Genomic DNA, 229116 nt, shown 5'->3' with positions numbered 1-229116 from the left:
GGCACGTAGTACAGCAGATCGGGCTTCGTGGCATGCCACTGCGGCTCGGCGTCTCCTGCCAGACCGGGCAGCTGGCGCAGGTAGCGCAGGGTCGTCGCGTCGTAGAGGTGCCAGTGGCCATCGCTGGCGATGGCGATGAGCCGGCTGCTGTCGGCATTGAAGGCCTGCCGGCGCGAGTAGTCGTTGCGCAGGAAGCGGCGTGCACTGGCCGGCCCCTCCACGGTGTGGTCGGTGACACGCAGCACACAGCTGCGGTGCACCGGGTCCTGGAACACGGCGCCCTTGGCCGGCTTCGGCGCAGGAGGAACCGGCGCCAGGTGCTGGCCATCCAGCGCTCGCCAACCCGCCGGGTAGACGGCGCGGCACAGGGCGTCCACGCTGTCGCCGCCCCCCGTCTCCGCACTGACCCGCGGTGATTGCGCCACGGCAGCGGCCGAAGCGATGAGCCCGACCACCGCCATCGCGGCCAGGAAACGGGGATATCGAGCGTTCATCATGATGAAGCCTCTCAGGTTCGTCACGCCCGCACGGGCATCGCATGCACGGCACCGACCGCAGGCTGCTCGGCCTGGGCGGGCTGCGCCTGCTTGCGCCGCAGGGCGAAATAGCGCGCGCCCAGTGCTGCCAGCACCCAGACGTTGCCGGTCACATCGCCATCGAAGAACCGGCTGCCGTACACGTTGCTCAGCAGCACGCCCAGCGCCGCGACCTGCAGCGCCAGTCCCATCGCCCGCGAGGAGTCGCTCTTGTCCACCCGCTCGATGCGCCAGCCCAGCATGAACAGCTTGGCGATGATCACCAGCATGGCCAGGGCCCCGAAGATGCTGGCTTCGGCTGCCATGCGGATGTAGTTGTTGTGGGCATCGAAGCCACGGTAGCGCGGAACGTAGATGCCGATGTTGCGCTTGAAGTGGTTCAGCCCGACCCCGAGCGGGTGCTCGGAAATCATCTCCATCGCCCCGGCCCAGATCAGGAAGCGGCTCTCCGTGCTCTCGTCATACTTCTGCCCCTCGCCATCGTCCAAGGCCGCGCCGGGCTTGGGTGTGGGGGTGGGCCGGCCCGGATCCTCCTGCTGCTGGGTCATCTCGATGCGCTGGATCATCGCGTCGGGCGCCCAGACCCGGTAGCTCATCAGCGCCAGGCACAGCAGCAATGCCAGCCCGAGGTTCTTGCGGAAGGTGAGATACAGCAGGATCGCCCCGAGGATCAGGTAGCCCTGGCGGGAGTAGGTGACGAACAGGCCGAAGATGCCGATGCCCACCGAGAACAGCAGCGCGGCCTTGATCTTCCAGCCGCGCTTGAGCTCCAGCATGAACGCCGCCGCCACGGGCACGAAGATGACGTAAAACGCCGCCGCGCTGTTGGCGCGCAGGAAGCTCTTGCCGAACGGGCCTGCCGCCCGCCGCGTCTCGTTGTAGGCGCCGATGCCATAGTCCAACCCCTGCCGAACGGCCTGCAATTGGGCCAGGAAGGCCGTGATCAGCACCGCGGCCAGCACGACCTTGAGGGTCTTGCTGTCCTGCACCGCCCGGTAGTAGAGATGGTAGAGCAGCAGGTAGAAGACACTGGTCTTGAGCTCGACCAGATCCTCCAGCCAGGTCGAGCCATCGTCCATCAGCCCGATCACATAACCCCAGCCGAGCATGATGAACAGGAAGGTGAAGGCCCCCTTGAGCGGCGCCGGCTCCTCGCTGCGGATGCCCTTGGCGATCACGATCGCCAGGACGCCGAAGAACATCAGGTTGAAGTAGTTCAGCCCCTTGACGGTGAACTCGACGCCGAAGTAGTTTTGATAGACGACGTAGAACGACAGGAATCCCAGCAGGACACGCAGAATCAGCATTTCGAACTCCGCGGCGTCAGCGCACCGCCTCCGGCACGGTCGGCACCGGCCGGCATCGGCCGGCTCAGGCTGCGCCGACCAATGGCGTGCAGGGACCGCTTGAAATCCGCCACACCCGCATCGGGCATGCCGATGCGGCCCAGGGCATGCAAGTCACAGGGCAGCACGTTCAAGGTTGGCACGGTGCTCAGCGCATAACGGAACCCACCGAGACGCGCCTGCTCGACCACGTCCGCGTTCATGCGCCCCCCTGGGTAGACGAAGCCGGGCACCGGACGGTCCAGCAGGGCCTCCAGCACGCGGCGCGACTGCGCCATCTCTGCGGCCACCCCATCGGCGGACAGCAGGTTCAGGTTGGGATGCCGCACCGTGTGAGCACCGATCTCCACACCCCGGTCTGCCAGCTCACGCACCTGCGCACTGCTCATGCGCGGGGCCTGCGGCCCATCCGCAGGCCGGGCGTTGGGGATCAGCTGCCGCTCCAGGGCGTCGACCACCTGCAGGGACACCTCGATCGGCGTGCGCCACAGCGCCTCCAGCAGGGTCGTCAACGTCATCCAACGGGTCATGCCCTGCAGGGGCAGATTCGTCAGACCAAGATCGTGCGGCAGCCGGTCGGCATCAAGGCGGGCCGCGCGCGTGAGCGCGATGCAGCGGATCGCGCGGTCCCACCAGAAGCTGCGGCCCGCATCCAAGTCGCCCGTGGTCACATACAGGCTCCAGGGCAAGCCCAGACGCTCCAGCACCGGCTGTGCGACATTCAAGTTGTCCAGGTAGCCGTCGTCAAACGTGATGGACAGCGTGGCTGGCGGCAGGGGCTCGCCCCGCCCGATGCGCTGCACCGCCTCATCGACCGACAGGACGTGAAAGTGCTGCTTGAAATAGTCCAGCTGTTGCTCGAAGTGCGGCAACCGCACGCACATGCCCAGGCCGAACGGGTCATCGGCTGCGTCCTCGATCACCCGGTGGTACATCAGGATGGTCCAGACCGAACCATCGGCACGGACACGCTCGATCGAGCGGTCAAACACGCCCAGCGCGTCCAGCATCGGCGAGCCGACGCCCTTGATGGCGTCCTTGATCCGTTGCGAGGATGGGCGGTTGTACATCATCGGGCTCCTGATCGGGGGGGTCAGGCCGTGCGCGCTGCCGGCTCGGCCTGATCGAGGAAGCGGCGAGCCCACATCTCGAAGGTCATCAACAGCCACAGCATCTCGCTGCGGTCATGGGTGCCGGCCAGGTGCTGCTGCATCAGCGTCATCGCGGCCTCGGGGCGGAACCAGCCACGCTCACGGAAACGCTGATCCCGCAGCAGGTCCATCATCATCTCTCGCAGATCCTCGCGGAACCACTTGGCCACGGGGATGGCAAAACCCTGCTTGGGCTTGTCCAGCACCTCGGCCGGCAGCAGGCGGCGGGCGATGCGCTTGAGCAGGTACTTGCCCACGCCGTCGCGCGACTTGAGGTCGTAGGGCAGGCGCGCGGCAAAGTCGATCAGCTGGTGGTCCAGCAGCGGCGCACGCGCCTCGATCGAGCAGGCCATGGTCATGCGGTCGACCTTGACCATGATGTCGTCGCTCAGGTAAGTCAGCATGTCGCCGGCCAGGATGCGCTCGGACTCCAGGGCGATATCGCTGCGGCCGTACTGCGCGCGCTGGCGGGCGTAGGGGTCCTTGTCGGCGATCGCGTCGGACAGCAGCATCGCCAGGTCATCGCGGGTGCACAGGCCCACGCCGGAGAGGTAGCGGTCCGGGTAGGGCGCCGCCAGGCGGTCGGCCGCACGCGCCATGCGCACGCCCTTGGCCCCACCGGCCAGAGCACCGGCCACGCGCATCGCCGGCCCGGCCAGGCCGAGCGTCTTGCGCGACATGGCCTGCAGCATGTCGTAGCGCTTGTAGCGCTCGTAGCCGGCGAAGACCTCGTCGCCGCCGTCGCCCGACAGCACCATCTTGACGTGCCGCGCCGCCAGCTGGGAGACCAGGTAGGTCGGGATTGACGACGAATCACCGAAGGGCTCGTCGAAGAACCAGACCAGCTTGTCCATCATCGAGACGGCGTCGGCCTCGACCACCAGCTCGTGGTGCTCGGCGCCGATGTGCTGCGCCACTGCGCGCGCATCGGGCATCTCGTTGAATGCCTGCTCCTTGAAGCCGATCGTGAAGGTCTTGACCGGTGCCTGGAGGTTGCGCGCCATCAGCGCGGCCACCACGCTGGAGTCGGTGCCGCCGCTGAGGAAGGCGCCGAACGGCACGTCGCTGACCAGGCGGCACTTGACGGCATCGTCGAGCTGCTCGAACAGGCGCTCCTCCAGCACCTCGGCGGAGTCGGTCCACTTGGGCTGGAACTGGACCTGCCAGTAGCACTTGATCTCTTCCTGCCCGTTGCGAACCACCATGTAGTGCGCCGGCGGCAGCTTGGCGACGTTCTGGTAGATCGAGTGCGGCGCGGCCACGTAGCCCATGCCGAAGTAGTCGCGCACCGATTCGGCCGACACCTTGTTCTCGAAGCCGGGCACCGGGAACAGGCACTTCAGCTCGGAGGCAAAGGCCAGCCAGCCCTCGCGCGTGCGGGTGTAGTACAGCGGCTTCTTGCCGATGCGGTCACGCCCCAGCACCAGCTGCTGGCGAGGGATGTCCAGGATCGCGATGCCGAACATGCCGCGCAGCCGGGCAAAGCAGCCCTCGCCCCACTGCTCGTAGGCGTGCACGATGCACTCGGTGTCCGAGTGGGTGTAGAAGCGGTGGCCGGCCGCCTCCAGCTCCCGGCGCAGCTCGCGGTAGTTGTAGATCTCGCCGTTGAAGACGATCCAGATCGACTCGTCCTCGTTGTGGATGGGCTGGTGCCCGCCGCCAAGGTCGATGATGCTCAACCGCCGCATGCCAATCTGGCCCAGCGGGTGGTGGAACACCCCCTGGTCATCCGGGCCGCGGTGGATCATCTGGCGACACATGCGGTCGACGATGGACGGATCGGACTCACGGGGTCCGGTGAGGCTGAACAGCCCTGCGATGCCGCACATGGATGGTTTCTCTCGTCGTCGGTTTTGTCGTGGACGGCTTCAGCGCGACGGCTCGCCCGCCGTGCCGGCCGCGCCGGACCGACGCTGCGCGGCCACGGTGTTGCCCGTCCCCGTTTCGTAGAACTCGCACAGCCGGTCCATCACCGCCGGTAGCGACGCCTGGGCGGCCACACGCTGCCGGGCATTGCGCCCCACCTGGCGCAGCGCTTCGGCGGACAACTGGGCCGCGTCGCGCAGCGCCTCGGTGAGCCCCTGCTCGTCACCGGGCTCGAACAGCCAGCCCGTCTGGCCCGGGCTGATGAAATCCTCGTTGCCACTCACCCGCGAGCCCAGCACTGGCAGGCCGCTGGCCATGTACTCCAGCAGGCTGTTGGACAGCCCCTCGGCACGCGAGGTCAGGATGCCCACGTGGGCCAGCGGCAGCACATGCTCCATGTGCTCGACCGGCCCCAGCACGCGCACGGAGTTCCCGACGCCCAGCGACTCGGCCAGCGCCGTCAGCTCGGGCCCGAGCTTGCCCCGCCCGGCCAGCAGCAGCATCACGTCGTCGCGCCCCCGCAGGCTGGCCGCCCAGCCGCGCACCAGCAGGTCCACGTCCTTCTCGGCAATCAGCCGCCCGGCAAAGAGCGCGACGAAGGAGCGCTTTTCCACACCGGCCAGCTTCTGCGCCAGCGCCTCTGGCACCGGCACGTCGGAGCGGCCACCGCCCTCGAAGCGGCGCAGGTCCACCGCGTTGGGCAGGTACATCACCTGCCTGGGATCGAACCCCACCGCCAGCAGCTGCAGCACGATGCGCTGGCTGATCGCCTGGATGCGGGTGGCGCGCTTCATGGCCCAGCGCCTCATCCGGGTACCGAAGCCGGCCTGCGGATCGAGGATGCCGCCGACCATTTCCGTCATGCCAGTCAGCTTGACCAGCACCGGGATGCCGAGCAGCCGCCCCATCACGCAGCACACCGCCGACATGTTGGTGGCGATGTGCGAGTGGATCGCATCGATCTCGCCGCGCATGCGCCAGATGTGCCAGGCCAGCTTGGACTGCAGCACCACCGCGCCCCACAGGCGCACGAAGGGGTAGCTCAGGCGATGCACCGCGATGCCGTCCACCTCGGTCTGGGCGGTCAACGGGTATTTGCGGAAGTACGGGGCGCACACGCGCACCCGCACCCCTCGGGCCGAGAGGTTGGTCGCCAGCGTACGCAGCTGCGACTCCGCCCCGCCGCCACCGATGGCGGGGAACATCCCCTCGATGACCATCATCACCGATGGTGCGCGGTCTTCTGGCTTGCCGTTCATCGTTCAGTCCACCAAGGCACGGTGCCAGAGTTCCAGCATCAGCAGCATGTACAACTCGGAAGCATGGTCCCAGGCGCCCCGCTCGTGGCGGCGCCACAGGTGCTGGATGTGCTCGCGGTTGAAGTAGCCCCGCGCCGCCGCGCGGTCGGACAGCAGCACGTCGGCCACCAGGTCATGCATCGGCCCCTTGCGGCGCAGCCACACGCTCACCGGCAGGCCGAAGCCCTGCTTCTTCTTCTTGATGATCTCCTCAGGCAGCAACCGCACCGCCGCCTTCTTGAACAGGTAGCGCTTGGCAGTGCCGTTGACCTTGTCGCTGCCAGGCAGGTGGCCGGTGAAGTCGACCAGGTCCTGGTCCAGATAGGGAAACACCGGCGCGACACCGGCGCGCTTGGCCGCGCGCACCACCTTGGTGACGTCGTTGTCGGCGATCGTCATCTTCAGGTCCAGGTACATCAAGCGGTGGATGGTGCAGTCGGCCTGCGCCTGGGCGTAGATGTCGCGTTGCACCTGCAGCGACTCGTTGATGCCCACCGCCTGGCGGAAGTCCGGGCTGAGCAGCTCCTCGTAGCAGTCGGAGGCGAAGGAGTCGTCGCTGTAGAAGCGGTCCGGGTTGGGCAGCGAGCCGCGGTAGACGAAGTTCTTCACCCGGTTGGCCAGGCGGGCATCGCTGCCCTTGAGCAGGCCGGCCAGGCCATGTCCCAGCCCACGCACGACGGCCGGGGCGGTGTGGAACATCTCGAAGATCCGGTCCTTGAGGTAGCGCTCGTTGCCACCATAGATCTCGTCGCCACCGTCGCCGGCCACCAGCAGGCCGCGGCCATCGGCGGCGGCCAGGTCGGCGCAGTAGTAGGTCGGGATCGCCGAGGAATTGCCGAAGGGCTCGTCGAAGGCCTGCACCAGCTCGCCGATGGCCGCGACCGCCTCGTCCTCGCCGACGCGGCGCTCGTGCGGATCCAGCCCGAAGTAGCGCGACGCGATCTGCGAGTAGCCCAGCTCGTCGTAGCCCTCCTCGGCAAAACCGATCGAGTAGCTGGCGACCTTCTCGCCCGCCACCTGGCGCCCGAGGATGCCGGAGATGCTGGAGCTGTCGGTGCCGCCACTGAGGAAGGTGCCCCAGGCGCCCGTGCCGCCCTGCGGGCGGTAGCGCTGCACGGTCTGCACGATGGTGTCGTGCAGCTGGTTGACGCGATCGTCCTCGGCTGCGCGGTTGTCGGCCGGATAGACCGCATCCCAGTAGCGGCGGATCGACTCGCGCGCCGGCCCGGCATCGAGCAGGCTGCCGGCGGGCAGCTTGTTCACCCCGTGGATCGCGCTGTGCGGCGCCGGGATGTAGGAGAAGTTCAGGTAGTGGTAGACCGACGAGAGGTTGACCCGCGGCTCCATCACGCCCGCGGCCAGCGCCAGACGCAGGTCGCTGGCGATCACCACCGTGCCGCCCACGCGCAGGTGGTAGACCGGGTGGGTGCGGAAGGCATCGGTGTAGGTCACCAGGCGCTGCGCCGGGCCGTCCCAGAGGAGGAAGACGTAGCGCCCGCGCAGGGCCTGCTCGCCGCTGTGGCGCCCGGCGACCCAGCCCGCCAGCACCTCTTCGGGACGCTGCGTGCAGCCCGGTGTCGACGGCGTGATCAGCAGGCCCAGACCGCCGACCCCCCCCTCGTCGCGCAGCGTGAAGGCGCCCCGCGTCCACAGCCGCAGGCCGGGTGCCAGGTCGCGGCGCTGCACCTGGGCGGGCGCGCCGCGCCATTGGGGCCAGCGCGCCACATCGTCCAGCCGGGGCGCCTCGGGCGTGCCGGTGGTGGACATCATCAACACAAAATCGCCGAGGGGAGCTGACATCGGTCGTCTTTCCAGGTTCTCAATGGGAGCCGGTACTGCGGCGATCACGCACCGCTGCACCGTAGAGTTCTTCGTAGGCCTGCACCATGGCCGGGATGCCGAAGCGGGCCACGGCCCGCTCGCGGGCCTGTTCGCCCAGCCGGTGGCGGGCGCTTTCGTCGGTCACCAGGCGATGCAGCGCATCGGCCAGGGCGTGGGCATCATCGGATTCGAACAGCCAGCCGCTGACGCCGTCGTCGATCAGCTCCGGCGTGCCGCCCACGCGCGAGGCCACCACGGCGCGGCCGCTCATCATGCCTTCGAGGACGACGTTGGACAGCCCCTCGCGCAGCGAAGGCAGCACCACCACATCGGCTGCAGCCATCAGGCCGGGCACGTCGTCGCGCTGGCCGAGCAGCTGCACATGGGCCTCCAGGTCGAGCTGCTGCACCACCTGCTCGATCGCTGCACGCTCAGGGCCGTCGCCGGCCAGCAGCACGCGCGCCTCGACGCCACGGTCCAGCAACTGCCGCAGCGCCCGCAGGAGCACGGGCACATTCTTCAGTGCCACCAGGCGACCGACGAAGAGCACGGCCACCTGCTCGGGCGCCAGGCCCAGGGCAGCGCGCATGGCCGGGCGGGCATGCGCCAGCATGGCCGTTTCAGGCACCTCGGCGCCGTTGTAGATCACGTCGATGGCGTGGTCGGGCAGGCCCATCTGCCGGCAGGCGTAGAGCGCCGCCTCTCGGGAGTTGGACACCACATGCGCGCTGCGGCCGGCCACCCAGCGCTTGAGGCGCCACTGCCAGGGCCGGTACCACTCGTACAGGCCACGCACCGAGCTGACCAGCACCGGCGCACGCGCCCCGCCCGGCTGCTGCAGGTGGGCCACCGCACTCCAGAGCTCGCCGGAAAAGGCGAACCCGTGGATGACGTCCGGCTTCAGGCGCCGGACCTCGGCCCCCAGGCGCAGCACGAAGCCGGGGTCGATCCGGCCACGCTTGGGCACTTGCACGCAGGCCACGCCCTCACGCTCCAGCTCGTCGACCAGGAAGGAGCGTTCACGGAAGAACAGCACCGTCACCTGGTGGCCACGCCGATGCAGGCCACGCGCCAGATGGACGATCTGCCGCTGCGTGCCGCCGACTTCCATCTCGTCGGTGACGATCAGCACGCGCAGCGGCGACCGGATGGCCGCCGCACCGGCCAGGACAGGTTCAGGCAAGTGCGTCATGGAGCTTGCCCGCCTCTATGTCGATGTCGAACTGCGCCTCGACCAGCGCGCGCGCGCGCTGCGCCAGCCGCTGCCGCAGCTCGGAGTCGGCCAGCAGCTGCTCGATGCGCTGCGCCAGCGTGGCCGCGTCGCGCTCGGGTGCCGTCAAGCCGGTGTCGCCGTCGATGACCAGCTCCGGGATGCCCGACACCTGGGTGGACACCACCGGCAGGCCAACGGACATGGCCTCCATCAGCGCCACCGGGATGCCGTCGCGGTCGCCCGTGGGCGTGACCACCGAGGGCAGCACGAACATCGTGGCGCGGTTGAGCAGCGCGCGCACCTCTTCCTGCTGGCGCGCACCGAGCAGGACCACCTGCTCCTTCAGGCCCAAGCGATCGATCGCCGCCTCCAGCTGGCCACGCAACGGGCCCTCGCCGATCACCTCGCAGCGAAAGTCCACGCCGCGCTGCTTCAGCAGGCCGCAGGCCTCGACCAGGTAGATGAAGCCCTTGATTTCGTCGAGCCGGCCGACCGCCATCACCAGGCGCGGTTCGCGGCCCTCGGGCTTGAAGACAAAGGACTGCGGCGCCACGCCACAGTGCACGATCTTCATCTGCAGCGCGGCCTGGTGGCCCCGCTCGCGCGCCAGGAAGCGGCGGTTGAAGTCCGAGATCGTCACCGCGAAGCGCGAGCGCGCCAGCTTGGGGCCGATCAGCTGGTCTTCCAGGAAGATGTCGTGCGCGTGCGAGGTGAAGGAGAACGGCAGGCCCAGGCGCTGCGACATCCACATCGCGGAGGTGGACGGGTACGTCGCCCAGTGCGCGTGCAGGTGCTGTGGCGCAAAGGCACGCACCTCGTCGGCCAGGCCCAGGGTGCGCCACCAGACGATCAGGGACTTGGCGAAGGACTCGGGCCGTCCGCCCAGGTGGCGCGCCAACTCGATCAGCGTGCCCAGCTCGCGCAGCGGATGCGCCAGGCAGGCCTTCAGCACGCGCCAGGCGTTCAGGCCGCCGGACACCGGGTAGATCACCCGGTCCAGCAGGCCCTTGGCGTCGGACTGCACCAGGGTCTCGCTGGGCGGCTTGAGCGAGACGATGCGCACCTCCACGCCACGGCGCATCAGCGCCAGGATCTCGCGGACGATGAAGGTCTCGGACCAGCAGGGAAACAGCGAAACGAAATAGACCACGCGCATCGTCGACCTCTGCCTCTCTCTCAGGACGTCGAACCCGGACCGGCCGAGATCGTATTGACCTTCCACAGGTGCGCCTGCCGGTTGACGAGAAACTCACGCAGCGCCAGCACCGCAAACCAGTTCAGCACCAGGAAGGCGTGGGCGATGCGCACCAGCTTGACCCGGTCGGCCAGCCCCGGCACCGCGCCGAGCAGGCCCAGCACGTACAGGCCGAAGTGCAGCACCCAGATCCCCTGGAAGAACAGGCTGCCCGAGGCTACCAGTGCCGCATTGGCCAGCAGGCAGGCCAGCATCGCCCAGGGCGCGGCCAGCCGCAACAGCTTGTGCGACATCAGCGCGCCAAACAGCGGGTTGCGCCAGGGCAGCATCAGCGCCGGGAAGAGCTGCAGCAGCTGGAAGTTGCCCGCCAGCGTGCGCACCTTGCGCGAGCGCTCCTGCGACACGTCCTGCGCCGGGCGGTCGAAGGCGATCGCACCGGGCTCGAAGCCCACGCGCCGGCCCTGCATCACCACCTGCATCGGGATGGCCACGTCATCCAGGATCGTGTGCGACGGGATCGGGCGGAAGCACTCGCGGCGCAGCGCGTAGAGCGCGCCCGTGACGCCCACCACCGAACCCACCAGCGCCTCGTGGCGGCGGATGAACTTCTCGTAGCGCCAGTAGGCGTCCACGCCCTCGCCGAAGGCACTGGCCTCGTCCTTGACGAACACCAGCTCGCCGGACACGGCGCCGTAGGCCGGATCGCTCAGCACCGCCACCAGGCGCGACACCGCATCGGCGGACAGGCGCTGGCGCGCGTCGGTGAAGACGATCACCTCGTCGTCGCAGGCGGCCACGCCGTCGTTCAGGCAGGCGGCCTTGCCGCGCCGCTGCGCACAGGGCAGCCAGCTGACGCGGCGGTCGGCATAGCCGGCCACCACGTCGGCGGTGCGGTCGGTCGAGCCGTCGGACACCACCAGCACACGCAGGCGGTCGGCCGGGTAGTCCTGCGCCAGGCAGGAGTCGATCTTGGCGGCGATGCGCGCCGCCTCGTTGTGCACCACCACCAGGATGGCCACGCGCGGCCGGTAGCCCTCGCGGCGCTGCGGCGGTCGCGGCGCCAGGCGGGCACGCAGGGCCAGCCAGAGCGGATAGCCGGCGTAGGTGTACACCAGCACCACCAGCGCGGACCAGAACAGGATGTGGGCCCAGCTCATGGCAACGTCCTCAACGCGCCGCGTCGCGCAACAGCGCGCCACGCAGGCGCACATAGGCGCCGTTGCCGAGCAGGCGCTTGGCCTGGCGCAGCGCGTTGTAGCGCCCGCGCTGCCAGACCATCTCCAACGGCGCCTGCGTGACCCAGCGGCGCAGCTGCGGCAGCCCGGTCTGCATCAGCACCGCCAGGCGCGGCACCTCCAACGGGCCACCGGCACCATCGCCCCACAGGCCGACACGCGAGGAGCAGATGCGCTCGTAGCCCAGCCGGCGGGCCACCGCCTCGAGATCCGGCGACTGCCTGCCTCCTGGAGGCGCGAACAGCGTCACGGCCCGGCCCAGCTCCTGCTCGATGATCTCCTTCGAGCGCGCCAGCTCCATCTCCACCTCGTCCGGGCGCAGATCGTTCAGGAAGCGGTGGTTCTGGCCGTGCGACTGGATCGACATGCCCCAGCCGGCCATCTCGCGCAGCTGCGCCCAGCTGCAGAAGTGGCCGGTACCGACGGTGGACGGGTTGACGAAGAAGTCGGCCGAGCCCCCCGCGTCGCGCAGCATCGCGGCGGCGGTGTGGTTGGATCGGTGGCCGTCGTCAAAGGTCACGCCGACCAGGCGGCTGCCTGTCGGGTTGTCGAGCATCGCCCGCACGCTGGCCGCTCGCGCACCGCACTCGGCGATCAGCTGCAAGTGGGCGGCAAACTGGCTGCGCAGCACGCTGTAGTGCGGATCGACGCCCGCCTCGGCACGCGCATCATCGGGGATGGCGTGGTACATCAGCACGGTGTGGGTCGCCAACTCACTTCCTCCTTACCTTGAGTTTCGCCCAACTTTGGCCCAGCAGCTGCCGTGCGCGCTGGTCCAGCAGCAGGGCCAGCGCGGCATACACCAGCACGGCCACAGAACCGCGCAGCAGCAGCGACACCACAGCCCAGTTGGCGTGCACCTGGTTGGCGACCAGATAGGCCGCCACGGCCATCAGGCCGAACTTCAGGAAACCCAGGGCGAAGGGCGGCGGACGCAGCGTACGCCGCGTCGCCAGCAGGGCAATGGCCACCACGGCCGCATAACTGCACAGGTTGGCCACGCCCGAACCCTGGATGCCCAGGCGGGGCACCAGCAGCAGGTTGAGCACGACGTTCAGCACGGCGCCACCGGCGACCATGCCCATCGTGACGATGGAACGCTTGCGCAGGTACAGGCCGACACCGGCGATGACGATGTAGGCCTCGAACATCATCCCCAGCATCACCCAGGGGATCACCACGGCCGCGGGCTGGTACTTGGCCGAGGCCAGCACGGCCATCAGGTCCCCGCCCACCGCGGCCATCGCGGCGACCACGCCCAGGCCGATCAGCAGGAAGGTGCGGGTGAAGGTCACCAGGAAGGCCTCCACCGCCGCCGTTCCCTCGCTCTCGGCCAGGCGCACACACATGGGCAGGGCCGCGGAGCTCATCGCCGTGAACAGCGCCAGCTTGATGTAGTCGGACAGGTTGTAGGCCGCCGAATACAGCCCCACCGCCTCGGCCCCCAGCATGGCCTGCAGCACGTAGCGGTCGCCCATCTGCATCACCAGCGACGACAGCTCGAACCCCGTCATCGGCACGGCGAAGACCACCATGGCCCGGAACAGGACAGGGGAGCGCTCGCGCCAGCGCGGCCAATCGGTGCGAAACACCCACCACAACATCGCGACGACTGCCACGATCTCCAGCACCACCGTGGCTCCGAAGAAACTCCAGACCGTCGGCGCGATCAGGATCACGGCGCCCAGGATCGCTGCCAGGCTCACGTAGCGCTTGAGCACCCCCATGATCGCCAGCAGGCCGCTTTGCTCCTGCGCGCGCAGCAGGTTGCCGACGGCGCTGTCGATCACCCGCAGCGGCACCAGCACCGCAGTCATCGTCATCAGCCAGGGCATGCGGGGATCGTCCCAGAGGCCGGCTGGCAGCAGCCAGGCAGCCAGCAGCCACAGAGCGCAGGCCACCAGGCCCAGCAGGCCCATGCCGTAGATGACCGTCGCGGCGAACTGGCGCAGGTCCACCCCCGGATGCTTGCCGGCGCGCACTTCGCTGTAAAACCGCAGCGCCGCATGCTGCATGCCCAGCTTGCCCAAGGCCACTGCGAACCCCAGCGACGACGACACCAGACTCATCACCCCATAATCAGCCAACGGCAGCAAGCGCGTGAGGATGGGAAACGAGACCAGCCCCGCGACCATCACCAGGGAACTCGCCAACGAGTAGTTCCGGGTGTGCCGGGCGAAGGAAGACAGCAGAGTCACGCAGCGTTCGGGGTGGTTCAAAAAGGGCAGGGCGGATCGGCTGCGGCATTGCAGCACAGCTTTCGATGCTAACCGGGTTGTGGCCCGGCACCGTTGACGGCGGCCCCCGCGAGGCCATTCCTGCACGAACTCCGGTCGCATACCCCACTCGATTGGGGGAGTCTCCGCATGACAGCCCGACCTGTCGTGGAAACTGCACAAACCGCCGGCCCGGCGTGTTGCATCTTGCGCAAGACCCCTCCCGAGCCTCCGTACACTGGGCGAGGTCGCTGCGGCGACGATGGCGCATGTCGCCCCGGCCCCTGGCCCTTCCTTTTGCTCGCGAGTGCCCCTTGCTGCCTCGCCTACGCCGATGCTCGGATTCCTCTCCCTCTCCCTCTCCCGCCAAGCCAACGTCGACCACATCGACCGCATCGACACGCCCTCGCATTGGCATGCGATTTCCGTGCGGCACGGCTACAACACGACCGCGCGAACCGAGTCGGCCAAGTTCGTGATCGACCAGCACCAGGGCGATCGCATCTATTTTTTCAATTCCAAGAAGTGGGAAACCCACTACGAGTTCGTCCTGAGGCACATCAACCCGCTGACGGTCCACGACCACTTCCTGATCCACGAATACGACCACGACGACAGGCGCTACCTGCTGGGGTCGATCCTGCACTACCTCGACGGCGACCACTGGACCCTGGAGCTGACCTGTGGCGACTCGATGAAGGGCCCCCAGATCGCCAGGCTGCACCAGCTCATCGCTGCGCGCGTTGCGCTGACCTCGGACCTGCGGTTCCGACCATCGTCGCCGAGCCAGATCGAGATCGCCGAAGCGTTCGACGGCAAAGTCCCGGTGCTGTCGCGCGACGCGATCAATGCGTCGATCGAGTACCAGCCCGTGGTCGTCGGCGAGGCCTACGGCTACCTGCGCATCGTGCGCGGCCGGCTGGACGTGTCCTCGGTGCGCCCCTACGACGTCGTCGTGATCGACCACGTCCCCGACGAGATCCCGCCGGTGGCGGCGCTGGTCACCAGTGAGCTGCAGGCCCCGCTGGCCCACGTCGCGGTGCTCAGCCGCAACCGCAACACACCTGACATGGCCCTGCGCGGCGCGGCAGACCGGGCCCTGTTCACCGGGCTGGAGGGAGAACTGGTGAAGCTGACGGTGGCAGGCCAGGACTACGCCGTCGAGCGCGCCACCCTGCCCGACGCCGAAGCGGCCTGGGCACGCATGCGCCCGGAGGCCACCTTCGTCCCGGAACGGGAACTCGATACCAGCGAGCTCTTCAACATCGACGCGCTGCCGAAGGACGCCGTGCGCTGCGTCGGCGCCAAGTCGGCCCAGCTCGGTGACCTGAGCCGCGTGGAGGGCATCGAGACCCCTGGCGGCTTCGCACTGCCCTTCTCGACCTACGTCCAGCACCTGCGATCGGCCGGAATCGATGGCGAGATCGACGCGATGCTGGCCGATCCGGAGTTCGCGACCAGCGCCACCGTGCGGGCCGGCCGGCTCAAGCAGCTGCGCGAGCGGATCTCGTCGCACCCGGTGGATCCATCCTTGCTCGCCGCCATCGACGGCAAGCTGCGCGCCCTCGGCAGCACAGGCCGCTTCATCCTGCGCAGCAGCACCAACGCCGAGGACCTGGCGGGCTTCAATGGCGCCGGCCTGTACGAGAGCATCGCCGTGCCGCCCTCGCCCACGCAGGCACAGATCGCCGATGCCCTGCGCTTCGTCTGGGCCAGCGTCTGGCTGCAGCGCGCCTACGAAGAGAGAGAGTGGTACCGCATCGACCACCGCGCGGTCGCGATGGGGGTGCTCGTGCAGCCCTTCGTCGAGCAGGCCGTGGCCACCGGCGTGGCCATCACCGGCAACCCGTTCAAGCCGGGCAGCGGCCGCTCGGCCTTCATCAACGTGCAGGTGGCAGGCACCACCGTCACCGGCGCCGTCGGCAACGAGTTGCCCGAGCAGTACCTCATCCTGGCACCCCTGGACCAGTACGTCATCGACCAACTCAGCCGCAGCTCGTTGACGCAGGGTCGCAGCATCCTGACGGAGCGTCAGGTCATGGCGCTGACCGAACAGCTGATGCGTATCCACGACGTTTTGCTGCCGGAACATGCCGGCAGCGCCAACGCGATGGATGTGGAGTTTGTGCTGGTCGAAGACGGCCGCTTCGTGATCGTGCAGGCCCGGCCCTACACCATCGTCTACAGCCTGGACCGCGCCCGCACCAAGCTGGAGGAGTCGGCCGGCGAGCGCCTGATGCGCCGCGTGCGCAAACTGACCTACCTGATCAGCCCCCGGCGCATCGCCGAGCGCCTGCGCGCCTGACACCCACGGCGAGGACCGCCGCGGGCACCGCCGTCAGGTGGGCGCCTCGGCCTTGCCGCCGGACATCGCTGCCCTGGCGCGCGCAGAGATCTTGCGCACCGCCATGGCGGCGATCCGGCGTGCACTGCGCAGCCCCAGCGGATAGGCCTCCACGCAGTGGCTGGCCATCTCGTGGGACGTCCACATGCGCGTCCACTCGGCCGCATGTCCCCACAACTCATACGACCGCAGCCCTGCGTCCACGCTGGCCTTGATGGTGTCTTGCATCAGCAACTGGCCGGGCGCCATCGAGCCCAGCGAAGCGTCGTAGCCGATCTTCAGCAGCCAGTAGCCACCGCCACAGGCAATCGCGATCTGCATCGCCACCGGCTGATCCCCGATGTACATGAACGCCATGCGCAGGGTGCCGGACTCTGCCGCCCTGGGCAGCAGGTTGCGCAGGAAACCCAGGGTCTTCTTGTTCAGCTTCAGCGCATGCGGCGTACCCAGTTTCCAGCTCGCCGCCTCGATCTCGACAGCCAGGTCCAGCAGACCTTGCACCTCATGCACCGGCGGGCATCCCAACTCGACACGGACGGGGCCGCGCTGTTCGGCACGGCGCCGCATGCGGCGCAGGTCTGACTTGCGCCCGCTGTTGAGCTCGGCCTCGGGAAACTGCTCCAGCGGGACGTAGGGGTAGTTGCGCCCCTCGATGACCCGCATCTTGCCCCGCCCCCGCAGTCGCTCGGCCAACACCTCGGGAACCAGCGACTCCCCCGGCAGACGGCACAGCACGAAGGGCCAGCCCTGACCCAGCATGCCATCGAGCAGAAAAGCGAGATCTTCACGCGTTTCGTACAGCAGGTCCGTGGGCTCCTGCATCTCCCGCGTCCCCAGGTCCTCGAAGTACACCGACCCCCACTCCCTGCGCATGCGCATGATCGCCAGCGCCGTCAGCCGCCCCTCCCGCCGCACCAGGTAGAGCCTCAGCGCCCCGCTTTCCGGGTGCCACAGCGTGTCCATGCAGGCCTGTGCCCACTCGATGCGGTGGGTCGGACTGCGATGGCGCTGCGCCAACTGGTTCCACTCAGCTCGCAGCGACTCGATCTCTGCAGGCCGAGTCGGGACGAGGATGCTCAATTGAGGGGTTGACATGGATGGTTATCCGCCTTCGATAGATGTTTCTTCACCTGCCCCGCAGCAGGTGGCACAGCCGAAATGGTGCCATCCGGGCCACTGAAAACATCCGCACCAAAGGTCAGTTTCGTTACGCAACGCTACTTAGTGCACATCCCGCAGCAAAAACCCCTTATTCAAGGGGGAGACATCCCGCATGGGAAACGATCCCGCGTCACAGAGGCTGGCGCCGCCGTGCGGCCCGCACTTGCAATTTCATCCGTGATATGCAAAATTCATTGACCTGCCGAAGCATCGGCCTGTCTCCAACCTCGCCATGCCCGGGCCGACGGTGATGAAGACAGGATTCACCACAAAACCGCTGCACGCAGGCAGAACCAGAACCGCGAGGATGAGGAACCATGATATTGCAGAAGGCCACCCGCCTGATATCCACGGTGCAGCGGTATATCGCATCGCCCAACCGGCAAATCCGCCATCTGCGCAGGATCATGCATCGCCACCAAACCCGATATACGGCCTCATCCAACTACAACGGCGAGGTCAAGGTGGTGGATCTGGGCCGGGAGCGGCGGCTGCTGCTCGACGGTCGCTGCCATTCCTTTGGCATGACGAGCGGCGGCGAAACCGAGCTGTATCGCGAATACTGGGGGCACCTGCACCGCGTCCCCTTTGAATTGGCGCCTCACCCCCGCGTCCTCATGTGCGGACTGGGCGGCGGAACCGGGCTGAAGGTACTGACCCGCGAACTCCAGCCCGCAACGATCACTGTGCTCGAACTCGACCCGGTGATCGTTGATGTCGCCCGACGGTACTTCGGGATCGACGACCTGCCCCACATCCACATCCTCACGGGCGATGAGGTGGCCATCACCACCCAGATGGGCGCTACCGACCAACGCTTTGACCTGATCGTCGAGGATGCGATGTGCCTGCCGACGATGAACGATGCCGGCCTGGCCCGCGCGCAACTGGCACGCCTGGTGGCCCTGCTGGCTCCAGGGGGCGGCCTCGTATTCAACGGCCCTGTGGTCGACAAACGGATGGACCCACAGAGAATCTCGGCATTCTGCGAGCACGCGCGTGCCCTGGGGCTGGAGATTTCCACGCGGGACGTCGGCCAAAGGTGGTGGTTCAACCGCATGGTGTATGCGCGCCTGACACGCCCCGTCGCCCACTGAACAACGGAGCCCTTCGAGGCCCTGCGGGATCCTGAGGCCCGTCCGACAACGGGCAACTTGACTCGCCGGCCAGCACGCTGACAGCCTCGCAGCCCCCTTCGCCGACCCGTGAAAGCGGCCACCTTTTGCGATTTGTCACAAGAGTCATCATTTGACTCATCCATCATCGCGGCCTCGCCTGTGAACAGGCACACACTGACTTGGCCCAATGCCGGGCCATGCGGGCGTGCCCACCAAAGCGTCGTCAGGGCGCCCGGTTCACACCGACTACAGTTGCGCAACATCCACCGTCAAGGAGCACCGAGCCATGGGGAACCCGGTCAAGTCGATGATCAAGTCGGCCTACTACTCGCCCAAGATCAACCCGATTGCGGTCAAGGCTTATTCAGCCATCAGCCCCCCTCCATACCACCGCCCCAACATGGAGTTTGACCATGACGTGTGGTTGGGTATCTCCTCGTTCTTCTCGACGGAGGGCAGGCAGATTGGCGAGGCCAACACGGCCCCCGAACGTTACAAGGTCGTGGTCGACACTGAATTCCGCACCTGCAAGTTCGAAGGGACACGCCACGGCCTGCTCACGAATATCACCGCGTCCCGCCATGTGCTGGCCGAACTGCAGAATGCCATTCAATTGGCCACGTTGCTGCGCAATAACTATATCCAGCGCCGCGGCCTGACGGACGAGCGTTTCAACCTGCTGCAGAGTTACGTCTTCTCGAAGATGGGCGCAGCACTCACGGCTTTCCACGCGCGCCGCAAGGAGCGCCGCATCGAGAGCGGGTCGCTGCCGCCACTGGAAACCGCGTTTTTCACACTCGGCGTCGGCCCCTTCATGGTCGTGCGAGCGCTCATGGAAATGGGCAGCCTGATCCCGCTGGATCCGGAGCCGAAGGGCGCCGAGGAGTTGTACGCACTGGCAGACAGCTCGCGCTCGCTGATTTCCGGCGATGGAACCCGTGGCTGCGCCGGCAGCAAGAAACTCATCATCCAGTTTGCGGACGTCGCCTGGAACGGCTCCTTCAAGGGCGAGCTGAAATCACCCGAGGCCCTGCGGGTCTACAACAGTGTTGACGACTGGGATGGCTTCTACGCCTATGTCTACGCGTCTTCCAGGCTGGAGTTGCTGATCAAGCTCCACCAGGCGCTGTGCTCCCAGGCCCTGATGCTTCTGCAGGACCATCCGCAGCTCTGCTCTCGACAAGAGCGCGAGTGGGTCGAGGATGCGCTCTCGCACTTCACCGTGCCACTGGCCCGCGGTGCCGAGGGACGCACCGTGATGAACAACATGATCCGCGTGCTCGTTGCCCTGATGGATGAGCACGATGAGCCGAGGGTGCGGCAGCAGTTGTTGGCACGCGGCCTGTTGAACCCCGACGGCAGCGGCCTGGAGGCCGGCCAGGTGCCTGAGCAGGAGGTGCGCCGCAGCGCCGCACGCATCCTCCGCGGCTCGGCAGAAACGCTCTTCCCGTTCTGCAAGACCGAATTGGCGGGTGTGCATGCCGCGCTGGACCGTTTCCAGGACTCGACCATCTCGGTCGAGGACCTGTATCGGCGGTGCAATGGCGATCATGTGCAGCAGCTGCTGGCTTCGCTGGAAGGTTGACGGCCCATACCGGACACCGCCCTCTCGGCCCGCCGGCCATGCCAAGGCACACCATGAGCCGGGGCATTTTCCAAGAATGCACGCGTACGCCTGCACGCCGACCCCGCACTCGGGCACGCGTGCTAAAGCCACGCTTAAGGTTAGGGCCAATAATGTGACAGGCCGTGTCGTCCGGTCCTTCCGCGGCTTTCGCCGCCCGGACACGCGCAGCTGCTCAGATGCCCACCACTCACGCAATCCCCGCCGCCTCTGCGGTGTGCCCCCTCCCGATGAACACCTGCGCCACCTCGTCCGCCACTGGTCCGTACGAGGTGTCGCTGCTTCAGGGAGCACAGCACTTCGAGACCCTGCGTGCCGAATGGTCGGACGCGGTCACCCGCATGGAGCGGCCCAGCATCTTCATCACGCCGGGGTTCGTCGAGACCTCCTGGAAGTTCCTGGCCGAGCCGACCGACCAGGCCTGGTTCGTGGTGATGCGACAGCGTGGCCTGTTGGTGGGGCTGCTGCCGCTGTTGGTGTCGCGCGTGCGCTACCTGGGACTGCCGGTGCGCATCGTCTCGCACCTGTCCACCCTGGCTGGCGACCGTCCCGGCGTGCTGCACACCATCGGCGCAGACAAGGTGTGGCAGGCTGCGTTCGAGCAGTTGCTGGCGCACCGGCGCGACTGGGAGATCATCGACATCCGAGAGATCGATGAGGGCTCGTTGGCGCTGAATCCGCAGACGTTGGAAGGGTTGCGCCGGGAGGGACTCACACCGACGGTCAACCCCATCACCTACTCAGGCATCCTGCCGATCGAGGGCAGCTGGGACAACTACTTCAAGGCCCGTTCCAGCCAGACACGCCAGAGCTTCCGCCGTGCCGAGCGCCAGCTGAAGGAGGCCTGCCCGGACCTGCAGCTCGACATCATCGACGACCCGCAACAGATCGAGGCGGCCTGCAACCGCTACCTCGCCATCGAGGCGCGCAGCTGGAAGGCCGAGGCCAAGGTGGAGCTCTGGGCCGATCCGCGCGAGCAGGACTTCTTGCGCGCGCTGTTGCCCCAGCTGGCCGCTACGCAGCAGGCGTCGGTGTGGCTGCTGCGCTCAGGGGGCAAGGACATCGCCGGGCTGGTGCGCATGCGCCAGGGCTCGGTCATGTTCGAGCGCCACTGGACCTACGACCCCGAGTTCAACAAGTACTCGCCCGGCACCTACCTGCGCATGCTGGCGGTGCAGCAGCTCTTCGGCGGGCCCTGCGACGAGTCCGACGCCCTGGGCATGGATGAGCCGCTGGCGAACCGGCGGGCCCTGGCCTCCTGGTACCCGATCGAGCGGCGTACCTACCGCCTGCACGCGCTCAAGCTGCCCTGGTACCACCAGGCGCTGTACAGGCTGAGCCGTGTCGCCAAGACCGCCCGCAGTCACTGGCAGGCCCGCAAGGCGGCTAGTGCTGCACCTGCAGCCACCGCGCCCGCCCCGGGAGCTGGCGACGCCTGATCGCAGCTCGCCTGCGGCCAGCGCCGCTCGCGTGCCGATCCTGCCAGTTCAGTGCGCCTCGAGCGCCGCACGCACCTGGCGCAGCTGGCGGCGCGAGACGGCCAGCCATTCGTCGGTGAAGGCGATCTGCACCGCCCAGCCCACCGCATCGGCAGAGGCATCGCCATCGAACCCGGTCGCCGGGGCATCGGCCACCGGGTGCCGCTCCAGTGCACGCACCGCCGAGACCGCCACCAACGCATTTCGGTGCACCCGCACGAAACCACCGTCCAGGCGCTGCTCCAGTTCCGACAGCGGCTCGTCGATCAGGTAACTGCGCTGCGCCGTGCGCAGGCAGACATACTTGGCCTCGGCCCGCAGGTAGAGCAGTTCCGCCAGCGGTACCCGCACCCGCTCGCCCCGGTCGTGCACGATGATCACGCCGCCGGACGCCGCCGATGCGCCCGGCAGCGCCGCGCCCATCCCGCCAAAGCCCGAGGGAGGCGCCAACGACTCCTGCTGCAGCCAGTGTGCGGCCCGCTCCAGCGCCTCCTGCAGGCGGGCACGCCGCACCGGCTTGGTCAGGTAGTCGATCGCCTGCACCTCGAAGGCCGCCAGCGCGTGTTCCGGGTGCGCGGTGACGAAGATCAGCGCCGGCCGGCGCGGCAGACCGCGCAGGCGCTGCGCCAGTTGCAGCCCGTCCAGCCCCGGCATGTGGATGTCGAGCAGCAGCACATCGGCGCGCTGCGTGGCCAGCCATTGCAGCGCCGCCGCGGCACTGCCCGCCTCGCCGGCCACCTGCACCGACGGGCTGACGCAATCGGCCAGCAGCGTGCGCAGCCGCAGCCGCGCCAGCTCTTCATCGTCAACGATCAACACCCGCAACGCCATCCCGCTCTCCTCCTGACCGCACCTGCGCCAGCACCCGCATCAGCCCGATCGCTGCGCCACCAGCGGCACGGCGATGCGCACCCGGTAGCGCCCGCCCTCGACCAACCCGGCCTCGAAGCGCATCGTCACATCGTGCAGCAGGGCCAGGCGCTCACGCACGTTGCGCAGCGCGATGCCGTGCCCGCCCTCGCGCGCCGGCCCACCCGACACGGTGTTGGTGATCGACACCAGTGCCTGGCCGCGGTGCACCTGGGTGCGGATGATCAGCTCGCCGCCGTCGGGTGACGGCTCCACGCCGTGGCGCACCGCGTTCTCGACCAGCGGCTGCAGCAGCAGCGAGGGCACGCTGGCGCTCTCCGCCGCCGGCTCCAGCACCCACTGCACCCGCAGCCGCGCGCCAAAGCGCACCTGCTCGATCGCCAGGTAGCGCCGCGCCAGCTCAATCTCCTGCCCCAGGCTGACCTGGTCGCCACCGCTGACCAGCGCGGCGCGGAACAACTCGGCCAGGTCCTCCAGCACGCCCTCGGCGCGCTCGGGGTCGACCTGCACCAATGCGATCGCGCTGTTGAGGGCGTTGAAGAGGAAGTGCGGCCGGATGCGCGACTGCAGCTCAGCCAGCCTGGCCTGGGTCGCCGCAGGCACGCGCTGGCGCTCGCGCTGCGCCAGCCAGTGGCCCACCGCCAGCGCCAGGGCCGCACCGCAGGCCGGCCAGGCCAGCGCCCCCGGAAAGGACGCTGCGGCCACCGTGTCGGCCGCCGCCCCCCAGCCCAGCCAGGCATCCAGTGCCCGGGCGATCAGCCCCCCACCGAGCGCGCAGAGCGCACCCCACGCCCCCAGCGCGAACCAGCGTCGCGGCTCACTCCAGCCCAGCATGCGCGGTTGCCCGGCGCACAGCCCGGCCAGCCACAGCAGCGTGGCCGGCAGCACCGGCAGCACCGCGAGCGACAGGCGCAGGCTCCAGTCGGCCAGGTCCGCGCTGCGCCACAGCAGCCCCAGTGCCACCACGCCATGCACGAACAACAGCGTGCGCAATACCACGCCGCCCTGGCAGACCTCGGCCAGCGGCCCGCCGCGCAGCAGGGCGGGCGGGGGCAAAGGGGGGGTGGAAGAAGGCGCGCGCGTCGGCTCGGGCATGGGCTCTCTCTACAATCCAAGTGATTATGAGCACCCACCAACTCGACAAGAAGGCGCAAGCCTGGTCCGCCCTGTTCTCCGAGCCGATGAGCGAACTGGTCAAGCGCTACACGGCCAGCGTGTTCTTCGACAAGCGCCTCTGGCAGGCCGACATCGAGGGCTCGCTCGCCCACGCCGCCATGCTGGCCGCCCAGGGCATCATCAGCACGCAGGACCTGGCCGACATCGAGCGCGGCATGACGCAAATCCGCAGCGAGATCGAGGCCGGCAGCTTCGAGTGGAAGCTGGACCTGGAAGACGTGCACCTGAACATCGAGGCGCGCCTGACCACGCTGGTGGGCGACGCCGGCAAGCGCCTGCACACCGGCCGATCGCGCAACGACCAGGTCGCCACCGACGTACGCCTGTGGCTGCGCGCAGAGATCGACCAGATCGCCCTGCTGCTGACCGACATGCAGCGCTCCCTGGTGGCCGTGGCCGAGCAGAACGTGGACGTCATCCTGCCCGGCTTCACGCACCTGCAGGTCGCGCAGCCGGTGAGCTTTGCCCACCACCTGCTGGCCTACGTCGAGATGTTCGCCCGCGACACCGAGCGCCTGGCCGACCTGCGCCGGCGCGTCAACCGCCTGCCGCTGGGCGCGGCCGCGCTGGCCGGCACCAGCTACCCGCTGGACCGCGAGCGCGTGGCCCGCACGCTGGGCTTTGAGGGCGTGTGCCAGAACAGCCTGGACGCGGTGAGCGACCGCGACTTCGCCATCGAGTTCACCAGCTTCGCGTCGCTGGTGATGATCCACGTCTCGCGCCTGGCCGAGGAGATCGTGGTCTGGATGAGCCAGAACTTCGGCTTCATCAACCTCAGCGACCGCTACTGCACCGGCTCGTCGATCATGCCGCAGAAGCGTAACCCCGACGTGGCCGAGCTCGCCCGCGGCAAGTCCGGCCGCGTGGTCGGCCACCTGATGGGCCTGATCACCCTGATGAAGGGCCAGCCGCTGGCCTACAACAAGGACAACCAGGAAGACAAGGAACCGCTGTTCGACACCGTCGACACGGTCAAGGACACGCTGCGCATCATGGCCGAGATGATCGGCGGCGAGGTGGCGGCCGACGGTTCACGCTCCGGCGGCCTGACCGTCAAGGCCGACGCGATGGAGCGCGCCGCGCTCAAGGGCTACGCCACCGCCACCGACCTGGCCGACTACCTGGTCAAGAAGGGCCTGCCCTTCCGCGACGCGCACGAGGTGGTGGCCCACGCGGTCAAGGACGCCATCGCGCTGGGCAAGGACTTGGCCGAGCTGCCGCTGGCCACGCTGCAGGGCTACGACGCGCGCATCACCGCCGACGTCAGCGAGGCGCTGACCCTGGCCGGCTCGTTGAACGCGCGCAACACGCTGGGTGGCACCGCGCCAGTGCAGGTGCGCGCGCAGATCGCCCGGCACCTGGCGCGGTTGCAGTGACCAGCTGACATGAACCCGCAACGCGTGCTCAGCGTCATCCCGCCGATGACGCAGCTGAACACGCCCTACCCGTCGACCGCCTACCTCACCGGCTTCCTGCGCGCGCGCGGCGTCGACGCGGTGCAGGAGGACCTGGCACTGGCGCTGATCCTGCGGCTGTTCACGCCCGCCGGCCTGGATGCGGTGCGCGCGCGCGCCGAGGCGCTGCCGCTGGCGCAGCGCTCGCCGCGGCTGGCGGGCTTTCTCGAGCACTTCGCCGCGTACCGCCGCACGATCGGACCGGTGATCGCCTTCCTGCAGGGGCGCGACTCGACGCTGATGCACCGCATCGTCGCGCGCGACCTGCTGCCCGAGGGCCCGCGCTTCGACGCGCTCCACGCCTACGCCGACGCCACGGGCGACGGGGCTGGCGACGACGGCGGCGGCGACCCGATGGCCTGGGCCTTCGGCGCGCTGGGTACCCACGACCGCGCCCGCCACTACGCCACGCTCTACCTCAACGATCTGGCCGACGTGCTGCGCGAGGCGGTGGACCCCCGCTTCGAGTTCGTGCGCTACGCCGAATCGCTGGCGATGAGCCAGCCGACCTTCGAGCCGCTGGCGATGGCCCTCGCCGCGCCGCCGACGCTGGTCGACGACCTGCTGCGCGCGCTCACGCTCGAGGCGCTGGCGCGCCACCGGCCGAGCGTCGTGCTGCTGTCGGTGCCCTTCCCCGGCTCGGTCTACGCGGCCTTTCGCATCGCCCAGGCCATCAAGGCCCAGGATCCGGTGATCGTCACCGTGCTGGGCGGCGGCTTCGTCAACACCGAGCTGCGCGAGCTGGCCGAGCCGCGGGTGTTCGACTTCTTCGACTACGTCACGCTGGACGCTGGCGAGCGCCCGCTGCTGGCGCTGCTGGAGCACCTGCGCGGCGAGCGCGGCCCGAGCCGGCTGGTGCGCACCTTCCGGCGCGAGGCCGACGGCCCATCGGCGGGCGCGGTTCGATACATCAACCTGGCCGAGCCAGACATTGCCTTCGCCGAGGTCGGCACGCCCACCTGGGACGGCCTGCCGCTCGCGCGCTACCTCTCGCTGCTCGACCTGCTCAACCCGATGCACCGGCTCTGGAGCGACGGGCGCTGGAACAAGCTCACCGTCGCGCAGGGCTGCTACTGGAAGAAGTGCAGCTTCTGCGACGTCAGCCTGGACTACATCGGCCGCTACGAGGGCGCCTCGGCCGAGCTGCTGGCCGACCGCATCGAGGCCATCGTCGACGAAACCGGCCAGACGGGCTTCCACTTCGTCGATGAAGCCGCGCCGCCCAAGGCGCTGAAGGCGCTGTCGGCCGAGCTGATCCGCCGCGGCGAGCTCGGTCGCCCGCCGATTTCCTGGTGGGGCAACATCCGCTTCGAGAAGACCTTCACCCCGGCGCTGTGCGAGCAGCTCGCCGCCAGCGGCTGCATCGCGGTGTCCGGCGGGCTGGAGGTGGCCTCCGACCGGCTGCTGGCGCTGATGGCCAAGGGCGTCACGGTGGAGCAGGTGGCGCGCGTGACCCGGGCCTTCTCCGAGGCCGGCATCCTGGTGCACGCCTACCTGATGTACGGCTTCCCGACCCAGACGGTGCAGGACACGGTGGACGCGCTGGAGTACGTGCGCCAGCTCTTCGCCGCGGGCTGCATCCAGTCCGGCTTCTTCCACCGCTTCGCCTGCACGGTGCACTCGCCCGTCGGGCTGGAGCCGGACAAGTACGGCATCACGCTGAAACCGCTGCCGCCGGTGACCTTTGCGAAGAACGACATCGGCTTCATCGACCCCACCGGCGTCGACCACGACGCGCTGGGCGTCGGGTTGAAGAAGGCGGTCTACAACTTCATGCACGGCATCGGGCTGGAGGAGGACGTGCGCACCTGGTTCGACGTCCCCGTGCCCAAGGCGAAGGTCGGGCGCCAACGCATCGCCAAGGCCCTGGCCAGCCGGGACTGAGCCAGGCCAGTGCAAGAATGGCCGCATGACCCGCCGATCGCTGATTGCCCTGCTCGTCGCTGCCGCCGCGCTGGCGGGTGGCGTGGCCTTCTGGCAACTGCGCGCCCCGGCCGCCACCGCCGTGCAGCTGCAACCGGCGCCCCTGCTGCGCACGCTGCAGTTCTCGGCCCGGGTGGCGGCGCTGTCGCGCGTCGAACTGGGCAGCACGCTCACCGGCCGCGTCGTCGAGGTCAAGGTCCGCGAGGGCGAGCGCGTTCGGCCTGGCGAGCGGCTGCTGCAACTGGAAAATGACGAGCTGCGTGCCGCGCTGGCGCAGGCGCAGGCCGGCGAGCAGCAGGCCGCCGCGCGGCTGGCCGGCCTGCGCAGCACCGGCCGCAGCGCCGCGCAGGCGGGGGTCGCCCAGGCCGAATCGGTGCTGCTGGCGGCGCAGGCCGAGCTGAAACGCAGCCAGGATCTGATCGCGCAGGGCTTCCTCAGCCCGGCGAAGCTGGACGATGCCCAGCGCGCCGTCTCGGTGGCACAGGCCCAGCGCGACAGCGCCCGCGCCCAGGCCACGGCCATCGGCGACCAGGGCAGCGACGTGGCGCAGGCGCAGGCGCAGCTGGCCCTGGCCCAGGCGGCCACCCAGTCCGCCCGCGCTCGGCTGGCGCAGACCACCGTCACCGCCCCTGCCGCCGCCCAGGTGCTGGACCGGCTGGTCGAGCCCGGCCAGATCGTGCAGCCCGGCCGTGCGCTGCTGGCGCTCGCCTTGGACGGGCCGACCGAGCTGCTCGCCCAGGTGGACGAGCGCTACCTGGAGCAACTGCAGGTCGGCCAGGGCGCCGCGGTGCTGGCCGACGCCTTCCCTGGCCAGCGCTTCACGGCCCGGGTGCGCAGCATCGCGCCGCTGGTCGATGCCCAGCGCGGCGCGGTCGAGGTGCGCTTTGCCGTGGACGCGCCGGTGCCGGCCTTCCTGCGCGAGGACATGACGCTGTCGGTCGAGGTCGACACCGCCCGGCGCGAGCGCGCCCTGGTGCTGCCGATCGCCGCCCTGCGCAGCGCCGCGGACGGCAGCGCCACCGTCTGGCGGGTGCGGGACGGCCGCGTCGAGGCCGTCACGGTGCGGCTGGGCCTGCGCACGCTGGACGCCGCCGAGGTGCTGTCCGGCCTGTCGGCCGGCGACGTGCTGCTCACCGGCGCAGCGCCGCCGCCCGGCTCGCGCGTGCGCGCCGACGTGGCCCCGCTCGCCACCGTGACCCGCCGCGCCAAGGCCGACGATGCCGGCGCCACGCTGACCAACGCGATGGGCCGCTGAGCCGCCCCGCCCCCATTCCCTCGATTGCCCCTGATGCTCGACTGGCTGGGTTTTGAACGCCGCGTTGCCCTGCGCTTCCTGCGCGAGGGGCGCATGCAGACGCTGCTGATCATCGTCGGCGTGGCGGCCGGCGTCGCGGTGGTGGCCTACATCTCAGCACTCATCAGCGGCCTGCAAGCCAACACCCTGGCCAAGACGCTGGGGGCGCAGGCCCACGTGACGCTGAAGGCGCCCGACGACGAAGTCAGCCCGGCGCGCACTCCGGCCTCGGGAGGAGCCACGCTGACGATGACCCAGCCGCGCGCCCAGCGCCTGCGCTCGATCGGCAACTGGCAGGCCCTGGTGCCGCTGCTGGAGGCGCGGCCGGAGGTGAGCGCCGTGTCGCCGATGGTGTCCGGCGCCGCGCTGGCGCTGCGCAGCGAGGCGGCGAAATCGATCGCGCTGATGGGCGTCGACCTGGACCGCTATGACCGCATCATCGGCCTGCGCAGCAAGGTGGTGGCCGGCGAGGCGCGGCTGGGGCCGGGCGAGGCCATCCTCGGGCGCGAGCTGGCCGATGACCTGGGCGTGCGCATCGGCGACCGGGTGGCATTGACCACGGGCAACGGTTCCGCGGGCAGCATCAGCGATTCGGTGCGCGTCACCGCGCTGGTCGACCTGGGCGTGCGGGACCTGAACCGGCGCACCGTCCTCGTGCCGCTGCGCGCGGCGCAGAGCCTGCTCGGCCTGCCCGGTGGCGCCACCGTGCTGGAGCTGGCGCTGGCCGACGTCTGGTCCGCGCAGGACCTGGCCGACCGGCTGCAGCGTGAACTGCCGCTGAAGGTGGAGAGCTGGCAGCAGGCCAACGCCCAGCTGGTGTCGGCGCTGAATGCGCAGTCGGTCAGCACCGGGCTGATCCGCGGCGTGGTGATGGTCGTGGTCGTGCTGGGCATCGCCAGCGTGCTGGTGGTGTCTGTCGTGCAGAAGCAGCGCGAGATCGGCATCCTGCGCGCGATGGGTGCCACGCAGGGGCAGATGCTGCGCGTCTTCCTGCTGCAGGGCGCCATCGTCGGTGCGATCGGCTCGCTGCTGGGCGTGCTGCTGGCGGCCGCGCTGGTGTGGGCCTTCGTGACCTTCGTGCGCGGCTCGGACGGGCAGCCGCTGTTCCAGATCGCGCTGGCACCCGGCATGGCGATGCGCATCGCCGCCCTGGCCACCGTCTGCGGCATCCTGGCGGCGGTCGCACCGGCGCGCCGTGCCGCCGCGCTCGACCCGGCGCAGGCGATCCGGCTGTGACCTCACCCATGTCCCTCACCTCACCGCTGATCGAACTGGCCGACGTGCGCAAGCGCTACAACCTCGGCCGGCCCAACGAGGCCGAGGTGCTGCACGGCGTGTCGCTGCGGCTGGCGGCGGGCGAGTTTGCGGCGCTGATCGGTCCCTCCGGCTCGGGCAAGAGCACGCTGCTCAACCTCATCGGCCTGCTGGAGCGCCTGACCAGCGGCAGCTACCGCATCCAGGGGCAAGAGATGGCGGGGCTGGACGACGCCGGGCTGACCCGCCAGCGCCGCCAGACGCTGGGCTTCGTGTTCCAGTTCCACCACCTGCTGCCGGCCTTCTCGGCGCTGGAGAACGTCACCCTGCCGGTGCTGATGCGCGAGGGCCGCATCGGCCGCAGCCAGCTCGAACGCGCCCGCGCGCTGCTCGATGCGGTGGGCCTGGGCGAGGCGATGCACAAGCGCCCGGGCGAGCTCTCCGGCGGCATGCAGCAGCGCGTCGCCATCGCCCGTGCGCTGGTGCTGTCGCCGCCGCTGGTGCTGGCCGACGAGCCCACCGGCAACCTGGACCGGCATGCGTCCGACGAGGTGTTCGCCCTGCTGCGGCGCATGCATGCGGAGCTGAACACCTCCTTTTTGATCGTCACCCACGACCCGCGGCTGGCGGCGCGCTGCGACCGCGTCATCGAGCTGGTGGACGGGCGCATCGAGCGCGACGGCGCCACCACCCCGCGCGACGCGGTGTAAGTCGACCGACATGAGCACTCCCACCGACAACCCCTGCCTGCGCTGCGGTGCCTGCTGCGCGAGCTTTCGCGTCGACTTCTCCTGCGAGGAGCTGGCCAGCCGCGGCGGCTGTGTGCCCGATGGCCTGGCGGTCGAACTCAGCGACACGCTGGCGCGCCTGCGCGGCACCGACCACACCCCGCCGCGCTGCGCGGCGCTCACCGGCACGGTGGGTCAGCGCGCCGGCTGCGGCATCTACGAGTGGCGGCCCGGGCCCTGCCGGGAGTTCGGCCTGCTCGCGCCGCTGGGCCGGGGCGACGATGCCTGCAGCCGCGCCCGCTTGCGCCACGGACTACCGCCGCTAGGCTGATCGGCACGGCCGCCGCCCAAGCGGCGCCCAAGGGAGCGCTCAAGTTGGTGCATCGCAGGTCGAAACCGCTGCATGGAGGTGCACCGCGCCGTGATCAGCCTCCGCCACCGACCGCCACCCGCCCACCCATGCCCCCTCCCAGGCCGCCCCTCTCGAACCGACTGGCCCAGCAGCTGCGAATGCTGCGGGCGGCTTTCGGCGAACTGCGCCTGCAGCGCGGCAGGACCCTCTGGCACACGCCCCAGGCCCTGCTGGCGGTGGTGCTGGCCTGCCTGGCGGTGCTGGCCGGGGCACCGGCGCGCAGCGAGGCGCCCGCGCAACAGTCCAGCGACGTCCTGAGGCTGGACACACACACGCGCGCTGCGGCGGCCTGGCCGGTCACCCGCATCCTGGAGGATGCCAGCAACAGCCAGGACGCACGGGCGGCCTGGCGCTCGCTCAGCCAATTCGAGGTTCCTCGCACGCCGTACCAGAACCTGGGCCAGCGTGCCTCGGCCGTCTGGCTGCACATCCCGGTGGCGATCGGCGCACACGCGCCGGGCAACTGGGTGGCGCGCCTGGAGTACCCGCTGCTCAACGAAGTGGACTTCGTCGTGTTCGACCGCCAGGGCCTGGTCGTGCACCAAAGCCGCACCGGCTCGCTCACGCCCTTTTCGCAGCGCCCCCTGCAGACCAGGGCACTGAGCGCCGACCTGCACCTGCAGCCCGGCCAGTCCTACGACGTGATGGTCCGCATCCGCACAATGACCGCTGTCATCGTGCCGCTGCACTTCATGCCCTGGTCCAGCGTCAACGAGTTGGAAAGCCGCGACCAGATCCTCTTCGGCATCCTGGGCGGGCTGATGCTGTTCATGCTGGCCTACAGCCTCTCGCGCTGGATCAGCCTGCGCCAGCCGGCCTTCCTGGCCTATGCCGGTGTGCTCTGTGCCAACGGCGCCTTCGCACTGGCGATCTACGGTGTCGGGGCACAGTACCTCTGGCCCGACAGCGCCTGGCTGGCAACGCAAGTCTCGGCCGGCTCGTCCCTCGCGGTGGTGGCCGCCAACCTGTACTTCTGCCTGTATGCCCTGGAGGTCCGGCAGTCCTGGCCACGCCTGGCCACGGCCGTGCAGATCGCCGCGGCCATCGTGTTGACCCTGCTGGCGGCCTTTCTGCTGGGCTTGATCAGCTATCGACAAGGCGCGCTGGCCGCCTCGATCGGCGTGGTCTGCCACGTGGCGCTGTTCCTGCCGGTGGTCGTGATGCGCTGGCGCCGCGACGATCGGGCCGCTCCCTTCATGGTGGCCGGTTGGCTGTCGTTTGCCGCCGGGATGCTGGTCATCACCACCTTGTTGCGCGGCCTGCTTCCCGTCAACGGCTGGACCCTCTACGGGGCGCAGTTCGGCGCCACGGGCGAAATGCTGTGCTGGCTGATGGTACTGGGCCTGCGCGTCGAGCATCTGCGCGAGGCGGCCGAACGCTCCCGCCGTGAGCACGACCTGCTTGACGCGCTGGCGCACACCGACCCGCTGACGGGGCTGGCCAATCGGCGCGGACTCGAACGTGTCCTCGCTGCGGGCATCGGCGACGGTCCGCGTGCCGATGGCCGCGCGCCGCTGAAGGCCCTGTTCTTGCTGGACCTGGACGGCTTCAAGCAGATCAATGACCAACTCGGCCACGAGGCCGGTGACGCGGTGCTCACCACGCTGGCACAGCGGCTCAAGGGGGCCACGCGCGCCGGCGATCTGGTGGCGCGCATCGGTGGCGACGAGTTCGTGGTGCTGGCCACCGGGCTGAACACCCCGGCCGATGCTGCCGCCGTCGGCTGCAAGTTGCTGGCGCAGTTCGAGCAGCCGCTCCTGCTGGCCGGCGGCCAACTGCGCCGCATCGGAGGAACGGTCGGATACAGCCTGGCCAGCGGCCCGGTGCGTGACGCGAACGCCTGGATGCGCGAGGCCGACGCCGCCATGTACGCCGGCAAGTCCGCCGGCAAACTGCGGCTCGTGGCCTACGCCGAGCTCGCGTCGCATCAACACGCCGATTCGCTGCACCGGGCCTGATCCGGGCGGCGGCGGCGCGCCGCAGCGCACGCCGATATACTGGGTCGGCCCGTCCACCTCACCTGCTGCAGCGCATGAAGTTCACCGGATCCGACCAATACGTCGCCACCCAGGACCTGATGCTCGCGGTCAACGCCGCCATCACCCTCCAACGCCCGCTGCTGGTCAAGGGCGAGCCCGGCACCGGCAAGACCATGCTGGCCGAGGAGGTCGCCACCGCGCTGGGCCTGCCGCTGCTGCAGTGGCACATCAAGAGCACCACCAAGGCGCAGCAGGGCCTGTACGAGTACGACGCGGTCAGCCGCCTGCGCGACAGCCAGCTCTCGGACGCCGACAGCGCCGAGAAGGTGCGCGACATCCGCAATTACATCGTCAAGGGCACGCTCTGGCAGGCCTTCACCACCGACCGGCCGGTGGCGCTGCTGATCGACGAGATCGACAAGGCCGACATCGAGTTCCCCAACGACCTGCTGCGTGAACTCGACCGCATGGAGTTCTACGTCTATGAGACGCGCGAGCTGGTCCGGGCCAAGCACCGGCCGCTGGTGTTCATCACCTCCAACAACGAGAAGGAGCTGCCCGACGCCTTCCTGCGCCGCTGCTTCTTCCACTACATCAAGTTCCCGGATGCGGACACGATGCAGCGCATCGTCGACGTGCACTTCCCGGACCTGAAGAAGGAACTGCTCGCCGCCGCGCTGAAGAACTTCTACGACGTGCGCAACCTGCCCGGCCTGAAGAAGAAGCCCAGCACCTCCGAGCTGCTCGACTGGCTCAAGCTGCTGGTGGCCGAGGACATCCCGGCCGAGGCGCTGCACAGCCGCGACGAGAAGGTCAGCGTGCCGCCGCTGGTGGGTGCGCTGCTGAAGAACGAGCAGGACCTGACGCTGTTCGAGAAGCTGGTCTTCATGCAGAGCCGCAACCGCTGACGGCGGGGACCCGGGACAGGAGCTGAGCATGGACGCCCAGATCAAGAATGCGCTGGCCGAGGGCCTGGTCGATGCACTGGGCTTCGTCGCCGGCGCGCTGGCGGGCGGGCTGATCGCGCGCTCCCTGGGGCTGGACTTCATGAGCGAATCGGGCTGGGGCACGGCCTCGGTGGCCGGCATCCTGCTGGTTGGCCTGGGCGCCGGCGTGGGCCGCGGCCTGGCGCGCAAGCTGTTGCGGCGCCGCGAGCCCTGATCGGACGGGCTGCCGGGATGATCGACGTCCGCCCCGTCACGCTCGAACGCGCCCCCGTGCGCCTGGTGCCGCTGGCGCTGGAACACGAGGCCGGCCTGTGTGCCGCCGCCGCCGATGGCGAGCTCTGGACGATCCGCGTCACCTCGGTGCCCGAGCCGGCGCAGACGCGTGCCTACATCGAGCAGGCGCTGAAGATGCAGGCCGAGGGATCGCGGCTGCCCTTCGCGGTGCTGGACAGCGCCAGCGGCGAGGTGATCGGCTGCACCAGCTTCCACGACATCGTGCCGGCGCTCGATCGCCTGGAGATCGGCTGGACCTGGTATGCCCGCAGCCGCCAGCGCAGCGCCGCCAACACCACCTGCAAGCTGCTGCTGATGCAGCATGCCTTCGACACCCTGGGCGCGAAGGTGGTCGGCTGGCGCACCGACCACTTCAACTTCGCCAGCCAGCGCGCCATCGAGCGCCTGGGCGCCAAGCGTGACGGCGTGATCCGCCACCACGCGCTGCGCCGCGACGGCACGGTGCGCGACACGGTGATGTACAGCGTCACCGCCGGTGAGTGGCCGGAGATCCGCGCCCATCTGGAGTGGCAGCTGGCGCGCCCACGCTGAAGGCCTGCTGCGCAGGCCGGTAGCGCGGCGGCCACCGAGAGCGCGTTCCTGCGCACTATCATCCTCACCAGCCCGGCGGCAGCGGTTGGGGCCGGCGCGGCAGGACAACACCCTGACAACGGGTCACGCACACCCAGAGGAGCCGATCCATGGCCACCCGCAAGCGTTCGCCGCGCGCGCCGACCGGCGCCACCGCCACCGCCACCGCCCCCCCTGCGGACACCGACGCCGCCCCGGCCGGTGGCCCCGCAGCCAGCCCACCCGCGAGGCAGCCGATCACGGTGAACGACCTCTGGCAGATGGAGCGCGTGGGCCCGCCCAGCCTGAGCCCGGACGGCGCGCAGGCGGTGGTCGCGGTGCAGCGCTTCTCGATGGACGAGAACCTGGGCCGCACCCGGCTGTGGCTGCTGTCCACCCTCGGCGGCGCCCCGCGGGCGCTGACCAGCGGCGACAAGGACACCGAGCCGGCCTGGAGCCCACGCGGGGACCGCATCGCCTTCCTGTCCCGGCGCGAGCAGGAAGGCAGCAAGGACGAGGAGGCGCAGCTCTACCTGATCGCCCCCGACGGCGGCGAGGCCCGGCGCGTCACGAGCCGGGCCGGCGGCATCGAGGCCTTCAAGTGGTTCCCGGACGGGCGGCGCATCGCCTTCATCGCCTGGGTCTGGCCGGACGAGCGCGGCAGCGAGGCCCAGGCCCGGCGCCACCAGGCCTGGAAGGATCGGAAGACGAGTGGCTACGTCACCAGCGAGCCGCTCTACCGCTTCTGGGACCACCATCTGCCGCAGGATCGCGTGCCACACCTGCACCTGCTGAACCTCGACGACGGCAGCGTCACCGACCTGTTCGAGGGCACGCCCTGCGAGCTCAGCCGCACCGAGCCGACCGCCAGCGGCTTCGACATCTCGCCCGACGGGCGGCGCATCGTCTTCGCCTTCAACCCGGCGCCGGAAAAGCGCATCGACGGCCGCCAGGCGCTCTACGAGATCGAGCTGGACGGCGCCCGTCTGGCCGGTGCGCCGCGGGCCATCGTGCAGGACGAGGCCTGGGACTGCCATTCACCGCGCTACAGCCCGGCAGCGGCCGACGGCAGCGAGCGCGTCGCCTTCATCGCCAGCCACCAGGGCATCAAGCACACCATGCCGCAGCAGCTCGCGGTGTGGGAGCGCGAGAGCGGGCGCTGGCAGGTCGAGAGCGCGGCCTGGGACCATGACGTCGAGGCCCCGCTGCACTGGGAGGACGACGGGCAGGCGCTGCTGTTTGGCGCCGAGGAGCGCGGAGCGCGCCACCTCTGGCGCTTCGACCTGCCTGACCAGCGCGCCGAGCGGGTCCATGCGGGCGGCTGGGTGGGCGGCTTCGACAAGGTGGCCGGCACGGTGGCGCTGGCGCTGGACACGCTCGACCACCCGCCGCAGATCTTGGCGCTGCTGCCGGGCGAGCCACCTCGGCGCATCGAGGCCTTCAACGACGCCCTGCTCGCCCGCCTGGCGCTGGGCCGCAACGAGGTGCTGCAGGTCACCGGTGCGCGGGGCGATGCGGTGCAGGTGCGACTGGTCTTCCCGCCGGATTTCGACCCGGCACGGCGCTGGCCGGTGGTGCACACCATCCACGGTGGACCCCATGCGGCCTTTGGCGACAACTGGCACTGGCGCTGGAACCACCACCTGCTGGCCGCTGCCGGCCAGGTGGTGGCCTGCGTGAACTACCACGGCTCCAGCGGCTTCGGCCACGCCTTTGCCGACAGCATCACGCACCGCTGGGGCGAGTTGGAGCTGCAGGACATCGAGGCCGCCAGCGACTGGCTGCTCGCCCAGCCCTGGGCCGACCCCCAGCGCCTGTACGCCACCGGCGGCAGCTACGGCGGCTACATGGTGGCCTGGATGAACGGCCACGTGCCGGCAGGGCGCTACGCCGCCTACGTCTGCCACGCCGGCTGCTTCGACTGGACGGCGATGTTCGCCGACGACGCCTACGACTGGTACGCCAAGGAGCTGGGCGCCTGGTACTGGGACGACCCGGCGCGCATCGCCGCGCAGAGCCCGCACAGCCGCGCCGGCCACATGAGCACGCCCACGCTGGTGATCCACGGCGCGCTCGACTACCGCGTGCCCGACGCCCAGGGGCTGGCCTACTACAACACCCTCAAGGCACGGCGGGTGGACGCCCGGCTGCTCTGGTTCCCGGATGAGAACCACTGGGTGCTCAAGCCGGCCAACAGCCGGCTGTGGTACGAGGAATTCCAGGCTTGGTTGAGCAGCCACGTGCTGGCGCCAGCACAGACGCCTGCGGTCATGGTCGGCACGAAGCGGCTGGCCGCCACGAAGACCACTGCCGCCAGGTCACGCCGCAAGCCGGTGTGAGGGCCCGCGGGCGCTGGCGCGCCTGGCGCGATCGCTCACCAGCACTGCGCCACGGTCCGGCTCCCGCCCGTGACGCCGCGCGTACCGGCCTGGGTGTAGGTGTAGCTGCCGCAGGCGTCCCCCGTCTGGGCGCCGGTCGGTGCCGCCCGGACCGTGAAGGTGGTGGCGTCCTGCGCCGTGATGCTCATCGTGTAGTAGCCCTGCGGCGAGGCACTGGGGTAGATGCCCGAAGCGCCGACGGTGGCACCGACGTAGGTGCCGCGCTCGGTGTACCAGCGTTCCATCACCTGTGCGAGCGAGAGGATTGCCGCACGCGCATCGGCACGCCTCGAATTGGCCACATGCTGGCGATAGGACGGCAGCGCCACCGCGGTCAGGATGCCGATCACGGCGATGACGATCATCATCTCGACCAACGTGAAGCCGCGCACTCGGCGCAGCGCGGCAGACGGCATGGTGCGGTGAAGCCGGTTCATCGCACGGTCGCCATCCGGATGGCGCGGATGCGCCGGTAGCCCCCCGGGCCCGGCTCCCACTGGACAGAAACCCACTGCCCAGACCGCAACGACGAGATGTCCACGTCCGCCCCGGCTTCCGTCATCCGCAGCCGGGCAGGATCCCAGGTGTAGCGCTGGCCACCGAGCACCAGTTCCGGTCGCGCGAGGTCGATGTGGTCGATCGGTCCCGACGCCAGGCTGACACCGCTCGATGCCGCCGCTGGTGCGGCCTCCGCAGCGAGCGCCTGCGTTGCCAGCATGCCGAGCAGCACCAGCAGGGCCGCGGCGTGAGCCGGCCAGCGCACCAAGGGGTTGTTCATTGCAGTTGCTCCCAGCTCACGCGGCCGGAGTTCACGGTGTTGCCCGCTTCGCGGACGCGCACGATGGTGCCGGCAGAGGTGTTGACCAGCTTGTCATCCAGGCGCCGGTCCTGCGCACGGATGAACCCGGGCGCCGCCGGGATGGCGCCAATGCGCACCCCGGACGCATAGGCCGACCCGCCAGCGTACGCCAGAGCGTCGCTATCCGTGACGTTGTTGTCGCCATTACTGTCCAGCGCGGGGGTGTTGGGCCGGTTACCGGTCAGCAGGTCCAGCTCCATCACCCAGCCATCACCGCCAGCGGCACAGGCATCGGGCGACGGGATCAGGGTCGACACCACCACCTTGCCATAGCGCACTGCAGACTGCGTGACGATGCGCTCGCCACTGGCAGGCAGGTCGATCTTCCAGCCCCGCTTGCCCGTGCCATAGGAGGCGCTGGTGATGACGTTGTCGCCGGTGTAGGTGGTGCCGCTGGGGGCGCCCACCGCGTAGGTGGTCATCCGGTAGGTGCGCGAGTCCCCGCCTGTTGCCGTGCCCAGCACCGATTGCGACACCAGCGAGCTGCTGGCAGCGATGGCGCTGCCGCTGTCCCACAGGCCGTAGAGCGACTGGCCGGTGGTCGTGCTGTCGTCCCCGATGTCCACATAGCGTCCGGTGCCGAACACGACCATGTAGCCGCCGCTGGGATGCACGGACACGTCCGGGCGGGCCGTGATCGGCTGCGAGCTGCCTGCCGCATACAGCGGCGCCGGGGTGCCGCTGTTGTTGTAGGCAACCGCCCAGCTGGATGTGGACGTCGATGAAAGATCGAAGCGCCACAGGTTGCCCGCCAGGTCGCCCGCGTAGACGATATCGGCCACGCCATTGTTGGCCGAGCTCACCGCCACCACCGACGACAGGCCGTTGGGCGTGGTCGTGCTGCCCGACTGGGTGCTGACCTTGGTCACCGCGCCGGTTTCCACATCGATCAGCAGCAGCTTGGCCACCCCGTTGGTGCTGTTGTAGCCGTTGCCCACGATGGCCATCCACTTGCCGTTCTTCATCTTGGCCAGTACCGGCTCGCCGAAGATGTGCCCGATGTCCGCATCGCTGGCGGTTTCCCAGCGCACGACCGAGTTGGCGTGTGCCTCGTCCATCGTGGAGGGGTCGCTCACATCCAGTGCGAACAGGCCCTTGACGCCTGCGCCGAAGCCGCCGACCAGGAGGGTGTGCCAGGCGCTTCCGTAGAACACATCACCCGCGGTCAGTGCACCATCGACCGTGAAGCGGTGGCTGTACGTCGGCGCCGTCAACAGGCTCAGCCGCGAGGTCACTGCACCCGGCACGTAGGCAAACACCTCGTCACCCGTGTTAGCGTTGAAAGCATGCAGCATGCCGTCATTGGCCCCTGCGAACACCAGCGGCGTCTTGGCCATGCGGGCGGACTTGTAGGCACTGTAGGACGCCGCCTCGGCGCTGTCGCGGACATAGCGCCCGCCACCGTTCACGAACAACGGCGCCGAGTTGACGATGTCGCCCAGCACAGTGGTGGGCCGGCTGCGGAACACCGGCGCGCTGCAGCCCGTGCAGATGCGTGTCTCGCGCGCCGTGTTGCCGCGCAACCATTGCAGGCGCTGGGAACCGTAGCCATCGGTGGTGCCCGAGGCATTCTTGTTCAGCGCCGTGACCATCGCCGCATCGATCTCCGTGGCCGTTGGCGAGGAGGCGTTGGCTGGCCAGCGCAAGGCGACGCCACGGCTGCCCAGCGCAGCGGAGGACTTGTAGGTCAGGATGTTGCGGCCCGTGCTCCAGTGCTGCGCATTGAGCCGGGTCGCCGCATCCCAGCTGGCGGTCGTGGCGGGCGTGCCATTGGATGCCAGCGAAAAGGCCAGCAATTGCCCGGACCAGTCCCCCGAATTGAAGCGGGCCTGGTAGATCTTGGTGCCCGTGTTCCAGGACCCAGTATTCAGCGTGACCGAGCTGCTGGTGCTGGCCTGGGCTGCAATGTCCGTGGTGATGGTCGAGAAGGCGTTGTTGATCGAGTCCTCGTCCGCCGCCAGGTAGGCGGCTCCCGTACCACCCAGCTCGGCCATGCGGTTCATCGAACGCACCGACAACGGGTTGTTGGCCACGTCACCCAGACCGATCACGTAGGTCTTGATGTCGTAGGTGCCGTTGACGGCCGACAGGTTGCTAATCGTCGTCGACCGCAGTGCCGTGACCTCGTCAAAGATGTCGGTATCGGCCGTCGAGTACTGGGGCGCGGCCACCGTGCCGCGGTAGGTTTCCGTGGCGGTGTAGGCGCGGGCGGCCGTACTACCGAACGGTGGTCGGATCGTGGGGTCGCCGTCAGTGGCCAGCACGACGAAACTCTTCTGGCAGGTCTTGTCGATGATCGGCGTGGTCAGTCCGGTGAGCTGGTTGCCGAAGTACTGCCTGGCGGTGCGCAGGGCCCCCGGCAGGGGAGTGCCGATCGAACCATTCTTGATCTCCGACGTCGTCGTGACGGTCGTTTCGGTGCCGAGCAAGGACATCAGCGCGTTGTAGTGGGTCGTGCTGTTGTCCTGTACCTGCTGGCGGATCTCGCCGACTCCGAGGATCGGACTGGAGCTGTAGTAGAAGACCGGATAGTCCGGATCCCAGCCGGCGTTTGGATAGGACAGCGGCGTGTTCATCGCAAACGCCTCAAGACCCCAGCGGAAGGCGCTCTGGAAGTCGGTGATGTTCTGGCGCAGCACGCGTCGGGCCGTGTTGCCGCGCGTGCCCGCTGCGGTGGGATCCGATCCGCCGGTGGTGCCCGGCAGTAGCGCCTCCATCGAGTAGGAGTTGTCGTAGATCACCAGCAGGTTCGGCTTGACCGAGCTGCCGAGGAACAGCGGCGCTTCCGCCAGCGTGAGCGCATGGGCCGAAACGACGGCGCCCGCCAGGATCAGGCAGGCACCACCTTGCCGCAGGAAGTGCGGCGACGTCGTGGAGGTGTTCATTGCTTGATGTAGGTGGATTGGAGGATCACCACGGTGGTCGAGCGCACGCCCACCCCGCGGGCCGTGATGCGAAACGCCTGCGGCGCCGTGGTGTTGCTGCCCAGGTTGGCCGACTGGCCCGAGGGCGGCGGCAGCACGGGCAGCAGCTCGACGATGTAGCGCGGCTGGGCGGCCACGTCGGGCAGGGCCGTGGCGCTCGTGGCGCTGCCGTAGGCCCGGCTCTTGCCCGCAGCGCTGCTCCAGTCGATGGTCTTCCAGCGCAGGGTGGACACGGCCCCGCTGGCGACCATGGACGCGGGCATGCACAGCCCGTTGGTGCAGGCGGACTCGAAGCCGGAGTCCATCGTCAGGCTGGCCTCGATGTGGGTCTCTGCATCACGCAGCGCAGCCTCGGCAGCCTGTAGCGCGAGTTCGCGGTCGCGGGCGTTACCGGCCATGCGTTCCTGGATCACGCTGGTGTTGAGCGCGCCCAGGGAGAGGAAGGCCAGCACCACCATCATCATCAGCACCGCCAGCAGCGAGAAACCCCGCTGCGGCGAGCGCAGCGCTGCGGTCACCGGGTGGCGGCAGGACAGGATGGACTTCATCTCCCCTCCCCTCAGCGCAACGAGTTGCGCACCGACGCGGTGACGCTGACCACGCTGCGCAGGCGCCGGTCGTTCGGTGTGGTGGTCGTGCCATCGAAGACATAGGGCTGGGCCACGCTGGTGACCCGGTCGTCGGTGCTGGCCAGCAGCAACTCAACCTGGGCGGTGACCACCCGGCTCCAGTCGGTGACCTGGTCCGCGGTGGTGTAGGCGTCCACCGTGCCGTCGCCCGCCGTGGCAGGCGAGCTGTCGATGCCCAGGCGCACCAGCATGCGCTCGACACCCGTCACCAGTTCCTGCGGCTGCGCCGAGCCATCGTAGGACGGCACCGTGTGCGACCACAGCGAGCGCAGGTGGGTCTTGCCGCTGCGCGTACTGGGCGCGAGGAAGTAGGTGACCGTGGCGAGGCGGTGCACCAGCGCATCCTGGAGGAAGATGCCCGTGTGGGTCGGGGCGCTGGTCTTGGCGAGGCTGGCACTGGTGTTGCCGGGCGTCAGTGAGCCCCCCGTGGCATGCTGGATCGTCCCGGAGGCGCCTGGCGTGTTGTTGGTGGCCTGGAACACCGCCGCCCCCGTGCAGTCGGACACCATCAGCCAGTCGCCCTTGTTGATGGGCGAGCCGGCCGTCACCGTCAGGTCCGCGGTGGCGCTGCCCATCTCGGCCGTCAAGGAAATGCCGGCACCAACGCTGCGACGGATGGTGAGCACATCGCCGTTGCTGTTCGGCACGACCGAACTCGGCAGCCCGCCGGCCCCGGAAGGCAGGGCAGGCGACCAGGCCGACCCGGTGTGGTGGGACGCCCAGACGCCCTGGCCGAAGTTGTAGAGCAGCGCGGTGGGCGTGGTCAGCAGGTTGTTGACCGGCGAGGCCGTGCCGTTGCCCCGGCAGCCGCGGAAACCCGCCATGCGCAGATCGGCGGAGATGGCATTCACGCTGAAGCGGGCGTTCTCCTGCAGGCGGGCGACGTGGCCCTGCGAACGCAGGCTGCCCTTGCTGCCCAGGAAGATCGCCCCCATCACCGTGACCAGAAACAGCCCGATCGCGACGCCGATCATCAACTCAACCAGCGTGACGCCGCGCAGCGCCAGTCGCGCCCTCCGGTTCCTGCGAAGGGCGGCATTCATGGCCGAACCACCGTGACGAACCGCGACTCGGTGCCCCGTTCGTTCCAGAACACCTTCACCGCCAGCTGCGTCCCGCTGCCGTCGCAGGCCGGCGCAGCGATGGTGCCGTCGTTGGGCGAGCTGTCCAGACAGACCACGCCGCTGCCGCCAGGCAGCACCCGCGCGAGCGTGCTGCGCCAGCTGGCGAAGTCGGTGGTCGCCATCTGCGCGGCGGTGCAGGGCACCGACAGGCTGCAGGCCAGTGCCGTGCCGGGCGAGGTCAGGCTGTTGTAGGCACCGGCCGTGACCCCGGCCGGGTTGCCGCGCATGCGGTCGGTGACGGTGGATGCGAGCACGGTGGCCTGGGTGCGCCAGGCCGCGCTGGCATTGGATGAAACGCCCCGCACCTGCAGTGCGGCATAGGCCAGCCCCGCCAGCCCGAGGACGAGCACGGTGACCAGCGCCTCCAGCAGGGTGGTCCCCCGCTGGCGCTGCCTGCGGCAGGAGGATAGGGAAGATGGAATGGGAGCCGCCATGGTCAACTGCAGGTGGTGATGGCCGTGCTGTCGGTCTGGCCGCTGGGCGTGATGGTGACGGTCACGCCGCGCGTGTTGCCATCGCGCCGGCAGATCGTCAGCGTCACAGCGCTGGCCGGGCTGAGGAAGCCGGTGGCGCCGAAGGTGATCGAGCTGCTGCCGTCGAGCTTCAGGTCACCGCTGAGGGCCTCACGCACGCGCAGCACGGTCTCCGAGGCATCGGCCGTGCCGTCGCCGTCGCTGTCGAGCACCAAGCTCCAGCCACCCGCGTAGGCGTTGCCCGTCACCCCGCCGGAAGCCGCCACCAGCAGCACCGGCACGCCGTTGCGCGCGGCCTCCGATCGGGCCAGGGCCACGGCGGAGAGCAGATCGCCCTCCAGCGCACTGATGCGGTTGCGAGCGTTGAAGTCCGCCATGCCGGGCAGCAGCACCAATGTCACCACGACCACCAGGGAGAGGGTGACCATCAGCTCGACCAGGGTGAAACCGCGTGCGCCGCTGCGCAGAGGCGGGCACCGGGGGGTCGTGCGGGGACAGGCAGGACGGAACATCACAACGATTCTGGAAAAACCTGGCGCCACGCAAGGCAGCGATGAGGCGGGAGAAACCGGGCCACTTGCCGGCTCGCAAGAGGCAGGACTCTTTGCGATTTCGGCGGCGGCGGCGGTGGACTTGAGTGCGCCCCCGACCCCGGCGCTCAGCCAACGCGGCCCCTCCGTGGCGAAGCACCGGATCGGCGGTGGATCCAGCACGAGGGGAGGAAGGAAACAAGCGAAGGAAGCAGGTGCGCAGCTGGGCGCATCCATCCCGGGTCACCCGAGCTGTCGCCCGCCGGCATGGAGGAGTCCGTCCACAGGTGCTCAGATCGCCGGCACGGGGGTCGCTGGGACCGGGCCAGAGGCCGCCGCAGCACAGACCACGCGGTCCCGCCCCTGCGCCTTGGCGAGATACAGCGCGGCATCGGCGCGGCGCAACAGGTGCTCGAGATCGATGTCGGTCGACTCCACCGCGGCCACCCCGATGCTGCCGGTCACGGTCACCGGCTCGGCCGCCCCCACGTCCACCGGCCGGGCCCGCAGCACGCCACGCAGGCGCTCGGCCACGTACGCAGCCGACGCTGGCGCACAGCCGGGCATGAGCACCAGGAACTCCTCCCCGCCCACGCGGCCCACGCTGTCCACCTCGCGCACCTCGCGGCGCAGCAGCGATGCGGTGCTGCGCAGCACCGCATCCCCGGCGGGGTGACCCCAGCGGTCGTTGATCTGCTTGAAATGGTCCAGGTCCAGCGCCATGACGGTGAAGGGCTGCCCCATGCGTCGCCAGCGCACCCACTCGCGTTCCAGCAGGGTCTCGATGGCACGGCGGTTGAGCAGGCCGGTCAGCCCGTCGTGCTCGACCATGTAGGTCAGCCGCCCCATCAGCCGCAGCACGATCAGGAACATGAACACCAGGTTGAACACCGCGGCCGACAGCATGCTGACGTATACCAGCGCCTGGTTGGAGGCCGACTGGGTCTGCAACTGCACCACCGAGGCATTGAGGGTGAAGATCTGCCAGGCGCGAATCCCCTGCACGATGCCGTAGACCACCTGGGGCGCCAGCGCCACCCAGGCCGTGCGCGGCCCGAACTGCTCGGCCAGCGCGCCACGGCTTCGCCAACTCGCCGCCAGCAGCACCCAGCCGATCAACGCGGCCGTGGCCGCACCGGGGTGGACCCAGCCCGGGCCCGTCGGAACAGGCCCGGTCCACACCGCAAAGGCAGCACAGCTCAGCATGAGCATGGTCGCCTCCACATCGCGCGTTGGCAGGCGCAGGAACAGGGCTCCGCCACGGTAGAGCAACAGGAAGGCCCCCGCCAGCACCAGATTCGCCAGCACGACCGTCAGCCAGGGATCCCCAGCCGGGCGCAGTGACACCAAACCGAGGCCAACCGCCAACAGCAGATTGAAGCCCAGCCAGTGCAGCACGGCGCGGCGCTCCTCGCCCACGATGACCCAGCCGGCAATCCACATGCCGGCATAGATCAGCATCTGGAAACAGGTCAGTTGCAGGAGGGCACTCATCGCTCGGTGGGTGAAGCGGCTGGAACGGGAATGGTGGCAACCAGGGCGCCGGAGACCACTCTATCGCGCCCGTCGTGCTTGGCCTGGTACAGCGCGGCATCGGAGCGCTGCACCATTTGATCCGGCTCAGCATCGCCGGCATCCGCCACCGCCACCCCCATGCTGCAAGTGACGCGCAGCAGGGCGCCGTGGGTGCGGATGTCGGTGCATGCCAACTGGCTGCGCAGGCGCTCTGCGGTGGCCATCGCCTGTGCCTCATCACTGTCGAGCAGCAGGATCAGGAACTCCTCCCCACCCACTCGGCCAACCTGGTCGACCTGGCGCACGCCCCGCTGAAGCAGTTCGGCGCAGGCGCGCAGCACCTCGTCGCCCGCCGGGTGGCCCCAGCGATCGTTGACCTGCTTGAAGTGGTCCAGGTCGATGCTGACGACGGCGAAGGTCCGGCCCGAGCGTCGCCAACCCACCCAGGCCCGCACCAGCGCACGCTCGATCGACCGGCGGTTGAGCAGGCCAGTCAGCGCGTCGTGATCCACCAGATGGGTCAGGCGACGCAGCAGCCGCAGCACCATCAGGAAGAGGTAGACCATGTTCAGCACCGCCGAGGAAACCAGCATCGCAAAGACGAGCGCGACGTTGGCAGCGTGCGTCTGATGCATCGGCACCGGGGTCGACGACGTGAGCCCCTGGACGGCACGGACCACCTGCAGCAAGGCAAGGGCGGACAGCGTGGCGGACACCACCCACGCGGTGCGCTCGCCGAACTGCATCTTCAGCGCAGCGTGACTGCGCCGGGCGTTGGCCAGCAGCAGCCAGCCGATCGCACCGGCGCAGACGAAGCCCGGATGCAGCCAGAACCCCTGGCGCGGCTGCGGCCCCAGCCAGACCACGAGGGTCCCGATGGCCAGCAGCAACAGGGCCATCTCGGCATCGCGGGGTGGCAGCCGCAGGAACAGGGCCCCGCCCCGCCAGAACAGCACGACCGCAACGACCAGGGCCCAGTTGGCCAGCACCACGGTCAACCAGGGGTTGCCATCGGGGCGCAGGGAAATCAGCCCCAGCCCGGCCGCCAGCAGCAGCGTGAAGCCCAGCCAGTGCTGCACCGCACGCCGCTCATCGCCCACGATCACCCAGGCGCAGGCCCACATCGCGCCGTAAAGCAGCATCTGGGCAGCGGCAAGGTGGTACAGGGTGGACATCGCGGGTGGGTGGGGGCGTCGGTGGACACCACGGGGAACACCCGGGGGTCGCCGCTGCATTTCGACGCGCCCCCAGCCAACTTGAGCCGGGCGCCAGCGCGCGGCAGGCCGGTTCGCGCATACTTGGTCCTCCATCGCGTCGAACGCCACTTTCCACCGGGACGCCGCCCATGCTCATCGACTTCTTCTTCACCCTGCGCGCGGCCAAGCTGCCGGTCTCGGTCAAGGAATTCCTGACCCTGCTCGAAGCCCTGCAGGCCGGCGTGATCGATGACGAAACCGGCCCGACGGTGGACAAGTTCTACTACCTGGCCCGCACCGCGCTGGTCAAGGACGAGGCCCAGTTCGACAAGTTCGACCGCGCCTTCGGCGCCTACTTCAAGGGCGTGGAGATGCTGACCGACTTCACCCGCGACATCCCGCTGGACTGGCTGCGCCAGATGCTGGAGAAGGAGCTGAGCGCCGAGGAGAAGGCCAAGATCGAGAAGATGGGCTGGGACGAGCTGATGGAGACGCTGAAGAAGCGCCTGGAAGAGCAGAAGGCGCGCCACGAGGGCGGCAGCAAGTGGATCGGCACCGGCGGCACCAGCCCCTTCGGCCACGGCGGCTACAACCCGCAGGGCATCCGCATCGGCGGGGCCGGCAAGAACCGCAGCGCGGTGAAGGTCTGGGACCAGCGCGCCTTCCAGGACTACGACGACACCAAGGAACTCGGCACGCGCAACATCAAGGTGGCGCTGCGCCGGCTGCGCCGTTTCGCCCGCGAGGGCAACGAGCTGGAGCTGGCGCTGGACGACACCATCCACGCCACCGCGGCGAACGCCGGCCTGCTCGACATCAAGATGATCCCCGAGCGGCACAACAAGGTAAAGGTGCTGCTGCTGATGGACGTGGGCGGCACGATGGACGAGCACATCCACCGCGTCGAGGAGCTCTTCAGCGCCGCCAAGAACGAGTTCAAGCACCTGGAGTTCTATTACTTCCACAACTGCGTCTACGACTTCATGTGGAAGAACAACCGGCGCCGCTACACCGAGAAGACGCCCACCTGGGACATCATCCGCAAGTACAACAAGGACTACAAACTCATCTTCATCGGCGACGCGACGATGAGCCCCTACGAGATCGTCCAGCCCGGCGGCAGCGTCGAATACAACAACGAGGAGCCCGGCGCCGAGTGGCTGCAGCGGCTCACGCACGCCTTCCCGAAGTACGCCTGGATCAACCCGGAGCCCCAGGGCGTCTGGCAGTACCGCCAGAGCATCGCGATGGTGCAGCAGATCATGAACCAGCGCATGTTCCCGCTCACCCTGGCCGGGCTGGAGCAGGCGATGCGGCTGCTGTCGAAGTGAGCCTGCTTCGCCCGCGGTGGCCCGGCGCGGGACCACAATAGCGGACCCGATCTTCTTCCTCCACGCCTGACCGGCGCGCCGATGCTCCCGACCGACCGCCGCCTGCTTCCTCTGCCCTTGGTCCTCCGGAAACGGCCCGCGCCGTCGGCTTGTGCCGTCATGCTGCTGTCTGGCGGCCTGCTCGGCCTGTCGGCCCAGCCTGCGCGGGCACAGACCCCTGCGGCGACACCCGCCGAGACACCTGCCTCCGCACCCACCAGGCCGCCCGCCGCGCCACCGGTGGTCACACCCGCAGCGCCAGCCGCCGCCGCCTCGGCACCGATGTCACCCGGCGACGCAGCCGCCGAGGATGCGGAACTGCAGGGCGTGACCTGGGCGCTCACCATCGAGGCGCCCGACGCGCTGCGCCCGGTGTTGGAGCGCTACCTGGACCTGGCCCGCTACCAGCGCGCCGACCGCAAGGAGGGCATCACGCGAGGCGAGCTGATGCGCCTGCTCAGCGCCGCCCCGGCCCAGGTGCGCCAGCTGCTGGAGACCGAGGGCTACTTCGGCGCCAAGGCCCGCACCGAACTGCCGCAGGACAGCGGCGCACCGAGCGCTGGCACGCAAGCCGCAACCGCCCCTCCAGCCACGGCAGCCACCCCACCGGCCACCACAACGGCCGCCCCCGTGATCCAGGTGCGGCTGTGGGTCGACCCTGGTCCGCGCACCACCGTGGGCGGCCTGCGCCTGGACGTGCACGGGGAGCTGGCCACCGCAGCGGCCGCGGGCGACGGGCCGGCCCGGGCGCTGATCGAACAGCTGCGCCGCCAATGGGCGCTGCCCAACGGCCAGCCCTTCACCCGCGAGGGCTGGGACGACGCCAAGACGGCCGTGCTCACCCTGCTGCGCACCGAGGGCTACCCGGCAGCAAGCTGGGCCCACAGCGCCGCGCAGGTGGACGCGCAGGCCCACCAGGCCAAGCTGCAACTGGACGTGGCCAGCGGGCCGCTGTTTCGCTTCGGCAGCTTCAGCTTCGAGGGCCTGAGCCAGGTGCGGCTGGATGCGGTGCTGGCGCTGCGCAACGTCGCCACGGGCGAGCCCCTGCGCGAGCAGGCCCTGCTGAACTACCAGGACCGCCTGGTCAAGACCGGGCTGTTCGACACGGTGGCCGTCACTTACGACCCCGACCCGGAACTGGCACAGGCCACGCCAATCCTCGTGCGCGTGCGCGAGCGATCGCTCCAGCAGGCCACGACCGGCGTGGGCATCTCCGACCTCAGCGGCCCGCGGGTCACGCTGGAACACCTGCACCAGCGCCCGTTCGACCTGGGCTGGCAGGCCAAGACCAAGCTGCAACTGGGCCGCGACGCGCGCTCGCTGTCGCTGGACCTCACCTCGCACCCCCAACCCGGCCCCTACCGCAATCTGGTGGCGGGCAGCCTCAGCGAGACCGAGGCCAGCGGCCTGCGGGTGATCAGCGAGCGGCTGCGCCTGGGCCGCACCCAGGACACCGAGCGCATCGAACGCACCTACTACGTCGAACTGCAGCGCGCCTTCACGCGCGACCTCGCCACCAACCTCGTCACCGACGACACCTCGGCCGCCAGCGTCAACTACCAGTGGGTCTGGCGCCGCTTCGACCACCCGGTGCTGCCCACCCAGGGCTGGGGCATCTCCGCCGACGGCGCCGTGGGCCACTCCTTTGCCACCGAGCAGCGCAGCGGCTGGTTCAGCCGCGGCAACGCACGCCTGACGGCCTACTGGACCCCGGGCGAGAACTGGTACGGGCAGACCCGCATGGAGCTGGGCGAGGTCTTCTCGCGCAACAGCGTGGCGGTGCCGTACACGCTGCTGTTCCGCGCTGGCGGCGACGATTCCGTGCGCGGCTACGGCTACCAGAGCCTGGGGCCGACCGACGCCACCGGCTCGGCCGTTGGCGGCCGGGTGCTGGCCACCGGCAGCCTGGAGCTGGCCCGCCCCTTCTCCCTGAAGCACCCCGCCTGGTGGGGCGCCGTGTTCGCCGACGCCGGCAACGCCGCGACCGGCTGGAACACCTGGTCGGCCGCCTGGGGCTATGGCGCGGGGGTGCGCTGGCGCAGCCCGGTCGGCGCGCTGCGCGTGGACCTGGCCTGGGGACAACAGCTGCGCCGCCTGCGGCTGCACTTCACCGTCGGCATCACCCTGTGACGGGGGCACGATGAGCCTGCCGCCGCCCTCTCCCTTGCCTCCGCCCTTGCCTCCGCCCCGGCCCGATCCCTCGCCCGGCCTCGCTGCGCCCCCGGCCCCGACCCCGGCCCCGACCCCGGCGCCAGTGCCGCATCGCCAGCGCCGCAGCCTGCTCTGGCGCGGCGCGATCGCCACGCTGCTGGCGCTGCTGCTCGCACTGCTGGTGGCGGCCTCGCTGGCCTGGGCGCTCGGAACGACCGCCGGTGCGCGTGCGCTGCTGGCCCTGCTGCCCGGGCTGCAGGCGCAGGGCGTGCAAGGCCGGCTGCTGGGTGACTTCGCCGTGCAGCAGCTGCGCTGGCGGCTGGGCAGCCGCCGCGAGCTGGTCATCGACGCGCTGGCCTGGCAGGGCCTGCAGCTGAGCCTGTCCGGCCCCGGCCCGGCCCGGTTGCAGGTGGCGCGGCTGCAGGCCCGGCGGGTGGACCTGCAGGGGCCATCGGACGACCCCAACCCGGTCGTCCTGCCCACCCACCTCATCCTGCCGCTGCAGGTGGATCTCGACGAGGTGCGCGTCGACGAAGTGCTCTTCGACGCCATCCGCGCCCGCCCGGTGCGCGGCCTGGCCGGCCGGCTGCAACTGGGTGCCGGCCCGGCCGCGCTGCACCGCCTGGAGGGCCTGCAGGCGCGCTGGGACCGCGTGCTGGCGGAGGGAGAGGCCACGCTCGGCGCTGCCGCGCCCCTGGCCCTCGACGCCGCGCTGCGGCTCCGGCCCGCGCCGCCAGTTTCACCGCCAGCGCCCGAAGGCAGCGCCAGCGCCCCAACCCAAGCGCCAGCCGACTGGTCCGCCCGGCTCACCGGGCACGGCCCGCTGGCCCGGCTGCAGATCCACGCCGAGCTGGCGGCGCGGGGCCAGTCCCTGCAGGCCGACGCCGAGGTGGAACCCGTGGCACGCCAGCCGCTGGCCCACCTGCAGGCCCGGCTGGCCGGGCTCGACCTGGCGCCCCTGGCCACCGGCCTGCCGCGCACCGCGCTGACGGGGCAGATCGACGCCCGCCTGAGCGCCGACAGCCCTGGCCGCGCGGCCAACCCGCTGGGCCTGCAAGTCGCGCTGGACAACCAGCGCCCCGGCCGCCTCGACGCTGGCGAGCTGCCGCTGCGTCGCATCGAGCTGGAGGCGCGCGGCCAGCTCAGCTCGATCGACCAGGGGCGCATCGAGAGGTTGCGGCTGCAGCTCGCCGCCGCGCCACCGGACGCTCGCCAAGGTGCCCGACGGGACACCGGGCAGATCGACGCCGAGGGCCACTGGGCGCTGGTCGGCAGTGGCGCCGCGCGGCGGCTTGACCTCGGGCTGACCGCCCGGCTGACCGCCCTGCAACCCGCCCAGCTGCACCAGGCCGCGCCGGCCCTGCACCTGGGTGGACCGCTGGCCCTGGAACTGGCCTGGCCGCTGGGGGCACCCTCCCCGGCCCCGACGACCGCGGCTGGAGAGGCCGCTGCGGCCAGCGGTACGCTGCACCAGCTCGCCCCGGACGGTGCCCGGCTGGACCTGCGCACCGACCTGACCGGCCACCTCATCGGTGCCGGCCTGCCCGCCGTGCGGCTGCGCGTGGAGCTGCTGGGCGATGCCCAGCACGTCGAGCTCAAGCAGCTGCGGGCCGAATCCGGCACCGCGCACCTGGAAGCCACCGGGCAACTGCGCCGCGATGCGGCCAGCTGGCGCCTGCAGCTGCACAGCGGCCTGCACGCCTTCGACCCGCTGGTCTGGTGGCCCGGGCCGGGCGACCACCCGCTGCGCCGTGGTCCGCACCGGCTCGACGGGCAGGCCCGCATCGACCTGCAGCTGCCCGACCGCCGCAGCGCCGCACCGGCCACCGGCCTGACCCGCCTGGCCGCCTTGCGCGGCGAGGCGCAATTGCACCTAGATCCCAGCATGCTGGCCGGCGTGCCCATGCAAGGCGAGCTGCAGCTGCGCAGCTCGCAGAGCGACGTCGCGCTCGGTCCGGTGCCCCACCTGCTGGCCGACCTGCAGCTCCATGCCGGGAACGCGCCACAGGCCACCGAGCTGCGACTGCACGCTGACCTCGACCCCAACCACGGCCAGGACCGCTGGCGGCTGAACTGGTCCAGCCCCGCCCTGCAGGCCCTGGCGCCCTGGTGGCGGCTGATCGACCCGACCCACCCCCTCGCACTCGCAGGCGACACGCAGGGGCAGCTGGAGCTGGACGGGCGCTGGCCGCGCCTGCGCAGCCGGGGCCAGCTGCAGGCGGGCAGCGAGCAGCCCCTGCGCGGCTGGCAGCAGACGACGGCCACGGCAGGCCCCGCCCCGCCGGCCACGCCACCGCAGTGGCAGGTCGCGGGGGTGCAGGCCCGCTGGCAGGCCGGCAGCGACGGCAACGATCCCATCGACGTGGACATCCAGGCCCGCCGGCTCGGCGGCGCCGAACCGCTGCTCCAGGCCCTGCAGCTGCGCATCGAAGGCCGCAACTCGGCCCACCGGATGCAGGCCTCGGCCGACTTCGAACGCGCCGGGGAGGCCGCGACCGAGACCACGCCTGCGGCTCCCCCGCGGCGCTTCACCGTCCAGGCGCAGGGGGCCGGTGACCTGCGGCTGGACCTGTCGGCGGCACGCTTTGCCTGGCAGGGTGAGCTGTCCCAGGCCAGCCTGCAGGAGCTGCTGGCGCCGGGCGGGAACGGCACGCCGTCGGTGCCGTCGGTGCAGACAGGCCAGGCACCACCGGCGGGCCAGTCGCCACAGGCACTCCCACAGGCAGCCCCACCCACCCTGGCCACGCTGATCAGCCTGGCCACCACCCCCCTGCGCCTCAGCCACGGCCCCGAGGGCAGCAGCGTGCAGGTGGGCCGCACGCAGGCCACCCTGGCCGACGCCCGCCTGCGGCTGGACGAATTGACCTGGCGCGATGAACCGGGCAGCGCCACCCCCGGGGCAGCCGCCGCAGCGGCAGCGCCCCAGCGCAGCCTGCAGCTGCGCGCCGAGCTGGAGCCGCTGGCCATCGCGCCGCTGCTGGCGCGAGCCCAACCCGGCTTCGGCTGGGGGGGCGACCTGCGGATGGGCGGGCGCATCGAGGTGCAGGCCACGCCCCAGCACTTCAACGCCCATGCCGAGATCGGGCGGCTGCAGGGCGACCTGCTGGTGCAGGATCCGGACAACCCGGCCGGCCCGCAGCGCCTGGGCCTGGACGACCTGCGGCTGGCCATCAGCGCGCGCGACGGCCAGTGGCGCCTGACCCAGCAGGTGGCCGGCGGCAACCTCGGGCGCCTCGACGGCGAGCAGTCCGTGCAGGCGCCGCCCGGTGCCTTCTGGCCGCCTGCGGGCGCCCCCCTGAGCGGCCGCATCGACCTGCGCATCGCGCAGCTCGGCCACTGGGGCCGCTGGCTGCCGGCCGGCTGGCGCCTGAGCGGCCAGCTCGACACCCATGCGGCGGTGGCCGGCCGCGTCGGCGCCCCCGAGTTCAGCGGCGAGCTGGTCGGCCAGCGCCTCGCCGTGCGCAACCTGCTGCAGGGCGTGGACTGGCGTGACGCGGCCGTGCGCATCGCACTGGCTGGCGACACCGCCCGCATCGAGCAGTTCAGCGTGCAGGCCGGCGCCGGGCGGCTGGCTGCCACGGGCCAGATTCAGTTCGGCGCCAACCCCCGGCTGGTGGCCCAGATCGAGGCCAGCCGCTTCGCCGCCCAGCAGCGGGTGGACCGGCGCATCGTCGCCAGCGGCCAGGCCGAGCTGACGGTCGACGCCCGCAGCACCGCACTGAAGGGCCGCCTGGTCATCGACGAGGGCCGCTTCGACTTCACCCAGCGCGACGCCCCTTCACTGGCCGATGACGTCAGCGTGGAGCGCCACGGCAGCGACGCCGCCACCACCGAGCGCCCAGCCACCGCCGCCCGCGGTCCACAGCGCAGCACCGTCCTGGACCTGCGCGTCGGCCTGGGCCAGCAGCTCCACCTGGCCGGGCGCGGCCTGGCCACCCGGCTGACCGGCGAGCTGCGCCTGACCACCCCGGCCAACAAGCTCGCCATCCACGGCGACGTCCAGGCCGAGGAAGGCAGCTACACCGCCTACGGCCAGAAGCTGAGCATCGACCGCGGCATCATCCTGTTCGGCGGCGCGGCGGACAACCCTCGTCTGGACATCGAGGCCACCAAGCCCGACCTGGAGGACCTGCGCGTGGGCGTGGCCATCACCGGCACGGCGCAGAGCCCGCGCATCCGCCTGTTCAGCGAGCCCGAGCTGACCGAGACCGACAAGCTCTCCTACCTCCTGCTCGGCCGCGCTTCGGACGGCCTGGGCCGCACCGACCTGTCGCTGCTGCAGCGCGCCGCCTTCGCCCTCATCACCGGGGAGGACGACAGCCCCTCGCTGATCGAGCGCATCGGCCTGGACCAGCTCTCGGTGCGCAAGGAGGACGGCGACACCCGCGAAACCGTGGTCTCGCTGGGCAAGCAGCTCAGCCGCCGCTGGTACCTCGGCTACGAACGTGGCCTGAACGCCGCCAGCGGCTCCTGGCAGCTGATCTACCGCGCTGCCCAGCGCTTCACCTTCCGCGCACAGACTGGCACCGAGAACGCCCTGGACCTGATCTGGACCTGGAAATGGGGCACCCCCGGCATGCTGCCCCTGCCCATCCCGGGCGCCGCCACCTCGGCCGGCCCGGCACCGGCCCAGGCCCCGGCTGCTTCGCCGTCCGCGACAAAGCCCCAACGCTGAACCGCCAGGGCCCCGTTGCCGGCCCGCTGCACCCCGCCAACCCCGCAGCCAGGGGGCCTACAATGTGCCCCCCGAGGCCCTGCAGTCGGTTCCGTTCGAACCGCCCTCCACTCCCGGGGCGGCACCTGCAGTGGCCTTTCTCTTCGGCCCGCTCCGTGCGCCGGACGACTCCTCGTAGTTCAATGGATAGAACGGCCGCCTCCTAAGCGGCAGATACAGGTTCGATTCCTGTCGAGGGGACCATCGATGCTTCCGCCGGGGTCCGCCGAAGTCCACGAAGCCCGCTTCTTCACTCTGAAGGCGGGCTTTTTGCTTCCGTGGACTTCCGCTGAAATCCGCTGACAGCCGCGCCCGGGTGCAGTAACTTCCGCAGTAACCAGAGCCGGGTTACTGCATCGGTCCGGCGAGTTACTGCAGGAGCCCGGCGGTGGCCTTCAATCTCATCAACAGCGACACGGCCTTGCGCGCCATGCTCAAGGCGATCACCACCGGCCAGAAACCGGCCGGGCGGATCAGCGACGGGGCCGGGCTCTACCTGCTGCCACTGGTCAAGGGCGGGTCACATGCCTGGCGGTTCGACTTCAGCATCCACGGCCGGCGCAAGACCCTGAGCCTGGGCACCTACCCTGCTACCGGCCTGGCGCTGGCCCGGCAGAAGGCCACCGACGCCCGCGCCCTGGTGGCGGCAGGCACCGACCCCAGCGAGGTCCGCAAGGACGCACGGACCGAGGCTGCCCGCGAGCGTGCCGACGAACGCGAGGCGCAACGCCGCGAGGCTGCCCAGCTGCCGCCGGCTGGCAGCCTGCAGGCCCTGGCCGGCGACTGGCTGGACCACCGCGCAGGGGCCTGGACCAAGGGCACCCGGGAGAAGATCGAAGCCTCCTTTGAACGCCACGTCTTCCCCCACATCGGCCGGGTACCCATTGGCGAGGTGACGCCCGGCCAGGTGCGCGAGTGCGTGCAGCGCATCGAAGCCGCAGGCGCTGCCGAGATGGCCAGCCGGGTTTTCCAGCGCCTGCGCTCCCTGTTCCGGTACGCGGTGGCTCACGAGCACCTGACCACCGATCCCACCTATCCCCTGAAGCCCGCCGAGATCCTGCGGCCCCGAGCCACCCAGCACCGGCCGGCGCTGTCTGCCCAGGATGCGCCCGCCTTCCTGCGCCAGCTGGCCGGCTACGGGCGCGACCCGCTGATGCGATGCGCCCTGCTCTTCCTGGTGCTGACCGCCGTCCGCCCCGGCGAGCTGCGCGGCGCCCGCTGGGTGGAGTTCGACGAAGCGGCCGGCCTGTGGCGCATCCCTGGCGAGCGAATGAAGATGAAGACCGAACACCTGGTGCCGCTGTCGCGCCAGGCGCTGGCCGTGCTGGCCGAACTGCGGCCCTTGACCGGCTCGGGTCCGCTGGTCTTCCCGAGCCCCTTCTATCCGTCCAAGCCGATCAGCGCCAACACCCTGAACAGCGCCCTGGCCCGCATGGGCTACAAGGGCGAGGCCACTGCCCACGGCATGCGGACGCTGTTCAGCACCAGCGCCAACGAGGCCGGACACCGCGCCGACGTGATCGAACGCCAACTGGCCCATGAAGAGCGCGACGGCGTGCGCGGCGCCTACAACCGGGCGGAGTACCTGCCCGAACGCCGGGCTCTGCTGGACTGGTGGGGCAATCGCGTCGACGCCATGCGCAGCGGCGGCGCCCAGGTGCTGCCCCTGCGCACTGCCTGAGCTGGCCACGCGCGACCCTGCCGCCCGCTTCCTGGTGCCCTGCTGCAACGTCAGCCAGGCGCCCCACAGCCACCCAGCACCCACACCCGCCCGGCCCTGTGCCGGGCGTTGTCCATCTGGCTTGTGTGCCCTGCATGCAGGCAGGGCTTCGGCACGCGACGCAGGCAGCAGCGGGCCGCCATGGGCGGATCTACGGCCCGGCCCAGGGAGGGGGCGCGGGGGTTCTGTCTTCGCGCGCCTGTGGCCGGCGGTGGGCTGTCAGGGGCACCAGAAGGGAAGACGGGCCGCACGGGTGGCGCTCACCTGGTGGTCTGCTGCAGCGCCGGAAGTGGCGCGCAGATTTGGCCGGCGTGCACGACCCGACGGGGGCACGGGGGCAAGTGGCCTCGAATCGGCCACGAACCCAGCAACGGCGCGGCTTTGCGGCCGATCAGGGGGACGGGGGCAGGGACGGGGGCAAAACGGGGGCAACGGGGGCAAGAGAAGGAGAAGATGAAGTGTTCAACCTCAGTCACATCTGACCCCCCTGCCGGCCCTTGCCAGTCTGTCGGCGCCGCCAGCAAGAGCCGGCCGACCACCGCCGCCCCTGCACTGCCCTGCCTGGTGGGCGATGCGGCAGCCGGGCTGCCAGCATCGGGCCGTGGCCCGTGGGTCCTCCCTGGGGTCTGGCAATACGGGGACATTCGCGCCTCGTGTCCCATGCCTTCCTCAGGGCGGGAACTTGAGGGACACGGGACACCCGGGGAGGGGGGTCTGAATCTCTGGGCTGCCCATGGGGAGGACCGGCCGGTTCCCCAGATTTCTGCGCGCGCAGGTTTTTGGGGGGGAGGGGGTCCAAGCCCTTGCCCCCTGCCGTGCCGGTGCCGCGTGACTCCGCCCGATGTGACGTGGCCTTGCTTCCCTGGTGCTGATGCATCAGCGGAAAACCCCGGAAACTGGCTGCGAAGATGTGCCCCGCCTGGCCGCCCTTCCGGCGGAGTGCAGGCGTCTGCAATGTGTGCGGGCGAGGAAAGGCAAGTCCAAGATGCGCCCGCAATCGCCCGGCCTGCCGGCGAGCTGCTGCCCCTGGTGCCCACCGCTGCAGCCCGCAGGCCGGCCAGCATCGCCACCCGTGCGCCCGCTTCGGCCTGGTCGAAGCTACCCGCACCGCCGGGCGCCGCTGCCAGGCCGACACCAGCCGGCCACCCGTCGCCGGATCGCCCCGACCGGCCGGGCCTGCTGCCCCAGCCGGCGAGCTGCTGCACCTGGTGCCCACCGTTGCAGCCCGCTGGCCTGCCAGCACCGCCACCCGCGTGACCGCTCCGACCTGGTCGACGCCACCCGCACCGCCGGGCACAACCGCCGGCCGACACCAGCCGGCCACCTGCCGCCGGATCACCCCGACCGGCCGGGCCTGCCGCCTGCCGGCGAGCTGCTGCCCCTGGTGCACGCCGTTGCAGCCCGCTGGCCTGCCAGCACCGCCACCCGCGTGACTGCTTCGGCCTGGTCCACGCCACCGCCCCGCCCCGCTGGCAGTCCGACACCGGCCGGCACCCGCCACCGGATCGCCCCGGCCGGCCGGGCTTGCCGCCCCTGCCGGCGAGCTGCTGCCACTGGTGCACGCCGCTGCAGCCTGCCGCCTGGCCAGCACTGCCACCCGCGTGACTGCTTCGGCCTGGGCGACGCCACCCGCACCGGCCGACCACCTGCCACCGGATCGCCCCGGCCGGCCGGGCCTGCAGCGCTTGCCGGCGAGCTTCTGCCCCTGGTGCACGCCGTTGCGGCCCGCTGGCCTGCCAGCACCGCTTACCCGCGCGCCCGTTTCGACCTGGTCGACGCCACCCGCACCGCCGGGCACCGCTGCCAGGCCGACACCAGCCGGCCACCTGCTGCCGGATCGCCCCGACCGGGCTTGCCGCCTGCCGGCGAGCTGGTGCCCCCAGTGCGTGTCGCAGTCGCTGTGCTCGGCATCGTCGTTGCGCTCGCTTCGGTATTCCTGACCAACCGTCGCCAGTAGGCGGCAGCACTGGTGCGGGTTCCTGCCCATCCATTGATCTAGGTACCTTCCCCCATATTCACGTCACCTGCAGGGACGAAGATTCAAGCTACATTGCAGCCGTTGATGGTGCGGCGCAGCACGCGCAAGAGGGCGAACATGGGAATGGCGGTATCGATGATGGACCTGGCAGGCATGGCGCGTGACCAAGCCACCGCTGTGGACCACCGTACCGTCAAGACATCATGGCTGCTTGTTGCGGCCAGGGTTTCTGTGGCGCCACTCACCTCTTGGCTGGCCAATGGGCTCTCCGAGCGCGCCACGCGCATGCAGCGTTCTGCCATCTGGTTCAAGGGTGCGGTGGCCGAGTTGCAGGACAACCCTCAGCCCATCCAGATTGACCCGCAAGACGCTTTGCGCACCGAGCTGGATCGGCTCGAAGCGATGCTGGCCAACTTGGCACGCGAAGCAACCAATGCGGCCGAGCAACTCACCAAAGCCGATGGACGCTCCCGCGGCGCGGTGCGCGACGCATTGCGCCAAGTCGCTCAGGCATCGCAGGCCCTGAAGTCTGAGGCTCGCGACTTCGCGAGCGCCATCCGCGCTCACGACGCCAACGTCTGCGCCATCGATGCGGCAAGAGCCGGCAGCGCCATGGCCGCATCCACCCCAGCCGAGCTGGACGCCCAACTGGTCAGGCTGCTGGCCTGAGCATGGCCGGCGAGCGAGTAGTACGCGGCATCGTCGCGACATCCGCCGCGTTCGTGCGCGCCCTCAAAGGCGTGAAAGACGCCCAGTTGCAGCGCGAGATCCAGGCATCCATCAGAAGCCTGCTCTTCCTGGATCTTGACCAATCCCCCAGCAAACTGCACCTGCACCAGCTGAAGAACCACAGCGTCCCGTCGTCAACGAGGCCAGGGGTCCATGTGAACCCGTGGACTATCCACGTGACGTCCAATGACTCCTACAAAGCCAGCTTCACGCTGGAAGACGGCATCGCTTACCTGCGCAACGTTGACGAACACGACAGAGTCGACAAGTTTCCCTGAACCGCCGGGCAGCGCTGGCGGGCGAGCTGCTGCACCTGGTGCACGCCGCTGCAGCCCACTGGCTGGCCAGCATCGCAACCGCGTGACCGCTTCGACCTGGTCGACGCCGCCGCACCGCCGGGCACTGCTGCCGGACCGACACCGGCCGGCCACCCGTCACCGGATCGCCCCGACCGGCCGGGCCTGCCGCCCCTGCCGGCGAGCTGCTGCCCCTGGTGCACGCCGCTGCAGCCTGCCGGCCGGCCAGCATCGCCACCCGCGCGCCCGCTTCGGCCTGGTCGACGCCGCCCGCACCGCCGGGCACTACCGCCAAGCCGACACCAGCCGACCGCCTGCCGCCGGATCGCCCCGACCGGCCGGGCCTGCTGCCCCAGCCGGCGAGCTGCTGCACCTGGTGCCCACCGTTGCAGCCCGCTGGCCTGCCAGCACCGCCACCCGCGTGACCGCTCCGACCTGGTCGACGCCACCCGCACCGCCGGGCACAACCGCCGGCCGACACCAGCCGGCCACCTGCCGCCGGATCACCCCGACCGGCCGGGCCTGCCGCCCCTGCCGGCGAACTGCTGCACCTGGTGCACGCCGCTGCAGCCCACTGGCTGGCCAGCATCGCAACCGCGTGACCGCTTCGACCTGGTCGACGCCGCCGCACCGCCGGGCACTGCTGCCGGACCGACACCGGCCGGCCACCCGTCACCGGATCGCCCCGACCGGCCGGGCCTGCCGCCCTTGCCGGCGAGCTGCTGCCCCTGGTGCACGCCGTTGCAGCCCGCAGGCCGGCCAGCATCGCCACCCGTGCGCCCGCTTCGGCCTGGTCGAAGCTACCCGCACCGCCGGGCACCGCTGCCAGGCCGACACTAGCCGGCCACCTGCCGCCTGCCGGCGAGCTGCTGCCCCTGGTGCACGCCGTTGCAGCCCGCTGGCCTGCCAGCACTGCCACCCGCGTGACCGCTTCGACCTGGTCGACGCCGCCGCACCGCCGGGCACTGCTGCCGGACCGACACCGGCCGGCCACCCGTCACCGGATCGCCCCGACCGGCCGGGCCTGCCGCCCTTGCCGGCGAGCTGCTGCCCCTGGTGCACGCCGTTGCAGCCCGCAGGCCGGCCAGCATCGCCACCCGTGCGCCCGCTTCGGCCTGGTCGAAGCTACCCGCACCGCCGGGCACCGCTGCCAGGCCGACACTAGCCGGCCACCTGCCGCCTGCCGGCGAGCTGCTGCCCCTGGTGCACGCCGTTGCAGCCCGCTGGCCTGCCAGCACTGCCACCCGCGTGACCGCTTCGGCCTGGTCGACACCGACCTCGTCGCCGGGCACTGCTGCCAGGCCGACACCGACCGGCCACCTGTCACCGGATCGCCCCGACCGGCCGGGCCTGCCGCCCCTGTCGGCGAGCTGCTGCACCTGGTGCACGCCGCTGCAGCCCACTGGCTGGCCAGCATCGCAACCGCGTGACCGCTTCGGCCTGGTCGAAGCTACCCGCACCGCCGGGCGCCGCTGCCAGGCCGACACCAGCCGGCCACCCGTCGCCGGATCGCCCCGACCGGCCGGGCCTGCTGCCCCAGCCGGCGAGCTGCTGCACCTGGTGCCCGCCGCTGCAGCCCGCAGGCCGGCCAGCATCGCCACCCGTGCGCCCGCTTCGGCCCGGTCGACGCCGCCCGCGCCGCCGGGCACCGCTGCCAGGCCGACACTAGCCGGCCACCTGCCGCCTGCCGGCGAGCTGCTGCCCCTGGTGCACGCCGTTGCAGCCCGCTGGCCTGCCAGCACTGCCACCCGCGTGACCGCTTCGGCCTGGTCGACACCGACCTCGTCGCCGGGCACTGCTGCCAGGCCGACACCGACCGGCCACCTGTCACCGGATCGCCCCGACCGGCCGGGCCTGCTGACCCAGCCGGCGAGCTGCTGCACCTGGTGCCCACCGCTGCAGCCCGCAGGCCGGCCAGCATCGCCACCCGTGCGCCCGCTTCGGCCTGGTCGAAGCTACCCGCACCGCCGGGCGCCGCTGCCAGGCCGACACCAGCCGGCCACCCGCACCGCCGGGCGCCGCTGCCAGGCCGACACTAGCCGGCCACCTGCCGCCTGCCGGCGAGCTGCTGCCCCTGGTGAACGCCATTGCAGCCCGCTGGCCTGCCAGCACTGCCACCCGCGTGACCGCTTCGGCCTGGTCGACACCGACCTCGTCGCCGGGCACTGCTGCCAGGCCGACACCGACCGGCCACCTGTCACCGGATCGCCCCGACCGGCCGGGCCTGCTGACCCAGCCGGCGAGCTGCTGCACCTGGTGCCCGCCGCTGCAGCCCACTGGCCGGCCAGCATCGCCACCCGCGCGCCCGCTTCGGTCTGGTCGACGCCGACCGCGCCGCCGGGCACCGCTGCCAAGCCGGCACCGGCCGGCCACCCGTCAACGGATCGCCCCGGGCGGGCGTGCCTGCCGCTTGCCGGCGAGCTGCTGCCCCTGGTGCACGCCGCTGCAGCCTGCCGGCCGGCCAGCATCGCCACCCGCGCGCCCGCTTCGGCCTGGTCGACGCCGCCCGCACCGCCGGGCACTACCGCCAAGCCGACACCAGCCGACCGCCTGCCGCCGGATCGCCCCGACCGGCCGGGCCTGCTGCCCCAGCCGGCGAGCTGCTGCACCTGGTGCCCGCCGCTGCAGCCCGCAGGCCGGCCAGCATCGCCACCCGGGTGACCGCTCCGACCTGGTCGACGTCACCCGCGCCGCCCGGCATCGCTGCCAGGCCGACACCAGCCGGCCACCTGCCACCGGATTACCCGGCCGGCCGGGCCTGCCGCCCCTGTCGGCGAGCTGCTGCATCTGGTGCCCACCGCTGCAGCCTGCCGGCCGGCCAGCATCGCCACCCGCGCGCCCGCTTCGACCTGGTCGACGCCATCGCACCGGCGCCACCAGCCGGCCACCCGCCATCGGATCGCCCCGACCGCCCGGGCTTGCCGCCCCTGCCGGCGAACTGCTGCGCCTGGTGCACGCCGCTGCAGCCTGCTGGCCGGCCAGCATCGCCACCCGCGCGCCCGCTTCGACCTGGTCGACGCCATCGCACCGGCGCCACCAGCCGGCCACCTGCCGCCGGATCGCCCAGGCCGCCCGGGCTTGCCGCCCCTGCCGGCGAGCTGCTGCCCCTGGTGCACACCGCAGCAGCCCGCTGGCCGGCCAGCATCGCCACCCGCGCGCCCGCTTCGACTTGGTCGACGCCACCGCACCGGCCGGCACTGCTGCCAGGCCGACACCGACCGGCCACCCGTCAACGGATCGCCCCGGCCGGCCGGGCCTGCCGCCCCTGCCGGCGAGCTGCTGCGCCTGGTGCCCACCGCTGCAGCCCGCTGGCCTGCCAGCACCGCCACCCGCGTGACCGCTCCGACCTGGTCAACGCCACCGCACCGGCCGGGCTCGCCCGACCTGCCGGCGAGCTGCTGCCCCTGGTGCACACCGCAGCAGCCCGCCGGCCGGCCAGCACCACCACCCGCGCGCCCGCTTCGGCCCGGTCGACGCCGCCCGCGCCGCCGGGCACCGCTGCCAGGCCGACACTAGCCGGCCACCTGCCGCCTGCCGGCGAGCTGCTGCCCCTGGTGCACGCCGTTGCAGCCCGCTGGCCTGCCAGCACTGCCACCCGCGTGACCGCTTCGGCCTGGTCGACACCGACCTCGCCGCCGGGCACTGCTGCCAGGCCGACACCGGCCGGCCACCCGTCACCGGATTGCCCCGACCGGCCGGGCCAGCCACCTGCCACCGGATCGTCCAGGCTGGCCGCCTACCTTTCGCACGTCGGCGAACCTGTGTGCACGTTGACGGAAAATGCCACCGCTGCGCCTAGCATTTGGCCGGGCGAACACCGGGAATCCTTGCCCGGCCGGCGCGGCATTCATTGCAGGGGGCACAGCCGAGGGGTGTGCATGAAGAAGCCATGGAAGAGTGAACGGGCTGCCGGTTGGCATGACCCGGACGCAGTCTCGATATCGCCTGCACTACGCGCGGAGTTGATCGGAATTCTTCGGCACAGGCCTCGCTCCAAATGGCCGCCGGAGCAAGTCGAACGGTTTGTGGCTGCCTGCAACAGCGCTGTAAACAACGTCCTCTTGTTCGATGATGACTCTTCGCCTGGCGTTGCTCGGGACGCACTTCAAGATGTGGTGAAAAAGGCGCAGGACCTCCTGAAGGCACTTGCTGCCCTGTCAGAGTCCGCAGCGGATGCGGTCGAATGCACGTATCAGGAGCTGGTCCACGCCACGGCGCCCGCTGTCTTGCTCAGTGACCGTTGTCGTGCGGCTCCCCGTGGTCGGCTGGTAGTCAGGCGCGGTGCACGGTCGCGTTTGGATGTCGCCTGGGACACCGTTGACGACCTTCACCAAGTCGCAGGCCTGTGTGCCGGGAGGTTTGACGGTTTCGTGAGCCAGGGAAACAAAGTGAGCGTGACCAGGGCAAAGCGGCTCATTTGGTTTGTAGCGCATGCACATTACGCCATCACGGGAGCCCTGCCGCCGAGAAGCAAGGAATCATGGTTCCCCGTGTTCATGGAAAAACTAGCCGAATGTGAGTCGTTAAGGCTGAAGACAGACGTTCGCCTGGCGTGCGGCGCCGCCTTGGTTTGCAAGGTGGTATCCGAAATGGATCCCACGCACTGCTGACCGCAAACAACCGTTTCTGATTCTCCGACCTCAAGAACAGGAACCCTTCAAAACTCGTTCCGACCTCGTGATGATCGCGTTGCTGTCCAAACACCGCCACGGATGCCACGATGGAAACGACACACCCGCCCACCGCTCAAATCCGCCCGATCACGCACGGGCTGGGCGCCGCTGAATCACTCGCCCCTGCCCGGGTTGACCTGCCGCCCGACCAACTGGCCCGGGTCAAGCGCTCTGAAACCTTGCTGCGCATCGATCAGGTGGAGGCGCGCGTCGGGTTCCGAAAATCGAAGATCTACGCCCTGGCGAAGGAAGAGCCCCTGTTGCGGCCGGTGCTCATCTCTGCGCGCTGCGTGGCCTGGCCGGAATCCCGGATCGACGCCTACATCGCCAAGGTGATTGCCCGATCCGATGCCGGCGCCGACTTGCTGGCCGGTCAAGGGACGCGGGCGTGAACCGCCGCACCGACGACCCGCCGGCACACCTGAGCGAGGACCAGCAAGCCGCGGCCCTGGCCGAATGGGGCCGGCCGGGTTCCTTCCGTTGCTGTGTCTGTGGCCGGGACAGCAACGAGGCCGCGCCGCTGGCGGTGCGTTCGGCTGTTGGCTTCGGTATGGCCGCCTGCAAGCCCTGCGGGCGCCGCATGGGCCTGTCTGCCAGCTTCCGCCGCCGGGCGCAGCGGTGGGCCACTGATGCCGCCTTGCGCAGCCTGCTGCAGCGGGTGGCCGACTTGGTGGGCGTGACTGGCGCCGCCCTATTGACCGCGCTCCCGCGGCGTGGTCGGTTGCCCGCTGCGGCTGATCTGGCGCGCGCTGCCGCCCGCTTGGGCGTGCCGGCCGGGTCGGTTGAGGCGGCATTCCTCCATGTGCTGGGCGCGGGGCGGCTGCAATGACGCGACCGAAGGGCTTGACAGCACCCGCGCGCACGGGGCTACACTGTGTGCAACCTCTGCACATGCAGTGGCTACCGGCGCAAGCCGGCGGGATTGGCGTCCCGGAAAGCAAAGGCGCGCGGCCGCCTCAAGAGCGGCTTTTTCTTTGCGCGCAGCGCTCAGGCTCCCGTTCAATGGCGGCCCGGGCGGGGGTGCCTTCGGGCACGCCGGTTCCTTTGCTCCGGTACGCCAACCCTGCTTCGGGCCGCCGCCCCCTATTGGCGTGGGGGGTGGCGGTTGTAGACCGTAGCAAAGGAGCCTCCGACATGGCTGGTTCGACCCTGGGCATTCGCACGCCCGCACTCCCCGCAGTGGGCACGGCTGAAGGCCGCCCGCATTCCCGCACGCGCCGCAACCATGGCGCCTTCAACCTCGGTGGCCAGCTGGCCTGCGTGTACAGCACGCGCCGTGCCGGCCTGGCCCGGGGCGTGTCCTTCGAGCTGGGCGCCGCGGATCTGCTGCTGCGCGGCTCGCTGACGCCGATGCAGGCGCGCCACCTGGCGCAGGCCCTGAGCGCGGCGGCTGACGCCGCCGAAGCCACGGCGGGAGGTTCAGCATGATCCGCGTCACCTTCGACATCGACCCCGCCGGCCTGTCCAGCGTCACCGATAGCCACCTGGCCGCGCTCTGGCACATCGGCCAGGCGAACCCGGCACCGCACGGCGACCGCGAAGCCGGCCAGCTGGCGGGGGCCGTGGGCTCCGAGATCGTCCGCCGCTGGCTGGCCGCTGCCGCGCCCGAGCTGCATGCCCACCAGCCCGGCGATCACCACTGGAAGACGCTGCTTCAGCACGGCCTGTGGGCTGGCCCTGGTGGCGCCTGGGTGCCGCACGCCGACTGCACGCCGCAGGCCGCAACACCTACCGAACCGCAGGAGGCCTGACCGTGGCCACCATCAAGAAGACCGGCACCGCGGGTGCTGGTGAAGCTGCTGCATGGTCGGCACCCGTGTTCCCGCTGCCTGGCGCTGCCGCAGCGCCAGTGGTTCAACCGTCACGCCGTGGTCGGTACCCCGCCAAGGTGACGCGGCTGCGTCAACCGAGCACCTACCTGCCGTTGACGAGCGCTGCCAAGTCGGCCGCGGCGGGTGCGTGCATCGTCTTGACCGGCCCGGAAAGCGAACGCCCGCCGTGTGTGGCTGAGGCGCTGGCCTGGCTGGAAGGTCAAGTCCACCGCGGCCCCGCAATGATCAGCACCCGGGATGCCCGCGACTACCTGCGCTTGCAGTTCGGGAGCCTGCCATTCGAGGTGTTCGGTGCCCTGTTTCTGGACGCCCAGCACCAGCTGATTGATTGCCGGGTCTTGTTCCGCGGCTCCCTGTCACAGACCTCGGTCTACCCGCGTGAAGTGGTGCGGGAAGCGCTTGAACTGCATGCCGCGGCCGTGGTGCTGTTCCACAACCACCCGTCCGGCACGCCCGAACCGTCCCGGTCGGATGAGTTCCTGACGCAAAGCCTGAAAACGGCCCTGGCCGTGGTGGATGTGCGGGTGTTCGATCACTTTGTGGTCGGCGCCGCCGGGTCCGTGTCCTTCGCTGAAAGGGGGCTGCTGTGAAGCCGGGCCGCCGCCAGCGCGCCAATGACGCAGCGCCCACCACCCGCGCCAGCACCTGCGACACCGCCACCGCCTCGCGCCCGGCCGACCTGGGGGCGGCCCTGCAGGTCAAAGCCACGCAGGTGAAGGGGCGGGTGAGCCTGACCACCACACACGACGGGATGACCTTCACGGCCCATCTCGACCCAGCGCAGGCCCGCAGCCTGGCCGCGCAGCTGCTGAGCGCCAGCGAGTGCGCCACCACCTACGAAAGGAACGAACCATGACCACCACCGAGAACAAGAGCACCGATGCCGATCGGGTGCAGTTCAGGGCATTCAGCTGGGTGGCGGATGAAGCCGCCGGTGAGCTGATGCCCGCCGCGATGCTGAATCGATCGGTCGAGACCTCGCGCAACTTGGTCGGCGGGCTGGGCGTCGTGCTGGCGATGTTGGAGCGCGAGGAGCTGGACCGCGAAGTGTTGGATGAGCACGGCGCCCCCTTTGCGCCGTTCTTCACTGCGCCTGATCGCGGCAACTTGCTGCGGATGTGCATCGGGATCTGTGACGCATTGAGAGACGCTGCCGACCTGACCATTGAACGGATGAGCGAATACCGCGAAGCCAACAACGGGGGCCGCAGGTGACACCATTGCAGCCCCCTGCCGACCTGGCCACCGATGTGCGAGAGCTGGCCATGGCACTGCCCGTTGCGGGCACGCGTGGCGCAGGTAAGCCATGAGCACGGCAGAAGCCCCCGCGCGGTCCCTGTTGCGCCTGGCACATGCGGAGCTGGGCAAGGCCTTCGAGGCGCGTCCTCCCTTCAACCCGGTGAAGTTCCGCCACCCGGCCCCCTATGGCACGCCGGGTGGTGGCATGGTGCAGGCCTATCAGGCCGAGTTCAGCTACCCCGGCACGGTGCTGATACACCACATCCACGGCTGCAGCCTGCATGACCTGGTGGTGGCATCTGAACCGGGCCAGCCTGACGTGCTTGCAGTCGACCTGCAGGCCGACCCAGACGACCCCTACACCCCATCGATACGGTCGGCACTGCTCCGCAAGGCTCACAAGGCCTTGTCGGTGGAGTGCACCCGGCACATCGCGTCGCGCCCTCTGCACCTGGGCCTGGCGCCCGCGGTGTCCACCGTGCTGGCCACCTTCGAGTGGCCCGGCGTGGTGCGCGTCATGACGGAAGACCGATCCGAACTGCTGGCGGTTTCCCTGCCGGGTCGGCCGTTGTGGCTGGACACCCACGCCCTTCGTGCTGCGGCGGGCCGTAGCAACCCCTGAAGCGACCCCATGTCAACTCGCCCCCGCCGGCCCCGCGCCGCAGCCCCGTCGCGCCCGATCACCCTCGACCTGGTGCGCGACGCCCTGAGCTTCATCCCGCCGGACGTGACCCACGATGACCGGGTGCGGCTGGCCTTTGCGGTGTGGGACGGCGTGGGCGATGCCGGCGCCGATGCCTGGCTGAGCTGGGCGGCGCAGCGCAGCAACGCGGACGCGGTGGAAGACCGCGACACGTGGAAGAGCGCACGCAAGCCCGGGCGGGTCAAGGTGGGAACGCTGTTCGGCATCGCCAAGGACCACGGCTTCCGCTTCCCGGATGTGGACGGCGACGCGCCCGCGCCCGACCCGGCGGCCCTGGCCGCTGCTGCGGCCGAACGCGAGCGCAAGCGCCTGGCCGAAGAAGCGGAGTACCGGCGTCGCGCCGACGATGCCGCCCGCTGGGCGCGGGAGCTGTGGGCCGACGCCAGCGAGGCGGGATCGAGCCCCTACCTGAACCGCAAGGGCGTGCAGCCGCACGGGGTGCGCTTTCTGCCCGATGGGACTTTGCTGGTGCCCATGCGCAACGCGGCCGGCGAGCTGCAGAACGTGCAGCGCATCGCCCCGGTGAAGCCCGTGGGAGACCAGCCGGGACAGCAGCCGGAACAGCCGCCAGAAAAGCGCTACCTGCCCGGCGGGCGCAAGTCCGGGCTGTGGCACCTGATCGGCGAGCTGGGCGGCCCGGCCGGTGCGCCAGCAGCCCCCGCGGACGCCAGCACCCAGGGTGCAGACGCCTGCACCGCACCCCCGTCCGTGCTGCTGCTGGCCGAGGGCTACGCCACCGGGGCCAGCCTGCACGAGGCCACCGGCTGGCCGGTGGCGGTGTGCTTCGACGCCGGCAACCTCAAGCCCTGCGCCCTGGCGCTGCAGGGCCTGCACCCGGGTGCCCTGCTGCTGGTGTGTGGCGACGATGACCGCGCCACCGAGGCCCGCACCGGCACCAACCCCGGCCGGGTGAAGGGCGCCGCCGCGGCTCGGGCGGTGCAGGCCGCGGGCGGGCGTGCCGGCCTGGTGCTGCCTGACGGCCTACCCGAGGGCGGGACGGACTTCAACGACCTGCACGCCCATGCCGGCGCCGACGCGGTGCGCGCCCAGGTGCAGGCCGCGGCACTGGCCCTGCTGGCCGGGGCACCGAGCGCAGCGGGTGCCGACCTGGTGGCCGGTGACGAGGCCGGCGAGCTGGCCGGCCATGACAACGGCACCGAGCGGACCGACCACGCCAACGACCACGCCAACGACACCGGGCCGGCCGACAGCAACGCCCCCACCGACGCGAGCGCCGGCCCGCTGGGCGACGATCCGCCCCGGCTGACCCTGACGCACCAGCCCCTGCGGGCAAGCGCTCCAAGGGCCGCAAATCGAACCGCGCCCGCTCGCCTGACGATGGCGACCCCGGCGACCCCGGCGAGCGCGACGGCGGGGCCGACCTGCCGGGCGGGTTCGACCGTTTCCGCGTCGACGATTCGGGCGTGTGGTTCACCCCGCCGGCCGGCGACGATGGCACCACGGGCAGCGCGCGCCGGGTGTGTGACCGCCTGGAGGTGCTGGCCCTGGCGCGCGACATGCACGACAAGGGCGGGGCGCTGCTGCTGGACTTCGATTCACAGTTCGGCCGGGGGCGCCGCTGGCTGATGCCGCTGTCCATGCTGGCCGGTGACGGCGCCGCCTACCGGGCCGAACTGCTGGACATGGGCTTCATCGCCCCAACCGACGGCAACCGGCGCCGCTGGCTCACCGAGTACCTGCAGAGCCGGCGCCCGGCCGACCGCGTGCGCCTGGTCGACCGCGTGGGCTGGCAGGGCCGCGCCTACGTGCTGCCGCGGGAGACGCTGACCGCCGACGGTGGCGACGGAAATGCCGACGGCAACGCCCCGGCCGAACGCCTGATGTTCCACAGCGAAGCGCCCATGGAAGACGCCTACACCCAACGGGGCAGCCTGGCGCAGTGGCAAGAGCGCATCGGCCGGCACTGCGTGGGCAACAGCCGGCTGTTGTTCGCGGCCTCGGTGGCGTTGGCCGGGCCGGTGCTGGGCTGGGTGCCGGGCATGGAATCGGGCGGCTTCCACCTGCGGGGGGATTCGAGCTGCGGCAAGACCACCGCGCTACGGGTGGCCGCGTCGGTGTGGGGCGGCAAGGACTATTTGCAGCGATGGAGGGCAACTGACAATGGTTTGGAAACCCAGGCCGTGCAGCACTCAGACGGTGTGCTGGTGCTGGACGAACTCGGTCAGTTGGATCCGAAGGTTGCCGGCCCATCGGCCTACATGTTGGCCAACGGCCAGGGCAAGGCCCGGGCGGGCCGCAACGGCGGGGCACGCCCGCGGTTGTCCTGGCGGCTGCTGTGGTTGTCGGCCGGGGAGATCCCCCTTTCCCAGCACATGGCCGAAGGTGGAACGCGCATCCGTGCCGGGCAAGAGCTGCGCATGGTGGACATGCCGGCCGATGCGGGTGTGGGGCTCGGGTTGTTCGACACCGTGCACGATCATGAAGGCGGCGCCGCGCTGGCGCAGCACCTGGCGCGGGTGTGCGAGTCCACCCACGGGGCGATCGGGCGGGCCTGGCTGGAATGGCTGGTTGCCCACTCCGACACCTGGCCGAAGGACCTTCGCGCCGATGTGGAGGCGCTGGCCCTGCGCTTCGTGCCGGACGTGGCGGACGGGCAGATCAAGCGCGTCGGCCGGCGCTTCGCCCTGGTCGCTGCAGCGGGCGAGCTGGCCACGCGGCAGGGGCTGACCGGCTGGCCCGAAGGCGCAGCGACCGAGGGCGTGAAGCGCTGCTTCCTCGCCTGGGTGGGCGCCCGCCCGGCAGGCTTTGGCAGCAGTGAGAGGGCCGAAGCCCTGCGCCAGGTGCGCGCCTATCTGGAGAAGAACGGCGACGCGCTGTTCACCTGGTGGCACCGGGCGATGGACGATCACAAGCCGAACACCGCGCTGCGCGCCGGCTACAAACGCATGATCGATGAGGCCGGCCAGCCGGTGAAGTACGACAGCGCCGATGAGTACTGCGACAGCCGCGCCCCGGCCGGCGAGCGCAGCGCCGATGCCCACCTGGTCGAATACCTGGTGTTCCCCGAAGCCTTCCGAAACGAGGTGTGCAAGGGGCTGGATGCGCAGTTCGTGGCGAAGGTGCTGAAGGATGCGGACTGCCTGAAGACGGACCGCGACCGCCTCACCCACAAGCTGCGGCTCCCCGGCATCGGGAACGCCCCGGTGTTCCACATCCTGCCGGCGGTGTTCGACGTGGTGGCGTCATGGGACTGAGGGGCCGGCCTCGAAGCCCGCTGCGGGTGCAGCTGCTCGAAGCCTTCGAGCGCCTGAACCATGTTCACGGGCCTGTGACCTACCTGGACGTGATGGCCGAGATCCCGGGCCTGCACCCGAAGTCACCCGCCGATCGGCACATGGTGAGCTGCACCGTGTCCGAAATGCGGAGGGCGGGCGAGCTGGTCTTTGATGGCACGCGGGCCGCCAATTCGAGCAAGACGGGCACCGGCCGGCCGATGAATCGTTGGCTGGTGGCGACCGATTGGCGCTGCCGCAAGGAGTCGGCCGGTGCCGACTTGGCGAAGGTGTTCGCGGGGTGGGGGCCTGCGGCAGACCGGGAGGGCTGAAGGCGAAGCCGCACGGCACCGGGCAGCACCGGCGGGCAGCCCGGCGCGGATCGCGTCATGAATCGCCAAGCCCGTTCGTTGAACCAACGAGAACGAACGATTACAGTCCGCCCATGTACACGGTCCGGCAAACCCCCGAGTTCATGCAGTGGCTGACCGGCCTGAAGGACGGCATGACCCGGCGCCGCCTGGCGCGCCGACTGGAAAAGGTGCAACGCGGCAACCTGGGCGACGTGAAGGCTGTCGGCGAGGGGGTGTGCGAGATGCGCGAGTCCTTTGGCCCCGGGTGGCGCATGTACTACGTTCAGCGCGGCGCCGTGTTGGTCTTGATGCTGGGCGGGGGCGACAAGAGCACCCAGCAAGCCGACATTGCAGCGGCGCAGGCCCTGGCGCGGCACATTGAGGATTGACCCATGAGCGACACCAAGACGATCAAGGCTTCTGACCTGCCAGAGTTCGACATGGCGGAGCACCTGGACAGCGATCAGGCGATCGCCGAATACCTCACCATCGTGCTTGAAGAGGACGACCCGGCGGCCCTGGCCGATGCGCTCGGAACGATTGCCCGCGCCCGTGGCATGACGGCTGTCGCGGCCGATGCGGGCCTGACCCGCGAAGCCCTTTACAAGGCGCTGCGGCCGACGGCACATCCGCGCTTCGACACGATTCAACGGGTGTGCAAGGCGCTGGGGGTCAAGCTGGTGGCGCAGGTGGCCGCCTAGGCTCCTTGGCCGCGCTGGTCCGGCCGGCGGTGGGGTCACCCTAGATTGACACTTTCGCACCCGCTGTGCGAGCCGGGCCGAACAGCCGTCTTGCCGCGTGTTCTGCCTTGTCCGGGTTCTCACATCACGCGCCTTCGATGTGCCAATTTCGTCGCAAGCTGACTAATTTCTTACGAAACACCCCGTTTCGACGCCTTCAGGCTGAATTTGCCCCCGTGACGAAAGCGGACGGGGGCAGCCAGCGGGGGCAGAGAAGTCCAAGCGTGACAAGGACTTACGCCGCTTGCCCCCGTGCCCCCGTTGCCCCCGTGTGCATTTACAGGGAGCCGAAAGCACAACGCACTGCAAACCGACGTTCGGCGAACCTTACAAGGCCCGGTGTGTCAAGTTAGGGTGTACCTCAAATGGACACCAAGCCTTGACACTTTTCACGCCTTCATTGTGTCTGTTTAGGGTCGCATATTGTTTTTCTTGACACACTCAAGCCAACGTCTAGACTTCAACTTGACACTTTGAGGGGCAGACGATGGCAACGACGGTCAAGGGCAGCAGCAAGGCGAACACCGGCCAGCGGGTCGGTTACGTGCGTGTGTCGACGGTGGACCAGAACACGGCGCGCCAGCTGGACGGCGTGGCAGTCGATCGTGTGTTCACCGACCACGCCAGCGGCAGCACGACGAAGCGCCCCGCGCTGGCCGAAGCGCTGGCCTTCGTGCGTCAGGGGGATTGCCTGGTGGTGCATTCGATGGACCGCCTGGCGCGCAACCTCGATGACCTGCGCCGCATCGTGCGTGAGCTGACCGAACGCGGCGTGTCCGTCGAGTTCGTGAAGGAAGGTCAGACCTTCACGGGCGACGCATCCAGCCCGATGGCCAACCTGATGCTGTCGATGCTTGGGGCCTTCGCTGAGTTCGAGCGTGCGCTGATCCGGGAACGCCAGCGGGAGGGCATCGCCATCGCCAAGCAAGAGCCGGGGAAGTACCGCGGCCGGGCGCCTGCGCTGACCGCTGAACAGGTCGCCGACCTGCGGGCGAAGGACGCGGCACAAGGCGGCAAGGGTCGGGCCGCACTGGCGCGTGAGTTCAGCGTGTCGCGCCAGACGCTCTATCAGTACCTTGAGCCGAAGGGCTGACCCGACTCAACCGCCTGTGCCAAGCCGGATGCAGTAACCGATGCAGTAACTGCAGTTATCAGAAGCCAGCAAGGCCAGCATTGGTGCGGTTTTGACGTTCCTGTCGAGGGACCATCGATGCCCCCCGTCGAGGTCCGCTGAAGTCCACGAAGCCCGCTTCTTCACGCTGAAGGCGGGCTTTTTGCTTCCACGCGCGAAACGCAGCTGAACAGCCGGCGCGACCGGGCCGGGCCGCGCCGTCACCACTGGATACAAGGCGCGCTGGACAGGAGCGACCTGCGTCCGCTCTACTCGCCGGGGGCGGCCGGGGTCGCCTGCAACAGGTTGGCCGGGGCCACCCGCCCCGCCGCCGCCCGGCCCGCCCATCGTGTTCACCCCCCGGAGGAGACCCAGCATGGCCACCCGCAAGACCACCCGTCCAACCACCCAGGCCGCCGCCACCAACGCCGCCGCCGCCGAGGCCGCACCCAAGGCCACGGCGACCCAGCCCAAGGGCTGGTCGCTGCACATCGGCCTGAACTCAGTCGACCCGGACCACTACGGCGGCTGGAGCGGCGATCTCACGGCCTGCGAGTTCGACGCGCTGGACATGGCCGAGCTGGCCAAGTCCCAGGGCATCAAGCCCACCCTGCTGCTGACCCGCAGTGGCACGCGAGCGAAGGTGCTGGCGGCGCTGCGCAAGGCGGCCAAGACGTTGAAGGCGGGCGACCTGTTCCTGCTCAGTTACTCCGGCCACGGCGGTCAGGTGACCGACATCAACGCCGACGAGCCGGACGGCCAGGATGAAACCTGGTGCCTGTTCGACAGCCAGCTGATCGACGACGAGCTGTACTACGAGCTCAGCCGCTTCGCCGCCGGGGTGCGCATCCTGGTGCTGTCCGACAGCTGCCACAGCGGCAGCGTGGTGCGCGAAGCGGTGCCGGGTGCCGCGCCAGCCGGGCCGCGCCCGCGCCTGATGCCGCCGGCGATCGCCCGGCGCACCTACCGCGAGCACAAGGCCTTCTACGACGGCCTGCAGCAGGAGGTGGCGCGCGCGGCCGGCGGCGTCAGCGCCGACCCCGATGCCGTGCTTGCTGGCCTGAGCGTGGGCAGCTCGCGCCTGACCGCGGTGGTGACAACGTTCAAGCCCGCGGTGATCCTGATCTCCGGCTGCCAGGACAACCAGACGTCGATGGACGGTGAACACAACGGCGCCTTCACCGAGCGCCTGCTCGCGGTGTGGCGCCAGGGCGCCTTCCAGGGCAGCCACCGGCTGTTCCACCAGACCATCCGCGCCGGCATGCCGCCGACCCAGTCTCCGAACCTGTTCACGCTCGGCCCGGTGACGGCCTTCGTCAAGCAGCGGCCGTTCAAGGTCTGATCGGTCCGTGCAAGAGCAGCGGCAGCGGCGACCGCCCTTGCTCCTGCCGTGTTGACCCTGGCGGTGCTGGCGGACGACAAGCGTGATGGAGTGCCGCGGCGGCGCGGCGATGTCCCCACGCCAATCGGTTGCACCTGCGGCGGCACTTGCAGATCGCTCAGTTCGGGTCGAAGCTTCTCCTGAGCCGGCGGCGGGGATACGTCGGCGCACCAGGAGGCACTCCACCGTGAAGCGCTGCTTCGTCATCCAGGGTTATGGTCAAAAGACCGACTACAGCAACGGCCGGGTGCTCGACCTGGATGCCTCGTACGCGGTGATCAAGGAAGCCGTCGAGGATGCGGGGCTGGAGTGCATCCGCTGCGACGAGATCGCGCATTCGGGCGTCATCGATGTGCCGATGTACCAGCAGCTGCTGGAGGCCGACCTGGTGATCGCGGACCTGTCGACCTACAACATCAACGCGGCCTTCGAGTTGGGGGTGCGCTATGCGCTGCGCCCGCACTGCACGCTGATCGTGGCCGAGAGCCAGTTCCGCAACCCCTTCGACACCAGCCACACGGTGATGCTCAGCTACGAGCACCTGGGCAAGGACGTCGGCGCGCAGGAGGCGCGGCGCTTTCGCCGCGCGCTCAAGGGGCAGATCGAGGCGCTGCGCGCGGCCCAGCGCATCGACAGCCCGGTCTACACCTACCTGCCTCAGTTGCAGCCACCCGCGGCGGTGCAGGCGTCCACACCGCGCAGCGCACCCGCGCTGGAAGCGGGGGGAGCGGGGGGAGCGGTAGCAATGCTGACCACTGGCGCCACGGCCGCCGTGCCCGAACCCGCCGGCCGCGATCTCAGCCTGAAGCAGTTGCTCGAAACGGCGCAGCAGCTGGTCGACCAGCGCCTGTACGCCCCGGCCGCCAGCCTGCTGGAGGAGCTGCGCCGCCAGCGTCCGCACGACAGCGACATCACGCAGCGCCTGGCGCTGGCCATCTACAAGAGCGAGCAGCCCGACGCCCAGACGGCCCTGCACGCTGCACGGGAGCTGCTGCGCGAGTTGAACCCCGCCAGCACGAACGACCCGCAAACCCTCGGGCTCTGGGGCGCGATCCACAAGCGCCTGTGGGAGCACCGTGCCCATGCGCCCTACCTGGACGCCAGCATCGAGGGCTACGAACGCGGCTTCTACCTGAAGCAGGACCACTACAACGGCATCAACCTCGCCTTCATGCTCGACGTGCGGGGCGAACTGGCCGCCAGCAGCGGCGACATGGCCAACGCGATCACCGACCACACGCTGGCTGCGCGCGTGCGCCGCGAGGTGCTGCGCTGGTGCGCCGACCAGGCCGAGCGCCTGCGCGAGGTCGACCCAATGGATCGCTACTGGGTGCTGGCCTCGCTCTGGGAGGCCAGCCTGGGCCTGGGCGACGAGCCCGGCCGGCTGAAGTGGGAAGCGCAGCTCACCACCATCACGGTGCCGGAGGCGATGCGCACGACCCGTGAGCGGCAGGCCACGCAGCTGCGCGACCTGCTGGCCAGCGCCCGCATGCGCGGCATGCCCATCGGCGCAGCGCCGAATCGAGCCGCAGACGACGCGGTGATCGCACCGGTTGCCCCGCCCGCCATCCCCCGCGAGCGGCAGGACAGCGCGCTGCCGGCATCGCCGGGCGGCTGACACCCGACCAGCGGCTCAGCGCGCGCCGCTCACGTCCAGGATCGCGCCCGAGGTGTAGCTCGCCGCCGAACCCAGCAGCCAGACGATGGCCTGCGCCACCTCATCGGCGGTGCCCACGCGCTGCATCGGCAGCGAGGCGGCCACCCGCGCGGCGCGGTCCGGTTGGCCCCCGCTGGCATGGATCTCGGTGTCGATGATGCCGGGGCGCACGGCGTTGACCCGCACCCCTTCGGCGGCCACCTCGCGCGCCAGTCCGACGCTCAGCGTATCAATGGCCGCCTTGCTGGCGGCGTAGTCGACATAGGTGCCCGGCGAACCCAGCCGCGCCGCAACCGACGACAGGTTGACGATCGAGCCGCCCGCACCGCCGTGCCGCGTGCTCATGCGGTGCACCGCCTCGCGGGCGCAGTACAGGCTGCCGAGCAGGTTGACCGTCACCATGCGGCGCAGGCGGGCACCGTCCATCTCGTCGAGCCGGCCGTTGACGTCAACGACGCCCGCGTTGTTCACCAGCCCACCCAGTCGGCCCAGGCCGCGGTCCACCGCTTCGAACATCGCCAGCACCTGTGATTCATCGCCCACATCGGCGGCCACCGTCATGGCGCGCCGGCCCAGGGCACGCACCTCATCGGCAAGCCGTTCGGCCTCGGCCTGGCGATGCAGGTAGTTGATCGCCACGTCCCAGCCCTGGCGTGCGGCCAGGCGGACCGTGGCCGCGCCGATGCCGCGGCTGCCGCCGGTGACAAGCAGCACGGGGGCCTCAGGCAGCGGGGGCGACAGGGGTGACAGGGGTGACAGAGGGAACGGCGGCAGCGGCAACGGCAGCGGCGGGGGGAGGGAATCGGTCATGGTGGCGTTCACGGTCCAGGTGGATGGCATCGGCCAGCATCGGGCGACCGAGAAGCTTCGGCAACGGGATGCGCAAGGAACATGGAATAATTTCCCATCTAAATCCTTGCCGACCTGGTGCGCAGTCCAAAGCGGTGCACGGGCGTGCTAGCATGAATTGCAAAATTCAACACAGAAAGCATCTTCTGACAACGGCGCCGGGGCGCCGTTCCGTGCATTGTGCCGAGTCACTGGCTTGGCCCGTTCTGGCGCGTTTGCGATGAAGACACTGCGCATCGTCATCCTCGAAGAGGATGACGCGATCGCCCACCCGGCCCGGGCTGCATCCGACCCGACCAACGCGGCGGCATCGACGCCGTTTGCCGGTCTGGATCCGCGCACCCTGGAGGGGCTGAACGGCCCGGCCGTCGCTGAACTGCTGCGCCAGCACGCGATGCCGATGTCCTTCCTCGACACCGACGCGGGCGGGCTCGACGAGGCCGAAGCCGCCAGCACCAGCCTGGAAGACCGCCTGCAGGAGGCCCTGCGCAGCGACATCCCCGGCAGCGCGCCCATCCCGCTGCTCCTGGTCCCGCCCCGCGAAGACACGCTCGCCGCTGGCGCCGGAGCGGCGCGCCCGCAGGCCCATGAGCGCTTTGGCGACAGCCTGATGCGAGTGCTGCGCCGCCACGAACTGGAGGCGGCGCTGACCGACGCCGACACCCGGCTGCGCCAGATCGGCCTGCGCGACGCCCGCCACGGGCTGCCACGACGCGAGCTCTTCCTGGACCGGCTGGAGCAGGCCACCATCTCGGTGCAGCGCGGTGGCGTTTCCTTCACGCTGCTGATGATCGGCGCGGAGCTGCCCGCCGAGCTGGGGGGAACGGCCGACATGGGCCTGGAGGCCGGCGAGCCCGCCCCGGCGGCACAGCCGGCCAGCACGTTGCTGATCGAGGCGGTGTCGGCGCGCCTGCAGCGCCAGGGGCGGCGATCCGACAGCTACGCACGCATCGGCGGTCATAGCTTTGCGGCCCTGATGCTGGGCAACAACTCGGTGGCTGCATCGATGGGGCTGGCGCACCGCCTGGCCGAGGACCTGGCCCGCCCGGTGATGGTGGCCGGCCGGCCGATCCAGCCCGTCATCACCATCGGCGTGGTGCTGTGCCCGCAGCACGGCGGCGATGCGCGCAACCTGATGTTGCACGCCCACGCCGCCCTCGAACAGGCCCAGGCCGGCCGGCATGTGGTCGCGGTCTACGACCCGCGCTACAGCCGCGCCCTGCACAACAGCCAGGGTGACGGCGGCGCACTGACGATGCCGTTGCAGGGCGAGGCGCTGGCCCCGCTGCTGGTCCAGGCGCTGGAGCGGCGCGAGCTGGGCATCGCCCTGCAGCCGGTGGTCGACCTGACCAGCGGGCGCATCACCGAGATCGAGGCGCTCGCGCGCTGGCAGCTGCCCGACCAGGGCCCGGTCGCCACGCGCGAGTTCATCGCTGTGGCCGAGCAGCACGGCCTGATCGCCCAGCTGACCGACCTGGTGCTCGACCAGGCCCTGGCCGCCGCCCGCCACTGGCGCACCGCCGGGCTGGAGGCGGGGCTGGCGCTGAACCTGTCGGTGCGGCTGCTGGCCGACCGCGACTGGCCGACCCGCCTGCGCAACGCCCTGGAGCGGCACGACTGCCCGGCGCAACGGCTGACGCTGGAGGTGTCGGCCCCGGCGCTGATGCAGCACGCCGATGCCGATGTGCAGGTGCTGGCCGAGCTGACGGCGCTGGGCGTGAAGCTGGCGGTGGATGACTTCGGCAACGGCCTGACCTCCTTCCTCGCGGTGACGGAGCTGGGCGAGATCGCGCAGATCAAGATCGACCTCGCCGCACTGCGCCAGGATGCCCGCGCCACCCGGCCAGAGCACCTGCGCGCCATCCTCGGCGCGGCAGTGGCCCTGGCACACGGGCTGGGCGCGCGCGTGGTGGTCAAGGGCGTGGAAGACGGCGCCGACCTCGCCGCCCTGCATGAGCTGGGCGTGGACGGCCTGCAGGGCCGGGTCTGCGCCGCCCCGATGGCGGCGCGCCAGGTGCGCAGCTGGTGGGCCGCGGCACGCCAGCGGCCGCTGGCCTGGCAGCACGCCGACACGCCCGGAGGCAGGGCGGCCCTGGACATCCTGCTGGACGCGGGCGCCCCCCACGCTTGACGCAGCGCGACCCCGCAGCCCCCTCGGACGGCGGGCGCGGCGACAATCGGCCGATGCTTTCCGTCACCAAAATCCTGCCGCGCGGCCAGGGCCTGGCCGCCGTGCTGCTCAAACGTGCGCCCAGCGTCGAACTCGACTGGGCCCGCCGCGGCGCCAGCCCGCTCGACGCCACCGACAGCAGCGGCCGGCCGCTGCACGTGGCACTGCCGCCAGGCAGCCGGCTGCGCGACGGCGATGTGCTGATCGCTGAGGATGGCAGCCTGGTGCGCGTCGTCGCTGCACCCGAACCGGTGCTGGCGGTGCAGGCCTGCCCGACGCACGGCTCGCCCGCCGACCTGCTGCGTGCCGCCCACGCCCTGGGCAGGTTGCAGGTGGCGGCGATGGTGCAACTGGACCGGCTGCTGATCGCCCCGGATGCCGCGCTGGCCGGTCGCCTGCGCCACCAGCACCTGGTCGTGCAGGAGGCGGTCGCCCCCTTTGAGCCCGACTTGACCCTGTTGACCGACGCCGCGCCCGCCACCGCGCCGCCGCCCGCTGCCGCACATGTGCACGGACCGCATTGCAGCCACGGGCACGATCACCACCAACACCGCCACCATGACCACCACAGCCATGCGGGCCACGGTGCGCCCGGCCACACGCACCCCACGGCGGCGGTGGCAGCAGCGGTAGCAGCACCCCCCCGCGGCCGCCCGGTGGGCGTGGCCGTGACCGGCGCGGCCGTGCCACATGTGCACGGACCGGGCTGCGGGCATGACCACACCGGCCGGTGACCACGGTGGCCAGGGCGACCAGGGTGGTGATACCGCCGGCAGCTTTGCCGCCCTGCTGACGCAGCGCAGCTACCTGCGCTTCTGGGCCTCGCGGCTGGTGGCCCAGCTGGCCGCGCAAATGGTGATGGTCGCACTGGGCTGGCAGATGTACGACCTCACCGGCCGCGCCTGGGACCTCGGCCTGGTCGGCCTAGCGCAGTTCCTGCCGGCGCTGGTGCTGACCCTGCCGGCCGGGCATGTCGCCGATCGCCACCACCGCGGCCGCATCGTGATGGGCAGCAACGGGGCCCAGTTGGCCGTGGCCGCCGTGCTGCTGGCTGCCACGCTGGGCGGCTGGGCCAGCCGCGAGCTGATCCTGCTGCTGTCGGTGCTGCTGGGGATGGCCCGGGCCTTCCAGTTGCCGGCCTCGCAGTCGCTCACGCCGCTGCTGGTCCGGCCGGCGCTGCTGCCGCGGGCCCTGGCCTTCAACGCCAGCGGCATGCAGGTGGCCATCATCGGCGGACCGGCGCTGGCCGGGCTGCTGTTCGCCGCCGGCATCCACTGGGTCTACGCCCTGGGCACCCTGGGCTTCGTCGCCGGGACGCTGCTGATGGGCAGCGTGCGCTACACCGCCCCGCCGCCCAGCAGCGCCGCGGCCAGCTGGGCCACCGTGCTGGCGGGGGTGCGCTTCCTGTGGCAGCGCCCGACCCTGCTCGGCGCGATCTCGCTGGACCTGTTTGCCGTGCTGTTGGGCGGCGCCACCGCGCTGCTGCCGATGTTCGTGAAGGACATCCTGCATGCCGAGCCCTGGGTGCTGGGCCTGCTGCGAGCCGCCCCGGCGGTGGGCGCGCTGACCATGTCGGTCTGGCTGGCGCGGCACCCGCTGGCGCGCCGCGTCGGCCACCGGCTGATCGCCTCGGTGGCGGTCTACGGGCTGTGCATGCTGGTGTTCGGCGCCTCGACCTCGGTGTGGCTGTCCTCCGCGGCCCTGTTCGTGTCCGGCAGCGCCGACATGGTCAGCGTCGTGATCCGCCAGACCCTCGTCCAGCTCGAAACGCCTGACGACATGCGTGGCCGGGTCAGCGCCGTCAATGGCATCTTCATCGGCGCAAGCAACCAGCTCGGCGAGTTCGAGTCCGGCGCCACCGCCGCCTGGCTCGGCCCGGTCGGCTCGGTGCTGCTCGGCGGCGTGGGCGTGCTGGGGGTGGCGATCGCCTGGATCCGGCTCTTCCCCGGCCTGTGGCAGCGCGACCGGCTGCTCGCCCCCTGACCCACGACGGGGGACCACGACCCGCTTTTTTGGTGCAGCGCAACAAAGATTAGGCACAATTGTGCCCTTCTACCTCTCCACTCAGCGCCCGCTGAAAGGTCCTTGCCATGCGCCGTGTCGTGTTCAACCAGAAGGGCGGGGTCGGCAAGTCGACCATCACCTGCAACCTCGCCGCCGTAAGCGCCCAGCAGGGCCTGCGCACCCTGGTGCTGGACCTGGACGTACAGGGCAACTCGACGCGCTACCTCCTCGGCGAGGGCACCGACAGCGTGGACGGCGGCACCGTCGCCGACTTCTTCCAGCAGACCCTGGGCTTCAGCTTCAGCCCCAAGCAGGCCGGCGAGTTCATCTACGAGACGCCCTTCGAGCGCCTGCACCTGATGCCCTCCAGCCCCGCGCTGGACGAGCTGCACGGCAAGCTGGAGTCGCGCTACAAGATCTACAAGCTGCGCGAGGCGCTGGAGAGCCTGGCCAAGGACTACGACGCGATCTGGATCGACACCCCGCCCGCGCTGAACTTCTACACCCGCAGCGCGCTGATCGCCGCCGAGCGCTGCCTGATCCCCTTTGACTGCGACGATTTCTCGCGCCGCGCGCTCTATACCCTGATGGAGAACCTGCAGGAGATCCGCGCCGACCACAACCCGGCGCTGCAGGTCGAGGGCATCGTCGTCAACCAGTTCCAGCCCCGCGCCAGCCTGCCGCAGAAGGTGGTGGCCGAGCTCATCGAGGAAGGCATGCCGGTGCTGCAGCCCTACCTGAGCGCCTCGGTGAAGATCAAGGAAAGCCACGAGCGCGCCCTGCCGATGGTCCACCTGGACCCGCGGCACAAGCTGGCGCAGGAATTCGTGGCGCTGCACGACGCCTTGGGCGGCTGAAGCACGCCCGACGAGGCCGGCAGGTCGCTGCCAGCCAAGCGCCGCAGCTCAGTCCGCTGGTGGTGCCAATGCTGCTGCGGCGGCACGCAGCACGTTCGCCAGCAACTCGCCGTCCACGCTGCGCGCCGCACCGAAGCCGGCCACGTGGCGCAGCACGCTCGGCCGCAGCCGTACGAAGCGGAAGTCCGGCAGCTGCGTCATCAGCGCCGCCTGGGGGTGGCGGGCGAGGTAGAGCGCCTCGCAATGCGCATGCGCAGGGCTGCCGGGCTCGACGAAGGCCGCGGTGGCCTGGATCGCAGCGCGTTGCAGCGCCTGGGGCATCTCGGCCGATCCATCCCGATCGACCACCAGCAGGCTGACCCGCGCATCGCGGGCCATCTGCCGCGTGTGCGCAGCCAGCCCACTGACGTGCAGGATCAGGGCGCCTGCGGCACCCTGCTGCGCCGCATCCACGGCGAAGGGCACCATCGACAGCGCGGGCGCGCCGTCGTCGTCCAGGCAGGCCAGCGCCGCCACCGGCCGCTCGCGCAGCAGGCGAACGAGCTGTTCATCCAGGCGCGAGAGGTGCATGGCGGCACGGATCCGGCCTGGCTCAGCTCACCGCGGCGATGGCCTTGGCGACGTAGTCGATGTTCTTGCTGTTGAGCGCGGCCACGCAGATGCGGCCGGAGTCGACGCCGTAGACGCCGAACTCGCTGCGCAGGCGCACCATCTGGTCCTTGTTCAGGCCGGAGAAGCTGAACATGCCGCGCTGGCGGGTGATGAAGCTCAGGTCGCGGGTCACGCCGGCTTCCTTCAGCTTGGTCTCCAGCGCCGAGCGCATGGCCTTGATGCGCACACGCATGCCGGCCAGCTCGTCTTCCCACTGTTGGCGCAGCTCGGGCGTGCCCAGCACCTTGGCCACCACCTGGGCGCCGTGCGTCGGCGGGTTGGAGTAGTTGGTGCGGATGACGATCTTCAGCTGCGACAGCACGCGCGCGGTTTCTTCCTTGTCCACACAGACCACCGACAGGGCGCCCACGCGCTCGCCGTAGAGCGAGAAGCTCTTCGAGAAAGAGGTGGAGACGAAGAAGTCCAGGCCTGCGTCGACGAACTGCTGGATCACGGCGCCATCTTCGGCGATGCCGTCACCGAAGCCCTGGTAGGCCATGTCGAGGAAGGCGACGAGGTTGCCGGCCTTGACGGCCTCGACCACCTGGGCCCACTGCGCCGGGGTGATGTCGTAGCCGGTGGGGTTGTGGCAGCAGGCGTGCAGCACCACGACGGTGCCGGGGGCGGCGGCCTTCAGGTCGGCCAGCATGCCGTCGAAGTTCACGCCCAGCTTCTGCGCGTCGTAGTAGGCGTAGGTGCCCACCTCGAAGCCGGCGTTGGTGAACAGTGCGCGGTGGTTCTCCCAGCTCGGGTCGGAGATCAGCACCTTGGCCGTCGGGTTGACCTTCTTCAGGAAGTCGGCGCCCACCTTCAGGCCGCCGGTGCCGCCCAGGGCCTGCACGGTGGCCACGCGGCCGGCGCGCAGGATCTCGCTGTCGGCGCCAAAGACCAGACCCTGCACGGCACGGTCGTAGGCGGCGATGCCGTCGATCGGCAGGTAACCGCGCGCCGCCGGCGTGGCGATCATCTGCTGCTCGGCGGCCAGCACGCACTTCAGCAGCGGCAGCTTGCCGTTGTCGTCGTAGTACACGCCCACGCCGAGGTTGACCTTGGCCGGGTTGGTGTCGGCAGCAAATTGCTCGTTCAGACCCAGGATCGGGTCGCGCGGAGCCATCTCGACGGCGGAAAAGAGGGACATGGAGGAACTCGACGTGTCGGTGGAGGAAGCGGCGGGGGCGCGCTGGAAACCGCAGGCCCCCTGAGGTAACCTGTGCGATTGCCCGAATTTTACGGGCCATCGGATGTGGGCATGGCGAAACAGAAGGTGAGCAGGGTCCGCCCGGGCGGCAGACCGGGGGAGGATGTGGTGACCGGAGCGGGCAGCAGCGCCGCCGAGGCCGGTGCCGCACCTGCGGCGGTCGGGGCGGCCGAGGCACCTGCTGGGACCTTTGTCAGCTACCCGGATTCGCCCTTCCAGCTCTTCCAGCCCTACCCGCCCGCGGGCGACCAGCCCGCCGCGATCGAGCAGCTCGTCGAGGGCGTGCACGACGGCCTGAGCTACCAGACCCTGCTGGGCGTGACCGGCTCGGGCAAGACCTTCACGATGGCCAACGTGATCGCCCGGCTGGGCCGCCCGGCGATCGTCTTCGCGCCCAACAAGACGCTGGCCGCGCAGCTGTACAGCGAGTTCCGCGAGTTCTTTCCGAAGAACGCGGTCGAGTACTTCGTCAGCTACTACGACTACTACCAGCCCGAGGCCTACGTGCCGCAGCGCGACCTGTTCATCGAGAAGGACTCGTCGATCAACGAGCACATCGAGCAGATGCGGCTGTCCGCCACCAAGAGCGTGCTGGAGCGGCGCGACACCGTCATCGTCGCCACGGTGAGCGCGATCTACGGCATCGGCAAGCCCGAGGACTACACGCAGATGCGCTTCATCGTGCGGGTGGGCGACCAGATCGGCCAGCGCGATGTGATCGCCCAGCTCATCCGCATGCAGTACACGCGCAACGAGACCGACTTCTCGCGCGGCACCTTCCGCGTGCGCGGCGACACGATCGACGTCTTCCCGGCCGAGCACTCGGAGCTGGCGATCCGCATCGAGCTGTTCGACGACGAGGTGGAGTCGCTGCAGCTGCTGGACCCGCTGACCGGGCGCATCCGCCAGAAGATCCCGCGCTTCACGATCTACCCGTCGAGCCACTACGTGACGCCGCGCGAGCGCGTGCTGGCCGCCATCGACGGCATCAAGGAGGAGCTGCGCACGCGCACCGCCGAGTTCGTCAGCCAGGGCAAGCTGGTGGAGGCGCAGCGCATCGAGCAGCGCACCCGCTTCGACCTGGAGATGCTGCAGGAAGTCGGCCACTGCAAGGGCATCGAAAACTACAGCCGCCACCTTTCGGGCGCCAAGCCGGGCGACCCGCCACCGACGCTGGTGGACTACCTGCCGCCCGACGCGCTGATGTTCCTGGACGAGAGCCACGTGATGATCGGCCAGCTCGGCGGCATGTACAACGGCGACCGCGCGCGCAAGACCACGCTGGTGGAGTTTGGCTTTCGCCTGCCCAGCGCGATGGACAACCGGCCGCTGCGCTTCGAGGAGTTCGAGACCAAGATGCGCCAGGCCATCTTCGTCTCGGCCACGCCGGCCGATTACGAGAAGAACCACGCCGGCCAGGTGGTCGAGCAGCTGGTGCGGCCCACCGGGCTGGTCGACCCCGAGGTCGAGGTGCGCCCGGCCACCCACCAGGTGGACGACGTGCTCGGCGAGATCCGCCTGCGCGTGGAGATCGGCGAGCGGGTGCTCATCACCACGCTGACCAAGCGGATGGCCGAGCAGCTGACCGACTACCTGGCCGACAACGGCGTCAAGGTGCGCTACCTGCACTCGGACATCGACACCGTGGAGCGCGTGGAGATCCTGCGCGACCTGCGCCTGGGGACGTTTGACGTGCTGGTGGGCATCAACCTGCTGCGCGAGGGGCTGGACATCCCCGAGGTGTCCTTGGTGGCCATCCTGGACGCCGACAAGGAAGGCTTCCTGCGCGCCGAGCGCAGCCTGATCCAGACCATCGGCCGGGCGGCACGCAACGTCAATGGCCGCGCCATCCTCTACGCCGACCGGATCACCGACTCGATGCGCCGCGCCATCGACGAAACTGGGCGCCGCCGCGAGAAACAGATTGCCCACAACGCCGCGCACGGCATCGTGCCGCGTGGCATCCGCAAGCAGATCAAGGACCTGATCGACGGTGTCTACAGCGAGAAGTCCGGCAAGGATGAATTGAAGCAACTCGAAGCCGCCGCCGAGGTCGAAGCACTGTCCGAGAAGGACCTCGGCAAGCGCATCAAGCAGCTCGAGAAGCAGATGCTCGAACACGCCAAGAACCTGGAATTCGAAAAGGCTGCTCGCGTGCGCGACCAACTCGCCCTGCTGCGCGAACAGGCCTTCGGCGCCAGCGGCGCGGACAACGTCTCCACCCTCGTGCCCAGGAGCGCTGCATGAGCACCAGCACCGGCAACGACGCCAACGCCAGCCAGCTGACCCGCACCCGGGTTCTGATGGTCTGCATGGGCAACATCTGCCGCTCACCCACCGCCGAGGCGGTGCTGCGCCACCGCGTCGCACGCGCGGGCCTGGCCGCGCAGGTCGAGATCGATTCCGCCGGCACCCATGCCTGGCACACGCGCAACCCGCCCGACGAGCGCAGCATCGCGCACGCGGCGCGGCGCGGCTACGACCTCACCGGGCTGCGAGCGCGCCGCATCGAGTCGGCGGACTTCGAGCGCTTCGACCTGCTGCTGGCGATGGACGCGGACAACCTGGCCCACCTGCGCGAGACGGCCCCGGCCGAGGCCCACCATCGCCTGCGCCTGTTGATGACCTTCGCGCCGCAACTGAGCCTGCGCGAGGTGCCCGACCCCTACTACGGCGGGTCGGCCGGCTTCGAGCGGGTGCTGGACCTGATCGAGTCGGCCTGCGACGGACTCGTCGAGCATTTGCGCAGCGTCAATGGCACCCCTGGAAACAGCCGCTAGGCAGGCAGCCTGCACGGTCCAGGGAGTTGCCCTATAATTGACCAAATCACTCGGGAAAGAGGCGAGGGTCCACCCGACACGGAGCCCGGAGCGCGGCCACCCTGAACGCGCTTCCCTCCCGATCACAGGAGTTCGATGCCATGAGACTGACCACCAAGGGGCGTTTCGCCGTCACCGCGATGATCGACCTGGCGCTGCGCGAGCACAGCGGCCCGGTGGCGCTGGCCGCGATCAGCGCGCGTCAGCAGATTTCGCTGTCCTACCTGGAACAGCTGTTCGGCAAGCTGCGCCGCCAGGAGCTGGTGGAGAGCACCCGCGGCCCCGGCGGCGGCTACTCGCTGGGCCGCAAGGCCGAGGACATCACCGTGGCGGACATCATCGTCGCCGTGGATGAGGCGATCGACGCCACCGGCTGCGGCGGCGGCGAGAACTGCATGGGCGAAGAGGCCGGGCGCTGCATGACGCACGACCTGTGGTCCAGTCTGAACGCGAAGATGCTGGAGTACCTGAACTCGATCTCGCTGAAGAGCCTGGTCGACGACCAGCTCTCACGCGGCGTCTCGGTGGAGGACACGCCCATCAAGCGGGCCATCTCCTCCCAGCCGGTGGTCAAGCCGATCAAGGTGACGGCACCGAACTCGGTGTTCGCCCTGGCCGGCACGCTGACCAAGTAAGCCGCCCACGAGTCCGAACAAGGCTCAACAAGGCTGATTGCCGAGACGGCTCCCGCCCACGTTTTCGAACCCCGAGCCGCTGTCGCCTGGCGCGATGGCTGCCGATCGACCCTGCCAAGCATGGACATGACCCCGCACTTCCCCATCTACATGGACTACGGCGCGACCACCCCGGTGGATCCGCGGGTCGTCGACGTGATGGTGCCCTGGCTGCGTGAACACTTCGGCAACCCGGCGTCGCGCAGCCACGCCTGGGGCTGGGAGGCCGAGGAGGCGGTCGAGAAGGCGCGCATCCAGGTCGCCGAGCTGATCGGCGCCGACCCGCGCGAGATCGTCTGGACTTCCGGCGCCACCGAGTCCAACAACCTGGCGATCAAGGGCGCGGCGCACTTCTACGCCTCACGCGGCAAGCACCTGATCACCGTCAAGACCGAGCACAAGGCGGTGCTGGACACGATGCGCGAGCTGGAGCGCCAGGGCTTCGAGGTGACCTACCTCGACGTCGAGGCCGACGGCCTGCTCGACCTGGAGAAGTTCCGGGCCGCGCTGCGCCCGGACACCATCCTCGCCTCGGTCATGTTCGTGAACAACGAGATCGGCGTGATCCAGGACGTCACGGCGCTGGGCACGCTCTGCCGTGAGCGCGGCGTGATCTTCCACGTCGATGCGGCCCAGGCCACCGGCAAGGTCGCCATCGACCTGCAGACGCTGCCGGTCGACCTGATGAGCCTGGCCTCGCACAAGACCTACGGCCCCAAGGGCATCGGCGCGCTGTACGTGCGCCGCAAGCCGCGCGTGCGCCTGGAGGCCCAGATGCACGGCGGCGGGCACGAGCGCGGCATGCGCTCGGGCACCCTGCCCACGCACCAGATCGTCGGCATGGGCGAGGCCTTCCGCATCGCCCGCGAGGAAATGGGCGCGGAGAACGAGCGCATCCGCTCGCTGCAGCGTCGGCTGGTGGACGGACTGACGAAGATCGAACAGGTCTTCATCAACGGCGACCTGGAGCGCCGCGTGCCGCACAACCTGAATATCAGCTTCAACTTCGTCGAGGGCGAGTCGCTGATCATGGGGGTCAAGGGCATTGCGGTGTCCTCAGGTTCGGCCTGCACCTCGGCCAGCCTGGAACCCAGCTACGTGCTGCGCGCGCTCGGCCGCAGCGACGAGCTGGCGCACAGCAGCCTGCGCATCACCATCGGCCGCTTCACGACCGAGGAGGAGATCGACTACGCGGTGACCACCTTGCAGGAGCGCGTGGCCAAGCTGCGCGAGCTCTCCCCCCTGTGGGACATGTTCAAGGAAGGCATCGACATCGGCAGCATCCAATGGGCTGCGCACTGATCAGGAGTACCTCATGGCATACAGCGACAAGGTCATCGACCACTACGAAAACCCCCGCAACGTCGGCGCCTTCGACAAGGGCGACGGCGACGTCGGCACCGGCATGGTCGGCGCACCGGCCTGCGGCGACGTGATGAAGCTGCAGATCAAGGTCAACCCGGCCACCGGGCTGATCGAGGACGCACGCTTCAAGACCTACGGCTGCGGCTCGGCCATCGCGTCGAGCTCGCTGGTCACCGAGTGGGTCAAGGGCAAGACGCTCGACGAGGCCCTGACGATCAAGAACACCCACATCGCCGAGGAACTGGCGCTGCCGCCGGTGAAGATCCACTGCTCCATCCTGGCCGAGGACGCCATCAAGGCCGCGGTGGACGACTACAAGGCCCGGCACGGCGCGGTCTCGGCCTGAGGCGGGCCAAGCCCCTCATCCGCCTCCACCGCCCGTCTTCCGCTCCCTGCTCCCGGCTTTACGAACCCAGAACACCATGGCCGTCACGCTCACCGAAGCCGCCGCCCGGCACGTCACCCGCTACCTCGCCCGCCGCGGCAAAGGGGTGGGCGTGCGCCTGGGCATCAAGACCACCGGCTGCTCCGGCCTGGCCTACAAGCTGGAGTACGCCGACGAGGTGGCGCCGGAGGACATCGTCTTCGAGGGCCATGGCGTCAAGGTGCTGATCGACCCGAAGAGCCTGCCCTACCTGGACGGCACCGAGCTGGACTTCGTGCGCGAGGGCCTGAACGAAGGCTTCCGTTTCCGCAACCCGCGCGAGAAGGACCGCTGCGGCTGCGGCGAATCCTTCCGGGTCTGAGCCAGGCTGCGATGCAAGCCCGCGTCGGCCAGCGGTCGGCGCGGGCGATTTTCTTTGCGGGGCACCCTTCCTGGGGCACCTTTCCTGCTTGCGCGAAGCCTCACCATGAACCTCACCGACACCGACTTCCAGCTCTTCGACGTGCCGGCACGCTATGAGCAGGATCTGCCGTCGCTCGACGCGCGCTGGAAGGCGCTGCAGCGCGAGGTCCACCCGGACCGCTTCGCCGCCCAGGGCGCCGCCGCCCAGCGCGTGGCGATGCAGTGGGCCGTGCGCGTCAACGAGGCCTACCGCCGCCTCAAGGACCCGCTCGCGCGCAGCGCCTACCTCTGCGAGCTGCACGGCCGCCCGGTCGATGCGCAGAGCAACACCGCGATGCCGGCCCCCTTCCTGATGCAGCAGATGGCCTGGCGCGAGCAGCTCGACGAGGCGCGTGCGCTGACCGAGGTCGAGGCGCTGGCCGACGAAGTGGCCGAGCGCGAACGCGCGCTGCACGGCGAACTGCGTGCCGCCATCGACGAGCGGCAGGACTGGGAGGCCGCAGCCCAGTTGGTGCGCGCCTTGATGTTCGTCACCCGCTTTGCGGCCGACGTGGACCGGCGCCTCGACGCGCTGGGACAATGACGCCTTCAACCAGTCCCCCATGGCACTCCTCCAGATCTCCGAACCCGGCCAGACGCCGGACCCGCACCAGCGCCGCGTCGCGGTGGGCATCGACCTGGGTACCACCCACTCGCTGGTCGCCGCGCTGCGCCACGGCGTGGCCGAGTGCCTGCCCGACGATGAAGGCCGCGTGATCCTGCCCTCGGCGGTGCGCTACCTGGGCGATGGCCGCCGCCAGATCGGCGCCGCCGCACTGGCGGCGCAGGCCACCGACCCGGCCAACACGCTGGTGTCGGTCAAGCGCTTCATGGGGCGCTCGCTGGCCGACATCGCCGATCGCGGCCGGCTGCCTTACGACTTCACCGACCGCCCCGGCATGGTCGGCATCGTCACCCGCGAGGGCGAGAAGTCGCCGGTGGAAGTTTCCGCCGAGATCCTGGCCACGCTGCGCTACAGGGCGCAGGACACCTTCGACACCGACGAGCTCTTCGGCGCGGTGATCACCGTGCCGGCCTACTTCGACGACGCCCAGCGCCAGGCCACCAAGGACGCGGCCCAGCTGGCCGGGCTGAACGTGCTGCGCCTGCTCAACGAGCCCACCGCCGCGGCCATCGCCTACGGGCTGGACAACGCCAGCGAGGGCCTCTACGCCGTCTACGACCTGGGCGGCGGCACCTTCGACATCTCGCTGCTGCGCCTGTCGCGCGGCGTGTTCGAGGTGGTGGCCGTCGGCGGCGACTCCGCCCTGGGCGGCGACGACTACGACCACGCTCTGGGCGCCCTGCTGCTGCAGCGCGCCGGCCTGCCCCCGCTGGAAAGATTGTCCGCCGGCGACAAGCGCAGCCTGCTGGTGCAGGCGCGTGCGGCCAAGGAGCGCCTGTCGGGCGCCACGCGCACCGCCGTGCGCTGTGCGCTGGCCGATGGCGACCTGGCGCTGGAGCTGGACGCCAGCGAGTTCGAAGCCGCCACTGCGCCGCTGACCGAGCGCACCATCACCCTGCTGCGCCGCGTGCTGCGTGACGCCAAGGTCAAGCCCGCCGACCTGGCCGGCGTTGTCATGGTGGGCGGCTCCACGCGCATGCCGGCAGTGCGCCGCGCCGTGGGCGCGGCCACCGGCCGCGAGCCACTGGTCAACTTGAACCCCGACGAAGTCGTGGCCCTGGGCGCCGCCATCCAGGCCAACGCGCTGGCCGGCAACTCGGCCGACGGCGAGCTGCTGCTGCTCGACGTGATCCCGCTGTCGCTGGGCCTGGAGACCATGGGCGGGCTGGTGGAGCGCGTGATCGAGCGCAACAGCACCATCCCCACCGCCAAGGCGCAGGACTTCACCACCTACAAGGACGGCCAGACCGCCATGGCCATCCACGTCGTGCAGGGCGAGCGCGAACTGGTGGCGGACTGCCGCTCGCTGGCGCGCTTCGAGCTGCGCGGCATCCCGCCGATGGCCGCGGGCGCGGCGCGCATCCGCGTCACCTTCCAGGTCGATGCCGACGGGCTGCTCTCCGTCGCCGCCCAGGAGCTGGGCTCGGGCGTACAGGCGGCCATCACCGTCAAGCCCAGCTACGGCCTGAGCGACGAGCAGATCGCCGGCATGCTGCAGTCCGGCTTCAGCGAGGCCGAGGCCGACATGAAGCGCCGCGCCCTGCAGGAGGCCCGCGTCGAGGGCGACCGCATGCTGCTGGCCACCGCCTCCGCGCTGGACGCCGACGCTGACCTGCTTGACGAGGCCGAGCGTGCCGCCGTGGACGGCCTGATGCGCCAGGTGCGCGAGCGCATCACCAGCGACGACACCGCCGCCATCGAGGCCGCCACCCAGTCACTGGCCGAAGGCACCGAGCTGCTCGCCGCCCGCCGCATGAACCGCGGCATCCAGCAGGCACTCACCGGCCGCCGCCTGGACGAGATCTGACCGCCCAAGGACTCCTCCCCCCATGCCCGCCATCAAGATCCTGCCGCACCACGAGCTCTGCCCCGAGGGCACGACCATCCAGGCCGCTCCCGGCACCTCGATCTGCGAGGCCCTGCTGGAAAACGGCATCGCCATCGAGCACGCCTGCGACATGAGCTGCGCCTGCACCACCTGCCACGTCGTCGTGCGGGAGGGCTTCCGCTCGCTCAACGAGATGGAGGAGACCGAAGAAGACCTGCTCGACCGCGCCTGGGGCCTGGAGCCCAACTCGCGCCTGGGCTGCCAGGCCATCGTCGCCCGGCAGGACCTGGTGGTCGAGATCCCGAAGTACACGATCAACCACGCCCGGGAAAACCATTGATCGGCCCTGCCGGCATGCCGCGATGAGACAAGTCTTCCTCGACACCGAAACCACCGGCCTCAGCCCGGATGCGGGCGACCGCATCGTCGAACTCGGCTGCGTGGAGATGGTCAACCGGCGCCTGACCGGGCGCAACCTGCACTTCTACCTCAACCCCGAGCGCCCCAACAACGAGGAGGCGGTGCGGGTGCACGGGCTGACCGACGAGTTCCTGGCCGACAAGCCACTCTTCGCGGCGGTGGCGAGCGAGTTCGTCGAGTACCTGCGCGGCGCCGAGGTGGTGATCCACAACGCGGCCTTCGACGTCGGCTTTCTCGATGCCGAGCTGAAGCGCGTCAGGCACAGCGGCGTGGCCACCCTGGCCAGCGGCATCGTCGACACCCTCGCGATGGCCCGCGAGGCCTACCCTGGCAAGGCCAACTCGCTGGACGCGCTGTGCCGTCGCCTCGAGGTCGACAACTCCAAGCGCACGCTGCACGGCGCGCTGCTGGACGCTGAACTGCTCGCCGAGGTCTACATCCGCCTCACCCGCGGCCAGCACTCGCTGGTGATCGACGGCCCGCAGGAGGGCAGCGACAGCGACGCCACCGAGCAGGCCGACCTCGCCATCGACCTCAGCAGCTTCGAGTTGCCGGTGCTGGCAGCCAATGCCGATGAGGAAGCCGCACACGAAGCGCTGTTGTCCGGCCTCGACAAGGCCTGTGGCGGCAAGACCATTTGGCGCCAAATGCTTGCACAACCCGCCTGAAGCAGGTTATAGTTGCAGTCTTGCTGCAGCGCACACAACATTGCAACGTCAGCAAAGCCCGGTTTCCGGGCGGTTAGCTCAGCGGTAGAGCACTGCCTTCACACGGCAGGGGTCGCAGGTTCGAACCCTGCACCGCCCACCAGATCAAGCCCCTCAAATCATTGATTTGAGGGGCTTTTTCTCGTCTTGGCAGCTCTTCCCGGTGACATCAGCACCTGTCAGCCCGCAGGACTGACCGGGCCACTTGCGCGTCATTCTCAGCCAAACGCAAGGGCATGTGACTTCCCGCAGATGGCCGCGGGACCGGGCTCAGTCGCGCCGCAGCCGCTCGCCCTGTCCCACCTCGCGCGCCTGGCCTTCCACCACATCGGCGGGCGCGGTGGCGCGCTGGGTGGTGGAGAAGCCGGGCCAGTTCGGTGCGTGGCGCTGCGGGCCCCGCCAGCTCTGCGCCGAGCGCAGGTCGAAGCCGCGCCAGGTCGGCCGGCGGCCGCGCAACAGGCTCCAGATCAGCCAGACGAGGCTCAGCAGCGCACCGGCAAACACCAGGCTGGCCAGGAAGATACCGGCCGCCAGTGTGAACACGGCGCGAGCGAGGAAACGCGGGAGGGTCGAAGCCATCATGGAGCGGTGCACCGCCTGTGAGTCAGACATGGGAGTCTACGACCCGGCGCGCGCCGGATCGTTCCCTGCCGCCCCCGGCGCCTGGGGGTGTCAACCACCTCAACGCCCAGGCGCAGGTGCGGACTCGCGCAGCTGCAGCGCCATCAGCACCTGGTTGCGCAGGCCCTTGACGAGATTGAGCTCCCGCTCGGTGAGGTGCAGCGGCTGGCCGCCCAGCGGGCTGTCCGCGTAGACCATGCCCACCACCTGGCCGGCACGCACCAGCGGCAGGAGGAGAAAGGCGTCGGCCCGGACCTGCTGCAGGAACCAGGCCGGCAGGCGCTCGGCGATCAGGGGGTCGCTGGTGTCGGTGATCAGCGTGTCACTGCCCTTCAGGCACAGCAGGCCGAACAGGTCGGCTGGAGGCTGCAGGGGGATGCGAAAGGCCGCCGCGAGGCGGGTGGCATCGGGGCTGCTGCCCATGCGGCCTTCGAGCCGATCGGGGTTGCGGGCGCGCAGGCAGATCAGGACCCGGCGCACATGCAGCGCCTCGCGCAGCACCTGCATGAAGGCCTGCATCAGGTGGGTGACGTTGGTGTCGGAGAGGGCTGCAAGGCTGAGCTTCTCGATGCCGGCCGTGAGGTGGGCGATGCGCATGGGGTCATCAGCCCGCGGCGGCAGCGACGGTGGCGCGGCCTTGCCGGCCGGGGCGGCTGCTGGAGCGGTCGCGCGGGCGGCCGCGGCAGGCGGTGCCGGCGGGCGACGCGCCGTAGGAGGAGGCACCGGCGCAGGCGGCAGGCTGCCGCGTGCGGCCGGCTTGCCACGCCCGGGGGGACTGGCCGCACCGGGCGTACCGGCCAGCGTGGCCGAAAGCAGCTCGGGGCGAGGCAGGCTCATCACGGGGGCCAGCTCGGCCCACTCGGCCAGGGTGCGCTCGATGACCCCGTCAAGCCGCTCGCTGTCGAGCTGCAGCGCAAAGCCCCACTCGGCCAGGAAGGCAGCCAGACGTTCGGGCCGCTGCTCGGCGGTGCAGCCGAACAGCTCGCGTGCCAGCCGGTTGGCGGCCGTGCAAACGCCCCGCACATGGTCGTGCGCGGCGAAGTGCTGCTCCTCGGCCGGCGTCGGCAGCGGGCGCAGGGCCTGCACGACCTCGGGGGGCCAGCCCCACTGCTGGGCGATCTCGATGCCCAGGTCCTGAAAGCCTACGCCCATCACCTCGCGGGAGACACGTTCGACCTCCTGCGGATCCAGGCGGTGCGTCGGGCTGGGGCCGAAGGCCGCCTCGGCTTGCGCCGGGTCGAGCGCGATCAGGCGCCCCTCCACCTCGCGGGTCTCTTCGGCCAGGTGCAGCCAGGAGAGCATCACACCGAGGTTCTGGAACAGCGCGGTGATGTAGGCGCTCTCCTGCAGCTTGCGCGACGGGCAGAGCTCATTGGCGATCAGCGCGGCCATCAGCGAGCAGGCGAACTCTTCGCGCACCCGGGCCCCGTCAGCCCCCTTGGGCAGGCGCTCGAACAGCGCGAGCGAGGCGGCCAGCATGCCCACCGAGTTGAAGCCCATCAGCGCCACCGCCCGGCTGATGGTGGTGATGGCGCCACCGCCGACCGAGCTGTAGTAGGCGGTGTTGATCAACCGCAGCAGCTTGTTGGTCAGCGCGACGTCCTGCAGCACCTCGTCGGTCAGGGCGCGCAGGTGGGCCAGATCGGAGCGGGAGACCTTCTGGATGCCGCGGATGGACTCCTTCAGCGAAGGAAAGTCCGCGTGCCGGGTCATGCGATCCAGGATCTGCGCCAGCTTGGCAGCGCGGCGCGCCTCGGCCTCCTCCTCGGGACTGGAGGGGCTGGGCTCAGCACTGGCGTCGCCCTCCTCTGACAGGGAGGCCAGGGCCAGGTCGTCGGTCTCGGGGGTGGATGCGGGCATCCATGGGCAATCGGGGAAAGCGGCGGGCGCTTGAGGAGCGCCCCCCGGCCGCGCGTGACTTCCGACCGCTCCTCAGACAAGGTCAGCCCTGTCCCCAGGGCCGCTCAGCTGTCAGCGCCGCAGCGCGTCGGCGCACTCCGGCACCAGGGCCGAGCCGCGGTAGATCAGGCCGGTGTAGACCTGCACCACGTCCGCTCCAGCGGCGCGCTTGGCCCGTGCATCCGCACCGCTGAGCACGCCGCCCACGCCGATGATCGGGTAGGTGCTACCCAACTCGGCACGCAGCGCCTGGATGACGCGGTTGCTGGCCTCGAAGACCGGCGCACCGGACAGGCCACCGGTCTCGTCCGCGTGCGCAAGGCCGGCCACCTTGGCGCGCTCGATGGTGGTGTTGGTGGCGACCACGCCGTCGATGCCGTTGTGGCGCAGCGTCGCGGCGATCACCTTGATCTGCGCCTCGTCCAGGTCGGGCGCGATCTTGACGAACATCGGCACGCTGCGGCCGTGCTCGGTCGCCAGTTGCAGGCGGCGCTGCTGCAGGGCGCCGAGCAGCGCATCGAGCGCCTCGTCACTCTGCAGCGCGCGCAGGTTCTTGGTGTTGGGGCTGGAGATGTTGACCGTCACGTAGTCGGCGTGCGGGTAGACGCCGGCCAGGCCGATCAGGTAGTCGTCCGCCGCGTTCTCGATCGGCGTGGCGGCGTTCTTGCCGATGTTCAGGCCGAGGATGCCGCCGGCACGGCGAAAGCTCGTCGCGCGCCGGACGTTGGCCAGGAAGCTGTCCAGCCCCTCGTTGTTGAAGCCCAGCCGGTTGATCAGCGCGTTGGCCTGCGGCAGGCGGAACATGCGCGGCTTGGGGTTGCCGGGCTGGCCCTTGGGGGTGACGGTGCCCACCTCGATGAAGCCGAAGCCCATCGCGCCCAGGCCGTCGATGCAGCGGCCATTCTTGTCCAGCCCCGCGGCCAGGCCGATGCGGTTGGGAAAGCGCAGGCCCGCCAGCGTCACCGGGTCGCTGACGCGGCGCTGGCTCCACAGGCACTGCAGCGGGGTGTTCTGGAAGCGCGCCATCGCGTCCAGGGTGTGCTCGTGAGCGGTCTCGGGGTCGAGGCTGAAGAGGAAGGGCCGGGTCAGGCCGTAGGGGACAAACGCCATAATTCACGGATTGTCCCCGATGGAAGGTGCCTTGCCGGTGCCCGTGAACATGACGCAAGACGAACTCAAGGCGCTGGTCGGCCAGGCCGCATTGGCCTACGTGGTGCCCGGCACGGTGGTAGGCGTGGGCACCGGCTCGACGGTGAACCACTTCATCGACGCGTTGGCGACGATGAAGGATCGCATCGCCGGGGCGGTCTCCAGCTCGGTGGCCAGCACCGAGCGGCTGCGCGCGCACGGCATCACGGTGCTGGACGCGGCGACGGTGACGTCCATCCCGGTCTACATCGACGGCGCCGACGAGATCGACCACAGCGGCCACATGATCAAGGGCGGCGGCGCGGCGCTCACGCGCGAGAAGATCGTCGCCGACCTGGCCGAGCGCTTCGTCTGCATCGCCGACGAGAGCAAGCTGGTCGAGGTGCTCGGCAGCTACCCGCTGCCGGTGGAGGTGATCCCGATGGCTGCTGCGCAGGTGGCGCGCCGCTTCGAGCGCCAATATGGCGGCCAGGCCACGCTGCGCGCCGGCGTGGTGACCGACAACGGCAACGCCATCCTCGATGTGCGCGGCCTGCGCATCACCGAGCCCCTGGCGATGGAAACCGAGGTCAACCAGTGGCCTGGTGTCGTCACCGTGGGCATCTTTGGACGCCACCGCGCCAGCGTCTGCCTGCTGGGCACCGCAGCCGGGGTGCGAACGCTGACGTTTTGAGGTCAGGCCGCCGGGTCGACCCCCGGTGGCTCAGGCGATACCGGGTCGCCGAACTCGACACAGCCATGCACGCTGGCGTACAGCGACGCATAGAAGGCGGCCGAGAACAGCAGGGCCACCGGCATGGCGAAGAACATCGCCCACGCCGCCAAACCCAGCAGGGCGAGCACGCCACCCAGCAGCAGCGAGAGCATCAGGTCGGCCACCACCCAGGCGACGCCATAGACCACGAAGGCGCCCAGGTTGCGCAGGCTGGCCACGGCACTGGCAAAAACGGCCCGGGCGATGCTGCCGCCCTCGCGTTGCAGGATCACTGGCGCATGCCAGAACACCAGCGCCACCGGCACGGTCATCACCATGCGCAGCAGCATGCCGTTCTGCAGCGCCTGGAAGGCCGCCAGCCGGGCATCGTCCCCGACGTCGGCGGACATCGCCTCGCGCCAGGCGGAATGCATCGCCGGGTCGATCAGGTCTGCCAGCCAGAGCATCAGGGCCGCCGCCGCGGCATGGGCCACACCCAGCCCGAGCATCGAGCGGCGCGAGGTTGCCCCCAGCGGTGCGAAGAGCACGGCGGGCGTGGGTCGCCGCCCCGCCTTCAACGACTCCACCACCGCCACCCAGCCCGCCGTCAACGCCGGCAGCAGTATGCCGACCAGCAGGGGCCCCACCAGAGGCAGCGCCAGCAGCAGCCCCAGGCCGAAGAGCATGAAGCCCATCATGCCCAGCAAGGTGAAGGTCTGGCTCTTGGCCCAGTGCACGCCGCTGAGCATCCAGCGCATGCCATCCATCGGAGGCGCTTGTCGCAGTTTCATCGGCGGAGGTCCCGTCGCAACATCAACGCATCCAGTGCCAGGGGTTGCCGACGCGCTCGCGCAGCACCCGCTCGAAGTGGGTCGGGTCGTGCGGCTTGAGCATGCTGGCCTCGCGCGGCAGGTGGAAATCCCACAGGCGCGAGATCCAGAAGCGCAGGGCGCCCGCACGCAGCAGCGCCGGCAGCAGGCGCAGCTCGTCATGGGTGAGTGTGCGCTCGCTGTCGTAGGCCGCCAGGAAGACCTGGGCACGCTGCTCATCGAGCCGGCCGGACTCCAGGCTGATGCACCAGTCGTTCAGGCACACCGCGATGTCGAACAGCCAGGTATCGACGCCAGCAAAGTAGAAATCGAAAAAGCCGGTGAGCTTCTCGTGCCCCGGCAGGCCATCGAACATCACGTTGTCGCGGAACAGGTCGGCGTGCACCGGGCCGCGCGGCAGGGCCTGGTAGGCGGAGGTGGTGGCCAGGTGCTGCTGGAAGGCCAGCTCCTCATCGATCAGCTGCTGCTGCGCGAGCGTCAGGAAGGGGTGCACCACCGGCACGGTCTCGGTCCACCACGCCAGACCGCGCAGGTTGGGCTGCGCGCGCGGGTAGTCCGCACCGGCCTGATGCAGGCGCGCCAGCATCGTGCCCACCTGGCGGCAGTGCCAGTCGGACGGCGCCAGCTGGTGCCCGCCAGAGAGTTTGCCCACCAGGGCCGCGGGCTTGCCGCAGACGGTGTGCAGGATCTCGCCCGTGGCGTCGGCCTGCGGGTCGGGCACCGGGATGTCGCGCATCGCAAGGTGCTTCATCAGGTGCAGATAGAAGGGCAACTGCTCGTGGCTGAGGCGCTCGAACAACGTGAGCACCCACTGACGGGTACGTTGGCCGTCGTCGGTGTCGACGAAGTAGTTGGTGTTCTCGATGCCGGAGGTGATGCCGCGCAGCGCGACCACCTGGCCCAGGCCCAGACGGGTGACCAGCGCCTGTGCGGCATGCAGGGTCACTTCAGTGAAGACAGCCATCGACGACGTAGACGAAAAAGAGAAGAGAGAGACGGATTGCCCGGGGGAGGGAGGGACTCAGAAGCTCAGCACGGGCCAGACGCGCTGCCCGGCGGCAGCACGGCCATTGCCGGCGCTGTTGCTCATGTCCCGTCCCCCGGTGGCGGGCACGATCTCGTAGGCGCGCCCGCCCTTGGGTTGCACCTTGATGCTGCGGACTTCGCCGCGCTCGTGCAACTCTTCGATGCGCGTGAAGCGGTCCTCGATCACCACCGCCTGCGTTGCCGACGCCGCCTGCGCCACCGCCCTCGAGGCCGCCGCTGCCGGCGAGGAAGCGGCCGCAGCCGCACGAGAAGGTGCCGACGCGGGCAACTGGCGCAGATCAGGAGGTGCGGTCAGGTCCGCGGCGCAAACCCCGGCCCCGGCGATCCCCAGCGCGCAGAGAGCCCCCCTCACCCACCTGGCAGGAGCGGGCATGCGCGGCAGGAAGTCGGGGCGGAAGGGCATGGCGGGATTGTAGGTGGCGCGCCACCAGGCCCGGCTGACAGGCGCCACAATCGCCGCCATGCAGAGCTCCCTCCCCTCAGTCTCCACTCCCGCGCTGCCCTCGGCCGTCGAGCGCCCGACCCTCCTGCTGGTCGACGGCTCCAGCTACCTGTACCGCGCCTACCACGCCATGCCGGACCTGCGCGGCCCCGCGGGCGAACCCACTGGCGCGATCCACGGCATCGTGGCGATGCTCCAGCAACTGCGCCAGCAGATCGGGGCGGAGCACGCAGCCTGTGTGTTCGATGCGTCGGGGCCGACCTTCCGGGACGAGTGGTACGCCGACTACAAGGCGCATCGACCGCCGATGCCCGAGGACCTGCGTGCCCAGATTGCGCCCATCCACGAGGTGGTTCGGCTGCTCGGCTGGCCGGTGCTGGAGGTGCCGGGCATCGAGGCCGACGATGCGATCGGGACGCTGGCACGCATCGCCGAGGCCGAGGGCCATCGCGTCGTGATCTCTACCGGCGACAAGGACCTGGCCCAACTGGTGACCGATCACGTCACCTTGATCAACACGATGAGCCGCGAGTCGCTCGATCGCGCAGGTGTGCAGGCCAAGTTCGGCGTGCCGCCCGACCGCATCGTCGACTACCTGACGCTGATGGGCGACGCGGTGGACAACGTGCCCGGCGTGGAAAAGGTCGGGCCCAAGACGGCCGCCAAGTGGATCGCCGAGCACGGTTCGCTGGACGCCGTGATGGCAGCAGCCGGGCGCATCAAGGGCGTGGCCGGCGAGAACCTGCGCCGGGCGCTGGACTGGCTGCCCACAGGGCGGCGGCTGGTCACCGTGAAGACCGACTGCGACCTGAGCGGCCAGGTTCCGGGCTGGCCTGGACTGGAGGCGTTGAAATGGGGCAGTGCCGATGCCGACGGACTGCTGGCCTTCTACACCATGCACGGCTTCAAGACCTGGCGGCGCGAGCTGGAGGGGCAGTCCAGTACATCTGGTGAACCCAAACCCGTTGCGCAGGCCCTTCCGCCCGGCGCGTCCGCCGCTGCCGACGCGGCGGCACCATCCGTCCCTTCCCCCCCTTCCGTCCCTGGGCGAGTCGGCCGCTACGAAACCGTGCTCACGGTCGAGCAACTCGACGGCTGGCTCACCCGCATCCGGGCAGCGGCGCTCACGGCCGTGGACACCGAGACGGACTCGCTGGAACCGATGCGCGCGCGCATCGTCGGCATCAGCCTCGCGGTGCAGCCCTACGAGGCAGCCTACATTCCGGTGGGCCACGACTATCCAGGCGCCCCGGAACAGCTGGCCCTGGACGTGGTCCTGGCGGCGCTGCGCCCCTGGCTCGAAGACGCCTCGGCAGCAAAGGTGGGCCAGAACATCAAGTACGACACCCACGTCTTCGCCAACCACGGCATCCCGGTGCGCGGCTACCGGCACGACACGATGCTGGAGAGCTACGTGCTGGAAGCACACCGGCCGCACGGGCTCGCCAGCCTGGCCGAGCGCCACCTCGGCCGCATCGGCCTGAACTACGAGGACCTCTGCGGCAAGGGCGCCAACCAGATCCCGTTCAGCCACGTCGACATCGAGCGAGCGACCACGTACTCCGGTGAAGACAGCGAAATGACGCTGCAGGTGCATGCCCACTTCGCCCCGGAATTCGCCCAGGAGCCGCGGCTGCAGGAGGTCTACGAGCGCATCGAGCTGCCCACCGCCGCCGTGCTGGCACGCATCGAACGGCATGGCGTGCTGATTGACGCCGGGGCGCTGGCACGCCAGAGCCAGCAGCTGGCGCAGCGCATGCTGCAACTGGAACAGGAAGCCTACGAGATCGCCGGCCAGCCCTTCAACCTGGGCAGCCCGAAACAGATCGGCGAGATTCTCTTCGGCAAGCTCGGATTGCCGGTCAAGAAAAGGACCGCCAGCGGCGCCCCCAGCACCGACGAAGAGGTGCTTCAGGAGCTCGCGGCCGACTATCCGTTGCCAGCGCGCATCCTCGAACACCGCAGCCTGGCCAAACTCAAGGGCACGTACACCGACAAGCTGCCGCAGATGGTCAACCCATCTACTGGACGGATCCACACCAACTACGCGCAGGCCGTGGCGGTCACCGGGCGGCTCTCCAGCAATGAGCCCAATCTCCAGAACATCCCCATTCGCACTGCAGAGGGTCGGCGCGTGCGCGAGGCCTTCGTCGCTCCCGCCGGGCATCGATTGGTGAGCGCTGACTATTCGCAGATCGAACTGCGCCTGATGGCGCACATTTCAGGCGATGCCAACCTGTTGAGCGCCTTTGCGAATGGCCTGGACGTCCACCGCGCCACGGCCGCAGAGGTATTCGGACTGCCTTTGGAGGAAGTCAGTGCCGAACAACGCCGCTATGCCAAGACGATCAATTTCGGCCTGATTTACGGCATGGGTGCCTTTGGCTTGGCCACCAGCCTCGGTATCGAGCAGAAGGCAGCGCGGGACTACATCGACCGATACTTTGCGCGCTATCCGGACGTGAAACGCTACATGGACGACACGCGAGCCAGCGCATCGGCCCAGGGATACGTCGAAACGCTCTTTGGCCGTCGAATTGTCTTGCCCGAAATCCGCGGTGGCAGTGGACCTCGACGCGCCGCAGCAGAACGCCAGGCCATCAATGCGCCGATGCAGGGAACCGCCGCCGACCTGATCAAGCTTGCGATGATTGCCGTGCAACGCACGATCGATGAGGAAGGACGCGCCAGTCGGATGATCATGCAGGTGCATGACGAACTGGTGTTGGAAGTCCCAGCTGCTGAACTGATTTGGGCAACTGAGGCGCTGCCCCGCCTGATGGCTGGAGTTGCTGCCTTGAAGGTGCCGCTTGTTGCTGAGGTAGGCGTTGGCGGCAACTGGGAGGAAGCGCACTGAGCGGACCAGGGACTGATCGTGAGCGTCCAGCGCAGCCACGTTGACGTGACCCGGAGGGTCAGCTTGTGGCCGGCACCCAGCGGTGCGGCAGCAACTCTTCGATGCGGCTGTTGAGCTGTGTAGGCAGTCGCTGCAGCACGTCACGCAGGTAGGCATGCGGGTCGTGGCCGTTGAGCTTGGCCGACTGCACCAGGCTCATCACGATGGCTGCGCGCTCGCCGGCCTGTTCGCTGCCGACGAACATCCATGCCTTGCGGCCCATCGCCCAGGGCTTGATCTGCCGCTCAAGGTGGTTGTTGTCGACGGCCACTGCACCGTCGTCGAGGTGGCGCGTGAGCGCCTGCCAGTGGTTGAGCGTGTAGTCGATGGCCGAGGCCGCAGCGCCGCCATCGACGACGCGTCGGCGTTCGTGCGCCAGCCAGGCCTTGAGTTCGTCCCAGCAGGGTTTGGCCAACGCCTGGCGCTGCCACTGGCGTTCGTCGTCCTCCAGGTGCGCCAGTGCGCCCTCGATCTCGTAGATGCGCGCCCAGCGCACGATGGCCTCGTCGGCCAGCACGCTGGTGCGGGCCTTGGCGAGTTCGTCGAACTTGCGCCTGGCATGGGCGACACAGGCCGCAGCGGTGCGCCCGGGGTGGTAGCGAGGGTCGAGCACGCTCTCGTAGCCCTGGTAGCGATCGGTCAGCAGCGTGCCGGCCCAGGCGGCGATGCCCTGGCGAGGGTCGCCGGCAAGGAACTTGGTCGGGTACTGAGCGCCGCGACCTCGGCAGAAGTCGTAGATCACCCCCGGCTGCGCGTCGTGCAAGCTCCTGGCGTAGGCCCAGATGTAGGCGCGTCGGGTCTTGCCCGCGCCAGGCTCTAGCAGGGCCACCGGCGTCTCGTCGGCGTGCAGTACCCGGCAGTCGAGCACGAAGCGCTTGTGCGCCTCGTACAGCGGTTGCAGTGCCGCGCCGGCGGCACCGGCCCAGGCCGCCAGCGTCGAGCGCGGCGTGTGCACGCCCGAGCGCGCGTTGATCGTCTCTTGCCGGTAGTACGGCAAGTGATCGGCGTAGCGGCTGATCAGGGTGTGCGCCAGCAACCCGCTGCTGGCCAGACCGCCGTCGATGACCTCGGGCACGCTGGGTGCCTGCTTCAAGCTCTGGCAGGCGCGGCAAGCCCACTTGCCGTAGACGTGGCGGTGCACGAAGAACTCGGCGGGCACGACGTCCAGGCGCTCGGTGACGTCCTCGCCGATGCGTACCATCGCACGCCCGCACCCCTCGTGCGCGCAGGTGGTGTTGGCGGGCTCGTGGCGATGCTCCACGCGCCGCAGGCTGTCGGGCAGCGCCTGGCGCCGCGGGCGACGTGGCGAGGCGATGGGGGCTTGCCCGCGCTCGCGCCAGCCTGCTCGCGCAGGCGTGCCAGCTGTGCCTGCAGGTCGGCCTCGTCTTCGCTGCGGGTCTCGTCGAACAAGCGCCGCTGCTGGGCGGTCATGGCCTCGGCCTTGACCCCCAGCTGCCAGCCGTGCGAGCTCGAACTCCAGCTTGGCGCACTGCGCCTCGCGCAGGGCGAGTTCGCGGTCCTTGCGCTCGATGAGGGCCTGGTGTTCGGCCAGTGCCACCGTGCGTTCGGCCAGCATGCGTGCGCTGGTGCCCAGCGCCGCGTCCTGTTGCGCCAGGCGCTGCTGCATCTGCTCGATGAGCGCGCGTGCCTGCGGGGTCAGGCCCTGCAGCATCTGCGGCGTGAGGTCGTGGCCGTCGAGCATCGGCGCTCATGGTGGCGCAGGCGTGCGGCCCGCGCCATTGGCACAACTGCCGTTGCCACCGCACGCGTCGCAGGGTCCTCACACGCGGGTGATGACCCTGACCTCGGGCAGGCGCTGCCAGGGCAGGCCCACGACCAGTGCGTCGAACTGCTCGCGGCTGAGTTGCAGCGCCATCGGGACGGCTGGGTCGGCAGGGTCGGCCGGGTTGGTCGCGATCCAGACGAAGCGTCCGGCGTGCAGCCGTCTGGCGTATCTATTCACCCCCGCCCCCCAAGCGCCAACGCAGGCTTGCACCCTTACCTCAGCCGTGACTTGAAGGTCTACTTGTAAGTGGATGATTTTGCGAAGACACTGGCCGCATGAACAGCGCTGAGAGCGAGGACAAGGCACCGTTCCAGCCGGTATCGATGACGATGCCGGCGACGCTGCCGGAGTGCCACGCGGTGATCGAGACGATGGCCCTGGAACTCGCCCAACTGCGCGAGCAGATGGCGTGGCTGCAAGAGCGGCTGAAGGTGGACTCGCGCAACTCATCGAAGCCGCCGTCGTCGGATGGACCGGGTAGCGGTAACCGCGCCCAGCGCCGCGCCAGCCAGCGCAAGCGCGGTGCCCAGAAGGGCCACCCCGGCGCGTACCGGGCGCTGCTGCCCGAGACGGAGGTGGACGGTGTCCAAGACTGTGTGCCCCCGGCGCAGTGCAACTGCGGCGGCGCGGTGAACGTGCAGGGCAAACCGGTGCGTCACCAGGTCTCCGAAGTTCGACACCAACCTCGCCAAGTCCTTGATTTGCTTAGTGGCGACCTTGCGGCGCGCCACTACAGCAGGGACATTTGGGCGTCGAGGCTGGGTTTCTTGATCTTGAGTGCATCCAGGGTGTCAGCCTGGTCCTGGTGGATGGTGGAGATGCCGGCGATGGGCTCGGCGCCGTCGATGCGCACTTGGTGACGCTGGACGCGGCGCAGCTGCTGCAGCGCGGCCTCGGGCGACAGGGGGCTGCCGGCCAGCCTCAAGCGCTGGCGCATCACCCGGTGCAGCACCAGCGCCATGAAGCAGATGCTGGCGTGCGCGCGGATGCGCTCGGGCAGCCGGTGGAACACCGGCGCAATCTCGATCTCGGACTTCAGCACATGGAAGCCACGCTCGATGTCAGCCAGGCTCTTGTAGCGCGCCACGATCTGCTGGGCGCTCAGGTCATGCACGTTGCTCACCAGCAGCAGCTTGCCGTCCATCGCCTCTGCGCGCGCCTGGGCGACGTGGTCGATGTCGTAGGTGAACAGCTCGGACTTCAGGTCCACCCGGATGATGTTGGCCAAGTGCGCCTCGCACACCTCGTGGAAGAAGCGCGCCTTGGCGCCGCTGTCAGACAGCTTGCGCCCGCGCTGGCTCTGGCCGGCGTCCTGTTCGTCGAGCTTGCCGGTCAGTGCCTGGGCGCGCACCTGCAACGCCGTGATGCGATCACGTCGGCGCTGGGTGAGATCGGCGGCCTGCTGCGCGTTGTGCGCCACCACCAGGCGATGGCCTTGCCAGCTCAGCTCGTCGATCACCTCGGCGGCTGAGCCTTCAGCCCTGGCCTGCAGTGGCGCCAGCAGTTCGACGAAGTCCCCATGCCGGCGCCCGGGCACGGCCAGGATGAACTCCAGTGCCCGATCGCCCGGCAGCTTCAGCTCGCTGAGCATCTGCAGGTTGTCCAGCGACAGCAGCCCCCGATCGGCCACCACCACCAGGCGCTTCACATGCGGGTAGCGCTGCAGCACGCGCTCCAGTGTGGGCTTGAGCGTGGGGCCCTCGCTGGCGTTGCCGTCGAACACCTCGTGGTAGATCGGCAGGCCATCGGCCGTCTGCACCACGCCCAGCAGGAACTGCCGGGCAACGACACCTTCCTTGGACATGCCGAACTTGCGCACGTCATCGCGTTGCTGGCTCAGCCCCTCGACCCGGATGGTCGTCAGGTCATAGAACACCACCGACAACTGCTCGTCGATGAGCGGGCGCAGCAACTGCGCCACGCAATCGTCCACGCTGGCCTGGTGATCCATCAGCGCGTCCATGCTGCGCAGCAGGTGCTGGTGGGTGATCGACCCGGGATCGACATCGGGCATCGCCACTGTCTGCAACCAGCGCAGCGCACCGAGCTTGGAATCGGCATCACAAAGCCGGTTGAACACCATCACGCGGATGGCCTGTTCCACCGGGGTGGTGTAGCGCGCACGGCGGAACACCGCGTGCAGCCGATCAAAGCCCAACTCGTGCCAGAGCTGGTGCAGCACCCAGACATCGCCCAAGGCCAGCGCGGACTCGAACTGCACCTGGGGCGGCGAGGCCAGCGCGGCAGGGCGACCCTTCACGCGCAGCAGGCCCTGCAGCAGCGAATCGACCTGGCCGCCGATCTCATCGGTGCGGCCCAGGGTGGCCAGGGTGCGCTGCCGCGGGCGGCCTTGCTCATCGCGGAAGGACTCGACCAGCTGGGCGTAGCTGCGTCCACCGGACCGCGTGAGCTTGATGAACATGGCCTGCGAGTATAGCCAAAAGGCAGGATAGTGCCAATACCTTCCTTCCACAAACGTGCCACTACAGACCTTCTCTCAAAACGTCGCCAAGTGCTTGTCGGGATTGAGATCGGCCTCGCCAAAAGGGCGCAAAGTGTCGAACTTCGGGGCGCAGCGCCCAGGCGCGGCCGGGCGCATCGGTGCGAGGCTGCTGGCACTGGGTTATGTGCTGTTTCGCTGGCGCGAGCAGGGCCGCAGCGCCGCGCAGTTCGAAGCCTTGCAGCGCCGCGTCCGGGCGGCATTGGACCGGGGCGCGGCACAGACCGGTTGCCGGCGCACGCAGGCCACCTGTCAGAACCTGCTCAAGCTCTGGCCGGCGTTGTGGGGCTTCGTGAACCACCCTCAGGTGCCGCCCACCAACAATGACGCCGAGCGCTCGATCCGCTCCATCGTGCTCAAGCGCAAGATCTCCGGGCCCACGCGATCACGGCGTGGCGACGAGTTCATCGCCCGGGGTTTCAGCGTAGTGGAGACTTGCCGACGGCAGGGCCGCGACTTGATCGACTACATGCATCAGGCCGTGCTCGCCTGGATCAACAAGGCGCCTCACCCCAGCCTGCTGCCTCTGCAAGCGGCTCCCTCGGGTTGACTCTCACGCGGCTGCGTCCTCGCTGGCTCCACTTTCCTCTGGACGTTCTGGGGAGGGGGTGAATACGTACCCGTCTGGCCGCGCACCAGATGCCGAAGCCATCGTGCACCAGCAGCTTGACCCGCGTGGCCCGTGCGTTGGCGAACAGGTAGCCGTGGTGCGCTCGGGCCTCGCCCAGCGTGGTGACCACCGCGGCCAGCAAGCGCTCGGCGCCCGCGCGCATGTCCACCGGCTGCGCGCACAGCCACAGTGCGTCGATGCGCAGCATCGCGGCTCACCGCGCCAGCGCGAGCCACTCGCGCAGCAAGGTCGCACAGGCGTCGGCTCGCGTGGCGGGCCAGCACACGTCCAACTGCAACTCGCCTCGACAGGCGTGGATGTGGATGGTGGCCTCCGAAGTTCGACACCAACCTCGCCAAGTCCTTGATTTGCTTAGTGGCGACCTTGCGGCGCGCCACTACAGCAGGGACATTTGGGCGTCGAGGCTGGGTTTCTTGATCTTGAGTGCATCCAGGGTGTCAGCCTGGTCCTGGTGGATGGTGGAGATGCCGGCGATGGGCTCGGCGCCGTCGATGCGCACTTGGTGACGCTGGACGCGGCGCAGCTGCTGCAGCGCGGCCTCGGGCGACAGGGGGCTGCCGGCCAGCCTCAAGCGCTGGCGCATCACCCGGTGCAGCACCAGCGCCATGAAGCAGATGCTGGCGTGCGCGCGGATGCGCTCGGGCAGCCGGTGGAACACCGGCGCAATCTCGATCTCGGACTTCAGCACATGGAAGCCACGCTCGATGTCAGCCAGGCTCTTGTAGCGCGCCACGATCTGCTGGGCGCTCAGGTCATGCACGTTGCTCACCAGCAGCAGCTTGCCGTCCATCGCCTCTGCGCGCGCCTGGGCGACGTGGTCGATGTCGTAGGTGAACAGCTCGGACTTCAGGTCCACCCGGATGATGTTGGCCAAGTGCGCCTCGCACACCTCGTGGAAGAAGCGCGCCTTGGCGCCGCTGTCAGACAGCTTGCGCCCGCGCTGGCTCTGGCCGGCGTCCTGTTCGTCGAGCTTGCCGGTCAGTGCCTGGGCGCGCACCTGCAACGCCGTGATGCGATCACGTCGGCGCTGGGTGAGATCGGCGGCCTGCTGCGCGTTGTGCGCCACCACCAGGCGATGGCCTTGCCAGCTCAGCTCGTCGATCACCTCGGCGGCTGAGCCTTCAGCCCTGGCCTGCAGTGGCGCCAGCAGTTCGACGAAGTCCCCATGCCGGCGCCCGGGCACGGCCAGGATGAACTCCAGTGCCCGATCGCCCGGCAGCTTCAGCTCGCTGAGCATCTGCAGGTTGTCCAGCGACAGCAGCCCCCGATCGGCCACCACCACCAGGCGCTTCACATGCGGGTAGCGCTGCAGCACGCGCTCCAGTGTGGGCTTGAGCGTGGGGCCCTCGCTGGCGTTGCCGTCGAACACCTCGTGGTAGATCGGCAGGCCATCGGCCGTCTGCACCACGCCCAGCAGGAACTGCCGGGCAACGACACCTTCCTTGGACATGCCGAACTTGCGCACGTCATCGCGTTGCTGGCTCAGCCCCTCGACCCGGATGGTCGTCAGGTCATAGAACACCACCGACAACTGCTCGTCGATGAGCGGGCGCAGCAACTGCGCCACGCAATCGTCCACGCTGGCCTGGTGATCCATCAGCGCGTCCATGCTGCGCAGCAGGTGCTGGTGGGTGATCGACCTGGGATCGACATCGGGCATCGCCACTGTCTGCAACCAGCGCAGCGCACCGAGCTTGGAATCGGCATCACAAAGCCGGTTGAACACCATCACGCGGATGGCCTGTTCCACCGGGGTGGTGTAGCGCGCACGGCGGAACACCGCGTGCAGCCGATCAAAGCCCAACTCGTGCCAGAGCTGGTGCAGCACCCAGACATCGCCCAAGGCCAGCGCGGACTCGAACTGCACCTGGGGCGGCGAGGCCAGCGCGGCAGGGCGACCCTTCACGCGCAGCAGGCCCTGCAGCAGCGAATCGACCTGGCCGCCGATCTCATCGGTGCGGCCCAGGGTGGCCAGGGTGCGCTGCCGCGGGCGGCCTTGCTCATCGCGGAAGGACTCGACCAGCTGGGCGTAGCTGCGTCCACCGGACCGCGTGAGCTTGATGAACATGGCCTGCGAGTATAGCCAAAAGGCAGGATAGTGCCAATACATGAATTCCGCAAACGTGCCACTACAAACCTTCTCTCAAAACGTCGCCAAGTGCTTGTCGGGATTGAGATCGGCCTCGCCAAAAGGGCGCAAAGTGTCGAACTTCGGTGGCCTCAACGCCCGAAGCCGGCGCCGACGCGCCAGCCACCGTCGCGCTCGCGGCGTCGGCCTGGGTGGCCAGCTCGACGGGCATGAACCGCAGCGGGGCACCCGCGAGCTTCAGTCCTCGGCCGATCAGCCACTTGCGCACGAGGTTGGCGTTCAGCCCGTGCGCCAGCGCCACGGCCGCCACCGACGCGCCAGGTGCGTGGCACGCCGCAATGACCTGGGCCTTCAACTGCGCGCCGTGTACGCGCCTGTGGGTACTGGGTTGCATGGGTGTCCACCTGTTCGATTGGTGGACGCCATCGTCGCCCGGCTCATCCCCTCAGGACAGATGGTGCGGCTGGACGCTCACAAAAGGCCAAGCCCCCTGCAGCGTTGTAGCTGAGGGGGCTAGGGGAGTAGAAGCCTGACGATGACCTACTTTCACACGCGAATGCGCACTATCATCGGCGCTGAGGTGTTTCACTGTCCTGTTCGGGATGGGAAGGAGTGGGACCACCTCGCTATGGTCGTCAGGCATAACTTGTTGTTGAAGTCGATGGGACTTCAACCAATTTGTAGAGTTTGAATCAGCTATTGATTGCGTTGCCAGTGTACGGTGACTTTGGGGTCAGTGAACACTGCTTTGTCCAGATCGATGATCGGATGACAAAGTTATAGGGTCAAGCCGCACGAGCAATTAGTACTGGTTAGCTTAACGCATTACTGCGCTTCCACACCCAGCCTATCAACGTCCTGGTCTTGGACGACTCTTCAGGGGGCTCAAGGCCCCGGCAGATCTTATCTTGGAACGAGTTTCCCGCTTAGATGCTTTCAGCGGTTATCTCTTCCGCACATAGCTACCCGGCGATGCCACTGGCGTGACAACCGGTACACCAGAGGTGCGTCCACTCCGGTCCTCTCGTACTAGGAGCAGGCTTCCTCAAATCTGCAGCGCCCACGGAAGATAGGGACCAAACTGTCTCACGACGTTTTAAACCCAGCTCACGTACCTCTTTAAATGGCGAACAGCCATACCCTTGGGACCGGCTACAGCCCCAGGATGAGATGAGCCGACATCGAGGTGCCAAACACCGCCGTCGATATGAACTCTTGGGCGGTATCAGCCTGTTATCCCCAGAGTACCTTTTATCCGTTGAGCGATGGCCCTTCCATACAGAACCACCGGATCACTTTGTCCTACTTTCGTACCTGCTCGACTTGTCAGTCTCGCAGTCAAGCACGCTTATGCCAATGCACTATCAACACGATTTCCGACCGTATTTAGCGTACCTTCGAACTCCTCCGTTACACTTTGGGAGGAGACCGCCCCAGTCAAACTGCCCACCATACACTGTCCCCAACCCGGATCACGGGCCAAGGTTAGAACCTCAAACACACCAGGGTGGTATTTCAACGTTGGCTCCATGAGAACTAGCATCCTCACTTCAAAGCCTCCCACCTATCCTACACAGATCTGTTCAAAGTCCAATGTAAAGCTACAGTAAAGGTTCATGGGGTCTTTCCGTCTTTCCGCGGGGAGATTGCATCATCACAAACATTTCAACTTCGCTGAGTCTCTGGAGGAGACAGTGTGGCCATCGTTACGCCATTCGTGCAGGTCGGAACTTACCCGACAAGGAATTTCGCTACCTTAGGACCGTTATAGTTACGGCCGCCGTTTACTGGGACTTCAGTCAAGAGCTTGCACCCCATCATTTAATCTTCCAGCACCGGGCAGGCGTCACACCCTATACGTCGACTTTCGTCTTTGCAGAGTGCTGTGTTTTTATTAAACAGTCGCAGCCACCGATTCTCTGCGGCCTCATTGGGCTCCGTTTGTACAACTTCACCTACTAAAGGCACACCTTCTTCCGAAGTTACGGTGTCAATTTGCCGAGTTCCTTCTCCAGAGTTCTCTCAAGCGCCTGAGAATACTCATCTCGCGCACCAGTGTCGGTTTGCGGTACGGTCGTGTGTAGCTGAAGCTTAGTGGCTTTTCCTGGAAGCAGGGTATCACTCACTTCGTCTGCAAGCAGACTCGTTATCACCCCTCATCTTAGATCCCCGGATTTGCCTAAGGACCACGACTACAGGCTTGAACCAACATATCCAACAGTTGGCTGAGCTAACCTTCTCCGTCCCCACATCGCACTACACATCGGTACAGGAATATTGACCTGTTTCCCATCAGCTACGCATCTCTGCCTCGCCTTAGGGGCCGACTCACCCTACGCCGATGAACGTTGCGTAGGAAACCTTGCGCTTACGGCGAGGGGGCTTTTCACCCCCTTTAACGCTACTCATGTCAGCATTCGCACTTCTGATACCTCCAGCATCCTTTACAAGACACCTTCGCAGGCTTACAGAACGCTCTCCTACCATCGCATTTCTGCGATCCGCAGCTTCGGTAACTGGCTTGAGCCCCGTTACATCTTCCGCGCAGGACGACTCGATCAGTGAGCTATTACGCTTTCTTTAAATGATGGCTGCTTCTAAGCCAACATCCTGACTGTTTTAGCCTTCCCACTTCGTTTCCCACTTAGCCAATTTTAGGGACCTTAGCTGGCGGTCTGGGTTGTTTCCCTCTTGTGTCCGGACGTTAGCACCCGGTGCACTGTCTCCCAAGCTGTACTCATCGGTATTCGGAGTTTGCAATGGTTTGGTAAGTCGCCATGACCCCCTAGCCATAACAGTGCTCTACCCCCGATGGTAATACTTGAGGCACTACCTAAATAGTTTTCGGAGAGAACCAGCTATCTCCAGGTTTGTTTAGCCTTTCACCCCTATCCACAGCTCATCCGCTAGTTTTGCAACACTAGTCGGTTCGGACCTCCAGTGCGTGTTACCGCACCTTCATCCTGGCCATGGATAGATCACCTGGTTTCGGGTCTACACCCAGCGACTGAACGCCCTATTCGGACTCGATTTCTCTTCGGCTTCCCTATTCGGTTAACCTCGCCACTGAATGTAAGTCGCTGACCCATTATACAAAAGGTACGCCGTCACCCCTTTCGAGGCTCCGACTTTTTGTATGCATGCGGTTTCAGGATCTATTTCACTCCCCTCCCGGGGTTCTTTTCGCCTTTCCCTCACGGTACTTGTTCACTATCGGTCGATTACGAGTATTTAGCCTTGGAGGATGGTCCCCCCATCTTCAGACAGGATTTCACGTGTCCCGCCCTACTTGTCGCTAGCTCAGTACCACACGGATCTTTTCACATACGGGGCTATCACCCACTGTGGCCGGCCTTTCCAGACCGTTCTGTTAAGTCCCGCGCTATCACTAGCAGGCTCTTCCAATTTCGCTCGCCACTACTCTCGGAATCTCGGTTGATGTCTTTTCCTCCAGCTACTGAGATGTTTCAGTTCGCCGGGTTCGCCTTGCATGCCTATGTATTCAGCATGCAATACCCTTGCGGGTGGGTTTCCCCATTCGGATATCTCCGGATCAAAGCTAATTTGCCAGCTCCCCGAAGCTTTTCGCAGGCTATCACGTCCTTCATCGCCTGTAATCGCCAAGGCATCCACCACATGCACTTAGTCACTTGACCCTATAACTTTGACATCGACTCCATCGATGTCGTCAAGGACTCACCAGCACCCAGCGACTAAGCCGGTGCCAGTGTTTGAGTATTCACGTTTGCCGTACTTTCAACTCGCCAGATCGCTCTCGCAATCCAGCCATTGAAGTCTGGTGACGCAATCAATTGTCATTGGCGGCACGGTGCCTTCCAGGCCTTTACCCCTGGTCGGCTTTCCGCCAACAACGCTGATTCGACTCTACAAATTGTTAAAGAACAACAGCCAACTCTCGATGGCTAACCAAAATCACCACACGCTCAAGCGCCTCGTGCCTTTGGTTAGCATCGACTTGTTCAGAAGTTTGGTGGAGGATGACGGGATCGAACCGACGACCCCCTGCTTGCAAAGCAGGTGCTCTCCCAGCTGAGCTAATCCCCCTCGATTCCCCTCAGGTCATCGACCTTCAGGTATCCGTGGTGGGTCTGGTTGGATTCGAACCAACGACCCCCGCCTTATCAAGACGGTGCTCTAACCGACTGAGCTACAGACCCCAATCTCTTCTGTCACTGTCGTTTTTACAGCCGATAAGTGTGGGCGCGTTGAAGGCCAAGGCCTTGGACTTTGCTCTCGAATCATTGTTGATTGCTCAACCACGATTCCGGCTCGGTCATTTTCCAGAAAGGAGGTGATCCAGCCGCACCTTCCGATACGGCTACCTTGTTACGACTTCACCCCAGTCACGAACCCTGCCGTGGTAATCGCCCCCCTTGCGGTTAGGCTAACTACTTCTGGCAGAACCCGCTCCCATGGTGTGACGGGCGGTGTGTACAAGACCCGGGAACGTATTCACCGCGGCAAGCTGATCCGCGATTACTAGCGATTCCGACTTCACGCAGTCGAGTTGCAGACTGCGATCCGGACTACGACCGGTTTTCTGGGATTGGCTCCCCCTCGCGGGTTGGCAGCCCTCTGTACCGGCCATTGTATGACGTGTGTAGCCCTACCCATAAGGGCCATGAGGACCTGACGTCATCCCCACCTTCCTCCGGTTTGTCACCGGCAGTCTCATCAGAGTGCCCTTACGTAGCAACTGATGACAAGGGTTGCGCTCGTTGCGGGACTTAACCCAACATCTCACGACACGAGCTGACGACGGCCATGCAGCACCTGTGTGCAAGTTCTCTTTCGAGCACTCCCAGATCTCTCCAGGATTCTTGCCATGTCAAGGGTAGGTAAGGTTTTTCGCGTTGCATCGAATTAAACCACATCATCCACCGCTTGTGCGGGTCCCCGTCAATTCCTTTGAGTTTCAACCTTGCGGCCGTACTCCCCAGGCGGTCAACTTCACGCGTTAGCTTCGTTACTGAGTAGAAACCCACCCAACAACCAGTTGACATCGTTTAGGGCGTGGACTACCAGGGTATCTAATCCTGTTTGCTCCCCACGCTTTCGTGCATGAGCGTCAGTACAGGTCCAGGGGACTGCCTTCGCCATCGGTGTTCCTCCGCATATCTACGCATTTCACTGCTACACGCGGAATTCCATCCCCCTCTACCGTACTCCAGCTGTGCAGTCACAAATGCAGTTCCCAGGTTGAGCCCGGGGATTTCACATCTGTCTTACACAACCGCCTGCGCACGCTTTACGCCCAGTAATTCCGATTAACGCTTGCACCCTACGTATTACCGCGGCTGCTGGCACGTAGTTAGCCGGTGCTTATTCTTCAGGTACCGTCATCCTCCCGAGGTATTAACCCAGAAGATTTCTTCCCTGACAAAAGCGGTTTACAACCCGAAGGCCTTCTTCCCGCACGCGGTATGGCTGGATCAGGCTTGCGCCCATTGTCCAAAATTCCCCACTGCTGCCTCCCGTAGGAGTCTGGGCCGTGTCTCAGTCCCAGTGTGGCTGGTCGTCCTCTCAGACCAGCTACAGATCGCAGGCTTGGTGGGCCTTTACCCCACCAACTACCTAATCTGCCATCGGCCGCTCCAATCGCGCGAGGCCTTTCGGTCCCCCGCTTTCACCCTCAGGTCGTATGCGGTATTAGCGTAGCTTTCGCTACGTTATCCCCCACGACTGGGCACGTTCCGATGTATTACTCACCCGTTCGCCACTCTCAGGGGATTGCTCCCCCTACCGTTCGACTTGCATGTGTAAGGCATACCGCCAGCGTTCAATCTGAGCCAGGATCAAACTCTTCAGTTCGATCTTGATTTACTCAACGGAATCGAAGACTCACAACGGACCAAAGTCCGTAGCTACACTTCATTTCCGTGAGCGTTTGAATACCGAGTTACCTCGGTTCGGCACAAGGCCTTCAAACGCCCACGCTTATCGGCTGTAGATTTTTAAAGAACACGCCCCGAAGAGCAATCCGGCATCAACCGGAACCACCAATCACCGAACAATTCAACAAGCGTCTTTCGACTTGCTTGCTGTTGTTTGCGTCAGCAATCAGCAGCGAAGACAGAAATTATGCTTTAAAAACAAAACCCTGTCAACTGGTTGGTTATTGCGGCCGCATCGCTTTCGCTTCGCATCAACAACCGCCTCAGCAAACAAGCCCACAAGGAACCCACTCACTTCGGCGTAATCAACACCGCCCACAAACTCCGCAAGCCGCATCAATCAACCAACGCTTTCGCTAACCACCAACAAGTCAGTGAGCAGCGAAGCCCTCTATTATAACAACACTCTCGATCGCTTGGCAAGCAGAGGCGAGAAAAAAGTTCACGCCGCCCTCGCAAGACTCGCTGCATCACGCGCCAACGACCACTGGAGCCACGCCTGCCGAGGTTCTTCTGCCTGAGCCAGTGCGTCAGGCAGGGCGCGCAGCCGGTTGGTGTCGGCTCGCAGGATGCGCTGCTTGATGGATGGCAACTGGGCGGGGTGCATGCTGAACGACCGCAAGCCCAACGCGAGCAGCCATTCGGTGAAGTCCGGATCGCCCGCCATCTCCCCGCAGACACTGACCCCGCGTCCTGCCTGGACCGCCAGGCGGATCGTCTGCGCTACCAGGCCGAGCACGGCAGGATGCCAGGGATCATAGAGATGAGCGACCGATTCATCCGCGCGATCGATCGCCAGCGTGTACTGAATCAGGTCGTTGGTCCCCAGGGACACGAAGTCGAAGTGGTGCAGGAAGGTCGGCAGCACCATGGCGGCAGCAGGCACTTCGATCATCGCCCCCACCTCGACGGCGCCGAAGGCGGTTTCCTCATCGGTCAGTTGCTGCCGCACCCTGGCCAGGGAGGCCAGCGTGGCACGAATCTCGCGCACGCTGGACAGCATCGGAAAGAGCAGCTTCACCGGCCCAAAGGCGGCTGCGCGCAGCACGGCACGCAGCTGCACCTCGAACATGACCGGATCGGCCAGGCTCCAACGAATGGCGCGAAGGCCGAGCGCCGGATTGAGCATGTGCTCATGGCGCAACTCATTGACGCTCATCCGGTCGAGCGGTTTGTCGGAGCCGATGTCCACGGTGCGGATGGTCACCGGCAGGCCATCCATGGCCAGCACCGCTGCTCGGTAGGCCTCGAACTGTTCATCCTCGTCCGGCAGGCCGTCCTCGCGGTTCATGAACAGGAACTCGCTGCGGAACAGGCCCACTCCTTCAGCCCCGGCTTGCAAGGCCGCCGAACAATCGCCCGGCAATTCGATGTTCGCCAGCAACTCGACCCGCTGGCCATCGAGCGTGACCGCGGGGCGGTGCCGCAGACGCGCCAGGCGCTCGCGCTCGAGGTTGGCCTGACGCTGCCGGAACCGATACTCCTCCAGCACGATCGGTGAGGGATCGACGATCAGCAGCCCCGAATCGCCATCGATGATGACCCAATCATCCTGCTGCACCAATCGGCTCGCTTCGCGGGCGCCGACCACCGCAGGGATGTCCAGGCTGCGTGCAACGATGGCGGTGTGCGAGTTGCGCCCGCCCACGTCCGTGACAAAGCCGGTGAAGACGCTGCCCTTGAACTGAAGCATGTCAGCCGGGGAGATGTCGTTGGCCACCAGCACGAGGGGATCCTCGCCCGCAAAGTCCCGCGCCTCCACGGGCAGCGCCGGAGCCCGGCGCCCCTGGTGGGCATCCAGGGCGCGCAGCAGGCGCTCGACGACCTGTTCGATGTCGGCCTTGCGCTCGCGCAGGTACTCGTCCTCCATCTCGTCGAACTGGCGGCCGAGGACTTCCAGCTGAGCCGACAACGCCCATTCGGCGTTGTAGTGCCGCTCCACGATCCACTGGCGCGTAGCGTCGGCCAGGGCATCGTCGCGCAGCAGCATCAGGTGCACGTCAAGCAGCGCGACGAGCTCGGTGGGCGCGTCCCCCGGAACATCGCGCTTCAGTGCCTCCAGATCGGCATCAACCAGGTCGCGAGCGCGCCGCAGCCGGCGCAGTTCGGCATGGATCTCCGAGGGGCTGATGAAATAGTGGGCGACATCGACCCGACTGGACGCCACCAGCACCGCGCGGCCGATCGCCACCCCCCTGGACACCGGCAAACCGAATACCTGCAGACTCATGGCTGGATGCTATCAGCCCGTCCTGCGGACCCGGCTCAGGAGTAGCCCGGGCCGCTGCGCTTCACTCGCCTTCGCCGAACTTGTCGTTGATCAAGGTCCGCAGCGCGTCCATCGCCTCCTGCTCCCGATCGCCGTTGGTTTCGATCTCGATCTCGCTGCCCAGCCCGGCGGCCAGCATCATCACACCCATGATGCTCTTGGCGTTCACCCGCCGGGCGTTGCGTGACAGGAAGACATCACAGGGGAAGGACGCCGCCAGCTTGGTGAACTTGGCCGACGCCCGGGCGTGCAGTCCCAGCTTATTGCTGATGGTGATGGTGGTGCGGATCATGGGCGTTGACTTGAAAGGCCTGGTTCTGGGGCCGGGTGGAGGCCACGGCCAACACCCCCTGGGCGGCACCCACCATCGAACGGGAGAGCACCTCGTCCAGCGGCAGGTTGCAGTAATTGATGGCGCGCCACAGCATCGGGACATTCACGCCCGCCAATGCCCGCACGTGCACGCCATCGCTCAGGCGCTGCGCCACATTGGCCGGCGTCGCTCCGAACACGTCGGTCAGGATGAGCACCTCGGCGTCGTCATCGGGCAACGGCTCGCGGGCCAGCAGCGCGCGGGCGGCCGCTTCAGTCGCCTCCGGCCCGATTTCAGGCATGACGTCCAGTGCCAGTACGCGGCTCGCGCACTCTGGAAAGGCATGCTGCGCCACGGCCAACAGCGCGGAGGCCAGGGGGGCGTGGGCGAGGATCAGGAGGCGGACCATGGCGGCGCATTATCGGCCTGGAGACACCGGCATAAGCCGGTGCCGGATGACGGAGGGCCTTGTGCGTGCGCTGTGCGCCACGGCCGCCCCGGCGGTCCAGGTCACTGAAACAGCGCGAGCATGCGCTCCAGCGCCGCCACCAACGGCGCCTGCAGCATCGGCAGGGTCAGCAGGGTGCCGATGAGGCCCACGGACACGGTGATCGAAAAGCCCACCGAGAAGATCTGGATCTGCTGCGCCACCCGGGAGATCACGCCCAGCACCAGGTTGACGAACAGCAGCATCGTCACGATCGGCAGCGCGATCCACAGCCCGAGGCGGAACACCTCCGCGCCCCAGACCTGCGGCTGCAGCGTGGCGATGAAGGCCAGCGGCTCGGCCGCAACCGGGAAGACCTCGAAGCTGCGCAGCACCGCCACGCTCAGCAGCAGGTGCCCGTTGACGACCACGAACAGCAGGCTGCCGATCGCGGTGAAGAAGCGCGAGGTGGCCGTGCCCTGGCTGCCGGTGGCGGGATCAAAGAAGCCGGCGAAGTTCAACCCCATCTGAAGGCCGACCAGTTCGCCAGCAAACTCCACCGCCGCAAACACCACCCGGGCGGAGAAGCCCAGCGTCAGGCCGATCAGCACCTGCTGCACGACCATCGCCAGGCCCGTGGCACTGTCCAGGGGGACCACCGGCATCTCGGGCAGCGAGGCCTGAGCCGCCACCGCGATCAGCAGCGCCAGGCCGATCTTGATGCGCATCGGCACGGCCCGCGAGGACAGCACCGGCGCCGAGGTGAACAGCGCCAGGGTGCGCAGAAAGGGCCACAGCAGCGGCGTGAGCCACTGCAGGATCTGCACCTCGTTGAAGGTCAGCACGACCGGCCGCTCGGACAGGGACCGCTCAGGCCACGACGGTGGGAATGGCCTGCAGCACCCGTTGCAGGTACTCGACCAGCGTCGTGAGCATCCAGGGCCCGGCCATGGCCATCACCGCGACGGCAGCGACCATCTTTGGCACGAAGGACAGCGTGGCCTCGTGCACCTGCGTGGCCGCCTGGAAGATGCTGACCACCAGCCCGACCACCAGCACGGTCAGCAGCATCGGTGCGGCCACCATGAGCAGCAGGGTCAGGCCTTCCTGGCCGAGGGTGAAAACCTGGGTGGCATCCATGGTGGCGTTCCAGACAGAGAAGAGAGGCAGGCCGGGGCCGGTCAGACGGCGAAGCTCGCCGCCAGCGACCCCAGCAGCAGGTTCCAGCCATCGGCCAGCACGAACAGCATCAGCTTGAAGGGCAGCGCCACCAGCACCGGTGACAGCATCATCATCCCCAGGCTCATCAGCACGCTGGCCACGACCATGTCGATCACCAGGAAGGGAATGAAGATCAGGAAGCCGATCTGGAAGGCCGATTTCAGCTCGCTGGTCACAAAGGCCGGCACCAGCACGCGCAGCGGCGCCTGCTCGGACTTGACAGCGGGATCGAGCTTGGCGAGCCTGGTGAACAGGGCGAGGTCGGACTGGCGCGTCTGCTTGAGCATGAACTGCCGCATGGGCACTTCACCGCGGGCCACCGCCTCCTCGAAGCCGATCTGGTTGGCCGCAAAGGGCTTGTAGGCGTCGTTGTAGACCTTGTCCAGGGTCGGCCCCATCACGAACAGCGTGAGGAACAGCGACAGGCCGACGATGACCTGGTTGGGCGGCGCCGCCTGGGTGCCCAGCGCCTGGCGCAGCAAGCCCAGCACGATGACGATGCGGGTGAAGCCCGTCATCATCAGCAGCACCGCGGGCAGGAAGGACAGGGCGGTGAAAAACAGCAGCGTCTGCACCGGCACCGAGTAGCTCGTACCGCCAGCGCCCTGCCCCACCAGGAGCGGCAGGGCGGCGGGCGCCGCCTGAGCCGCCTGAGCCGCTTGGGCTGCGGCCTGGGCTAAAGCCCATCCAGGCAGCGCCGACAACACCGACAGGACGCAGAGCGCACGCCCCCAGCGGTGGCCGGCTGCACGGTCGCTGGGCACGGCGAGCTTCAGTTCAGGTCGCATGGTCTGCTCCGGGAGGGTCGATGCGCGGCCGGCGTGCATCGGTCGGCACCGCGGCGGCAGCCCGTGGGGCAGCGGCGGCACGGACCGGTTTGCTGCGAGGCGGCTCCGCGTTGCGCGACGCGCTCAACGCCTTGGCCAGCATCTTCGAGAAGCCCTGCGGCGCCCTCGCCGAGGCGTCTCCGGGTGCAGGCCCCTGCGATGCGGGCAGCGCCGTTAGCACCGGCGGCACGGTCAGCGTGTGCAGCGTCGTGATCTGCTGCGCCGTCACGCCCAGCACCAGCCAGCGCCGCTCGTCGCCTTCACCGACCTCCACCGTCACCACCCGCTGCTGCGGGCCGAGCGCCAGGCTGCCCGTCAGGCGCGGCCCGGCCGCAGCACCGCGCAGCCCGGCGGGCGTCAGGCCCGAGCGCTTGAGCAGCCAGAGCGCGGCGGGAATCAGCGCCAGCACGACGCCGAACCACAGCAGCGGCATCCAGGACGCTGTGTTCATGCCAGTCATGGGCACAGGCCCTCAACCGCCACGCGACAGGCGCCGCATGCGTTCGCTGGGGGTAACGATGTCGGTGAGCCGGATGCCGAACTTGTCGTTCACCACCACGACCTCGCCCTGGGCAATCAGGTAGCCGTTGACCAGCACGTCCATGGGCTCGCCCGCCAGGGCATCGAGTTCCACCACCGAGCCCTGCGCCAGCTGCAGGATGTTCTTGATCGGGATGCGCGTGCGTCCCAGCTCCACGGTGAGCTGCACCGGGATGTCGAGGATCAGGTTGATGTCATTGCCGGCCGTGGGTGCCTGGACCCCGCCGCCGCCGCCGCTGAAGTTCGCGAACGCCGCGGGCGCCATTTGCACCTGGTCGAACGCCCCCGTGGGCATCACTTCCGAACCGCCGGGCCCGCCTGCCCCACCTACCTGGTGGGCCTGCTCTTCAAGCGCCGCAGCCCATTCGGCCGCCATCGCGTCCTGTTCGGCATCCAGCGCGTTGTTGTCAGCCGCCATGGTTCTGTTCTCCTATCCAGGTCATGTTCTGGTTGGTGAGCAAGCGCTCCACCTTCAGCGCGTAGCGGCCGTTGGACGTGCCGTAGTGGGCTTCCAGCACCGGTACGCCGTCCACCTTGGCCTCGATGAGCTTGTTCAGGTCCAGCTCGATGAAGTCGCCCGCCTTCAGCGCCAGCAACTGCTCGACCGTGGCCGGCGCCTTGGCCAGCTCGGCCACCAGCTGCACCTGCGCAGCCTGGATCTGGTGCGTCAGCAGCTTGACCCAGCGGCGGTCCGGCTCGGCCGAATCGCCATGGGTGCTGGAATACAGCACGTCGCGGATCGGCTCCAGCGTCGCATAGGGCACGCAGAAGTGGATCGTCCCGGAGGTGTCGCCGATCTCCAGCGTGAAGCTGCTGGTCACCACCACCTCTCCGGGGGCGGCGATGTTGGCAAACTGCGGCTGCATCTCCGAGCGCTGGTAGTCCAGCTCCAGCGGGTAGATGCCCTGCCACGCCTTCTTGTACTCCGAGGTGATCACCTCGACCACGCGCAGGATCACCCGCTGCTCGGTGGGCGAGAAGTCCCGCCCCTCGATGCGCGTGTGGAACTTGCCACTGCCGCCAAACAGGGCATCGATCACCGCGAACACCAGCGTCGGGTCACACACGATCAGCCCCGAGCCCCGCAGCGGGCGCACCGAGACGATGTTGAAGTTCGTCGGCACGACGATCTCGCGCAGGAAGGCGCTGTACTTCTGCACCTTGATGCCGCCCACGCTCACCTCGGGCGTCTTGCGGATGAAGTTGAACAGCCCGACGCGGATGTTGCGCGAGAAGCGCTCGTTGATGATCTCCAGCGTGGGCATGCGCCCGCGCACGATGCGTTCCTGGCTCGCCAGGTCGTAGTCGCGGATGCCGCTCTTGGGCGCATCAACCTCTTCGAGCTTCTGACTCTCACCGGTGATGCCCTGCAGCAGCGCATCCACTTCGTCCTGGGACAGGATCTGCTGATTCATTGCACGTCACCCACCACAGGCCGCAGGGACCAACACACCCGAATTCGTCAAGCGGACGCCGTGGAACCAGCTTTGCTGGTCCACTGGCGTCGCCCCCCTCGGGGGGGAGCGGCGTGAGCCGCAACGGGGGGGGGCCATCATTGAATGATGAAGCTGGAGAAGTGCACGTGCTGGACCGGGTTGTAGACCGGCACCTTCTTCCGCTTCTTCTTGCCGGGCGCAGGGTCTTCTTCCTCGCCATCGATCTCGATGCCCATCGGGCGCACGGCTTCGCGCATCACCTCTTCGGCGAGCTTTTCCTTGCCTTCGCGATCCAGCAGTTCGGCCGCCGTCTTGTGCGACAGGATCATCAGGATGCCGTTGCGGATCGCCGGCATGTAGCCCTTCATCTCGTCGGCAAACTTGGGCTCATCCACCTCCAGCGTGATGCCGATCTGGGCATAACGCTCCTGCTCGCGGTCGGCCAGGTTGACGACGAAGGGGTCCAGCGCCACGTAGGTCGGCGGGTGACCTGGCTTGCGCTCGGGCTTCTTGGCCGCCGGGGCATGGGCCGCAGCCGCCTTGCCGTGGCCGGCGTCGGCGTCGCCCTCCTCGCCACCGTCCTCGGCCGCCTTCTTCTTCATCAGGAAGAAGGCCGCCCCACCGCCGATCAGCACCAGCAGCAGCACGGCAACGAGGATGATGATCAGTTTCTTCGACCCCTTCTTGGCGGGTGCATCGCCAGCCGGGGCTGCGGCAGCTGCGGACATCGGGAACTCCTGCGGGTGAGCGGCCCGCGGCCCGTCACCGGGCTGCGGATGGCACCGCCCGGGCAGGGTCTGCCCAGGGGGTGCGTCTGAGGCCCATTATTCGGAAGCCCTCCGCAGCCGAAGGCGCGAAAAGGCCCGCAGACGCCCGGCAGACCGGGCCTTGGCACCTCGCCGGCGCGGGCGCAGATCGGAAAGATCAGGCGTACAGGTCGAGTGCGCGCAGCCCGACACGGGGCATGTCGGCTCGGGGGGCTGCGCGCCCGGGCAAGCCAACTTCGCCTGCCGAGGCCGCCATGGGGGTGGCCGACGGCGCGGAGCCCGGGCGCGCCGGTGCGCGGTCTTCGGCCTGGCGGCCGTCGGACTGCCGAGAGGCCGACGACGAGTCGCCGCCCGGTGCGAAACCGGTCCCATCGGCCACCGCCGCTGGGTCAGGGGGGGCTGACACGCTGCTGCCCGCCAGGGTCAGGCCGTCGCTGCTCAGCGACTGCGCCAGCGCCGGCAGGCTGGCCTCCAGCAACTCGCGCGTGGCGGCATGGGTGGCGGCAAAGTCGATGCGCGCCTGCCGGCCGTCCAGGGTGATCTGCACCCGGATCGGCCCCATCTCGGCCGGGTTCAGGTGCAGGCTGGCTTCGCCAATGCCGTCACGCGCCAGTTGCCCGACGTGCAGCAGCACCTCCTCGGCCATGCCGGGGTCGTCGAAGTGCGTCTGGACGGTGACCTCGACGGCGGTGGCGGGGGCCGCCGCCACATCGGCCCCGGGTGCCCACAGCCCCGCGGCGCCCAGCGCGCCGGACAGGTCGATGGCGCCAGCGGCAAACCCGGCGGTACCGGCGCCCTGGGCGCCCTGGTCGCCCTGATCGCGTGCCACCGCGCTCGCCTGGTCACCCTCGGCCAACAACCCTGCGGACAGCGCTGGATCGGCGCCATGCCACCCCGGCCGTTCGCCAGCCTGCGCAGCATCCAGCGTGAAGGGCTGGCGATCTGCCGTCCCGGCGGTGCGCTCCAGCACCGCGGCCTCCACCTGCAACGCCTGCGTCGAGGTGGATGGGATGCGGAACACCCCGCCCGAGCGGGCCGTCGAGCGCCCCAACGCACGGTCACGCGCGTCACCCTGGCTCTCCGCGAGCCCACCCGCGCCCTCGCCAAGGTCGGCCCCCGTTGCCGCAGCCCCATCCAGGGCCCCCTGGGCGGGAATCACCCCGATCTGCATCAGCCACTGCGCCAGGCTGCCCGGGGCATCTTCGGTGGCCCGGTCGGCCTGACGACGCTCGGCCGCAGCCGGCTCATCGGCCGACCCGCCGGCCTCAGCGGTCTGAGCCGCACCGGCTGGACGAGCCGCCTGCGGCCGGGGGGCCTTGGCGGCGTCGCGCGCCAAGGCTGGATCGGAAGCGCCCTCTGCCGACGCCCTGCCCTGGACCGGTTGCCCAGCCCCCAGCGCGGTGATCGGCGTGGGGGTCTGCGCGGCGCGGCTGCCCGCCCTCGCGGCCTCAGCCGCCTGGCCCGGCTGGACGACCGGCAGGCCCCTGGCCCCATTGGGACCGTTTGCCCCCGCGCCCGGCCCGGCCGATGCCGATGCGTCGGGCTGGGTACAGGACTGCAGCAGGCCGGCGAAATCCTCCGCCCCGCCCTCGGCACCGCCTGATGGTGCGCCGTTGCGCCGGTTGGCCGCCGCAGCCGCGATGGCGCCGCGCTCGGCACGGGCGGTTTCCTGAACCAGCGAGGTGGATGTGCTCACGGCCATCTGGGCGTCACTCCGTTGTCGTCAGCGCGATGCGCGCGCGGCGGGCCGTCACAGCACCCCTTGCAGGGTGGTCTCGCCGTCCACCGCGGGCTCGGGCCGGCGCTGCCAGCCGGCCCGCGCGGCCATTTCATCCATCTGTTTCTGCTCGCGCGCATGCGCACTGCGCAGCAGGGCCTGGGAGCGCCGCTCCAGCAGCTTCCTGACCGCAGCCAGGCGCAGTTCGGCCGCCAGGGTGAGGGCGCCGGCGCGCTCACGCTCCTGGCTCAGGCGCTCGATCTGCTGGGCCTGCTGGTCCACCGCACCATGCAGGCGCGCGACGAAGTCGTGGTAGCACTGCAGCAGCGTCATCGCCACGCCCTGGCGGAACTGCTCCGTCCAGCGCGACTCGCATTCCTGGCGATAGTCGGCCAGCTGCTGCTGCTGGCGGCGCGCCGCCAGCAGGGCCGCCTCGGCCCGGTTCTGGCCGGCCAGCGCCTGGTCGCGCTCGCGCTCGGCCTGATCGAGCAGCACCATCAGGGGCCGCAGGCTGGGATGGATGGCTGCGGTCATGGCGTTTTTCCGGGCATCGTGGCGGGCGTTGTGGCGGGTGTCGCGGCAGGCATCGGGGTCGGCATCACGGCTGGCGCACCACCTGGCGCAGCTGGCCCACGCTCTCGGACAGGCTCGCGCGCGTCCAGGTGTCCTGCTGCAGCAGGTTGCGCATGGCCGGCTGGGCACGCACTGCGGCGTCCAGCTCGGCGTCGTGGCCCGGCGCGTAGGCGCCGATCTGGATCAGGTCGCGTGCCTTGTTCACCCGCGCCAGCATCTGGCGCAGCTTGCGCGCGGCGTCCAGGTGCTCGCGCGGCGCGACGTTGGCCATCACCCGCGAGATCGACTTCTCGATGTCGATGGCCGGGTAGTGACCGCCCTCGGCCAGTTCGCGGCTGAGCACGATGTGGCCGTCCAGGATGCCGCGCGCCGCATCGGCGATCGGATCCTGCTGGTCGTCGCCCTCGCTGAGCACGGTGTAGAAGGCGGTGATGGAGCCCTGCCCGGCCATGCCGTTGCCGCTGCGCTCCACCAGCTGCGGCAGCTTGGCAAAGCAGCTGGGCGGGTAGCCCTTGGTGGCCGGCGGCTCGCCGATGGCCAGGGCGATCTCGCGCTGCGCCATCGCGTAGCGGGTCAGCGAGTCCATCAGCAGCAGCACGTCCAGGCCCTCGTCGCGGAAGTGCTCGGCGATCGCAGTGGCGTAGGTGGCGCCCTGCATGCGGGTGAGCGGCGGCGCATCGGCGGGCGCGGCCACCACCACCGAGCGGCGAAGGCCCTCCTCGCCGAGGATGTCCTCGATGAATTCCTTGACCTCGCGGCCGCGCTCGCCGATCAGGCCGACCACGATCACGTCTGCCGCGGTGTAGCGCGCCATCATGCCCAGCAGCACCGACTTGCCCACGCCAGTGCCGGCGAACAGGCCCAGGCGCTGGCCACGCCCGACGGTGAGCAGCGCGTTGATGGCCCGCACGCCCGTGTCCAGCGGCGCACGCACCGGCTCGCGCTCCATCGCGTTGATCGGGCGGCGCACCAGCGGCTCGGGATGCACCTCCTGCAACGGGCCGAGCCGATCGAGCGGCCGGCCCTCGGCATCGACCACCCGGCCGAGCAGCCCGGCGCCGACCGGCAGGTGGCGCGAGCGGTCCTCGCTGCGGCGCCAGGGGTGGGCCGAGCCGCCCAGGCGGGGCTGCTGCACCGGCGTGTCCACCGGCCGAACGCGCGCGCCGCTGACCAGGCCGTGCACCTCGCCCGTGGGCATCAGGAAGGCCCGGTCACCGGAGAAGCCGACCACCTCGGCCGCCACCGGCGGCTGGTGCGGCACCTCGACCTCGCAGAGTGAGCCCACCGGCACGCGGATGCCCGCCGCCTCCAGCACCAGCCCGGACACCCGCGTGAGCGTGCCATGCGAGGCCAGCGACAGCGGCGCGGCGGCAAAGTCGTGCAACGTCTCCAGGTAGCGCGACCAGCGCTGCACCGCCACGGCGGCATCGGTGGCAGGCGCCCGCCCGCCTGCCGGCACGAGGGTGTCGGGGCCGTCGGAAGTAGCAGAAGCGGTGAGAGCGTCGTTCATGCCGCGCTGCCCTGCGCCGCATCCTGCGGCAGGCCGGTCCATTCATCGTCGCGGCCGATCGCGGCGGCCGCACGGCGCCAGCGCGTGGCCAGGCGGGCATCGACCTCGCCGAGGCTCGACTCCAGCCAGCAGCCCCCCGCCTCGATCTGCGCATCGGCGACCAGGCGCACGCCGCGGGCGGCCAGCGCCTCGGCACAGTCGCTCGCAACGAGCTCGTGATCCGCCGGATGCACATGCAGCGTGGCGTGGCGCGCCGAGCTGAGCAGCTGGCCGAGCACCTCTTGCGTCAGCGCGACGATGGCGCCCGGGTGGGCGTGCAGCTCGCTGCGCACCACCTGCCGGGCGATCTCCAGTGCGATGCCGGCCACGCGCTGTGCCAGGTCCTGCTCGACGGCGTCGAGCTGCTCCTGCAGGCGCTGCACCACCGCGGTGACTTGCGCGCTGGTCTGCGTCGTGAAGGCCTGCTTGAAGGCCTCCAGCGCGCTCAGCCCGTCCCGATAGCCATCGTGGTAGCCGCCCTGGCGGGCCTGCTCCAGCGCGGCGACGCGATCCGCCTCGGCCTGCACGGCCGCCTCGGCGGCCAGGCGGGCCTGCTCACGCGCGGCCGCCTCGGCCTGCCGGCGCAGCTGCTCGGGGTCGGGTGGCGCCGGGGCGGCGCGCGGCTTGCGCGCCGGGTCATCGCCGAAGTTGCCAGGCTGCCAGGCGGCAAAGCCGGCCAGCTCCTCGCGCGGGATGAAGCGGGTGTAGACCCCGGCGGGGCGGCGCTCGCCGGGACGATCAGGGCGATCAGAGGAATTGGTCATCACCGCCACCACCCAGGACGATCGTGCCCTCGTCGGCCAGGCGGCGGACGATCTTCAGCATTTCCTTCTGCTCGCCTTCCACGTCGGACACGCGCACCGGGCCGCGCGATTCGAGGTCTTCCTTGAGCGTCTCGGCCGCGCGGCTGGACATGTTCTTGAACACCTTGTCGCGCATCTCCTGCGTGGCGCCCTTGAGCGCGATGATGAGCGACTCGCTCTGCACTTCCTTGAGCAGCGCCTGGATGCCCTTGTCGTCGATCTTGATGACGTCGTCGAAGGTGAACATGTTGTCCATGATCTTCTGGGCGAGGTCCATGTCCGCCTCGCGGATGTAGTCCAGCACCGAGGCCTCCACCGCCGAGCCCATCATGTTGATGATCTCCGCGGCCGGCTTGGCCCCGCCCAGCGAGGACTTGCGCATGCGGTCGCCGCCAGCGAGCACCTTGGACAGCACTTCGTTGAGGTCCTTGAGCGCCGAGGGCTGGATGCCGTCCAGCGTGGCGATGCGCACCATCACCTCGTTGCGGATGCGCTCGGGCATCTGCTTGAGCACGTCGGCCACCTGGTCGAACTCCAGGTGCACCAGGATGGCAGCGACGATCTGCGGGTGCTCGGCGCGCAGCAGCTCGGCGATCGAGCTGGCGTCCATCCACTTCAGGCTCTCGATGCCGGTGATGTCGCTGCCCTGCAGGATGCGGTCGATCAGCAGGTTGGCCTTGTCTTCGCCCAGCGCCTTGCGCAGCACGTTCTTGACGTACTCGTCGGTGTCATTGACGAGCATGCTGTGCGCCTCGGCCTGCTCGTGGAAGCGATCCAGCACGGTGTCGAAGCGCTCGCGCGGCACGCTCTTCATGCGCGCGATCGTCTCGCCCAGGCGCTGCACCTCCTTGGGCGTGAGGTGCTTGAACACCTCGGCGGCCTCTTCCTCGCCGAGCGACATCAGCAGGATCGCCGCGTCTTCCAGGCCTTCTTCATCCATGTCGATCGTCCTGTCTCGAAGCGTCGGTGGGCACTCAGGCGGCCTCGCGGTTCACCCAACCGCGCACGATGTTGGCCACGGCGGCGGGGTTTTCCTTGGCCAGGCGCTTGGCCTCGTCGATGCGCTTTTGCAGCGGGTCGACGGCGGGGCCGGCCAGGGCGGGGGCCCCGCCGTTGACACCGTCGGCCGTGCTGCCATCGGTCAGCGCGGGCAGTTCCTGCGCGTCGTCCACCATGGCGTCGACCAGCTTGGCCGGCTCCTTCGGTGCCGCCTGCTTGAGCACCGGGCGGATCGCGCCAAACACCACGATCAGCGCGACCAGCGCCAGGCCGAGCGGCCAGGCCAGCTGGCGCAGCGTTTCCTGCGTGTCGGACTGCCTCCAGAAGGGCATGCTGTCCTCCGCCGGCTTCTCGGGCTTGAAGGGCGCGTTGATGACGCGCACCGAATCGCCCCGGTCCTTGCTGAAGCCCACCGTTTCCTGCACCAGCGCGGTGAGCTTGTCGATCTCTTCCTGCGGCAGCGGCACGGTCTGCGGGTTGCCCTTCTTGTCCGTCGACGTGCGGTGGTTGACCACCACCGCCGCGCTCAGGCGCTTGATCGCGCCGGTGGCCCCGCGGGTGACGCGCACCGTCTTGTCCACCTCATAATTGGTCACCGCATCGCGGCGCAGGGTGCCGTTCGTGCCGCCCGCCTGGGCCGGCTGCATCGCCTGCGCGTTGCCATTGATCGGCGCGCTCGCGGGCGTGGGCGGCTGGTTGGTCATCGCGCCAGGCACGCCGCTGGGCAGGGCCTGCCCGGGCGCGCCGGACTCCGATGACTGCGAACTGCGCACCGCCGCCGGCTCGCCACCCTGGTTGGGCTTGAACTCCTCGGCGGTGGACTCGGTCTGCGAGAAGTCGACCTCGGCGCTGACCTGCGCGCGCAGGTTGTCACGCCCCAGCACCGGCTCCAGGATGTCCAGGATGCGCTTGGTGTAGAGCGACTCGATGTGGTTGACGTACTGCAGTTGCTGGGCGTCCATGCCGTTCGGGCCATTCAGCCCGGCCATGCCCTCGGGCGGGCCCGACAGCAGCGCACCCGACTGGTCCAGCACGCTGACGGCCTTGGGATTGAGCTCCGGCACGCTGGCCGACACCAGGTGGACGATGCCGGCAATCTGCGCGCGGTCCAGCGTGCGCCCGGCCCGCAGGGTCAGCAGCACCGAGGCGCTGGGCTTTTGCTGGTCGCGGAAGAAGCCGTTCTGGTTCGGCAGGGCCAGGTGCACCCGGGCAGCCTCGACGGCGGCCAGCGCGGTGATCGAGCGCACCAGCTCGCCCTCCAGCCCGCGCTGGAAGTTCAGCCGCTCCTGGAACTGGGTGGTGCCGAAGCGGGCGTTGTCCATCAGCTCGAAGCCCACCGTCGAGCCCTTGGGCAGGCCAGCCTGGGCCAGCTTGAGCCGCACGTCGTGCACCTTGTCGGCCGGCACCAGCACGGCGCCCCCGCCCTCGGTGTACTTGTAGGGCACATTCATCTGCGTGAGCTGGGCAACGATGGCGCCGCCATCCTTGTCCGACAGGTTGGCGAACAGCACCTTGTAGTCGGCCTTCGTATTCATCATCACGGCGGCGGCCAGCACCGCCACCAGCGCCAGCAAGCCGCCGCCCAGCAGCAGCTTGCGCGACATCGGCAAGGCCATTAGGCGCGCCGCGAAGCCAGGCGGCGGCGCATCGGCGGCGGCCGTGTTGGCAGTGAGCGGTTGCAGCGTGGCGTTGTCCATGACCTGTTACAGCGGAGCCGGGCAGGAGCCGGCAGTTGGCGTGATCCTTGTCCCGGATTATTCGGACCGCCCCCCAGCGCCATGGCGCGAACAGGTCACTGAAGCGCCTTCAGTTTTCCCCTTCGAGGTCGAGCCGCTTCACTAGGATGCGTTGCGTGGCGCCATGCCGCCGCGCCGCAGAGGCCATGATGGACGTCAAGCTCAAACCCTTCGACTTTGCCCAGGCTGCCGCCCGGGCCGGGATGCCGCAGGTGGCCCAGCGGGTGCGCGACAGCGCCCAGGCGGCCGGCCTGACCCCGGCACGCTCGCCGGCCACCCAGGGTGTGGGCAAGGGCGAGGACTTCTCGGTGGCCTTCTCCCAGGCACTGCGCAACGTCAGCCAGACGCAGAACACCGCCCAGGCCCTGCAGCGCGAGGTCGCGCTGGACAACCCGGCGGTCAGCATCGAACAGACCATGATCGCCATGCAGCGCTCGCAGATCGGCTTCCAGGCAGCCCTGCAGGTACGCAACCGGTTGGTTCAGGCCTACAGCGACATCATGAACATGCAGGTGTGAACCAACGACAAAGCGGCCCGCAGGCCGCTCGTGGGTCACACCCGAAGCATCTTCACGGCATTCACAGCGCCATCAGCGTACGCCGACGCCGTTGCGTCTGGTCGATGTAGCGCTGCAGTGCGCGCACACCATCGCCGCCCAGCCCGACCAGCTCGCAGCCCAGGCGGGTCCCGCGGCCCTGTGTACTGGGGGCAGACACATGCACCACGCGCAACGCCACCGACAGCCGCGTCTGCGGATCGAGGTCCAGTTGCACGCCACCCAGCACCGTGTGCAGCGGCAGGGCCGGCACGTCGTCGGGCAGGAACACCGCCGCGCCGCCCTGGCTGACATCCATCACCCGCAGCGTCAGCAACATGCCGGGCACGGCAGGGTGAGCCAGGCGCGCCGTCGGCTGCGCGTGGGTCAACGGTCGGACGCGGAAGGCACCGCGGCGTTGAAAGCGGTAGAGCTCGTCCGGATATTCGGCATTGAGCGCGCTGGCGTCGCGGCCGTGCACCAGCACCAGGCCACGCACGTCGAACTGCAGCTTGACCGCATCCAGGTAGCCTGCCGCAACCACCTCGTCGGACTCGACCAGGCGGTGCACCCGCAGGTCACCCGGATCGGCGGAGAACACCAGCACGCCACGCGCCTGGTCGTCGGCCCACAGCGTGGTGCTGTAGTGCGTGCCATCGGGCGCGGTCAGCGCCAGCGGCACATCGCCTTCGACGAACTGGCGCAGCAGGGCATGCACCTCGGCCGGCGAAGACACGCGGAAGTCCGCCCCCGCATCCAGCGCCGCACCGGGGGGCGCGGGCGCTTCCAGGTCTTGCAGCGCTGCAGCCTGCGTCGTGAACATGCTCGCCTCCCTCAGTGGCTCAGTGGAGGATGTTGCGTGGCTGGCCGGACAGCATCTGGTCCAGGTCTTCCAGCCAGGGCTCCGCCAGGTGGCGGATCTCGGCATCGTTCAGGAGGATGCGCTGCATGATGCGGGACTTCAGCTGGGCCTCTTCGGTGCCCAGGCTGTGGTCGCCGGCGGCGTGCTTGAGTTGGGAGATCAGCACGGCGCAGGCACCTTCGAGCTTGACGACGCGATCCCAGTCGCCGATGCGAGCTGCTTCCAACATCTCGTGGCTGGCCGTTTCAATGGCCTCGTAATACTGCAACAGGGCGTTGTTCATCGGCGTGGAGGAGAGTGGGAGAGCAGAGGTGGGCGTCATCGTCGTCGCGCAGGGCTCGAAGGTCAGGAGGGCAGGCGCTCGCCGATGGTGGCCCAGGCGTCGCGCAGCGGGGCGATCAGGCCATCCACTTCATCGAGCGCCTGGCGGTCGTTGCGCAGGTTGGCGTGCGTCAGGCGCATCACCACGTAGCCGTACAGGTTGTGCAGGTTGGCCGCCAGCTCACCGCCCGCCTTGAGGTTGAGGCCGGCACGCAGCCCCTCCTCGACGATGCGTGCAGCACGTCCAATGTGCCGGCCCTTGGCCTCGATCTGCCCCCGAGCCAAGGCCACGCGGGCGTGCCCGATCTCGTCGACCAGGCCATCGAACAGCATCTGCACCAGCCGATGCGGCGTCGCCGCCGACACACCGGTCTCGACGCCGACCTGCCGGTACAGGTTGGCAAATTGCTGCGACCGACCGGAAGACGCTTGGAACGAGGACGTGAACATGGGCGCGTACGGTTGAAAGGTTGAGAGCGATCGGGGTGATCGGAACGTCGATGTGTGACTGATGTGTTATCGACCCGTGGTCAGATGGACTTGAGGCTCACGCATGCAACATCAGCCAACGCCGCCCAACGGCCGCCTGCGATCAGCTGCTGCTGCTCGACATGGCCGCGATCTGCTGCGTCACGTAGCTCTGCAGGGCGTTCATCTTGGCCATCTGGGTGTCCAGTGAGGTGTACTGGGCCCGCATGCGCTTCTCGACCTGCGTCATGCGCTGCTCGAAGCTGTCCTGCTTGTCGCCATTGCTGTCCTTCTGCCGCCGCAGGCTGTCGGCGCGCGTGGTGAGTGCCCCTTCGGCCCCCAGCACGGAATCGCCCCACCGGCGCAGGCGATGGGCCAGGCCATTGTCGGCATCGGTCGCACCGGTCGAAGTCGCGAATAACTTCCGGACTTCGGCCAGTTTGCTGCCCAAGGTATCCCCCAACTTGGTGGCGTCGACCTTGAGCGTGCCGTCGGACTGCGGATCGAGCCCGACGTCGGCCAGGCGCGTCAGCACCGACGAGGCCGACGACGTGCCTCCCCCCAGGCTTCGCAAGGCGCCGCGCAGGGCGTTCACCGAGGCGTCGCCCTGCAGCGTGCCCGCCGTCTTGCTGGCCGCGTCGTACTTGGTCTGGGTGGTGAGGTACTTGGCCAGGTCGTTGTAGGCGGTGGCAAAGTCGGTCACCGCCTTCTTGATGGTCTCGGTGTTGGAGCTGATGCTCACTTCCACCGGGTCCGCACTGACCTTGGCCAGCTTGAGGGTGACACCCGGCACCACATCGGCCAGCGTATTGCTCGCCGAGGTGATGGCCAGTCCGTCGATGGTGGCCCGGGCGTCGACCGCCGTCTGCGTGCGGGACATGGACGCGATGGCCGCCGAGGGGTCATACCCCAGGCCCGACAGGCCGGTCGTGTCGGCGGAGTTGCCGTCGGTGTCGGCCACGATGACGCGGAAGGCGTTCGCCTCGCCCGTGGCACCCGAGCGCATCACCAGGCGCGCCCCGCTGCTGTCGGTGACGATGCTGGCGGTGACGCCCGCGCCCGCGTTGTTGATCTTGTCGCGCACCTGCGCCAGGGTGTCGGTGGCACTGATGCTCACGCTCACTGCGGAGGAGCCCACCTTGGGCGTGAAGCTGCTCTGGTCGGCACTCCAGCCACCCAGCTCGATGCTGAGGCTGCCCGCGCCGACGGTGGCCGAGCTGTCGACAAAGGCCGAGCTGGCCAGCGACTGGCCGGCAGCCAGCTGCTGCACCGACACGCTGTAGGAGCCCGCTGCGGCACTGCTGCTGCCCGTGGCCGACACCACTGCCGCATCCGACGAGGCGGCAGTGGTGTCGCCCCAGGTGGTGGACTTGGTGAGAGCGGAAGCTGCGTCGCGCAGGGCGGAGACGTAGCTCTGGATCTTTCCGTAGGCGGAGATCTTGGTGTCGATCTTGCTCGCCTCGGTCTTCATCTGCGTGAGCGGCTGGCGCTCGACGTTCATCAACGACGTGACGATGCCTTCGACATCAAGGCCGCTGCCCAACCCGGCAGAACTGATCGTGGTCATGGAACGGACCTTTCTGCGCGATGTGCGCCTGCGATATGCCTGGACGGCAAAACGCCCGGCCGCTTTTGGCGCCGGACGTTCAGGGTATCGACGCCAGCCACACCAACTTGAGGGCCAGCCTTGGGCCCGCTCAAGCCGGCCCGCGGATCAGCCCTTGAGCAGCGACAGGACCTGCTGCGGCAGCTGGTTGGCCTGCGCAATCATCGCGTTGCCGGCCTGTTGCAGCACCTGGGCGCGCGAGAGGCTGGCCGTCTCCGCGGCGTAGTCGGCATCCATGATCCGGCTGCGGGCGGCCGACTGGTTCTCGGAGGCCACCTGCAGGTTGGAGATCACGGCATCGAAGCGGCTCTGCGTGGCACCCAGGATAGCGCGCTGCGAGTTGACCGCTTCCAGGGCCCCATCGATCGCATCGATGGTCGCCGCGTTGTCGGTGATGGCCGTCGTGCTGTCGATGGTCGCATTGGTACCGCCGTCGACCACCAGCGCCATGGACGGGTCGGCCGACATATCCGGGAAGGCGATGTCGATCGTATCGACCCCGGTCTCGGTGTTCGCACCGACCTGGAAGGTCACCACGCCGGCCGTGCCGATGGCGCCCGCGAGGATCTTCTGGTCGTTGAAGCTGGTGGCCTGGATGGTGCGGGTCAGCTCCTTGGCCAGTTCACCGAACTCCTGGTCGAGCGAATCCTTGTCGGCGCCGTTGTTGCTGCCGTTGCTCGCCTGCACCGCCAGTTCACGCATGCGCTGCAGGGTGTCGCCCAACTTGCTCAGCGCGCCCTCGGCCACCTGGGACATCGAGATGCCGTCATTGGCATTGCGTATCGCGGTGTTCATGCCGCGCGTCTGCGCATTCATGCGCTCGGCGATCGCCAGGCCGGCCGCATCGTCCTTGGCGGAGTTCACGCGCAAGCCAGAGGACAGGCGCTGCATCGACGTCGCCAACGAGGACTGCGAAACCGACTGGTTGCGCTGGGCGTTGAGCGACATCAGGTTCGTGTTGATCGTCTGGGGCATTTCATGCACTCCTCAAACATGCCATCGAATCCCGGCGGATCAGCCGGCCTTGTGAGTGCACCCCGACGCATCGGAGCCCACCACATGGCCCGGCGAGGGTGGATGCGCCGCCTGCCTGGGCGTCGGCACGAACACACCGGTACATCTCCGGACCACAGAGCCCGTGTCGGGGCCTGTGACTGAATTGTCGGCAGCCCCCGCGAGCTCGATCCGCCGATGTGCGCCGGAGTTGGGCCGCTGTTTCGCCTCCGCGGCCAACGCCTGGCGTGAGATCCGGCACGCGCACGGCAACGCCGGAAAGGCCGAAACCACCCGAATGGGTGGTCCCGGCCACGATCAAGTCGCACACCGTCGGCGGGCATCGGCCAGCCGGCGGCAAGTCCGAACCAGGGTCAGCGCAGCAGCGACAGCACCTGCTGCGGCAACTGGTTGGCCTGCGCGATCATCGCGTTGCCGGCCTGCTGCAGCACCTGCGAGCGCGAAAGGTTGGCGGTTTCCGCCGCGAAGTCGGCATCCACGATGCGTCCACGCGCGGCCGACTGGTTCTCCGACGACACCTGCAGGTTGGAGATCACGGCGTCAAAGCGGCTCTGCGTCGCACCCAGCACGGCGCGCTCGGAGTTGACCTTGTCAAGGGCCTCGTCGAGGGCGTCGATGACGGCACCGACATCGGTGACGGTGCTGTCGATCTTGTTGGTGGCACCCGTCGTCACCGCGGTCAGGGAGGCATCGGTGGACATGTCGGTGAAGGTCACGTCGATGGTGTCGACATCCGTCTCCGTGTTCGCCCCCACCTGGAAGGTCACCGTACCGGCGGTGCCAACGCCACCGGCCAGGATCTTCTGGTCGTTGAAGCTGGTCGACGAGATCGTCCGGGTGATTTCCTTGCCCAGTTCCTCGAATTCCTTGTTCAGCGAATCCTTGTCGGCGCCGTTGTTGCTGCCGTTGGCAGCCTGCACGGCCAGTTCACGCATGCGCTGCAGGATGTCGCCGGTCTTGGACAGCGCGCCTTCGGCGGTCTGCGCCATCGAGATGCCGTCGTTGGCATTGCGGATCGCGACGTTCATGCCCTTGGCCTGGGCGTTCATGCGCTCGGAAATGGCCAGGCCAGCAGCGTCGTCCTTGGCGGAGTTGACGCGCAGACCCGAGGACAGGCGCTGCATCGACGTCGCCAGCGAGGACTGCGACACCGACTGGTTGCGCTGGGCGTTGAGAGAAATCAGATTGGTGTTGATGGTGGCGGCCATGGAAATCTCCTGGGTGACAAAGAAACCGGCAAATAGCGCCGTCGAACAGAGATGAGGGCTATCCCCCACCGGTTTGCCCGGCGCTAGTCAGCCTGGAGGCCTCGCGTGGCAGCTGCCACTTGAACCATCAGCCGGCTAACCGGACCACGGATCGAGAATTAAGACCCGTTGCTGCTGTTATCGGTTGCGTTCTCGCTTGACTTGAGGGCCAAAGACACTTCTTTTTTGACCCACCGCCCGGAATCACATCCGCCACAGCTCGCGAAAGGTGTATCGGCGGGGCCCCGGCCAAGTTGAGGCCGACAGGAGGAAATGCGGGGCCAAGGGCGCGTTACTCCACCCAAGTCCCGGGGCCCGCCATTCCTATAGTGGGCCTTGCTCTGCATGGCCCTGCGGCCAGGCAGATCGGCCGGTGCACGGTGCCGGCTTCCACGCAAAAGAACGGCTGCCGCGATGCCCCCGCCTCCCCCTCGCCTGCAAGCCCTGCGCATCCCGCGCAGCGCCCCACTTGGCTCCCACTCGCCCCTGCGCCCGGCATCGCGCCAGCCCAGCGCCACCGCCCGGCGCCTCTGGCAGCAAGGTGTCGACTTCACCAAGGTGCGCGAGCATGCCAAGGCGCAGGTGTGTTTCGAACAGGCGGTGAGCCTGGAGCCCGGCGACGCGCTGTACTGGCTCAACCTGGCCGTGGCCGAACACAAGCTGGGACGAGGGCTTGCCGCGGTCGAGGCCGCCCGCCAGGCCCGGGACCTCGATCCAGCCAGCCTGCTGTACTGCAACTTCCTGGCCGAGCGGCTGCGCGAGCAGCACCGCAACAGCGAGGCGCTGCACGTCCTCGACCAGCTCGATGCAGGCACCGCTCGCGACGCCCACTGGCATGCCCTGCGCGGCACGGCCCTGGCCGGGCTGGAGCGCCACCACGAGGCCACCTCCGACCTCACCCACGCGCTCACCCATGCCGGACCGGACCTGCCGCGCATGCGCTACGCCGCCCTGAACCTGGGGCACAGCCTGGCCGCCCTCAAGCTGCATCACGCCGCCGCCCAGTGCTACCGCATGGTGCTGGACCTGGATCCGCTCGCGCTGGGCAGCGCCCTGTATGCCGCCCACTACGCCGCCTGGGCCTGCGACTGGAGTGCGCTCCAGGAGGATCTGGCGAGGCTGCAGACCTGTCTGGACGCCGTGCGCAACTCGGCGGCCGGCATCCCGTCGGATGAGCTAGCCCCGTTCTGCCTGCTCGCGCTGCAGGACGACCCGGCCCTGCAACGATGGGCGGCCAGCCACGCGGGCAATCACCAGATGCGGGGCGTCGCCTCGACCGACGAGCCGCAGCCCTGCCCACGCCCCAACGGGCGGCTGCGGATCGGCTGGCTCTCCTCGGATTTCCACCACCACGCCACCGCGATCCTGCTCGCCGAAGTCCTGGAGCACCTGGCCGGCGACACGTTCGAGCTGGTCTTCTATTCCGCCGGACCGGACGACCGCTCGCCGCTGCGCCAGCGGGTACTGGCCACCGCCACCCGGGTGCACGAGGTTGCCAACTGGGCCAACGAGCAACTGGTGCAGCAGACCCGCGCCGACGAGATCGCCGTGCTCATCGACCTCAAGGGCCACACCCGCGGCGCCCGCCTGCAGGTGCTGGCTGCCCGCCCTGCCCCCATCCAGGTGAGCTGGCTGGGTTACCCCGGCACAAGCGGTTCGCCCCACGTCGACTACCTGATCGGCGACCGCGTCATCACGCCGCTGGAAGCGCAGGGCGACTTCACCGAGCAGATCGCCCAGCTGCCGCACTGCTACCAGCCCAACGACAGCCGCCGCTCCCGCCCCGCCGCCTGGAGCCGCGCCCGCTGCGGCCTGCCGGAAGAGGGCATCGTGTTCGCCAGCTTCAACCAGGCCTACAAGTTCAGCCCCGAGGTGTTTGGCGCCTGGTGCCGCATCCTCGCGGGCTGCCCAGGCTCGGTGCTCTGGCTGCTCGTGCCCGAGCCGACCACGCAGCAGCGCCTGCGCGAGGCGGCGGCCCTGCGCGGCATCGCCGCCGACCGGCTGGTGTTCGCCCCCTTCCTCGGCATCGAGTCGCACCGTTCGAGGCTGCCCAATGTCGACCTCTTCCTCGACACCTTCCCCTGCAACGGCCACACCACCGCCAGCGACGCCCTCTGGGCGGGCGTGCCGGTGCTGACGCTGCAGGGCCACACGCTGGCCTCCCGGGTCGCGGCCAGCCTGCTGCACACCCTGGGCCTGGCCGACGAACTGGTCCGGTGCGACATCGAGGGCTATGTCCAGCGGGCCCTGCAGCTGGGCGGCGATGCCCAGGCACGCACGCAACTGCGCCACCGCCTGGACGCGGCCCGACGGGACTCACCGCTGTTTGACGGGCGCCGCTTCGCCGCCGACCTGAGCCAGCTCCTTTTGCGCATGGTGGCTCGCCACGATGCCGGTCTGCGCCCTGCCCCGCTGGCCGCCGACGGAGCCTGACGCATCACCGCCGGACCCCGACCAAAAACCGACCGACGCCGAGGCCCCATGAACCTGCCCGCCCTCCACCTGTGCATCGTCCAGCCGGCCGGCTACGTGCACTCGCTCGGTTTCCTCGACCAGGCGCGCTACTTCCGCTACCAGTTCAGGCGCATGGGCGCCGTCGTGACGCTGGCCAAGAACCGGCTGCGCCATGACGCCGTCAACATCGTGTTCGGCGCCCACCTCGGCTTCGACGCGCAGGCGGCGGCGCGCCACACCTGCCTGTTCGTCAACCTCGAACAGTTGGGCGCCCGGGGTGCCCCGGTGAACGCGGCCTACCTGGAACTGCTGCGGCGCCATGCCGCCATCGACTACCACCCCGCCAACCTTGCCGCCTACCAGGGCCTTGCCGACGAGGTGCCCCTCATCGCCTTTGGCCATGCGCCCTATCTTGCCGACCGCCCACCCCTGGCGTGGGACCAGCGACCCATCGACCTGCTGTTCTTCGGCTCGATGAACGAGCGCCGCCGCGCACTGATCGAGCGCATCGAGCGCGCCGGCCGGCGCGTCAGCCTGCTGGAGCGGCCGCTGTATGGCCCGGAGCGGGACGACCTGATCCGTCACGCCAAGGCGGTGCTGAACCTGCACTTCTACGCGCCGTCGGCGGAACACCCCTGCCGCTTCGAGCAGGCACGCGCCTTCCAATGCCTGTCGCTGGGCACACCCGTGATCTCCGAGCGCACTCCGGGCACCGAGGTGCCTGGGCATTTCGAACAGAGCGTGCACTGGGTCGCCCCGAACGACCTGCCTGGTTGGCTGGCAAGCGACTTTGACCAGCCGTCGTTCCGGGCCCGGTCCGAAGCCCAGGCGGCCGCCTTCCAGCAGCACGACCTCATCGACGGCTACGCCGACCTGCTGGCCTTCTGTGCGGGCTACCGCCAGGTGCACCAGACACGACTGGACACCTCGCCCTGGCAGCCGCGACGCATCCACATCGGATCCGGCAAGGACTATCGCCCCGGGTGGCTGAACATCGACATCCTCCCGGCGGCCGAGCCCGACGTGCTGCTCGACCTCGCCCAGCCGGTCCAGTGGCCGCTGGAGTTCGATAGCCCCACTCACGGCCCGGTGCGCCTGAATGCCGGCAGCATCCAGACGATCCACGCCAGCAACGTCCTGGAACACGTCGGCGACCTGCCGCAGATGATGCGCAACTGCCTTGACCTGCTGACGCTGCAGGGCGAGATGCACATCGAGGTCCCCTACGAGCACGCCCCGACCGCCTGGCAGGATCCCACCCATGTCCGCGCGATCAACGAGAACTCCTGGATCTACTACACCGACTGGTTCTGGTACCTCGGCTGGTTCGAGCACCGCTTCGAGCTCGCCGACTCCAGCTACCTGGACGCCCAGCTGAAGCCCTGCGCCCGGGAAGGGGCGCACTTCATGCGCGTGCGGCTCCGCAAGATCGAGACCTCCCTTGAGGAGCGCACCCGTGCCCGCACCCTGCGGGCTGACTTCGGCGGCCTGCCCGATGACGACATCTGGGCAACCGAGCCCGAAACGGCTCCCGACGCGCTGACCAGCGCCTGAGCCCGCGCCGCAGGCGGGCGCTGACAAACGCCCGCTCTGGCCGGAGTGCGTCTCCGGGGCGCTTCGGCGCACCGCGTTCGTGCGGCGTTTTTTCCCTGCTGATCGACGGATGGGCGGCCGCCGCGCCGGCCTACATTGCCTCCAACGCCCGTCGCGCCAGGAGAGCCCCGATCATGATCACCCTCGTCATTGCACGCACCGATGAAGCCCTGGACTGGCTGCATGGGCTGCCGGCCCATTGCGAGGTGAAGGTCTGCAACGCAGGTCCGGGCCTGCGCAGCGCCGATCTCCTGCCGGGCACCGAGATACTGGGCGTGCGGGCCGATGCGGGCTGCGCGGGCAGCCACATCGAATACCTCCAGCAACTGCAGCACCGTCTGACCACGGCCGAACACCCCCGCCTGGACCCGACCGGCTGGACCGTCTTCACGCCTGGCGATGGCCTGGCGCACGCGCCCGCCCTGATGGAACTGCTGGCCCAGCCGCAGAACTGGGGCGACGTGCAGGCGCTTGGCCTGCGCGCCACCACCCGCGCGCCGGCTCGCGACGATCGCCGCGAGTGGGTGGGCGGACAGCCCGTGCGGGTCGAGCGTTTCTGCCTGCACACCCTCGCGCCGGTCGGGCACATCGACAGGGAAGCAGAGCTGCTGGCCGATCAGTACCGCCACCGGCACGCCCTGCCGGCAGGGCACAACCTGCTCGCGCACTTCCTCGACCTGGCAGGCCGGCATGACCTGGCCACCAGCGCCACCCTGGCCGACCTGGGCCTGTGCGCAGCCGGTGGCGTGTTCGCGGTCCGCAACGATCGGCTGCTCGCCCTGCTGCAAGATGCCAACGGCACCCTGGACAGGCTGGAGCTGCTGCTGCGCAGCGACCTGACCCACCGGCTGATGCTGGAGCGCTGCTGGCTGCACCTGTTCGGCCTGCCCTTCGTGGCCTTCGATCCCCTGCCGCGGCCAGCGCCCGTGCAAGCGCCCGCCAGCCCGGCACTGGCGCGGGTGGTGGCGTCCATCGACGCGCTGCTGGCCCGCTCCACCATCCCCGCGCGGCTGCACCGGCCAGAACCGAGCGGCGATGCCCCGCGACGCGGCGCACCGACGCGTCGGATGAGCAACGCAGGCCCCGGTCTGCGACTGAGCGCCATCGCCGCGCTCGACCTCCCCTCCCATGGCGATGCCGCTGCGGCACCGGCCTGGATCCCCGAACTGGATCGGATCGGCCAGATCGGTGCGCGGCTGCGCGAGCACGCGCTGAGCTGACCTCGCTCGCGGCTCGCCGCAGGCAACGCCTGCGGACGTCTGGCGCCGCCGGGCACCGCACACCGGCGCCGGGCCGCCACTGGCAGCCCCAGCCAACGAGCGAGGCCATGTCAGCCACCGGATGACAGGGTTGCACCGGCAGAGGGCCCCAACCGCACCTCAGGTTCCTCCGCACCAACCCGGGCACGCCCCGGCGTGACCTGCGTCACGCCCGGCGGTCGGCCGAAGCGCCCGCACCGCCCGTCCGGGGCCAATCACCTCTTCGAATGGATGACAGCGTGTAGGAATTTGCCTGACACGCTGGATGGCGTTTGTCGTACTCAAGCTGTGGAAGTGGGCTGATGTTGCAAGCCAGTTCGTATCTTCACAATTCATCTCACGTTGATACCGAACCGCTGCCAAGGCAACGAGGCAGACACCCCAAGCAAGGAGCCCGTCATGAACACCGAACAGATCCTCTCCGAAATCCGCGAAGCCAACCTGTCGTACATGATGCTGGCGCAGAGCCTGATCCGCTCCGACCGCGAGCAGGCCCTGTTCCGCCTGGGCATTTCGGAAGAGACCGCCACCCTGCTGGAAATGCTGTCGCCCGCCCAGATGATGAAGATTGCCTCCGGCAACACGCTGCTGTGCCGCATGCGCTGTGACGACGATCTGGTGTGGAACCTGCTGACCAACCACGGCAAGAGCGCCGCCAACGACAGCGTCTCTCGCCTGCACGCCAGCATCCTGATGGCCGGGCGCCATCGCGAAGCCGCCTGATCCAGGCCCGCACGCCGCACCGCCCAGCCGACCGAACGCCACGCACACCAGACACCCGGGGGAACACACCATGCGCACCAAGAGCATCCTGACCGAAGCCAAGCAGATCGACCGCGCCGTCACGCTCATCAAGCTGGGTGCCCGCCTGCAGGTGCTGGAATCGGAAACCGACCTCTCGTACGAGCGCCTGCTGCGCCTGTACAAGGAAGTCGCCGGCAAGTCGCCAAGCAAGGGCCAGCTGCCCTTCTCCACCGACTGGTTCATGACCTGGCAGCCCAACATCCATGCCAGCCTGTTCCTGAACACGCATGAGTACCTGAACAAGGTGGCCGAGATGGACGAGATCGACACCGTCATCAAGGCCTACCAGCTCTACCTGGAGCAGACGCAGGCCCAGGGCCTGGAGCCGCTGCTGTCGGTGACGCGCGCCTGGCGCCTGGTGAAGTTCGTGGACAACGGCATGCTGACCATGACCAAGTGCTCCAAGTGCGGCGGCCATTTCGTGACCCACCCCCATGAGATCGCCAAGCACTTCGTGTGCGGCCTGTGCAACCCCCCGGCACGGGCCGGCAAGGGCAAGGCCAGCGGCGCGCTCCAACTGCATTGACGTGACTGGCTCGAACGCTTCCTCCTGGCACCTCTGAGGTGCTTTTGAACGGGTCTGCCAAGCAGACCCGTTTTTTTCTGCCACTTCTGCCAACCCTGCCGCCGTTGCCTTTTCTCCCCCCTTTTCCGTCTCAAGGCAAACCGGCAGAGGGTCGATAGTTCTCCCAGACTTCTGGCGCGCACCCCGCGCATGCTGGCAATGACGACCATGGCGTACATCCCCTTGTCACCGGAGCACCTGCGTTTGCGGGATCCCCTGCCGTTCGGGGTCTATGACGCCAACGGCATGCTGCTGCTGCCCGCGCGCGGCGTGATCCAGGACCAGAGCAAGCTCGCGCTGCTGCAGGCCAAGCACCTGTTCGTCGACGAGGACGAGTCGTACCGCTGGCGATCAAGCTTCAAGAGCACGGTCGGCAGCCTGATCCGCACCAATGCCTCGCTGCAGCACATCGCGGTGGCCAACCTGCGGCGCGATCGCGAAGACCCGGCGCGCCAGCGCCAGGACAGCCTCACCGACACCTGGCACATGCTGATGCAGAGTCTGGCAGGCGCACTGCGCACGGCCGGTACCCAGAGCGGCTGGCTGGAAACGGTGCAGGCCAGCCTGGCCCAGGCGCGGGCGCTGGAGCAACGCTCGGCGCATGCACCGCTGTACCTGCTGGTGCAACACGCCCTGCATTCCTGCGAGCAATACAGCAGCCAGCACGCGATGCTGTGCGCGCTGATCTGCGAGCGCGTCGGCACGGTGCTCGGCTGGCCGGCCGAGGAGATCGACAGCCTGGTGGGCGCCGCCCTGACGATGAACGTGGCCATGACGGTGCTGCAGGACAACCTGGCCAAGCAGCGCCTGCCGCTGTCGCCCGACCAGCGCGAGCGCATCGTGGGGCACGGCCTGCGGGGCTCGACACTGCTGGCCGGCGCTGGCGTCACGGACGCGCGCTGGCTGAAGATCGTGCGACTGCACCACGACACCAGCCTGCTCGAACGCCCGCTCAAGACGCTGGACGCCGCCAGCCGGCTGGCCCGGCTGCTGTACACCGTCGACCGCTTCACTGCCAAGATCAGCCGCCGCAGTTCGCGCCTGCCCATGTCGCCGCTGGCCGCCGCCCGCAGCGCCTGCGTGGGCGCCGATGGCCAGCCCGATGAGCTGGGCGCCGCCATCCTCAAGGCCCTGGGCATGTACCCGCCGGGCAGCTACGTGCAGCTCGCCAACGGCGAGGTCGGTGTGGTGATGAAGCGTGGCCAACGCGCCAACGAGCCCCTCGTGGCAGTGCTGGTTGGCACCAGCGGGCTGGCGCTCAGTGCGCCGGTGCTGCGTGATACCTCCAGCGCGGCGCGCGCCGTTGTCGGCGTGGCTGCCGTCGACAGCATCAAGGTTCGCCTGCAGCACGAGCAGCTGCTGGCCCTGCTCTGAACGGTCCCGGCCAGTCTTGGCCCGGAACCGGCCCGTTGCCCCCTGACCCCGCGGCAAACGCCATGTCCCGCCAATCCATTCCCACGGTCTCTCCCCTGCGCCCGGGTGCCCGCCTGACCCGGACAGGAGACTCCACGGCAGCCGCCGCCAACGACAGCCCCCTGCGCAGTGCCTGCGCGCGGCTGCGTTGGCCACTGCCGGCGCTGCTCACCTGGGCCACAGCCTGGGGCCTCTTCACGACCCTGCAGCAACTGGGCGTGGCAACCGCCGCTGCGATGGCTGCGGCGCTGCTGCTGGGTGGGACGGCGGGGCTGGGCACGGGCCTGGCAGGTCATTCACGCTGGCGGGGCTGGATCGTCGCGGTCGGCTTCCCACTCTCTTGGGGGCTGCATGCCCTGCTGCACGGCCTGGCCGTGCCCGCGGCGGGGCTGGGGAGCACGGTCGCCGCAGGCGGCGTGCTCGGCGAGTTGCCCGCCTGGGCTTGGCTGGTGCCACTGGCGCTGTTCCTGCTGGCCTACCCGCTGCGAGCCTGGCACGACGCACCGTTCTTTCCCACCCCCTCTGACGCCCTGGAAGGGCTGGCCGACATCGCCCCGCTGCCCGCTCGGGCACGCATCCTCGATGCCGGTTGCGGCCTGGGCCACGGCCTGCAGGCCCTGCGCCGGGCCTACCCGAGCGCGCAGCTGCAAGGCGTCGAGTGGAGCTGGCCGCTGCGCTGGCTGGCCTCGCTGCGCTGCCGCTGGGCCCACATCCGGCGCGGCGACATGTGGGCACAGAGCTGGAGTGGCCACGACATGGTCTACCTGTTCCAGCGCCCCGAAAGCATGGCGCATGCCGCCGCCAAGGCCCGCCAGGAAATGCGCCCGGGCAGCTGGCTGGTGAGCCTGGAATTCAAGGCCCCCGGGCTGCGCCTGCATGCCGTGCTGCAGCGCGAGGACGCACGCCCGGTGTGGGTCTACGCGATCGGCCCGGCACCGCGCCGCGGCTGACCCGCCTCTGCAGCCCCGCAACGACGGCGAGAGATTTTTCACTTTCCGCCATCTCAAGTCACCAGGGCGGCCCTCCGATATGCAAAACAGACTTCATCTGCCGACCCGGCCCCTCGTGACGCCGGCGGCCCCCTGATCCGGAAAGCACCCCATGTTCGTCATCGTCGGCTGGCTCGTGGCCCTGGGCTGCATCTTCGGCGTGTACATCGTGCACGGCGGCAACATCAGCGTGATCCTGAAGGCACTGCCCTTCGAGATGATCACCATCTTCGGCGCCGCCGCCGGCGCCTTCCTGGCCAACAACCAGATGAAGGTGGTGAAGGCCTCGATGGCCGGCCTGGGCCGCTGCTTCAAGGGCAGCAAGTTCAACAAGGCCCGCTACATGGAGCTGCTGTCGCTCATGTACGACCTGCTGCAGAAGGTGCGCAAGGAGGGCCTGATGTCCATCGAAAAGGACGTCGAGGACCCGCACAGCTCGGCCATCTTCCAGAAGTACCCGGCGGTGGGCAATGACCACCACGTGACCGAGTTCATCACCGACTACCTGCGCATGATGGTGTCGGGCAACCTGAATGCCCATGAGATCGAGAGCCTGATGGACCAGGAGATCGACACCCATCACCAGGAGGAGCACGCCGCGGTGGCCGCCATCGCGCGGCTGGCCGGTGGCCTGCCCGCCTTCGGCATCGTGGCTGCGGTGCTGGGCGTGGTGAACACCATGGGTTCGGTGGGCCAGCCACCGGCGGTGCTGGGCGGCATGATCGGCTCGGCGCTGGTGGGCACGTTCCTGGGCATCTTGCTGGCCTATGGCTTCGTCGAGCCGCTGGGCGGCCTGCTGGAGCAGAAGGTCGAGGACGCCGGCAAGGAACTGCAGTGCATCAAGAGCACGCTGCTGGCCTCGATGCAGGGCTACGCACCGCAGATCGCGATCGAGTTCGGCCGCAAGGTGCTCTATTCCGGCGATCGCCCCAGCTTCACTGAGCTGGAATCGCACCTGAAGAAGAAGTGATGCCCGAGCTGACACCAACCCTGGTGCCTGCGCGCATCCCAGGAGCCTGCCATGGCCGGTGATGCCAAGAAGCTGCAACCGATCATCGTCAAGAGGGTCAAGAAGGCCGGCCACGCGGCGCACGGCGGCGCGTGGAAGATCGCCTACGCCGACTTTGTGACGGCGATGATGGCCTTCTTCCTGCTGATGTGGCTGCTGGGCTCGACCACCGAGGGCGACAAGAAGGGCATCGCGGACTACTTCCAGTCCCCCCTGAAGGTCGCGCTGATGGGTGGCGGCTCCGGTGCCGGCGACGCCTCCTCGCTGCTCAGGGGCGGCGGCACCGACCTCACCCGACAGGGCGGTCAGGTGAAAAAGGGCGACGTCGAGGCCAAGCACAAGACCTACAACCTCAAGGCCCTGAAAGCCGAGCAGCGTAAGGCCGAACAGGCGAGGCTGAGCGAGCTGAAGGAGAAGATGGCCGAGGTCATCGCCAACTCGCCCAAGCTGGCCGAGTTCAAGTCACAGGTGCGCCTGGACATGACCCGCGAGGGCCTGCGCATCCAGATCGTGGACGACCAGAAGCGGCCGATGTTCGACAGCGGCTCGGCCGAGGTGCAGCCCTACATGCGCGAGATCCTGCGCGCCATCGGCTCGGTGCTCACCGAAGTACCCAACCGCCTGACGCTGGAGGGGCACACCGACGCCAAGCCGATGGGTTCGGGCCTGGGCTACAGCAACTGGGAGCTGTCGTCCGACCGCGCCAACAGCTCGCGCCGTGAACTGCTGGCCGGCGGGCTGGACGATGCGCGCATCCTGCGCGTGCAGGGGCTGGCCGCCAGCGTGCCCTTTGACCGCCAGGACCCGCTGCACCCCATCAACCGGCGCATCAGCATCATCGTGATGACCCGTGACGCCGAGGAGCGGTTCTTCCAGTCCGGCGACGCCCCGCTGCCCGAGGAAGACGCCGCCAGTGCGCCCGCAGAAATTTCAAGTTCTGCGCCGCCAAACCGATAAACACGGGGTCAATCTTCGACCCGTCCCTGCGACCCGCCCGCATCCAGATCCCCAAGGAGCGCACATGACCGCCTCTACCGACCTCAAGTTCCTGGTCGTCGACGACTTCTCGACCATGCGCCGCATCGTGCGCGGCCTGCTCAAGGAAATGGGCTGCAACAACGTCGAGGAAGCCGAAGACGGCGCCGTGGCGCTGAACATGCTGCGCAGCGGCCGCTTCGACTTCGTTGTCAGCGACATCAACATGCCCAACATGACCGGCTTTGACCTGCTCAAGGCGATCAAGGCCGACGAGACGCTGCGCCATCTCCCCGTGTTGATGGTCACCGCCGAAGCGCGCAAGGAAGACATCGTGCTCGCCGCCCAGAGCGGTGCGGCCGGCTACATCGTCAAGCCCTTCACCAAGGCAACGCTGGAGGAGAAGGTCACCAAGATCATGCAGAAGCTCGGCGCCACCGCCTGAGGGAGAACACGATGACCGCCGAAGCACTTGCCACCGCGACCGTCACCGTCTGCGCCGAACAACCCGGCACACCGGAAACCGTGTTCCTGCAGATCGGTGCCATCACCCGCCTGCTGCACGACACCATGCAGCAACTGGGGGTGATGCCCCAGCTCAAGGTCGCCACCGAAGGCCTGCCTGACGCTCGCAGTCGCCTGAACTACATCGTGCGCAAGACCAGCGAGGCCGCCGACAAGGTGCTGAACTCGGTCGACCAGGCCAAGTTCGAACACCACAACATCGCAAAGCAGACCCGTGCGATGGGCGAGGCGCTGGTACGTGACCCCGTCAAGGCAGTGGCCAGCGGTGCGGTGCTGAATTTCGTGCACGACATCGAGGCGGCCACCGCGCGCATCGACCAGCACCTGACCGACATCATGCTGGCCCAGGACTTCCACGACCTGACCGGCCAGGTGGTGTCCAAGGTGGTGAACCTGGCCAACGAACTGGAGACCAATCTGGTCAAGCTGCTCGTGCAGGTGGTGCCGCCCGAGCAGCGCGACAAGGTCGACCCCACCGTGCTGCACGGCCCCGTGGTGGACGCCACCGGCCGCACCGACGTGGTGCAGGACCAGGGCGAGGTCGACGACCTGCTGGCCAGCCTGGGGTTCTAGCCCCCAGCAAGCGGCAAGACAGGGTCAGGGCAGCGCCAGCGCAGCGTCGCGCGTTGCCTTCGGCAGCTCGGCCAGCCGTTTCACCTCCGAGTGGAAGCGCGGCCAGTCCCGCCCGCTGCGCTCGAACAGCCGCTCGAACTCGCCGACCCGCTCGTTGTAGGCCCCCAGGATCGCGAGCTGCGGGTTGCCAGCCGCCTCGAACCAGCGGTCGTAGCCACCGTAGCCGGCCCAGCGCCCGGCCTTCAGTTCGGCATGGGCGGTGCGCATCCCGGCCAGGATCGCTGCCTTGCCGCGGCGCTTTTCGTCGTCGGTGGATGAACTGCCGTACAGCCGCACCAACTCGGCACGGGTACGCAGCGTGAGAGCGCGGAAATCATCGCGCCGCCCATCCTGCTTCTCGGCCTCCACCGCCAGGGCCTCCCGCGCGCTGCCGCGCAGCCACTGCGCGCTGCCCATGCGCTCCACCGCCGTGGCGTAGGACTCGTTGAACACCGTGTCGTCCTCGGCATAGGCCACCTGGTGGCTCAGCTCGTGGAAGATCAGCCGCGCCAGATCGACATCGGAGCCGCGGATGAAGGTATTGAGCAGCGGGTCGGCAAACCAGCGCCCCGGCAGCTTGCCCAGCGTCGAGTAGGCCGGCACCGCGTAGACGTAGGTTTCCCAGCCCTCGGCCTGCAGCTGCTTCGCCAGCGCATCGGCCTCGCCGCGATCGAAATAGCCGCGGTAGCCAACGCAGCCGACCACCGGGTGGCACCAGCCCTTCAGCTCCAGCGACAGCTCCCGCGTGGCCACCACGTTCCACACCGCGGCGGGGCGCTTCAGGTCGGCGTAGCGGCGGTAGCTGGCGTTGTCCGGCAGCGCCAGCTCGCGCGAGGCGTAGTCGCGCAGCGATTGGCTGAGCTGCAGGCGCTCGCGCAGCTCGGGCGGCGTGGCCGGGTCGGCCAGCCAGTGATCCACCGGCCGCGCGGCGTTGAGCAGCTCCAGGTGGCCGCTGGCGGATTGCCAGTAGTAGCTGACATGCGCACAGCCGCCCAGGCCGATGCAGGCCGCCGCCAGACCGAGCAGCAGGGCCAGGGCGGCGAGGCGCGTGCGCGGCTTCATGCCCCTGCGGCCTGCGGTGCCAACTCGGCATCGGCCCGCTCGACCTCCACCAGGCAGTCGTAGAAGCAGGGGGCCTCGCCCAGGTCGGTGAGGCGCTGGTGGGTCAGCTCGTTGACATTGCTGCCACGCAGGCCCAGCTTGCGCCACCAGACCCCCAGCCCGTTGACCACCCCGCGGCGGGCGCGCGCGCTCACCCGCGCGACGCAGTGGTAGCTGCCCCGGTCATTGAAGACCCGCACCACGCCGCCATCGACGAGCCCGCGCGCCGCGGCATCGGCCGCACAGATCTCCAACACCGGCTCCCGCTCGGTGGCCTGCAGGCTGGCCACATTGACGAAGGTGGAGTTCAGGAAATGCCGCGCCGGCGGCGAGATCATCGCCAGCGGATAGCGCGCTGCCAACACCGGGTTGGTCTCGGCGCACTCGTGGTTGGGCACATGGTCAGGCAGCGGCAGGTCCGGCCCGCAGGCACGCGCCCGGCCGCTCGCGGTCGGGAAGCCGCCCTCGGCAAACGGCGCCTCGGGCAGCGGCAGTTGGACCCAGCCGTCGCGCCAGAGGCGGTCGAAGTCCACCGCGTCGCCAAAGGCCTGGCGCGCCAGCGCCATGTCGTCGTCGGCAAAGCCGGGCTCGTCGAAGCCCAGCCGCGTGGCCAGCTCGCGGAACACCTGGGCGTTCGGCCGGGCCTGGCCACGCGGGGCCAGAGACGGCTGGTTGGCGAGCAGCCAGGTGTGGCCGTAGCTGGCGTGCACATCCACATGCTCGAGCTGCATGGTGGCAGGCAGCACGTAGTCGGCATGGTCGGCGGTGTCGGTCAGGAAGTGCTCCAGTACCACGGTGAACAGGTCCTCACGGGCGAAGCCGGCGGCCACCCGGGCCGACTCGGGCGCGATCGCCACCGGGTTGCTGTTGTAGACCACCAGCGCCTCGATGCGCGGCCCCCCGTCCAGCACCGCCTCGCCCGGCTGCGCCAGCAGGGCGTCGCCGATGGTGGCCATGTTGATGGTGCGCACTCGCCGCCCCGCCAGCAGGTGGGGCTGGTGGAAGGCCGGGTTGCGCACCGGCTTGTTCCAGCCCGAGGCCGAGAGCAGCAGCCCGCCGGCCCGGTGCCGCCAGGCCCCGACCAGGCAGGGCAGCAGCGCGATCAGTCGCACCGCGTTGCCCCCGCCGTGCACCCGCTGCATGCCGTAGTTCAGGCGGATGGCCGCCGGTGCCGTCGTGCCGTAGTCCTGCGCGAGGCCCCGCACCTCGTCGGGCGTGAGGCCGCAGACCTGTGCGGCGCGCTCGGGCGGCCACTGCAGCGCACGCTCGCGCAGCTCGGGCCAGCCTTCGACGTGGCGGGCCAGGTAGTCGTGGTCGAGCCAGTCGTTCACGATCAGCTCGTGCATCAGACCCAGCGCCAGGGCGCCATCGCTGCCCGGGCGCAATGCAATGTGCTGGTGGCACTTCTCGGCGGTCTCGGTGCGGCGTGGATCGATCGCGATCAGCTTCGCGCCCGCGCGCTTGGCCGCCTGCGCAAAGGTCCAGAAGTGCACGCTGGAGGTGATCGGGTTGCTGCCCCAGATCAGGATCAACCGGCTCTCGGCAAAGTGCTGCAGGTGCATGCCCACGGTGGAACCGTAGGTCATCGCCAGCCCGGTCGCGCCGGCCTCGGCGCAGATGCTGCGGTGCAGCTGCGACGCGCCCAGGCGGTTCCAGAACCGCGCGGCCATGCCCTCGCCCTGCACGAAGCCCATCGTGCCGGCATAGCTGTAGGGCTGGATGGCCTGCGGATCGCGCGCCGCGATGGCCCGCAGCCGTGCGGCGATGTCGTCCAGCGCCTCGTCCCAGCTGACCGGCACGAACTCGCCCCGCCCCTTTGGCCCGACCCGTTTGAGCGGCGTCAGCACACGCTCCGGGTGCTCGATGCGCTCCATGTAGCGCGACACCTTGGTGCACAGCGCGCCGTGCGTGGGCGGGTGGTCCGGGTCGCCCTGCAGCCGGATCACCCGCCCGCCCTGCACCGTGACGCGGATCGCACAGGTGTCGGGGCAGTCGTGCGGGCAGGCGGCGTGCACCACCGACACGGTGGCAGCGGCATCGCCGTCAGGGGCATGGGCGGGGGCAGGGTTGGCACTCATGCCGAGATGATGGCATGGGCTCCTGCAGCGCGGGTCCGGGCCCGGCGATAAGATGGATTCGCTGTCCTCCTTCAACGCGCCTGCCGCCCGCCCCATGTCCACGCTGCCCGCCTCTGCCAGCGCCCTCGCTGTCGACACCGACCTGCTGACCGCGATCCGCCGCGACATCCACGCCCACCCGGAGCTGTGCTTCGAAGAGGTGCGCACCTCGGACCTGGTGGCCAGTCAGCTCGCCGCCTGGGGCATCGAAGTCCACCGCGGTCTGGGCCGCACCGGGCTGGTCGGCGTGATCCGGCATGGCAGCTCGCCGCGCGCCATCGGCCTGCGCGCCGACATGGACGCGCTGCCGATGACCGAGCACAACCACTTCCCCCACGCCAGCCGGCACCCGGGCCGCATGCACGCCTGCGGCCACGACGGCCACACCGCCATGCTGCTGGCCGCGGCGCAGCACCTGGCGCGGCACCGGCACTTCGACGGCACGGTGTACCTGGTGTTCCAGCCCGCAGAGGAAGGCGGCGGCGGGGCGCGCGAGATGATCGCCGACGGGCTGTTCGAGCGCTTCCCCATGGAGGCGATCTTCGGGATGCACAACTGGCCGGGCATGGCGGCGGGCCAGTTCGCGGTGTGCAACGGGCCGGCGATGGCGTCGAGCAACGAGTTCAAGATCACCATCACCGGCCGTGGCTGCCACGCGGCGCTGCCGCACAACGGCATCGACCCGGTGCCGGTGGCCTGCCAGATGGTGCAGGCCTTCCAGACCATCGTCACGCGCAACAAGAAGCCCACCGACGCAGCAGTGATCTCGGTGACGATGATCCACACCGGCGAGGCCACCAACGTGGTGCCCGATTTCGCCGAGATCCAGGGCACGGTGCGCACCTTCACGCTGCCGGTGCTGGACCTGATCGAGCAGCGCATGCGCGAGATCGCCCAGCACACCGCGGCGGCCTTCGGCGCCGAGGTGGCCTTCGAGTTCCACCGCAACTACCCGCCCACCATCAACCACCGCGCCGAGGCCGAGTTCGTGCGCGAGGTGATGACCGAGCTGGTCGGCCCCGACAACGCGCTGGAGTTCGAGCCGACGATGGGCGCGGAGGACTTCAGCTTCTTCCTGCAGCAGCGGCCCGGCGCCTACTTCGTGATCGGCAATGGCGACGGTGCCCACCGCGAGCAAGGCCATGGCCTGGGCCCCTGCACCCTGCACAACCCGAACTACGACTTCAACGACCAGCTGATCCCGCTGGGCGCGGCGCTGTGGGTGCGGCTGGCCGAGCGCTGGCTGGGCCGGGCGGGCTGAACATCCACCCACGGTCAGGGCATTTCGCGCCGCCCACCGTCGCCCCGGAATGCGGCAATCAGCGCCGGCCGTGGCCGCTTTTTTTCCGCGCTGCCCCCTGGGACAAAAAGGCGACGATCGTGGCATCACCTCCACGACCACGATCACGCACCATGTCCTTTCCTCCCGCCCTGCGCATCGGCGCACGTCTGGGCTTGGCGTTCGGTTTGCTGGGCTGCCTGCTGCTGGTCAGCACGGCATCGGGCATCCTGCGCCTGAACACCCTCAACGAGACGGTCCGCCACCTGGTCAACCAATCGGTCCGGCCCGTCGTGCTGGTGGCGCAGATGGAACGCAGCGTCCTGGAAATCGGGATCCATCTGCGCAACGCCATCCTGTTCGACGGTCAGGAACTGGTGCTGGCGGAGATCGCCGAGATTGGCAAGGAGCGCACGGCGTTGGCCGAGGTCCAGCGCAACCTGGCCGCCAGCATCGACAGCGAAGCCAGCCAGGCCGCGCTGAAGCAGGCGGTCGCGGCCCACGCGCCCTACCTGGAAGCGGTCGACAAGATCATCCGCGCCGTCAAGGCGGGCGACCCGGACTCCGCGCGCATGCTGATCGCAGGCGGCGAGGTCCGCCGGCTGCGGGGCGACTACACCGCCGCGCTGAAGCAGCTGGCGGACGTCGAGCAGCAGCGCATGCGCGACGCCACGAGCCAGACCGAGGCGGTTCATGCCGCGGGCCGGTGGATGTTGCTGACGGTCGCCGGGCTGGGGCTGGCGCTCGCCGCATGGACCGGCTGGGCCATGACCCGCAGCATCGTCAGGCCCGCCCAGCGCGCCACGGCCGCGGCGCGACGCATCGCCGAGGGCGACCTCACGCAGGACGTGCTCAGCCGCCGCCGCGACGAGATGGGCGAGGTGCTCCAGGCCATCCAGGCCATGCAGGAAGGGCTGCGGCGCACCGTGGGCCACATCCGCAGCGGCGCCGCCCAGGTCAACAGCGCCAGCCGCGAGATCGCCAGCGGCAACCAGGACCTGTCCGGGCGCACCGAGCAGCAGGCCAGCGCACTGGAAGAAACCGCCGCGTCGATGCAGCAGATGACCGACACGGTCCAGCAGAACGCTGAAAGCGCCCGCCAGGCCAACCAGCTGGCCGCGGCGGCCGTCGGCGTGGCCAGCCGGGGCGGCGACATGGTGAACCGGGTCGTGGCCACGATGGACGAGATCAGCGCCAGCAGCCGCAAGATCGCCGACATCATCGGCGTGATCGATGGCATCGCCTTCCAGACCAACATCCTGGCGTTGAACGCGGCCGTCGAGGCGGCCCGGGCCGGCGAGCAGGGCCGCGGCTTTGCGGTGGTGGCCGGCGAGGTGCGCACGCTGGCCCAGCGCAGCGCCAACGCCGCGCGCGAGATCAAGGCGCTGATCACCCAGTCGGTCGAGCGTGTGGAGGGCGGCCACGACCTCGTTCGCGAGGCCGGCAGCACGATGGCAGAGATCGTCACCCGCGTGCAACGGATGAACGACCTGATCGCCGAGATCAACGCCTCCACGGTCGAACAAAGTGCCGGCATCACCCAGGTGAACAGCGCCATGGCGCACCTGGACCAGGGCACGCAGCAGAACGCCGCCCTCGTGGAGGAAAGCGCTGCCTCGGCCGAAAGCCTGCGCCAGCATGCGGCCGAGCTGGAGCGCGCCGTGGCGGTCTTCCGCACCGAAGCGGGCCAGGCTGCAGTCGTTCCCGCACCGGCTGCAAGCGCTACCCGAACGGCACGGCCGCCGACGGCCAGGGCCACAACCACCACCGAGGCCACCGTGGCCACGCAGGAGTGGGAAACCTTCTGACCGGCTCGCTCTGCAGGCCAACGGCCTGGGCAGACACCGGGCGCCGAGCCCGATGGGAGATCGTCAGTCGAGCCGCAGGCCGCGCGCCAGGAGGTCGCGCTCCAGCCGCTGTGCGTCGGTGAACAGCACCGCTGGCAGGCCAAAGCGGTTCGCCGCCTCGACGTTGCCGAGGTGATCGTCGATGAACAGGGCGCTGCGTGCCGGGATGTCAAAGCGCTGCAGCGCCAGCGCGAAGATCGCCGGATCGGGCTTGGCCAGCCGCACCTCGGACGAGAAGACCCCGTCGTCGAACCCGCGCAGGAAGTCGTGCGTGCGGCTCAGGTGCGCGGCGTAGGGCGCCGGCATGTTGGACAGGAAGAACAGCCGGTGGCCGGCTTCGCGCAGGCGGCGCAGCAGCGCCACCGTGGCGGGGATGGGCGACAGTGCATCGGGCACCGCCGCCAGCACCGCCTCCACCTCGGCGGGCGCCAACCCGGTGCGCGACGCGATGCGCCGCACCGTTTCCGCCTCGTCGATCAGCCCGGCGTCGAACTGGCCCCAGTCACCGGTGTAGCCCTGGAAGAAGCGGTCCTTCCAGAGCGTGGCGTTCTCCGGCGTGTTGGCCCGCTCGGGCAGCACCTGGGCCAGCAGGCGCACCGGGTTCCAGTGGAAGAGCACGCCGCCAAAGTCGAAGATCAGGTAGGTGGGCTTCATGGCGGCGTCTCCTCTGGGTCGGGTCCGGGTTGGTGTCAGTGACGCAGCCTTTGTAGCAGCGCAGCGGTGGAGCCGTCCAGCCCGGAGATGTCTCCATTGGCCAGGCGCGGCAGCAGTTGGCTGCACAGCGCCTTGCCCAACTCCACCCCCCACTGGTCGAAGCTGTTGATGCCCCACAGGGCGCCGCTGGCCCAGACGCGGTGCTCGTACAGCGCGATCAGCGCGCCCAGCGAAGCCGGGGTCAGCCGCTCCAGCACCAGCGTCGTGCTCGGCCGGTTGCCCGGGAAGGTGCGGTGGCGCGCGATGGTGAGCGCACCGAGCGACTTCGATGCGGTGGGCGCCTTCTCGCCCAGCGCCTCCTCGGTGGCCTTGCCCTGCATCAGCGCCTGGCTCTGCGCCAGGCAGTTGGCCAGCAGCTTGCGGTGCTGGTCGGCCAGGCCGGTGCGCACCGCATCAGGCAGGGGCGCCGGGCCGTACTCGGGCGTCTTGACCGCGATGAACTCCACCGGGATCACATCGGTGCCCTGGTGCAGCATCTGGAAGTAGGCGTGCTGGCCGTTGGTGCCGGCCTCGCCCCAGACCACCGGGCTGGTGCCGTAGGGCAGCGCTGCGCCATCCTGGTCCACGCACTTGCCGTTGCTCTCCATCTCCAACTGCTGCAGGTAGGCCGGCAGGCGCTTCAGGCCCTGGTGGTAGGGCGCCACCGAGCGGCTGGTGTAGCCGTGGAAATTGCGGTACCAGACGTCGAGCAGGCCGAGCTGGATCGGCAGGTTGGCCTCCAGCGGCGCACTGGCGAAGTGGCGGTCCATCGCATGGGCGCCCGCCAGCAGTGCGCGGAAGTTCTCGGCACCGATGGCCAGGGCAATCGGCAGGCCGATCGCGCTCCACAGCGAGTAGCGCCCGCCCACCCAGTCCCAGAACCCGAAGGTGGTGTGGATGCCAAAGCGCGCTGCGGCCTCGATGTTGGTGGTGGTCGCCACGAAGTGCCGGCCGATGGCCGCTTCGGCCCCCTCGCCGTAGGCCTGCAGGAACCAGGCGCGCGCCACCTCGGCGTTGGCCATGGTCTCCTGGGTGGTGAAGGTCTTGGACGCGACGATGAACAGCGTGCGGCGCGCATCGAGCCGGCGCAGCACCGGCACGATGTCGTGGCCATCGACGTTGGAGACGAAGTGGCACTGGATCTGCGGGTGCACCCAGGCGTCCAGCGCCGGCACCACCATCTGCGGGCCGAGGTCGGAGCCGCCGATGCCGATGTTGACGATGTGGCGGATGCCATCGGGCTCGCACGCGCTGGCGCGCACCGCCTCGACGAAGGCCAGCATGCGCTCCAGCACCTCGTGCACCTCCTCGCTGAAGGCCCCCTGCCCCTTCGGCGCGCGCAGCGCGGTGTGCAGCACCGCGCGGCCCTCGGTGTGGTTCACCGGCTCGCCGGCCAGCAGCGCAGCGCGGCGGGCCTCCAGCTGGCACTCGCGCGCGAGTTGCAGCAGCAGGCTGCGCGTGGTGGCGTCCCAGTGGTTCTTGCTCAGGTCGGCGTGGACCTCCGGCGCCGCCAGGCTCAGCGCCGCCGCACGACCGGGCTCCTGGGCAAAGGCCTGGCGCAGGTCGAAGGCGCGACCGGCGACATCGAAGTGGGTGGCCAGGGCAGACCAGGCGGGCGTCTGGTCACAGCGGGGGGCATGCATGGGGTTCTCCTGCAGACGGCAGCAACGAAGGGGCCAGCAAGAAGCGGACCCCTGCGGGGTCAGAGCACGCGGATCATCGCGTCGAGCTTGGCCGCATCGACGGCGAAGGCCCGGATGCCCTCGGCCAGCTTCTCGGTGGCCATGGCGTCCTCGTTGAGGGCATAGCGGAAGGCCGCCTCGTTGTAGCTCACGGCGTGGATCGGCGCGGCCTGGGCCGCCGCCGCGTCAAGCCGGCGCGGCACCGGCGCCTCGCTGGCCTGCAGCTGGGCCAGCAGCTCGGGGCTGATGGTCAGCAGGTCGCAGCCCGCCAGCGCAACGATCTGTCCGACGTTGCGGAAGCTCGCCCCCATCACCTCGGTGTCGATGCCGAACTTCTTGTAGTAGGTGTAGATCTGGCTGACCGACTTCACGCCCGGGTCGTTCTCACCGGCGTTGGCGGCCTCGTCCCAGCCGGCGCCGGCGCTTTTCCGATACCAGTCGTAGATGCGACCGACGAAGGGCGAGATCAGCCGCACACCCGCTTCACCGCAGGCCACCGCCTGGCAGAAGGCGAACAGCAGCGTCAGGTTGCAGTGGATGCCCTCGCGCTCCAGCGCCCGGGCGGCCTGGATGCCCTCCCAGGTCGCGGCGATCTTGATCAGCACGCGCTCACGCGCCACGCCCTGCGCCTCATACAGCGCGATCAACCGGTGAGCGCGGGCGATGGTCGCGGCGGTGTCGAAGCTCAGGCGGGCATCCACCTCGGTGGACACGCGACCCGGCACCACCTTGAGGATCTCGCGGCCAAAGCGCACCAGCACCTGGTCCACGATCGCCTCCAGCGGCTCGCCCCGGTGCGCCGCCACGGTCTCGGCCAGCAGCGGGGCGTAGTCGGGCTGCTGCACCGCCTTGAGGATCAGCGACGGGTTGGTCGTCGCATCCCGCGGCGCAAAGGCAGCGAGCTGCTTGAAGTTGCCGGTGTCGGCCACGACGATGGTGGACTGCTTGAGCTGATCGAGCTGGTTCATGTTGCAGGTCGGATGGCGCAGAAGGAATTTCCGGCCAACCGGAAGGAGGTCGGCCATGCCCCGATTAGAACCCGTTCAGGCGGTGCTTTTGCGTCAAGCGGGTTACAAGGGCTGCACCCCCGTGGCAGCTGCACGGCGCATGGATGCTCCTGCCAACGGTTGACGCGCGCAAGAAACTGAATCATCATAAAGTCAGTAACTAAGTTACATCGTCGCCGCGCCCCGAGGCCCGCGCGATGCCCACAGCGACCCCCACTGCAGGCCCCTCTATGTCCTTCGACCTCGTCTTCTTCGGCGGCACCGGCGACCTCACCTGGCGCAAGCTCATGCCGGCGCTGTTCCAGGCCTTCCGCCACGGCAAGCTGCCCGCGGGCGGACGCATCCTCGCGGTGGCTCGGGAAGAACGCAGCGACGCGGACTACCGCCAGTTCATCGCCGAGCGCTTTGCCGAGGTCGACCGCTCCAAGCAGCCGAGCGCGGAGGAGTTCGCCCGTTTCGCCGAGCTGCTGCACTACCGCCGCATGGACTTGGCGCAGCCGGACGACTACGCCGGCCTGGCCGACTGCCTGCGCGAGCGGGGCGCCGACACCGTGGTGCTCTACCTGGCCACCAGCCCGCACCTCTTCCCGGTGATCTGCGAGCAGCTCGGCCGCGCCGGGCTGAACGCGCCGCACGTGCGCGTGGTGCTGGAAAAGCCGCTCGGCCACGACCTGGCCAGCGCGCAGGAGATCAACCGCGTGGTGCGCTCGGTCTTCACCGAGAACCAGGCGCTGCGCATCGACCACTACCTGGGCAAGCCCTCGGTGCAGAACCTGTCGGCGCTGCGCTTTGCCAACGCCCTGTTCGAGCCGCTGTGGCGGCGCGAGAGCATCGCCAACATCCAGATCACCCTGGCCGAGAGCCTGGGCGTGGGCACGCGCGGTGACTTCTACGACCGCACCGGCGCGCTGCGCGACATGATCCAGAACCACGCGCTGCAGCTGCTGACGATGATCGCGATGGAGCCGCCCGCCACTGGCGACGCCGATGCGATCCGCGACGAGAAGCTCAAGGTGCTGAAGTCGCTCAGGCCCTTCACGCCCGAGTCGGTGGCGCGCGACGTGCTGCGCGGCCAGTACCGCGCCGGCAACATCGGCGGCCAACCGGTGCCAGGCTACCTGGACGAGCAGAAGGTGCCCCCCGGCAGCCACTGCGAGACCTTCGTGGCGCTGCGAACCGAGGTGCAGAACTGGCGCTGGGCGGGCGTGCCTTTCTACCTGCGCACCGGCAAGCGGCTGGCGGCGCGCGATGCGCAGATCGTCGTCAACTTCCGCCCGGTGCCGCACCCGATCTTCCCGGGCGCGCACCGCGCCAACCAGCTGGTGATCAAGCTGCAGCCGGAGGACGGCCTGGAGCTGCGCCTGCTGGCCGCCAAGGGCAGCGGGGTGGGCGAGTCGCTCGCGCCGGTGTCGCTGGACCTGGACTTCGACCGCGCCTTCCCGTCCGAGCGCGTGGGCGCCTACGAGCGCCTGCTGCTGGACGCGATCGCCGGGCGGCTCAACCTCTTTGTGCGCAGCGACGAGCAGGAGCAGGCCTGGCGGTGGGTGGAGCCGATCCTGGACGCCTGGTCGCGCGAGCGCGAGCAGCACGGCGAGGGCCCGCGTGGCTACGCCGCCGGCACCTGGGGCCCGGCCGCCGCGAGCGCCCTGGTGGCCCGCGACGGCAACGCCTGGAGCGAGGAGCAATGAGATGCCGCTGATGGGTTGGCCCACCGATCGGCTACGCTCAGGACCTGCCGCGCGGCGGTCCGTCGTGCAGCCGCAGCGGGGCGCGCCCGCCTCCGATGGAATGTCCATGCTCGATCGCATCCGCGCCTCCCTGCCCGCCCTGTCCCCGGCCGAACAGCGTGTCGGCCGGCTGGTGCTGGCCGACCCGCGCAGCTTCGCCAGCCTCCCGGTGGCCGAACTGTCGGAACGCGCCCACGTCAGCAAGCCCACCGTGGTGCGCTTCTGCCGCAGCGTGGGCTACGACGGCCTGGCCGACTTCAAGCTGAAGCTGGCCGGCACGGTCAACGAGGGCGTGCCCTTCGTGCACCGCGCGGTGGACGAGGACGACAAGCCGGCCGACGTGGTCGTCAAGGTGATCGACAACGCCGTCAGCGCCCTGCTCAAGTACCGCAACAACGCCGGTGGGCACATGGTCGAGCAGGCCATCGACGCGCTGGCTGGCGCGGTGCAACAGGGCCGGCGCGTCGAGTTCTACGGCGTGGGCAACTCGGGCATCGTCGCGCAGGATGCGCAGCACAAGTTCTTCCGCCTCGGCGCCCACGCGGTCGCCTACAGCGACGGCCACATGCAGCTGATGGCCGCCACCATGCTCGGCCCGGGCGACTGCGTGGTGATCGTCTCCAACGCCGGGCGCAGCCGCGACCTGATCGACGCGGCTGAAGTGGCCCACCGCAAGGGTGCCACCACCATTGCCATCACCTCCGGCGGCACGCCGCTGGCCCAGCAGTGCCAGATCGTGCTGGCCGTGGACCATCCGGAGGACTACGACCGCTACAGCCCGATGGTCAGCCGCATCCTGCACCTGGTGATGATCGACATCCTCACCACCGCGGTGGCCCTGCGCCTGGGCCCGGACCTGCGCCCGCGCCTGCAGGAGATCAAGAAGAACCTGAAGGCCAAGCGCTACGTCACCACGGCCTGACCACGCGTGCAGTCGTCGCACCGTGGCAGCGATGAAAAAGGCCCGCAGATGCGGGCCTTTGTGCTTCCTGGGTCGACCGAGGTCGGCCCGGTCAGGTGGCCGCAGGCGCGGCTTCCAGATCGAGCAACTCCAGCACCCCGTAGACCTTGGCCAGCTGCTGCAGCCGCGCCGGCACCGCGTTCAGGCGGCAGGCACGGCCGAGGCTGGCCGCGTGGCGCAACAGGCCGAGCAGCACCACCAAGGCGCTGGAGTCGTACTGCTGCATCGGCGTGGCGTCGATGACCAGCGGCCCCCCCGCAGGCTGGCTGCCCAGCGCAGCCTGGAGCTGCGCCAAGGTAGCCGCGGCCTCCCGGTGGGTCAGGCGTTCAGGCAGGGACAGCATGGCTTGCCTCTCAGCCCTTGGTCGGGGCAGCGCCCTTGTTCTTCTCGGCGAGCTTGGTGATCAGCCCGTCGATGCCGGAGGCGCCGATCTCCTGCGCAAAGCTGGCGCGGTAGTTCTCGACCAGCCAGACGCCGAGCACGTTGACGTCATAGATGCGCCAGGTCTCACCGGCCTTCTCCATGCGGTAGTCGAGCTGGATCGGCTCACCCTTGCCCTTGACCTCGCTGCGCACGATGACTTCCGTGTCCTCGGGCTTGGAGCGCATCGGCTTCATCTCGACGACCTGGTCCTTCACCTGCGTGAGCGCGCCGGAGTAGGTACGCACCAGCAGCAGCTTGAATTCATCCTGCAGGCGGGTCTTCTGCTCGGGCGTGGCCTGGCGCCAGTAGCGGCCGACGGCCGAAGCCGTCATGCGCTGGAAATTCACGTGCGGCAGGATCTTGGCATCCACCAGCGCCATGATGGGCTTCACGTCGCCCGACTGGATGGCCTTGTCGGCCTTGACCGCCTCGATGACCTCGCCGGACACCTTCTTGATCAGCGCCTCGGGCGCCACGGCCTCGGCCGCAGCCCACTGGGTGGCGGCCGCAGTCAGGGTGGCGGCGATCACGCGGATCCAGGAACGTCTCATCATCTCGAACAACCTTTCTTGTGTGCCTTGCGGCGACTCGCTGCGATCCGCCCGGGAAGGGCAGGCCGCGCTCCAACAACGCATCATCACGCCCAGCGGTGCACAGCGCGTTGCCACGCTGCGTAAGATCTGCCGCAGCGCCTTCGGTTCACTTCGACGCTGCCGAGGCCGCAGGTGCCGGCGCGGAAGCCGGACGGTCCGGGGCGGAAGCCGGCTCCGCTGGCGCCTCGGGCTCGTCCCAGCGTTCCTCGGGTTGAGCGTCGTCAGGCGGATTGCCGTCGTAGACCAGGCTGCGCCGGCGCTGCAGGTAGAAATCACGCACCGACACGTAGGGATCCAGCGCCACATCGCCCAGCAGCCGGGACGCCTGCAGCAGGTTGGCGCGCGTGTTGACGACCCTCACCCCGGTCAGCGAGTAGCGCAGCGCCTCGGGGGACACCCAGGTCTCCGGCGTGAGCTGCATCTCCAGTGGCAGCCCCACGGAGTCACGCAGCGACGACGGGCCGAGGATGGGCCAGACGATGTAGGCGCCCGGCCCGACGCCCCACTTGCCCAGGGTCTGGCCAAAATCCTCGCCGTGGCGCTCCAGGCCCAGGGGCGTCGCCACATCGAACAACCCCAGCACACCGAACACCGAGTTGGTACCGAAGCGCAGCAGGTCCGACAGGCCGTCGGCCGGCCGGCCCTGCAGCACCAGGTTCACCGCCGACCAGGCGTCCTGGATGTTGGCGAAGAAGTTGGTCGTCGCCGTGCGCACCGGCTCGGGCACCCGGTCGCGGTAGACCGTGGCCACGGGCCTGATCACGGCCACGTCGACCGCATCGTTGAAGGCATAGACCTTGCGGTTCCAGGGTTCCAGCGGATCGGGCCGCTGCGCCGTGGCACAGGCACCCAGCGTCAATGCCAGCACGACACAGGCCGCGAGGCGCGCCAATGGCCGCCCCGCCGCAGCTGGGGCCGGAGTCACGGCTTCTTGGCGGCGTCGGCACCGCCCGTACCGCCCGCATCGGCCGCCTTGTTGAACAGGAACTGGCTGATGAGGTTCTCCAGCACCACGGCCGACTGGGTCTGCGTGATGACGTCGCCGGCGACCAGGTTCTTCTCGTCGCCGCCCGGCTCCAGGCCGATGTACTGGTCACCCAGCAGGCCGGCGGTCAGGATCTTGGCCGAGGTGTCCTTGGGGAATTCGTAGCTGCGCTGCACTTCCAGGCTGACCACCCCCTGGAAAGTCTTTGCATCCAGGCTGATCGAGGTCACGCGGCCCACCACCACGCCGGCCGAGCGCACCGGCGCGCGGGCCTTCAGGCCGCCGATGTTGTCGAAGCGCGCCGTCAGCGCATAGGTCGCACCGTTGGAGAAGCTCGTCAGGTTGGCGGCCTTCAACGAGACGAAGACCAGTGCGGCCAGGCCGAGCACCACGAAGAGGCCGACCAGCATTTCGAGATTGCGTTTGGACATGGAAAGGGGTTCCCTCGTTCAATGGGCCGCCGCGGCTTCAGCGCGGCGCCGAGAACATCAATGCGGTGAGGATGAAGTCCGACCCCAGCACCGCCAGCGACGAAATCACCACTGTGCGTGTGGTGGCATAGGCGACCCCTTCGGGCGTCGCCTCGGTCTCATAGCCCTGGTACAGGGCGACGGCCGTGCAGATCACGCCGAAGACTGCGCTCTTGACCACGCCGTTGCCGACGTCGCGCCAGACGTCGACCGCGTTCTGCTGGATGGACCAGAAGTTGCCGGCGTCGATGCCGATCAGCCCCACCGCCACCAGCCAGGCACCGAGGATGCCGATGGCGGAGAACAGGATGGCCAGCAGCGGCATCGAGATGATGCCCGCCAGGAAGCGCGGCGCCAGCACGCGCTGGCGCGGGTCGATCGCCATCAGCTCCAGCGCAGCGATCTGCTCGCCGGCCTTCATCAGGCCGATCTCGGCGGTCAGCGAGGTCCCGGCACGCCCGGCAAAGAGCAGCGCCGTCACCACCGGGCCCAGCTCGCGCACCAGCGAGAGGTTGACCACCAGGCCAAGCGACTCCGCCGCGCCGAAGGTGATCAGCGTGTTGTAGAGCTGCAGCGCCAGCACGAAGCCCACGGCCATGCCCGAGGCCAGGATGATCAGCAGCGAGCGGTTGCCGATGGCGTGGATCTGCACCACCACCAGAGAGAAGCGCCGCAGCGACGCCGGCAGTGCGGCCAGCAGATCGACGAAGAAAATCGCCGCGCGGCCCCAGCCGCCCAGCATGGCCAGCGCGCGCGCACCGATGAGAGCCAGCCAGTTCATCGCGCCCCTCCTGCCGCCGCCTTGCCGCGGGCCAGGCCGGTCATGCTGGTCATGCCGAAATCCTCGGCGATGTCAGGCGCCGGGTAGTGGAACTTGACCGGGCCGTCCGGCTCGCCACGCACGAACTGGCGGACTTCAGGGTCGGTGGAGTTCATCAGTTCCTCGGGCGTGCCCTGGGCGACGAGGCGCCCGCCCCCGGCCATCAACACCACCCAGTCGGAAATGGCCATGCACTCGGGCACGTCGTGCGAGATCACCAGCGAGGTGGCGCCGGTGACATCGTTGAGCGTGCGGATCAGCTTGGCAGCCACGCCCATGCTGATCAGGTCCAGCCCGGCAAAGGGCTCGTCGTACATGATCAGCTCCGGGTCGAGCGCGATGGCCCGCGCCAGTGCGACGCGCCGCGCCATGCCGCCCGACACCTCGCTGATCTTCAGCGGCGCCGCCCCGCGCAGGCCGACCGCGTTGAGCTTCATCAGCACGATGTCGTGGATCATGCCCTCGGGCAGGTCGGTCATCTCCCGCAGCGGGAAGGCGACGTTGTCGTACACCGTCAGGTCGGTGAACAACGCCCCGAACTGGAACAGCATGCCCAGGCGCCGACGCAGCCGGTAGAGCTGGGCACGGTCGCGCACGTCGATGACCTCGCCGTCGAAGACGACGCGGCCCGCATTGGCCGCGTGCACCCCGCCGATCAGGCGCAGCAGCGTGGTCTTGCCGCAGCCCGAGTTGCCAAGCACGGCGGTCACCTTGCCGCGCATGAAGCGCAGGCTCAGGTCGTTGAGGATCAACCGGCTGCTGTCATAGCCAAAGCTGACATGGTCGATCTCGATCAGGGCGTCGGAACTCAAGGGCCACACGCCGGGACTGCGTCAGAGGAACGGGCCTTGGCCCGGACCCGACCTCGCCCGGCCGGAGTTGGAAATGAGGACAATTCTCGCACGTACCCTGTAACCATCAGGGTCAGTACTGATTCCGCCGGGTAAAGGGCACCGGAGCCGGTTTACCGGCAGCAGGGCTGTAAATGCCACAGGCCGCCCGCAGGCGGCCTGTACATCGACGCCGCAAACCGCTGTACCGGCGTACCGCGACCCGCAGCGTCAGCGCGGCAGCGTGGTCGAGCCCATCAGGAACTCGTCCACCGCGCGGGCGGCCTGGCGGCCTTCGCGGATCGCCCAGACCACCAGCGACTGGCCGCGGCGCATGTCACCGGCGGCAAAGACCTTGTCGGCGCTGGTGCGGTAGCCGCCGTCGGCCTCGGTGGTGGCCCGGGCATTGCCGCGCACATCCTTGTCGACGCCGAAGGCCTCCAGCACGGTCGCCACCGGGTTGACGAAGCCCATCGCCAGCAGCACCAGATCGGCCTTCCAGATCTTCTCGGTGCCCGGCACCTCGACCATCTTGCCGTCCTTGAACTCGATCTGCGCGGTCTTCAGGCCGGTGACACGGCCGTTCTCGCCGATGAACTCCTTGGTGGAGATGGCGAACTCGCGCTGGCAGCCTTCCTCGTGGCTGGAGGAGGTACGCAGCTTGATCGGCCAGTAGGGCCAGACCAGCGGCCGGTTCTCCTGCTCCGGCGGCATCGGCATCACCTCGAACTGGGTGACGCTGGCGGCGCCGTGGCGGTTGGAGGTGCCCACGCAATCGCTGCCGGTGTCGCCACCGCCGATCACGATGACGTGCTTGCCGTCGGCGCGGATGGCGTCCTTGATCTTGCCGCCGTGGTTCACGCGGTTCTGCTGCGGCAGCAGCTCCATCGCGAAGTGGATGCCCGCCAGGTCGCGACCCGGCACCGGCAGGTCACGACTCTGCTCGGAGCCGCCGGTCAGCAGCACCGCATCGAACTCGGCACGCAGCTCGGCGGCGCTGACCTTTTCCTTGGCCCAGTTGGTGACCTTGCTTCCCTTGGGCATCTCGCCGACCAGGGTGTTGGTGCGGAACACCACGCCCTCGGCCTCCAGCTGCTTCATACGGCGGTCGATGTGGGCCTTGTCCAGCTTGAAGTCGGGGATGCCGTAGCGCAGCAGGCCGCCGACGCGGTCGTTCTTCTCGAACACCGTCACGGCATGGCCGGCACGCGCGAGCTGCTGGGCCGCGGCCAAGCCGGCCGGGCCGCCACCGACGATGGCGACCTTCTTGCCCGTCTTCACGGCGGCCGGCTGGGGCTTGACCCAGCCTTCCTCCCAAGCGCGGTCGATGATCGCGTGCTCGATGGACTTGATGCCCACGGCGTCACCGTTGACATTGATCACGCAGGCCGCCTCGCAGGGAGCGGGGCAGATGCGGCCGGTGAACTCGGGGAAGTTGTTGGTGCTGTGCAGCACGCGGACCGCGTTGGCCCAGTCGCCCCGGTACACCAGATCATTGAAGTCAGGGATGATGTTGTTGACCGGGCAGCCGTTGCTGCAGAAGGGGGTGCCGCAATCCATGCAGCGCGCGCCCTGGATCTTCGCCTCGTCGGCGCTTAGGCCGATGACGAATTCCTTGTAGTTCTTCAGGCGTTTGTCGACCGGCTCGTAGCCCTCCTCGAGGCGCTCGTATTCCAGGAAACCTGTGACCTTGCCCATGATGCTCTGACTCTCTCTTCAGCGTATTCGGTGGAGGGCGATCGGCATCCAGGCGCCGGGCCGCCCCAAGCCTGGATGCCAACCCCTCGGGGGTCGCTGCGGTACGCCGCAGCGGGGGCTGACGTTTACTTGGCAGCGACCTTCTTGCCGCCCTTCTTGGCGTCGCCGGACTCGCCCTTGGCTCGGGCGATGGTTTCGTCGGCTTCCTTGACGGCGTTCATCTCGCCCAGCGCGCGACGGTACTCGTGCGGGAAGACCTTGACGAACTTGCCGCGCGCCTCGCTCCAGTTGTCGAGGATGTCGCGGGCCCGCAGCGAGCCGGTCCAGCGGTGGTGGTCCTCGATCAGCTTGCGTAGCAGGGCCTCGTCGGTCTGGCCCTTGTGCCAGATCGGCAGCTCGACGGTCTTCTCCTGCTCGGCGGCGCTGAGCACCTTCTCCAGGGCGACCTGGGCGGTGTTGCAGCGCCCGGCGAACTGGCCATCCTCGTCGTAGACGTAGGCGATGCCGCCGGACATGCCGGCCGCGAAGTTGCGCCCGGTCCGGCCGAGCACCACCGCGGTGCCGCCGGTCATGTACTCGCAGCCGTGGTCGCCGGTGCCCTCGACCACCGTGGTGGCGCCGGACAGGCGCACCGCGAAGCGCTCGCCCGCCACGCCGCGGAAGAAGGCCTCGCCGCTGGTGGCGCCGAACAGCACCGTGTTGCCGACGATGATGTTCTTGCCCGCGTCACCGCGGAACTCGATCGACGGCCGCACCGCGATGCGCCCGCCCGACAGGCCCTTGCCGGTGTAGTCGTTGGCCTCGCCGATCAGGTAGAAGGTGATGCCCGGGGCCAGGAAGGCACCAAAGCTCTGGCCGCCCGTGCCTTCCATCTGGATGAAGATGGTCTGGTCGGGCAGGCCTTCGGGGCGGTGCTTGATCAGCTCGCCCGAGAGCATCGCGCCCACCGAGCGGTTGACGTTGCGCACGTCCTCCATGAACTGGACCTTCTCGCCGCGCACGATGGCCGGCTGGCACTTCTCGATCAGCTTCTGGTCGAGCGCACGGTCGAGGCCGTGGTCCTGGTTGGCCACATGCAGGCGCGGCACCTCGGCGGGGACCACCGGCTGGTGGAACACCTTGCTGAAGTCCAGCCCGCGGGCCTTCCAGTGGCTGATGGCCTTCTTGGTGTCGAGCAGGTCCGAGCGGCCGATCAGCTCGTTGAAGGTGCGGATGCCCAGCTGCGCCATGATCTGGCGCGCTTCCTCGGCGACGAAGAAAAAGTAGTTCACCACGTGCTCAGGTCGGCCCGAGAACTTGGCGCGCAGCACCGGGTCCTGCGTGGCCACGCCCACCGGGCAGGTGTTCAGGTGGCACTTGCGCATCATGATGCAGCCCTCGACCACCAGCGGTGCGGTGGCGAAGCCGAACTCGTCGGCGCCCAGCAGGCCGCCGATGACCACGTCACGGCCGGTCTTCATCTGGCCGTCGGCCTGCACGCGGATGCGACCGCGCAGGCGGTTGATCACCAGGGTCTGCTGCGTCTCGGCCAGGCCCAACTCCCACGGCGTGCCGCAGTGCTTGATCGACGACCAGGGCGAGGCGCCCGTGCCGCCGTCGTGGCCGGCGATCACCACGTGGTCGGCCTTGCACTTGGCCACGCCCGCGGCCACGGTGCCCACGCCCACCTCGGACACCAGCTTGACGCTGATGTCCGCGCGCGGGTTGGCGTTCTTCAGGTCGTGGATCAGCTGCGCCAGGTCCTCGATCGAATAGATGTCGTGGTGCGGCGGCGGGGAGATCAGGCCCACGCCCGGCACCGAGTAGCGCAGGAAGCCGATGTACTCGCTCACCTTGCCGCCCGGCAACTGGCCACCCTCGCCCGGCTTGGCGCCCTGGGCCATCTTGATCTGGATCTGGTCGGCCGAGACCAGGTACTCGGTCGTGACGCCGAAGCGGCCCGAGGCGACCTGCTTGATCTTCGAACGCAGGCTGTCGCCGTCCTTCATGACGTAGTCGGCCGCGATCACCTTGGCGCCGATGACGTCGGACACCTTGGTGCCCTCGGTGATCCGGATGCCCTTGAGCTCGTTGCGGTAACGCGCCGGGTCCTCACCGCCTTCACCGGTGTTGGACTTGCCGCCGATGCGGTTCATCGCAATCGCCAGGGTCGAATGCGCCTCGGTGGAGATCGAGCCCAGCGACATCGCTCCGGTGGCGAAGCGCTTGACGATCTCGGCGGCCGGCTCGACCTCCTCGACCGGGATCGCCTTGGACGGATCGATCTTGAACTCGAACAGGCCACGCAGGGTCAGGTGGCGCTTGTTCTGGTCGTTGATGATCTGGGCGTATTCCTTGTAGGTGTCGAACTTGCCCGAACGCGTGCTGTGCTGCAGCTTCGCGATCGCGTCCGGCGTCCACATGTGCTCTTCGCCGCGGTTGCGCCAGGCGTACTCGCCGCCGGCGTCCAGCATGCCCTCGAGCACCGGGTCGCTGCCAAAGGCGGCGCGGTGGTTGCGGATCGCCTCCTCGGCCACCTCGAACACGCCGATGCCCTCGACCTGCGTGGGCGTGCCGCGGAAGTACTTCTTGACCAGTTCCTTGTTCAGGCCGATGGCCTCGAAGATCTGGGCGCCGCAGTACGACATGTACGTGCTGATGCCCATCTTGGACATGATCTTCGACAGGCCCTTGCCAATGGCCTTGACGTAGTTGTAGACCGCCTTCTCGGCCGACAGGTTGCCCGGCAGCTCCCGGTGCATCTCGACCAGGGTTTCCATGGCGAGATAGGGGTGCACGGCCTCCGCGCCGTAGCCGGCCAGCACGGCGAAGTGGTGCACCTCGCGGGCCGAGCCGGTCTCGACCACCAGGCCGGCGGTGGTGCGCAGTCCCTCGCGCACCAGGTGGTGGTGGATGGCCGACAGCGCCAGCAGCGCGGGAATCGCCACCAAATCGCGGTCCATCCAGCGGTCGGTGATGATGAGGATGTTGTGGCCGCTCTTGATCGCGTCCACGGCTTCGGCGCACAGCGACGCCAGCTTGGCCTCGACCCCTTCGTGGCCCCAGGCCAGCGGGTAGACGATGTTCAGCTCGTAGGGCTTGAACTTGCCGCTGGTGTGCTGCTCGATGGCGCGCAGGCGGGCCATGTCCTCGAAGTCGAGGATGGGCTGCTGCACCTCGAGGCGCATCGGCGGGTTGACCGCGTTGATGTCCAGCAGGTTCGGCTTCGGGCCGATGAAGCTCTCCAGCGACATCACGATGGCTTCGCGGATCGGGTCGATCGGCGGGTTCGTGACCTGGGCGAACAGCTGTTTGAAGTAGTTGTACAGCGGCTTGTTCTTGTCCGACAGCACCGCCAGCGGGCTGTCGTTGCCCATCGAGCCGATGCCCTCCTCGCCGTTGACGGCCATCGGCGCCATCAGGAACTTGATGTCTTCCTGTGTGTAGCCGAAGGCCTGCTGGCGATCCAGCAGCGACTCGCCCGAGGCGGGCGGCACGGCATTGCCGGCCGGAATCGCCTCCAGCTTGATGCGCACGTTCTCGATCCACTGCCGGTAGGGTTTGGCCTGCGCGTACTGGTTCTTCAGCTCTTCATCGTCAACGATGCGGCCCTGCTCCAGGTCGATCAGGAACATCTTGCCCGGCTGCAGGCGCCACTTCTTGACGATCTTGCTCTCGGGGATCGGCAGCGTGCCCGACTCGGAGGCCATCACCACCAGGTCGTCATCGGTGACGATGTAGCGCGCCGGGCGCAGGCCGTTGCGGTCCAGCGTGGCGCCGATCTGCTTGCCATCGGTGAACACCATCGCTGCCGGGCCGTCCCAGGGCTCCAGCATCGCGGCGTGGTACTCGTAGAAGGCGCGGCGGCGCTCGTCCATCAGCGTGTGCTGCTCCCAGGCCTCCGGGATCATCATCATCGCCGCGTGCGCCAGCGGGTAGCCCGCCATCGTCAGCAGTTCGAGCGTGTTGTCGAAGGTGGCGGTGTCGGACTGGCCGAAGAAGCTGATCGGGTAGAGCTTCTGCAGGTCCTCGCCCAGCACCGGCGACTTCATGACGCCCTGGCGGGCGCGCATCCAGTTGAAGTTGCCCTTGACGGTGTTGATCTCGCCGTTGTGGGCCACCATCCGGTACGGGTGCGCCAGCGGCCACTCGGGGAAGGTGTTGGTCGAGAAGCGCTGGTGCACCAGCGCCAAGGCGGAGACGCAGCTCTCGTCGCGCAGGTCCAGGTAGTACGTGCCGACCTGGTCGGCCAGCAGCAGGCCCTTGTAGATGATCGTGCGGCAGCTCATGCTGGGCACGTAGTACTCGCGGCTGTGCGTGAGCTTGAGCTTCATGATCGCCGCCGACGCCGTCTTGCGGATCACGTACAGCTTGCGCTCCAGCGCATCGGGCACGATCACGTCGGCGCCACGGCCGATGAAGACCTGGCGGATCACCGGCTCCTTGGCGCGCACCGTGGGCGACATCGGCATGTCGCGGTCCACCGGCACGTCGCGCCAGCCCAGCAGCACCTGGCCCTCGGCCTTGATCGCGCGCTCGACTTCCTGCTCGCAGGCCAGGCGGCTGGCGTGCTCCTTGGGCAGGAAGATCATGCCCACGCCGTACTCGCCCGGGGGCGGCAGCGTGACGCCCTGCAGGGCCATCTGGGCGCGGAAGTACTCGTCAGGAATCTGGATCAGGATGCCCGCGCCGTCGCCCATCAGCGCATCGGCCCCCACCGCACCGCGGTGGTCCAGGTTCTCCAGGATCTTCAGGCCCTGCTCGACGATCGAGTGCGCCTTCTGACCCTTGATGTGGGCAACGAAGCCCACACCACAGGCGTCGTGCTCGTTGACCGGGTCGTACAGACCCTGGGGACCCGGGGCGTGGACCTGGATCGTGGCTTCGTCGTTCAGGACCTGGAAGGATTCGTGGGACAGCGGTCCCGAGGCGGCCTGCGTCATGGCGCACTCCTGCAAATGGCGGAAAACCCTGGCAATTTACTGCACTGCGGCAAAGTGCTCAAGAAAAACAAAACGGGGTCAGACTCGGATTAAAACTCGCCTATCAACTTTGATTTATTTATTAGGGACAGTCTTATGGATCAATGATCAGCAGATGCACCAACTCGGGTCACCCCAAGAAGCCACCGCCCTGATCCAGTGCCTTGCGTGGCCGCCCCCTTGGGCGGGGCTGCAACGGCCGCTCGGTGCGGGCGCCAAGGGAAGCAATGAACGCGCCTGATCCGAAGACCCAGCCCTTGTGAACGGCGCCCAACAGCGGAACCAGCACCCCGGACGGCAGCGGCTCGTCGAGCAGGCGCAGCCAGGCCAGCTCGCGTTCGAAGGGCGTGTTGCCCAAGGACCAATACAGCGGTGGGTCACTCAGCCAGCCCACCCGGCCGCGGCCACTGTGGTGCGCCGCACTGGACCAGGGCCAGTCGACGGCCTCGGCCACCAGACCCGCGCGCTGCGGCGCCTGCTCGATGCAGCGCATCGCGTCGAGCAGGTAAGCCCTCGGATCCAGCACCGTGGCGCGAAAGCGCCCATCCCACAAGGTCCCGCTGCGCCCGTGGCGTCGGTTGAACGCCGCACCGTAGCGCCGCCCGAGCGACTGCAGCATCCGGCTCAGCGACTCGGCGCCCGGCGGCTCGACCAGCAAGTGCACCTGATCGTCGAGCAGACAGTAGGCCAGCACCGCCACCTTCTGGGTGGCAGCGGACTCGGCCAGCGCCGCCAGGTAGGCACGGCGATCCTCGTCGTCCAGGAAGACAGCCTGCAGGTTATGGCCCCGCTGCACCAAGTAGTGCGGGAGGCCTGGAACGGCAAGGCGAGGCAGACGAGCCATCGATCAGATCAAGCGTGCGGGCACCGGAAAGGCGGTGATTGTCCTCCCTGCGCGATGCGGTGCCCGCTGGGCCAGAATCCACCCATCCGTCGCATCCTCGCCCCTTCTCAGGAGACACAGATGAAAGCCGCCAACGTCCTCGCCACCATCGGCCAGACCCCCCACATCCGCATCAACCGGCTGTTCGGCAGCACGCACGAGGTCTGGGTCAAGTCCGAGCGCAGCAACCCGGGCGGCTCCATCAAGGACCGCATCGCGCTGGGCATGGTCGAGGCCGCCGAGGCCAGCGGCGCGCTGCAGCCCGGTGGCACCATCATCGAGCCCACCTCCGGCAACACCGGCATCGGCTTGGCAATGGTCGCCGCCGTGAAGGGCTACACCCTGGTGCTGGTGATGCCCGACAGCATGAGCGTCGAACGCCGCCGCCTGATGCTGGCCTATGGCGCCAAGTTCGTCCTCACCCCGCGCGAGAAGGGCATGAAGGGCGCGATCGAGAAGGCCCAGGAGCTGGTGGCCGCCACCCCGGGCGCCTGGATGCCACAGCAGTTCGAGAACGAGGCCAACGTGGCGATGCATGCGCGCACCACGGCGCAGGAGATCCTGGCCGACTTCCCCGAAGGCGTGGACGCGCTCATCACCGGCGTGGGCACCGGCGGCCACCTCAGCGGCTGCGCCCAGGTGCTCAAGGCAGCTTGGCCGAAGCTGAAGGTCTTCGCGGTGGAGCCGACCGCTTCGCCGGTGATCAGCGGCGGCAAGCCCTCTCCCCACCCCATCCAGGGCATCGGTGCCGGCTTCGTGCCGAAGAACCTGCACACCCAGCTGCTCGACGGCGTGATCCAGGTCGAGGCCGAGCCGGCGCGCGAGATGGCCCGCCGCTGCGCCCGCGAGGAAGGCCTGCTGGTGGGCATCTCCAGCGGCGCCACGCTGGCGGCCATCGCCCTGAAGCTGGCCGAGCTGCCGGCCGGGGCCCGGGTGCTGGGCTTTAACTACGACACCGGCGAGCGCTACCTGTCGATCGAGGGCTTCCTGCCGAGCGAAGGGTGAGGCGCCGCGCCTTCCTGCGCGGGCCCGTCGCGCTGCTCGGCACGACCGCCGTCGGCGCAGGTGGGCTGGGCGGCTGCGCCCCGTTCAGCCTCGGCCACCCCCTGTCGGCCGACCGGCTGATCGACCTGAGCAGCGGCCGCGACATCGGCGTCGACGAGCTGCTGCGGCAGGCGCAGGCCTGCCGCTACCTGCTGCTGGGCGAACAGCACGACAACCCGCACCACCATGCCCGCCGTGGCGAGTTGCTGCGCCGGCTCGACCGCAGCGGCGCAGCGGTGGTGGCCGAGCACCTGACGCTCGGGCGCCAGGCCGCTGCCGAGGGCGATCTGCTGGCAGCCCTGCAGTCCGCCGGCTTCGATCCTGCCGGCTGGCAGTGGCCGCTGCACCAGTCGCTGTTCGAGGCGGTGCGCGAGGCCGGCCTGCCGCTGCTGGGCGGCAACCTGCCGCCGCAGGCGGCCCGGCGCATCGCCCGCGAGGGTGAAGCGGCACTGACTGGCGAGCTGGCCGGCGAACTGGCCGAGATCACCCGCCTGCTCCGGGCCGCCCCGCTGCCGGCCGAGGTGCAGGCCCGCCTGGACGCCGACCTGCTGGCCGGCCACTGCGGCCACCTGAGCGCCGCCCGGCTGCCTGCCATCCGGCTGGCACAACGGGCCCGGGACGCCGCGATGGCGCTGGCCCTGCAACGCAGCGGGGGCCGCCCTGCCGTGCTGCTGGCCGGCAACGGCCACGTGCGCAGCGACCACGGCGTGCCGCAGTTGCTGGCGGTGCTGGACCCGGCGGCGCCGGTCGTCAGCGTGGTGTTCGGTGAGCCCGGCAGCACGCCGCACGAAACCCGGGCCACCCACCTCTGGATCACCCCGGCGGTGCCCCGCGAGGATCCCTGCCAGGCCTTCGACCGGATGCGACGCCCGGCGGTGCCTGAGCGTGCCCAGGCCCGCTGACGCGCACACCACCAGCCAAGGGCACCGGGGCGACCTGGCCGATCAGCCCGCCCCCAGCGCCAGCGCCAGCCGGTAGGTCACGAAGGCCAGCCCGTAGGCCAGCAGCGTCAGGTAGGCCGCCGCCACGCCAGCCATCTTCCAGCTGCCGGTCTCGCGGCGGATGGCCGCGAGCGTGCTCAGGCACATCGGTGCGGCCACGTACCAGGCCAGCAGCGACAGCGCGGTGGCCAGGCTCCAGCCCTGCGCCAGCAGCGGCGCCAGCACGCCGGCGGCATCTTCGCCGGTGGCCGAGAGCGAGTACACCGTGGCCAGCGCGCTCACTGCCACTTCGCGCGCCGCCAGGCCCGGCACCAGCGCGATGCTGATCTGCCAGTTGAAGCCGATCGGCTCGAACACCACCGCCAGCGCGCGGCCGAGCGTGCCGGCCAGGCTGTACTCCACCGCCGGGCCGGTGGCGCCCACGGGCGGCGCAGGGAAGCTCGCCAGCGCCCACAGCGCCACCGTGAGCAGCAGGATGATGCCGCCCACGCGGCGCAGGAAGATCTTCACCCGCTGCCACAGCCCGATGGCGATGTTGCGCGGCTGCGGCCAGTGGTAGCTGGGCAGCTCCATCATCAGCGTGCGCACCTGGCGGCGCGAGGTCAGCAGCTTGAGCACCCAGGCCACCGCCATCGCGCCCACGATGCCCGCCAGGTACAGGCCGAACAGCACCAGCCCCTGCAGCTCGATGCCGCCCCAGACCTCGCGCTGCGGCACGAAGGCGCCGATCAGCAGCGCGTACACCGGCAGGCGCGCCGAGCAGGTCATCAGCGGCGCGATCAGGATGGTCACCAGCCGGTCGCGCGGGTTGGCAATGGTGCGCGCGGCCATGATGCCGGGGATCGCGCAGGCAAAGCTCGACAGCAGCGGGATGAACGAGCGCCCCGACAGCCCCACGCTGCCCATGATCCGGTCGAGCAGGAAGGCCGCACGCGGCAGGTAGCCCGACTCCTCCAGCAGCAGGATGAAGAAGAACAGGATGACGATCTGCGGCAGGAACACCAGCACCCCGCCCAGCCCGGCGATCAGCCCGTCGACCAGAAGACTGCGCAGCCCCCCCGCGGGCAGGGCCGCGCTCACCGACGCGCCGGCCCAGGCAGTGCCCGCCTCGATCCAGCCCTTGGGCGTCTCGGCCCAGGCAAACACCGCCTGGAACACCAGGAAGAGGATCAGCGCCAGCAGCAACGGCCCGGCCAGCGGGTGCAGCACGGCACGGTCGATGCGGTCGCTGGCCAGGTGGGGCGCCACTTCCGCCAGGCCGAGCCGCTCCAGGATGCCCTGCACCGCGGCATGGTCGCCACGCGGGTCCACCTCGGGGGCCAGGTCACGCACGTCGTCCGGCAACGGCTGGCGGTGCCAGACTTCCGGCTGGTCGAGCAGGCCGCGCAGCGCATCCGCACCGTCCGCCTGCACCGCCACCGTGCGCACCACCGTCAGGCCCAGCTCGCGGCCCAGCGCCTCGGCATCGACCACGATGCCGCGCCTTTCCGCCAGGTCGGCCATGTTGAGCGCCACCACGCAGGGCAGCCCCATGCGCTTGACCGCCAGCACCAGCCGCAGATTGCGGCGCAGCTGGGTGGCATCGACCACGCAGATCACCAGGTCCGGACGCTTTTCGCCGCGCGCGTTGCCCCGCAGCACATCCACCGTCACCGACTCGTCGGGCGAGCGCGGCTGCAGGCTGTAGGCGCCCGGCAGGTCAAGCAGGCGCAGCAGCCGCCCGTCGGGGCTGCTGAACTGCCCCTCCTTGCGCTCCACCGTCACGCCCGCGTAGTTGCCGACCTTCTGCCGGCTGCCGGTCAGGCGGTTGAACAGCGCCGTCTTGCCGCAGTTCGGGTTGCCCACCAGCGCCAGCAACGGCCCGCCGCGGTGGACATGGACCACGGCCTCCTTCATCGGACCGAGCCCGACGCGGCCACGGCCGAGGCCACTCGGCGCACCTGCACACAGGCGGCTTCCGCCACCCGCAGCGCGAAGGTCGAATCCCCCACCCGCACCACCAGCGGATCGCCGCCCGGCACCGCACGGCCGAGCAGTTGCACCCGCTCGCCGGGGAGGAAACCGATCTCGGCCAACCAGCCGGACCACTCGGGCGCATGGCTCGGCGCACGGACGCCGACCACGGTGGCAGGCTCCTTCAGAGCGATTTCATGCAGATCGCACAGGGCGGCTGGCTGGGTGGAGGGAGGAGTGGCGGGGTGGTTCATGGCGCAATGATGAGAATCATTCGCATCATATCCAAAGCCACGGCCCTGTCCTTGCGTTGCATCATCCTGCTGAACGGCCGCCGCCATCCTCGGCCGCGGCCGCTTCTGCTGCGTGGATGCCGCCGGGGGCCCGGGCCGCGCGGGGGCTCAGCCCGGCTCGAAGACGCGTGTGCCGGTGAGCCGCGCGTGCTCACGGATCGCAAAGCGGTCGGTCATGCCGGAGACATAGTCGGCCACCGCACGCTCGCGCAGCGGTGAGCCAGCGTAGTCGGGGGGCATCTCCTGCGGCCGGGCCACGTAGATCGCGAACAGTTCGCGCAACACCTGCATCGCCCGCTCCGTGGTGACCATCACGGCGGGGTGGCGGTACAGGCGCTGGAACAGGAAGCGCTTGAGCTGGGCGCTCTGCTGGCGCATCTCGGGGCTGAAACCCACCAGCGGCGGCGCGGCCCGCACCTCGTCCGCCGTCCCGGGGGCGTGCTGCTGCAGCGCGGTGCGGGTGGCGTCGATCACGTCGTAGACCTGCTCGGAGAGCATGCGCCGCAGCGTCTCGAACAGCAGGCGACGCTGCGGCCCGACGGCCAGCGATGGGTATTCGGCCAGCGCCGCGTCGCGAAAGCGCGCGATCAGCGGCAGCTCGCCGAGCTGCTCCAGCGTGATCAGGCCGGAGCGCACGCCGTCGTCCACGTCGTGGGCGTTGTAGGCGATCTCGTCGGCCAGGTTGGCCAGCTGAGCCTCCAGGCTGGGCTGGCTGCGCGCCAGGAAGCGCGCGCCCACGCCGCCCGGCTCGTGCCGCTCGATCCAGCGTGCCACCCGAAGCGCACAGTGTTTGAGGATGCCCTCACGCGTCTCGAAAGTCAGGTTCAGCCCGTCGAAGGCCGGGTAGCGCTGTTCCAGCACGTCGACCACGCGCAGGCTCTGCAGGTTGTGCTCGAAGCCGCCGTGGCCCGCCATGCACGCGTGCAGCGCGTCCTGCCCGGCATGGCCGAAGGGGGTGTGGCCCAGGTCGTGCGCGAGCGCGATGGCCTCGACCAAGTCCTCGTGCAGCCCGAGCGAGCGGGCGATCGAGCGGCCCAGCTGGGCCACCTCCAGTGTGTGGGTCAGCCGGGTGCGGAAGAGGTCGCCCTCGTGGTTGAGGAAGACCTGCGTCTTGTAGACCAGCCGTCGGAACGCCGTGCTGTGGACGATGCGGTCGCGGTCGCGCTGGTAGGGGTTGCGCGTCGGCGCCGGCAGCTCGGGGTGGCGCCGGCCGCGGCTGCGCGCCGGGTCGCTGGCATAGGGCGCCAGCTCGGCGCCCAGCGGCGTCGCGGGCGGCACTGCCAGCGGAGGGCACGCGCGCGTCGCCACGTTCAGGCGCCGCCGTGCGCCGCGATGACCTCGCGCACGATCGACTCGGGCGCCGCCTGCATGCGTGCGCTGCCCAGGCGGTCGATGACGACGAAGCGGATCTCGCCGCCTTCGGCCTTCTTGTCCAGCCCCATCAGCGCCAGCCAGCGTTCGGCACCGAGCGCAGGCGCACGCACCGGCAGGCCGGCGCGCTCGCAGACCCGCTTCAGGCGCGCGACGAAGTCTGCCGGCATCAGGCCCAGGCGGGCCGACAGGTCGGCGGCCATCACCATGCCGCAGCCCACCGCCTCGCCGTGCAGCCACTCGCCGTAGCCCAGGCCGGCCTCGATGGCGTGGCCAAAGGTATGGCCGAAGTTCAGGATCGCGCGCAGCCCGCTCTCACGCTCGTCGCAGCCGACCACCTGCGCCTTGATCTCGCAGGAGCGCTGCACCGCGTGGGCCAGCGCCGCCTTGTCGCGGCGCATCAGGGCCGCCAGGTTGGCCTCGATCCAGTCGAGGAAGCCGGCGTCGGCGATCGGCCCGTACTTGATCACCTCGGCCAGGCCGGCGCTCAGTTCGCGCGGCGCCAGGGTATCGAGCGTGTCCAGGTCGCAGATCACCCGCGCGGGCTGGTAGAACGCGCCGATCATGTTCTTGCCCAGCGGGTGGTTGATCGCGGTCTTGCCGCCCACCGACGAGTCCACCTGGGCCAGCAGCGTGGTCGGCACCTGCACGAAGGGCACGCCGCGCATGTAGCAGGCCGCGGCAAAGCCGGTCATGTCGCCCACCACGCCGCCACCCAGCGCGTAGAGCACCGTCCGGCGGTCACAGGCGTCGCCGAGCAGGCGGTCGTAGATGCGCTCCAGCACGGCGGCATTCTTGTGCGCCTCGCCATCGGGCAACTCCAGTCGCAGGACACGGCGGTGCAGCGGCGCCAGCGCGGCGGCCAGGCGATCGGCATACAGCGGCGCGACGGTGACGTTGCTGACGATCAGCGCCGTCGCCGACCTGGGCAGCCCGGCCCAGCTGGTGGGATCGTCGAGCAGTCCGCAGCCAATGACGATGTCGTAGCTGCGCTCGCCCAGCGACACCGGGACGGTGCGGCGCAGGTTGCCAGCGGGCTGCGCTGCGGTGACTGACAGGGGTGAAACCGGGGGGGCAGAGGAGGCGGTCGACATGCCTGCGAGTGTAGCGGCGCCCTCCGCGGGGGCGATCACGCGGGGGCGATCAGCGCGGCAGTCGCACACCCACGGTCGCAGGCACCTGCGCCGGGTCGACCAGGCCGGCCAGTTCCAGCTGCATCAGGATCATGTTCACCATCGTCGCGACCGAGGGCCGGCCGGTTTCGATGATGAACTGCGCCACCTCGCGGTAGAGCGGGTCACGGTCACGGTAGAGATCGCGCAGCCGGCGCAGCGGGTCGGCCACCTGCAGCAACGGGCGCTGGGTGTCGTGCCGCAGCCGGCGGAACAGCTCCTCCGGCGTGGCGCGCAGGTAGATCACCGTGGTGTGTTCGCGCAGCGCCTGCCGGTTGGCCGGCCGCAGCACCGCGCCACCGCCAGTGGCCAGCACCTGGCCCGGCCGCTGCGCCAGGTCGGAAATGACCTGCTCCTCCACATCACGGAAGGCGACTTCGCCCTCGGTTTCGAAGAAGGACCGGATCGACCCGCCGATGCGGCGCTCGATCTCGTGGTCAGCATCGACGAAGGCCACCCCCAGCGCCTGCGCAAGGTGCTTGCCCGCCGTGGATTTGCCGGCGCCGGGCATGGCAACAAGAGAAATGGTTTTCAAGAAGTCAGGCCACGAACATCAACTGCACGACCCAAGTTGGCTAATCGATAAAGTTATGGTCGTCGCCAGACCAGAGGGGGACTTGAACTTCAGTACGACTATGCCACTATTGTGAGTATCGTCAAACTTGTACGAAAAAGCAGCGCCACTTGCTTCTGTGGTGCTAGGCACCGGTGATCCGCCTATCACAGAAACAGTAAGCCCTTCACTGGGTGTCGAAGCCTCGATTATCGTACCCGCCGCCATCGGGTTGAGACGGCCCAAAATTGATGATGGCGCCCCGAACGTGTTTGCATCGGCTGCAAGGAAGGAAACTGTCCCTTCCTTGGACATGCAAGCAAGCGACGCCCCAGCCAGAGGATAGTAAGAAGCGCTCGGGATGACCGAACTCCCCACCGGATATGGAACCGGAGCATTCTGGAGGGTGATCGGCGACGCAGTCGTGCTGCCTGCAGGCCTTGAATTCCAGACCGGTCGCGCCGCAGACGTTGAAAGCACAGTTTCGATAGCCTTGCGAACGTATGCCCGACCCCAGACCCCATTACATGTGGACGGACGCGACGGTGCCCAAGCCTCATTGGCGCCGCCCAAGAGAACTGAGTTGGCCGCAGCCCTGCACGCACTGGCCCCGGTAATCGACAACGAGACATACTGATCCTCGGCGCCGTCCCAATAGCCATTGAAGGCTCGATCTACAAAAATGTCGCCAAGATCCAGAAAGTCCTCTCCGGAATCGTAAATATTATTCCCATTGAGGTCTAGGAAAGACTCCTCTCCAAGGGCATAAGCCAAGACAGTCACTCGCCCATCACGGGGGCGGGGGTCAGCAGAGATGAAGTTGGCTGATGCGCGCGCCAAGCCGCTAGTGAGCACGATCTGCTTCGACGCTTCCACCTGACCACCTTCAGCCACGAAACTGATGGTCGTTCCTACGGGAACTGGATTACCCATGCGATCGGAGGCAATGATCGAATAGGTATTCGCAGTCCCATCAATATTCATCCCCTCGATATTTCGCGTACCCTGGGACAACGAGAAATTTAGTTGAGAGGGAAGACCGACGGCAACAGCAAGGTTGCTTGAAACCGTCGAAATCGACTTACCGGCCAACGTGGCACTGACTCGCACAGGCGTCGGAACGGTTCCGGAATTCACCATAACCGAAACCTCGCCGTTCGCATTGCTGGTCCGCGCCAGAACCTTCTTCGATGAACCACTGCCGGAGCAATCCATCCCAGTGTAGCCATCAAGTGTCAATCCGCCGACCAAGGTACTGAGACAGAGCTCAACTTGCTGATCCGGCAACGAATTACCAGAAAGATCAGTCACTTTGAAAGTCACGATTGACGTTTCCGCGAACCCCGAACCCTTGATATAGACCGTCTCCGGTGTGGCAGAGGCGAACTGAATGTTTGCGGCCTCTGGCGCACGAATCGGAAGAACCAATGATTGGGAAACCGAGGTTCCGGATAGCGTCACTTTCAGATTATCCGAGGTCGCAGTCGCACCACAGCCGACATCCTTAAAAGTGAACGTCGCTGTGCCGCTCGTCGTGGTCATGGTTGTCGGCAGGAACGTCGCCTTGCCCTTGTCAACACAGGAGGAGCCCACAGCCAAGGTGACCGGCGTGCCTGCAGCAACCCCAGACAGAGTCACTGTCACGCCGGTTTGCCCATAGGCACTCAGGCTAGTACCGCTCACCAATCCGCTGGTCATGGACGCAATACTGACGGCATCACCACCGATCTGGAACCCCTTCTGCTCCCTGAGTGCCGCACCCGAGACGGTTCCCGTGGCGGACACATAATCGGCCCCTGTCGTCAGACCTGCCTTCGGCGACAACAACACCTTCGCCACGCCGCTGGTGTCAGTCAACGCGGACGTTGCACTCAACGTACCCAGCCCTGACACCGTCGCAAAAGAAAGCACTTGGCCTTGGATAGGCTGTGAAGATCCGTCGCGAAGGGTGGCCGTGACTGTCACCGGCGCAATCGACGTCACCGTCGAAGAGGAGAGCGCCAACGTGAGCGAGGGGGCTCCCGTCACGGCACTGCTCTGAATCTGGAATGGCGTCTGCGCCCGATAGGTCTGGCCATTCAATGACGTCGTTGCGACGACGTAGTCTGCCGTCCCACTGGGAACACCCGTTGCTGGTGTCAAGGTAACCGTTGCGACACCCGAACCATTTGTCAGAGCCGTCACAGAACTGACCGCGCCAGACCCTTCGGTTGTCGAGAAACGCACCAACTGATTCGCCACACCACCGGACCTGCTGGTCACGGTTGCAGAAACCGTCGCTGGCGAAGTGAGGCTGACCGTCATACTTGATACGGCAATCGTCAAGCCTGTACCAACGGAACCGCTCGAAGCCACTTGGTAGGCACGGCTAGATTCGTAAGCGACCCCTGAAATCGATGTGGCTGCCGTCACATACCCCGCACCGGAACTGACCCCAGTGGCCGCAGAAAGACTGACTACGGCAACCCCGTTGATGTCTGTCAGCGCGGTAGACGCACTGAGGGCGCCAATCGACCCATTGGTCGTGAATGTGACCACCTGACCACTGAGAGCAACTCCCGCAACATCCATCACCGTGGCAGTAACGGTTGAGGCAGGTGCCGCCGCGACAGTGTCTGAAGACAGCGTCAAGGCGATTCCAGCCTGAGACGAAGCGGCAACATTGAACGCCTTCGTCGAACTCAGTTCAACCGATGAGACCGACGCCTTGGCCGTCAGGGCATCCGCTCCAGAAGTGACTCCGATGGCGGGATACACCCTTACGGAAGCCTGCCCAGACGCGTCGGTTGCAGCGCTTGACTGCGACACGGTGGCCGCCGTCCCAGTGGAAAAGCGCACCAACACGCCAGACACGGGAACCCCTTTGGCATCCAGCACCGTTGCGATGGCAACGATTGGAGAGGATGTACTGGCACTGGTGCTGGAAAGCGCAACGCTCAGCGTCGGTGCGGTAGAGCCGGTCTCGGACCCGGTTCCGTTGTCAAAGACTGAGGTCCCAGCGCCATTGCTGCCCCCACAAGCCATCAGGCTGACGAGAAATGAAAACGCCAGCAGCCACTTGATGAATCGCATCCCTTACTCCTGAATGGTTGTTTGCTGGTCGCCAGTGCTCAACGCGCCGCCGCGTTGCGATCCGTGATCACCTTGGGTGTCAGGAACACCAGCAGTTCAGTCTTGTTGGCCGTGCGCGTCTTGTTGCGGAACAGCGCGCCCAGGTAGGGAATGTCGCCCAGCAGGGGCACCTTGTTGACCGACTCGGTCTCGGTGGTTTCGAAGATGCCGCCGATCACCACCGTGCCGCCGTTCTCGACCAGCACCTGCGTCTTGACGTGCTTGGTGTTGATCGCATAGCCGGCGGAGGTCTGCTGGCCGACGCTGTCCTTGTTGACGTCCACGTCGAGGATGATGTTGCCCTCGGGCGTGATCTGCGGCGTCACTTCCAGCTTCAGGTTGGCTTTGCGGAAGGAAATGGCCGTTGCGCCGCTGGAGGTGGCGGTCTGGTAGGGCAGCTCGGTGCCCTGCTCGATCAGCGCCTTCACCTGGTCGGCGGTGATCACGCGCGGGCTGGACACCAGCTTGCCCTTGCCTTCGGCCTCCAGCGCGGAGAGTTCCAGGTTCAGGAAGCGGTTGGAGGCTGCGCCGAACAGCGACAGCGCGAACGTGGCCGCCGTGGCCCCGCCGAGCGAGCTGGTGTTGGCCGGCAGGCTGATGAACTGGGTGTCGCTGAAGGCCGAGGCACCCGAGGTCTGCAGCGTGCTGTCGCCGATGGAGGCGTAGTTGCCGCCCACCGCCACGCGGGTGTTGCCCACGGTGCGCCAGCCCGGCACGCCACCGTTGACGCCACGCAGGTCGTTGCCACCGAGCTTGACGCCCAGGGAACGGCCGAAGGTGTCCTCGGCCTCGACGATGCGCGCCTCGATCATCACCTGCCGCACCGGCACGTCGATCTTGCCGATCAGCTGGCCGATCTCCTCCAGCTTGGAGGGGATGTCGCTGACGAAGAGCTGGTTGGTGCGCATCTCCGAGATCACACTGCCTCGCGGCGACAGGATGCGCGTGCTGGTGCTGCCGCCGCCACTGCCGGTGCTGGCGGCCTGCTGGCCGGTGAGCCCCCTGGCGACTTCCTCGGCCTTGGTGTAGTTCAGCTGGAAGGACTGGGTGCGCAGCGGCTCCAGCGCGGCCACCTGGGCCTTGGCTTCGAGCTCCTGCTTCTCCTTGGATGCCAGTTCATCCTTCGGCGCGACCCACAGCACGTTGCCGGACTTCTTCACGCCCAGCCCCTTCGCCTGCATGATGATGTCCAGCGCCTGGTCCCAGGGAACGTCCTTCAGCCGCAGGGTGACGCTGCCGGTCACACTGTCGCTGGTGACGATGTTGAAGTTGGTGAAGTCGGCGATCACCTGCAGCAGCGAGCGCACGTCGATGCTCTGGAAGTTCAGCGACAGCTTGTCACCGGTGTAGCCCGGGCCGGCCGTCAGCTTCTGCGGGTCCACCTTCTGCGGCCGCACTTCGAGCACGAACTGCGTGTCGGTCTGGTAGGCGCTGTGCTCCCAGGCACCGCGCGGCTCGACCGTCATGCGCACCCGATCCCCCACCTGCACGGTGGAGACGGCCTGCACCGGGGTGCCGAAGTCGGTCACGTCCAGGCGCTTGCGCAGGTTGGCCGGCAGGTTGGAGCGCAGGAACTCGACCACCAGGTTCTGACCCTGCTGGCGGATGTCCACGCCCACCTTGGTGTTGGGCAGGTCGACGACGACACGGCCCGCGCCATCGCGACCGCGCCGGAAGTCGATGTCGCGGATGCGCTCGGCCTGCGTGTTCTGGGGCTCGGCGAAGTGGATCGGCTCGCTGGCGGCCCCGGCTGCCTTCACCGCGGCGGTCGAGGCGGCAGGCACCACCGCCACCGCCGTGGCGGCCGTTGGCGGCGCACTCATGGGCACCGGGTCGAGCGTCACGACCAGGAACTTGCCCTGCAGCTCGGCCCGGTACTGGGTGGCCTGCTTCAGGTTGAGCACCAGCCGGGTGCGATCCCCCGCCTGGGCCATTGCCACGGAGCGCAGGTTGCCCAGGTTGAGCTCCTGGGCGCCGCGGCCGGTGGCATTGGTGACCCCGGGCAGGTCCAGCGCGATGCGTGGCGGCGTCTGCAGCACGAAGCCCTTGGGCACGGCGGCCAGCGGCTCGCTGAGCTCGATACGGAGGGTCTCGTTGCCCGCCTGCTGCGCACCCTGGATGGCCTGGATGGCCGGGTCCGCCCAGGCCAGCATCGGCAGCAGGCCAACGGACACGAACAGCACTGCCTGCGAAATCCGACGTACCCGCCGCCGACCCAGCATGGATGCCTTCTCCTCGATGTGATTCATCGACCCTTCTCCTGAGGACGCTCCTGGAGCGTCAGCGTGCTCGTGCGCTCGACCCATTCACCGACGGTGTCCTGCACGATCTCGCGCAGCACGATCTCGGTTTCGGTGATCCGGGTGACCCGGCCATAGTTCTGGCCGATGTAGTCACCCACCTTGACCTGGTACAGCAGGCTGTCTGCCCTCAACAGCGCGCTGGGCGCCCCGCTGCGCTGGACACTGCCCACCATCATCAGCGCGTCCAGCGGATAGGCTTCCAGCGGCTCGCGCCGGCGCTTCATCTCCGCGGCCAGCAGCGAGTTGGGCTGCTGGGTTTCCTTCTTCAGCGCGACCTGCAGCTTCTGGGTGCTGAAGGGGTCCACCACCTGGGCACCCAGGTAGGGCTGCGGATCGAAGCGGCGCGGCGGCAGCAGCGGCGAGACACGCGGCTTGGCCTCGCGGCGCTGCTGGTCCATCCAGGCCTGCAGCTCCTCGTGCGGGTTGCCACAGGCGGTCAGGCCCGCTGCGGCGATCAGCACGAGCAGCGCCAGCCGGCCACGGCACCCCCCGATCCCGATGCGGGCGAAGTTTCTCGGATCGCTCATTGGCCGCCTCCGGACGTCTTCTTGACCGCCTTGGCCGCGGCATTGCGGCGCTCGTCGATCTCGGCCTGGTCGAGGTAGCGGTAGGTGCGGGCGGTCGCCTCCATCGCCAGGATCCCCGACGGGTTGGGATTGCCCGCCACCGCGGCCCCCGCGCCCGTGATGGTGACGTTGTGCAGCGTCACGATGCGCGAGAGGTTGGCCACGTCGGCCGCGAAGGACCCCATGTCGTGATAACGGCCCGTCACCCGCAGGGCAATGGGCAACTCGGCATAGTAGTCGCGCACGTTGACCTGGCCCGGGCGGAACAGCTCGAACTGCAGGCCCCGCCCCAGGCCGGCCTGGTTGATGTCGGACAGCAATGCGTCCATCTCCGCCTTGCCGGGCAGCTGGCGCTCCAGCTGCGTCACGTACTCCTGCACCTGCAGCTTCTGCTTGCGCAACTCGTCGAGGTTGATCGCCTGCGCCAGCTTGCCCTTGTACTGCTCCTTGAGCTGTTCCTCGCGCGACTCCTCGGCCGCCAGCTCGTCCACGGCGGGCGAGATGATGCCGAACCAGCCGATCACCACCATCACCACCGCGGCGCACAGCCAGGCGGCGAGCTTGGGCAGCAGCGGCCACTGCCCCGGCTCACTGGTGTTGAGGTCACGGAACTGCGCGCCCGCGCTGGCCAGCAGGGCCTCGAAGTCGATGTTCAGATTGCGTGCGGTGGCCATCGCCTCTCCTTCACGATGCCGACGCGGCACGCGATGCCGCCGCCGCAGGAGGCCGCCCCGCCTTGTTCCCGCCCGCGGCATCGGATGCACGCGCACCCGCGGCCTGGGCTTCCCGGTCCTGCGGCCGCTTGAGCGTCAGGCGCACGGAGAACTCGAACAGGCGCTTCGGGTCGCGTGCGCCTGGGCCGCCCGCCTGGGTGGCCTTGATCTCGACCAGCTCGGGCTTTTCCAGCCAGGTCGCGTTGTAGGCGGTGTTGCGCAGGAACTCCGACACGCGCTCGTTGGTCTGGGCCACACCGCTCACGGCCACGCCCTGCCCATCCTGCCGGATGGTGGCGAGGTAGACCCCCTCGGGCGTCTGCGCCACCAGTTCGTTGAGCAGGTGCACGGGCATGTTGCGGTCGATCTGGAAGTCCTCGACGACCTTCTGGCGTGCCTTGAGCGCCTCGATCTCGGACTTCAGCGAGGCGATGTCCTTGATCTGGCTTTCGAGCCGGCGGATCTCCGACTGCAGGAACTCGTTGCGCGCCTGCTGCACGTGGGTCATCTCCAGCAGCACCAGATACCAGGCGCCGACCACCAGCAGGCCGGCAACGGCCGCCAGCCCGAGCGCGATGAAGAACGCCTGCTTGCGACGCCTGCGCCGCTCTTCCCGGTGGGGGAGCAGGTTGATCAGGATCATTGCAGGAACCTCCGCATCGCCAGGCCGCAGGCCGTCAGGTAGGACGACGCCTCGCGCCGAAGTTTGCTCTCACGCACGGCCGATCCGATCTTCATGCCCTCGAAGGGGTTGACGACCATGGAAGCGAAGCCGGTCAGCTCGGTGACCCGGTCCTTGAGGCCGGGCAGCGTGGCCGTGCCGCCGGAGAGCATCACATAGTGCACCTTGTGGTGCGGCGTGCTGGTGAAGAAATACTGCAGCGCCCGCCCGATCTCCTGCGCCAGGCTGTCGACGAAGGGCGACAGCAGCCCGTTCTCGTAGTCCTCGGGCAGGTCGCCGGCCATCTTCTTGTGTTCGGCCTCCTCGAAGGACAGGCCGTACTGGCGGGAGATCAGCTGGGTGAGCTGCGCGCCGCCAAAGGCCTGGTCACGGTCGTAGAGGATCTCGTCGTCACGCAGCACCTTGAGGCTGGTGGTGTCGGCACCGATCTCGAACAGCGCCACCAGGGCATCGCGCCCCTCGTTGGGCAGCGTGGCGATGACCCGGCTGACCGCCAGGCGCGAGGCGTTGGACTCGATGTCCAGCACCACGGGCTTGAGCCCGGCCGCCTCGGCGAGGCCCTGCCGATCCTGCACGCGGTCCTTGCGCGAGGCTGCAATCAGCACCTCGATGTCTCCCATCACGTCGGAGCCGGGCCCGATGATGCAGAAGTCCAGGCTCACCTCGTCCAGCGAGAAGGGGATGTACTGGTTGGCCTCGGCTTCGACCTGCAGCTCCAGCTCCTCCTCGCGCAGCCCACCGGGCAGCACGATCTTCTTGGTGATCACCGCGGACTGCGGCATCGCCATGGCCACCTGCTTGGTGCGCGTACCGCTCTTGGCGACCACGCGGCGCACGGCCTCGGCCACCTCGTCGAATTTTTCGATCTGGCCATCGGTGATCCAACCCTTCTCGAAGGGCTCGCTGGCAAAGCGCTCGACCACGTACTCGCCGGTGGCCGTCTGGCCCAGTTCGACCAGCTTGGCGCTCGACGAGCTGATATCCAGTCCGATCAGCGACGCATGCTTGCGACCCAACAGGATGTCAAGAAAGCTCACGCGGTTCCCCAATGCCGAACAGCCGTCGAAGACGGACTGTTAATAAGTTACTTCAATGCTAGCAACAAAGTGGTTGACGCACAAAGACTTTTCCATTTTGAGGGCCCCTCCCTCGTTGCAAATGGCACACGCACCGCCCCTCCGGCGACGACAGCCTGGATGATGCATTTGTCACACCCTGGCAGCGGGTCACAAGCGTATCGGATCGTGTAAACGCGCTTCCTATAATCCGACACGCGATTTCCGGCCTTTTCCGGCCATTTCCGGCTTTGTCCCGACCCTCTCAGGCCTTCCCGGGCCGCTCCGATGACCGATGAGTGAATCCCCCGGCACAGCGGATCGAGCCACGCACACCCCGACCCACGGCGGTACCGCCGAGCGCCTGGGCCGCATCCTCACCGGCGTGCTGCTCGGTGCGTTCGCGCTCATCGGGTGCGCGTTGCTGCTGCTGGGCATCGCGCTGGCATCGGCCTACCCCAACCTGCCCGATGTGCGCAGCCTGGTCGAATACCGACCCAAGCTGCCAATGCGCATCTACTCGGCCGATGGCGTGCTGATGGGTGAATTCGGTGAGGAGCGCCGCAGCTACCTGCCCATCAGCCAGGTCCCGCAGGTGATGCAGGACGCCGTGCTGGCCATCGAGGACGTGCGCTTCTACCAGCACGGCGGTGTGGACTACCGCGGCGCACTGCGCGCGGCGCTGGAAAACCTGCGCGAGGTGCGCAGCCAGGGCGCCTCCACGATCACGATGCAGGTGGCCCGCAACTTCTACCTGACCACCGAAAAGACACTGACACGCAAGATCTACGAGATCCTGCTGTCGCTCAAGATCGAGAGCCTGCTGACCAAGCGGCAGATCCTCGAGGTCTACATGAACCAGATCTACCTCGGCCAGCGGGCCTACGGCTTCGCCGCCGCGGCCGAGGTGTACTTTGGCAAGCCGCTCGCCGACCTCAGCCTGGCCGAGGCCGCGATGCTGGCCGGGCTGCCCAAGGCCCCGTCGGCCTACAACCCCATCGTCAATCCGACGCGCGCGGTACAGCGCCAGCGCTACATCCTGGAACGCATGGCCGAGCAGGGCTTCATCAGCGCCGAGCAGCGCGACGAGGCGCTGGCCCAGACCCTGCGCTACCGGGCCGCGCACGAGGCCACCCAGCAGGCCGACTTCGTCACCGAGACGGTGCGCCAGCTGGTTTTCAGCCAGTACGGCGACGACGCCTACACGCGTGGCCTGAACGTCCACCTGTCGGTGCGCTCAGGCGACCAGGGCGTGGCCTACCGCGCGCTGCGGCGGGCCATCCTGGACTTCGAGCGCCGCAAACCCTACCGCGGTCCGGAGGGACGCGTCGACCTGCCCGGCGACGCCGCTGCGCTCGACACCCGCATTGCCGAGGCCCTGGAAGAACACCCCGACCATGACGATCTGCGCGCCGCGGTGGTCACCGAGGCCAGCACGCGCAAGTTGAGCGCGATGCTGCGCAGCGGCGAGACGGTCACCATCGGCAGTGAAGGCCTGCGGGGCGTCACTTCGGCACTGGTCGATGGCGCTGCCGCCGCGATCCGCATCGGCCGTGGCGCCATCGTGCGCCTCGTCAAGGGCAGCAAGGGCGACTGGTCCGTTACCCAGTTGCCCGAGGTCGAGGGCGCCTTCGTGTCGCTCGACCCGCACAGCGGCGACATCCGCGCCCTGGTCGGCGGCTTCGACTATGGGCAGAACAAGTTCAACCACGTCACCCAGGCCTGGCGGCAACCCGGGTCGAGCTTCAAGCCCTTCATCTACTCGGCCGCGCTGGAGAAGGGCCTATCGCCCGCCACGGTGGTCAACGACGCGCCGTTGTTCTTTGACGCCGGCAGCACCGGCAGCCAGCCCTGGGAGCCGAAGAACTACGACGGCCAGTTTGACGGACCGATGTCGCTGCGCCGCGCCCTGGCCAAGTCCAAGAACATGGTGTCGATCCGCGTGCTGCAAGCGGTCGGGCCGGAGCACGCCCAGCAGTGGATCTCCCGCTTCGGCTTCGAGCCCGCCCGCCATCCCGCCTACCTGACGATGGCCCTGGGCGCCGGCTCGGTCACGCCTTTACAGATGGCGCAGGCCTATGCCGTGTTTGCCAACGGCGGCTGGCTGGTCAAGCCCCGGCTGATCACACGCATCGTCGACAACCGCGGCAACGTGCTGGTGCAGGCCCCCGACACGGGCGCCAGCCAGGCGCCGCGCGCCATCGACGAGCGCAACGCCTTCGTGATGAACAGCCTGTTGCAGGAAGTGGCGCGCTCCGGCACCGCCGCCAAGGCCCAGGCCTCGCTGCGGCGCCCGGACCTGTTCGGCAAGACCGGCACGACCAATGACTCGGTGGACGCCTGGTTCGCCGGCTATCAGGGCCCCAATCCCGGCCTAGTCGCAGTGGTCTGGATCGGCTACGACCAGCCGCGCAAGCTCGGCGACCGCGAAACCGGCGGCGGCCTGGCATTGCCCGTCTGGATCGACTACATGGGCTATGCGCTGCGCGGCGTGCCCGTCAGCGAATACACACCCCCTGCCACGGGGCTGGTCCAGGCCGGCGGCGATTGGCGCTACGAGGAGTTTGCGCAAGGTGGCGGTGTGCACAGCCTCGGGCTGGAAGACCGCCCCCAGGGAGCCAGCGCACCGGGAGCACCCACGCAGGACGAGCGCAAGAGCATCCTCGACCTGTTCCGCAACTGAGCCCGCCGCCGGGCCAGCGCGGCGCACCCGCTCAAGCCGGGGGTATGAACCGCAACGGCTGAGCTGCCTGAGCCGACGCCTGGGCCGACAGGACCTCGAAGAACTCTTCGCCGGAGCGCGTGTCGCGCCAGGCGCCATCGACGTGGCGGAAGTGGAATCCACCGGCCCGAGCGGCCAGCCACAGCTCCTGCAGTGGCGGCTGGGTGTTGACGATCACCTTGCTGCCGCCCGGAAAGGCCAGTTCGAGCAGCCCCCCCGTGCGCTGGCTGTCGATGTCGATCACGTCGTCCTGCAACCAGGTGTCGACGCTGGCTTCGATCGAGCCCAGGACACGGTCGCACAACCGCCGGTAGTCGGCGTCACTGAGCGGGGAAGCGGCAGGCGCTGTCGAGGCAGGATTCGGTTCCATGGGGTTGACTAGAATGGATGGATGAAGAGGGATGCGTCGCCAAAAAGTGTAGCGCCTGAACGACGTTGCTGCAGCGCAGCGGCCGTTTTACCAACCCGGCAACCGGGCGCTGGCCGACGGCCGACGATCACCGCCAGCCTGATCACCTGCCTGTTGCTCGCCGCCTGCGGCCAGAAGGGCAGCCTCTACCTGCCGGTGGCGGCACCGCCAGCCGTGACCACGCCAGCGGCGTCGGCATCGATGTCTGCACCGATGTCCGCACCGGCGTCGGCACCAGCGTCCCAGCCGGCGCCCCCGCACTCGCCATCGCAGCCGCGCTGAGCGCCTCAGAGCAGGCGCAGGCGCGTCGCCCCCTCCAGCTCGATCCCACCATAGAAGGCTTCGGTTTCAGAGCTGGTGTTGTCGCTGTCGGTCATCACCGCCACCCCCACCAGCGCCCCCGGCTCCTCGCCGTAGGCGCGCCGGAAATCGGCCAGGACGTCACGCTCGTAGTGCAGCCAGCGGCCCAGGCGCTGCGGGCCTGACTCGACCACCACGCCCCGCACGCGGTCGGAGCGCGGCGCCCGGATCACCGAGCCCACCTCGGCCTTCGGATCCCACACGTACATCAGCGTGGCGTACGGCGGGGCCTCGCCCGTGAGCGATTCAGCCAAGTCGAACATCATGCGGTTGCGCATGGACAGGCGCTGCCGGTCCCCCTCGAAGGCCAGGACGATGCGCACCGGGGTGTCATCGGCATCGCGGTCGCTCAGGTCAGCAGCGTCGATCAGGCGCGGCACTTTCCAGCTGAAATGCACCCGGCTCAAGTGCTGCGGTTCGAGCCGCACATGCTGGCGCCACATGCTGGCGGAACGGTCCGCCCGGGCATGCAGTGCCGCCCGGCCGTCGACCACCTTGTGCTCATAGTGCGTGCGGGCCTTGCCCGGCAAGGCAAAGGCATGCCAGTGCGCTGCCAAGCCAGGCTGCACCAGCCGTGTCTCGGAGGCCGGTTCGTGCATGGCTGTGGAGCAGCCTGCGGCGAGCCCTGCACACAGCAGCGCGGCGCCAGCGCTTGCACCCGTACTCGCACGCTCACCCATCCAAGTCACCCACTGCCGCATCACTGCACTCCAAACATCATCTCATCCAACGGAAAAAGCCACCCTAGGGTGGCTCTTTGCTGAACTGCAGGGCCGAGGCAGCCAGGGCCGCCCCGATTCCACAGTGATCAGAAGGCGTGCTTGACGCCGAAGTCGTAGGCGTTCTTTTCGGTGGCCAGCTTGCTGTTGTTGCCGTAGTCGACATACAGCGTGGTGCGCTTGGACACAGCGTGGTGATAACCCAGCGCGAAGCCCTTCATGTCGGATGCCGAACCCACTGCGCCAACCGGATCAACCTTGCGATCGCCGTAAGCTGCACGGATCTGGCCAGCGCCAACATCAGCCGTCACGGTCAGCATGAAGGACTTGACCTTGTCGGCATCAGCCTGTGTACCGGTACCGTAGAAACCGCCGACCTTGACAGCGCCGAACTTGTACGACGCGCGAACCGTGGTCCACTTGTCGTCAGCATCGCCGGGGTTTTCGTATCCCACACCCACCGACAGGCCGCCGATGTCATAGGCAACGCCCAGGTTAAACGGCTTTTTGGCAGCCTTGTCGAAACCGGTCTTGGCCGCGTTGGCTCCACCGTTTTCGTTGGACTCAGCGATCTGAGCACCGAAGCTGAAGCCAGCAGCTGCGATCGAGTAGGTGATCGAGTTGTTCAGACGCATGCCAGCAACGCCACCACCGGTCCAGCCAGAGGTGAGGGTCGAAGCGACCGTATCCCAGCCCCAGGGATCGGCACCCAGTTGCTGCCAGAAGGCCTGGGTGTATTCACGACCCAGTTGAATCTTGCCAAAGGCGCCCTGCAGACCGACGTATGCGCGGGCATTCCACATTTGGTTGGTGGTGTTGCCGACGATCAGGCCATTGCCAGTGTCGAAACGATGCTCCATCTGGAAGATGGCACCCAGACCACCGCCCAGGTCTTCCACGCCACGAACACCCAGACGCGGCACGGCGCCATAGCCCATGCGCTTGTCGGCGGAGCCGAAATCCTTACCGACGTTGGCGTCAACCAAACCGTACAGGGTCACCGAGGATTGGGCCGAAGCGGCACCCGCAAAAGCGCCCAGCACTGCCAGAGCGAGCAAAGACTTCTTCATCAAACGATCTCCTAGGTTGAACAAGTTGTCCCGAGTGGAGCCTGCTCTCTAGATGACAGCTAGCAGCGCCGTTTCAGGCCGACCTCCTCATCGGAAGCTGCCGGTATTCCACCAGAGCCGCCGACCAATTGCCAAGCCGGGAAACCACAATGGTCAGCCGACCGTTGCCCCCTTGCAACAAACACTTGCAGTCCAGCAGCGCCCAAACGGACCCACCGCCCGCATAAAGCCCCACCAACCCGCCCATTTCGTCGGTCACGCCCACGGCCACGCACCGCGGCAGATCCGTCCACAGCACCCGAACTCGATGCGGCGCAGCACCTGCCCGCCAAGGACTAGAGCTCACGCTCAGGTTCGGGCGCCATCGTGGCGCAGATGCAACTCAACGAGGCCAGTGCACGACCTCAGCCACCGGGCGGCGCGGCGCTCAGCACGGCAGGTCCACGACCTCGAAGGTCAACTCGATCACGGCGGTCTTGGCCAGCATGGCGGTGGCCGAGCAGTATTTTTCGTAGGACATCTTCACTGCGCGGTCAACCGCCGCGCTCGGCAGCTTGCTGCCGCTGACGACGAAGTGCATGCCGATGCGGGTGAACACCTTGGGATCGGTCTCGGCCCGGTCCGCCTGCACCTTGACCTGACAGCCCTGGATGGCGTGCCGGCCACGCTTGAGGATCAGCACCACGTCATAGGCGGTGCAGGCGCCCGCGCCCGCGAGCAGCGTCTCCATCGGCCGGGGGGCCAGGTTGCGCCCGCCGCCCTCTGGCGCGCCATCCATCGTCAGCAGGTGTCCGCTGCCAGTCTCGGCCGAAAAGGCCATGCCGGAGGCCGGCATCCAGTTGATCGTGCATTCCATCGGGGGTCGTCCAGTCCAGTCGGTTCGCAGCGTTTGCAGAAGAAGGAAGAGAAAAGCGAAAGGGGAAAGGGCAGGGGAGCGAAAACCAACGCCACCCGCGTGGCGCAGCACCTCGTTGTGGGCGTCATTGTCCTCATTCCTCGCAGAAACCGACGCCGTGCGATGTCCCTGCGTTGCGTCGCAGCATGGAGATCGCTACAATGATTTCATCGAGTCAGTGGCCAGTTGCCGGTTTTGTCAATAGCGACGCACCCGAAGGCGATTGATCACTCACTCCACCGTTTGTCTCCTCCACCCTCCTCTATAGGTGGATTCAGCCCAGGGCTCAACCCCTGGGCTTTTTTTTGCCCGACCGGCTCAATCAGCGGCCCCCCCACCGCCCCTCGCCAGCCCGCAAGCAGGAGCCGGAGCACCCGGGTGCGTGACTTATCATGGCCCGCTCCGCCTGCCGACCCGAGCCTCGACCATGCCGCCAGCCGCGCGCCGCACTCCGCCCATCAAACCGACCGAATCCGTCCCCCCGCCTGCCGACGCCAGCCCACGCGCAAGGGCCAAGGCGTCGCCTGCACGCAACAGAAGCACCAAGCTGGCCATGGCCACGCGCTACCTGCAGCGCATCTTGAACGCCAAGGTCTACGACGTGGCACGGGAAACCGAGCTGGAGCACGCACGCAACCTCTCGGCCCGGCTGGGCAACCGGGTGTTCCTCAAGCGCGAGGACAACCAGCCCGTGTTCAGCTTCAAGCTGCGCGGTGCCTACAACAAGATGGCCCACCTCAGCGCCGAGCAACTGGCTCGCGGGGTGATCTGCGCCTCGGCCGGCAACCACGCCCAGGGCGTGGCACTGAGCGGGCGCCGCCTGGGCTGCCGCACGCTGATCGTGATGCCCGTGACCACGCCCCAGCTCAAGGTGGACGCGGTGCGCGCCCTCGGCGGCGAAGTGGTGCTCCAAGGCGACAGCTACAGCGACGCCTACGAGCACGCGCTCACGCTGGCCGAACAGCAGGGGCTGACCTTCGTGCACCCCTTCGACGACCCGGACGTGATCGCCGGCCAGGGCACCATCGCGATGGAGATCCTGCGCCAGCACCAGGGGCCGATCGACGCGGTGTTCGTCGCCATCGGCGGCGGCGGCCTCATTTCGGGCGTGGCGGCCTACCTGAAGGCGGTGCGCCCGGAGATCAAGGTGATCGGCGTGCAGACCACCGACTCGGACGCGATGATCCGCTCGGTGCAGGCGGGCAAGCGTGTCAAGCTGGCCGATGTGGGGCTGTTCTCCGATGGCACAGCCGTCAAGCAGGTCGGCGTCGAGACCTTCCGGCTCGCGCGCGCGCTGGTGGATGAGTACATCCGCGTCGATACCGACGCCGTCTGCGCCGCGATCAAGGATGTCTTCCAGGACACCCGCTCGATCCTGGAGCCCGCCGGCGCGCTGGGGGTGGCGGCGGTCAAGCAGTACGTCGAGCGCACGGGCTGCAGCGACCGCACGCTGATCGCGATCACCTGTGGCGCCAACATGAACTTCGACCGCCTGCGCTTCGTCGCCGAGCGGGCCGAGGTCGGCGAAGCGCGCGAGGCGCTGTTCGCAGTGACCATCCCCGAGGAGCGCGGCTCCTTCAAGCGCTTTTGCGAGCTGATCGGCCCGCGCAGCGTCACCGAGTTCAACTACCGCATCAGCGATGAGCACCAGGCCCACATCTTCGTCGGCCTGAGCACACGCACGCGCGGCGAGTCCGCCGAGATCGCCGAGCTGTTCCGCCAGCAGGATTTCGCTGCCGTGGACCTGACGCACAACGAACTCGCCAACGCGCACCTGCGCCACCTGGTGGGTGGGCGCTCGGAGCTGGCCCGCGACGAGCGGCTGTTCCGCTTCGTCTTCCCGGAGCGCCCGGGCGCGCTGATGCGCTTCCTCTCCAGCATGCACCCGGGCTGGAACATCAGCCTGTTCCACTACCGCAACCAGGGCGCCGACTACGGCCGCATCCTGGTGGGCATCCAGGTGCCTCGCGCCGAGCGCAGCGAGTTCCGCCGCTTCCTCGACACCCTGGCGTACCCCTGGGTCGAGGAGACCAACAACCCGGTCTACCGGCTGTTCCTGCGCTGAGCACGGCAGCGCGCCCTCCTCCATGCGATGAGGGTGCCAGCGTGATTTCGTGACATGGTGCAGCCCCCAGCGGCCTCGCACAATCGACGATCTCCTTCGCGGACGGGCCCGCAGGCTGGCGCAACGCCGTTGCGCGGCGCAGCGCGGTCGGGTCCGCCGGCGCCCCACGCACGATGCTCACCGACCAACCGCCCCTGATCGCCCCCACCGCCCGGCCCTCGCTCGAACAGGCGCTGCAACTCAAGCTGGCTCGCCGTGCCGGGATCGCCGGCAGCATGGGCGAGCTGGAACCGCTGGCGGTGCGCATCGGCCTGATCCAGAACCACCTGCGCCCGCGCCTGCGCCAGCCCCAGCTGCTGCTGTTCGCGGGTGATCATGGCCTGGCGGTGGACGTCTCCACGCCACAGGCTCGCGGCACGGCCGCGACGGTGGACGACATCCTCGAAAACCGCGTGCCGCTGCCGCTGTTCGCACACCGCCAGGGACTGACACTGCACTTGGTCGACAGCGGCCTGGCCACCCCGCTGCCTCCACGGCCGGGCGTGCTGGCGCGCAAGATCGCCCACGGCACGCGCAACTGCCGCGTTGCCCAGGCCATGACGCTCGACCAGGTCAGCGCGGCGATCCGCGCCGGCATGGAGATCGCCGACGCGCTGCCGGGCAACGCATTGGGCTGCGCCGGGCTGGGCGTGGGCTCGCTGCAGGCCGCCGCACTGGTGATCTCGCGCCTGACCGGCCTGCCCCTGCGCGAGCTGATCAACGCCGGCCCGGACATGGACGGACTGGAACTGGAGCACGCCATGGTGGTGCTGCAGGCCGCGCAGACCCGCCACGGCAACGTCGAGGATCCGGTCGAGGTACTGGCGGCCTTCGGCGGCTTCGAGACCGCGATGATGGTCGGCGCCCTGCTGAAGGCGGCCGAGAAGCGCCACCTGCTGCTGATCGACGGCATGGCGGCCTGCGCCGCGCTGATCATCGCCTCGCACATCGCCGGTCCGGTGGCCGACTATGCGGTGTTCTGCCGCAGCACCGAGCACCACGGGCTGGATGCGGTCCTGGCTGGCTTCCAGAGCACAGCCCTGCTCGCGTTGGGCATGCACAGCATCGACGGCACCGGCATCACACTGAGCTGGCCATTGGTGGACGCCGCCGCCGCGCTGCTGAGCGATGTGGTGGACAACGTCGAGCCGCTGCCGGTCTCGACGACTGGCACATCCGGCGGCATCGACACCCCCGTCCCGGCCGGCGTGCCGCAGCGCGAGTTCATCACCCTGCCAGATCGCTGAGTCCCCTGGGCACTGCAGGCCGCTGGTGGCTGCCTGCGATCGGCAACCGGCCGTCAACGCCGGTCAGGGCCGGTCAGGGCCGGTCAGCCGCTCAATCAATGGGGCGACGGGCGGACGCGGTCAGTTGCCGCACCGTCCGTCGGCACCGACTCGATCGGCTCGCCCTGCGCGTTGGCCTGCACACCAAGGCGCGCGGGTGGGGCGACGACCCCTCCTGGCACACCCGGCACCGCTGGCGCCATGGCCGGCGAAGCGAAGGCGCCCGCGCGCCGGGGCAGGCCGGGTGCCGGCGGCACTGCGGCCGGGGCAGCGCCGCCATCATTCGCCGCCATTGCCAGCGTGCCGGTGGCCGGTGGCGGCAACAAAGGCAGCTCCAGCCGAACGGACGCATCGGCGCCACGCGCGCCGATGGCCACCTGCGATTGTGTGACGCTTTGCAAGATCCACTCACCGTCGACCACGGCGCCGACGGCCACCGCACGCGGCGCACGGCCATCCACGGCGATCAGCGCCCAGCCCGGTGAACCCTCCCGCAGCCCGGCGACCACCCCCAGCACGCGAAAGCGGCTGGCGGCCTCGGGGGCCGCAGCCGCCGCAGACTGCGACGCAGCGTGGGTCGCGGCAAACAGGCGCAGCACATCGCCCTGCACCGCCTGCGCGGCAACGACCGTCTCGGCGTGCGGCGGCACCGGATCGGAGCGCCCCGACAGGCGCAACCCCCAGGCCACCAGGCTCGCCGCCAGGGCGGCCCACACGATCCATGCGCTCCAACGTGCTGCCATATGCGGCGCATTATGATCGACCGCACCGGGCCCGCCGAGCGTGTGGAGGGCCCCCGACCCCCCTCACGACACCTGCCGATGAAGAGCTTGCCCCCCGTCACACACGTCGCCTCCCGAGTCGCTGCCCGGGCTGTGCGCGGCTTCACCCTGATCGAGCTGATGGTGGTGCTGGTCATCATCGGCGTGCTGGCCGCGCTGGTGGTGCCCAACGTGCTCGACCGCGCCGACGATGCCCGGCTGACGGCTGCGCGCACGGACGTCAACAACCTGATGCAGGCGCTCAAGCTCTACAAGCTCGACAACCAGCGTTACCCCAGCGGCGACCAGGGCCTGCAGGCCCTCGTGGCCAAGCCGACCACCGGTGCAGTCCCGCCGAACTGGAAGCCCTATCTGGAGAAGCTCCCCAACGACCCCTGGGGCCGCCCTTACCAGTTCGCCAACCCGGGCGTGAAGGGTGAGATCGACGTGTTCAGCCTCGGCGCCGACGGTCAACCCGGCGGCGAGGGCAAGGATGCCGACATCGGCTCCTGGCAGTGACCGCAGTGACCGCAGTGATTGCCGTGACCGTCGTGACGCCAAAGTGATGCGACGTGCACCGCGATGAGGTCCACCGCGCCCGGTCCGCGGCCCGGCGTCGAGCGGGCTCGCGCCCAGGCGGCTTCACGCTGCTGGAGCTGCTGATCGTCGTGGCCATCATCGCGCTGGCCAGCGCGGTCGTGACGCTGTCGCTGCCCGACCCCGCCGCCTCCCGGCTGGAGCGAGAGGCCCTGCGGCTGGCGACGCTGCTCGAAGGCGGGCGGGCCCAGGCCCGGGCGATGGGCCTGGAGGTCGGCTGGGCCCTCGGGCCGGGCCCCGCCGACCCGGCCAGGCGCGAGGGCGGCAGCGATGCCACGCGCGCGGACGACTTCCATTTCATCGGCCTGCCGCCCGGCAACGACCTGCCCACGCGCTGGTTGGAACCGTCCCTGCCAGGCGATGCGGCCACGCAGCTGCAGGTGGAGCTGATGCCCCCCGGCCGGGCCGTGCAGCTCGGGCCGGAACCGCTGGTGGCGCCGCAGCGCATCGTGCTGCGGCTGGGCACGCAGCGCCGCATCATCGCCACCGACGGCCTGGCACCCTTCGCCCTGCAGGTCGAGGCCCATGCCACGCCCTGATCACCCAGCCCCTCGCCGCCGCTGCGCGCGCCAGGTGCGTCGAGCCCGGGCTGCAGCGCGACCGGCGCAGGGCCTGACGCTGATCGAGGTGCTGGTTGCGCTGGCCATCGTCGCAGTGACCCTGACCGCCGGGCTGAAGGCCAGCGCAGCGCTGGCCGGCAACACCCAGCGCCTGGGCGACACGCTGGCGGCGCAGTGGTGCGCCGACAACCTGCTGACCAACCTGCGGCTGCAGCGGCAGTTTCCGCCGGTGGGCGATTCGGACCAGAGCTGCGACCAGGCCGGCCAGACCTTCCCGATCAAGCTGGTGGTGCGCCCCACGCCCAACCCGGGCTTTCGCCGCGTCGATGTGCGCGTGACGGACCCGGCCGGCCAGCCCCTGCTGCAGCTGTCCACCCTGCTGCCCAGGAACTGAGCGCCCGTGAACGAGCCCGCCGCTGCCATGGCCCTGCCCAGCCCGACCGCCACCCGTTGCCGCCGCCGCCGCGCCCGGGGCTTCACCCTCATCGAGGTGATGGTGGCGCTGTTCGTGCTCGCGCTGATGGCCGGCATGGCCTGGCAGGGCGTGGACATGGTGCTGCGCAGCCGCGAGATCAGCCAGGCCCGGCTGGAGCGGCTGCTGCGCCTGCAGTCGGTGCTCGCCCAGTGGGAGGCCGACCTGCGCCAGCTGGTGGACACCCAGGTGGTGCCGCCGCTGAGCTTCGACGGGGCGCACCTGCGCCTGACGCGCCTGCAGGCCGATGGCGTGCAGCTGGTCACCTGGACGCTGCGCGGCCAGACCCTGGAGCGCTGGGCCGCCCCGGCCACCCGGCAGTCCGAGCCCCTGCAGGAGGCCTACATGCGCTCGCACCAGCTGCTGGGCAGCGAGAGCGGCACCCTGGCGGCGCTGGACGGCATCGCCAGCCTGCAGGTCTACTTTTTCGACCAGAGCAGCAATGCCTGGCGCAACGCCCAGTCCAGTGGCGACCAGGAGCAGTCCGAGCCCGCTCCACCGCCCGAGCCCCCGGCAACGGGCGGCGCGGCAACCCCGCCGCCCGGCAAGGGCGGCGCCCGCGAGGCCCTGCCGGACGGCGTGCGCCTGGTGCTCGGCCTGGCCGAGGCCGAAGGCCGCGCCGAGAGCGGCCAGATCACGCGCGACCTGCGGCTGATCCACCCATGAACCCGGCCCGCGCTCCTGTCGTTGCGGCAGCGCCGCAAACAATGCAACCCACTCGACCCCGCCAGCGCGGCGCCGCACTGCTGACCGCGATGATCATCGTCGCGCTGATCGCCACCGTCGCTGCCGGCATGGTCTGGCAGCAGTGGCGCGCGATCCAGGTGGAGGCGGCCGAGCGCGCCCAGGTGCAGGCGCAGTGGATCCTGCAGGGCGCACTGGACTGGGCGCGCCTGATCCTGCGCGAGGACGCCCGCACGGACAAGGTCGACCACCTCGGCGAGCCCTGGGCGGTGCCGCTGGCCGAGGCGCGCCTGTCCACCTTCCTGGCGGCCGACCGCGACAACAACAGCGCCGTCGAGGAGGGGCTGGACGCCTTCCTCTCCGGCAGCATCCGGGACGCCCAGGCGCGCTACAACCTGCGCAACCTCGTCGTCCAGGGCAAGGTCGTGCCGGCCGAGCTGGCCAGCCTGCAGCGGCTGTGCGAGCTGCTCGGCCTGCCGGCGCAGGTCGGCCAGCTCATCGCCGAGGGACTGCGGCAGTCCACCCTGAGCGCCAGCGGCGAGGTCCAGGGCGACGAGGCCGGCAGCGCCAGCAACACCAACGGCGGCAGCGTGCAAGGCCAGCCCCTGCCGCCCCCGGGCGTCGCCCAGCTCACCTGGCTCGGACTGGACGAGGCCACCGTGCAGCGCCTGGCCGCCCACGTCGTCCTGCTGCCCCAGCCCACGCCGATCAACCTGAACACCGCCAGCCGGGAGGTGATCGCCGCGGTGCTGCCCGGCATCGACCTGGGTGCGGCCGAGCGGCTGGTCCAGGCCCGCCAGCGCCGCGCCCTGGAAAAGCTCGAAGACGCCCAGGCCGCGCTCGGTGCGGGCACCCCGGCGCTGGAGGCGCAGCGGGCGGACGTCAAGACCGCCTACTTCGAGGTCACCGGCATGATGCGGCTGGAGCAGCTCGCGGTGGCGCAACGCTCCTTGCTGGAGCGCCGCGGCCGCGAGGTGAAGGTGCTGCGCAGCGAGCGTCTGCGGGTGCGCCCCGACGGCAGCCTGTCCGCCGCAGGCGCGCCCGCTGCAAATGCCACGGCACTGCAACAATGATGTGTAAGTCTTTGATTCACAATGTCCCCTGGGGGGGCGCACTTACAATCCCGGCGGTTCGCCCTCCCTGCCCATGAGCCTGCTGATCCTCCAGTTGCCTGCGCGCGATCGACTGATCGCCCAAGACGCCTCCGCGCCGCCGCCTGCCGCGTTGGGCAGCGGCGAATACGACTGGGTCCAGAGCAGCGATGGCCGCAGCCTGCACGCCGATGGGCGCTGCGCCGCGGCCCTGCTGCCGCGTGCGGCCACGGTGGTGGCCGTGCTCGCCGAGACGGACGTGGCCTTCCACCGCATCCCCTGCCCCAAGGCCCCCACCGCCCGGCTGCGCGCGGCGCTCGGCGGCGTGCTGGAGGAGCAGCTGCTCGACGACAGCGACGGACTGCACCTGGCCCTCGCCCCCGACGCCCGCCCGGGCGAGGCCGCCTGGGTGGCCGCCTGCGACCGCACCTGGCTGGCGGCCCAGCTGCAGGCGCTGGAGCAGCAGGGCGTGGTGGTCGACCGCGTCACGCCGATGGCCTGGCCCGACGACGCGGCCCCGTCGCACCTGCATGTATATGCCCCCCTGTCAGCCGCCCTGCAGGAGCACAGCAGCCCCGACTCATCGCTGTTCGACGACGAGGCCGGCCTGGTCAGTTTCAGCCATGCCGATGGCTGCGCGACCTGGCCGATGTTCGGCACCGCCTCACGCGCGCTGCTGCCCTCGCCGCTGCCAGCGCACATTCGCTGCACCGCCAGCGCAGCCCTGGCCGGCGCAGCCGAACGCTGGCTGGGCCGGCCGGTGCAGGTGCAGACCCTCAGCGAGCGCCTGCTTGCCGCCGCCCAGGGCGGCTGGAACCTGCGCCAGTTCGAGCTGGCCCCGCGCCACCGGGGCGTCGCCCTGCTGCGCGACGGCTGGCGGCAGCTGCTCTCGCCGGCCTGGCGGGCGGTGCGCTGGGGCCTGGCTGGCGTGGTGGCGGTGCAGCTGATCGGCCTGAACGCCTGGGCCTGGGTGCAGCGCCACGACCTGCAGGGCCAGCGCGAGGAGGTGCTGCAGCTGCTGCGCAGCACCCACCCGCAGGTGCGCGCGGTGCTCGACGCCCCGGTGCAGATGCGCCGCGAGAACGAGGCCCTGCGCAGCGCCGCGGGCCGCGCCGGCGACGCCGACCTGGAGCCGCTGCTCGCGGCCGCCGCCAGCGCCTGGCCGGAGAATCTGCCGGTGCAGAGCCTGCGCTACGAGGGCCAGCAACTCACCCTGGCCGCCCCGGGCCTCGGAGCGGCGCAGGCCGAGCAGCTGCGCCAGCGCCTCGCGCCAGCGGGCTGGCGGGTCGAAGCCACCGACGGGCGCATCACCCTGCAGCGCACCGCCGCCAGAACGACCGGAGCCCCGCGATGATGAACGCGTCCTCAAGGGCCACGGCCGGCGCGGGCCGCCAGGCCTTGCCCTTGGCAGCGCCCCTCGCCGCGCTGCGCACCCAGCTCGGCCCGCGCTGGCAGGCACTGGCACCACGCGAACGCCGTGGCCTGCTGCTCGCCGGCGGGGCGTTGCTGACCCTGCTGCTGTGGCTGGTCGCCATCCAGCCGGCCTGGAAGGTGCTGCGCAGCGCCCCGGCCCAGCGGGCCGAGCTGCAGGGCCAGCTGGCCCTGATGCGCAGCCTGGCCGCCGAGGCACGCGAACTGCGGGCCCAGCCGCCGGTGACGCCGGAGCAGGCGCAGGCCGCGCTCGAATCCGCCACCAGCGCCCGGCTCGGCAGTGCGGCCAAGCTCGCTGTCAACGGCGAGCGGGTCACCGCCACCTTCACCGGCGTCGATCCGGTCGCCTTCACCGAGTGGCTGCGCGAAGTGCGCAGCGCCGCCCGCGCCCGCGTGGTCGAGGCGCAGCTCAACCGCAGCGCGCAGGCCTACAGCGGCAGCGTGGTGCTGACGCTGCCCCGGCCGCTCTGACGCGGCAGGCCTGCCGCCCAGCCGACACCACCCGCACGCCCCGCTCGCTCCTTGCACCCACCTCGATGCCCCGGCTGACCTTTCCGACCTCGCTGCGCGCCCCCCGATTCCGGCCTGGCGCCCGGTCCGGTGCGCGTGGCACCAGCACGGCCACGCACGGCTGGGCGGCCACCCAGAGCCGCACCCGGCGCTGGGCGATGGCCGGCGCGCTCACCGGCGCGCTGGCGGCTCTGCTGCTGGCCGCACCGGCACGCTGGCTGGCCGCCGGCCTGCGCGCCGCCACCGACGGCCGCGTGCAGCTGGCCGACGCCCAGGGCACGGTCTGGTCCGGCGACGCGGTGCTGCTGCTCACCGCAGGGGTTGGTAGCCGCGAGGCACGCACCCTGCCGGGACGGCTGCAGTGGACGCTGGCCCCGGCCGGCTGGGGCCTGGGCCTGCGCCTGGGTCTGCGCCACGAGGGCAGCCTGAACGGCGAATGGGCCCTGCGCCTGCAGCCCGGCCTGGGCAGCCTGGGCGTGCGCGTCGAGCCTGGCAGCGGCCCGGCGCAGCGCGACTGGCTGGGCAGCTGGCCCGCGGCGCTGCTGGTCGGCCTGGGCACGCCCTGGAACACCCTGCAGCCCGGCGGCTCGCTGCGGCTGGTGACGCAGGACCTGTCGCTCGACTGGGTGCGCGGGCGCGTCGTGATCAATGGCCGGCTCGACCTGGAGCTGCTCGACCTATCCTCGCGCCTGTCCACCCTGCCGCGCCTGGGCAGCTACCGCCTGAGCATCGCCGGTGACCCGGCCCAGCCCGGCACCGCCCGGGTGGACCTGAGCACCCTGGACGGGGCGCTGCTGCTCAGCGGCAGCGGCAGCTGGAGCGCCTCGGGCCTGCGCCTGCGCGGCGAGGCCCGCGCAGCCGAGGCCGACCAGGCCGCGCTGAACAACCTGCTCAACATCATCGGACGGCGCGACGGCGCGCGGTCCCTGCTTTCGATCGGATGACCATGAAGCTGCGCCACCGCCTCGCGTCCCCGGGCCCGGTGCCCCGCGCCCTGGCCGCCGCGCTCGCCGCGACGCTGGCCGCCACGGCCTTGCACCCCCTGCCCGCGCTGGCCCAGAAGAGCAAGGACAAGGCGGACAGGGCAGAGAAGGTGGAACGGGCCGAGAAGGCCGGGAACCCGCAGCGGGCCCGCAACGACGCCGTGACGCTCAACTTCGTCAACGCCGAGGTCGAGGCGATCTCGCGGGCCATGTCGGCCATCGTCAACCGCCCGATCGTGGTCGACCCCCGCGTCAAGGGCACGATGACGCTCTACAGCGAGCAGCCGCTGACCACCCGCGAGGCCTTCCTGAACTACCTGGCCAGCCTGCGTGGCCTGGGCTTCGCGGTGGTGGACGTGGCCGGGCTGCTCAAGGTGGTGCCCGAGGCCGAGGCCAAGCTGCAGACCGGCAGCGTGTCGGTGGGCGAGGTGGTGCGCAAGGGCGACCAGATCGTGACCCAGGTCTTCCGCCTGCAGCACGAGAACGTCAACAACCTGGTGACGGTGCTGCGCCCGCTGATCTCTCCGAACAACACCATCAACGCCAACCCGGGCAACAACAGCCTGGTGATCACCGACTACGCCGACAACCTGCAGCGCATCGCCAAGATCATCGCCGCGCTGGACATCCCGGCCACGACCGACGTGGAGGTGGTGCCGCTCAAGCACGCGGTGGCCTCCGACATGGCGCAGATGGTGCAGCGCTTCGCCGACAGCTCGGCCGCCGCCGCGGTGCCCGGGGCGGCCGGCGGTGGTGCGGTGTCGGTGCTGGCCGACGCGCGCACCAACGCGCTGCTGGTGCGCGCGCCCAACGCGGCCCGCCTGGCCCAGGTCAAGGCGGTGATCGACAAGCTCGACCGCCCCGCCGCCGGCACCGCCCCAGGCGGCAACATCTACGTCGTCTACCTCAAGAACGCCGACGCCACCCGGCTCGCCCAGGTGCTGCGCGCGGCCTACAGCGCGGCCGGCAGTGGCAGCGGGGCAGCGGGCGCCGGGGCCGGCGGGGCCGGCCTCCCGGTGGCCAGCCCGGCCGGTGTGGCGGTGGCCAACGCGGCCACGGGCGCCGGCGGCTCCACCGGCCTGTCCGCTGCAGCCACCGCGCCGGTCAACGCCGCTGCAGCACCGTCCACAGGGGGCTTCATCCAGGCCGACCCGGCCACCAATTCGCTGGTCATCAGCGCCCCCGAGCCGGTGTACCGGCAGCTGCGCGCCGTCATCGACCAGCTCGACACCCGGCGCGCGCAGGTCTACGTCGAGTCGATGATCGTCAAGATGGACGCCCAGCAGGCCGCCGAGTTCGGCTTCCAGTGGCAGGGCCTGCTGGGCAAAAGCGGCGACAAGTACGGCGTGGTGGCCGGCACCAACTACGGCAGCACCGGCAACATCGTCAACCTGTCGACCACCACGGTCACCTCCCTGGCCAACACGACCGCCTCCAGCCTGCTGGGCAACGGCCTGAACGTGGGCCTGCTCAAGGCGATCAACGGCGTCTACACGCTGGGCGCGCTGGCACGCTTCCTGGAGACCAACACCGGCGCCAACGTGCTGTCCACGCCGAACCTGGTGGCGCTGGACAACGAAGAGGCCAAGATCGTCATCGGCCAGAACGTGCCCTTCATCACCGGCTCGTACACCAACACCGGCGGCAGCAGCGGCTCGACCAACCCCTTCCAGACCGTGGAGCGCAAGGATGTGGGCCTGACGCTGCGCCTCAAGCCCCAGGTGGGCGAGAACGGCACGGTGCGCATGTCGGTCTACCAGGAAAACTCCTCGGTGGTCGAGTCCACCGTCTCCAACAGCGCCGGCCCGCGCACCGACAAGAGCGCGATCGAGACCACCGTGGTGGTTGACGACGGCCAGATCATGGTGCTGGGCGGCCTGCTCAAGGACGAGTATGCCGACGGCGAGGACCGCGTGCCCGGTCTGGCCAGCATCCCGCTGATCGGCAACCTGTTCCGCGCCGAGAACCGCAAGCGGGTCAAGACCAACCTGCTGGTCTTCCTGCGCCCGGTGGTGATGCGCACCCAGGCCGATGCCAACGCACTGACGCTGGACCGCTACGAGGCCATCCGCGCCCAGCAGCAGGGCAGCCAGCCCCGCCCCTCGTCGGTGCTGGACATCAATGAATCTCCGGTGCTGCCACAGGTGCAGCGCCCGGCCGCACCGACTCCTGCCACACCTGCGGCCCCCGCCGCACCGGCGCCCGCCCCCGCGCCCCTTCCCGACCCAGCCAAGCTGCCGCCCCCGTCCGCCGGGCGCCCGACCGGTTCGACCGGCAAGCCCGCCTTGCCTGCGGCGGAAAGCCCGCTGGCGCCGATCAACTGGGGTGCGACCGCGCCAGCACCGGCCCCGGCCGCCAGCCGCTGACCCAGGGCTGTCCACACATGCGCCACCCCCTGCCCTACGCCTGGGCCAAGTCCCAGCAGCTGCTGCTGGAGGACGACGGCGAGCGCCTCGTGCTCTGGGCCGCCCCCGAAACCGCCTCGCTCGCCGCACTGGCCGAGGTGCAGCGCCTGTACGCGGTCGAGGCCATCGAGCGCGACACCCCCGAGCGGCTCACCCAGCGCATCGCGCAGGCCTACGCCGGGGGCGAGTCCAGCGCCGCGGCGGTGGTCGGTGAGGTGGAAAGCGCCGTCGACCTGAGCCGCATGATGCAGGACCTGCCCGCAGTGGAGGACCTGCTGGAGGCCGCCAACGACGCGCCGATCATCCGCATGCTCAACGCCCTGCTCACGCAGGCGGCCAAGGACGGCGCGAGCGACATCCACATCGAACCCTACGAGCGCAGCTCGGCGGTGCGCTTCCGCGTCGACGGCACGCTGCGCGAGGTGGTGCAGCCCAACAAGGCGCTGCACGCTGCGCTGATCTCGCGCCTGAAGATCATGGCCGAGCTGGACATCGCCGAGAAGCGCCTGCCGCAGGACGGCCGCATCAGCCTGCGCATTGGCGGGCGTGCGATCGACGTGCGCGTCTCCACCCTGCCCGGCGTGCACGGCGAGCGCGCGGTGCTGCGCCTGCTCGACAAGGGCGAGGCCAAGTTCACCCTCGAAGGCCTGGGCATGGCCGGCGAGACGCTCACGCGCTTCAACCGCCTGCTGCAGCAGCCGCACGGCATCGTGCTGGTCACCGGCCCGACCGGCTCGGGCAAGACCACCACGCTCTACGCCGGCCTGGGGCGCATCGACACCAGCACCACCAACGTGCTGACGGTGGAAGACCCGGTGGAATACGAGCTGCCCGGCATCGGCCAGACCCAGGTCAACGCCCGGATCGACCTGACCTTCGCCAAAGCCCTGCGCGCCATCCTGCGCCAGGACCCGGACGTGATCATGATCGGTGAGATCCGCGACCACGAGACCGCCCAGATCGCGGTGCAGGCCTCGCTGACCGGCCACCTGGTGCTGGCCACGCTGCACACCAACGACGCGCCCAGCGCGGTCACCCGCCTGACCGACATGGGCATCGAGCCCTTCCTGCTCAGCTCCAGCCTGCTGGGCGTGCTGGCCCAGCGGCTGGTGCGCTGCCTCTGCCCGAAGTGCAAGCGCCAGGACGAGACCGGGCGGTGGCGTCCGATCGGCTGCGACCACTGCGGCCACACCGGCTACAAGGGCCGGCGCGGCATCTACGAGCTGCTGGTGGCCGACGAGGCGTTGCGGGCGCTGGTGCACGAGCGCGCCCCCGAATCGAAGCTCACCGCCGCCGCCCAGCGCAGCGGCATGCGCTCGATGCGCGAGGACGGCGAGCGCCTGGTGGCCGACGGCACCACCTCCATCGAAGAACTGCTGCGCGTGACGCGAGAGTAAGGCGCCATGCCTGCCTATCGATTTGAAGCGCTCGATGCTGCCGGCAAGACGCAGACCGGCCTGCTCGAAGGTGACAACGCCAAGGCGGTGCGCGCCCAGTTGCGCGCGCGCGACCTGGTGCCGCTGGCGGTGCTGCCGGTGGCCGGCGATGCGCCCGCCGGCAACGGCCCGGCCGCGCTACGGCGCGGCAAGCGCGCCTACAGCTCAACCACCCTGGCGATCTGGACGCGCCAGCTCGCCGGCCTGGTCAGCGCCGGGCTGCCGCTGGAGCGCTCGCTGACCGCGCTGGCCGAGGAGGCCGAGGACCCGCGCCAGCGCGAGCTGCTGGCGCACCTGCGCGCCGAGGTGAACGCCGGCTCGCCCTTTGCCCGCGCGCTGGGCGCCGCACCACGCGAGTTCGACGACGTCTACCGCGCCGTGGTGGCCGCGGGCGAGCAGAGCGGCCAGCTCGGCCGCGTGCTGGAGAAGCTCGCCGACGACCTGGAGGAGCGCCAGGCGCTCAAGGCCAAGCTGATCGGCGCGGCGCTCTACCCGGCCATCGTCTCTTGCGTGGCGATCGTCATCGTGGTCTTCCTGGTCACCTACGTGGTGCCGCAGGTGGCGCAGGTCTTTGCCGGCGGCAAGCGCGCGCTGCCCTTCCTGACCGTGGCGATGCTGGCCATCAGCGACTTCATCCGCGGCTGGGGCTGGCTGCTGGCGCTGGCCATCGCCGGCGGCGTGGGCCTGCTGGTGGTGGCACGGCGCAATGCCGCCACGCGCGAGCAGCTCGACGCGCTCTTCCTCACCTTCCCGCTGGTGGGCAAGCTGGCACGCGGCTACAACGCCGCACGCTTTGCCGGCACGCTGGCGATGCTCGCCGGCTCCGGCGTGCCGATCCTGAAGGCGCTGCAGGCGGCGGCCGAAACGCTCTCCAACGCCGCGATGCGCGCCGACGCGATGGACGCGCTGGTGCAGGTGCGCGAGGGCGCACCGCTGGCCTCCGCGCTGGCAGCCAAAAAGCGCTTCCCGGGCCTGCTGTCGATGTTCGCCCGGCTGGGCGAACAGACCGGCGAGCTGCCCCTGATGCTGCAACGCGCCGCCACCCAGCTCAGCGCCGAGGTGCAGCGCCGCGCCATGCAGCTGGCCACCATCCTGGAGCCGCTGCTGATCGTGGTGATGGGCGCGATGGTGATGCTGATCGTGCTGGCCGTGCTGATGCCGATCATCCAGCTCAATACCTGGGTGAAGTGACCCATCCCCCGTAGCGCCTGACGGCGCTCCCCCCTCAAGGGGGGCGCCACCAGCGGACCGGCCCAGCCGGATCCGCGGTGGCTGCTGGGTGAAGTGGCGCTGCAGCCGAGGCGACTTGGCCGCGTCGCAGGCTGGGATGCCTGCAAGGGCGTCTCGGGCACGGACTCTGCTTCATGATGGGGGAGCAGCGCAGCCTGTGCAGACCCCGCGTCGAGGCCCCGGGATCGGCCCCATCCATCCGGGTGGGGGACATTCCCCGGTTACTTCGCCGGGTCGGCACTGGCAAGCTCTGCTGCAATGGTTCCAGCCATCCGCTCGACGTGCCCCGGAGGTTCCGTATGAGTCGTCCGATCACCGATCTGGTCTGCGCCCAGCCTGCGATCCCGATCGCCCAGATGCGGCGCGTCTACCGCACCGACGAGGTCGAGAAACGCCTGACCAAGCTGCCGGCAAAGGAACACGAGCACCTGCGTGCCACCTACGAGCGCATGCTGGAGAAGGGGCCGGAACGCTTCCAGGTCAAGCCCTGCGGGCTGCCGGTGATGGACCACCTCTATGACACGCTGCCCAACTTCCACCCGGTGCTCGATGACGTGAAGCGCCAGCTCGCGCTCTGCGAGGACAGCCGGGATGCCCTGGAAATCACCCCCATCCTGCTGCTCGGCCCACCCGGTGTGGGCAAGACGCACTTCGCCCGCGAGATGGCCCAGCTGCTCGGCACCGGCATGGGCTTTGTCTCGATGAGCTCGCTCACCGCGGGCTGGGTGCCGTCGGGCGCCAGCTCGCAGTGGAAGGGCGCACGACCGGGCAAGGTGTTCGAGACGCTGGTGGAGGGCCAGTACGCCAACCCGGTGATCGTCGTCGACGAGATCGACAAGGCCGGTGGCGAGCACGCCTACGACCCGCTGGGTGCGCTCTACAGCCTGCTGGAGCACGACACCGCACACAGCTTCACCGACGAGTTCGCCGAGGTGCCGATCGACGCCAGCCAGGTGATCTGGGTGGCCACCGCCAACGACGAGCGCGCGATTCCCGAGCCCATCCTGAACCGCATGAACGTCTACGAGGTGCGCCTGCCCGACCGCGACGCCGCCCGCCTCATCGCGCTGCGGCTGTACCAGGGCATCCGCGCAGCGCACGACTGGGGCCGGCGCTTCGAGGAGGCCCCGGGCGACGACGTGCTGGCCTGCCTGGCCGAGCTGGCCCCGCGGGAGATGCGGCGCGCCTGGATGACCGCCTTTGGCAACGCCAAGCTGGCGCGCCGTACGGCCATCGAGGTGGCCGACCTGCCCGAGGCGGGCGGGCGGCGCACGCCGATGGGGTTCGTGCACTGACGGCCCGGGCGCTGCGGTGCTGCGCCGGCCGCCTTGTCAGGCCGGACGGTAGCCGCGCAGCCCGCCCAGGTCCAGCACGCGCACCCCGCCGTACTCGATGCGGATCAGGCCCACGGCCTGCAAGTTGCGCAGCGCCTCGTTGACGCGCTGGCGCGACAGGCCGATCAGGTAGCCCAGTTCCTGCTGCGTGATGCGCAGCAATTCGCCCACGCCCGGGTAGAGCACCGGGTGGAACAGCGCCGCCAGCCCGCGGGCGACGCGGGTGTCGGGGTCGCTGAGCCGGTCGATCTCCCGCGCGCCAATGAACTGGCTGAGGCGCTCGTTGAGCTGCAGCATCAGGTAGCGGTTGAAGGGGATGCTGCGCGCGAGCAGCCAGTCGAAGCTCGCCAGCGGCAGGCCCGCCACGGTGCTGCGCCGCAGGGCCTCGATGTTGTAGCGGTAGACCTCGTGCTTGAGCAGCGTGCCCTCGCCAAACCAGGCCCCTGGCGGCACCCCGGTGAAGGTGATCGAGGCGCTGGTGGTGCCGTCGTTGCTCATCTTCAGCAGGCCGTCGATCACGCCGAACCAGAAGTTGGCGGAGCGGCCGATCTTGCAGACGAATTCGCCCACCTCGGCATCGGCCACCTGCAGGTGCTCGATGACGTGCTCACGCTCCTGCGCCGCCAGCACCTGGAGCCAGGGCACCATGTCCAGCTCGGCCCGGGTGGCTGCCCGGGCGCGGCGGCGCAGCGGCGAGTGATGGTCCCGCAGGGGCGATTCAGGCGGCTGGTTGGGCTGAGACATGACACGCATCAAGCTGCACGTTGAAATGGCCCCCGATGCCCGGCAACTTGACAAGCGCCTGACAAAGAGACCCCTTCAGCCCCTGGGAAAGTCCTGCCCGGGCTGTCCCTAGGATTGTCGTCAGGCCGACAACCTGGCGTCAAATAGCTGCGTAGCATCCGCTTCCATCGTGAGGGGTGTCCTGATGGAGCCGGACACGCCCACCCACTTGCCCGGAGGAGACCCGCGGTGCAGAACATGACTTTCCCGCGCCTGCTGCTGGACCACGCCCGGCGGCGTCCACAGGCTGCGGCGCTGCGTGAGAAGGAATACGGCATCTGGCAGAGCCTGAACTGGCACGACCTGCTGGAGATGGTGCGCGCCATTGCCGGCGGCTTGGCCGCGGCCGGGCTGCAGCCCGGCCAGCACATCGTGGTGGTGGGCGACAACCGCCCGCGCCTGAGCGCCACGATGCTGGCCGCGCAGTGCCTGGGTGCCATTCCCGTGCCGCTGTACCAGGACGCCGTCGCCGCCGAGTTCGTCTTCCCGCTCAACAATGCCGAGGTCGGGTTTGCGGTCGTCGAGGACCAGGAGCAGGTCGACAAGATGCTGGAGGTGCGCGAGCACTGCCCGCAGCTCGCCCGCGTCTGGTTCGACGACCCGCGTGGCCTGCGCAAGTACGACGAACCCGGTCTGTCCGGACTTGACCAGTTGATCGAGGAAGGCAAGGCCTATGCGCGCCAGCACCCCGAGTTCCTGGAGCAGGCCATCGAGCGCACTGCCCCCAGCGACGTGGCGGCCATGTTCTTCACCTCCGGCACCACGGGCAACCCGAAGGGCGTGGTGCACACGCACCGATCGCTCATCGACCGGGCTTCAGCGGGCGCCAAGTTCGACAACCTGACCGAGCGCGACGAGGTGCTGGCCTACCTGCCGCCCGCGTGGATCGGCCAGAACATCTTCAGCTACGCACAGTGGCTGGCCTGCGGCTACGTGGTGAACTGCCCGGAATCGGGCGCCACGGTGACGATCGACCTCAAGGAGATCGGGCCGACCTACTACTTCGCCCCGCCGCGCATCTTCGAAGGCCTGCTGACCTCGGTGATGATCCGCATGGAGGACGCTGGCGCCATCAAGAAGAAGATGTTCCACGCCTTCATGGACGTGGCCAAGCGGGTGGGCCCGGCGCGCATGGACGGCAAGTCGATCGGCCTGGTCGACTCCATCAAGTACGCACTGGGCAACCTGTTCGTCTACGGCCCGCTGCGCAATACGCTGGGCTTCAGCCGGGTGCGGGTGGCCTACACGGCGGGCGAGGCGATCGGTCCGGACCTGTTCACCTTCTACCGCTCGATCGGTATCAACCTCAAGCAGCTCTACGGCAGCACCGAGACCGCCGTGTTCGTCTGCCTGCAGCCCGACCACGAGGCCCGCGCCGACACGGTGGGCGTGCCCATCGCCGGCGTGGAGATCAAGCTGGCCGAGAACGGCGAGATCCTGGTCAAGTCGCCCGGCCTGCTCAAGGAGTACTACAAGAACCCCGCCGCCACCGCCGAGGTGCTGACCGCCGAGGGCTGGTACCACACCAGCGACGCCGGTTTCATCGACGCCAGCGGACACCTGAAGATCATCGACCGCGTCAAGGACGTGGGCCGCATCAAGGGCGGCGCCAACGACGGGGCGATGTTCGCGCCCAAGTACGTCGAGAACAAGCTGAAGTTCTTCCCGCACATCAAGGAGGCGGTGGCCTTCGGCGACGGCCGCGAGAAGGTCTGCGCCTTCATCAACATCGACTTCGAGGCGGTGGGCAACTGGGCCGAGCGGCGCAACCTGCCCTACGCCGGCTACACCGACATCGCCGGCAAGCCGCAGGTTCTTGAACTGATCCGCGAGTGCGTCGAGAAGGTCAACGCCGACCTGGCGCAGGACGCCCTGCTGGCGGGCAGCCAGATCAGCCGCTTCCTGGTGCTGCACAAGGAACTGGACGCCGACGACGGCGAGATGACCCGCACCCGCAAGGTCAAGCGCGGTTTCATCAACGACAAGTACAAGGTGCTGGTCGACGCGCTGTACGAGGGCAAGTCCGAACAGTTCATCGAGACGGCGGTGAAGTTCGAGGATGGTCGCAGCGGCAGCGTCTCGGCCACGCTGAAGATCATCGACGCCAAGACCTTCCCGGCCGTACGGAGCGCTGCATGAGCGAGCAGAAGAAGATCGGCGACGTCATCCTCGACGTCCAGAACATCAGCCTGCGCTTCGGCGGCGTGAAGGCGCTCACCGACATCAGCTTCAACGTGCGCGAGCACGAGGTGCGCGCCATCATCGGCCCCAACGGCGCCGGCAAGAGCTCGATGCTCAATTGCATCAACGGGGTCTACACCCCGCAGGAGGGCAAGATCACCTTCCGTGGTCAGACCTTCAGCCACATGAACAGCCGGCAGGTCGCGGAGATGGGGGTGGCCCGCACCTTCCAGAACCTGGCGCTGTTCAAGGGCATGAGCGTGATCGACAACATCATGACCGGGCGCAACATGAAGATGAAGAGCAACCTCTTCATGCAGGCGCTGCACTGGGGGCCGGCCGAGCGCGAGGAGTCCGCGCACCGCGCCCACGTCGAGCACATCATCGACTTCCTGGAGATCCAGGCCTTCCGCAAGACACCGGTGGGCCGCCTGCCCTACGGCCTGCAAAAGCGCGTCGACCTCGGCCGCGCGCTGGCGATGGAGCCGCAGGTGCTGCTGCTCGACGAGCCGATGGCGGGCATGAACGTCGAGGAGAAGCAGGACATGTGCCGCTTCATCCTGGACGTGAACGACGAGTTCGGCACCACGATCGTGCTGATCGAACACGACATGGGCGTGGTGATGGACATCTCCGACCGTGTCGTGGTGCTGGACTACGGCAAGAAGATCGGTGACGGCACGCCCGACGAAGTGCGCAACAACGAGGAGGTCATCAGCGCCTACCTCGGCACGTCGCACTGAACCCGGCGCAGGAGACATTCGATGGGATTCTTTCTCGAGACGCTGATCGGCGGCCTGATGACGGGCATGCTGTATTCGCTCGTCGCGCTGGGCTTCGTGCTGATCTTCAAGGCCAGCGGCGTGTTCAACTTCGCGCAGGGCGCCATGGTGCTGTTTGCCGCGCTCGCAATGGCGCGCTTTGCCGAGTGGGCGCCCAAGCTGTTGGGCACCGACAGCAAGCTGGTCGCCAACCTGGTCGGCTTCCTGGCGGCGATGGCCGTGATGATCGCGGTGGCCTGGCTGATCGAGCGCTTCGTGCTCGGCAAGCTGGTCAACCAGGAGGGCATCACGCTGCTGATGGCCACGCTGGGCATCACCTACTTCCTGGACGGCTTCGGCCAGACGCTGTTCGGCAGCGACATCTACAAGATCGACGTGGGCCTGCCCAAGGACCCGATCTTCCTGTTCGAGAGCCTGTTCCAGGGCGGCGTGCTGGTCAGCCAGGAGGACCTGGCGGCAGCGCTGATCGCCGCGACGCTGGTCGGCGCGCTCAGCCTGTTCTTCCAGAAGACCGCCACGGGCCGGGCCCTGCGTGCGGTGGCCGACGACCACCAGGCCGCGCAGTCCATCGGCATCCCGCTCAGCCGCATCTGGGTGATCGTGTGGTCGGTGGCCGGCTTCGTCGCGCTGGTGGCCGGGATCATCTGGGGCAGCAAGCTGGGCGTGCAGTTCTCGCTGTCGCTGGTGGCGCTCAAGGCGTTGCCGGTGGTGATCCTGGGCGGGCTGACCTCGGTGCCGGGCGCCATCATCGGCGGGCTGATCATCGGCGTGGGCGAGAAGCTCTCGGAGGTCTACATCGGCCCGATGCTGGGTGGCGGCATCGAGATCTGGTTCGCCTACGTCCTCGCCCTCGTGTTCCTCCTGGTCAGGCCGCAGGGCCTGTTCGGGGAGAAGATCATCGACCGCGTCTGAGCCGAAGAGAAGAACGAGGAGAACCACATGCTCTACCGTGAGAACGGCCAGTTCAAGACCAGCTACCGGGCCGACCAGCAGATCTTCCCGATCCTGCAGGACCGCCTTGCCATCGGGCTGCTGCTGGCCTTCGCCGCCTTCGTCGTGCCCTTCGTGGCGCCCGAGTACCTGTTCCGCGCGATCCTGATCCCCTTCCTGATCATGTCGCTGGCCGCCCTGGGCCTGAACATCCTGGTGGGCTACTGCGGCCAGATCTCGCTGGGCACCGGCGCCTTCATGGCGGTGGGCGCCTACGCGGCCTACAACTTCTCGGTGCGCATCGAGGGCATGCCGCTGATCGCCTCGCTGCTGCTGGGCGGCGTGTGCGCCACCGGCGTGGGCGTGCTGTTCGGCATCCCGTCGCTGCGCATCAAGGGGCTGTACCTGGCGGTGGCCACGCTGGCGGCGCAGTTCTTCGTCGACTGGGCGTTCCTGCGCATCAAGTGGTTCACCAACGACTCGTCCTCGGGTTCGGTCAGCGTGGCGGGCCTGAACGTGCTGGGCCTGCCGATCGAGACCCCGGTGCAGAAGTACCTGCTGTGCCTGGCCTTCCTGGTGGTGTTCGGCGTGCTGGCCAAGAACCTGGTGCGCAGCAACATCGGCCGCGAGTGGATGGCCATGCGCGACATGGACGTGGCCGCCGCGGTGATCGGCATCCGCCCGGTGTACGCCAAGCTGACCGCCTTTGCGGTGTCGAGCTTCATCGTCGGCGTGGCCGGCGCGCTCTGGGGCTTCGTGCACCTGGGTTCCTGGGAGCCGGCCGCCTTCAACCTGAACCGCTCCTTCGACCTGCTGTTCATGGTCATCATCGGCGGGCTCGGCTCGATCATGGGCAGCTTCTTCGGTGCCGCCTTCATCATCATCCTGCCCATCGTGCTGGACAACCTGACGGTGGCGCTGGGCTTCGACACCGCGCTGGCCTCGCACCTGACCTTCATGGTGTTCGGCGCGCTGATCGTGTTCTTCCTGATCGTCGAGCCGCACGGACTGGCCCGACTGTGGTCGATCGGCAAGGAAAAGCTGCGCCTGTGGCCCTTCCCACATTGAGCCCCGCGCGCTCCGCACGAACCGAGTCAACCCGGACAGCCGGTGCGCCGGCCTGTCGTTTCCTGATCACCCCGGCATCCGAACCGACCGGGCTCCCATTTCCCACCTGCACCGCCGCGTGCTGTTCACACCTCTGGAGGCAACCATGAAGTTGAAAACCCTCGCCACCGCCGCCGCCCTCAGCGCCGCCGGTCTGGCCAGCCTGGTCACCACCCCGAGTGCCTTCGCGCAGGCCAAGGAGCAGTTCTTCCCGGTGCTGGTGTACCGCACCGGCGCCTACGCCCCCAACGGGGTGCCCTGGGCCAACGGCTACGTGGACTACATCAAGTACGTCAACGCCAAGGGCGGCATGAACGGCGTGAAGATCACGTACGAAGAGTGCGAGACCGGCTACGCCACCGACAAGGGCGTGGAGTGCTACGAGCGCCTGAAGGGCAAGGGCGCCACGGTGTTCCAGCCGCTGTCCACCGGCATCACCTTCGCGCTGACCGAGAAGGCCCCGAACGACAAGATCCCGCTGATCACCGCCGGCTATGGCCGCAGCGAGAGCCAGGACGGCATGGCGTTCAAGTGGAACTTCCCGATCGCTGGCACCTACTGGGTGGCCGCCGACGCGCTGATCCAGCACATCGCCAAGAAGGAAGGCGGCCTGGACAAGCTCAAGGGCAAGAAGATCGCGCTGGTCTACCACGACAGCCCGTTCGGCAAGGAAGCCATCCCGCCCGTCCAGGAGCGCGCCAAGATCAACGGCTTCGACGTGCAGCTGCTGCCCGTGACCGCGCCGGGCGTGGAGCAGAAGGCCACCTGGCTGCAGATCCGCCAGAGCAAGCCTGACTACGTGCTGCTGTGGGGCTGGGGCGTGATGAACTCCACCGCCATCAAGGAGGCCGTGGCCACCGGCTACCCGCGCGAGAAGATGTTCGGCGTGTGGTGGGCCGGTGCCGAGCCGGACGTGAAGGACGTTGGCGACGGCGCCAAGGGCTACAACGCCGTGACGATGCAGCACGGTGCGGAACCCAATTCCAAGATCGTCCAGGACATCTTGAAGGAAGTGCATGGCAAGGGCCAGGGCACCGGGCCGAAGGAAGAAGTCGGCCAGGTGCTCTACATGCGCGGCATGATGAGCGCGATGTTCGCCGTCGAAGGCGTCAAGCGCGCCCAGGAAAAGTACGGCAAGGGCAAGGTCATGACCGGCGAACAGACCCGCTGGGGCCTGGAGAACCTGGCGCTCGACCAGAAGAAGCTCGACACCCTGGGCTTTGCCGGCGTGCTGCGGCCGATCTCCACCTCCTGCGCCGACCACATGGGCGCCAACTGGGCCCGCGTGCACACCTGGGACGGCAAGAAGTGGAACTTCACCTCCGACTGGCTGCAGGCTGACGAGACCATCCTCAAGCCGATGGTCAAGGCCGCCGCCGCGAAGTACGTGGCAGAAAAGAAGCTGACCCCGCGCACCCCCGAGGACTGCAAGGGCTGAGTCAGGACAGGAACGAGTCCCTGCAGACTCTTTCCTGCCTGACGATGCGCTCGGGCCTGCAAGCCCGAGCGTGGGAACCGATCCGGCCTGCAAGCCGGATCGTGGGCCCGGAGCAACCGGCAGACCGGGCCCACTCGCACCATCCACCTGAATAGCCCGCTCCTCCAAGCACGGCGCGCCGTGTTTCGAAGAGCGATGCACAACGAGGGCACACCATGAGTCAGAACATCCTCCTGAACGTCAACGGCATCGAGGTCATCTACAACCACGTGATCCTGGTGCTCAAGGGCGTGAGCCTGCAGGTGCCCGAGGGCAAGGTCGTCGCCCTGCTGGGCGGCAACGGCGCGGGCAAGACGACCACCCTGCGCGCCGTGAGCAACCTGCTGGCCGGCGAGCGCGGCGAGGTCACCAAGGGCAGCATCGAGCTGCGCGGAGAGCGCATCGAGAAGCTCAGCACCTCGGACATGGTCAACCGCGGCGTGGTGCAGGTGATGGAGGGGCGGCACTGCTTCGCCCACCTCAGCATCGAGGACAACCTGATGACCGGCGCCTACACGCGCACCGACGGCAAGGCCGCCGTGGCCCAGACGCTGGAGAAGGTCTACAACTACTTCCCGCGCCTGAAGACACGCCGCAGCAGCCAGGCGGCCTACACCTCGGGCGGCGAGCAGCAGATGTGCGCCATCGGCCGCGCGCTGATGGCCAACCCGAAGATGGTGCTGCTCGACGAGCCCAGCATGGGCCTGGCGCCGCAGATCGTCGAGGAGGTGTTCGAGATCGTGAAGGACCTCAACACCAAGGAGGGTGTGACCTTCCTGCTCGCCGAGCAGAACACCAACATCGCGCTGAAGTACTCCGACTACGGCTACATCCTGGAGAACGGCCGCATCGTGATGGACGGCGAGGCCAAGGCCCTGCGCGAGAACGAGGACGTCAAGGAGTTCTACCTCGGCGTGGGCGGCGGGGATCGCAAGAGCTTCAAGGATGTCAAGTCTTACAAGCGCCGCAAGCGCTGGCTGGCCTGACCCACCCCCGTACGCGCTGACGCGCGCCCCCTCAAGGGGGCATCACCGGCGGCCTGGCAAAGCCAGATCCGCGGTGATCGCTGGACGAACACAGCCTTCCGGAGAGACTCTCGATGTCAGAGGAATGGGGCTTCGCCCCGCCGCCGTTCAAGCCCGATGAAGCGCTGCAGCGGCTGCGGCGGGACCTGCGCGAGGCCGGCCTGACCGAGCGCGGCGGGCAGTTCGAACGGCGCGGTGTGGCCATCGCCAAGGCGGTGGTGGTGGGTGGCGAAATCAGCGCGAGCGTCGTGAAGCGGCCCTCGCGCAGCAGTCCGCAGTGGCAGAACCGAACCCTGAAGTCGAGCGCCGAGCTGCGCGACTTCGTGGCCCAACTCAAGAAACAACTCAGCGCCTGGAGCGATGACGATGAGTGAGACAACTCCCCTCGACGCGCTGGAAACGCGTGACCCCGCAGAGCGTGAGGCGGCCCTGCTGGCCGCACTGCCGGCGCAGATCGCCCATGCGCAGGCACGCACCGCGGCCTTCGGCGAGATCCTGGCCGGCATCGACGCCACCGCCATCACCAGCCGTGCCGCCCTGGCCGGCCTGCCGGTCACGCGCAAGGGCGAGTTGCTGGAGCGCCAGAAGGCACGGCGCGCCCAGGACGCGATGGGCGGCTTCGCGGCGATCGGCTGGCGCGGCCAGCTCGTGACGCGCGGTGCGCGGCGGGTGTTCCAGTCGCCCGGCCCGATCTACGAGCCCGAAGGCAGCGGCGCCGACTACTGGCGGCTGGCCCGCGCGATGCGCGCCGCGGGCTTTGCGGCCGACGAGCTGATCCACAACAGCTTCAGCTACCACCTCACCCCCGCCGGCTCGATGATGGAGACCGCCGCCCACGCGCTGGGCTGTGCGGTCTTCCCGGGTGGCGTGGGCAACACCGAGCTGCAGCTGCAGGCGATTGCCGAGTTGCGCCCGCAGGCCTATGCCGGCACGCCGAGCTTCCTGAAGATCCTGGTCGAGAAAGCGGCCGAGACCGGCGCCAGCATCGCCAGCATCACCAAGGCGCTGGTCAGCGGCGAGGCCTTCCCGCCCTCGCTGCGCGACTGGCTGCGCGAGCGTGGCATCGAGGGCTACCAGTGCTACGCCACCGCCGACGTGGGCCTGATCGCCTACGAGACCGCGGCTCGCCAGGGCCTGGTGATCGACGAGGGCGTGATCGTCGAGATCGTGCGCCCCGGCACCGGCGACCCGGTGCCCGAGGGTGAGGTCGGCGAGGTGGTGGTCACCACGCTGAACCGCGACTACCCGCTGATCCGCTTCGGCACCGGCGACCTGTCGGCCATCCTGCCGGGCCCCTGCCCGACCGGGCGCACCGCACCGCGCATCCGCGGCTGGTTGGGCCGGGCCGACCAGACCACCAAGGTGCGTGGCATGTTCGTGCACCCCTCCCAGGTGGCCGAGGTGCTGCGCCGCCACCCCGAGGCCCTGCGCGCTCGCTTGGTGGTGGAGGGCGAGATGGCCAGCGACCGCATGGGCCTGTGGGTCGAAGTCCCTGCCGACGCCCCCGCCAGCTTGGCCGAGGCACTGGCCGGCAGCGTGCGCGACGTGACCAAGCTGCGTGCCGAGGTGAAGCTCGTCGCCCCCGGCAGCCTGCCCAACGACGGCAAGGTGATCTCGGACGAGCGCAGCCTGGCTTGATCGGCCGCAAGCCGCCGCGCGCTTTACGTAGTTCCCGCGATGGAGCGGGGCCCGACTGTGCCTACCATGCGCGCACCCTGTTGTCGGCCAGTGACGCTGCTGTTGCCGGCCGAAATTCGATGTCGAGGAATCCGATGAAACGCTTGCTGACCGCCGCTGCCGCCACCGTGCTGGCCACCGCCGCCTTCGCCCAGGGCTACCCCGAGAAGCCGATCACCGTGGTGGTGCCCTTTGCCGCTGGCGGCCCGACCGACAAGGTCGCCCGTGACCTCGGTGTGGCACTGGGCGCTGCGCTCAAGCAGACCATCATCATCGACAACGTCGGCGGCGCTGGTGGCACGCTGGGCGCCACCAAGGTGGCCAAGGCCGCGCCGGACGGCTACACCCTGCTGCTGCACCACATCGGCATGGCCACCTCGCCGGGCCTGTACCGCAAGCTGCCCTACAACACGCTGAACGACTTCGAGTACCTCGGCCTGATCAACGAGGTGCCGATGACCCTGATCGGCCGCCCCACCCTGCCGGCCAGCAACTACGCCGAGCTGCGCAAGTGGATCGACGCCAACAAGGGCAAGATCAACCTGGCCAACGCCGGCCTGGGCGCCGCCTCGCACCTGTGCGGCATGCTGTTCCAGCAGCAGGTCGGCGTGGACATGACCACCGTGCCCTACAAGGGCACCGCCCCGGCGATGAACGACCTGCTGGGCGGCCAGGTGGACATCATGTGCGACCAGACCACCAACACCACCGGCCAGATCGAGGGCGGCAAGGTCAAGGCCTTCGCCGTGACCACGCTCAAGCCGCTGACCACGCCCTCGCTGGCCAAGCTGCCGACGCTGGACAGCCAGGGCCTGAAGGGCTTCAACGTGAGCATCTGGCACGGCCTGTACGCCCCGAAGGGCACCCCGGCCGCGGCGCTGGAGAAGATCAACGCCGCCTTGAAGGTCGCCCTGAAGGACGCCGAGTTCCACAAGCGCGAAGAGGCGCTGGGCGCGGTGGTCGTCAATGACGCCCGCGTGTCGCCGGCCGAGCACAAGAAGTTCGTGGCCGCGGAAATCGACAAGTGGGGCACTGCCATCAAGGCCGCCGGGGTCTACGCGGACTGACGCAGACCAAGGACAGCAACCAACAGGGGCCACCAGGCCCCTGTTTGCTTTCAGCGCAGGGTCATCGGGATCGTCACCGGCCCGTCGTTGACCAGGTGCACCTGCATGTCGGCACCGAAGATGCCCGCCTCCACCACCGGGTGCTGCCGGCGCGCGCTGGCCAGCACTGCCGCGTACAACGCACGCCCCTGATCGGGCGGCGCCGCAGCGCTGAAGCCCGGCCGGTTGCCGCTGCGCAGGTCGGCCGCCAGCGTGAACTGCGAGACGATCAGTAGGCCGCCCGCCACGTCCTGCACGCTGTGGTTCATCTTGCCTGCCGCGTCGCTGAAGATGCGCAGTTTGAGCAGCTTGGCGACGAACTTCTCGACCTGTGCCTCGCCATCCGCCGGCTCGCCGCAGACCAGCACGAGCAGGCCGGCACCGATCGCCCCGACCACCTCGCCCGCCACCTCGACGCGTGCCTGTGCCACACGCTGGATCAGGCCGATCATGGCCGGTCCTCCTCGCCGTGGAGATGCGCTTCCACATCGGTCGGCAGCAGTTGGATCGTCGCGCGCAGACCGGGCACGGCCCCCATCAGCGCCACCTCGACCGAGGCGCGCACAGCGGCCGCCCGTCCCAGCGTCCAGGCCGCCGGCATGTGCATGTGCAGGTCGACAAAGCGGCGCTGCCCGGCGCGGCGGGTGCTGACGTGGTCGAAGCGGACGGTGCCGGGGTCGAAGCCCGCCAGCACCGCGTCGATCTGGGCGCGGACCTCGGGCTCGACGGCCTGATCCATCAGCCCGGTCGCGGAGGCCCGCACCAGCGACACGCCCTCGCGCACGATGTTCAGCGCCACGGCGATGGCCAGCAGCGGGTCCAGCCAGATCCAGCCGGTGAAGTGCACCGCGATCAAGCCGGCCACCACGCCGGCCGAGGTCCAGACGTCGGTGAAGAGGTGGCGGGCGTCGCCCTCCAGCGCCATCGACCGGTGCTGGCGTGCCTTGCGCAGCATCGCCCAGGCCAGGGCGCCGTTGAGCAGCGAACTGACCACCGACAGGCCCAGGCCCAGCCCGAGCGCCTCCAGCGGCTGGGGCGCCAGCCAGCGCTGCACGGCCGCCCAGATGATGGCCAGCGCGGCCACCAGGATCAGCACGCCCTCGAAGCCGCTGGAGAAGTACTCGGCCTTGTGGTGGCCGTAGGGGTGCTCCTCGTCGGCGGGCTGGGCGGCGAGCGTCACCATGGCGAGTGCGAACATCGCACCGGCCAGGTTGACGAGTGACTCCAGGGCGTCCGACAGCAGGCTGACCGAGCCGGTGAGCCACCAGGCCCCCGTCTTCAGCCCGATGGTGACAAGCGCCACCGCGACCGAGAGCTTGAGGTAGGAACTGACTTGCATGTGCGAATGGGCCCGCCGGGCAGGAGCGCCGGAGGGTCGGCGAGCCGATCAGGCCAGGAGCACCCGCGCGAACTTGCGCTTGCCGACCTGGACCACGTAGCTGCCGGCGGCGACCTTCAGTCCCTTGTCACTGACCACCGCGCCATCGATACGCACCCCGCCGCCATCGATCAGGCGGTTGGCCTCGCTGGTCGAGGGCGCCAAGCCGGCCGACTTCAGCAGCGCACCGATGCCCAGCGGGGCGCCAGACAGGCTCACCTCGGGGATCTCGTCGGGCACGCCGCCCTTGGCGCGGTTGTTGAAGTCCTGCTCGGCCGCATCGGCCGCAGCCGCACTGTGGAAGCGCGCGGTGATCTCCTTGGCCAGCGCGACCTTGGCGTCCTTCGGGTTGCGCCCGGCAGCCACCTCGGCCTTGAGTGCGGCGATGTCGGCCACGCTGCGGAAGCTCAGCAGCGTGTAGTAGGTCCACATCAGCTCGTCGCTGATCGACAGGATCTTGGCGAACATGCCGTTCGCCGGCTCGCTGATGCCGATGTAGTTGCCCTTGGACTTGGACATCTTCTCGACACCGTCCAGGCCGACCAGCAACGGCATGGTCAGGATGCACTGCGGCTCCTGGCCGTACTCCTGCTGCAGGTGGCGGCCCATCAGCAGGTTGAACTTCTGGTCGGTACCGCCCAGCTCCAGGTCCGACTTCAGCGCCACCGAGTCGTAGCCCTGCATCAACGGGTAGAGGAACTCGTGCACCGCGATCGGCGTGCCGGCCTTGAAGCGGTCGTGGAAGTCGTTGCGCTCCATCATGCGCGCCACGGTGTAGCGGCTGGCGAGCTGGATCATGCCGCGCGCGCCCAGCGGGTCGCTCCACTCCGAGTTGTAGCGGATCTCGGTGCGCGCCGGGTCCAGCACCAGGCTGGCCTGGCGGTAGTAGGTCTCCGCGTTCACCTTGATCTGCTCGGCCGTCAGCGGCGGGCGGGTGCTGTTGCGCCCGGAGGGGTCGCCGATCATCGAGGTGAAGTCGCCGATCAGGAAGATCACCGTGTGGCCCAGGTCCTGCAGCTGGCGCATCTTGTTGAGCACCACGGTGTGGCCGACGTGGATGTCCGGCGCCGTGGGGTCCAGCCCCAGCTTGATGCGCAGCGGCGCCCCGGTGGCCTCGCTGCGCTGCAGCTTGCGGATCCAGTCGGCCTCGGGCAGCAACTCATCGCAGCCACGCCGCGAAACCTCCAGCGCATGCCGGACGCCCTCGCTGAGGGCCTGCTCGGTGACGTGGGAAGACGCAGCGCCGGGCGCGGGGCTCGAAGTGGTGGACATGCGCAACAGGGTGGAAGGACAGGGGGTTGAAAACGTGCTACAGGTCTTTACGCTTGTAACGCCGAGGCACGTCGTTATACTGCGCCGGCCGGAAAGCGGTCGAGATTCTAGAGCGTCCCCCCAAGGGCGCCTGACTTGGACCAGCCGGCACCCGGTTCGCTCTCCCCGCCCGTCGGGGTGCCGGGCTCTCCGATCACCAGCGGCTGGTGCCGCCTCTTTGCAGTATCCAAGAGTGTTGTTCAAAGCTTCTGGCGCCCAGGCGCGCCTCTGGGCCGCGCGAGTCGAGTTGGCCCTTCGGCATCATCCCCGCGCCATCAGCGGCGCGGTCCTCACGCTGCTGCTCGGTACGGGGGTCACTGCCTTCGGTGTCGCGCCGCTCACCACCCTCGACGCCGCCCCAACGCCCACCCGTTTGATCAGCCAGGAGGTGGCGCTGAACCACCTCGCCAGTCAGGTCACGGCACTGGACGAGCATGACATCGAACTGCACCGCAACGACCTGACCCGCGGATCCGACACCGCCGACAGCCTGCTGCAGCGCCTGGGGGTGAACGACCCCGAGGCCGCCCAGTTCCTGCGCCGTGACCCGGTGGCCCAGCGCATCCTGATGGGCCGCCCCGGCAAGCAGGTGCATGTGCGCAGCGAGGCCGCGCCCGGCGGCGGCCAGTTGGTCGAGCTGGTGGTGCGCGGGCCCGCCGCCGACAACGACGACTCCACCAGCCACTTCACGCGCACCACGGTGCGGCGTGGGCCGCAGGGGCTGGCGGTCTCCAGCGAGCAGGTGGCGCTGGCACGCGATGTCCGCCTCGGCGCCGGCACGATCGAGTCCAGCCTCTTTGCCGCGGCCGACGAGGCCCGCCTGCCCGATGCGGTGACGATGCAGATGGCCGAGATCTTCGGCTCGGACATCGACTTCCGCCGCGAACTGCGCAAGGGCGACACGTTCTCGGTGGCCTACGAAACCCTCACCGCCGATGGCGAACCGGTCACCTGGAGCTCCGGCAGCGGCCGGGTGCTCTCGGCACGCTTCATCAACGCCGGGCGCAACCACGACGCGATCTGGTTCCAGGACGGCGACCACAAGGGCAGCTACTACGGCCCGGACGGCCAGAGCAAGGCGCGCCTGTTCCTGTCGTCGCCACTGGCCTTCTCGCGCGTGACCTCCGGCTTTGCGATGCGCTTCCACCCGATCCAGAAGACCTGGAAGGCCCACCTGGGCGTGGACTACGGCGCCCCCACCGGCACGCCGGTGCGCGCCGTCGGTGAAGGCACGGTCGAATTCGCAGGCGTGCAGAACGGCTACGGCAACGTCGTGGTGCTGCGCCACAGCGGCGAGCGCAGCACGGTCTACGCCCACCTCAGCCAGATCGCCGTGCGCAAGGGCGAGCGCGTCGCACAAGGCGAGCGCATCGGTGCGGTCGGTGCCACGGGCTGGGCCACCGGGCCGCACCTGCACTTCGAGTTCAAGATGGGCGGCAGCCAGGTCGACCCGATGAAGATCGCACGCGCCTCGGAAGCCGTGCTGCTCAGCGCCGCCGCCAAGCCGCGCTTCGAAGCCGTGGCGGCCACCGCCATGACCCAGCTCGCCTCGGCCTCTCGCCCGGCCGTTGCCATCGCGCGCATGGAGTGACCCCCTGGGCGAGGAGCTCTACATCGGCCTGATGTCGGGCACCTCGCTGGACGGGGTGGATGGCGCGCTCTGCGCCTTCACTGCGGACGGCCGCTGGATCGGCGTGCGACGGCACGCCGCCCTGCCCTTCGAGCCCGCCCTGCGCGCGGCGCTCGCCGGGCTGCAGCAACCCGGCCCCGACGAGATCCACCGCGCCGCCCTGGCTGCCAATGCGCTGGCCGAGGTCTATGCGCAGGTCGTGCAGCGCCTGCTGGAGGGCCTGAGCCCGTCATCCGTGCGCGCCATCGGCACCCATGGCCAGACGATCCGCCACCGGCCCGGCCTCTTTGACGGCACCGGCTACACCACCCAGATCAATCAGCCCGCCCTGCTGGCCGAGCGCTGCCGCATCGACGTGATCGCCGACTTCCGCAGCCGCGATGTGGCAGCGGGTGGCCAGGGCGCGCCGCTGGTGCCGCCCTTCCACGCTGCGATCTTCGGCAACGGCGACCCGGCACTCCCACCCCGGGCCGTGGTGAACATCGGCGGGATCAGCAACCTCACGCTGCTGTCACCCGGCAAGCCGCCACGCGGTTTCGATTGCGGCCCTGGCAACGCCCTGCTGGACCATTGGGCGCAGCGGCACCTCGGCCAGCCCTACGATGCCCAGGGCGCATGGTCGGCTGGCGGTCAGGTCGCAACGGCGCTGCTGCAGGCGCTGTTGAGCGAGCCCTATTTCGCCTCGCCGCCACCGAAGAGCACCGGCCGCGACCTCTTCCATCCCGAGTGGCTGCACTGGCACCTTGGCGCCCAACGCTCCGCCTGCGCGGCGCAGGACGTGCAGGCCACGCTGTGCGAGCTGACGGCAGCGGCCATCGCCAACGATCTGGCGCGCCACGCCCCCTCGACCCGCGAACTGCTGGTGTGCGGCGGCGGCGCCCTGAACGACGACCTGATGCGCCGCCTGGGCCAGCGTCTGCCCGGCTGCTGCGTCCTGGGCACCGCAGAACGGGGTCTGCCACCGCTGCAGGTCGAGGCCGCCGCCTTCGCCTGGCTGGCGCGGCAGCACTGCCACCGCCAAGCGGCCAGCCTGCCAGAAGTCACCGGCGCCCTCGGCCCGCGGATACTGGGTGCCTGCTACCCGGCCTGATCCGCACAAACGCAAGAGCCGCCCGGAGGCGGCTCTTTGCAAGGCGGGCCAGCGTCGAGTCCGCGGCCCGGAACGATCACGGCACTTCAGGTCGAGAAACTCGAACCACAGCCACAGGTCGTCGTCGCGTTCGGGTTCTTGATGACGAACTGGGCTCCCTGCAGGTCTTCCTTATAGTCGATCTCGGCGCCGACCAGGTACTGCAGACTCATGGCATCGATCAGCAGCGTCACGCCGTGCTTGGACATCTGCGTGTCGTCATCGTTGGCCACCTCATCGAAGGTGAACCCGTACTGGAAGCCCGAGCAGCCTCCACCCTGCACGAAAACGCGCAGCTTGAGGTCAGGATTGCCCTCTTCCGCCACCAGATCGGCCACCTTGGCAGCGGCACTGTCGGTGAAGACGATGGGGGCGGGCATCTCGGTCTGGATGTCTTGTGCAACGGCACTCATGCGCAACTCCTGAAAAACGCTGGATCTGCTAAATAGAGATCGGGTGCCCGGAAAACAAGGGACCGTTTACCCGCTCGAAATCACTTCTTGTCGTTGGCCGCCAGCAGCTTCAGCGCCGGCTTGTCCTCGATGGCGGTGCCACCCGAAGCCGGGCTGATGCGCTGCAGGGCGCCTTCGATGGTCGCGCCCTGGTGCATCTCCAGCGATTCGTACCGGACATCACCCTGGATGCGCGCCTTCGGCTGCAACTCAAGCAGGTGATTGGACTCGACCGGTCCGATCACCGTACCGTTGATGATGACATGACCCGCCTTCACCGTACCGACGACCTTGGCTTTGTCGCTGATGACCAGGATGCTCGTGTCGTCCGGATTGGCCACCAC

The 229116-nt window shown here is 69.0% G+C and carries 196 protein-coding genes, 4 tRNA genes, 3 rRNA genes and 2 pseudogenes (2 of these 205 running past the window's edge); 104 read left to right on the top strand and 101 right to left on the bottom strand.

Translation table 11 applies throughout. The annotated features are described in order from the left end of the window. The 11 genes in view from NGK70_RS07730 to NGK70_RS07680 are tightly spaced (at most 39 nt apart) and all read right to left on the bottom strand, a layout consistent with a single transcriptional unit that may run on beyond the window. Window positions 1-497 carry the 5' end (the start) of a hypothetical protein gene (locus NGK70_RS07730; RefSeq protein ID WP_251972678.1) on the bottom strand. It extends 856 nt beyond the left edge of the window, so only the first 497 of its 1353 coding nucleotides appear in the window; it begins with the start codon at window positions 495-497; its stop codon lies off the left edge, out of view. Window positions 498-517: 20 nt separating this feature from the next. Beyond that, window positions 518-1843 carry an O-antigen ligase family protein gene (locus NGK70_RS07725; RefSeq protein ID WP_251972677.1) on the bottom strand — a complete coding sequence of 442 codons (1326 nt, stop codon included), beginning with the start codon at window positions 1841-1843 and terminating at the stop codon, window positions 518-520. Further along, window positions 1837-2952, bottom strand: a complete 1116-nt coding sequence (locus tag NGK70_RS07720) for a polysaccharide deacetylase family protein (RefSeq protein ID WP_251972676.1) — start codon at window positions 2950-2952, stop codon at window positions 1837-1839. Before NGK70_RS07720 ends, NGK70_RS07725 begins: the two co-directional genes overlap by 7 nt. Before the next feature lie 23 nt (window positions 2953-2975). Then, a complete protein-coding gene (gene asnB, locus NGK70_RS07715; protein ID WP_251972675.1) occupies window positions 2976-4862 on the bottom strand; it encodes an asparagine synthase (glutamine-hydrolyzing) in 1887 nt (628 codons plus the stop codon). Window positions 4863-4901: 39 nt separating this feature from the next. After that, the gene (locus NGK70_RS07710) at window positions 4902-6158 is read right to left on the bottom strand and encodes a glycosyltransferase (RefSeq protein WP_251972674.1); all 1257 of its coding nucleotides are present in this window, start codon (window positions 6156-6158) and stop codon (window positions 4902-4904) included. 3 nt (window positions 6159-6161) lie between these two features. Next, window positions 6162-7997 (bottom strand): asparagine synthetase B family protein, encoded by a 1836-nt coding sequence (locus NGK70_RS07705; RefSeq protein WP_251972673.1) that lies wholly within the window; start codon window positions 7995-7997, stop codon window positions 6162-6164. Between the two features lie 19 nt (window positions 7998-8016). Beyond that, window positions 8017-9210, bottom strand: a complete 1194-nt coding sequence (locus NGK70_RS07700; RefSeq protein WP_251972672.1) for a glycosyltransferase — start codon at window positions 9208-9210, stop codon at window positions 8017-8019. Further along, window positions 9194-10387 (bottom strand): glycosyltransferase, encoded by a 1194-nt coding sequence (locus NGK70_RS07695; protein ID WP_251972671.1) that lies wholly within the window; start codon window positions 10385-10387, stop codon window positions 9194-9196. Before NGK70_RS07695 ends, NGK70_RS07700 begins: the two co-directional genes overlap by 17 nt. Window positions 10388-10407: 20 nt before the next feature. Continuing rightward, the gene (locus NGK70_RS07690) at window positions 10408-11583 is read right to left on the bottom strand and encodes a glycosyltransferase family 2 protein (protein ID WP_251972670.1); all 1176 of its coding nucleotides are present in this window, start codon (window positions 11581-11583) and stop codon (window positions 10408-10410) included. 10 nt (window positions 11584-11593) lie between these two features. Beyond that, window positions 11594-12373, bottom strand: a complete 780-nt coding sequence (locus NGK70_RS07685) for a polysaccharide deacetylase family protein (protein ID WP_251972669.1) — start codon at window positions 12371-12373, stop codon at window positions 11594-11596. Between the two features lies 1 nt (window position 12374). Further along, the gene (locus tag NGK70_RS07680) at window positions 12375-13859 is read right to left on the bottom strand and encodes a lipopolysaccharide biosynthesis protein (RefSeq protein WP_251972668.1); all 1485 of its coding nucleotides are present in this window, start codon (window positions 13857-13859) and stop codon (window positions 12375-12377) included. 352 nt (window positions 13860-14211) lie between these two features. On the opposite strand from NGK70_RS07680, the gene NGK70_RS07675 reads away from it, so the two are divergent. Further along, window positions 14212-16182, top strand: coding sequence for a PEP/pyruvate-binding domain-containing protein (locus NGK70_RS07675; RefSeq protein WP_251972667.1), 1971 nt, complete (start codon window positions 14212-14214; stop codon window positions 16180-16182). A 33-nt stretch (window positions 16183-16215) separates the two neighbouring features. On the opposite strand, the gene NGK70_RS07670 is transcribed toward NGK70_RS07675, so the two are convergent. Then, window positions 16216-17316 carry a GNAT family N-acetyltransferase gene (locus NGK70_RS07670; RefSeq protein WP_251972666.1) on the bottom strand — a complete coding sequence of 367 codons (1101 nt, stop codon included), beginning with the start codon at window positions 17314-17316 and terminating at the stop codon, window positions 16216-16218. Window positions 17317-17699: 383 nt separating this feature from the next. On the opposite strand from NGK70_RS07670, the gene NGK70_RS07665 reads away from it, so the two are divergent. The 3 genes from NGK70_RS07665 (at window position 17700) to NGK70_RS07655 (ending at window position 21563) form a co-directional block, all read left to right on the top strand. Further along, window positions 17700-18479, top strand: coding sequence for a spermidine synthase family protein (locus NGK70_RS07665; RefSeq protein ID WP_251972665.1), 780 nt, complete (start codon window positions 17700-17702; stop codon window positions 18477-18479). 307 nt (window positions 18480-18786) lie between these two features. After that, window positions 18787-20085 (top strand): hypothetical protein, encoded by a 1299-nt coding sequence (locus tag NGK70_RS07660; protein ID WP_251972664.1) that lies wholly within the window; start codon window positions 18787-18789, stop codon window positions 20083-20085. A gap of 218 nt (window positions 20086-20303) precedes the next feature. Further along, entirely contained in the window at window positions 20304-21563 is a 1260-nt protein-coding gene (locus tag NGK70_RS07655; protein ID WP_251972663.1) for a GNAT family N-acetyltransferase, read from the top strand. A gap of 48 nt (window positions 21564-21611) precedes the next feature. Here the strand turns inward: NGK70_RS07655 and NGK70_RS07650 are convergent, their stop codons facing one another. After that, window positions 21612-22433 (bottom strand): LytR/AlgR family response regulator transcription factor, encoded by an 822-nt coding sequence (locus NGK70_RS07650; protein ID WP_251972662.1) that lies wholly within the window; start codon window positions 22431-22433, stop codon window positions 21612-21614. 39 nt (window positions 22434-22472) lie between these two features. Continuing rightward, window positions 22473-23567: a sensor histidine kinase gene (locus tag NGK70_RS07645; RefSeq protein WP_251972661.1), complete on the bottom strand. Its 1095-nt coding sequence runs from the start codon at window positions 23565-23567 to the stop codon at window positions 22473-22475. A gap of 26 nt (window positions 23568-23593) precedes the next feature. Between NGK70_RS07645 and argH the strand changes: the two genes are divergently transcribed. The 11 genes from argH to NGK70_RS07590 all read left to right on the top strand — a co-directional run bounded on the left by argH (window position 23594) and on the right by NGK70_RS07590 (window position 36821). Beyond that, window positions 23594-25024 (top strand): argininosuccinate lyase, encoded by a 1431-nt coding sequence (gene argH, locus NGK70_RS07640; protein WP_251972660.1) that lies wholly within the window; start codon window positions 23594-23596, stop codon window positions 25022-25024. Between the two features lie 9 nt (window positions 25025-25033). After that, entirely contained in the window at window positions 25034-26986 is a 1953-nt protein-coding gene (locus tag NGK70_RS07635; RefSeq protein ID WP_251972659.1) for a B12-binding domain-containing radical SAM protein, read from the top strand. A gap of 25 nt (window positions 26987-27011) precedes the next feature. Beyond that, complete coding sequence (locus NGK70_RS07630; protein ID WP_251972658.1) at window positions 27012-28280, top strand: efflux RND transporter periplasmic adaptor subunit; 1269 nt, start codon at window positions 27012-27014, stop codon at window positions 28278-28280. A 33-nt stretch (window positions 28281-28313) separates the two neighbouring features. After that, the gene (locus NGK70_RS07625; RefSeq protein ID WP_251972657.1) at window positions 28314-29555 is read left to right on the top strand and encodes an ABC transporter permease; all 1242 of its coding nucleotides are present in this window, start codon (window positions 28314-28316) and stop codon (window positions 29553-29555) included. Between the two features lie 8 nt (window positions 29556-29563). After that, window positions 29564-30283 carry an ABC transporter ATP-binding protein gene (locus NGK70_RS07620; RefSeq protein ID WP_251972656.1) on the top strand — a complete coding sequence of 240 codons (720 nt, stop codon included), beginning with the start codon at window positions 29564-29566 and terminating at the stop codon, window positions 30281-30283. A gap of 10 nt (window positions 30284-30293) precedes the next feature. After that, a complete protein-coding gene (locus tag NGK70_RS07615; RefSeq protein WP_251972655.1) occupies window positions 30294-30632 on the top strand; it encodes a YkgJ family cysteine cluster protein in 339 nt (112 codons plus the stop codon). A gap of 179 nt (window positions 30633-30811) precedes the next feature. Next, window positions 30812-32671: a diguanylate cyclase gene (locus tag NGK70_RS07610; protein ID WP_251972654.1), complete on the top strand. Its 1860-nt coding sequence runs from the start codon at window positions 30812-30814 to the stop codon at window positions 32669-32671. 74 nt (window positions 32672-32745) lie between these two features. After that, window positions 32746-33600, top strand: coding sequence for an AAA family ATPase (locus tag NGK70_RS07605; protein ID WP_251972653.1), 855 nt, complete (start codon window positions 32746-32748; stop codon window positions 33598-33600). Between the two features lie 28 nt (window positions 33601-33628). Beyond that, complete coding sequence (locus NGK70_RS07600) at window positions 33629-33853, top strand: hypothetical protein (protein ID WP_251972652.1); 225 nt, start codon at window positions 33629-33631, stop codon at window positions 33851-33853. Window positions 33854-33870: 17 nt separating this feature from the next. Further along, window positions 33871-34464 carry a GNAT family N-acetyltransferase gene (locus NGK70_RS07595; RefSeq protein ID WP_251972651.1) on the top strand — a complete coding sequence of 198 codons (594 nt, stop codon included), beginning with the start codon at window positions 33871-33873 and terminating at the stop codon, window positions 34462-34464. Window positions 34465-34613: 149 nt separating this feature from the next. Beyond that, window positions 34614-36821, top strand: coding sequence for a S9 family peptidase (locus NGK70_RS07590; protein ID WP_251972650.1), 2208 nt, complete (start codon window positions 34614-34616; stop codon window positions 36819-36821). Window positions 36822-36856: 35 nt separating this feature from the next. Here NGK70_RS07590 and NGK70_RS07585 read toward each other — a convergent pair whose 3' ends face one another. The 9 genes from NGK70_RS07585 to NGK70_RS07545 all read right to left on the bottom strand — a co-directional run bounded on the left by NGK70_RS07585 (window position 36857) and on the right by NGK70_RS07545 (window position 46089). Further along, window positions 36857-37297: a type IV pilin protein gene (locus tag NGK70_RS07585; protein WP_251972649.1), complete on the bottom strand. Its 441-nt coding sequence runs from the start codon at window positions 37295-37297 to the stop codon at window positions 36857-36859. Continuing rightward, window positions 37294-37638, bottom strand: coding sequence for a hypothetical protein (locus NGK70_RS07580; RefSeq protein WP_251972648.1), 345 nt, complete (start codon window positions 37636-37638; stop codon window positions 37294-37296). Before NGK70_RS07580 ends, NGK70_RS07585 begins: the two co-directional genes overlap by 4 nt. After that, complete coding sequence (locus NGK70_RS07575; protein ID WP_251972647.1) at window positions 37635-40604, bottom strand: pilus assembly protein; 2970 nt, start codon at window positions 40602-40604, stop codon at window positions 37635-37637. Before NGK70_RS07575 ends, NGK70_RS07580 begins: the two co-directional genes overlap by 4 nt. Further along, complete coding sequence (locus NGK70_RS07570) at window positions 40601-41191, bottom strand: pilus assembly PilX family protein (RefSeq protein ID WP_251972646.1); 591 nt, start codon at window positions 41189-41191, stop codon at window positions 40601-40603. The genes NGK70_RS07575 and NGK70_RS07570 overlap by 4 nt, the downstream gene beginning before the upstream one ends. An 11-nt stretch (window positions 41192-41202) precedes the next feature. After that, on the bottom strand, window positions 41203-42315 hold the full coding sequence (locus NGK70_RS07565; protein ID WP_251972645.1) for a PilW family protein: 1113 nt from the start codon (window positions 42313-42315) through the stop codon (window positions 41203-41205). Continuing rightward, complete coding sequence (pilV, locus tag NGK70_RS07560) at window positions 42312-42830, bottom strand: type IV pilus modification protein PilV (protein WP_251972644.1); 519 nt, start codon at window positions 42828-42830, stop codon at window positions 42312-42314. Before pilV ends, NGK70_RS07565 begins: the two co-directional genes overlap by 4 nt. Before the next feature lie 2 nt (window positions 42831-42832). Beyond that, window positions 42833-43381, bottom strand: a complete 549-nt coding sequence (locus tag NGK70_RS07555; RefSeq protein WP_251972643.1) for a GspH/FimT family pseudopilin — start codon at window positions 43379-43381, stop codon at window positions 42833-42835. A gap of 309 nt (window positions 43382-43690) precedes the next feature. After that, window positions 43691-44893, bottom strand: coding sequence for a GGDEF domain-containing protein (locus NGK70_RS07550; protein WP_251972642.1), 1203 nt, complete (start codon window positions 44891-44893; stop codon window positions 43691-43693). Then, on the bottom strand, window positions 44890-46089 hold the full coding sequence (locus NGK70_RS07545; RefSeq protein ID WP_251972641.1) for a GGDEF domain-containing protein: 1200 nt from the start codon (window positions 46087-46089) through the stop codon (window positions 44890-44892). Before NGK70_RS07545 ends, NGK70_RS07550 begins: the two co-directional genes overlap by 4 nt. Window positions 46090-46259: 170 nt before the next feature. Between NGK70_RS07545 and NGK70_RS07540 the strand changes: the two genes are divergently transcribed. From NGK70_RS07540 to NGK70_RS07420, 25 genes and pseudogenes are all read left to right on the top strand, one after another. Next, window positions 46260-47441: a vWA domain-containing protein gene (locus NGK70_RS07540; protein WP_251972640.1), complete on the top strand. Its 1182-nt coding sequence runs from the start codon at window positions 46260-46262 to the stop codon at window positions 47439-47441. A 159-nt stretch (window positions 47442-47600) separates the two neighbouring features. Beyond that, the gene (locus tag NGK70_RS07535) at window positions 47601-49610 is read left to right on the top strand and encodes an autotransporter assembly complex protein TamA (protein ID WP_251972639.1); all 2010 of its coding nucleotides are present in this window, start codon (window positions 47601-47603) and stop codon (window positions 49608-49610) included. A 124-nt stretch (window positions 49611-49734) separates the two neighbouring features. Then, window positions 49735-54306 carry a translocation/assembly module TamB domain-containing protein gene (locus NGK70_RS07530; protein WP_251972638.1) on the top strand — a complete coding sequence of 1524 codons (4572 nt, stop codon included), beginning with the start codon at window positions 49735-49737 and terminating at the stop codon, window positions 54304-54306. Window positions 54307-54474: 168 nt separating this feature from the next. Further along, window positions 54475-54549, top strand: a tRNA-Arg gene (locus NGK70_RS07525). A 184-nt stretch (window positions 54550-54733) separates the two neighbouring features. After that, window positions 54734-56026, top strand: coding sequence for a tyrosine-type recombinase/integrase (locus NGK70_RS07520; RefSeq protein ID WP_251972637.1), 1293 nt, complete (start codon window positions 54734-54736; stop codon window positions 56024-56026). A gap of 1111 nt (window positions 56027-57137) precedes the next feature. Then, on the top strand, window positions 57138-58022 hold the full coding sequence (locus NGK70_RS07515; protein WP_251972636.1) for a hypothetical protein: 885 nt from the start codon (window positions 57138-57140) through the stop codon (window positions 58020-58022). A gap of 105 nt (window positions 58023-58127) precedes the next feature. After that, the gene (locus NGK70_RS07510) at window positions 58128-58712 is read left to right on the top strand and encodes a hypothetical protein (RefSeq protein ID WP_251972635.1); all 585 of its coding nucleotides are present in this window, start codon (window positions 58128-58130) and stop codon (window positions 58710-58712) included. A 2-nt stretch (window positions 58713-58714) separates the two neighbouring features. Further along, window positions 58715-59050: a hypothetical protein gene (locus tag NGK70_RS07505; protein ID WP_251972634.1), complete on the top strand. Its 336-nt coding sequence runs from the start codon at window positions 58715-58717 to the stop codon at window positions 59048-59050. 1074 nt (window positions 59051-60124) lie between these two features. Further along, window positions 60125-61729 carry a hypothetical protein gene (locus NGK70_RS07500; RefSeq protein ID WP_251972633.1) on the top strand — a complete coding sequence of 535 codons (1605 nt, stop codon included), beginning with the start codon at window positions 60125-60127 and terminating at the stop codon, window positions 61727-61729. Between the two features lie 2059 nt (window positions 61730-63788). Further along, the gene (locus tag NGK70_RS07495; protein ID WP_251972632.1) at window positions 63789-64133 is read left to right on the top strand and encodes a helix-turn-helix transcriptional regulator; all 345 of its coding nucleotides are present in this window, start codon (window positions 63789-63791) and stop codon (window positions 64131-64133) included. Next, window positions 64130-64570, top strand: a complete 441-nt coding sequence (locus NGK70_RS07490; RefSeq protein WP_251972631.1) for a hypothetical protein — start codon at window positions 64130-64132, stop codon at window positions 64568-64570. The genes NGK70_RS07495 and NGK70_RS07490 overlap by 4 nt, the downstream gene beginning before the upstream one ends. Window positions 64571-64875: 305 nt before the next feature. Then, window positions 64876-65169, top strand: coding sequence for a hypothetical protein (locus tag NGK70_RS07485; RefSeq protein WP_251972630.1), 294 nt, complete (start codon window positions 64876-64878; stop codon window positions 65167-65169). After that, window positions 65166-65492 (top strand): hypothetical protein, encoded by a 327-nt coding sequence (locus NGK70_RS07480; protein ID WP_251972629.1) that lies wholly within the window; start codon window positions 65166-65168, stop codon window positions 65490-65492. The genes NGK70_RS07485 and NGK70_RS07480 overlap by 4 nt, the downstream gene beginning before the upstream one ends. Window positions 65493-65494: 2 nt before the next feature. Continuing rightward, window positions 65495-66163 carry a JAB domain-containing protein gene (locus NGK70_RS07475; RefSeq protein ID WP_251972628.1) on the top strand — a complete coding sequence of 223 codons (669 nt, stop codon included), beginning with the start codon at window positions 65495-65497 and terminating at the stop codon, window positions 66161-66163. Continuing rightward, window positions 66160-66429 carry a hypothetical protein gene (locus NGK70_RS07470; RefSeq protein ID WP_251972627.1) on the top strand — a complete coding sequence of 90 codons (270 nt, stop codon included), beginning with the start codon at window positions 66160-66162 and terminating at the stop codon, window positions 66427-66429. Before NGK70_RS07475 ends, NGK70_RS07470 begins: the two co-directional genes overlap by 4 nt. Next, window positions 66426-66788 carry a hypothetical protein gene (locus NGK70_RS07465; protein ID WP_251972626.1) on the top strand — a complete coding sequence of 121 codons (363 nt, stop codon included), beginning with the start codon at window positions 66426-66428 and terminating at the stop codon, window positions 66786-66788. Before NGK70_RS07470 ends, NGK70_RS07465 begins: the two co-directional genes overlap by 4 nt. A gap of 91 nt (window positions 66789-66879) precedes the next feature. After that, window positions 66880-67434, top strand: a complete 555-nt coding sequence (locus NGK70_RS07460; RefSeq protein WP_251972625.1) for a hypothetical protein — start codon at window positions 66880-66882, stop codon at window positions 67432-67434. A gap of 9 nt (window positions 67435-67443) precedes the next feature. Next, a pseudogene (locus NGK70_RS07455) lies at window positions 67444-68538 on the top strand (toprim domain-containing protein); the annotation flags it as partial. A gap of 401 nt (window positions 68539-68939) precedes the next feature. Next, window positions 68940-70730 (top strand): DUF927 domain-containing protein, encoded by a 1791-nt coding sequence (locus NGK70_RS07450; protein ID WP_251972624.1) that lies wholly within the window; start codon window positions 68940-68942, stop codon window positions 70728-70730. Beyond that, window positions 70721-71080, top strand: a complete 360-nt coding sequence (locus NGK70_RS07445) for a hypothetical protein (protein ID WP_251972623.1) — start codon at window positions 70721-70723, stop codon at window positions 71078-71080. The genes NGK70_RS07450 and NGK70_RS07445 overlap by 10 nt, the downstream gene beginning before the upstream one ends. 113 nt (window positions 71081-71193) lie before the next feature. Further along, a complete protein-coding gene (locus NGK70_RS07440) occupies window positions 71194-71490 on the top strand; it encodes a type II toxin-antitoxin system RelE/ParE family toxin (RefSeq protein ID WP_251972622.1) in 297 nt (98 codons plus the stop codon). Between the two features lie 3 nt (window positions 71491-71493). Further along, window positions 71494-71802 carry an addiction module antidote protein gene (locus NGK70_RS07435; protein ID WP_251972621.1) on the top strand — a complete coding sequence of 103 codons (309 nt, stop codon included), beginning with the start codon at window positions 71494-71496 and terminating at the stop codon, window positions 71800-71802. 526 nt (window positions 71803-72328) lie between these two features. Beyond that, window positions 72329-72934 carry a recombinase family protein gene (locus NGK70_RS07430; RefSeq protein WP_251972620.1) on the top strand — a complete coding sequence of 202 codons (606 nt, stop codon included), beginning with the start codon at window positions 72329-72331 and terminating at the stop codon, window positions 72932-72934. 394 nt (window positions 72935-73328) lie between these two features. Then, window positions 73329-74294: a caspase family protein gene (locus tag NGK70_RS07425; RefSeq protein WP_251972619.1), complete on the top strand. Its 966-nt coding sequence runs from the start codon at window positions 73329-73331 to the stop codon at window positions 74292-74294. A 226-nt stretch (window positions 74295-74520) separates the two neighbouring features. Next, window positions 74521-75951 carry a TRAFs-binding domain-containing protein gene (locus NGK70_RS07420; protein ID WP_251972618.1) on the top strand — a complete coding sequence of 477 codons (1431 nt, stop codon included), beginning with the start codon at window positions 74521-74523 and terminating at the stop codon, window positions 75949-75951. Window positions 75952-75966: 15 nt separating this feature from the next. On the opposite strand, the gene NGK70_RS07415 is transcribed toward NGK70_RS07420, so the two are convergent. Then, window positions 75967-76704, bottom strand: coding sequence for an SDR family oxidoreductase (locus tag NGK70_RS07415; RefSeq protein WP_251972617.1), 738 nt, complete (start codon window positions 76702-76704; stop codon window positions 75967-75969). A gap of 355 nt (window positions 76705-77059) precedes the next feature. On the opposite strand from NGK70_RS07415, the gene NGK70_RS26440 reads away from it, so the two are divergent. The 4 genes from NGK70_RS26440 to NGK70_RS07395 all read left to right on the top strand — a co-directional run bounded on the left by NGK70_RS26440 (window position 77060) and on the right by NGK70_RS07395 (window position 81870). Further along, window positions 77060-78970 (top strand): GGDEF domain-containing phosphodiesterase, encoded by a 1911-nt coding sequence (locus tag NGK70_RS26440; RefSeq protein ID WP_310742585.1) that lies wholly within the window; start codon window positions 77060-77062, stop codon window positions 78968-78970. Between the two features lie 53 nt (window positions 78971-79023). Beyond that, window positions 79024-79743 carry an urease accessory protein UreE gene (locus NGK70_RS07405; protein WP_251972616.1) on the top strand — a complete coding sequence of 240 codons (720 nt, stop codon included), beginning with the start codon at window positions 79024-79026 and terminating at the stop codon, window positions 79741-79743. Next, window positions 79724-80992, top strand: a complete 1269-nt coding sequence (locus tag NGK70_RS07400; protein ID WP_251972615.1) for an MFS transporter — start codon at window positions 79724-79726, stop codon at window positions 80990-80992. Before NGK70_RS07405 ends, NGK70_RS07400 begins: the two co-directional genes overlap by 20 nt. A gap of 107 nt (window positions 80993-81099) precedes the next feature. Then, window positions 81100-81870, top strand: a complete 771-nt coding sequence (locus tag NGK70_RS07395; RefSeq protein ID WP_251972614.1) for a ParA family protein — start codon at window positions 81100-81102, stop codon at window positions 81868-81870. Window positions 81871-81918: 48 nt separating this feature from the next. Here NGK70_RS07395 and NGK70_RS07390 read toward each other — a convergent pair whose 3' ends face one another. Continuing rightward, a complete protein-coding gene (locus tag NGK70_RS07390) occupies window positions 81919-82440 on the bottom strand; it encodes a pyridoxamine 5'-phosphate oxidase family protein (protein ID WP_251972613.1) in 522 nt (173 codons plus the stop codon). A 22-nt stretch (window positions 82441-82462) separates the two neighbouring features. Next, on the bottom strand, window positions 82463-83659 hold the full coding sequence (locus tag NGK70_RS07385) for an amino acid aminotransferase (protein WP_251972612.1): 1197 nt from the start codon (window positions 83657-83659) through the stop codon (window positions 82463-82465). Between the two features lie 111 nt (window positions 83660-83770). Here NGK70_RS07385 and uvrB point away from each other — a divergent pair, with 111 nt between their 5' ends. From uvrB to NGK70_RS07330, 11 genes are all read left to right on the top strand, one after another. Next, complete coding sequence (gene uvrB / locus NGK70_RS07380; protein WP_251972611.1) at window positions 83771-85966, top strand: excinuclease ABC subunit UvrB; 2196 nt, start codon at window positions 83771-83773, stop codon at window positions 85964-85966. After that, on the top strand, window positions 85963-86499 hold the full coding sequence (locus NGK70_RS07375) for a low molecular weight protein-tyrosine-phosphatase (RefSeq protein ID WP_251972610.1): 537 nt from the start codon (window positions 85963-85965) through the stop codon (window positions 86497-86499). Before uvrB ends, NGK70_RS07375 begins: the two co-directional genes overlap by 4 nt. A 140-nt stretch (window positions 86500-86639) precedes the next feature. Then, window positions 86640-87173 (top strand): Rrf2 family transcriptional regulator, encoded by a 534-nt coding sequence (locus NGK70_RS07370; protein ID WP_251972609.1) that lies wholly within the window; start codon window positions 86640-86642, stop codon window positions 87171-87173. 120 nt (window positions 87174-87293) lie between these two features. Continuing rightward, window positions 87294-88514, top strand: a complete 1221-nt coding sequence (locus NGK70_RS07365) for an IscS subfamily cysteine desulfurase (RefSeq protein WP_251972608.1) — start codon at window positions 87294-87296, stop codon at window positions 88512-88514. Window positions 88515-88527: 13 nt separating this feature from the next. Next, window positions 88528-88923 carry a Fe-S cluster assembly scaffold IscU gene (iscU, locus tag NGK70_RS07360; protein ID WP_251972607.1) on the top strand — a complete coding sequence of 132 codons (396 nt, stop codon included), beginning with the start codon at window positions 88528-88530 and terminating at the stop codon, window positions 88921-88923. A gap of 76 nt (window positions 88924-88999) precedes the next feature. Continuing rightward, a complete protein-coding gene (gene iscA / locus NGK70_RS07355) occupies window positions 89000-89323 on the top strand; it encodes an iron-sulfur cluster assembly protein IscA (RefSeq protein ID WP_251972606.1) in 324 nt (107 codons plus the stop codon). A 105-nt stretch (window positions 89324-89428) separates the two neighbouring features. After that, a complete protein-coding gene (gene hscB, locus NGK70_RS07350) occupies window positions 89429-89947 on the top strand; it encodes a Fe-S protein assembly co-chaperone HscB (RefSeq protein WP_251972605.1) in 519 nt (172 codons plus the stop codon). Between the two features lie 19 nt (window positions 89948-89966). Further along, window positions 89967-91835 (top strand): Fe-S protein assembly chaperone HscA, encoded by a 1869-nt coding sequence (hscA, locus tag NGK70_RS07345; protein ID WP_251972604.1) that lies wholly within the window; start codon window positions 89967-89969, stop codon window positions 91833-91835. A gap of 22 nt (window positions 91836-91857) precedes the next feature. Next, complete coding sequence (fdx, locus tag NGK70_RS07340) at window positions 91858-92196, top strand: ISC system 2Fe-2S type ferredoxin (RefSeq protein WP_251972603.1); 339 nt, start codon at window positions 91858-91860, stop codon at window positions 92194-92196. Window positions 92197-92218: 22 nt separating this feature from the next. Next, window positions 92219-92944 carry a DNA polymerase III subunit epsilon gene (dnaQ, locus tag NGK70_RS07335; protein ID WP_251972602.1) on the top strand — a complete coding sequence of 242 codons (726 nt, stop codon included), beginning with the start codon at window positions 92219-92221 and terminating at the stop codon, window positions 92942-92944. A gap of 67 nt (window positions 92945-93011) precedes the next feature. Continuing rightward, window positions 93012-93086: transfer RNA gene (locus NGK70_RS07330), tRNA-Val, on the top strand. A gap of 167 nt (window positions 93087-93253) precedes the next feature. Here NGK70_RS07330 and NGK70_RS07325 read toward each other — a convergent pair. The 3 genes from NGK70_RS07325 to NGK70_RS07315 all read right to left on the bottom strand — a co-directional run bounded on the left by NGK70_RS07325 (window position 93254) and on the right by NGK70_RS07315 (window position 96613). Further along, on the bottom strand, window positions 93254-93595 hold the full coding sequence (locus tag NGK70_RS07325; RefSeq protein WP_251972601.1) for a hypothetical protein: 342 nt from the start codon (window positions 93593-93595) through the stop codon (window positions 93254-93256). 69 nt (window positions 93596-93664) lie between these two features. Further along, window positions 93665-95464, bottom strand: a complete 1800-nt coding sequence (locus NGK70_RS07320) for an HDOD domain-containing protein (protein ID WP_251972600.1) — start codon at window positions 95462-95464, stop codon at window positions 93665-93667. Between the two features lie 111 nt (window positions 95465-95575). Further along, window positions 95576-96613 carry a quinone-dependent dihydroorotate dehydrogenase gene (locus NGK70_RS07315; RefSeq protein ID WP_251972599.1) on the bottom strand — a complete coding sequence of 346 codons (1038 nt, stop codon included), beginning with the start codon at window positions 96611-96613 and terminating at the stop codon, window positions 95576-95578. A 49-nt stretch (window positions 96614-96662) separates the two neighbouring features. Here NGK70_RS07315 and rpiA point away from each other — a divergent pair, with 49 nt between their 5' ends. Further along, window positions 96663-97325, top strand: a complete 663-nt coding sequence (gene rpiA / locus NGK70_RS07310; protein ID WP_251972598.1) for a ribose-5-phosphate isomerase RpiA — start codon at window positions 96663-96665, stop codon at window positions 97323-97325. A 2-nt stretch (window positions 97326-97327) separates the two neighbouring features. Here the strand turns inward: rpiA and NGK70_RS07305 are convergent, their stop codons facing one another. From NGK70_RS07305 to NGK70_RS07295, 3 genes are read right to left on the bottom strand one after another with little or no spacing between them, the layout of a single operon-like run. Further along, entirely contained in the window at window positions 97328-98137 is an 810-nt protein-coding gene (locus tag NGK70_RS07305; RefSeq protein WP_251972597.1) for a BPSS1780 family membrane protein, read from the bottom strand. A gap of 22 nt (window positions 98138-98159) precedes the next feature. After that, window positions 98160-99140: a homoserine kinase gene (locus NGK70_RS07300; protein WP_251972596.1), complete on the bottom strand. Its 981-nt coding sequence runs from the start codon at window positions 99138-99140 to the stop codon at window positions 98160-98162. A gap of 57 nt (window positions 99141-99197) precedes the next feature. Further along, a complete protein-coding gene (locus NGK70_RS07295; RefSeq protein WP_251972595.1) occupies window positions 99198-99626 on the bottom strand; it encodes a DUF2782 domain-containing protein in 429 nt (142 codons plus the stop codon). A 58-nt stretch (window positions 99627-99684) separates the two neighbouring features. Here NGK70_RS07295 and polA point away from each other — a divergent pair, with 58 nt between their 5' ends. Beyond that, complete coding sequence (gene polA / locus NGK70_RS07290; RefSeq protein WP_251972594.1) at window positions 99685-102522, top strand: DNA polymerase I; 2838 nt, start codon at window positions 99685-99687, stop codon at window positions 102520-102522. A 58-nt stretch (window positions 102523-102580) separates the two neighbouring features. Here polA and tnpC read toward each other — a convergent pair whose 3' ends face one another. Beyond that, window positions 102581-104137, bottom strand: a complete 1557-nt coding sequence (tnpC, locus tag NGK70_RS07285; protein ID WP_428985608.1) for an IS66 family transposase — start codon at window positions 104135-104137, stop codon at window positions 102581-102583. Between the two features lie 204 nt (window positions 104138-104341). Continuing rightward, the gene (locus NGK70_RS07280; RefSeq protein ID WP_251972592.1) at window positions 104342-104524 is read right to left on the bottom strand and encodes a transposase; all 183 of its coding nucleotides are present in this window, start codon (window positions 104522-104524) and stop codon (window positions 104342-104344) included. A 98-nt stretch (window positions 104525-104622) separates the two neighbouring features. Between NGK70_RS07280 and NGK70_RS26435 the strand changes: the two are divergent. Continuing rightward, window positions 104623-104889: pseudogene (locus NGK70_RS26435) on the top strand (DUF6444 domain-containing protein); the annotation flags it as partial. A 188-nt stretch (window positions 104890-105077) separates the two neighbouring features. Here the strand turns inward: NGK70_RS26435 and NGK70_RS07270 are convergent. After that, a complete protein-coding gene (locus NGK70_RS07270) occupies window positions 105078-106769 on the bottom strand; it encodes an IS1634 family transposase (RefSeq protein WP_251972210.1) in 1692 nt (563 codons plus the stop codon). 133 nt (window positions 106770-106902) lie between these two features. Between NGK70_RS07270 and NGK70_RS07265 the strand changes: the two genes are divergently transcribed. After that, a complete protein-coding gene (locus tag NGK70_RS07265; RefSeq protein ID WP_251972591.1) occupies window positions 106903-107397 on the top strand; it encodes an IS66 family transposase in 495 nt (164 codons plus the stop codon). Here the strand turns inward: NGK70_RS07265 and tnpB are convergent. From tnpB to fliF, 24 genes are all read right to left on the bottom strand, one after another. Continuing rightward, window positions 107342-107665: an IS66 family insertion sequence element accessory protein TnpB gene (gene tnpB / locus NGK70_RS07260; protein WP_251972590.1), complete on the bottom strand. Its 324-nt coding sequence runs from the start codon at window positions 107663-107665 to the stop codon at window positions 107342-107344. The genes NGK70_RS07265 and tnpB overlap by 56 nt on opposite strands. Window positions 107666-107854: 189 nt before the next feature. Then, complete coding sequence (locus NGK70_RS07255) at window positions 107855-109546, bottom strand: IS1634 family transposase (protein WP_251969629.1); 1692 nt, start codon at window positions 109544-109546, stop codon at window positions 107855-107857. 61 nt (window positions 109547-109607) lie between these two features. Then, complete coding sequence (locus tag NGK70_RS07250; RefSeq protein WP_251972589.1) at window positions 109608-109961, bottom strand: transposase; 354 nt, start codon at window positions 109959-109961, stop codon at window positions 109608-109610. A 133-nt stretch (window positions 109962-110094) separates the two neighbouring features. Beyond that, a 5S ribosomal RNA gene (rrf, locus tag NGK70_RS07245) occupies window positions 110095-110207 on the bottom strand. 141 nt (window positions 110208-110348) lie between these two features. After that, window positions 110349-113223, bottom strand: a 23S ribosomal RNA gene (locus NGK70_RS07240). A gap of 333 nt (window positions 113224-113556) precedes the next feature. Continuing rightward, window positions 113557-113632, bottom strand: a tRNA-Ala gene (locus NGK70_RS07235). A 36-nt stretch (window positions 113633-113668) separates the two neighbouring features. Further along, window positions 113669-113745, bottom strand: a tRNA-Ile gene (locus NGK70_RS07230). A gap of 127 nt (window positions 113746-113872) precedes the next feature. Then, window positions 113873-115399, bottom strand: a 16S ribosomal RNA gene (locus NGK70_RS07225). The 16S, 23S and 5S rRNA genes sit together here with 2 tRNA genes alongside, the layout of an rRNA operon. A gap of 525 nt (window positions 115400-115924) precedes the next feature. Further along, entirely contained in the window at window positions 115925-117712 is a 1788-nt protein-coding gene (gene ptsP / locus NGK70_RS07220) for a phosphoenolpyruvate--protein phosphotransferase (protein ID WP_251972588.1), read from the bottom strand. Between the two features lie 61 nt (window positions 117713-117773). Beyond that, complete coding sequence (locus NGK70_RS07215) at window positions 117774-118043, bottom strand: HPr family phosphocarrier protein (RefSeq protein ID WP_251972587.1); 270 nt, start codon at window positions 118041-118043, stop codon at window positions 117774-117776. Continuing rightward, window positions 118012-118473 carry a PTS sugar transporter subunit IIA gene (locus tag NGK70_RS07210; RefSeq protein ID WP_251972586.1) on the bottom strand — a complete coding sequence of 154 codons (462 nt, stop codon included), beginning with the start codon at window positions 118471-118473 and terminating at the stop codon, window positions 118012-118014. Before NGK70_RS07210 ends, NGK70_RS07215 begins: the two co-directional genes overlap by 32 nt. Window positions 118474-118574: 101 nt before the next feature. Further along, complete coding sequence (fliR, locus tag NGK70_RS07205; protein ID WP_251972585.1) at window positions 118575-119336, bottom strand: flagellar biosynthetic protein FliR; 762 nt, start codon at window positions 119334-119336, stop codon at window positions 118575-118577. A 25-nt stretch (window positions 119337-119361) separates the two neighbouring features. Next, window positions 119362-119631: a flagellar biosynthesis protein FliQ gene (gene fliQ / locus NGK70_RS07200; RefSeq protein WP_251972584.1), complete on the bottom strand. Its 270-nt coding sequence runs from the start codon at window positions 119629-119631 to the stop codon at window positions 119362-119364. A 41-nt stretch (window positions 119632-119672) separates the two neighbouring features. After that, complete coding sequence (fliP, locus tag NGK70_RS07195; RefSeq protein WP_251972583.1) at window positions 119673-120500, bottom strand: flagellar type III secretion system pore protein FliP; 828 nt, start codon at window positions 120498-120500, stop codon at window positions 119673-119675. After that, the gene (locus tag NGK70_RS07190) at window positions 120490-120990 is read right to left on the bottom strand and encodes a FliO/MopB family protein (RefSeq protein ID WP_251972582.1); all 501 of its coding nucleotides are present in this window, start codon (window positions 120988-120990) and stop codon (window positions 120490-120492) included. The genes fliP and NGK70_RS07190 overlap by 11 nt, the downstream gene beginning before the upstream one ends. A gap of 21 nt (window positions 120991-121011) precedes the next feature. Beyond that, the gene (gene fliN, locus NGK70_RS07185) at window positions 121012-121497 is read right to left on the bottom strand and encodes a flagellar motor switch protein FliN (protein WP_251972581.1); all 486 of its coding nucleotides are present in this window, start codon (window positions 121495-121497) and stop codon (window positions 121012-121014) included. After that, window positions 121487-122494: a flagellar motor switch protein FliM gene (gene fliM, locus NGK70_RS07180; RefSeq protein ID WP_251972580.1), complete on the bottom strand. Its 1008-nt coding sequence runs from the start codon at window positions 122492-122494 to the stop codon at window positions 121487-121489. Before fliM ends, fliN begins: the two co-directional genes overlap by 11 nt. A gap of 137 nt (window positions 122495-122631) precedes the next feature. Continuing rightward, window positions 122632-123243: a flagellar basal body-associated FliL family protein gene (locus tag NGK70_RS07175; RefSeq protein ID WP_251972579.1), complete on the bottom strand. Its 612-nt coding sequence runs from the start codon at window positions 123241-123243 to the stop codon at window positions 122632-122634. 196 nt (window positions 123244-123439) lie between these two features. After that, window positions 123440-124978 carry a flagellar hook-length control protein FliK gene (locus NGK70_RS07170; RefSeq protein WP_251972578.1) on the bottom strand — a complete coding sequence of 513 codons (1539 nt, stop codon included), beginning with the start codon at window positions 124976-124978 and terminating at the stop codon, window positions 123440-123442. 54 nt (window positions 124979-125032) lie between these two features. Further along, window positions 125033-125533, bottom strand: coding sequence for a flagellar export protein FliJ (gene fliJ, locus NGK70_RS07165; RefSeq protein ID WP_251972577.1), 501 nt, complete (start codon window positions 125531-125533; stop codon window positions 125033-125035). A 64-nt stretch (window positions 125534-125597) separates the two neighbouring features. After that, entirely contained in the window at window positions 125598-127082 is a 1485-nt protein-coding gene (gene fliI / locus NGK70_RS07160; RefSeq protein ID WP_251972576.1) for a flagellar protein export ATPase FliI, read from the bottom strand. Further along, the gene (locus NGK70_RS07155) at window positions 127079-127885 is read right to left on the bottom strand and encodes a FliH/SctL family protein (protein ID WP_251972575.1); all 807 of its coding nucleotides are present in this window, start codon (window positions 127883-127885) and stop codon (window positions 127079-127081) included. Before NGK70_RS07155 ends, fliI begins: the two co-directional genes overlap by 4 nt. After that, a complete protein-coding gene (gene fliG / locus NGK70_RS07150) occupies window positions 127869-128864 on the bottom strand; it encodes a flagellar motor switch protein FliG (protein WP_251972574.1) in 996 nt (331 codons plus the stop codon). Before fliG ends, NGK70_RS07155 begins: the two co-directional genes overlap by 17 nt. 34 nt (window positions 128865-128898) lie before the next feature. Next, a complete protein-coding gene (gene fliF, locus NGK70_RS07145) occupies window positions 128899-130620 on the bottom strand; it encodes a flagellar basal-body MS-ring/collar protein FliF (protein WP_251972573.1) in 1722 nt (573 codons plus the stop codon). 188 nt (window positions 130621-130808) lie between these two features. Between fliF and fliE the strand changes: the two genes are divergently transcribed. Next, window positions 130809-131177, top strand: coding sequence for a flagellar hook-basal body complex protein FliE (gene fliE, locus NGK70_RS07140; protein ID WP_251973710.1), 369 nt, complete (start codon window positions 130809-130811; stop codon window positions 131175-131177). Window positions 131178-131238: 61 nt separating this feature from the next. On the opposite strand, the gene NGK70_RS07135 is transcribed toward fliE, so the two are convergent. The 6 genes from NGK70_RS07135 to NGK70_RS07110 form a co-directional block, all read right to left on the bottom strand. Next, window positions 131239-132018 (bottom strand): flagellar brake protein, encoded by a 780-nt coding sequence (locus NGK70_RS07135; RefSeq protein WP_251972572.1) that lies wholly within the window; start codon window positions 132016-132018, stop codon window positions 131239-131241. A 19-nt stretch (window positions 132019-132037) separates the two neighbouring features. Continuing rightward, the gene (locus tag NGK70_RS07130) at window positions 132038-132340 is read right to left on the bottom strand and encodes a flagellar protein FliT (RefSeq protein WP_251973709.1); all 303 of its coding nucleotides are present in this window, start codon (window positions 132338-132340) and stop codon (window positions 132038-132040) included. A 62-nt stretch (window positions 132341-132402) separates the two neighbouring features. Further along, window positions 132403-132828, bottom strand: coding sequence for a flagellar export chaperone FliS (fliS, locus tag NGK70_RS07125; protein WP_251972571.1), 426 nt, complete (start codon window positions 132826-132828; stop codon window positions 132403-132405). A 142-nt stretch (window positions 132829-132970) separates the two neighbouring features. Then, window positions 132971-134413 (bottom strand): flagellar filament capping protein FliD, encoded by a 1443-nt coding sequence (fliD, locus tag NGK70_RS07120; RefSeq protein ID WP_251972570.1) that lies wholly within the window; start codon window positions 134411-134413, stop codon window positions 132971-132973. A 147-nt stretch (window positions 134414-134560) separates the two neighbouring features. Continuing rightward, window positions 134561-135427, bottom strand: coding sequence for a flagellin N-terminal helical domain-containing protein (locus NGK70_RS07115; protein WP_251972569.1), 867 nt, complete (start codon window positions 135425-135427; stop codon window positions 134561-134563). A 392-nt stretch (window positions 135428-135819) separates the two neighbouring features. Further along, complete coding sequence (locus NGK70_RS07110; protein WP_251972568.1) at window positions 135820-136674, bottom strand: flagellin N-terminal helical domain-containing protein; 855 nt, start codon at window positions 136672-136674, stop codon at window positions 135820-135822. A gap of 453 nt (window positions 136675-137127) precedes the next feature. Here NGK70_RS07110 and NGK70_RS07105 point away from each other — a divergent pair, with 453 nt between their 5' ends. The 11 genes from NGK70_RS07105 to NGK70_RS07055 all read left to right on the top strand — a co-directional run bounded on the left by NGK70_RS07105 (window position 137128) and on the right by NGK70_RS07055 (window position 148872). Further along, entirely contained in the window at window positions 137128-139146 is a 2019-nt protein-coding gene (locus tag NGK70_RS07105; RefSeq protein WP_251972567.1) for an O-linked N-acetylglucosamine transferase, SPINDLY family protein, read from the top strand. Between the two features lie 48 nt (window positions 139147-139194). Further along, window positions 139195-140721, top strand: coding sequence for a class I SAM-dependent methyltransferase (locus NGK70_RS07100; protein ID WP_251972566.1), 1527 nt, complete (start codon window positions 139195-139197; stop codon window positions 140719-140721). A 173-nt stretch (window positions 140722-140894) separates the two neighbouring features. Next, window positions 140895-141980, top strand: coding sequence for a hypothetical protein (locus NGK70_RS07095; RefSeq protein ID WP_251972565.1), 1086 nt, complete (start codon window positions 140895-140897; stop codon window positions 141978-141980). 438 nt (window positions 141981-142418) lie between these two features. Further along, the gene (flhD, locus tag NGK70_RS07090; RefSeq protein WP_251972564.1) at window positions 142419-142742 is read left to right on the top strand and encodes a flagellar transcriptional regulator FlhD; all 324 of its coding nucleotides are present in this window, start codon (window positions 142419-142421) and stop codon (window positions 142740-142742) included. 70 nt (window positions 142743-142812) lie between these two features. Continuing rightward, entirely contained in the window at window positions 142813-143349 is a 537-nt protein-coding gene (gene flhC / locus NGK70_RS07085; RefSeq protein ID WP_251972563.1) for a flagellar transcriptional regulator FlhC, read from the top strand. A 207-nt stretch (window positions 143350-143556) separates the two neighbouring features. Then, window positions 143557-144762, top strand: a complete 1206-nt coding sequence (locus tag NGK70_RS07080; RefSeq protein WP_251972562.1) for an HD-GYP domain-containing protein — start codon at window positions 143557-143559, stop codon at window positions 144760-144762. Window positions 144763-144824: 62 nt separating this feature from the next. Next, window positions 144825-145751, top strand: a complete 927-nt coding sequence (locus NGK70_RS07075) for a class I SAM-dependent methyltransferase (protein WP_251972561.1) — start codon at window positions 144825-144827, stop codon at window positions 145749-145751. 151 nt (window positions 145752-145902) lie between these two features. Further along, window positions 145903-146760: a flagellar motor stator protein MotA gene (motA, locus tag NGK70_RS07070; protein WP_251972560.1), complete on the top strand. Its 858-nt coding sequence runs from the start codon at window positions 145903-145905 to the stop codon at window positions 146758-146760. A gap of 51 nt (window positions 146761-146811) precedes the next feature. Continuing rightward, window positions 146812-147756: a flagellar motor protein MotB gene (motB, locus tag NGK70_RS07065; RefSeq protein ID WP_251972559.1), complete on the top strand. Its 945-nt coding sequence runs from the start codon at window positions 146812-146814 to the stop codon at window positions 147754-147756. A gap of 64 nt (window positions 147757-147820) precedes the next feature. Next, window positions 147821-148219 carry a chemotaxis response regulator CheY gene (cheY, locus tag NGK70_RS07060; protein WP_251972558.1) on the top strand — a complete coding sequence of 133 codons (399 nt, stop codon included), beginning with the start codon at window positions 147821-147823 and terminating at the stop codon, window positions 148217-148219. An 11-nt stretch (window positions 148220-148230) separates the two neighbouring features. Continuing rightward, window positions 148231-148872, top strand: a complete 642-nt coding sequence (locus NGK70_RS07055) for a protein phosphatase CheZ (RefSeq protein ID WP_251972557.1) — start codon at window positions 148231-148233, stop codon at window positions 148870-148872. Between the two features lie 24 nt (window positions 148873-148896). On the opposite strand, the gene NGK70_RS07050 is transcribed toward NGK70_RS07055, so the two are convergent. Both NGK70_RS07050 and NGK70_RS07045 read right to left on the bottom strand, forming a co-directional pair. Beyond that, window positions 148897-149973: an aminopeptidase gene (locus tag NGK70_RS07050; RefSeq protein WP_251972556.1), complete on the bottom strand. Its 1077-nt coding sequence runs from the start codon at window positions 149971-149973 to the stop codon at window positions 148897-148899. Further along, window positions 149970-152090 carry a molybdopterin-containing oxidoreductase family protein gene (locus NGK70_RS07045; RefSeq protein WP_251972555.1) on the bottom strand — a complete coding sequence of 707 codons (2121 nt, stop codon included), beginning with the start codon at window positions 152088-152090 and terminating at the stop codon, window positions 149970-149972. The genes NGK70_RS07050 and NGK70_RS07045 overlap by 4 nt, the downstream gene beginning before the upstream one ends. Before the next feature lie 94 nt (window positions 152091-152184). Here NGK70_RS07045 and NGK70_RS07040 point away from each other — a divergent pair, with 94 nt between their 5' ends. Further along, window positions 152185-153390 carry a M20 aminoacylase family protein gene (locus NGK70_RS07040; protein ID WP_251973708.1) on the top strand — a complete coding sequence of 402 codons (1206 nt, stop codon included), beginning with the start codon at window positions 152185-152187 and terminating at the stop codon, window positions 153388-153390. A gap of 152 nt (window positions 153391-153542) precedes the next feature. Beyond that, a complete protein-coding gene (locus NGK70_RS26430) occupies window positions 153543-155216 on the top strand; it encodes a methyl-accepting chemotaxis protein (RefSeq protein ID WP_310742584.1) in 1674 nt (557 codons plus the stop codon). A 63-nt stretch (window positions 155217-155279) separates the two neighbouring features. Here NGK70_RS26430 and NGK70_RS07025 read toward each other — a convergent pair whose 3' ends face one another. From NGK70_RS07025 to tal, 3 genes are read right to left on the bottom strand one after another with little or no spacing between them, the layout of a single operon-like run. Continuing rightward, complete coding sequence (locus NGK70_RS07025) at window positions 155280-155909, bottom strand: HAD family hydrolase (protein ID WP_251972554.1); 630 nt, start codon at window positions 155907-155909, stop codon at window positions 155280-155282. A gap of 35 nt (window positions 155910-155944) precedes the next feature. Then, window positions 155945-157591 carry a glucose-6-phosphate isomerase gene (gene pgi / locus NGK70_RS07020; RefSeq protein ID WP_251972553.1) on the bottom strand — a complete coding sequence of 549 codons (1647 nt, stop codon included), beginning with the start codon at window positions 157589-157591 and terminating at the stop codon, window positions 155945-155947. A 59-nt stretch (window positions 157592-157650) separates the two neighbouring features. Next, entirely contained in the window at window positions 157651-158598 is a 948-nt protein-coding gene (gene tal / locus NGK70_RS07015) for a transaldolase (protein ID WP_251972552.1), read from the bottom strand. A 269-nt stretch (window positions 158599-158867) separates the two neighbouring features. On the opposite strand from tal, the gene zwf reads away from it, so the two are divergent. Both zwf and NGK70_RS07005 read left to right on the top strand, forming a co-directional pair. Next, on the top strand, window positions 158868-160325 hold the full coding sequence (gene zwf, locus NGK70_RS07010) for a glucose-6-phosphate dehydrogenase (RefSeq protein ID WP_251972551.1): 1458 nt from the start codon (window positions 158868-158870) through the stop codon (window positions 160323-160325). 106 nt (window positions 160326-160431) lie between these two features. After that, complete coding sequence (locus NGK70_RS07005; protein ID WP_251972550.1) at window positions 160432-161286, top strand: MurR/RpiR family transcriptional regulator; 855 nt, start codon at window positions 160432-160434, stop codon at window positions 161284-161286. A gap of 91 nt (window positions 161287-161377) precedes the next feature. On the opposite strand, the gene NGK70_RS07000 is transcribed toward NGK70_RS07005, so the two are convergent. From NGK70_RS07000 to NGK70_RS06960, 9 genes are all read right to left on the bottom strand, one after another. Beyond that, window positions 161378-161668 carry an STAS domain-containing protein gene (locus NGK70_RS07000; protein WP_251972549.1) on the bottom strand — a complete coding sequence of 97 codons (291 nt, stop codon included), beginning with the start codon at window positions 161666-161668 and terminating at the stop codon, window positions 161378-161380. Between the two features lie 10 nt (window positions 161669-161678). Continuing rightward, a complete protein-coding gene (locus NGK70_RS06995) occupies window positions 161679-162302 on the bottom strand; it encodes an MlaC/ttg2D family ABC transporter substrate-binding protein (RefSeq protein ID WP_251972548.1) in 624 nt (207 codons plus the stop codon). Window positions 162303-162447: 145 nt separating this feature from the next. Next, window positions 162448-163266 (bottom strand): MlaA family lipoprotein, encoded by an 819-nt coding sequence (locus tag NGK70_RS06990; protein WP_251972547.1) that lies wholly within the window; start codon window positions 163264-163266, stop codon window positions 162448-162450. Then, window positions 163263-163757 carry an outer membrane lipid asymmetry maintenance protein MlaD gene (gene mlaD, locus NGK70_RS06985; protein WP_251972546.1) on the bottom strand — a complete coding sequence of 165 codons (495 nt, stop codon included), beginning with the start codon at window positions 163755-163757 and terminating at the stop codon, window positions 163263-163265. The genes NGK70_RS06990 and mlaD overlap by 4 nt, the downstream gene beginning before the upstream one ends. A gap of 37 nt (window positions 163758-163794) precedes the next feature. Beyond that, on the bottom strand, window positions 163795-164577 hold the full coding sequence (mlaE, locus tag NGK70_RS06980) for a lipid asymmetry maintenance ABC transporter permease subunit MlaE (protein ID WP_251972545.1): 783 nt from the start codon (window positions 164575-164577) through the stop codon (window positions 163795-163797). After that, the gene (locus NGK70_RS06975) at window positions 164574-165437 is read right to left on the bottom strand and encodes an ABC transporter ATP-binding protein (protein WP_428985583.1); all 864 of its coding nucleotides are present in this window, start codon (window positions 165435-165437) and stop codon (window positions 164574-164576) included. Before NGK70_RS06975 ends, mlaE begins: the two co-directional genes overlap by 4 nt. Before the next feature lie 240 nt (window positions 165438-165677). Beyond that, complete coding sequence (locus NGK70_RS06970) at window positions 165678-167144, bottom strand: glutamate synthase subunit beta (RefSeq protein WP_251972543.1); 1467 nt, start codon at window positions 167142-167144, stop codon at window positions 165678-165680. 125 nt (window positions 167145-167269) lie between these two features. Continuing rightward, window positions 167270-172066: a glutamate synthase-related protein gene (locus NGK70_RS06965; protein ID WP_251972542.1), complete on the bottom strand. Its 4797-nt coding sequence runs from the start codon at window positions 172064-172066 to the stop codon at window positions 167270-167272. Window positions 172067-172235: 169 nt separating this feature from the next. Beyond that, window positions 172236-172949, bottom strand: coding sequence for a transposase (locus tag NGK70_RS06960; RefSeq protein WP_251972541.1), 714 nt, complete (start codon window positions 172947-172949; stop codon window positions 172236-172238). A gap of 120 nt (window positions 172950-173069) precedes the next feature. Between NGK70_RS06960 and cysK the strand changes: the two genes are divergently transcribed. Together cysK and NGK70_RS06950 are read left to right on the top strand one after the other, a co-directional pair. Further along, window positions 173070-173993 (top strand): cysteine synthase A, encoded by a 924-nt coding sequence (gene cysK, locus NGK70_RS06955; protein WP_251972540.1) that lies wholly within the window; start codon window positions 173070-173072, stop codon window positions 173991-173993. Next, the gene (locus NGK70_RS06950; protein WP_251972539.1) at window positions 173990-174934 is read left to right on the top strand and encodes a ChaN family lipoprotein; all 945 of its coding nucleotides are present in this window, start codon (window positions 173990-173992) and stop codon (window positions 174932-174934) included. Before cysK ends, NGK70_RS06950 begins: the two co-directional genes overlap by 4 nt. Before the next feature lie 42 nt (window positions 174935-174976). Here the strand turns inward: NGK70_RS06950 and feoB are convergent, their stop codons facing one another. The 11 genes from feoB to NGK70_RS06895 form a co-directional block, all read right to left on the bottom strand. Then, window positions 174977-176869: a ferrous iron transporter B gene (gene feoB, locus NGK70_RS06945; protein WP_251972538.1), complete on the bottom strand. Its 1893-nt coding sequence runs from the start codon at window positions 176867-176869 to the stop codon at window positions 174977-174979. After that, entirely contained in the window at window positions 176866-177180 is a 315-nt protein-coding gene (locus NGK70_RS06940; protein ID WP_251972537.1) for a FeoA family protein, read from the bottom strand. Before NGK70_RS06940 ends, feoB begins: the two co-directional genes overlap by 4 nt. A gap of 147 nt (window positions 177181-177327) precedes the next feature. Next, window positions 177328-178527, bottom strand: a complete 1200-nt coding sequence (locus NGK70_RS06935; protein WP_251972536.1) for a deoxyguanosinetriphosphate triphosphohydrolase — start codon at window positions 178525-178527, stop codon at window positions 177328-177330. A gap of 2 nt (window positions 178528-178529) precedes the next feature. Beyond that, window positions 178530-179684, bottom strand: a complete 1155-nt coding sequence (gene aroB, locus NGK70_RS06930; protein WP_251972535.1) for a 3-dehydroquinate synthase — start codon at window positions 179682-179684, stop codon at window positions 178530-178532. Between the two features lie 49 nt (window positions 179685-179733). Next, on the bottom strand, window positions 179734-180273 hold the full coding sequence (locus tag NGK70_RS06925; RefSeq protein WP_251973707.1) for a shikimate kinase: 540 nt from the start codon (window positions 180271-180273) through the stop codon (window positions 179734-179736). 42 nt (window positions 180274-180315) lie between these two features. Continuing rightward, entirely contained in the window at window positions 180316-183387 is a 3072-nt protein-coding gene (locus NGK70_RS06920; RefSeq protein ID WP_251972534.1) for a beta strand repeat-containing protein, read from the bottom strand. A 38-nt stretch (window positions 183388-183425) separates the two neighbouring features. Further along, window positions 183426-185675, bottom strand: coding sequence for a type IV pilus secretin PilQ (locus NGK70_RS06915; RefSeq protein WP_251972533.1), 2250 nt, complete (start codon window positions 185673-185675; stop codon window positions 183426-183428). Then, on the bottom strand, window positions 185672-186256 hold the full coding sequence (locus NGK70_RS06910; RefSeq protein WP_251972532.1) for a pilus assembly protein PilP: 585 nt from the start codon (window positions 186254-186256) through the stop codon (window positions 185672-185674). Before NGK70_RS06910 ends, NGK70_RS06915 begins: the two co-directional genes overlap by 4 nt. Next, a complete protein-coding gene (locus NGK70_RS06905; protein ID WP_251972531.1) occupies window positions 186253-186969 on the bottom strand; it encodes a type IV pilus inner membrane component PilO in 717 nt (238 codons plus the stop codon). The genes NGK70_RS06910 and NGK70_RS06905 overlap by 4 nt, the downstream gene beginning before the upstream one ends. A gap of 10 nt (window positions 186970-186979) precedes the next feature. Next, on the bottom strand, window positions 186980-187651 hold the full coding sequence (locus tag NGK70_RS06900) for a PilN domain-containing protein (RefSeq protein ID WP_251972530.1): 672 nt from the start codon (window positions 187649-187651) through the stop codon (window positions 186980-186982). Beyond that, the gene (locus tag NGK70_RS06895) at window positions 187648-188727 is read right to left on the bottom strand and encodes a pilus assembly protein PilM (RefSeq protein WP_251972529.1); all 1080 of its coding nucleotides are present in this window, start codon (window positions 188725-188727) and stop codon (window positions 187648-187650) included. Before NGK70_RS06895 ends, NGK70_RS06900 begins: the two co-directional genes overlap by 4 nt. A 313-nt stretch (window positions 188728-189040) precedes the next feature. Here NGK70_RS06895 and NGK70_RS06890 point away from each other — a divergent pair, with 313 nt between their 5' ends. After that, window positions 189041-191428 carry a penicillin-binding protein 1A gene (locus tag NGK70_RS06890; protein ID WP_251972528.1) on the top strand — a complete coding sequence of 796 codons (2388 nt, stop codon included), beginning with the start codon at window positions 189041-189043 and terminating at the stop codon, window positions 191426-191428. 31 nt (window positions 191429-191459) lie between these two features. On the opposite strand, the gene cyaY is transcribed toward NGK70_RS06890, so the two are convergent. Then, entirely contained in the window at window positions 191460-191837 is a 378-nt protein-coding gene (cyaY, locus tag NGK70_RS06885; protein ID WP_251972527.1) for an iron donor protein CyaY, read from the bottom strand. Window positions 191838-191858: 21 nt separating this feature from the next. On the opposite strand from cyaY, the gene lptM reads away from it, so the two are divergent. Next, window positions 191859-192158, top strand: a complete 300-nt coding sequence (lptM, locus tag NGK70_RS26610) for an LPS translocon maturation chaperone LptM (RefSeq protein WP_256490764.1) — start codon at window positions 191859-191861, stop codon at window positions 192156-192158. Between the two features lie 5 nt (window positions 192159-192163). Here lptM and NGK70_RS06880 read toward each other — a convergent pair whose 3' ends face one another. The 3 genes from NGK70_RS06880 to NGK70_RS06870 form a co-directional block, all read right to left on the bottom strand. Further along, complete coding sequence (locus NGK70_RS06880; RefSeq protein ID WP_251972526.1) at window positions 192164-192835, bottom strand: DUF3047 domain-containing protein; 672 nt, start codon at window positions 192833-192835, stop codon at window positions 192164-192166. Window positions 192836-193044: 209 nt separating this feature from the next. Beyond that, window positions 193045-194025 carry a porin gene (locus tag NGK70_RS06875; protein ID WP_251972525.1) on the bottom strand — a complete coding sequence of 327 codons (981 nt, stop codon included), beginning with the start codon at window positions 194023-194025 and terminating at the stop codon, window positions 193045-193047. Between the two features lie 427 nt (window positions 194026-194452). Beyond that, a complete protein-coding gene (locus tag NGK70_RS06870) occupies window positions 194453-194881 on the bottom strand; it encodes an OsmC family protein (RefSeq protein WP_251972524.1) in 429 nt (142 codons plus the stop codon). A gap of 466 nt (window positions 194882-195347) precedes the next feature. Here NGK70_RS06870 and ilvA point away from each other — a divergent pair, with 466 nt between their 5' ends. Both ilvA and NGK70_RS06860 read left to right on the top strand, forming a co-directional pair. Then, window positions 195348-196985 (top strand): threonine ammonia-lyase, biosynthetic, encoded by a 1638-nt coding sequence (gene ilvA, locus NGK70_RS06865; protein ID WP_256490762.1) that lies wholly within the window; start codon window positions 195348-195350, stop codon window positions 196983-196985. Between the two features lie 173 nt (window positions 196986-197158). Next, the gene (locus NGK70_RS06860) at window positions 197159-198271 is read left to right on the top strand and encodes a nicotinate-nucleotide--dimethylbenzimidazole phosphoribosyltransferase (RefSeq protein WP_251972522.1); all 1113 of its coding nucleotides are present in this window, start codon (window positions 197159-197161) and stop codon (window positions 198269-198271) included. Window positions 198272-198366: 95 nt separating this feature from the next. On the opposite strand, the gene NGK70_RS06855 is transcribed toward NGK70_RS06860, so the two are convergent. Beyond that, on the bottom strand, window positions 198367-199026 hold the full coding sequence (locus NGK70_RS06855; RefSeq protein WP_251972521.1) for a type II secretion system protein N: 660 nt from the start codon (window positions 199024-199026) through the stop codon (window positions 198367-198369). A gap of 105 nt (window positions 199027-199131) precedes the next feature. On the opposite strand from NGK70_RS06855, the gene gspG reads away from it, so the two are divergent. The 12 genes from gspG to NGK70_RS06795 all read left to right on the top strand — a co-directional run bounded on the left by gspG (window position 199132) and on the right by NGK70_RS06795 (window position 211765). Next, complete coding sequence (gene gspG / locus NGK70_RS06850; RefSeq protein WP_251972520.1) at window positions 199132-199590, top strand: type II secretion system major pseudopilin GspG; 459 nt, start codon at window positions 199132-199134, stop codon at window positions 199588-199590. Window positions 199591-199643: 53 nt separating this feature from the next. Beyond that, window positions 199644-200207, top strand: a complete 564-nt coding sequence (locus NGK70_RS06845; RefSeq protein ID WP_251972519.1) for a prepilin-type N-terminal cleavage/methylation domain-containing protein — start codon at window positions 199644-199646, stop codon at window positions 200205-200207. Next, window positions 200194-200622 (top strand): type II secretion system minor pseudopilin GspI, encoded by a 429-nt coding sequence (gspI, locus tag NGK70_RS06840; protein ID WP_256490760.1) that lies wholly within the window; start codon window positions 200194-200196, stop codon window positions 200620-200622. Before NGK70_RS06845 ends, gspI begins: the two co-directional genes overlap by 14 nt. A gap of 6 nt (window positions 200623-200628) precedes the next feature. Continuing rightward, the gene (locus tag NGK70_RS06835; RefSeq protein WP_251972518.1) at window positions 200629-201366 is read left to right on the top strand and encodes a PulJ/GspJ family protein; all 738 of its coding nucleotides are present in this window, start codon (window positions 200629-200631) and stop codon (window positions 201364-201366) included. A gap of 41 nt (window positions 201367-201407) precedes the next feature. After that, window positions 201408-202457, top strand: coding sequence for a type II secretion system minor pseudopilin GspK (gene gspK, locus NGK70_RS06830; protein ID WP_251972517.1), 1050 nt, complete (start codon window positions 201408-201410; stop codon window positions 202455-202457). A gap of 73 nt (window positions 202458-202530) precedes the next feature. Further along, entirely contained in the window at window positions 202531-203829 is a 1299-nt protein-coding gene (gene gspL / locus NGK70_RS06825; protein WP_251972516.1) for a type II secretion system protein GspL, read from the top strand. A gap of 50 nt (window positions 203830-203879) precedes the next feature. Next, a complete protein-coding gene (locus NGK70_RS06820) occupies window positions 203880-204377 on the top strand; it encodes a type II secretion system protein M (protein ID WP_251972515.1) in 498 nt (165 codons plus the stop codon). A gap of 65 nt (window positions 204378-204442) precedes the next feature. Beyond that, the gene (gene gspN, locus NGK70_RS06815; protein ID WP_251972514.1) at window positions 204443-205360 is read left to right on the top strand and encodes a type II secretion system protein N; all 918 of its coding nucleotides are present in this window, start codon (window positions 204443-204445) and stop codon (window positions 205358-205360) included. Window positions 205361-205362: 2 nt separating this feature from the next. Continuing rightward, window positions 205363-207765, top strand: coding sequence for a type II secretion system secretin GspD (gene gspD / locus NGK70_RS06810; protein WP_251972513.1), 2403 nt, complete (start codon window positions 205363-205365; stop codon window positions 207763-207765). 17 nt (window positions 207766-207782) lie between these two features. Beyond that, window positions 207783-209201 carry a type II secretion system ATPase GspE gene (gene gspE, locus NGK70_RS06805; protein WP_251972512.1) on the top strand — a complete coding sequence of 473 codons (1419 nt, stop codon included), beginning with the start codon at window positions 207783-207785 and terminating at the stop codon, window positions 209199-209201. Window positions 209202-209207: 6 nt separating this feature from the next. Next, window positions 209208-210431: a type II secretion system inner membrane protein GspF gene (gspF, locus tag NGK70_RS06800; protein WP_251972511.1), complete on the top strand. Its 1224-nt coding sequence runs from the start codon at window positions 209208-209210 to the stop codon at window positions 210429-210431. A gap of 338 nt (window positions 210432-210769) precedes the next feature. Continuing rightward, window positions 210770-211765, top strand: a complete 996-nt coding sequence (locus NGK70_RS06795; protein ID WP_251972510.1) for an AAA family ATPase — start codon at window positions 210770-210772, stop codon at window positions 211763-211765. 36 nt (window positions 211766-211801) lie between these two features. Here the strand turns inward: NGK70_RS06795 and NGK70_RS06790 are convergent, their stop codons facing one another. Next, on the bottom strand, window positions 211802-212548 hold the full coding sequence (locus NGK70_RS06790) for a Crp/Fnr family transcriptional regulator (RefSeq protein WP_251972509.1): 747 nt from the start codon (window positions 212546-212548) through the stop codon (window positions 211802-211804). 237 nt (window positions 212549-212785) lie between these two features. Between NGK70_RS06790 and NGK70_RS06785 the strand changes: the two genes are divergently transcribed. From NGK70_RS06785 to NGK70_RS06745, 9 genes are all read left to right on the top strand, one after another. Beyond that, window positions 212786-214726: an AMP-dependent synthetase/ligase gene (locus NGK70_RS06785; protein ID WP_251973705.1), complete on the top strand. Its 1941-nt coding sequence runs from the start codon at window positions 212786-212788 to the stop codon at window positions 214724-214726. Further along, entirely contained in the window at window positions 214723-215511 is a 789-nt protein-coding gene (locus NGK70_RS06780; protein WP_251972508.1) for an ABC transporter ATP-binding protein, read from the top strand. Before NGK70_RS06785 ends, NGK70_RS06780 begins: the two co-directional genes overlap by 4 nt. A 21-nt stretch (window positions 215512-215532) precedes the next feature. Beyond that, complete coding sequence (locus NGK70_RS06775) at window positions 215533-216462, top strand: branched-chain amino acid ABC transporter permease (RefSeq protein WP_251972507.1); 930 nt, start codon at window positions 215533-215535, stop codon at window positions 216460-216462. Window positions 216463-216489: 27 nt separating this feature from the next. Next, window positions 216490-217548 (top strand): branched-chain amino acid ABC transporter permease, encoded by a 1059-nt coding sequence (locus tag NGK70_RS06770; RefSeq protein ID WP_251972506.1) that lies wholly within the window; start codon window positions 216490-216492, stop codon window positions 217546-217548. Between the two features lie 145 nt (window positions 217549-217693). Then, window positions 217694-219025, top strand: a complete 1332-nt coding sequence (locus NGK70_RS06765) for an ABC transporter substrate-binding protein (protein WP_251972505.1) — start codon at window positions 217694-217696, stop codon at window positions 219023-219025. A gap of 215 nt (window positions 219026-219240) precedes the next feature. Next, window positions 219241-220050 carry an ABC transporter ATP-binding protein gene (locus tag NGK70_RS06760; protein ID WP_251972504.1) on the top strand — a complete coding sequence of 270 codons (810 nt, stop codon included), beginning with the start codon at window positions 219241-219243 and terminating at the stop codon, window positions 220048-220050. A gap of 113 nt (window positions 220051-220163) precedes the next feature. Continuing rightward, a complete protein-coding gene (locus tag NGK70_RS06755) occupies window positions 220164-220463 on the top strand; it encodes a hypothetical protein (protein ID WP_251972503.1) in 300 nt (99 codons plus the stop codon). Then, on the top strand, window positions 220456-221727 hold the full coding sequence (locus NGK70_RS06750) for a phenylacetate--CoA ligase family protein (RefSeq protein ID WP_251972502.1): 1272 nt from the start codon (window positions 220456-220458) through the stop codon (window positions 221725-221727). Before NGK70_RS06755 ends, NGK70_RS06750 begins: the two co-directional genes overlap by 8 nt. A 134-nt stretch (window positions 221728-221861) precedes the next feature. Next, on the top strand, window positions 221862-222833 hold the full coding sequence (locus NGK70_RS06745; RefSeq protein WP_251972501.1) for a tripartite tricarboxylate transporter substrate-binding protein: 972 nt from the start codon (window positions 221862-221864) through the stop codon (window positions 222831-222833). Window positions 222834-222883: 50 nt separating this feature from the next. Here NGK70_RS06745 and dtd read toward each other — a convergent pair whose 3' ends face one another. Genes dtd through tyrS form a run of 3 tightly spaced genes read right to left on the bottom strand, consistent with a single transcriptional unit; the run spans window position 222884 to window position 225522 of the window. After that, a complete protein-coding gene (dtd, locus tag NGK70_RS06740) occupies window positions 222884-223324 on the bottom strand; it encodes a D-aminoacyl-tRNA deacylase (protein WP_251972500.1) in 441 nt (146 codons plus the stop codon). After that, a complete protein-coding gene (locus NGK70_RS06735; RefSeq protein WP_251972499.1) occupies window positions 223321-224211 on the bottom strand; it encodes a cation diffusion facilitator family transporter in 891 nt (296 codons plus the stop codon). Before NGK70_RS06735 ends, dtd begins: the two co-directional genes overlap by 4 nt. A 48-nt stretch (window positions 224212-224259) precedes the next feature. Then, window positions 224260-225522, bottom strand: coding sequence for a tyrosine--tRNA ligase (tyrS, locus tag NGK70_RS06730; RefSeq protein ID WP_251972498.1), 1263 nt, complete (start codon window positions 225520-225522; stop codon window positions 224260-224262). Window positions 225523-225754: 232 nt separating this feature from the next. On the opposite strand from tyrS, the gene NGK70_RS06725 reads away from it, so the two are divergent. Together NGK70_RS06725 and NGK70_RS06720 are read left to right on the top strand one after the other, a co-directional pair. Beyond that, window positions 225755-227152 carry a peptidoglycan DD-metalloendopeptidase family protein gene (locus NGK70_RS06725; RefSeq protein WP_428985582.1) on the top strand — a complete coding sequence of 466 codons (1398 nt, stop codon included), beginning with the start codon at window positions 225755-225757 and terminating at the stop codon, window positions 227150-227152. Next, window positions 227130-228281 carry an anhydro-N-acetylmuramic acid kinase gene (locus NGK70_RS06720; RefSeq protein ID WP_256490759.1) on the top strand — a complete coding sequence of 384 codons (1152 nt, stop codon included), beginning with the start codon at window positions 227130-227132 and terminating at the stop codon, window positions 228279-228281. Before NGK70_RS06725 ends, NGK70_RS06720 begins: the two co-directional genes overlap by 23 nt. Window positions 228282-228367: 86 nt before the next feature. On the opposite strand, the gene erpA is transcribed toward NGK70_RS06720, so the two are convergent. Together erpA and NGK70_RS06710 are read right to left on the bottom strand one after the other, a co-directional pair. Further along, window positions 228368-228733: an iron-sulfur cluster insertion protein ErpA gene (gene erpA, locus NGK70_RS06715; protein ID WP_251972496.1), complete on the bottom strand. Its 366-nt coding sequence runs from the start codon at window positions 228731-228733 to the stop codon at window positions 228368-228370. A gap of 80 nt (window positions 228734-228813) precedes the next feature. Further along, window positions 228814-229116, bottom strand: partial view of a bactofilin family protein gene (locus tag NGK70_RS06710; RefSeq protein WP_251972495.1) — the 3' portion only. The gene runs 117 nt beyond the window's last position; only the last 303 of its 420 coding nucleotides appear in the window; its start codon lies off the right edge, out of view; it ends in the stop codon at window positions 228814-228816.

The organism is Sphaerotilus microaerophilus (assembly GCF_023734135.1).
Taxonomy (GTDB): Bacteria; Pseudomonadota; Gammaproteobacteria; order Burkholderiales; family Burkholderiaceae_C; genus Sphaerotilus; species Sphaerotilus microaerophilus.
The sequence above is the reverse complement of the archived record's forward strand: the minus strand, read 5'-3'. Positions and strand labels throughout refer to the sequence as shown.

What these genes read in the sequence shown, in the direction of transcription:
- NGK70_RS07725 (WP_251972677.1), bottom strand. Translation starts at nt 1,843, where the DNA reads ATGCTGATTCTGCGTGTCCTGCTGGGATTCCTGTCGTTCTACGTCGTC.
- NGK70_RS07720 (WP_251972676.1), bottom strand. Translation starts at nt 2,952, where the DNA reads ATGTACAACCGCCCATCCTCGCAACGGATCAAGGACGCCATCAAGGGC.
- asnB (WP_251972675.1), bottom strand. Translation starts at nt 4,862, where the DNA reads ATGTGCGGCATCGCAGGGCTGTTCAGCCTCACCGGACCCCGTGAGTCC.
- NGK70_RS07710 (WP_251972674.1), bottom strand. Translation starts at nt 6,158, where the DNA reads ATGAACGGCAAGCCAGAAGACCGCGCACCATCGGTGATGATGGTCATC.
- NGK70_RS07705 (WP_251972673.1), bottom strand. Translation starts at nt 7,997, where the DNA reads ATGTCAGCTCCCCTCGGCGATTTTGTGTTGATGATGTCCACCACCGGC.
- NGK70_RS07700 (WP_251972672.1), bottom strand. Translation starts at nt 9,210, where the DNA reads ATGACGCACTTGCCTGAACCTGTCCTGGCCGGTGCGGCGGCCATCCGG.
- NGK70_RS07695 (WP_251972671.1), bottom strand. Translation starts at nt 10,387, where the DNA reads ATGCGCGTGGTCTATTTCGTTTCGCTGTTTCCCTGCTGGTCCGAGACC.
- NGK70_RS07690 (WP_251972670.1), bottom strand. Translation starts at nt 11,583, where the DNA reads ATGAGCTGGGCCCACATCCTGTTCTGGTCCGCGCTGGTGGTGCTGGTG.
- NGK70_RS07675 (WP_251972667.1), top strand. Translation starts at nt 14,212, where the DNA reads ATGCTCGGATTCCTCTCCCTCTCCCTCTCCCGCCAAGCCAACGTCGAC.
- NGK70_RS07670 (WP_251972666.1), bottom strand. Translation starts at nt 17,316, where the DNA reads ATGTCAACCCCTCAATTGAGCATCCTCGTCCCGACTCGGCCTGCAGAG.
- NGK70_RS07665 (WP_251972665.1), top strand. Translation starts at nt 17,700, where the DNA reads ATGATATTGCAGAAGGCCACCCGCCTGATATCCACGGTGCAGCGGTAT.
- NGK70_RS07660 (WP_251972664.1), top strand. Translation starts at nt 18,787, where the DNA reads ATGGGGAACCCGGTCAAGTCGATGATCAAGTCGGCCTACTACTCGCCC.
- NGK70_RS07655 (WP_251972663.1), top strand. Translation starts at nt 20,304, where the DNA reads ATGCCCACCACTCACGCAATCCCCGCCGCCTCTGCGGTGTGCCCCCTC.
- NGK70_RS07650 (WP_251972662.1), bottom strand. Translation starts at nt 22,433, where the DNA reads ATGGCGTTGCGGGTGTTGATCGTTGACGATGAAGAGCTGGCGCGGCTG.
- NGK70_RS07645 (WP_251972661.1), bottom strand. Translation starts at nt 23,567, where the DNA reads ATGCCCGAGCCGACGCGCGCGCCTTCTTCCACCCCCCCTTTGCCCCCG.
- argH (WP_251972660.1), top strand. Translation starts at nt 23,594, where the DNA reads ATGAGCACCCACCAACTCGACAAGAAGGCGCAAGCCTGGTCCGCCCTG.
- NGK70_RS07635 (WP_251972659.1), top strand. Translation starts at nt 25,034, where the DNA reads ATGAACCCGCAACGCGTGCTCAGCGTCATCCCGCCGATGACGCAGCTG.
- NGK70_RS07630 (WP_251972658.1), top strand. Translation starts at nt 27,012, where the DNA reads ATGACCCGCCGATCGCTGATTGCCCTGCTCGTCGCTGCCGCCGCGCTG.
- NGK70_RS07625 (WP_251972657.1), top strand. Translation starts at nt 28,314, where the DNA reads ATGCTCGACTGGCTGGGTTTTGAACGCCGCGTTGCCCTGCGCTTCCTG.
- NGK70_RS07620 (WP_251972656.1), top strand. Translation starts at nt 29,564, where the DNA reads ATGTCCCTCACCTCACCGCTGATCGAACTGGCCGACGTGCGCAAGCGC.
- NGK70_RS07615 (WP_251972655.1), top strand. Translation starts at nt 30,294, where the DNA reads ATGAGCACTCCCACCGACAACCCCTGCCTGCGCTGCGGTGCCTGCTGC.
- NGK70_RS07610 (WP_251972654.1), top strand. Translation starts at nt 30,812, where the DNA reads ATGCTGCGGGCGGCTTTCGGCGAACTGCGCCTGCAGCGCGGCAGGACC.
- NGK70_RS07605 (WP_251972653.1), top strand. Translation starts at nt 32,746, where the DNA reads ATGAAGTTCACCGGATCCGACCAATACGTCGCCACCCAGGACCTGATG.
- NGK70_RS07600 (WP_251972652.1), top strand. Translation starts at nt 33,629, where the DNA reads ATGGACGCCCAGATCAAGAATGCGCTGGCCGAGGGCCTGGTCGATGCA.
- NGK70_RS07595 (WP_251972651.1), top strand. Translation starts at nt 33,871, where the DNA reads ATGATCGACGTCCGCCCCGTCACGCTCGAACGCGCCCCCGTGCGCCTG.
- NGK70_RS07590 (WP_251972650.1), top strand. Translation starts at nt 34,614, where the DNA reads ATGGCCACCCGCAAGCGTTCGCCGCGCGCGCCGACCGGCGCCACCGCC.
- NGK70_RS07585 (WP_251972649.1), bottom strand. Translation starts at nt 37,297, where the DNA reads ATGAACCGGCTTCACCGCACCATGCCGTCTGCCGCGCTGCGCCGAGTG.
- NGK70_RS07580 (WP_251972648.1), bottom strand. Translation starts at nt 37,638, where the DNA reads ATGAACAACCCCTTGGTGCGCTGGCCGGCTCACGCCGCGGCCCTGCTG.
- NGK70_RS07575 (WP_251972647.1), bottom strand. Translation starts at nt 40,604, where the DNA reads ATGAACACCTCCACGACGTCGCCGCACTTCCTGCGGCAAGGTGGTGCC.
- NGK70_RS07570 (WP_251972646.1), bottom strand. Translation starts at nt 41,191, where the DNA reads ATGAAGTCCATCCTGTCCTGCCGCCACCCGGTGACCGCAGCGCTGCGC.
- NGK70_RS07565 (WP_251972645.1), bottom strand. Translation starts at nt 42,315, where the DNA reads ATGAATGCCGCCCTTCGCAGGAACCGGAGGGCGCGACTGGCGCTGCGC.
- pilV (WP_251972644.1), bottom strand. Translation starts at nt 42,830, where the DNA reads ATGGCGGCTCCCATTCCATCTTCCCTATCCTCCTGCCGCAGGCAGCGC.
- NGK70_RS07555 (WP_251972643.1), bottom strand. Translation starts at nt 43,381, where the DNA reads ATGTTCCGTCCTGCCTGTCCCCGCACGACCCCCCGGTGCCCGCCTCTG.
- NGK70_RS07550 (WP_251972642.1), bottom strand. Translation starts at nt 44,893, where the DNA reads ATGAGTGCCCTCCTGCAACTGACCTGTTTCCAGATGCTGATCTATGCC.
- NGK70_RS07545 (WP_251972641.1), bottom strand. Translation starts at nt 46,089, where the DNA reads ATGTCCACCCTGTACCACCTTGCCGCTGCCCAGATGCTGCTTTACGGC.
- NGK70_RS07540 (WP_251972640.1), top strand. Translation starts at nt 46,260, where the DNA reads ATGCTCATCGACTTCTTCTTCACCCTGCGCGCGGCCAAGCTGCCGGTC.
- NGK70_RS07535 (WP_251972639.1), top strand. Translation starts at nt 47,601, where the DNA reads ATGCTGCTGTCTGGCGGCCTGCTCGGCCTGTCGGCCCAGCCTGCGCGG.
- NGK70_RS07510 (WP_251972635.1), top strand. Translation starts at nt 58,128, where the DNA reads ATGGTGCGGCGCAGCACGCGCAAGAGGGCGAACATGGGAATGGCGGTA.
- NGK70_RS07505 (WP_251972634.1), top strand. Translation starts at nt 58,715, where the DNA reads ATGGCCGGCGAGCGAGTAGTACGCGGCATCGTCGCGACATCCGCCGCG.
- NGK70_RS07495 (WP_251972632.1), top strand. Translation starts at nt 63,789, where the DNA reads ATGGAAACGACACACCCGCCCACCGCTCAAATCCGCCCGATCACGCAC.
- NGK70_RS07485 (WP_251972630.1), top strand. Translation starts at nt 64,876, where the DNA reads ATGGCTGGTTCGACCCTGGGCATTCGCACGCCCGCACTCCCCGCAGTG.
- NGK70_RS07480 (WP_251972629.1), top strand. Translation starts at nt 65,166, where the DNA reads ATGATCCGCGTCACCTTCGACATCGACCCCGCCGGCCTGTCCAGCGTC.
- NGK70_RS07465 (WP_251972626.1), top strand. Translation starts at nt 66,426, where the DNA reads ATGACCACCACCGAGAACAAGAGCACCGATGCCGATCGGGTGCAGTTC.
- NGK70_RS07460 (WP_251972625.1), top strand. Translation starts at nt 66,880, where the DNA reads ATGAGCACGGCAGAAGCCCCCGCGCGGTCCCTGTTGCGCCTGGCACAT.
- NGK70_RS07445 (WP_251972623.1), top strand. Translation starts at nt 70,721, where the DNA reads ATGGGACTGAGGGGCCGGCCTCGAAGCCCGCTGCGGGTGCAGCTGCTC.
- NGK70_RS07440 (WP_251972622.1), top strand. Translation starts at nt 71,194, where the DNA reads ATGTACACGGTCCGGCAAACCCCCGAGTTCATGCAGTGGCTGACCGGC.
- NGK70_RS07435 (WP_251972621.1), top strand. Translation starts at nt 71,494, where the DNA reads ATGAGCGACACCAAGACGATCAAGGCTTCTGACCTGCCAGAGTTCGAC.
- NGK70_RS07430 (WP_251972620.1), top strand. Translation starts at nt 72,329, where the DNA reads ATGGCAACGACGGTCAAGGGCAGCAGCAAGGCGAACACCGGCCAGCGG.
- NGK70_RS07425 (WP_251972619.1), top strand. Translation starts at nt 73,329, where the DNA reads ATGGCCACCCGCAAGACCACCCGTCCAACCACCCAGGCCGCCGCCACC.
- NGK70_RS26440 (WP_310742585.1), top strand. Translation starts at nt 77,060, where the DNA reads ATGAAGACACTGCGCATCGTCATCCTCGAAGAGGATGACGCGATCGCC.
- NGK70_RS07405 (WP_251972616.1), top strand. Translation starts at nt 79,024, where the DNA reads ATGCTTTCCGTCACCAAAATCCTGCCGCGCGGCCAGGGCCTGGCCGCC.
- NGK70_RS07400 (WP_251972615.1), top strand. Translation starts at nt 79,724, where the DNA reads ATGACCACACCGGCCGGTGACCACGGTGGCCAGGGCGACCAGGGTGGT.
- NGK70_RS07395 (WP_251972614.1), top strand. Translation starts at nt 81,100, where the DNA reads ATGCGCCGTGTCGTGTTCAACCAGAAGGGCGGGGTCGGCAAGTCGACC.
- NGK70_RS07390 (WP_251972613.1), bottom strand. Translation starts at nt 82,440, where the DNA reads ATGCACCTCTCGCGCCTGGATGAACAGCTCGTTCGCCTGCTGCGCGAG.
- NGK70_RS07385 (WP_251972612.1), bottom strand. Translation starts at nt 83,659, where the DNA reads ATGTCCCTCTTTTCCGCCGTCGAGATGGCTCCGCGCGACCCGATCCTG.
- uvrB (WP_251972611.1), top strand. Translation starts at nt 83,771, where the DNA reads ATGGCGAAACAGAAGGTGAGCAGGGTCCGCCCGGGCGGCAGACCGGGG.
- NGK70_RS07375 (WP_251972610.1), top strand. Translation starts at nt 85,963, where the DNA reads ATGAGCACCAGCACCGGCAACGACGCCAACGCCAGCCAGCTGACCCGC.
- NGK70_RS07370 (WP_251972609.1), top strand. Translation starts at nt 86,640, where the DNA reads ATGAGACTGACCACCAAGGGGCGTTTCGCCGTCACCGCGATGATCGAC.
- NGK70_RS07365 (WP_251972608.1), top strand. Translation starts at nt 87,294, where the DNA reads ATGGACATGACCCCGCACTTCCCCATCTACATGGACTACGGCGCGACC.
- iscU (WP_251972607.1), top strand. Translation starts at nt 88,528, where the DNA reads ATGGCATACAGCGACAAGGTCATCGACCACTACGAAAACCCCCGCAAC.
- iscA (WP_251972606.1), top strand. Translation starts at nt 89,000, where the DNA reads ATGGCCGTCACGCTCACCGAAGCCGCCGCCCGGCACGTCACCCGCTAC.
- hscB (WP_251972605.1), top strand. Translation starts at nt 89,429, where the DNA reads ATGAACCTCACCGACACCGACTTCCAGCTCTTCGACGTGCCGGCACGC.
- hscA (WP_251972604.1), top strand. Translation starts at nt 89,967, where the DNA reads ATGGCACTCCTCCAGATCTCCGAACCCGGCCAGACGCCGGACCCGCAC.
- fdx (WP_251972603.1), top strand. Translation starts at nt 91,858, where the DNA reads ATGCCCGCCATCAAGATCCTGCCGCACCACGAGCTCTGCCCCGAGGGC.
- dnaQ (WP_251972602.1), top strand. Translation starts at nt 92,219, where the DNA reads ATGAGACAAGTCTTCCTCGACACCGAAACCACCGGCCTCAGCCCGGAT.
- NGK70_RS07325 (WP_251972601.1), bottom strand. Translation starts at nt 93,595, where the DNA reads ATGTCTGACTCACAGGCGGTGCACCGCTCCATGATGGCTTCGACCCTC.
- NGK70_RS07320 (WP_251972600.1), bottom strand. Translation starts at nt 95,464, where the DNA reads ATGCCCGCATCCACCCCCGAGACCGACGACCTGGCCCTGGCCTCCCTG.
- NGK70_RS07315 (WP_251972599.1), bottom strand. Translation starts at nt 96,613, where the DNA reads ATGGCGTTTGTCCCCTACGGCCTGACCCGGCCCTTCCTCTTCAGCCTC.
- rpiA (WP_251972598.1), top strand. Translation starts at nt 96,663, where the DNA reads ATGACGCAAGACGAACTCAAGGCGCTGGTCGGCCAGGCCGCATTGGCC.
- NGK70_RS07305 (WP_251972597.1), bottom strand. Translation starts at nt 98,137, where the DNA reads ATGAAACTGCGACAAGCGCCTCCGATGGATGGCATGCGCTGGATGCTC.
- NGK70_RS07300 (WP_251972596.1), bottom strand. Translation starts at nt 99,140, where the DNA reads ATGGCTGTCTTCACTGAAGTGACCCTGCATGCCGCACAGGCGCTGGTC.
- NGK70_RS07295 (WP_251972595.1), bottom strand. Translation starts at nt 99,626, where the DNA reads ATGCCCTTCCGCCCCGACTTCCTGCCGCGCATGCCCGCTCCTGCCAGG.
- polA (WP_251972594.1), top strand. Translation starts at nt 99,685, where the DNA reads ATGCAGAGCTCCCTCCCCTCAGTCTCCACTCCCGCGCTGCCCTCGGCC.
- tnpC (WP_428985608.1), bottom strand. Translation starts at nt 104,137, where the DNA reads ATGCTGGCCGAACGCACGGTGGCACTGGCCGAACACCAGGCCCTCATC.
- NGK70_RS07270 (WP_251972210.1), bottom strand. Translation starts at nt 106,769, where the DNA reads ATGTTCATCAAGCTCACGCGGTCCGGTGGACGCAGCTACGCCCAGCTG.
- tnpB (WP_251972590.1), bottom strand. Translation starts at nt 107,665, where the DNA reads ATGCTGCGCATCGACGCACTGTGGCTGTGCGCGCAGCCGGTGGACATG.
- NGK70_RS07255 (WP_251969629.1), bottom strand. Translation starts at nt 109,546, where the DNA reads ATGTTCATCAAGCTCACGCGGTCCGGTGGACGCAGCTACGCCCAGCTG.
- NGK70_RS07250 (WP_251972589.1), bottom strand. Translation starts at nt 109,961, where the DNA reads ATGCAACCCAGTACCCACAGGCGCGTACACGGCGCGCAGTTGAAGGCC.
- ptsP (WP_251972588.1), bottom strand. Translation starts at nt 117,712, where the DNA reads ATGAGTCTGCAGGTATTCGGTTTGCCGGTGTCCAGGGGGGTGGCGATC.
- NGK70_RS07215 (WP_251972587.1), bottom strand. Translation starts at nt 118,043, where the DNA reads ATGATCCGCACCACCATCACCATCAGCAATAAGCTGGGACTGCACGCC.
- NGK70_RS07210 (WP_251972586.1), bottom strand. Translation starts at nt 118,473, where the DNA reads ATGGTCCGCCTCCTGATCCTCGCCCACGCCCCCCTGGCCTCCGCGCTG.
- fliQ (WP_251972584.1), bottom strand. Translation starts at nt 119,631, where the DNA reads ATGGATGCCACCCAGGTTTTCACCCTCGGCCAGGAAGGCCTGACCCTG.
- fliP (WP_251972583.1), bottom strand. Translation starts at nt 120,500, where the DNA reads ATGCGACCTGAACTGAAGCTCGCCGTGCCCAGCGACCGTGCAGCCGGC.
- NGK70_RS07190 (WP_251972582.1), bottom strand. Translation starts at nt 120,990, where the DNA reads ATGAACACAGCGTCCTGGATGCCGCTGCTGTGGTTCGGCGTCGTGCTG.
- fliN (WP_251972581.1), bottom strand. Translation starts at nt 121,497, where the DNA reads ATGGCGGCTGACAACAACGCGCTGGATGCCGAACAGGACGCGATGGCG.
- fliM (WP_251972580.1), bottom strand. Translation starts at nt 122,494, where the DNA reads ATGAATCAGCAGATCCTGTCCCAGGACGAAGTGGATGCGCTGCTGCAG.
- NGK70_RS07175 (WP_251972579.1), bottom strand. Translation starts at nt 123,243, where the DNA reads ATGTCCGCAGCTGCCGCAGCCCCGGCTGGCGATGCACCCGCCAAGAAG.
- fliJ (WP_251972577.1), bottom strand. Translation starts at nt 125,533, where the DNA reads ATGACCGCAGCCATCCATCCCAGCCTGCGGCCCCTGATGGTGCTGCTC.
- fliI (WP_251972576.1), bottom strand. Translation starts at nt 127,082, where the DNA reads ATGAACGACGCTCTCACCGCTTCTGCTACTTCCGACGGCCCCGACACC.
- NGK70_RS07155 (WP_251972575.1), bottom strand. Translation starts at nt 127,885, where the DNA reads ATGACCAATTCCTCTGATCGCCCTGATCGTCCCGGCGAGCGCCGCCCC.
- fliG (WP_251972574.1), bottom strand. Translation starts at nt 128,864, where the DNA reads ATGGATGAAGAAGGCCTGGAAGACGCGGCGATCCTGCTGATGTCGCTC.
- fliF (WP_251972573.1), bottom strand. Translation starts at nt 130,620, where the DNA reads ATGGACAACGCCACGCTGCAACCGCTCACTGCCAACACGGCCGCCGCC.
- fliE (WP_251973710.1), top strand. Translation starts at nt 130,809, where the DNA reads ATGGACGTCAAGCTCAAACCCTTCGACTTTGCCCAGGCTGCCGCCCGG.
- NGK70_RS07135 (WP_251972572.1), bottom strand. Translation starts at nt 132,018, where the DNA reads ATGTTCACGACGCAGGCTGCAGCGCTGCAAGACCTGGAAGCGCCCGCG.
- NGK70_RS07130 (WP_251973709.1), bottom strand. Translation starts at nt 132,340, where the DNA reads ATGAACAACGCCCTGTTGCAGTATTACGAGGCCATTGAAACGGCCAGC.
- fliS (WP_251972571.1), bottom strand. Translation starts at nt 132,828, where the DNA reads ATGTTCACGTCCTCGTTCCAAGCGTCTTCCGGTCGGTCGCAGCAATTT.
- fliD (WP_251972570.1), bottom strand. Translation starts at nt 134,413, where the DNA reads ATGACCACGATCAGTTCTGCCGGGTTGGGCAGCGGCCTTGATGTCGAA.
- NGK70_RS07115 (WP_251972569.1), bottom strand. Translation starts at nt 135,427, where the DNA reads ATGCCCCAGACGATCAACACGAACCTGATGTCGCTCAACGCCCAGCGC.
- NGK70_RS07110 (WP_251972568.1), bottom strand. Translation starts at nt 136,674, where the DNA reads ATGGCCGCCACCATCAACACCAATCTGATTTCTCTCAACGCCCAGCGC.
- NGK70_RS07105 (WP_251972567.1), top strand. Translation starts at nt 137,128, where the DNA reads ATGCCCCCGCCTCCCCCTCGCCTGCAAGCCCTGCGCATCCCGCGCAGC.
- NGK70_RS07100 (WP_251972566.1), top strand. Translation starts at nt 139,195, where the DNA reads ATGAACCTGCCCGCCCTCCACCTGTGCATCGTCCAGCCGGCCGGCTAC.
- NGK70_RS07095 (WP_251972565.1), top strand. Translation starts at nt 140,895, where the DNA reads ATGATCACCCTCGTCATTGCACGCACCGATGAAGCCCTGGACTGGCTG.
- flhD (WP_251972564.1), top strand. Translation starts at nt 142,419, where the DNA reads ATGAACACCGAACAGATCCTCTCCGAAATCCGCGAAGCCAACCTGTCG.
- flhC (WP_251972563.1), top strand. Translation starts at nt 142,813, where the DNA reads ATGCGCACCAAGAGCATCCTGACCGAAGCCAAGCAGATCGACCGCGCC.
- NGK70_RS07080 (WP_251972562.1), top strand. Translation starts at nt 143,557, where the DNA reads ATGGCGTACATCCCCTTGTCACCGGAGCACCTGCGTTTGCGGGATCCC.
- NGK70_RS07075 (WP_251972561.1), top strand. Translation starts at nt 144,825, where the DNA reads ATGTCCCGCCAATCCATTCCCACGGTCTCTCCCCTGCGCCCGGGTGCC.
- motA (WP_251972560.1), top strand. Translation starts at nt 145,903, where the DNA reads ATGTTCGTCATCGTCGGCTGGCTCGTGGCCCTGGGCTGCATCTTCGGC.
- motB (WP_251972559.1), top strand. Translation starts at nt 146,812, where the DNA reads ATGGCCGGTGATGCCAAGAAGCTGCAACCGATCATCGTCAAGAGGGTC.
- cheY (WP_251972558.1), top strand. Translation starts at nt 147,821, where the DNA reads ATGACCGCCTCTACCGACCTCAAGTTCCTGGTCGTCGACGACTTCTCG.
- NGK70_RS07055 (WP_251972557.1), top strand. Translation starts at nt 148,231, where the DNA reads ATGACCGCCGAAGCACTTGCCACCGCGACCGTCACCGTCTGCGCCGAA.
- NGK70_RS07050 (WP_251972556.1), bottom strand. Translation starts at nt 149,973, where the DNA reads ATGAAGCCGCGCACGCGCCTCGCCGCCCTGGCCCTGCTGCTCGGTCTG.
- NGK70_RS07045 (WP_251972555.1), bottom strand. Translation starts at nt 152,090, where the DNA reads ATGAGTGCCAACCCTGCCCCCGCCCATGCCCCTGACGGCGATGCCGCT.
- NGK70_RS07040 (WP_251973708.1), top strand. Translation starts at nt 152,185, where the DNA reads ATGTCCACGCTGCCCGCCTCTGCCAGCGCCCTCGCTGTCGACACCGAC.
- NGK70_RS26430 (WP_310742584.1), top strand. Translation starts at nt 153,543, where the DNA reads ATGTCCTTTCCTCCCGCCCTGCGCATCGGCGCACGTCTGGGCTTGGCG.
- NGK70_RS07025 (WP_251972554.1), bottom strand. Translation starts at nt 155,909, where the DNA reads ATGAAGCCCACCTACCTGATCTTCGACTTTGGCGGCGTGCTCTTCCAC.
- pgi (WP_251972553.1), bottom strand. Translation starts at nt 157,591, where the DNA reads ATGCATGCCCCCCGCTGTGACCAGACGCCCGCCTGGTCTGCCCTGGCC.
- tal (WP_251972552.1), bottom strand. Translation starts at nt 158,598, where the DNA reads ATGAACCAGCTCGATCAGCTCAAGCAGTCCACCATCGTCGTGGCCGAC.
- zwf (WP_251972551.1), top strand. Translation starts at nt 158,868, where the DNA reads ATGTCCTTCGACCTCGTCTTCTTCGGCGGCACCGGCGACCTCACCTGG.
- NGK70_RS07005 (WP_251972550.1), top strand. Translation starts at nt 160,432, where the DNA reads ATGCTCGATCGCATCCGCGCCTCCCTGCCCGCCCTGTCCCCGGCCGAA.
- NGK70_RS07000 (WP_251972549.1), bottom strand. Translation starts at nt 161,668, where the DNA reads ATGCTGTCCCTGCCTGAACGCCTGACCCACCGGGAGGCCGCGGCTACC.
- NGK70_RS06995 (WP_251972548.1), bottom strand. Translation starts at nt 162,302, where the DNA reads ATGATGAGACGTTCCTGGATCCGCGTGATCGCCGCCACCCTGACTGCG.
- mlaD (WP_251972546.1), bottom strand. Translation starts at nt 163,757, where the DNA reads ATGTCCAAACGCAATCTCGAAATGCTGGTCGGCCTCTTCGTGGTGCTC.
- mlaE (WP_251972545.1), bottom strand. Translation starts at nt 164,577, where the DNA reads ATGAACTGGCTGGCTCTCATCGGTGCGCGCGCGCTGGCCATGCTGGGC.
- NGK70_RS06970 (WP_251972543.1), bottom strand. Translation starts at nt 167,144, where the DNA reads ATGGGCAAGGTCACAGGTTTCCTGGAATACGAGCGCCTCGAGGAGGGC.
- NGK70_RS06965 (WP_251972542.1), bottom strand. Translation starts at nt 172,066, where the DNA reads ATGACGCAGGCCGCCTCGGGACCGCTGTCCCACGAATCCTTCCAGGTC.
- NGK70_RS06960 (WP_251972541.1), bottom strand. Translation starts at nt 172,949, where the DNA reads ATGGCTCGTCTGCCTCGCCTTGCCGTTCCAGGCCTCCCGCACTACTTG.
- cysK (WP_251972540.1), top strand. Translation starts at nt 173,070, where the DNA reads ATGAAAGCCGCCAACGTCCTCGCCACCATCGGCCAGACCCCCCACATC.
- feoB (WP_251972538.1), bottom strand. Translation starts at nt 176,869, where the DNA reads ATGAAGGAGGCCGTGGTCCATGTCCACCGCGGCGGGCCGTTGCTGGCG.
- NGK70_RS06940 (WP_251972537.1), bottom strand. Translation starts at nt 177,180, where the DNA reads ATGAACCACCCCGCCACTCCTCCCTCCACCCAGCCAGCCGCCCTGTGC.
- aroB (WP_251972535.1), bottom strand. Translation starts at nt 179,684, where the DNA reads ATGTCGACCGCCTCCTCTGCCCCCCCGGTTTCACCCCTGTCAGTCACC.
- NGK70_RS06925 (WP_251973707.1), bottom strand. Translation starts at nt 180,273, where the DNA reads ATGCCCGGCGCCGGCAAATCCACGGCGGGCAAGCACCTTGCGCAGGCG.
- NGK70_RS06920 (WP_251972534.1), bottom strand. Translation starts at nt 183,387, where the DNA reads ATGCGATTCATCAAGTGGCTGCTGGCGTTTTCATTTCTCGTCAGCCTG.
- NGK70_RS06915 (WP_251972533.1), bottom strand. Translation starts at nt 185,675, where the DNA reads ATGAATCACATCGAGGAGAAGGCATCCATGCTGGGTCGGCGGCGGGTA.
- NGK70_RS06910 (WP_251972532.1), bottom strand. Translation starts at nt 186,256, where the DNA reads ATGAGCGATCCGAGAAACTTCGCCCGCATCGGGATCGGGGGGTGCCGT.
- NGK70_RS06905 (WP_251972531.1), bottom strand. Translation starts at nt 186,969, where the DNA reads ATGGCCACCGCACGCAATCTGAACATCGACTTCGAGGCCCTGCTGGCC.
- NGK70_RS06900 (WP_251972530.1), bottom strand. Translation starts at nt 187,651, where the DNA reads ATGATCCTGATCAACCTGCTCCCCCACCGGGAAGAGCGGCGCAGGCGT.
- NGK70_RS06890 (WP_251972528.1), top strand. Translation starts at nt 189,041, where the DNA reads ATGAGTGAATCCCCCGGCACAGCGGATCGAGCCACGCACACCCCGACC.
- cyaY (WP_251972527.1), bottom strand. Translation starts at nt 191,837, where the DNA reads ATGGAACCGAATCCTGCCTCGACAGCGCCTGCCGCTTCCCCGCTCAGT.
- lptM (WP_256490764.1), top strand. Translation starts at nt 191,859, where the DNA reads ATGAAGAGGGATGCGTCGCCAAAAAGTGTAGCGCCTGAACGACGTTGC.
- NGK70_RS06880 (WP_251972526.1), bottom strand. Translation starts at nt 192,835, where the DNA reads ATGCACGAACCGGCCTCCGAGACACGGCTGGTGCAGCCTGGCTTGGCA.
- NGK70_RS06875 (WP_251972525.1), bottom strand. Translation starts at nt 194,025, where the DNA reads ATGAAGAAGTCTTTGCTCGCTCTGGCAGTGCTGGGCGCTTTTGCGGGT.
- NGK70_RS06870 (WP_251972524.1), bottom strand. Translation starts at nt 194,881, where the DNA reads ATGGAATGCACGATCAACTGGATGCCGGCCTCCGGCATGGCCTTTTCG.
- ilvA (WP_256490762.1), top strand. Translation starts at nt 195,348, where the DNA reads ATGCCGCCAGCCGCGCGCCGCACTCCGCCCATCAAACCGACCGAATCC.
- NGK70_RS06860 (WP_251972522.1), top strand. Translation starts at nt 197,159, where the DNA reads ATGCTCACCGACCAACCGCCCCTGATCGCCCCCACCGCCCGGCCCTCG.
- gspG (WP_251972520.1), top strand. Translation starts at nt 199,132, where the DNA reads ATGAAGAGCTTGCCCCCCGTCACACACGTCGCCTCCCGAGTCGCTGCC.
- gspI (WP_256490760.1), top strand. Translation starts at nt 200,194, where the DNA reads ATGCCACGCCCTGATCACCCAGCCCCTCGCCGCCGCTGCGCGCGCCAG.
- gspK (WP_251972517.1), top strand. Translation starts at nt 201,408, where the DNA reads ATGCAACCCACTCGACCCCGCCAGCGCGGCGCCGCACTGCTGACCGCG.
- gspL (WP_251972516.1), top strand. Translation starts at nt 202,531, where the DNA reads ATGAGCCTGCTGATCCTCCAGTTGCCTGCGCGCGATCGACTGATCGCC.
- gspN (WP_251972514.1), top strand. Translation starts at nt 204,443, where the DNA reads ATGCCCCGGCTGACCTTTCCGACCTCGCTGCGCGCCCCCCGATTCCGG.
- gspD (WP_251972513.1), top strand. Translation starts at nt 205,363, where the DNA reads ATGAAGCTGCGCCACCGCCTCGCGTCCCCGGGCCCGGTGCCCCGCGCC.
- gspE (WP_251972512.1), top strand. Translation starts at nt 207,783, where the DNA reads ATGCGCCACCCCCTGCCCTACGCCTGGGCCAAGTCCCAGCAGCTGCTG.
- gspF (WP_251972511.1), top strand. Translation starts at nt 209,208, where the DNA reads ATGCCTGCCTATCGATTTGAAGCGCTCGATGCTGCCGGCAAGACGCAG.
- NGK70_RS06795 (WP_251972510.1), top strand. Translation starts at nt 210,770, where the DNA reads ATGAGTCGTCCGATCACCGATCTGGTCTGCGCCCAGCCTGCGATCCCG.
- NGK70_RS06790 (WP_251972509.1), bottom strand. Translation starts at nt 212,548, where the DNA reads ATGTCTCAGCCCAACCAGCCGCCTGAATCGCCCCTGCGGGACCATCAC.
- NGK70_RS06785 (WP_251973705.1), top strand. Translation starts at nt 212,786, where the DNA reads ATGACTTTCCCGCGCCTGCTGCTGGACCACGCCCGGCGGCGTCCACAG.
- NGK70_RS06780 (WP_251972508.1), top strand. Translation starts at nt 214,723, where the DNA reads ATGAGCGAGCAGAAGAAGATCGGCGACGTCATCCTCGACGTCCAGAAC.
- NGK70_RS06775 (WP_251972507.1), top strand. Translation starts at nt 215,533, where the DNA reads ATGGGATTCTTTCTCGAGACGCTGATCGGCGGCCTGATGACGGGCATG.
- NGK70_RS06770 (WP_251972506.1), top strand. Translation starts at nt 216,490, where the DNA reads ATGCTCTACCGTGAGAACGGCCAGTTCAAGACCAGCTACCGGGCCGAC.
- NGK70_RS06765 (WP_251972505.1), top strand. Translation starts at nt 217,694, where the DNA reads ATGAAGTTGAAAACCCTCGCCACCGCCGCCGCCCTCAGCGCCGCCGGT.
- NGK70_RS06760 (WP_251972504.1), top strand. Translation starts at nt 219,241, where the DNA reads ATGAGTCAGAACATCCTCCTGAACGTCAACGGCATCGAGGTCATCTAC.
- NGK70_RS06755 (WP_251972503.1), top strand. Translation starts at nt 220,164, where the DNA reads ATGTCAGAGGAATGGGGCTTCGCCCCGCCGCCGTTCAAGCCCGATGAA.
- NGK70_RS06750 (WP_251972502.1), top strand. Translation starts at nt 220,456, where the DNA reads ATGAGTGAGACAACTCCCCTCGACGCGCTGGAAACGCGTGACCCCGCA.
- NGK70_RS06745 (WP_251972501.1), top strand. Translation starts at nt 221,862, where the DNA reads ATGAAACGCTTGCTGACCGCCGCTGCCGCCACCGTGCTGGCCACCGCC.
- dtd (WP_251972500.1), bottom strand. Translation starts at nt 223,324, where the DNA reads ATGATCGGCCTGATCCAGCGTGTGGCACAGGCACGCGTCGAGGTGGCG.
- NGK70_RS06735 (WP_251972499.1), bottom strand. Translation starts at nt 224,211, where the DNA reads ATGCAAGTCAGTTCCTACCTCAAGCTCTCGGTCGCGGTGGCGCTTGTC.
- tyrS (WP_251972498.1), bottom strand. Translation starts at nt 225,522, where the DNA reads ATGTCCACCACTTCGAGCCCCGCGCCCGGCGCTGCGTCTTCCCACGTC.
- erpA (WP_251972496.1), bottom strand. Translation starts at nt 228,733, where the DNA reads ATGAGTGCCGTTGCACAAGACATCCAGACCGAGATGCCCGCCCCCATC.